Source organism: Corynebacterium vitaeruminis DSM 20294, from assembly GCF_000550805.1.
GTDB classification, from domain to species: Bacteria; Actinomycetota; Actinomycetes; order Mycobacteriales; family Mycobacteriaceae; genus Corynebacterium; species Corynebacterium vitaeruminis.
In genome coordinates, this window is record NZ_CP004353.1 from 1,420,008 (window position 1) to 1,650,693 (window position 230,686).

The 230,686-nt window shown below is 65.7% G+C and carries 193 protein-coding genes, 2 tRNA genes, 3 rRNA genes and 2 pseudogenes (2 of these 200 only partly in view); 90 read left to right on the top strand and 110 right to left on the bottom strand.

All coding sequences use genetic code 11. The annotated features are described in order from the left end of the window. From B843_RS13500 to B843_RS13805, 4 genes and pseudogenes are all read right to left on the bottom strand, one after another. On the bottom strand, positions 1-311 hold the beginning of the coding sequence (locus tag B843_RS13500; RefSeq protein ID WP_155895114.1) for an IS3 family transposase. Its footprint begins 415 nt before the window's first position; the window shows 311 of its 726 coding nt (coding positions 1-311); the start codon lies at positions 309-311; the stop codon falls past the left edge of the window. Next, a pseudogene (locus B843_RS14280) lies at positions 285-443 on the bottom strand (IS3 family transposase); the annotation flags it as partial. The gene B843_RS13500 and the pseudogene B843_RS14280, both read right to left, overlap by 27 nt. Positions 444-546: 103 nt before the next feature. Beyond that, positions 547-1,887: an IS256 family transposase gene (locus tag B843_RS06570; protein ID WP_210766213.1), complete on the bottom strand. Its 1,341-nt coding sequence runs from the start codon at positions 1,885-1,887 to the stop codon at positions 547-549. Between the two features lie 48 nt (positions 1,888-1,935). Further along, positions 1,936-2,706 carry a hypothetical protein gene (locus B843_RS13805; protein ID WP_155895115.1) on the bottom strand — a complete coding sequence of 257 codons (771 nt, stop codon included), beginning with the start codon at positions 2,704-2,706 and terminating at the stop codon, positions 1,936-1,938. 132 nt (positions 2,707-2,838) lie between these two features. Here B843_RS13805 and B843_RS13810 point away from each other — a divergent pair, with 132 nt between their 5' ends. Next, positions 2,839-3,576 carry a hypothetical protein gene (locus B843_RS13810; protein ID WP_155895116.1) on the top strand — a complete coding sequence of 246 codons (738 nt, stop codon included), beginning with the start codon at positions 2,839-2,841 and terminating at the stop codon, positions 3,574-3,576. Positions 3,577-3,910: 334 nt separating this feature from the next. On the opposite strand, the gene B843_RS13250 is transcribed toward B843_RS13810, so the two are convergent. Continuing rightward, the gene (locus tag B843_RS13250) at positions 3,911-4,489 is read right to left on the bottom strand and encodes a TetR/AcrR family transcriptional regulator (protein ID WP_025252721.1); all 579 of its coding nucleotides are present in this window, start codon (positions 4,487-4,489) and stop codon (positions 3,911-3,913) included. Positions 4,490-4,533: 44 nt separating this feature from the next. Here B843_RS13250 and B843_RS06585 point away from each other — a divergent pair, with 44 nt between their 5' ends. The 35 genes from B843_RS06585 to bioD (B843_RS06760) all read left to right on the top strand — a co-directional run bounded on the left by B843_RS06585 (position 4,534) and on the right by bioD (B843_RS06760) (position 46,937). Beyond that, positions 4,534-5,577: an alpha/beta hydrolase gene (locus B843_RS06585; RefSeq protein ID WP_025252722.1), complete on the top strand. Its 1,044-nt coding sequence runs from the start codon at positions 4,534-4,536 to the stop codon at positions 5,575-5,577. A gap of 5 nt (positions 5,578-5,582) precedes the next feature. Beyond that, positions 5,583-6,416 carry a TrmH family RNA methyltransferase gene (locus tag B843_RS06590; RefSeq protein WP_025252723.1) on the top strand — a complete coding sequence of 278 codons (834 nt, stop codon included), beginning with the start codon at positions 5,583-5,585 and terminating at the stop codon, positions 6,414-6,416. Between the two features lie 126 nt (positions 6,417-6,542). Further along, the gene (pheS, locus tag B843_RS06595; RefSeq protein ID WP_025252724.1) at positions 6,543-7,589 is read left to right on the top strand and encodes a phenylalanine--tRNA ligase subunit alpha; all 1,047 of its coding nucleotides are present in this window, start codon (positions 6,543-6,545) and stop codon (positions 7,587-7,589) included. A 54-nt stretch (positions 7,590-7,643) separates the two neighbouring features. Beyond that, the gene (pheT, locus tag B843_RS06600; RefSeq protein WP_025252725.1) at positions 7,644-10,169 is read left to right on the top strand and encodes a phenylalanine--tRNA ligase subunit beta; all 2,526 of its coding nucleotides are present in this window, start codon (positions 7,644-7,646) and stop codon (positions 10,167-10,169) included. A 111-nt stretch (positions 10,170-10,280) separates the two neighbouring features. Next, entirely contained in the window at positions 10,281-11,324 is a 1,044-nt protein-coding gene (gene argC, locus B843_RS06605) for an N-acetyl-gamma-glutamyl-phosphate reductase (protein ID WP_025252726.1), read from the top strand. A gap of 130 nt (positions 11,325-11,454) precedes the next feature. Beyond that, positions 11,455-12,615 (top strand): bifunctional glutamate N-acetyltransferase/amino-acid acetyltransferase ArgJ, encoded by a 1,161-nt coding sequence (gene argJ, locus B843_RS06610; protein ID WP_025252727.1) that lies wholly within the window; start codon positions 11,455-11,457, stop codon positions 12,613-12,615. 94 nt (positions 12,616-12,709) lie between these two features. Next, positions 12,710-13,651 carry an acetylglutamate kinase gene (gene argB, locus B843_RS06615; protein WP_025252728.1) on the top strand — a complete coding sequence of 314 codons (942 nt, stop codon included), beginning with the start codon at positions 12,710-12,712 and terminating at the stop codon, positions 13,649-13,651. Continuing rightward, positions 13,651-14,856: an acetylornithine transaminase gene (locus tag B843_RS06620; protein WP_025252729.1), complete on the top strand. Its 1,206-nt coding sequence runs from the start codon at positions 13,651-13,653 to the stop codon at positions 14,854-14,856. The genes argB and B843_RS06620 overlap by 1 nt, the downstream gene beginning before the upstream one ends. 42 nt (positions 14,857-14,898) lie before the next feature. After that, entirely contained in the window at positions 14,899-15,858 is a 960-nt protein-coding gene (gene argF / locus B843_RS06625) for an ornithine carbamoyltransferase (RefSeq protein WP_155895190.1), read from the top strand. A 152-nt stretch (positions 15,859-16,010) separates the two neighbouring features. Beyond that, the gene (locus tag B843_RS06630; protein ID WP_038595364.1) at positions 16,011-16,499 is read left to right on the top strand and encodes an arginine repressor; all 489 of its coding nucleotides are present in this window, start codon (positions 16,011-16,013) and stop codon (positions 16,497-16,499) included. Positions 16,500-16,664: 165 nt separating this feature from the next. Then, a complete protein-coding gene (locus B843_RS06635; RefSeq protein WP_025252731.1) occupies positions 16,665-17,861 on the top strand; it encodes an argininosuccinate synthase in 1,197 nt (398 codons plus the stop codon). A 140-nt stretch (positions 17,862-18,001) separates the two neighbouring features. After that, entirely contained in the window at positions 18,002-19,435 is a 1,434-nt protein-coding gene (gene argH / locus B843_RS06640) for an argininosuccinate lyase (protein WP_025252732.1), read from the top strand. 243 nt (positions 19,436-19,678) lie between these two features. Continuing rightward, positions 19,679-20,764, top strand: a complete 1,086-nt coding sequence (locus B843_RS06645) for a hypothetical protein (RefSeq protein ID WP_025252733.1) — start codon at positions 19,679-19,681, stop codon at positions 20,762-20,764. 11 nt (positions 20,765-20,775) lie between these two features. Then, positions 20,776-22,383 (top strand): VWA domain-containing protein, encoded by a 1,608-nt coding sequence (locus B843_RS06650; protein WP_169729839.1) that lies wholly within the window; start codon positions 20,776-20,778, stop codon positions 22,381-22,383. Between the two features lie 15 nt (positions 22,384-22,398). Further along, a complete protein-coding gene (locus B843_RS06655; protein WP_025252735.1) occupies positions 22,399-22,971 on the top strand; it encodes a hypothetical protein in 573 nt (190 codons plus the stop codon). Positions 22,972-23,001: 30 nt separating this feature from the next. Continuing rightward, positions 23,002-23,187: a Trm112 family protein gene (locus tag B843_RS06660; RefSeq protein WP_025252736.1), complete on the top strand. Its 186-nt coding sequence runs from the start codon at positions 23,002-23,004 to the stop codon at positions 23,185-23,187. A gap of 35 nt (positions 23,188-23,222) precedes the next feature. Continuing rightward, positions 23,223-24,485, top strand: coding sequence for a tyrosine--tRNA ligase (gene tyrS / locus B843_RS06665; protein WP_025252737.1), 1,263 nt, complete (start codon positions 23,223-23,225; stop codon positions 24,483-24,485). A 128-nt stretch (positions 24,486-24,613) separates the two neighbouring features. Continuing rightward, a complete protein-coding gene (locus tag B843_RS06670) occupies positions 24,614-25,033 on the top strand; it encodes a DUF2871 domain-containing protein (RefSeq protein ID WP_025252738.1) in 420 nt (139 codons plus the stop codon). Positions 25,034-25,601: 568 nt separating this feature from the next. Then, positions 25,602-27,121: ribosomal RNA gene (locus tag B843_RS06675) — 16S ribosomal RNA — on the top strand. 482 nt (positions 27,122-27,603) lie between these two features. After that, positions 27,604-30,688: ribosomal RNA gene (locus B843_RS06680) — 23S ribosomal RNA — on the top strand. A 100-nt stretch (positions 30,689-30,788) separates the two neighbouring features. After that, positions 30,789-30,905: ribosomal RNA gene (rrf, locus tag B843_RS06685) — 5S ribosomal RNA — on the top strand. Together the 16S, 23S and 5S rRNA genes form the textbook arrangement of a ribosomal RNA operon. Positions 30,906-31,030: 125 nt before the next feature. Next, positions 31,031-32,083 carry a hypothetical protein gene (locus B843_RS06690; RefSeq protein ID WP_025252739.1) on the top strand — a complete coding sequence of 351 codons (1,053 nt, stop codon included), beginning with the start codon at positions 31,031-31,033 and terminating at the stop codon, positions 32,081-32,083. 107 nt (positions 32,084-32,190) lie between these two features. Then, on the top strand, positions 32,191-33,177 hold the full coding sequence (locus tag B843_RS06695) for an HAD-IIA family hydrolase (RefSeq protein WP_025252740.1): 987 nt from the start codon (positions 32,191-32,193) through the stop codon (positions 33,175-33,177). A 284-nt stretch (positions 33,178-33,461) separates the two neighbouring features. After that, entirely contained in the window at positions 33,462-34,292 is an 831-nt protein-coding gene (locus B843_RS06705) for a TlyA family RNA methyltransferase (protein WP_025252742.1), read from the top strand. Then, a complete protein-coding gene (locus B843_RS06710) occupies positions 34,292-35,230 on the top strand; it encodes an NAD kinase (RefSeq protein WP_376780283.1) in 939 nt (312 codons plus the stop codon). The genes B843_RS06705 and B843_RS06710 overlap by 1 nt, the downstream gene beginning before the upstream one ends. A 146-nt stretch (positions 35,231-35,376) precedes the next feature. Further along, positions 35,377-37,116 carry a DNA repair protein RecN gene (gene recN / locus B843_RS06715; RefSeq protein WP_025252744.1) on the top strand — a complete coding sequence of 580 codons (1,740 nt, stop codon included), beginning with the start codon at positions 35,377-35,379 and terminating at the stop codon, positions 37,114-37,116. A gap of 89 nt (positions 37,117-37,205) precedes the next feature. Further along, positions 37,206-38,390, top strand: coding sequence for a putative cytokinetic ring protein SteA (gene steA / locus B843_RS06720; RefSeq protein WP_034649907.1), 1,185 nt, complete (start codon positions 37,206-37,208; stop codon positions 38,388-38,390). Positions 38,391-38,399: 9 nt separating this feature from the next. Continuing rightward, a complete protein-coding gene (locus B843_RS06725) occupies positions 38,400-39,338 on the top strand; it encodes a copper transporter (RefSeq protein ID WP_025252746.1) in 939 nt (312 codons plus the stop codon). Between the two features lie 332 nt (positions 39,339-39,670). After that, entirely contained in the window at positions 39,671-41,329 is a 1,659-nt protein-coding gene (locus tag B843_RS06730; RefSeq protein ID WP_025252747.1) for a CTP synthase, read from the top strand. A gap of 135 nt (positions 41,330-41,464) precedes the next feature. After that, positions 41,465-42,112: an NUDIX domain-containing protein gene (locus B843_RS06735; protein ID WP_025252748.1), complete on the top strand. Its 648-nt coding sequence runs from the start codon at positions 41,465-41,467 to the stop codon at positions 42,110-42,112. A gap of 3 nt (positions 42,113-42,115) precedes the next feature. After that, a complete protein-coding gene (gene xerD, locus B843_RS06740) occupies positions 42,116-43,039 on the top strand; it encodes a site-specific tyrosine recombinase XerD (protein WP_025252749.1) in 924 nt (307 codons plus the stop codon). A 115-nt stretch (positions 43,040-43,154) separates the two neighbouring features. Then, positions 43,155-44,129, top strand: coding sequence for a hypothetical protein (locus B843_RS06745; RefSeq protein ID WP_155895118.1), 975 nt, complete (start codon positions 43,155-43,157; stop codon positions 44,127-44,129). 312 nt (positions 44,130-44,441) lie between these two features. Beyond that, on the top strand, positions 44,442-45,314 hold the full coding sequence (locus B843_RS06750) for a ParA family protein (protein ID WP_025252751.1): 873 nt from the start codon (positions 44,442-44,444) through the stop codon (positions 45,312-45,314). A 50-nt stretch (positions 45,315-45,364) separates the two neighbouring features. Beyond that, entirely contained in the window at positions 45,365-46,180 is an 816-nt protein-coding gene (locus tag B843_RS06755; protein ID WP_025252752.1) for a segregation and condensation protein A, read from the top strand. Positions 46,181-46,328: 148 nt separating this feature from the next. Beyond that, positions 46,329-46,937 carry an ATP-dependent dethiobiotin synthetase BioD gene (gene bioD / locus B843_RS06760; RefSeq protein WP_025252753.1) on the top strand — a complete coding sequence of 203 codons (609 nt, stop codon included), beginning with the start codon at positions 46,329-46,331 and terminating at the stop codon, positions 46,935-46,937. 1 nt (position 46,938) lies between these two features. Here bioD (B843_RS06760) and B843_RS06765 read toward each other — a convergent pair whose 3' ends face one another. Further along, positions 46,939-48,456 (bottom strand): peptide MFS transporter, encoded by a 1,518-nt coding sequence (locus B843_RS06765; RefSeq protein ID WP_025252754.1) that lies wholly within the window; start codon positions 48,454-48,456, stop codon positions 46,939-46,941. Between the two features lie 297 nt (positions 48,457-48,753). On the opposite strand from B843_RS06765, the gene B843_RS06770 reads away from it, so the two are divergent. The 10 genes from B843_RS06770 to B843_RS06815 all read left to right on the top strand — a co-directional run bounded on the left by B843_RS06770 (position 48,754) and on the right by B843_RS06815 (position 61,151). Beyond that, a complete protein-coding gene (locus tag B843_RS06770; protein WP_038595995.1) occupies positions 48,754-50,040 on the top strand; it encodes an adenosylmethionine--8-amino-7-oxononanoate transaminase in 1,287 nt (428 codons plus the stop codon). 35 nt (positions 50,041-50,075) lie between these two features. Beyond that, the gene (gene bioD / locus B843_RS06775) at positions 50,076-50,774 is read left to right on the top strand and encodes a dethiobiotin synthase (protein WP_025252756.1); all 699 of its coding nucleotides are present in this window, start codon (positions 50,076-50,078) and stop codon (positions 50,772-50,774) included. 176 nt (positions 50,775-50,950) lie between these two features. Then, positions 50,951-52,573, top strand: a complete 1,623-nt coding sequence (locus B843_RS06780) for a cation:proton antiporter (RefSeq protein ID WP_025252757.1) — start codon at positions 50,951-50,953, stop codon at positions 52,571-52,573. Between the two features lie 51 nt (positions 52,574-52,624). Further along, positions 52,625-53,173 (top strand): SMC-Scp complex subunit ScpB, encoded by a 549-nt coding sequence (scpB, locus tag B843_RS06785; RefSeq protein WP_025252758.1) that lies wholly within the window; start codon positions 52,625-52,627, stop codon positions 53,171-53,173. A gap of 282 nt (positions 53,174-53,455) precedes the next feature. Next, positions 53,456-54,268 (top strand): pseudouridine synthase, encoded by an 813-nt coding sequence (locus B843_RS06790; RefSeq protein ID WP_376780282.1) that lies wholly within the window; start codon positions 53,456-53,458, stop codon positions 54,266-54,268. Next, positions 54,268-54,984, top strand: coding sequence for a (d)CMP kinase (gene cmk / locus B843_RS06795; RefSeq protein WP_025252760.1), 717 nt, complete (start codon positions 54,268-54,270; stop codon positions 54,982-54,984). The genes B843_RS06790 and cmk overlap by 1 nt, the downstream gene beginning before the upstream one ends. After that, complete coding sequence (gene der / locus B843_RS06800; RefSeq protein ID WP_025252761.1) at positions 54,985-56,685, top strand: ribosome biogenesis GTPase Der; 1,701 nt, start codon at positions 54,985-54,987, stop codon at positions 56,683-56,685. Between the two features lie 146 nt (positions 56,686-56,831). Continuing rightward, positions 56,832-57,659 (top strand): serine hydrolase domain-containing protein, encoded by an 828-nt coding sequence (locus tag B843_RS06805; RefSeq protein WP_025252762.1) that lies wholly within the window; start codon positions 56,832-56,834, stop codon positions 57,657-57,659. A 70-nt stretch (positions 57,660-57,729) separates the two neighbouring features. After that, positions 57,730-59,358, top strand: a complete 1,629-nt coding sequence (locus B843_RS06810; protein ID WP_244877316.1) for an ABC transporter transmembrane domain-containing protein — start codon at positions 57,730-57,732, stop codon at positions 59,356-59,358. After that, positions 59,355-61,151: an ABC transporter ATP-binding protein gene (locus tag B843_RS06815; RefSeq protein WP_025252764.1), complete on the top strand. Its 1,797-nt coding sequence runs from the start codon at positions 59,355-59,357 to the stop codon at positions 61,149-61,151. The genes B843_RS06810 and B843_RS06815 overlap by 4 nt, the downstream gene beginning before the upstream one ends. Before the next feature lie 12 nt (positions 61,152-61,163). Here B843_RS06815 and B843_RS06820 read toward each other — a convergent pair whose 3' ends face one another. Further along, positions 61,164-62,021 (bottom strand): class I SAM-dependent methyltransferase, encoded by an 858-nt coding sequence (locus tag B843_RS06820; RefSeq protein WP_025252765.1) that lies wholly within the window; start codon positions 62,019-62,021, stop codon positions 61,164-61,166. A gap of 456 nt (positions 62,022-62,477) precedes the next feature. Here B843_RS06820 and B843_RS06825 point away from each other — a divergent pair, with 456 nt between their 5' ends. From B843_RS06825 to B843_RS06835, 3 genes are read left to right on the top strand one after another with little or no spacing between them, the layout of a single operon-like run. Next, on the top strand, positions 62,478-63,467 hold the full coding sequence (locus tag B843_RS06825; RefSeq protein ID WP_025252766.1) for an ABC transporter substrate-binding protein: 990 nt from the start codon (positions 62,478-62,480) through the stop codon (positions 63,465-63,467). After that, the gene (locus tag B843_RS06830; RefSeq protein ID WP_025252767.1) at positions 63,464-64,351 is read left to right on the top strand and encodes an ABC transporter permease; all 888 of its coding nucleotides are present in this window, start codon (positions 63,464-63,466) and stop codon (positions 64,349-64,351) included. Before B843_RS06825 ends, B843_RS06830 begins: the two co-directional genes overlap by 4 nt. Before the next feature lie 3 nt (positions 64,352-64,354). After that, on the top strand, positions 64,355-65,146 hold the full coding sequence (locus B843_RS06835) for an ABC transporter ATP-binding protein (RefSeq protein ID WP_025252768.1): 792 nt from the start codon (positions 64,355-64,357) through the stop codon (positions 65,144-65,146). A 54-nt stretch (positions 65,147-65,200) separates the two neighbouring features. On the opposite strand, the gene B843_RS06840 is transcribed toward B843_RS06835, so the two are convergent. Further along, positions 65,201-65,578: a DUF2200 domain-containing protein gene (locus B843_RS06840; RefSeq protein ID WP_025252769.1), complete on the bottom strand. Its 378-nt coding sequence runs from the start codon at positions 65,576-65,578 to the stop codon at positions 65,201-65,203. Between the two features lie 116 nt (positions 65,579-65,694). Between B843_RS06840 and B843_RS06845 the strand changes: the two genes are divergently transcribed. Next, positions 65,695-65,768: transfer RNA gene (locus B843_RS06845), tRNA-Pro, on the top strand. Between the two features lie 87 nt (positions 65,769-65,855). On the opposite strand, the gene B843_RS13255 is transcribed toward B843_RS06845, so the two are convergent. The 3 genes from B843_RS13255 to B843_RS06860 are packed head-to-tail and all read right to left on the bottom strand — an operon-like array spanning position 65,856 to position 68,241. Then, a complete protein-coding gene (locus tag B843_RS13255; RefSeq protein ID WP_025252770.1) occupies positions 65,856-66,542 on the bottom strand; it encodes a type 1 glutamine amidotransferase in 687 nt (228 codons plus the stop codon). Positions 66,543-66,594: 52 nt separating this feature from the next. Then, positions 66,595-67,017, bottom strand: coding sequence for a YchJ family protein (locus tag B843_RS06855; RefSeq protein WP_034649825.1), 423 nt, complete (start codon positions 67,015-67,017; stop codon positions 66,595-66,597). 36 nt (positions 67,018-67,053) lie between these two features. Continuing rightward, a complete protein-coding gene (locus tag B843_RS06860; RefSeq protein WP_025252772.1) occupies positions 67,054-68,241 on the bottom strand; it encodes an alpha/beta fold hydrolase in 1,188 nt (395 codons plus the stop codon). Between the two features lie 433 nt (positions 68,242-68,674). Between B843_RS06860 and secA2 the strand changes: the two genes are divergently transcribed. The 5 genes from secA2 to B843_RS06885 all read left to right on the top strand — a co-directional run bounded on the left by secA2 (position 68,675) and on the right by B843_RS06885 (position 74,324). Then, the gene (secA2, locus tag B843_RS06865; protein ID WP_025252773.1) at positions 68,675-70,969 is read left to right on the top strand and encodes an accessory Sec system translocase SecA2; all 2,295 of its coding nucleotides are present in this window, start codon (positions 68,675-68,677) and stop codon (positions 70,967-70,969) included. A gap of 301 nt (positions 70,970-71,270) precedes the next feature. Then, positions 71,271-71,702 (top strand): oxoglutarate dehydrogenase inhibitor Odhl, encoded by a 432-nt coding sequence (gene odhI / locus B843_RS06870; RefSeq protein WP_025252774.1) that lies wholly within the window; start codon positions 71,271-71,273, stop codon positions 71,700-71,702. Positions 71,703-71,896: 194 nt separating this feature from the next. Further along, entirely contained in the window at positions 71,897-72,703 is an 807-nt protein-coding gene (gene ftsR, locus B843_RS06875; protein WP_025252775.1) for a transcriptional regulator FtsR, read from the top strand. Positions 72,704-72,799: 96 nt separating this feature from the next. Then, entirely contained in the window at positions 72,800-73,402 is a 603-nt protein-coding gene (locus tag B843_RS06880; RefSeq protein WP_025252776.1) for a bifunctional nuclease family protein, read from the top strand. 373 nt (positions 73,403-73,775) lie between these two features. Further along, the gene (locus B843_RS06885; RefSeq protein WP_034649817.1) at positions 73,776-74,324 is read left to right on the top strand and encodes a MerR family transcriptional regulator; all 549 of its coding nucleotides are present in this window, start codon (positions 73,776-73,778) and stop codon (positions 74,322-74,324) included. Positions 74,325-74,476: 152 nt separating this feature from the next. Here the strand turns inward: B843_RS06885 and B843_RS06890 are convergent, their stop codons facing one another. The 6 genes from B843_RS06890 to gndA form a co-directional block, all read right to left on the bottom strand. After that, complete coding sequence (locus B843_RS06890; protein ID WP_025252778.1) at positions 74,477-75,904, bottom strand: vWA domain-containing protein; 1,428 nt, start codon at positions 75,902-75,904, stop codon at positions 74,477-74,479. A gap of 145 nt (positions 75,905-76,049) precedes the next feature. Beyond that, the gene (locus B843_RS06895) at positions 76,050-76,931 is read right to left on the bottom strand and encodes a hypothetical protein (protein ID WP_025252779.1); all 882 of its coding nucleotides are present in this window, start codon (positions 76,929-76,931) and stop codon (positions 76,050-76,052) included. A gap of 27 nt (positions 76,932-76,958) precedes the next feature. Beyond that, the gene (locus B843_RS06900) at positions 76,959-78,014 is read right to left on the bottom strand and encodes a hemolysin family protein (RefSeq protein WP_025252780.1); all 1,056 of its coding nucleotides are present in this window, start codon (positions 78,012-78,014) and stop codon (positions 76,959-76,961) included. Then, positions 78,014-79,417 (bottom strand): hemolysin family protein, encoded by a 1,404-nt coding sequence (locus tag B843_RS06905; RefSeq protein WP_025252781.1) that lies wholly within the window; start codon positions 79,415-79,417, stop codon positions 78,014-78,016. The genes B843_RS06900 and B843_RS06905 overlap by 1 nt, the downstream gene beginning before the upstream one ends. Positions 79,418-79,606: 189 nt before the next feature. Next, entirely contained in the window at positions 79,607-81,013 is a 1,407-nt protein-coding gene (locus tag B843_RS06910; protein ID WP_025252782.1) for a DEAD/DEAH box helicase, read from the bottom strand. Positions 81,014-81,122: 109 nt separating this feature from the next. Continuing rightward, the gene (gene gndA, locus B843_RS06915) at positions 81,123-82,577 is read right to left on the bottom strand and encodes an NADP-dependent phosphogluconate dehydrogenase (protein WP_025252783.1); all 1,455 of its coding nucleotides are present in this window, start codon (positions 82,575-82,577) and stop codon (positions 81,123-81,125) included. Positions 82,578-82,866: 289 nt separating this feature from the next. Here gndA and B843_RS06920 point away from each other — a divergent pair, with 289 nt between their 5' ends. Next, positions 82,867-83,361, top strand: a complete 495-nt coding sequence (locus B843_RS06920) for a PaaI family thioesterase (protein ID WP_025252784.1) — start codon at positions 82,867-82,869, stop codon at positions 83,359-83,361. A 9-nt stretch (positions 83,362-83,370) separates the two neighbouring features. Here the strand turns inward: B843_RS06920 and B843_RS06925 are convergent, their stop codons facing one another. Beyond that, positions 83,371-84,630 (bottom strand): saccharopine dehydrogenase family protein, encoded by a 1,260-nt coding sequence (locus B843_RS06925; RefSeq protein WP_081751525.1) that lies wholly within the window; start codon positions 84,628-84,630, stop codon positions 83,371-83,373. Positions 84,631-84,689: 59 nt separating this feature from the next. Beyond that, entirely contained in the window at positions 84,690-85,802 is a 1,113-nt protein-coding gene (locus tag B843_RS06930; protein ID WP_081751526.1) for a magnesium and cobalt transport protein CorA, read from the bottom strand. A gap of 226 nt (positions 85,803-86,028) precedes the next feature. Between B843_RS06930 and B843_RS06935 the strand changes: the two genes are divergently transcribed. Then, on the top strand, positions 86,029-86,616 hold the full coding sequence (locus tag B843_RS06935) for a class I SAM-dependent methyltransferase (protein WP_025252787.1): 588 nt from the start codon (positions 86,029-86,031) through the stop codon (positions 86,614-86,616). A gap of 84 nt (positions 86,617-86,700) precedes the next feature. On the opposite strand, the gene B843_RS06940 is transcribed toward B843_RS06935, so the two are convergent. Next, complete coding sequence (locus B843_RS06940) at positions 86,701-88,050, bottom strand: NAD(P)/FAD-dependent oxidoreductase (protein ID WP_025252788.1); 1,350 nt, start codon at positions 88,048-88,050, stop codon at positions 86,701-86,703. A gap of 443 nt (positions 88,051-88,493) precedes the next feature. On the opposite strand from B843_RS06940, the gene B843_RS06945 reads away from it, so the two are divergent. Continuing rightward, the gene (locus B843_RS06945) at positions 88,494-89,810 is read left to right on the top strand and encodes a class I SAM-dependent methyltransferase (protein WP_051483469.1); all 1,317 of its coding nucleotides are present in this window, start codon (positions 88,494-88,496) and stop codon (positions 89,808-89,810) included. Between the two features lie 51 nt (positions 89,811-89,861). Here B843_RS06945 and B843_RS06950 read toward each other — a convergent pair whose 3' ends face one another. The 5 genes from B843_RS06950 to B843_RS06970 all read right to left on the bottom strand — a co-directional run bounded on the left by B843_RS06950 (position 89,862) and on the right by B843_RS06970 (position 94,289). After that, positions 89,862-91,232, bottom strand: coding sequence for an MFS transporter (locus tag B843_RS06950; RefSeq protein ID WP_025252790.1), 1,371 nt, complete (start codon positions 91,230-91,232; stop codon positions 89,862-89,864). A 396-nt stretch (positions 91,233-91,628) separates the two neighbouring features. Next, positions 91,629-92,552: a Dyp-type peroxidase gene (locus B843_RS06955; RefSeq protein WP_025252791.1), complete on the bottom strand. Its 924-nt coding sequence runs from the start codon at positions 92,550-92,552 to the stop codon at positions 91,629-91,631. Positions 92,553-93,007: 455 nt separating this feature from the next. Beyond that, positions 93,008-93,190, bottom strand: coding sequence for a hypothetical protein (locus B843_RS06960; RefSeq protein ID WP_025252792.1), 183 nt, complete (start codon positions 93,188-93,190; stop codon positions 93,008-93,010). After that, a complete protein-coding gene (locus B843_RS06965; protein ID WP_025252793.1) occupies positions 93,190-93,882 on the bottom strand; it encodes a YceI family protein in 693 nt (230 codons plus the stop codon). The genes B843_RS06960 and B843_RS06965 overlap by 1 nt, the downstream gene beginning before the upstream one ends. 80 nt (positions 93,883-93,962) lie before the next feature. Further along, positions 93,963-94,289, bottom strand: a complete 327-nt coding sequence (locus B843_RS06970; RefSeq protein WP_025252794.1) for a hypothetical protein — start codon at positions 94,287-94,289, stop codon at positions 93,963-93,965. A gap of 225 nt (positions 94,290-94,514) precedes the next feature. Here B843_RS06970 and B843_RS06975 point away from each other — a divergent pair, with 225 nt between their 5' ends. Next, complete coding sequence (locus tag B843_RS06975; protein ID WP_025252795.1) at positions 94,515-94,898, top strand: RNA polymerase-binding protein RbpA; 384 nt, start codon at positions 94,515-94,517, stop codon at positions 94,896-94,898. 79 nt (positions 94,899-94,977) lie between these two features. On the opposite strand, the gene B843_RS06980 is transcribed toward B843_RS06975, so the two are convergent. The 6 genes from B843_RS06980 to B843_RS07005 form a co-directional block, all read right to left on the bottom strand. Then, entirely contained in the window at positions 94,978-95,778 is an 801-nt protein-coding gene (locus B843_RS06980) for a hypothetical protein (protein ID WP_025252796.1), read from the bottom strand. Between the two features lie 135 nt (positions 95,779-95,913). Then, positions 95,914-96,717, bottom strand: a complete 804-nt coding sequence (locus B843_RS06985) for a polyprenol monophosphomannose synthase (protein WP_025252797.1) — start codon at positions 96,715-96,717, stop codon at positions 95,914-95,916. A gap of 111 nt (positions 96,718-96,828) precedes the next feature. Further along, positions 96,829-98,430, bottom strand: coding sequence for an apolipoprotein N-acyltransferase (gene lnt / locus B843_RS06990; RefSeq protein ID WP_025252798.1), 1,602 nt, complete (start codon positions 98,428-98,430; stop codon positions 96,829-96,831). A 133-nt stretch (positions 98,431-98,563) separates the two neighbouring features. Then, positions 98,564-99,100, bottom strand: coding sequence for an FxsA family protein (locus B843_RS06995; protein WP_025252799.1), 537 nt, complete (start codon positions 99,098-99,100; stop codon positions 98,564-98,566). A gap of 187 nt (positions 99,101-99,287) precedes the next feature. Continuing rightward, positions 99,288-102,944, bottom strand: a complete 3,657-nt coding sequence (cobN, locus tag B843_RS07000; protein ID WP_025252800.1) for a cobaltochelatase subunit CobN — start codon at positions 102,942-102,944, stop codon at positions 99,288-99,290. Positions 102,945-103,171: 227 nt separating this feature from the next. Beyond that, complete coding sequence (locus B843_RS07005) at positions 103,172-104,377, bottom strand: MFS transporter (protein ID WP_025252801.1); 1,206 nt, start codon at positions 104,375-104,377, stop codon at positions 103,172-103,174. Positions 104,378-104,535: 158 nt separating this feature from the next. Here B843_RS07005 and B843_RS07010 point away from each other — a divergent pair, with 158 nt between their 5' ends. The 4 genes from B843_RS07010 (at position 104,536) to B843_RS07025 (ending at position 108,260) form a co-directional block, all read left to right on the top strand. Continuing rightward, positions 104,536-105,726, top strand: a complete 1,191-nt coding sequence (locus tag B843_RS07010; RefSeq protein ID WP_025252802.1) for a precorrin-3B synthase — start codon at positions 104,536-104,538, stop codon at positions 105,724-105,726. After that, positions 105,723-106,370 (top strand): precorrin-8X methylmutase, encoded by a 648-nt coding sequence (locus B843_RS07015; protein ID WP_025252803.1) that lies wholly within the window; start codon positions 105,723-105,725, stop codon positions 106,368-106,370. Before B843_RS07010 ends, B843_RS07015 begins: the two co-directional genes overlap by 4 nt. Then, positions 106,367-107,884 carry a precorrin-3B C(17)-methyltransferase gene (cobJ, locus tag B843_RS07020; protein ID WP_025252804.1) on the top strand — a complete coding sequence of 506 codons (1,518 nt, stop codon included), beginning with the start codon at positions 106,367-106,369 and terminating at the stop codon, positions 107,882-107,884. Before B843_RS07015 ends, cobJ begins: the two co-directional genes overlap by 4 nt. 70 nt (positions 107,885-107,954) lie before the next feature. Continuing rightward, positions 107,955-108,260 (top strand): hypothetical protein, encoded by a 306-nt coding sequence (locus tag B843_RS07025; RefSeq protein WP_155895119.1) that lies wholly within the window; start codon positions 107,955-107,957, stop codon positions 108,258-108,260. 153 nt (positions 108,261-108,413) lie between these two features. Here the strand turns inward: B843_RS07025 and B843_RS07030 are convergent, their stop codons facing one another. The 5 genes from B843_RS07030 to B843_RS07050 all read right to left on the bottom strand — a co-directional run bounded on the left by B843_RS07030 (position 108,414) and on the right by B843_RS07050 (position 113,239). Continuing rightward, on the bottom strand, positions 108,414-109,145 hold the full coding sequence (locus B843_RS07030) for a cobalt-precorrin-6A reductase (protein ID WP_025252806.1): 732 nt from the start codon (positions 109,143-109,145) through the stop codon (positions 108,414-108,416). Then, positions 109,133-109,906: a precorrin-4 C(11)-methyltransferase gene (gene cobM, locus B843_RS07035; RefSeq protein ID WP_025252807.1), complete on the bottom strand. Its 774-nt coding sequence runs from the start codon at positions 109,904-109,906 to the stop codon at positions 109,133-109,135. Before cobM ends, B843_RS07030 begins: the two co-directional genes overlap by 13 nt. 139 nt (positions 109,907-110,045) lie before the next feature. After that, positions 110,046-111,308: a bifunctional cobalt-precorrin-7 (C(5))-methyltransferase/cobalt-precorrin-6B (C(15))-methyltransferase gene (locus B843_RS07040; RefSeq protein WP_025252808.1), complete on the bottom strand. Its 1,263-nt coding sequence runs from the start codon at positions 111,306-111,308 to the stop codon at positions 110,046-110,048. A 75-nt stretch (positions 111,309-111,383) separates the two neighbouring features. Then, complete coding sequence (locus tag B843_RS07045) at positions 111,384-112,121, bottom strand: SDR family oxidoreductase (RefSeq protein WP_025252809.1); 738 nt, start codon at positions 112,119-112,121, stop codon at positions 111,384-111,386. Then, complete coding sequence (locus tag B843_RS07050) at positions 112,118-113,239, bottom strand: M24 family metallopeptidase (protein ID WP_025252810.1); 1,122 nt, start codon at positions 113,237-113,239, stop codon at positions 112,118-112,120. The genes B843_RS07045 and B843_RS07050 overlap by 4 nt, the downstream gene beginning before the upstream one ends. A gap of 57 nt (positions 113,240-113,296) precedes the next feature. On the opposite strand from B843_RS07050, the gene B843_RS07055 reads away from it, so the two are divergent. Next, on the top strand, positions 113,297-113,965 hold the full coding sequence (locus B843_RS07055) for a S1C family serine protease (protein WP_025252811.1): 669 nt from the start codon (positions 113,297-113,299) through the stop codon (positions 113,963-113,965). Positions 113,966-113,980: 15 nt separating this feature from the next. On the opposite strand, the gene B843_RS07060 is transcribed toward B843_RS07055, so the two are convergent. The 11 genes from B843_RS07060 to B843_RS07110 all read right to left on the bottom strand — a co-directional run bounded on the left by B843_RS07060 (position 113,981) and on the right by B843_RS07110 (position 127,656). Then, on the bottom strand, positions 113,981-116,734 hold the full coding sequence (locus tag B843_RS07060; protein ID WP_025252812.1) for a DEAD/DEAH box helicase: 2,754 nt from the start codon (positions 116,732-116,734) through the stop codon (positions 113,981-113,983). A 110-nt stretch (positions 116,735-116,844) separates the two neighbouring features. Continuing rightward, positions 116,845-117,882, bottom strand: coding sequence for a twin-arginine translocase subunit TatC (gene tatC, locus B843_RS07065; protein ID WP_025252813.1), 1,038 nt, complete (start codon positions 117,880-117,882; stop codon positions 116,845-116,847). A gap of 158 nt (positions 117,883-118,040) precedes the next feature. Beyond that, on the bottom strand, positions 118,041-118,298 hold the full coding sequence (gene tatA / locus B843_RS07070; protein ID WP_025252814.1) for a Sec-independent protein translocase subunit TatA: 258 nt from the start codon (positions 118,296-118,298) through the stop codon (positions 118,041-118,043). A 126-nt stretch (positions 118,299-118,424) separates the two neighbouring features. Further along, positions 118,425-119,393, bottom strand: coding sequence for a helix-turn-helix transcriptional regulator (locus B843_RS07075; RefSeq protein ID WP_025252815.1), 969 nt, complete (start codon positions 119,391-119,393; stop codon positions 118,425-118,427). Between the two features lie 3 nt (positions 119,394-119,396). Beyond that, complete coding sequence (locus tag B843_RS07080) at positions 119,397-120,389, bottom strand: helix-turn-helix transcriptional regulator (RefSeq protein ID WP_231493998.1); 993 nt, start codon at positions 120,387-120,389, stop codon at positions 119,397-119,399. 92 nt (positions 120,390-120,481) lie between these two features. Beyond that, entirely contained in the window at positions 120,482-121,861 is a 1,380-nt protein-coding gene (gene pafA / locus B843_RS07085; protein WP_051483563.1) for a Pup--protein ligase, read from the bottom strand. Between the two features lie 33 nt (positions 121,862-121,894). Further along, positions 121,895-122,086, bottom strand: a complete 192-nt coding sequence (locus tag B843_RS07090) for a ubiquitin-like protein Pup (RefSeq protein ID WP_025252818.1) — start codon at positions 122,084-122,086, stop codon at positions 121,895-121,897. 139 nt (positions 122,087-122,225) lie between these two features. After that, positions 122,226-123,758 carry a depupylase/deamidase Dop gene (gene dop / locus B843_RS07095; protein WP_025252819.1) on the bottom strand — a complete coding sequence of 511 codons (1,533 nt, stop codon included), beginning with the start codon at positions 123,756-123,758 and terminating at the stop codon, positions 122,226-122,228. 24 nt (positions 123,759-123,782) lie between these two features. Further along, positions 123,783-125,330 carry a proteasome ATPase gene (arc, locus tag B843_RS07100; protein WP_025252820.1) on the bottom strand — a complete coding sequence of 516 codons (1,548 nt, stop codon included), beginning with the start codon at positions 125,328-125,330 and terminating at the stop codon, positions 123,783-123,785. Positions 125,331-125,502: 172 nt separating this feature from the next. Then, entirely contained in the window at positions 125,503-126,339 is an 837-nt protein-coding gene (locus tag B843_RS07105; RefSeq protein WP_025252821.1) for a tRNA (adenine-N1)-methyltransferase, read from the bottom strand. A gap of 6 nt (positions 126,340-126,345) precedes the next feature. Next, positions 126,346-127,656 (bottom strand): M18 family aminopeptidase, encoded by a 1,311-nt coding sequence (locus B843_RS07110; RefSeq protein ID WP_025252822.1) that lies wholly within the window; start codon positions 127,654-127,656, stop codon positions 126,346-126,348. A gap of 83 nt (positions 127,657-127,739) precedes the next feature. Here B843_RS07110 and B843_RS07115 point away from each other — a divergent pair, with 83 nt between their 5' ends. Then, entirely contained in the window at positions 127,740-128,540 is an 801-nt protein-coding gene (locus B843_RS07115; RefSeq protein ID WP_025252823.1) for a RecB family exonuclease, read from the top strand. Positions 128,541-128,603: 63 nt separating this feature from the next. On the opposite strand, the gene B843_RS07120 is transcribed toward B843_RS07115, so the two are convergent. From B843_RS07120 to B843_RS07155, 8 genes are all read right to left on the bottom strand, one after another. After that, positions 128,604-130,253 carry a formate--tetrahydrofolate ligase gene (locus tag B843_RS07120; protein ID WP_025252824.1) on the bottom strand — a complete coding sequence of 550 codons (1,650 nt, stop codon included), beginning with the start codon at positions 130,251-130,253 and terminating at the stop codon, positions 128,604-128,606. 219 nt (positions 130,254-130,472) lie between these two features. Continuing rightward, a complete protein-coding gene (gene aspA / locus B843_RS07125) occupies positions 130,473-132,035 on the bottom strand; it encodes an aspartate ammonia-lyase (protein WP_025252825.1) in 1,563 nt (520 codons plus the stop codon). A gap of 368 nt (positions 132,036-132,403) precedes the next feature. Further along, on the bottom strand, positions 132,404-133,711 hold the full coding sequence (locus tag B843_RS07130; RefSeq protein ID WP_025252826.1) for an anaerobic C4-dicarboxylate transporter: 1,308 nt from the start codon (positions 133,709-133,711) through the stop codon (positions 132,404-132,406). A 291-nt stretch (positions 133,712-134,002) separates the two neighbouring features. Further along, a complete protein-coding gene (locus B843_RS07135; protein WP_025252827.1) occupies positions 134,003-134,641 on the bottom strand; it encodes an MBL fold metallo-hydrolase in 639 nt (212 codons plus the stop codon). Between the two features lie 51 nt (positions 134,642-134,692). Then, complete coding sequence (locus B843_RS07140; protein ID WP_025252828.1) at positions 134,693-135,802, bottom strand: S-(hydroxymethyl)mycothiol dehydrogenase; 1,110 nt, start codon at positions 135,800-135,802, stop codon at positions 134,693-134,695. A gap of 238 nt (positions 135,803-136,040) precedes the next feature. Continuing rightward, complete coding sequence (gene hisG / locus B843_RS07145) at positions 136,041-136,886, bottom strand: ATP phosphoribosyltransferase (protein ID WP_025252829.1); 846 nt, start codon at positions 136,884-136,886, stop codon at positions 136,041-136,043. A gap of 100 nt (positions 136,887-136,986) precedes the next feature. Continuing rightward, on the bottom strand, positions 136,987-137,250 hold the full coding sequence (locus B843_RS07150) for a phosphoribosyl-ATP diphosphatase (RefSeq protein ID WP_025252830.1): 264 nt from the start codon (positions 137,248-137,250) through the stop codon (positions 136,987-136,989). A gap of 22 nt (positions 137,251-137,272) precedes the next feature. Further along, positions 137,273-137,962, bottom strand: a complete 690-nt coding sequence (locus tag B843_RS07155) for an HAD family hydrolase (RefSeq protein ID WP_025252831.1) — start codon at positions 137,960-137,962, stop codon at positions 137,273-137,275. A gap of 271 nt (positions 137,963-138,233) precedes the next feature. On the opposite strand from B843_RS07155, the gene B843_RS07160 reads away from it, so the two are divergent. Then, the gene (locus B843_RS07160) at positions 138,234-139,115 is read left to right on the top strand and encodes an ABC transporter substrate-binding protein (RefSeq protein WP_025252832.1); all 882 of its coding nucleotides are present in this window, start codon (positions 138,234-138,236) and stop codon (positions 139,113-139,115) included. A 24-nt stretch (positions 139,116-139,139) separates the two neighbouring features. Here the strand turns inward: B843_RS07160 and B843_RS07165 are convergent, their stop codons facing one another. The 5 genes from B843_RS07165 to B843_RS07185 form a co-directional block, all read right to left on the bottom strand. After that, positions 139,140-141,101, bottom strand: coding sequence for a heavy metal translocating P-type ATPase (locus tag B843_RS07165; RefSeq protein ID WP_081751527.1), 1,962 nt, complete (start codon positions 141,099-141,101; stop codon positions 139,140-139,142). A 114-nt stretch (positions 141,102-141,215) separates the two neighbouring features. After that, complete coding sequence (gene metH, locus B843_RS07170; RefSeq protein WP_025252834.1) at positions 141,216-144,815, bottom strand: methionine synthase; 3,600 nt, start codon at positions 144,813-144,815, stop codon at positions 141,216-141,218. 73 nt (positions 144,816-144,888) lie between these two features. Then, on the bottom strand, positions 144,889-145,311 hold the full coding sequence (locus B843_RS07175; protein ID WP_025252835.1) for a hypothetical protein: 423 nt from the start codon (positions 145,309-145,311) through the stop codon (positions 144,889-144,891). A 19-nt stretch (positions 145,312-145,330) separates the two neighbouring features. After that, complete coding sequence (gene mshC, locus B843_RS07180; protein WP_025252836.1) at positions 145,331-146,584, bottom strand: cysteine--1-D-myo-inosityl 2-amino-2-deoxy-alpha-D-glucopyranoside ligase; 1,254 nt, start codon at positions 146,582-146,584, stop codon at positions 145,331-145,333. A 117-nt stretch (positions 146,585-146,701) separates the two neighbouring features. Continuing rightward, on the bottom strand, positions 146,702-147,574 hold the full coding sequence (locus B843_RS07185) for an undecaprenyl-diphosphate phosphatase (protein WP_025252837.1): 873 nt from the start codon (positions 147,572-147,574) through the stop codon (positions 146,702-146,704). Between the two features lie 30 nt (positions 147,575-147,604). Here B843_RS07185 and B843_RS07190 point away from each other — a divergent pair, with 30 nt between their 5' ends. The 4 genes from B843_RS07190 (at position 147,605) to B843_RS07205 (ending at position 152,042) form a co-directional block, all read left to right on the top strand. After that, the gene (locus tag B843_RS07190) at positions 147,605-148,510 is read left to right on the top strand and encodes an aldo/keto reductase (RefSeq protein ID WP_025252838.1); all 906 of its coding nucleotides are present in this window, start codon (positions 147,605-147,607) and stop codon (positions 148,508-148,510) included. 190 nt (positions 148,511-148,700) lie between these two features. Continuing rightward, positions 148,701-149,705, top strand: coding sequence for a hypothetical protein (locus B843_RS07195; protein WP_081751529.1), 1,005 nt, complete (start codon positions 148,701-148,703; stop codon positions 149,703-149,705). 34 nt (positions 149,706-149,739) lie between these two features. Next, positions 149,740-150,855 carry a quinone-dependent dihydroorotate dehydrogenase gene (locus B843_RS07200; protein WP_025252840.1) on the top strand — a complete coding sequence of 372 codons (1,116 nt, stop codon included), beginning with the start codon at positions 149,740-149,742 and terminating at the stop codon, positions 150,853-150,855. A gap of 143 nt (positions 150,856-150,998) precedes the next feature. Next, positions 150,999-152,042, top strand: coding sequence for an alpha/beta hydrolase (locus B843_RS07205; RefSeq protein ID WP_025252841.1), 1,044 nt, complete (start codon positions 150,999-151,001; stop codon positions 152,040-152,042). A 68-nt stretch (positions 152,043-152,110) separates the two neighbouring features. Here the strand turns inward: B843_RS07205 and B843_RS07210 are convergent, their stop codons facing one another. Continuing rightward, positions 152,111-152,503, bottom strand: coding sequence for a hypothetical protein (locus B843_RS07210; RefSeq protein ID WP_025252842.1), 393 nt, complete (start codon positions 152,501-152,503; stop codon positions 152,111-152,113). Then, the gene (locus B843_RS07215; RefSeq protein WP_025252843.1) at positions 152,496-153,035 is read right to left on the bottom strand and encodes a YbhB/YbcL family Raf kinase inhibitor-like protein; all 540 of its coding nucleotides are present in this window, start codon (positions 153,033-153,035) and stop codon (positions 152,496-152,498) included. Before B843_RS07215 ends, B843_RS07210 begins: the two co-directional genes overlap by 8 nt. A gap of 236 nt (positions 153,036-153,271) precedes the next feature. Here B843_RS07215 and B843_RS07220 point away from each other — a divergent pair. Beyond that, a tRNA-Leu gene (locus tag B843_RS07220) sits at positions 153,272-153,357 on the top strand. 54 nt (positions 153,358-153,411) lie between these two features. Next, a complete protein-coding gene (locus B843_RS07225) occupies positions 153,412-154,845 on the top strand; it encodes an SDR family NAD(P)-dependent oxidoreductase (protein ID WP_025252844.1) in 1,434 nt (477 codons plus the stop codon). Positions 154,846-155,068: 223 nt separating this feature from the next. Here B843_RS07225 and meaB read toward each other — a convergent pair whose 3' ends face one another. The 3 genes from meaB to B843_RS07240 all read right to left on the bottom strand — a co-directional run bounded on the left by meaB (position 155,069) and on the right by B843_RS07240 (position 160,340). Continuing rightward, a complete protein-coding gene (gene meaB, locus B843_RS07230) occupies positions 155,069-156,181 on the bottom strand; it encodes a methylmalonyl Co-A mutase-associated GTPase MeaB (RefSeq protein ID WP_025252845.1) in 1,113 nt (370 codons plus the stop codon). A gap of 136 nt (positions 156,182-156,317) precedes the next feature. After that, a complete protein-coding gene (gene scpA, locus B843_RS07235) occupies positions 156,318-158,522 on the bottom strand; it encodes a methylmalonyl-CoA mutase (RefSeq protein ID WP_025252846.1) in 2,205 nt (734 codons plus the stop codon). Positions 158,523-158,528: 6 nt separating this feature from the next. Beyond that, positions 158,529-160,340, bottom strand: a complete 1,812-nt coding sequence (locus B843_RS07240; RefSeq protein WP_025252847.1) for a methylmalonyl-CoA mutase family protein — start codon at positions 160,338-160,340, stop codon at positions 158,529-158,531. A gap of 336 nt (positions 160,341-160,676) precedes the next feature. Between B843_RS07240 and B843_RS07245 the strand changes: the two genes are divergently transcribed. Together B843_RS07245 and B843_RS07250 are read left to right on the top strand one after the other, a co-directional pair. Further along, complete coding sequence (locus B843_RS07245) at positions 160,677-161,273, top strand: TVP38/TMEM64 family protein (protein ID WP_155895120.1); 597 nt, start codon at positions 160,677-160,679, stop codon at positions 161,271-161,273. A 54-nt stretch (positions 161,274-161,327) separates the two neighbouring features. Then, positions 161,328-161,915 carry a hypothetical protein gene (locus tag B843_RS07250; protein WP_025252849.1) on the top strand — a complete coding sequence of 196 codons (588 nt, stop codon included), beginning with the start codon at positions 161,328-161,330 and terminating at the stop codon, positions 161,913-161,915. 40 nt (positions 161,916-161,955) lie between these two features. Here the strand turns inward: B843_RS07250 and B843_RS07255 are convergent, their stop codons facing one another. The 3 genes from B843_RS07255 to B843_RS07265 all read right to left on the bottom strand — a co-directional run bounded on the left by B843_RS07255 (position 161,956) and on the right by B843_RS07265 (position 164,427). Then, positions 161,956-163,062, bottom strand: a complete 1,107-nt coding sequence (locus B843_RS07255; protein ID WP_038595375.1) for an SPFH domain-containing protein — start codon at positions 163,060-163,062, stop codon at positions 161,956-161,958. After that, positions 163,063-163,491, bottom strand: coding sequence for an NfeD family protein (locus tag B843_RS07260; RefSeq protein WP_025252850.1), 429 nt, complete (start codon positions 163,489-163,491; stop codon positions 163,063-163,065). Between the two features lie 93 nt (positions 163,492-163,584). Further along, positions 163,585-164,427, bottom strand: coding sequence for a DUF3097 domain-containing protein (locus tag B843_RS07265; protein ID WP_025252851.1), 843 nt, complete (start codon positions 164,425-164,427; stop codon positions 163,585-163,587). Between the two features lie 54 nt (positions 164,428-164,481). Here B843_RS07265 and B843_RS07270 point away from each other — a divergent pair, with 54 nt between their 5' ends. Next, positions 164,482-165,276, top strand: coding sequence for a hypothetical protein (locus B843_RS07270; RefSeq protein ID WP_025252852.1), 795 nt, complete (start codon positions 164,482-164,484; stop codon positions 165,274-165,276). 4 nt (positions 165,277-165,280) lie between these two features. On the opposite strand, the gene B843_RS07275 is transcribed toward B843_RS07270, so the two are convergent. The 3 genes from B843_RS07275 to B843_RS07285 all read right to left on the bottom strand — a co-directional run bounded on the left by B843_RS07275 (position 165,281) and on the right by B843_RS07285 (position 169,288). Further along, the gene (locus tag B843_RS07275; protein ID WP_404825177.1) at positions 165,281-166,387 is read right to left on the bottom strand and encodes a ferrochelatase; all 1,107 of its coding nucleotides are present in this window, start codon (positions 166,385-166,387) and stop codon (positions 165,281-165,283) included. Positions 166,388-166,519: 132 nt separating this feature from the next. After that, positions 166,520-168,274: a DIP1281 family NlpC/P60 protein gene (locus tag B843_RS07280; protein WP_025252854.1), complete on the bottom strand. Its 1,755-nt coding sequence runs from the start codon at positions 168,272-168,274 to the stop codon at positions 166,520-166,522. Positions 168,275-168,814: 540 nt separating this feature from the next. After that, positions 168,815-169,288, bottom strand: coding sequence for an Rv1476 family membrane protein (locus B843_RS07285; protein WP_025252855.1), 474 nt, complete (start codon positions 169,286-169,288; stop codon positions 168,815-168,817). Between the two features lie 407 nt (positions 169,289-169,695). On the opposite strand from B843_RS07285, the gene can reads away from it, so the two are divergent. The 3 genes from can (at position 169,696) to B843_RS07300 (ending at position 174,043) form a co-directional block, all read left to right on the top strand. Next, positions 169,696-172,512: an aconitate hydratase gene (gene can / locus B843_RS07290; protein WP_025252856.1), complete on the top strand. Its 2,817-nt coding sequence runs from the start codon at positions 169,696-169,698 to the stop codon at positions 172,510-172,512. Positions 172,513-172,657: 145 nt separating this feature from the next. Then, positions 172,658-173,233 (top strand): TetR/AcrR family transcriptional regulator, encoded by a 576-nt coding sequence (locus B843_RS07295; protein ID WP_025252857.1) that lies wholly within the window; start codon positions 172,658-172,660, stop codon positions 173,231-173,233. Positions 173,234-173,323: 90 nt separating this feature from the next. Next, entirely contained in the window at positions 173,324-174,043 is a 720-nt protein-coding gene (locus B843_RS07300; RefSeq protein ID WP_025252858.1) for a glutamine amidotransferase, read from the top strand. Here the strand turns inward: B843_RS07300 and B843_RS07305 are convergent. Next, complete coding sequence (locus B843_RS07305) at positions 174,040-174,663, bottom strand: DUF1990 family protein (RefSeq protein WP_025252859.1); 624 nt, start codon at positions 174,661-174,663, stop codon at positions 174,040-174,042. The genes B843_RS07300 and B843_RS07305 overlap by 4 nt on opposite strands. Before the next feature lie 52 nt (positions 174,664-174,715). Here B843_RS07305 and B843_RS07310 point away from each other — a divergent pair, with 52 nt between their 5' ends. Together B843_RS07310 and B843_RS07315 are read left to right on the top strand one after the other, a co-directional pair. Continuing rightward, positions 174,716-174,985: an ACT domain-containing protein gene (locus B843_RS07310; RefSeq protein WP_025252860.1), complete on the top strand. Its 270-nt coding sequence runs from the start codon at positions 174,716-174,718 to the stop codon at positions 174,983-174,985. 15 nt (positions 174,986-175,000) lie between these two features. Further along, the gene (locus B843_RS07315) at positions 175,001-176,365 is read left to right on the top strand and encodes a PFL family protein (protein WP_025252861.1); all 1,365 of its coding nucleotides are present in this window, start codon (positions 175,001-175,003) and stop codon (positions 176,363-176,365) included. Between the two features lie 42 nt (positions 176,366-176,407). Here B843_RS07315 and B843_RS07320 read toward each other — a convergent pair whose 3' ends face one another. The 8 genes from B843_RS07320 to istA all read right to left on the bottom strand — a co-directional run bounded on the left by B843_RS07320 (position 176,408) and on the right by istA (position 182,572). Further along, positions 176,408-177,007: a DUF4126 domain-containing protein gene (locus tag B843_RS07320; protein ID WP_025252862.1), complete on the bottom strand. Its 600-nt coding sequence runs from the start codon at positions 177,005-177,007 to the stop codon at positions 176,408-176,410. An 82-nt stretch (positions 177,008-177,089) separates the two neighbouring features. Continuing rightward, a complete protein-coding gene (locus tag B843_RS07325) occupies positions 177,090-177,386 on the bottom strand; it encodes a DUF1289 domain-containing protein (protein ID WP_025252863.1) in 297 nt (98 codons plus the stop codon). A 73-nt stretch (positions 177,387-177,459) separates the two neighbouring features. After that, entirely contained in the window at positions 177,460-178,476 is a 1,017-nt protein-coding gene (gene rhuM / locus B843_RS13505) for a RhuM family protein (protein WP_081751530.1), read from the bottom strand. A gap of 252 nt (positions 178,477-178,728) precedes the next feature. Continuing rightward, positions 178,729-178,914 (bottom strand): hypothetical protein, encoded by a 186-nt coding sequence (locus B843_RS07335; RefSeq protein ID WP_025252865.1) that lies wholly within the window; start codon positions 178,912-178,914, stop codon positions 178,729-178,731. 267 nt (positions 178,915-179,181) lie between these two features. Next, positions 179,182-179,313 (bottom strand): hypothetical protein, encoded by a 132-nt coding sequence (locus tag B843_RS14195; RefSeq protein WP_269319735.1) that lies wholly within the window; start codon positions 179,311-179,313, stop codon positions 179,182-179,184. Positions 179,314-179,390: 77 nt separating this feature from the next. Next, a complete protein-coding gene (locus B843_RS13815; protein WP_155895121.1) occupies positions 179,391-179,630 on the bottom strand; it encodes a hypothetical protein in 240 nt (79 codons plus the stop codon). A gap of 539 nt (positions 179,631-180,169) precedes the next feature. Continuing rightward, entirely contained in the window at positions 180,170-180,937 is a 768-nt protein-coding gene (locus B843_RS07345; RefSeq protein WP_025252292.1) for an ATP-binding protein, read from the bottom strand. A gap of 6 nt (positions 180,938-180,943) precedes the next feature. Further along, positions 180,944-182,572, bottom strand: coding sequence for an IS21 family transposase (gene istA / locus B843_RS07350; RefSeq protein ID WP_025252291.1), 1,629 nt, complete (start codon positions 182,570-182,572; stop codon positions 180,944-180,946). 661 nt (positions 182,573-183,233) lie between these two features. On the opposite strand from istA, the gene B843_RS14285 reads away from it, so the two are divergent. Continuing rightward, positions 183,234-183,368 (top strand): tyrosine-type recombinase/integrase, encoded by a 135-nt coding sequence (locus B843_RS14285; protein ID WP_081751531.1) that lies wholly within the window; start codon positions 183,234-183,236, stop codon positions 183,366-183,368. A gap of 485 nt (positions 183,369-183,853) precedes the next feature. On the opposite strand, the gene B843_RS07360 is transcribed toward B843_RS14285, so the two are convergent. The 8 genes and pseudogenes from B843_RS07360 to B843_RS07395 all read right to left on the bottom strand — a co-directional run bounded on the left by B843_RS07360 (position 183,854) and on the right by B843_RS07395 (position 191,988). Further along, a complete protein-coding gene (locus B843_RS07360) occupies positions 183,854-185,485 on the bottom strand; it encodes an ABC-F family ATP-binding cassette domain-containing protein (RefSeq protein WP_025252867.1) in 1,632 nt (543 codons plus the stop codon). Positions 185,486-185,566: 81 nt separating this feature from the next. Next, the gene (locus B843_RS07365) at positions 185,567-186,010 is read right to left on the bottom strand and encodes a metal-sulfur cluster assembly factor (RefSeq protein ID WP_025252868.1); all 444 of its coding nucleotides are present in this window, start codon (positions 186,008-186,010) and stop codon (positions 185,567-185,569) included. Continuing rightward, positions 186,007-186,453 carry a Fe-S cluster assembly sulfur transfer protein SufU gene (gene sufU, locus B843_RS07370; protein WP_025252869.1) on the bottom strand — a complete coding sequence of 149 codons (447 nt, stop codon included), beginning with the start codon at positions 186,451-186,453 and terminating at the stop codon, positions 186,007-186,009. The genes B843_RS07365 and sufU overlap by 4 nt, the downstream gene beginning before the upstream one ends. 3 nt (positions 186,454-186,456) lie before the next feature. Continuing rightward, positions 186,457-187,737, bottom strand: a complete 1,281-nt coding sequence (locus B843_RS07375) for a cysteine desulfurase (RefSeq protein ID WP_025252870.1) — start codon at positions 187,735-187,737, stop codon at positions 186,457-186,459. A gap of 78 nt (positions 187,738-187,815) precedes the next feature. Then, positions 187,816-188,574 (bottom strand): Fe-S cluster assembly ATPase SufC, encoded by a 759-nt coding sequence (gene sufC, locus B843_RS07380; RefSeq protein WP_025252871.1) that lies wholly within the window; start codon positions 188,572-188,574, stop codon positions 187,816-187,818. A gap of 26 nt (positions 188,575-188,600) precedes the next feature. Next, a complete protein-coding gene (sufD, locus tag B843_RS07385; RefSeq protein WP_025252872.1) occupies positions 188,601-189,791 on the bottom strand; it encodes a Fe-S cluster assembly protein SufD in 1,191 nt (396 codons plus the stop codon). Between the two features lie 3 nt (positions 189,792-189,794). Next, positions 189,795-191,249 carry a Fe-S cluster assembly protein SufB gene (gene sufB / locus B843_RS07390; RefSeq protein WP_025252873.1) on the bottom strand — a complete coding sequence of 485 codons (1,455 nt, stop codon included), beginning with the start codon at positions 191,247-191,249 and terminating at the stop codon, positions 189,795-189,797. Beyond that, positions 191,246-191,988: pseudogene (locus tag B843_RS07395) on the bottom strand (helix-turn-helix transcriptional regulator). The gene sufB and the pseudogene B843_RS07395 overlap by 4 nt, the downstream one beginning before the upstream one ends. 292 nt (positions 191,989-192,280) lie before the next feature. Between B843_RS07395 and mptB the strand changes: the two are divergent. From mptB to B843_RS07415, 4 genes are all read left to right on the top strand, one after another. Next, positions 192,281-194,035 (top strand): polyprenol phosphomannose-dependent alpha 1,6 mannosyltransferase MptB, encoded by a 1,755-nt coding sequence (gene mptB / locus B843_RS07400; RefSeq protein ID WP_025252875.1) that lies wholly within the window; start codon positions 192,281-192,283, stop codon positions 194,033-194,035. Between the two features lie 59 nt (positions 194,036-194,094). After that, the gene (locus B843_RS07405; RefSeq protein WP_051483564.1) at positions 194,095-195,066 is read left to right on the top strand and encodes an ABC transporter ATP-binding protein; all 972 of its coding nucleotides are present in this window, start codon (positions 194,095-194,097) and stop codon (positions 195,064-195,066) included. 3 nt (positions 195,067-195,069) lie between these two features. After that, positions 195,070-195,873 (top strand): ABC transporter permease, encoded by an 804-nt coding sequence (locus B843_RS07410; protein WP_025252877.1) that lies wholly within the window; start codon positions 195,070-195,072, stop codon positions 195,871-195,873. A 136-nt stretch (positions 195,874-196,009) separates the two neighbouring features. Beyond that, positions 196,010-197,008, top strand: a complete 999-nt coding sequence (locus B843_RS07415; RefSeq protein ID WP_025252878.1) for a COX15/CtaA family protein — start codon at positions 196,010-196,012, stop codon at positions 197,006-197,008. A 124-nt stretch (positions 197,009-197,132) separates the two neighbouring features. On the opposite strand, the gene B843_RS07420 is transcribed toward B843_RS07415, so the two are convergent. Further along, positions 197,133-198,065: a heme o synthase gene (locus tag B843_RS07420; RefSeq protein ID WP_025252879.1), complete on the bottom strand. Its 933-nt coding sequence runs from the start codon at positions 198,063-198,065 to the stop codon at positions 197,133-197,135. 624 nt (positions 198,066-198,689) lie between these two features. Between B843_RS07420 and tkt the strand changes: the two genes are divergently transcribed. From tkt to pgl, 5 genes are all read left to right on the top strand, one after another. After that, positions 198,690-200,783, top strand: coding sequence for a transketolase (tkt, locus tag B843_RS07425; RefSeq protein ID WP_025252880.1), 2,094 nt, complete (start codon positions 198,690-198,692; stop codon positions 200,781-200,783). Positions 200,784-200,973: 190 nt separating this feature from the next. After that, positions 200,974-202,056: a transaldolase gene (gene tal, locus B843_RS07430; RefSeq protein ID WP_025252881.1), complete on the top strand. Its 1,083-nt coding sequence runs from the start codon at positions 200,974-200,976 to the stop codon at positions 202,054-202,056. A 282-nt stretch (positions 202,057-202,338) separates the two neighbouring features. After that, a complete protein-coding gene (gene zwf / locus B843_RS07435) occupies positions 202,339-203,913 on the top strand; it encodes a glucose-6-phosphate dehydrogenase (protein ID WP_051483565.1) in 1,575 nt (524 codons plus the stop codon). 54 nt (positions 203,914-203,967) lie between these two features. Further along, on the top strand, positions 203,968-204,918 hold the full coding sequence (locus B843_RS07440; RefSeq protein WP_025252883.1) for a glucose-6-phosphate dehydrogenase assembly protein OpcA: 951 nt from the start codon (positions 203,968-203,970) through the stop codon (positions 204,916-204,918). Between the two features lie 121 nt (positions 204,919-205,039). After that, on the top strand, positions 205,040-205,729 hold the full coding sequence (gene pgl, locus B843_RS07445; protein WP_034650731.1) for a 6-phosphogluconolactonase: 690 nt from the start codon (positions 205,040-205,042) through the stop codon (positions 205,727-205,729). 163 nt (positions 205,730-205,892) lie between these two features. On the opposite strand, the gene secG is transcribed toward pgl, so the two are convergent. The 21 genes from secG to coaBC all read right to left on the bottom strand — a co-directional run. After that, complete coding sequence (secG, locus tag B843_RS07450) at positions 205,893-206,129, bottom strand: preprotein translocase subunit SecG (protein ID WP_025252885.1); 237 nt, start codon at positions 206,127-206,129, stop codon at positions 205,893-205,895. 233 nt (positions 206,130-206,362) lie between these two features. Further along, on the bottom strand, positions 206,363-209,128 hold the full coding sequence (gene ppc, locus B843_RS07455; RefSeq protein WP_025252886.1) for a phosphoenolpyruvate carboxylase: 2,766 nt from the start codon (positions 209,126-209,128) through the stop codon (positions 206,363-206,365). A 129-nt stretch (positions 209,129-209,257) separates the two neighbouring features. Next, complete coding sequence (gene tpiA, locus B843_RS07460; protein WP_025252887.1) at positions 209,258-210,037, bottom strand: triose-phosphate isomerase; 780 nt, start codon at positions 210,035-210,037, stop codon at positions 209,258-209,260. Positions 210,038-210,176: 139 nt separating this feature from the next. After that, positions 210,177-211,391, bottom strand: a complete 1,215-nt coding sequence (locus tag B843_RS07465) for a phosphoglycerate kinase (protein ID WP_025252888.1) — start codon at positions 211,389-211,391, stop codon at positions 210,177-210,179. A gap of 172 nt (positions 211,392-211,563) precedes the next feature. After that, positions 211,564-212,568, bottom strand: a complete 1,005-nt coding sequence (gene gap, locus B843_RS07470) for a type I glyceraldehyde-3-phosphate dehydrogenase (protein ID WP_025252889.1) — start codon at positions 212,566-212,568, stop codon at positions 211,564-211,566. 594 nt (positions 212,569-213,162) lie between these two features. Next, positions 213,163-214,149, bottom strand: a complete 987-nt coding sequence (whiA, locus tag B843_RS07475; protein ID WP_404825178.1) for a DNA-binding protein WhiA — start codon at positions 214,147-214,149, stop codon at positions 213,163-213,165. Between the two features lie 106 nt (positions 214,150-214,255). Next, positions 214,256-215,263, bottom strand: a complete 1,008-nt coding sequence (locus B843_RS07480) for a gluconeogenesis factor YvcK family protein (protein ID WP_025252891.1) — start codon at positions 215,261-215,263, stop codon at positions 214,256-214,258. A 127-nt stretch (positions 215,264-215,390) separates the two neighbouring features. Beyond that, a complete protein-coding gene (gene rapZ / locus B843_RS07485) occupies positions 215,391-216,290 on the bottom strand; it encodes an RNase adapter RapZ (RefSeq protein ID WP_025252892.1) in 900 nt (299 codons plus the stop codon). A gap of 68 nt (positions 216,291-216,358) precedes the next feature. After that, positions 216,359-218,428, bottom strand: a complete 2,070-nt coding sequence (gene uvrC / locus B843_RS07490; protein ID WP_025252893.1) for an excinuclease ABC subunit UvrC — start codon at positions 218,426-218,428, stop codon at positions 216,359-216,361. Between the two features lie 110 nt (positions 218,429-218,538). Continuing rightward, positions 218,539-219,063 carry a PH domain-containing protein gene (locus B843_RS07495; protein ID WP_025252894.1) on the bottom strand — a complete coding sequence of 175 codons (525 nt, stop codon included), beginning with the start codon at positions 219,061-219,063 and terminating at the stop codon, positions 218,539-218,541. Positions 219,064-219,192: 129 nt separating this feature from the next. Next, positions 219,193-219,657 carry a 6,7-dimethyl-8-ribityllumazine synthase gene (ribH, locus tag B843_RS07500; protein ID WP_025252895.1) on the bottom strand — a complete coding sequence of 155 codons (465 nt, stop codon included), beginning with the start codon at positions 219,655-219,657 and terminating at the stop codon, positions 219,193-219,195. An 89-nt stretch (positions 219,658-219,746) separates the two neighbouring features. Next, on the bottom strand, positions 219,747-221,018 hold the full coding sequence (locus B843_RS07505; RefSeq protein WP_051483473.1) for a bifunctional 3,4-dihydroxy-2-butanone-4-phosphate synthase/GTP cyclohydrolase II: 1,272 nt from the start codon (positions 221,016-221,018) through the stop codon (positions 219,747-219,749). Positions 221,019-221,064: 46 nt separating this feature from the next. Next, entirely contained in the window at positions 221,065-221,679 is a 615-nt protein-coding gene (locus tag B843_RS07510) for a riboflavin synthase (RefSeq protein ID WP_025252897.1), read from the bottom strand. A gap of 82 nt (positions 221,680-221,761) precedes the next feature. Further along, entirely contained in the window at positions 221,762-222,748 is a 987-nt protein-coding gene (ribD, locus tag B843_RS07515; protein ID WP_034650794.1) for a bifunctional diaminohydroxyphosphoribosylaminopyrimidine deaminase/5-amino-6-(5-phosphoribosylamino)uracil reductase RibD, read from the bottom strand. 106 nt (positions 222,749-222,854) lie between these two features. Then, positions 222,855-223,523: a ribulose-phosphate 3-epimerase gene (gene rpe / locus B843_RS07520; RefSeq protein WP_025252899.1), complete on the bottom strand. Its 669-nt coding sequence runs from the start codon at positions 223,521-223,523 to the stop codon at positions 222,855-222,857. A 69-nt stretch (positions 223,524-223,592) separates the two neighbouring features. Then, positions 223,593-225,134 (bottom strand): RsmB/NOP family class I SAM-dependent RNA methyltransferase, encoded by a 1,542-nt coding sequence (locus B843_RS07525; protein ID WP_025252900.1) that lies wholly within the window; start codon positions 225,132-225,134, stop codon positions 223,593-223,595. Beyond that, a complete protein-coding gene (gene fmt / locus B843_RS07530; protein WP_025252901.1) occupies positions 225,131-226,072 on the bottom strand; it encodes a methionyl-tRNA formyltransferase in 942 nt (313 codons plus the stop codon). Before fmt ends, B843_RS07525 begins: the two co-directional genes overlap by 4 nt. A gap of 27 nt (positions 226,073-226,099) precedes the next feature. Further along, positions 226,100-226,609 (bottom strand): peptide deformylase, encoded by a 510-nt coding sequence (gene def, locus B843_RS07535; RefSeq protein WP_025252902.1) that lies wholly within the window; start codon positions 226,607-226,609, stop codon positions 226,100-226,102. A gap of 173 nt (positions 226,610-226,782) precedes the next feature. Then, positions 226,783-228,810: a primosomal protein N' gene (locus tag B843_RS07540; protein ID WP_025252903.1), complete on the bottom strand. Its 2,028-nt coding sequence runs from the start codon at positions 228,808-228,810 to the stop codon at positions 226,783-226,785. Between the two features lie 65 nt (positions 228,811-228,875). Continuing rightward, entirely contained in the window at positions 228,876-230,108 is a 1,233-nt protein-coding gene (gene metK, locus B843_RS07545; RefSeq protein ID WP_025252904.1) for a methionine adenosyltransferase, read from the bottom strand. A gap of 158 nt (positions 230,109-230,266) precedes the next feature. Beyond that, on the bottom strand, positions 230,267-230,686 hold the 3' end of the coding sequence (gene coaBC / locus B843_RS07550) for a bifunctional phosphopantothenoylcysteine decarboxylase/phosphopantothenate--cysteine ligase CoaBC (protein WP_051483474.1). Its footprint extends 858 nt past the window's final position; the window shows 420 of its 1,278 coding nt (coding positions 859-1,278); the start codon falls outside the window, past its right edge — the gene reads right to left on this strand; the stop codon is at positions 230,267-230,269.

The window sequence follows — 230,686 nt, forward strand, 5'->3', positions numbered from 1 at the left end:
GATATCACCATCCCATCAAACAAATCCACCAGCGGGGAAAGATACAGTTTCCCGTCTTTGGCTTTGAATTCGCTGATATCAGTCACCAGCCGTTGGCCCGGGTGATCGGCATGAAAGTCATGCTGCAGCGGCGCATCGGGGTAGGTGGCGTTATGGGTCGTAAAGTGCGTAGATGGTTGTCCCCACCTAGGTGGCAGCTGCCCGTCATCACCGACGAGGATGAGGTTTTCTGGGCAGTGCTGGTTTTCGCCTTCATAGGAGCTGTACACGCCTTTCCTGCGCTGGACAGGCTGAAGGTTTTCTTCGGCCATGATTTCACGGACGAGTTTTTCATTGGCTCTCAACCCCTGGCTGCGTAGGATTTGGTGCACAACTCGGTACCCATAGATCGCCCCGCAGGCTCCGGCTTCTTGCGTAGCAGTGGTACAGAGCGTTCGGATTGCCTCTACGAGTTGACCGCGGCGCTTGTGGCGTTGCGCACGGTTGTCAGCTTGGGCGTTGAACCAAAAATGAGGGTGTCAAGTTGTTTGTGTGTGGGGCTGAATCTTACATGTATTTGTCGAAGCGGTCGGGGTAGGCCACAGCCATCTGGTTGATGGCGTGTTTCCATCCGGCAACCCGTCCACCTTCCACGAGCCGGCCAGCAGAGGCGGAGACGCGTTTGCCTTCCCTAGCCCGCTTGACTGCTCGTTTGTCTTCGATATGGCAGATCATCAGCCACAGCGTCTTCATCGCTGACTCATCATTAGTGAACTGCACCCTGTTCCGGGTGGCCTTCCGCAGCTCATTATTGAAAGATTCAATCGAGTTCGTCGTATAGATCACCTTCCTCGCAGCCGGTGGGAACTGCAGAAACGGGGTAAACCTCTCCCACGCATCCCGCCACACCTTCACCGACCTCGGGTACTTCTCACCTAGTTCAGACGCCTCGAACTCATCCAAGGCTGCGGCAGCGGTTGGCTCATCCGGTGCGGTGTAGACCTTTTTCAACGCTGCAGATACGGCCCTACGATCCCCGTAGGAAACCCACCTATTTGCCGCCCTGATCAGGTGCACGATACACGTTTGAACCATGGACCCAGGCCAGGTGGATTCCACGGCTTCTGGTAGGCCTTTGAGCCCGTCGCAGCAGACGATGAAGACATCTTTGACACCGCGGTTAGCGAGGTTGGAACACACCTGGGCCCACAACGATGCTCCTTCCTCCTTGGCGATCCACAAGCCCAGGATGTGCTTGATTCCTTCGAGATCCACTCCGATGGCCATGTACGCAGACTTGTTGATCACACGGCCCCCATCACGGACCTTGATTCGCAACGCGTCAAGGAAGATGACTGGGTAGAACTCATCCAACTGGCGGTTTTGCCACACCATGACTTCATCAAGTACGGCGTCGGTAATCGCCGAGATTGTCTCGTGGGAGATATCCACACCCATCGTGGTGGCGAGATGATGCTGGATATCACGGATTGTCATGCCACCTGCGTACAAGCTGATGATCAGATCATCGATATCGGTTAAACGCCTCGAGCCTTTCGGCACCATCGTGGGGACAAACGTGCCAGCTCTGTCTCTTGGGACGTCCACGGTGACCGGCCCGTAGTTCGAGTCAATGGTCTTCGGGTAGCTGCCGTTTCGGTGATTATCCGTACCGACAGCGGCTTTACCGTCTCGATCACCAGCCTGATACCCCAGGTGGGCATCCATTTCAGCGTTCAAACCCCTTGTAATCGAGGCCTGTAACATGCCTCGAACTAGGTCGTTCGCATCAGTGGTAGAGGTACCGAGCTCATCAATCAACTTCGCGATTTCTGGGTTAGCAAGCAGCTTCTGCTCGATTGCGTCAATCTTGGCCTTATCGGCTGGGTCTCGTCGTGCCACAGTCATCATTCTGGTCTATCTCCTTATGCGGGTCGGGCACCCACACACAAACCATCAGACACTCTCCCAAAAATACGTGGATTCAGCAATCCCTACACACCGACGTGCCAGCACCGCAGTGAACCCGGCTTCACGTAGAAGATTGACCATTGTCGCTTTCTCCGGTGTCTTTACCGGAGGCTCGCCTTTTCCCAGCACCACCACCATTGCTTCAGCGGTGGCACGAAGGTTGCGTTCTTCGATCAGCAGTTTACGCAGTTCCTCTGGGTCATCGGGTAAATCATCAACAGCTAAAGGCTGTGAGACCACCCCGTACATAGCTGGGGCAACCCCCTCGGGAACAACAATGTCATCGCCTATTTCCTGTGCTGCAGCCACTTCGACATCAGCAGGAACCCTCACACCAGCGGTCCTTGCCGCGCGTTGGGCAGCGTAGGCGTCCCGGCGGCGTTCATTGTTATCTTTTCGATCGCGTACCACGGTTTCCATGATCACACGAGCAGCCTCATCTATGTCATCGAATTGACTGTTTTCGATCATATGGCGAGTGTTTCTCACCCAGCAGTAAATCGTGGAAGGATTAATCCCCAAACGCCTGCCCAATGCTGTCGCGGTAGCATCCGTGAGCACCATCCGCGACACTACGAACCCGATCAGCTTCGGATCTCCTATTCGCTGATCAGTCACCACGCCCTGAATCCGCCACCGACGCACTGTCGTCGCTGACGGACCGTTAGGACCAAGCAGCCGCGCGACTTCATTCTCATCACAACCTTGATCAAATAGCTCTAGCGCCCGCCGACGGATCGCCTTCGAATAGCCCATAACAGGCCCCTCATTCATCGGGGCCGCATAAGCTCCAACAAAACTTCCGCACAGCCACGCGGGGAAGGAAGAACGCTACGAAATCGACAGTTCAATATCGACTATTCGGGTCCGAGCCCGTTCGATGCGATCGTGAGTCTCGAAGAGCAAAAACACTGGGCTTGCGGGGATTTCGCCTTCGACATATCGCAGTTCAGGAGGGGAGCGGGGCGCCCGCTCAAGGGCCATCCCAAATTGATGAATCACCCATTCGCGCAAAAGGAGCATCCCTTTTGGTGTCTTCCTGACGGGTCGCCATTTCCGATTGCCGCTTCGGTGATTGGTGATCTAGGTTCCACTTTGTCTGCCGTGCCATGTGCCGTGGAGCTGGAGAAGAAGTATTGGACAATCAGTGATTGTCCCTCTACAGCCGGGGGCAGGCTCGCAACACTGAACGTGGGGTGTTTGGAAATCTACGTGTGCGGGCGCCACTTTGAGCAGTTGGTGTTAGATGATGGGGAAGTACTCCAGGTTCCCATGGCATTTCTTAATCTTGCCCCGGGATCATTTCTCAAATATGCAGGCGGAAAAATGTCCATTAAAGAGCAATGGCAGCCGTTGTTTGATGAGCTCCCGCTCTTTTATTACTCGCATTCCTATTCGGTGACTACTACCGATGCGTTGTTTTTTCCTTCCGGGCTGGTCCAAGAGATTTTGAAAGAGCCACTGGTGAGGGAGGCTTTGCAGACACTATGTTTGAAACTCATGCGTAGAGGGGAAGCGAGCCTTTTCCGTCGCTGGCATAGCGAAGACCTTGCAACGCTTGCCTATCAGCAGGTCGTGACTCAGTATTCCGGGGATCCAGCTGCCGAAATTCTGTCTTCGTCTTAATCTGCCCACGTTGGATGCCAAATCGAGGCATAGGAAAGGCGTAGTCCTGATCCATCGTGCGGTCGTTCACGAGATCAACGGATGGAATTTGTGCGAGATCAGCGAGGGTCTCACCTGTGTGAAGAGTAGATCTCTGTGGTCAAGCTGCTGGGGGCCTCGGTGCCTCAGATACCTTGGCTGTCTGACCCCGTGTGTTTCGACAGTCCTCATTGGACAAAAGAGGTTGAGGGCGACGAACCCCTCGCAGGGAAGCGCAGGGACACTGGAGGCGAAGCTACAGGTGCGTGCGAGCTGCTTTTACTAATTCAAAGCGATGCGGCCTTCACTGCCATCGCTACGCGCAAGAGGCCTTAGGCAGGAAAATCCGGTCAAGATGATACTGAAGCGCGGCCTTGTTTTCCTCGGCGCCGCGGTAGCCGCCGAGTACCGCGGTCGGGTCGATGAGACCCCACAGGATCTTTGCCTCGTGGGCGGGGTCGATGCCTGCGCGAAGGTCGGCTGCCTCGAGGATCGAACGCACGAGCGCGATCACGCGGCGTGGTCCGCGCGCGAACTCGCCGGGGTCGGTGTTGACGACGGAGTGGAAAAAGGCGACGTGGGCTCTCGCGTCCCGCATCGACACATCGTCCGCGGGGAGCAGGGCCTCGGCGATGCCCTCGATCTGCGCGCGCGGCGTGCCCGCCGACACCGCGTTCTCCACGGCGGCGCGGGCGGCGTCGGTAAGCGCCTGCTGGGCGGACGCCTGTAGCGCTTGGGCGGTGGGGAAGTAGTGCTGCACCTTGCCCGCGGAGACACCCGCGCGCGCCGCGACCCCGCGGAAGGTGACGGCCGCCGTGCCGCCACCGGCGGCGAGGTCGATGGCGGCCTCGACCAGCGTGGCGCGGATCTCTTCGTGGTTGCGGCGCTCGGTCACCCCATTCACATTACAATACAGCTGTATTGAAAAGGTGGTGCGGCATGAAGAAGGCGCTGAGGATCGCGGGAGTCGTGCTGGCGGCGCTGCTCGCCGCGGGCGCGATGGGCGTCGGGGGCTGGGCGTGGTACACGACGGGCTACCACGGCCGCCTCGTCAGGGCGCTGGAGAAGGCGGGCTTCGCCGAGCAACGGGTCGAGGTGAACGGTGTGGAGCTCAACGTCGGGGTCAGCCGGCCCCGCGACGCCACCCCGATCGTCCTCATCCACGGCCAGGCGAGCGCCTGGCGGCAATACGGATACGCGTTGCGCGACCTCGCGAGGACGAATCAGATCTTTGCGATCGACGTGCCCGGGCACGGCGGGTCGGCGCGGATGGGCTCCTATAAGGCGACTGAGGTCGCGGAGGTGCTGGCGGGCTACATCGCCACCATCGGCCAACCTGTGACGCTGAGCGGTCACTCCTCCGGAGGGCAACTCGCCGCCATCATCGCGGCGGCGCACCCCGAGCTGGTGAAGTCGGTCGTTCTGGAAGACCCGCCCTTCTTTGCAACTGAGCTTCCCGCGGCCAAGAACACGTGGAACTACCAGGACCTGGCAACCGAGACCCACGAGTTCCTCGCCAGCGGGGAGGACGACTGGCAGGGCTACCAGTGGCGCACCCAGAAGCTGTGGGAGTTCTTCGGGGGCTCGGCGCAGGGATTCATCGACGACGGAGCGGACTACCACGAGAAGCACCCGGGGGAGCCCATCACACTGTGGATGATGCCGCCCGCCATGAACGAGGCGGAGGTGTACGTGATGGACTACGACCCGGCCTTCGGGGACGCCTTCTATACCGGCTATTGGAACGAGGGCTTCGATCAGGCGGCCACGCTCGCGGCCATCAAAGCGCCGGTCACCTATGTCCACTGCCGGGCGCGTTATGAGGGCGAGGTGCTCCTCGCGGCCGCGAGCGACGCCGACGCTGCACGGGTCATGGAGTCGCTACCTGCGGGCGCCACAAAGATCGAGTCGGACTCGGGGCACAACTTCCCCGTGGAGAAGCGGGAGCAGTTCGTTGACATCATCCGCAGCACGGTAAATTAGGGCACATGACAGTAGACCTCGACTTTGAGAACGCATTTACCGAGCGCACGCCGCGCATCGTGAAGGCAGCGAAGCTGCACCGCGCGCCGGAACGCCGGAAGGCGAAGTCGTTCATCGTCGAGGGGGAGAACTCGGTCGAGGCGGCCGTCGCCACGGGCGCGGCCCAGGACGTGTTCGTGACGGAGAAGGCCGCGGAGCGCTTCGAACCCATCGTTCGCATGGCCGGGCACATGAATGTCTACGTGCACCCGATCACCGAGCGCGCGGCCAAGCACCTATCCGACACCAACGCCACGCCGGGCATCTTCGCCGTCTGCGAGCCGGTCCTGTGGTCCACGGGCAAGGCGCTCGGCGGGCGCCCGAACCTCGTGAGCGTTCCCGTGCTCACCAACGACCCGGGCAACGCCGGGACCCTCATCCGCGTGTCGGACGCGATGGGGGCGGACGCGGTCATCTTCGCTGGCGAGACCGTGGATCCGCTCTCCTCGAAGGTGGTGCGCTCCTCGGCGGGGTCGATCTTCCACCTGCCCGTCGCGCGTGACACCAACATCAAGGACGTGCTGGGGCAGCTGCGCGCGAAGGGGCTGCAGATTCTGGCCACCGCGGCCGACGGCGAGGTCAACCTCGACGAGGCGGAGGAGCTGCTGGCCAAGCCGACCGCGTGGCTGTTCGGCAACGAGGCGCACGGGCTGGGGGAGGAGCTCCTCGCGCTGGCCGACCACCGCGTGCGCATCCCGATCCGGGGGCGCGCCGAGTCGCTCAACCTCGCCACGGCGGCCTCGATCTGTCTGTACGAGTCGGCCAAGGTTCAGGTCACCCGCATCGCGGACGCCCGGTAGGCGGGCGGGGGAATGCGCGCACCCTCCGAAGCGGGGCGCTAGTATATAGGTTTGCCCTGCGTTGTCGGCGATTCCGGCGGCGCACGTGAAGATCTTCAGTGTTCATTTGAAGTAGAAAGTCGATTAGTGTCCGAGAATCCAGCAATTGAATTGACCGAGGAGAGCCTCAACGCCGCAGCTCAGGCGGCGGTCGAGGCGTTCGAGGCCGCAGCCAACTTGGAAGAGCTCGCCGTTGCACGTCGCGACCACCTGGGCGACGCCGCCCCGATCCCTTCCGCGCGCAAGGCCCTGGGCTCGCTGCCCAAGGACCAGCGCAAGGACGCTGGCCGCATCGTCAACATAGCGCGCGGCCGCGTCGAAAAGCGATTTGCTGAGGTCAAGCAGGAGCTGGAGGAGAAGCGCAACGCCGAGGTCCTCAAGGCCGAGCGCGTGGACGTGACCGTGCCTTCCACCCGTTCCCAGGTGGGCGCGCTGCACCCGATCACGACTCTGAGCGAGAACATCGCCGACATCTTCGTGGCCATGGGCTACGAGGTCGCCGACGGCCCCGAGGTCGAGGCCGAGTACTTCAACTTCGATTCGCTGAACTTCATCCCGGACCACCCGGCCCGCACCCTGCAGGACACCTTCCACGTCGAGCAGCCGGGCTCGAAGCAGGTGCTGCGCACGCACACCTCGCCGGTGCAGATGCGCACCATGCTCTCCCGCGAGGTTCCCATCTATGTCGTGTGCCCGGGCCGCGTGTTCCGCACCGATGAGCTCGACGCCACGCACACCCCGGTGTTCCACCAGGTCGAGGGCCTGGCCGTCGACAAGGGCCTGTCCATGGCCCACCTGAAGGGCACCCTGGATCACCTGGCCAAGACCCTGTTCGGCCCGGAGACCAAGACCCGCATGCGCACCAACTACTTCCCGTTCACCGAGCCGTCCGCCGAGGTCGACGTCTGGTTCCCCAACAAGAAGGGCGGCGCCGGCTGGATCGAGTGGGGCGGCTGCGGCATGGTCAACCCCAACGTCCTGCGCGCCGCGGGCATCGACCCGGAGGTCTACACCGGCTTCGCCTTCGGCATGGGCCTCGAGCGCACCCTGCAGTTCCGCAACGGCCTCAACGATATGCGCGACATGGTCGAGGGCGACGTCCGCTTCACCCAACCGTTCGGCGTCCGCGCCTAACACTCGTCACCTGCTATCTGAACTCACAGACTTTCTAATAAGGAGAAAACTTTCATGCTGATCGCTCAGAGTTGGGTGACGAAACTGCTCGGGTACTCCAACCCCGGCTGGAACGTGAGCGCCGAGGAGCTGGACTCGGGCTACGTCCGCGTTGGCTTCGAGACCGAGGGCTACGCCGCGATCCCCGAGACCACCGGCCCGCTGGTCATCGGCCGCGTGGAGAGTATCGAGGAGCTCACCGGCTTCAAGAAGCCGATCCGCCACTGCATGGTCAACGTCGGCGACGCCAACGGCACCGGCGAGCTGCAGTCCATCGTTTGCGGCGCCCGCAACTTCGTCGAGGGCTCCACCGTGGTGGTCTCCCTGCCGGGCACCGTGCTGCCGGGCAACTTCGCCATCGCCACGCGCGAGACCTACGGGCGCATGTCCGCCGGCATGATCTGCTCCGCCGCCGAGCTGGGCCTGGCCGACAAGCAGAACTCCGGCATCATCACCCTCGATCCTTCCGTGGGCGAGCCGGGTACCGACGCCCGCCCGATCGTCGGTCTTCTGGACACTGTCTTCGACGTCAACATCACCCCGGACCGCGGCTACGCGCTCTCCGCGCGAGGGCTGACCCGCGAGCTCGCCTCGGCGTTCAACCTCACCTTCACCGATCCTGCGCAGGATCCGAAGGTGGCGGGCATCGACGTCTCCGGCGTGCCCGCCGCCGAGGGCTCGCTGATCGACGTCACCCTCGAGCCGTCGACCAAGGCGCGCCGCTTCGGCCTGCGCAAGGTCTCGGGAATCGACCCGAAGGCGGAGTCGCCGTTCTGGATGCAGCGCGAGCTCATGCTCTGCGGTCAGCGCCCAGTGAACGCGGCCACCGACGTCACCAACTACGTCATGCTGCTGCTCGGCCAGCCGATGCACGCCTTCGATGCGGACAAGGTCGCGGGCAACCTCGTCGTCCGCAACGCAACGCAAGGGGAGAAGTTCGAGACCCTCGACCACGTCAAGCGCGAACTCAACGCCGAGGACGTCGTCATCTGCGACGACAACGGCATCTCCTCGCTGGCTGGCGTCATGGGCGGCACCGTCTCCGAGATCTCCGAGGAGACCACCAACGTCTACTTCGAGGCCGCGACCTGGGACCAGATCACCACGGCGCGCACCTCGCGACGCCACAAGCTGAGCTCCGAAGCGTCGCGCCGCTTCGAGCGCGGCGTCGACCCGGCCATCGTCGAGGTCGCCCTCGACGTCGCGTGTGCGCTGCTCGTCGAGATCGCCGGCGGCACCATCGAGTCCGGCCGCACCCTCGTGGGCGAGCTGGAGACCATGCCGACCATCACGATGCGAGTCGAGCGGCCGTCGGAGATGGCTGGCGTTGCCTACTCCCGCGAGACCGTCATCTCCCGGCTCGAGGAGGTCGGCTGCTCCGTGGCCGTCTCGGAGTGCGGTGGAAAGCTCGAGGTCACCCCGCCCACCTGGCGCCCGGACCTCGGTGAGTCCGCAGACCTAGTCGAGGAGGTGCTGCGTCTGGAGGGACTCGAGTCCATCCCTTCCATCGTGCCGTCGGCCCCGGTCGGCCGCGGGCTCACCCCGGCTCAGAAGCGTCGACGCGCCATCGGCCACGCCCTGGCCTACAACGGCTACCTCGAGATCCTGCCGACCCCGTTCATTCGCCAGGACACCTTCGACACCTGGGGGCTCGACGCCGATGACGAGCGCCGCAAGGTCGTCACCGTGCAGAACCCGCTCGACGCGGACTACGCGGTGCTGGGCACCACGCTGCTGCCGAGCATGCTCGAGGCGCTGTCTCGCAACATCGCGCGCGGCCAGACCAGCCTCAGCCTGTTTGGCCTCCAGCAGGTGGCCATCAAGCGCGGCGAGGGCAGTTCGCCGATGCCGTCGGTGAAGCAGCGCCCGAGCGCCGAGGAGGTGCAGGCGGTCCTGGATTCCCTGCCCGAGCAGCCGCTGCACGTGGCCACCGTCGGTACCGGGCTGGCCGAGTTCGAGGGCCCGTGGGGAACCGGCCGCGAGTACACCTACGCCGATGCCGTCGAGTCCGCCCGCGTGGTGGCCCGCGCCGCCGGTGTGGAGCTGGAGCTCGCCAACACCGACGAGTCCGGCTACCTGCCATGGCACCCGGGCCGCTGCGCGCAGCTCATCGTCGACGGGGCCGTCGTCGGCCACGCGGGCGAGCTGCACCCGCAGGTCATCGAGCGCCTCGGCCTTCCGGCGCGCACCTGCGCCATGGAGCTGGACGTCACCGCGCTGCCGCTCACCGAGCCCGCACCCGCGCCCGTCCTGTCCGCGTTCCCGACGCTCAAGCAGGACCTCGCGCTGGTCGTGGACGAGGCCACCCCGGCCGAGTCCGTGCGCAAGGTGATCGCGGAGGCGGCAGGCGAGCTGCTCGAAAAGGTTGAGCTTTTCGACGTCTACCGCTCCGAAACCCTGGGCGAGGGGAAGAAGTCCCTGGCCTTCGCCCTGACCTTCCGCGCCAAGGATCGCACGCTCACCGACGACGAGTGCTCCGAGGGGCGCCTGGCCGCCGCCGACGCCGCCGCCGCGAAGTTCGGCGCGACCATGCGCGCCTAGCCTTCAGCCCGTGAGCCCGGTTCCCCGTGTGGGAGCCGGGCCTTCTTCATGCGACTCCGCATAAAATTAATAGACTTGCAAAATATACATTAGGGTGTAATATTCCCTACCATGACTATTAAGGTTGCCATCGCCGGTGCAAGCGGCTACGCGGGTGGGGAGATCCTGCGCCTCTTGCTCAACCATCCCGCCTACCTAAGCGGGGAGCTGGAGATCGGCGCGCTCACCGCCGCGTCGACCGTCGGCACTCCCGTCGTCGAGCTCATGCCGCACCTGCCCCAGCTCGCCGGGCGCGTCATCGAGCCCACGGACAAGGAGACCCTCGCGGGCCACGACGTGGTGTTCCTGGGCCTGCCGCACGGCCACTCCGCGGAGATCGCCCGCCAGCTCGGCCCCGACGTCATCGTCATCGACTGCGCGGCCGACTTCCGCCTCCGCGACGCCGCAGCCTGGGAGAAGTACTACGGCAGCGAGCACGCGGGCTCCTGGCCCTACGGCATCCCGGAGATGCCCGGCCACCGCGAGCAGCTACAGGGCACGAAGCGCGTGGCCGTCCCCGGCTGCTTCCCGACGGGCGCGACCCTGGCCCTGTGGCCGGCGGTCAAGGCGGGGCTCATCGAGCCGCGCGTCTCGGTCGTGTCGGTGACCGGCGTGTCGGGCGCGGGCAAGAAGGCCTCGGTGGCGATGCTCGGCTCCGAGACCATGGGCTCGCTCAAGGCGTACAACACCGCGGGCAAGCACCGCCACACCCCAGAGATCGCCCAGAACCTAGGCGAGTTCACCGACGAAGAGGTCGTGGTCTCGTTTACCCCGGTCCTGGCCCCGCTCCCGCGCGGCATCCTCACCACCGCCACCGCGGACTTGAAGGAGGGCGCGGACGCCGCCGCCGCCCGCGCTGCCTACGAGGAGGCCTACGGGGATGAGACCTTCGTCTACCTGCTTCCCGAGGGCATCCAGCCGCAGACCCAGAACGTGGTCGGCTCCAACATGTGCCACGTGCAGGTGGAGGTGGACGAGCTGGCCGGAAAGCTGCTGGTCACCTCGGCGATCGACAACCTCACCAAGGGCACCGGCGGCGCCGCCGTGCAGTGCATGAACCTGGCCCTGGGCTGGGAGGAAACCGCTGGCCTCCCGCAGGGCGGCGTTGCCCCCTAAGAAGCGCGCCTCGGCACGCACTTTGCCTACCTCTCCGCGCGGACCCGCGGGTCTACTCTTGAGGAGGTAGGCGCCCGCATTTCGTGCGGACAACCACTCAATACTTAGATTTGTGAAAGCTGGTTAGCTTATGAGCGAACAGGGCGTGACGGCCCCCAAGGGCTTCGTCGCCGCAGGCCTCGCCGCTGGGATCAAGGCGTCGGGCAATAAGGACATGGCGCTCGTGGTCAACGAGGGCCCCGAGTTCACCGCCACCGGCGTGTTCACCCGCAACCGCATCGTGGCCTCCCCGGTCAAGCTGAGCCGCAAGGCCCTGGCATCCGGCGAGCTCAAGGCCGTCGTGTACAACGCGGGCAACGCCAACGCCTGCAACGGCGCCCAGGGCGACGCCGACGCCGCCACCGTGGTCACCCACGCGGCCGAGAAGCTGGGCATGGACTTCGGCGATGTCGCCGCCTGCTCCACAGGAATCATCGGCGAGCCGCTGCCGGTGGCCAAGCTCCTCGCCGGCGTCGACGGCCTGGTCGAAAACCTGGGCGACAACGGCCACGAGGCCGCCGAGTCCATCATGACCACCGACACCGTCTCCAAGGAGGCGATCGTCAAGGGTGAGGGCTGGAGCATCGGCGCCATGGGCAAGGGCGTGGGGATGATGGCCCCGTCGCTGGCCACCATGCTCGTGTGCCTGACCACCGACGCCTCCGTCACCGCCGAGGTCGCCCACGAGGCGCTCGAGAAGGCCTGCGCGGTCACCTTCAACACCCTCGACATCGACGGCTCCACCTCGACCAACGACACCGTCATCCTCATGGCCAACGGCGCCTCCGGGATCACCCCGTCGGTCGAGGACTTCGAGGCCGCGGTCCTTTCCGCCTGCGCGTCCATCGCCGACCAGCTGCAGGCGGATGCCGAGGGCGTGACCAAGCGCGTGCGCATCACCGTCTCCGGCACCACGACCGACGAGCAGGCGCTCAACGCCGCACGCACCCTGGGCCGCGACAACCTCTTCAAGTGCGCGATGTTCGGCTCCGACCCGAACTGGGGCCGCGTGCTCGCCGCCGTTGGCATGGCGGACGCGGACATGGACCCGGACAACATCTCGGTCTACTTCAACGACCACGCCGTCTGCCTGAAGTCGGGCGGGACCCCTGACGCCCGCGAGGTGGATCTCTCCGGCGCGGACATCGATGTCAAGGTCGACCTCGGCACCGGCGGTCCCGGCACCGCCTTCGTGCGCACCACCGATCTCTCCTACGCCTACGTCGAGATCAACTCCGCCTACTCCACCTAGGCCGCCAGCGTAGCGTCGACAAGCAAGAACTGCTTTCCGACGCTTCGCGAGAAACCATCACCTTCTATCCCCGCACAATCCCAAGGAATCCCCGATGACACTGGTCTTCGATGAACTCACGCCCCAGGAGCGGGCCACCGTGCTCGCCGAGGCGCTGCCGTGGCTGCAGCACTTCCGCGACAAGATCGTGGTGGTCAAGTACGGCGGAAACGCGATGGTTGACGAGGAGCTCAAGCAGGCCTTCGCGGCCGACATGGTCTTCCTTCGAACGGTGGGAGCCAAGCCGGTCGTCGTGCACGGCGGCGGTCCGCAGATCTCCAAGATGCTCTCGCGGCTGGGACTCGAAGGCCAGTTCCTCGGCGGCTTCCGCGTGACCACGCCCGAGGTCATGGACGTGGTGCGCATGGTGCTGTTCGGGCAGGTGGGGCGTGACCTCGTCGGGCTCATCAACACCCACGGTCCCTATGCGGTGGGCACCTCCGGTGAGGATGCGGGGCTGTTCCTCGCGGAGAAGCGCCTGGTGGATGTCGAGGGCGAGCTCACCGACATCGGGCTGGTGGGCGACATCGTGCACGTCGACGCCTCCAGCCTCATGGACATCATCGACGCCGGGCGAATCCCCGTGGTGAGCACGATCGCCCCGGACGCCGACGGCACCGTGTACAACATCAACGCCGACACAGCGGCGGGCGCGCTGGCCTCTGCCATCGGCGCGGAGCGGCTCGTCATCCTCACCAACGTCGAGGGCATGTACACCGACTGGCCCAACCGCGACTCGCTCGTCTCCCGCATCAACACGGCCGAGCTCACCGAGCTGCTGCCGAGGCTGGACTCGGGAATGATTCCTAAGATGGAGTCCTGCCTGCGCGCCGTCGAGTCGGGCGTGAAGGCGGCCCACGTCATCGACGGGCGCGTGGCCCACTCCGTCCTGCTGGAGCTGCTCACCTCGGGCGGCATCGGCACCATGGTCACCCCGGTGGATCAGACGGGGGAGACTTCTGAAGTAACTACGTACCGGAAAGGCGAGGACAAGTAATGGCAAACGTGGATCTCAACGCTAGCGCCAAGGAGCTGTGGCCGCAGGTGCTCATGAACACCTACGGCACCCCGCAGCTCGAGCTCGTCAGCGGCGACGGCGCGACCGTCACCGACTCCCAGGGCAATACCCACATCGACCTCCTGGCCGGCATCGCGGTCAACGCGCTCGGCCACCGCCACCCGGCGATCATCGAGGCCGTGACCGCGCAGATCTCCTCGCTCGGCCACGTCTCTAACCTGTTTGCCTCCAAGCCGGTAGTCACCGCCGCGGCGAAGATCATCGACCGCTTCTCCGGCGGCGACGCCGAGGTCGCCGACAAGACCCGCGTCTTCTTCTGCAACTCCGGCGCCGAGGCCAACGAGGCTGCCTTCAAGATCGCGCGCTTGACCGGCAAGCGCCGAATCCTCGCCGCCGAGCACGGCTTCCACGGGCGCACCATGGGCTCGCTCGCGATGACCGGCCAGCCCGACAAGCGCGCCGCCTTCGAGCCGATGCCCATGGGCGTGGAGTTCTACCCCTTCGGCGACATCGACTACCTGCGCAAGCAGGTGGCGATCAACCCGACCGACACCGCGGCGATCATCCTCGAGCCGATCCAGGGCGAGACGGGCGTCGTGCCCGCGCCCGAGGGCTTCCTCGCCGCCGTGCGCAAGCTCTGCGACGAGAACGACATCCTGTTCATCGTCGACGAGGTCCAGACCGGCATCGGCCGCACCGGCGACTTCTACGCCCACCAGCACGAGGGCGTGCGCCCGGACGTGGTGACGATGGCCAAAGGCCTAGGCGGCGGCCTGCCGATCGGCGCGACGCTCGCCTACGGCAAGGCGGCCGAGCTCATGACCCCGGGAAAGCACGGCACCACCTTCGGCGGCAACCCGGTCGCCTGCGCCGCGGCCAACGCCGTGCTTGACACCATCGACGACGAGTTCGTCGCCGAGGTCAAGGCGAAGGGGGAGCTCTTTGAAAAGTTGCTTGCCGACGTCCAAGGCGTGGAAAGCGTCCGCGGCAGGGGACTGATGCTCGGCGTCGTCCTCGACAAGCCGGTGGCCAAGGAGGCCGTCGCCCACGCCTTCGAATACGGCCTCATCCTCAACGCGCCGAGCGACAAGGTCCTGCGACTGACCCCGCCGCTGGTGATCTCCGGCGAGGAGATCCGTGAGGCCGTCGCCCGCATCGCGAAGCTGCTCGCGGCTGTTGCCTAAGAAATTGCCCTAGCTACAAGAATCCAAGGAGTCGAATTGAACATCCCCGTCAAGCCGGTTCGTCACTTCCTCTCGGACGACGACCTATCCCCGGCCGAGCAGGCCGAGGTGCTCGAGCTCGCGCTCGAGCTGAAGAAGGCGCCGTACTCGAAGAAGACCTTCGAGGGGCCGCAGTCCGTGGCCGTGCTCTTTGACAAGACCTCCACCCGCACCCGCTTCTCCTTCGACGCCGGCATCAACGCCCTGGGCGGCAACGCCATCGTCGCGGAGACCGGCAAGACCCAGATGGGCAAGGGCGAGACCTACCAGGACACGGGCGCAGTGCTCTCGCGCTTCGTCTCCGCGATCGTGTGGCGCACCTACGCCCATCAGAACTTCCTGGACATGGCGGAGACCGCCACCGTGCCGATCGTCAACGCCCTCTCCGACGACCTGCACCCGTGCCAGATCCTCGCCGACCTGCAGACCTGCGTCGAGCACCTGTGCCCGGAGCAGGGCCCCGCGGGCCTGAAGGGCAAGAAGGCGGTCTACCTGGGCGACGGTGACAACAACATGGCCAACTCCTACATGATCGGCTTCGCCACCGCGGGGATGGACATCGCGATCTGCGCGCCGGATGACTTCCAGCCGAAGTCCGAGTTCGTCGAGCGCGCCCAGAAGCGCGCCGCCGAGACCGGCGCGACCGTGTCCGTGGGCTCGGACCTCGCGCTCGTCGACGGCGCCGACGTGGTCATCACCGACACCTGGGTGTCGATGGGCATGGAGAACGACGGCATCGACCGCCGCACCCCGTTCCTGCCGTACCAGGTCAACGACGCCGTCATGGCGCGCGCCACCGAGGGCGCCATCTTCCTGCACTGCCTTCCGGCCTACCGCGACAGCGAGGTGACCGCGTCCGTCATCGACGGCCCGCAGTCCGTCGTCTTCGACGAGGCCGAGAACCGCCTGCATGCCCAAAAGGCGCTGCTCGTGTGGCTCATGGAGCACCAGCCGGAGGCCTAGCCCGTCGCTCCCCGCGGCCGGAATAAAATTAGGTAGACTAATTTATGTTGCATATTTCGGCCGCCCCGCGGGCGGGCCTCGCGCACAGGTCGGCGCCAACGGCGCACGGCGATTCCGGTTCAGAGAAAAGATGTCAATAGAGGAAAGTATTCATGAGTACCAGCCCGATTACGCGCACGGTTCGCCAGGCCCTGATCCTGGACCTGCTGGAGCATAATCAGGTTTTCAGCCAGATGCAGCTGTCTGACCTGCTCAAGGACAAGGGAGTTGACATCACCCAGGGCACGCTCTCGCGCGACCTCGACGAGCTGGGGGCGAAGAAGGTGCGCCCGGACGGAGGCCGTGCCTACTACGCCGTGGGCCCCGTCGACGACGCCACCGTCAACGCAGGAGTGGGCACGCGCGAGAAGCTGCGCAAGATGCTCGACGATCTGCTGGTCTCTACGGATCACTCGGGCAACATCGCGGTGTTGCGCACCCCGCCGGGTGCGGCGCCCTTCCTCGCCAGCTTCATCGACCGCGTCGGCATGGACGAGGTCGTGGGCACCATCGCGGGCGACGATACCGTCTTCGTCCTCGCCAGGGATCCGCTCTCCGGCAAGGAACTGGCCGAGCTCTTGAGCCAGCGCAAGGTCGGCTAAGGGGCAAGGTCCCGAACTAGGGGAGTCGGTCGAGTCTAGGCCCTATCCCAACTGCTAAAAATAAATAAGAATTCCGCGTGTGTGAGGCGATGAGCCGAAGGTTTTTCGTCGGCAAGCAAGAAACCGCACGCGGTACTACGTACCTGTGGAAAACAAGGAGAAAAGATGACTAATCGCGTCGTGCTCGCTTACTCTGGCGGCCTCGATACCTCTGTGGCGATTCCGTACCTGGCCAAGATGACCGGCGGCGAGGTTGTCGCCGTGTCCCTCGACCTGGGCCAGGGCGGCGAGGACATGGAGTCCGTCCGCCAGCGCGCGCTCGCGTGTGGTGCGGTGGAGGCCGTCGTCGTCGACGCCAAGGACGAGTTCGCCGAGAACTACTGCCTGCCCACCATCAAGGCCAACGGCATGTACATGAAGCAGTACCCGCTTCTGTCCGCCATTTCCCGCCCGCTGATCGTCAAGCACCTCGTCGAGGCCGCCAAGGAGTTCGGCGGCACCCACGTCTCCCACGGCTGCACCGGCAAGGGCAACGACCAGGTCCGCTTCGAGGTCGGCTTCCGCTCTCTCGCCCCCGAGCTCGAGATCATCGCCCCGGCCCGCGACTACGCCTGGACCCGTGACAAGGCCATCGCCTTCGCCGAGGAGATCAACCTGCCGATCGAGCAGTCCAAGAAGTCCCCGTTCTCCATCGACCAGAACGTCTGGGGCCGTGCCATCGAGACCGGCTTCCTCGAGGATCTGTGGAACCCGCCGACGAAGGACCTCTACTCCTACACCGAGGAGCCGAACCTGGGCAATGCCCCCGACGAGGTCATCATCTCCTTCGAGAAGGGCGTTCCGGTCGCCATCGACGGCCGCAAGGTGAGCGTCCTGGAGGCCATCGAGGAGATGAACCGCCGCGCAGGTGCGCAGGGCGTGGGCCGCCTCGACATGGTCGAGGACCGCCTGGTGGGCATCAAGTCCCGCGAGGTCTACGAGGCACCGGGCGCCATCGCGCTCATCACCGCCCACGAGGCACTCGAGGACGTCACCGTCGAGCGCGAGCTCGCTCGCTACAAGCGCCTCATCGACGCCCGCTGGTCCGAGGAGGTCTACGACGGCCTCTGGTACGGCCCGCTCAAGCGCTCCCTGGACGCCTTCATCGAGTCCACCCAGGAGCACGTCACCGGCGACATCCGCATGGTCATGCACGCCGGCTCCTGCGTGGTCAACGGCCGCCGCTCCAGCCACTCGCTGTACGACTTCAACCTGGCCACCTACGACACCGGCGACACCTTCGACCAGACCCTGGCCAAGGGCTTCGTCGAGCTGCACGGCCTGTCCTCCAAGATCGCCAACCGCCGCGACCGCGAGGCCTAAGGCCTAGCGCCTAAACCCGCAGATGGGGCCCAGGGAAAACCCCGGGCCCCATCCGTTTATCCGTTAGAGTCAACTTCATACCGTTTTCAACCACCACCTCCGCGGTGACGCGACCGCGGGAGAAAGAACAGGCGATCCACGTGCAGAAGCATGGAACCAACCAAGGCGCACTCTGGGGCGGCCGCTTCGCCGGCGGCCCCAGCGAGGCCATGTTTGCCCTCAGCGTGTCCACCCACTTCGACTGGGTGCTCGCGCCTTACGACGTCCTCGCCTCCAAGGCGCACGCCAAGGTGCTCCACGCCGCGGGCCTGCTCTCCGACGAGGACCTGAGCACCATGCTCGCCGGCCTCGACAGCCTGGGCGCGGACGTCGCCTCCGGTGCCTTCGGCCCCGAGCCCACCGACGAGGACGTCCACGGCGCCATGGAGCGCGGCCTCATCGCCCGCGTCGGTGCCGAGGTAGGCGGGCGCTTGCGCGCGGGCCGCTCCCGCAACGACCAGGTGGCCACCCTGTTCCGCATGTGGGTCCGCGACGCCATCCGCGACATCGCCGCCCAGGTCACCGAGCTGGTCTCCGCCCTGTCCGAGCAGGCTGCCAAGCACCCGGGCGTGATCATGCCGGGCAAGACCCACTCCCAGGCGGCCCAGCCGATCCTGCTCGCGCACCAGCTGCTCGCGCACACGCACCCGCTGCTGCGCGACATCGCACGTCTCCAGGACCTAGACAAGCGCCTAGCCGTGAGCCCGTACGGCTCCGGTGCCCTGGCGGGTTCCACCCTCCAGCTTGACCCCGAGGCCATCGCCGCGGAGTTGGGCTTCGACTCCGCCTGCGACAACTCGCTGGACGGCACCGCCTCCCGCGATTTCGCCTCCGAGACCGCGTTTGTGCTTGCCCAGATTGCCGTGGACATGTCGCGCCTGGCCGAGGAGATCATCTACTGGTCGACCCCGGAGTACGGCTACGTCACCCTCGACGACGCTTGGTCGACCGGGTCCTCGATCATGCCGCAGAAGAAGAACCCCGACGTCGCCGAGCTCACCCGCGGCAAGACCGGCCGCCTCATCGGTAACCTCGCGGGGCTGATGGCCACGCTCAAGGCGATGCCGCTGGCCTACAACCGCGATCTCCAGGAGGACAAGGAGCCGATCGTAGACTCCGTGGCCCAGCTCAACCTCCTGCTTCCGGCCATGACCGGTCTGGTCTCCACCCTTGTCTTCCACCCGGACCGCCTCCGCGAGCTGGCGCCGGCTGGCTACACCCTCGCCACCGACCTGGCCGAGTGGATGGTCCGCGAGGGCGTGCCCTTCCGCGAGGCCCACGAGGCCTCGGGCGCCTGCGTGCGCATCGCCGAGGCCCGCGGCGTGGGGCTGGACGAGCTCACCGACGAGGAGCTGGCCAGCGTCGACTCGCGGCTGACCCCGCAGGTGCGCGAGTACCTCACCATCGAAGGCGCGGTCGCCTCCCGCGCGACCCGCGGCGGCACCGCCCAGGTGCGCGTCGACGAGCAGCGCGCCCGGGTCGACGAGCTCAACAAGGAGTACCTCGACTGGGCCCAGAAGCCGGTTCGCGGCTAGCACAATCATTTTCATGAGGTCTTTCGGCAACGCCCCAACCGAGGTGTTACCGAAAGGCCTCATGCTTCGATAGGCGGCCGCTCTATCTGTTGCGGGCCTCACAGGCGTGCTTTAGGCTCGGGGCATGTCCGACACCCACTGACCCCCGGAGCCTCCACGAAGACTCGAGGAACGCACAGGGTCGGTCTCTTCCTCCTCGTTCTTGCGCTCATCCTCATCGGGGCGCAGCAGATTACCTCGCGCGTGGACGCCGTTTCCCGGCACACGACGGCGCCGATCGGTCGCTTCTTTGGCCTGGGGGCGGCGTCAGAGGATAAGAACGTCGTGGAGCTACGCGGCGTCGTCGGCAGTGAGAAGCTGGGGTTCTTCCAGGACCCCGAGGTCATCGAGGCGCTCCGCGCGGAGGGGTTCGCGGTCGAGGTTGACGCCATGGGGTCGAGGGCCATGGCGGGGATTGCCGACGCCTCGGGGATCGACTTCGTGTTTCCCGCCAACCAGCAGGCCGCGCAGAAGTTCGCCGAGTCGCACCCCACACTCGGTTCCGACGCAATTTTCTATTCGCCAATGGCGATTGCCACGTTCCCGCCGATCCTCACGGTGCTCGAGCGGGCGGGCGCCGCGACGAACACCGGCGACGGCTGGATGATCGACGCGGAAAAGTTCGTCGACCTGCAGCGCCAGGGGACTCGGTGGCGCGATCTGGGCGGCGAGTATCCCTCGCCGCGCGCCGTGTACACGTCGACAACGGACCTCCGCAGCTCCAATTCCGCCTCCTTGTGGGCCGCCATCTTGGCGTGGGGAGTCTCCGGCGGGCGCCTTCCCGGGAACCCTGTCGAAGGGAAAGCCGTGGGCGAGGAGGTCTCGCGGCTCCTGCTCGAGCAGGGCTACTCCGAGTCCAGCTCGGCCAGCCCCTTTAACGACTACCTTTCCCTCGGCATCGGCTCCAAGCCGATGGTCGTCGTCTACGAGTCGCAGTTCCTTGAGCAGGAGCTTTCCGACGATACCAAGGTCACCGACAACATGGTCCTCGCCTACCCGAACCCGACGATCGTCTCCTTCCATACCTTCCTATCCCTCGACGCGGACGCGGCTCGGCTCGGTGAGGTCCTGCGGACGAACAGCGACATCCGACGGTTCGCCCTCAAGCACGGCTTCCGGGTAGGCGAGTCGGGCGAGATCAACGACGTCCTCGCGTCGGACGGGGTACCCCTCGTCCCCGCGAGCCTGAACACCATTGACCAGCCAAACTTCGAGACGATGGAGGCAATCATCGAGGTATTCGAGGGCAAGCTTCAACCGAGCGCGCAACGCGGGACGCAGAAGGATTAAGGAGGATGAACATGACGAAACCTCACAGGCTATTGCTCGCGCTGCTCGCGCTCGTCGTTGGCGTGAGCCTCGGGGCCTGCTCGAGTTTGTCCGGCGTTGACGGCGGCGGCTCGCAGGGCGCGGCAAGCGAGGAGCTCAAAGGAACCACCCTCCGGATCGTCGCTGCCACAGAACTCAAGGCGCTCGACTCGGTGGTTGCTCAGGCGGCCAAGGACCTCGGGATGACCATCGAGATGGCCTACCCCGGCGGGACGCTGGACAACACCGAGCGACTCGGGGAAGGGGGGTTCGACGGGTATTACGAAGCCACCTGGTTCGCGACCAACCGCTACGCCGAGCTCCAGGGGTTGGGAGAGAGATTTGCGTCCACAAGCTCTGTCGCGACCTCCCCGGTCCTGCTCGGCGTGCGCCCCACCACTGCCGCGGAACTGGGGTGGGACAAGACGCAGCCGACGTGGGCGGAGATCGCCCAGGCGGCGTCGTCGGGCGCGTTGAAGTTCGGGATGACCGATCCGGGCACGTCAAACTCGGGCTTCTCCGCGCTGGCGTCGGTCGCGACCTCCTTCGCCGACACCGGCTCGGCGCTTTCGACGCAGGACATCGCACGGGTGGCGCCGCAGGTCCGCGAGTTCTTCAGCGGCCAGACCGTGACCTCGGGCTCCTCGGGGTGGCTAACCACGGCCTTCCGCAGCGAGACGGGCAAGGCCAACGCGATCCTCTCCAACGAGGCCTCCCTCATCGACCTCAAGAATCAAGGCGAGGACATTGACCTGATAGCGCCGTCCGACGGCGTCATCTTCGCCGACTATCCGCTCTCGGCGCTGTCGACCGCGGATCAGCCGCTCGCGAAGGAGAAGGCGCAGGCGCTCGCCGGCTGGCTCGAGCAACACCCGCAGGAGCTGGCAGACGCGGGCCTCCGCCCGACCACGGCGGGGGACTCGGCTCGGAACCCCGACTTCGCCCCGGGGCTGCTCCTTGAGATCCCGTTCCCCGCGAGCCAGGACGTGGTCTCGGCGCTCATCGACTCCTACAACAACGACCTCCGGTCCCCGGGGGCGATGGCCTTCATGCTCGATACCTCCGGCTCGATGGCAGGGGACAGGATCGCCTCGCTCAAGGCGACGCTCCATTCGCTCGCCGACGGCTCGGCGCAGGTCAACGGCACCTCCGTCGGGTTCCGCGACCGCGAGGACATCACCTTCGTGCCCTTCTCGACGGCGGTCCATGACCAGCGCAGTTTGGTGTTCGACGCCGCCAACGCGGCAACCGTCGGCGAGGTGGGATCTGCGATCGAGGCTCTAGATCCGAGCGGCGACACCGCCATCTACGAGGCGTTGGCCGCGGCGTACGACCACCTTGGGGCGTCGGCAAGCAACATTCGATCGATCGTGCTGATGTCCGACGGCGAGCTCACCGCCGGACGCTCCTTCGACGACTTCCGCGCCTACTACGAGGCGCTTCCCAACCAGGTCAAGACCATTCCGACCTTCGTGATCCTCTACGGGGAGGCCAACGCCGAAGAGATGACGGCGCTGGCCGAGCTGACGGGCGGGAAGGTCTTCGATGCACAACGGGGCGACCTCGCCTCCGCGTTTAAGGAGATCCGTGGGTATCAATAATTTGCCGCAATCGGAATGGGGGTCAGCGCCGCCGGGGCGGCGGGCGCTCTCGACCTTGTGCTGCACCTCGGGCCGGTGGGCCCCGTGGCCGCGGTTCTGGCGAGCGTCGGCGGGTATCTCCTCGTCCGCCAGCCCGCGTCGAAGAAGTCCCCGCAGGTGGCCGCGTCCTCGGCGCTCCTGAAGCAGCAGAAGGGCTCCGTCGGGTCGCTGGACACCCGGATCTCCCGCTGCGCAAGCCTGGTGGAAACGTGCACCGACCAAGACGTGAAGGCGTCCGGCGCGCAGCTCGTCGACAAGCTGAGTCGGCTGAGCCTAGAGAAGGAACGCCTGCAGGAGTTTCCCGAGCACTACGAGATGATCGGCACCATCGCCTCGGACTACCTGCCGACCACGCTCGCGCGCTTTGACGCGGTTCGCGGCGGTGAGGAGGCGACCTCGCGCGCGAAGGAGATCACCCTGCGGGCGCTCACGACGCTGCACAGGGAGGTCGACCGGGTGCAAAAGGCGCTGGAGCAGGACATGCTCGAGGACCTTCAGCTTCACGCCGACGAGGTGGCCATCCTGTTTAACGACCTCGACCCACGGTAGAGGCGAGACGATCGGGTATTCTTTCAGAACATGAGTATTGATGAGCGATTGCTGGAGATCATTGCCTGCCCGAAGGACAAGGGCCCGCTGGAGTATCACGAGGCCGAGCAGCTCCTCGTCAACCCCCGCCTCGGCATCGCGTATCGCATCGACGACGGCATCCCGGTCTTGCTTATCGACGAGGCCCAGCCGTGGCCTGCGGAAACGTCGAAGTAACCCACCCGCTCTACTCAACAGGATCCTAGAACTTCATGAACATCATTGACGAACTTCTGTGGCGTGGCCTCATCAACCAGTCTACGGACATCGACGCCCTCCGCGAGGCCTGCGAGCAGCCCATCTCCCTCTACTGCGGGTTCGATCCGACCGGCGACTCCCTGCACGCCGGGCACCTGGTCCCGATGGTGATGCTCCGCCGCTTCCAGCAGGCGGGTCACCGCCCGATCACCCTCGCGGGTGGCGCGACCGGCTTCATCGGCGACCCCCGAGACGTCGGTGAGCGCTCCATGCTCTCTTCCGAGACCGTGGCCCATAACCTCGAGGCCATCAAGGAGCAGCTGCGCCGCTTCGTCGACTTCGAGGACTCGGAGAACCCTGCGGTCATGGCGAACAACGCCGACTGGACCATGAATATGTCCGTCGTCGAGTTCCTCCGCGATGTGGGAAAGAACTTCTCGCTCAACACGATGCTCGACCGCGACACCGTCAAGCGCCGCCTCGAGTCCGACGGCATTTCCTACACCGAGTTCTCCTACATGCTGCTCCAAGCTAACGACTACCTGCAGCTGCACCGCTCGCACGAGTGCCAGCTGCAGATCGGCGGCGGCGACCAGTGGGGCAACATCGTCTCCGGCGTCGACCTCATCCGCCGCGTCACCGGCGACAAGGTCCATGCGCTGACTGTGCCGCTGGTGACGGACGCGCAGGGGCAGAAGTTTGGCAAGTCCACCGGCGGCGGCAAGCTCTGGCTCGACGCCGAGAAGACAAGCCCCTACGCCTGGTACCAGTACTTCCTTAACGCTGGTGACTCCGTGGTCATCGACTACCTGCGCTGGTTTACGTTCCTGTCCCAGGAGGAGATCGCCGAGCTGGAGAAGCAGACGGCCGAGGCGCCGTTCAAGCGCGCCGCGCAGCGCCGCTTGGCGCAGGAGATGACCACCCTGGTTCACGGCAAGGAGGCCACCGAGGCCGTCGAGCTCGCCGCCCAGGCGCTCTTCGGCCGCGCCGAGCTGGGCTCCCTCGACGAGGCAACCCTTGCTGGCGCCCTTTCTGAGACCACCGTCGCCGAGCTGTCCGCCTCGGACCCGAAGACCATCGTCGACCTGCTGGTGGCCAGCGGGCTGGCCGACTCCAAGGGCGCGGCACGCCGCACAGTGAAGGAGGGCGGCGCCTACGTCAACAACGAGCGCATCAGCGACGAGGCCTGGGAGCCCGCTGCCGAGGATTACCTGCACGGCAAGTGGCTGGTGCTGCGCAAGGGCAAGAAGAACTTCGCGGGCGCGAAGGTCTCCTAGGCCGCTACACCCCAACAGGCAGCTTCCGCAACGGGCGTCTGGAGGATCACGATCAACCGATCGGATGATTTTCCAGGCGCCCGTTGCCCGTATTGGAAAGCCGTGTCACGCGGGGGAGAATGGGAGGCATGAACAAGATCTTCTACGCTGCGGCCAGCTACACCTTCCTCGGGCTCCTCGCGGGCATCTTGTACCGCGAGTTCACCCGCTACTACGACTTCCCGCTCACGGACCCGACCGCCCTGAGCACCCTGCACACTCACCTGTTGGTGCTGGGCACCGTCATGAACCTGGTGCTACTGGCGCTCGCCGCCTCGATGAAGATCCACGCCATCAAGCTCTTCGACACCTTCTTCTGGGTCTACAACTTGGGTCTCGTGTGGACCGCAACGTTCATGACCTACAAGGGCTGCATGCAGGTGACCCAGCCCGGCTTCGAGCTCAGCGCTGGTCTAGCGGGCGCGTCCGGCATGGGGCACATCATTCTGGCCATCGCATTCATTCAGCTGTTCATGGTGATCCGCCGGGCTATGAAGCGCCTTGCATAGTTTGCTTGTCGACGTTTGCCTTCGGCGGTTTGACCAGCGGATTTGTGTTAGCTGGCGGTGGTGAGTAACTTAGTGCGAGTCGCCGGGACGGCCTGGTGCTAGCCAGTAGCTAGAAGGAGACAAAGAAACCTGGTTAACTTCGAGTTTGACTCTCGTTCAAACGAGATGATATGTTGGTTAACCGGACCGCGAAGTGGTTGCCCTTCAGATTGGGGTTGTCGTTTTGTGTGTTCATGTTGTTTGAGAACTCAATAGTGTGCCAATTTTGTACTTTTTTTGTTGCTTGTTGGTGTGGTTTGTGTGTGCTGTTATGGTGTGGTGTGGCTGGCAAGTGTGGCTTGCTTGTTAAAGACTGTGCTGTGATGGTGGGTGCTTACTGGTACTGGTGAGTGGCTTTTGTGTGTGCCTTTTTGCCCCGTCGGGTGGGTGCACATGTATCATCTATTTTTTTTGACAATCATTTTTTATGCCATTGCACATTGTTTGTGTGGTGGTGTGCTGGTTGTTTGTTTTTTTTGCTTGGTTTTGGGCTTTCCCAAAGTTTTTGGACAAGGTTTTTTTCTTGTTTTTTGTGGAGAGTTTGATCCTGGCTCAGGACGAACGCTGGCGGCGTGCTTAACACATGCAAGTCGAACGGAAAGGCCCAGCTTGCTGGGTGCTCGAGTGGCGAACGGGTGAGTAACACGTGGGTGATCTGCCCCTGACTTCGGGATAAGCTTGGGAAACTGGGTCTAATACCGGATAGGACAATCGTTTAGTGTCGGTTGTGGAAAGTTTTTTCGGTTAGGGATGAGCCCGCGGCCTATCAGCTTGTTGGTGGGGTAATGGCCTACCAAGGCGTCGACGGGTAGCCGGCCTGAGAGGGTGGACGGCCACATTGGGACTGAGATACGGCCCAGACTCCTACGGGAGGCAGCAGTGGGGAATATTGCACAATGGGCGCAAGCCTGATGCAGCGACGCCGCGTGGGGGATGACGGCCTTCGGGTTGTAAACCTCTTTCGACAGGGACGAAGCTTTTGTGACGGTACCTGTATAAGAAGCACCGGCTAACTACGTGCCAGCAGCCGCGGTAATACGTAGGGTGCGAGCGTTGTCCGGAATTACTGGGCGTAAAGAGCTCGTAGGTGGTTTGTCGCGTCGTCTGTGAAATTCCGGGGCTTAACTTCGGGCGTGCAGGCGATACGGGCATAACTTGAGTGCTGTAGGGGAGACTGGAATTCCTGGTGTAGCGGTGGAATGCGCAGATATCAGGAGGAACACCGATGGCGAAGGCAGGTCTCTGGGCAGTAACTGACGCTGAGGAGCGAAAGCATGGGGAGCGAACAGGATTAGATACCCTGGTAGTCCATGCCGTAAACGGTGGGCGCTAGGTGTAGGGGTCTTCCACGACTTCTGTGCCGTAGCTAACGCATTAAGCGCCCCGCCTGGGGAGTACGGCCGCAAGGCTAAAACTCAAAGGAATTGACGGGGGCCCGCACAAGCGGCGGAGCATGTGGATTAATTCGATGCAACGCGAAGAACCTTACCTGGGCTTGACATATGCAGGATCGGCGTAGAGATACGTTTTCCCTTGTGGTCTGTATACAGGTGGTGCATGGTTGTCGTCAGCTCGTGTCGTGAGATGTTGGGTTAAGTCCCGCAACGAGCGCAACCCTTGTCTTATGTTGCCAGCACGTGATGGTGGGGACTCATGAGAGACTGCCGGGGTTAACTCGGAGGAAGGTGGGGATGACGTCAAATCATCATGCCCCTTATGTCCAGGGCTTCACACATGCTACAATGGTCGGTACAACGCGCTGCGAGCCTGTGAGGGTGAGCGAATCGCTGAAAGCCGGCCTCAGTTCGGATTGGGGTCTGCAACTCGACCCCATGAAGTCGGAGTCGCTAGTAATCGCAGATCAGCAACGCTGCGGTGAATACGTTCCCGGGCCTTGTACACACCGCCCGTCACGTCATGAAAGTTGGTAACACCCGAAGCCCATGGCCCAACCCGTTTGGGAGGGAGTGGTCGAAGGTGGGATCGGCGATTGGGACGAAGTCGTAACAAGGTAGCCGTACCGGAAGGTGCGGCTGGATCACCTCCTTTCTATGGAGTTTTATTTTGTGGTGGCAGGTTTGCCACCAAATTGTTTATTTTGTTTTTATCCAGGTGGATCACACCACTAAAGGATGTTTCCTTACAACATCGTGTTGTTGGTGCCTGCAAGTGTTGTGGGTGCGTAAAGGGGGGGCATCGTTGATCGTGGGAGTACACGTTAAACAAGTCGCACCTGTAAGGGTGGCAAAAAAAGTGCGTTGTGGTTGGCATGCTGTTGGGTGTCTGGAACATGCATGATTGTGTGTTTCTGGTGGCCTGCATGATGCGGTGATGATCGTTTCCACGTTTGTGTGGTGGGTTGTTGTTGTGTGGTGTGGGTGTGTTGTGTGAGAACTGTATAGTGGACGCGATGCAATTTGTTTCCACCCCCTTTTATGTCGCTGCACTTTGTTGTGTGGTGTTGGGGGTGGGGGTTTGTTGTTTTTTATTCTTTGTTCTTAGTGTTTTTTGTTTGTAAGTATCTGTTGTTGTGTTGTTTGGTTAAGGGCACACGGTGGATGCCTTGGCAGCTTAAGCCGATGAAGGACGTGTAAGGCTGCGTTAAGCCTCGGGGAGTTGCCAATAGAGCGTTGATCCGAGGATGTCCGAATGGGGAAACCTGGCCGTGGTTATGTGCGGTTACCTGCCGATGAATTCATAGTCGGTGTGGGGGTTACGCGGGGAAGTGAAACATCTCAGTACCCGTAGGAGAAGAAAATAAATGTAATGATTCTGCTAGTAGTGGCGAGCGAACGTGGATGAGGCTAAACCATGCGCATGTGATACCTGGCAGGGGTTGTGTGTGTGGTGTTGTGGGGTTTCGATGTTTTTAGTCTGCCAGCTAGAAGCCATTTTTATCATTGCGCGAGCGGAAGTGGTTTGGAATGACCTGCCGTAGAGGGTGACAGTCCCGTACGTTGATGTGTGATGGTGGTGGTTGTTGTTGTCCCCGAGTAGCAGCGGGCTCGTGGAATCTGCTGTGAATCTGCCGGGACCACCCGGTAAGCCTAAATACTTAAGTTGACCGATAGCGGATCAAGTACCGTGAGGGAATGGTGAAAAGTACCCCGGGAGGGGAGTGAAATAGTACCTGAAACCGTGTGCTTACAATCCGTCAGAGCCTCTTTGTGGGGTGATGGCGTGCCTTTTGAAGAATGAGCCTGCGAGTCAGCGGCATGTCGCGAGGTTAACCCGTGTGGGGTAGTCGTAGCGAAAGCGAATCCTAACCAGGGTGTTTGTAGTGGCATGTTCTGGACCCGAAGCGGGGTGATCTACCCATGGCCAGTGTGAAGCAGCAGTAAGATGCTGTGGAGGCGCGAACCCACTTAGGTTGAAAACTGAGGGGATGAGCTGTGGGTAGGGGTGAAAGGCCAATCAAACTCCGTGATAGCTGGTTCTCCCCGAAATGCATTTAGGTGCAGCGTCGTGTGTTTCTTCCTGGAGGTAGAGCTACTGGTTGGTTGAGCGGGACCACAATCTTAGCAATGTCAGCCAAACTCCGAATGCCAGTGAAGTCAGAATACGGCAGTGAGACTGCGGGGGATAAGCTCCGTTGGTCGAGAGGGAAACAGCCCAGATCGCCGGTTAAGGCCCCTAAGCGTGTACTAAGTGGGAAAGGATGTGGGATCGCGAAGACAGCCAGGAGGTTGGCTTAGAAGCAGCCACCCTTGAAAGAGTGCGTAATAGCTCACTGGTCGAGTGGTTCTGCGCCGACAATGTAGTGGGGCTCAAGTACACCGCCGAAGCCGCGGCAATCAGTTTTTCTGGTTGGGTAGGGGAGCGTCGTGCACGCTGTGAAGCGCCCGGGTAACTGATGGTGTGGAGTGTGTGCGAGTGAGAATGCAGGCATGAGTAACGACTGATATGTGGAAAACATATCCGCCGGATGACTAAGGGTTCCTGGGTTAAGCTAATCTTCCCAGGGTGAGTCGGGACCTAAGGCGAGGCCGACAGGCGTAGTCGATGGACAACGGGTTGATATTCCCGTACCCGTGTATATGCGCCCACTGGTGAATCATGGATACTAACCACCCAAAACCACACGTTGTCAACTTGTTGATTGTGTGTGGGGCTGCGTGGGACCTGACGTGGTAGTAGCCAAGCGATGGGGTGACACAGGTTGGTAGCCAAGCCACTTACTGGATTGTGGTGTAAGCGTGCAGCCCGCAACGAGAGGTAAATCCGCGTTGCATGAAAGGGTCAGGCGTGATGCGTACCCATTTTTTTGGGGATGTTGGTGATCCTGTACTGTCAAGAAAAGGCTCTAGCGATGTGTATACATGGCCCGTACCCATAACCGACACAGGTAGTCAGGTAGAGAATACTAAGGCGTTCGGGTGAACTGTGGTTAAGGAACTCGGCAAAATGCCCCCGTAACTTCGGGAGAAGGGGGACCACTGCTGGTGACAGACTGGTTGAGCTGGTGGTGGTCGCAGAGAATAGAGGGAAGCGACTGTTTATTAAAAACACAGGTCCGTGCGAAAACGTGGAAGTTGATGTATACGGACTGACGCCTGCCCGGTGCTGGAAGGTTAAGAGGACCTGTTAGCCCACCCTTGTGTGGGCGAAGCGGAGAATTTAAGCCCCAGTAAACGGCGGTGGTAACTATAACCATCCTAAGGTAGCGAAATTCCTTGTCGGGTAAGTTCCGACCTGCACGAATGGCGTAACGACTTCCCTGCTGTCTCAACCACAGGCCCGGTGAAATTGCAGTACGAGTAAAGATGCTCGTTACGCGCGGCAGGACGAAAAGACCCCGGGACCTTCACTATAGCTTGGTATTGGTGTTTGGTTCGGTTTGTGTAGGATAGGTGGGAGACTATGAAACCTCATCGCTAGGTGGGGTGGAGTCGCAAGTTGAAATACCACTCTGATCGGATTGAGCACCTTAACCTTGGCCCATGATCTGGGTTGGGGACAGTGCCTGGTGGGTAGTTTAACTGGGGCGGTTGCCTCCCAAAATGTAACGGAGGCGCCCAAAGGTTCCCTCAGCCTGGTTGGCAATCAGGTGTTGAGTGTAAGTGCACAAGGGAGCTTGACTGTGAGAGTGACGGCTCAAGCAGGTACGAAAGTAGGGACTAGTGATCCGGCACCTACGTGTGGAAGTGGTGTCGCTCAACGGATAAAAGGTACCCCGGGGATAACAGGCTGATCTTCCCCAAGAGTCCATATCGACGGGATGGTTTGGCACCTCGATGTCGGCTCGTCGCATCCTGGGGCTGGAGTAGGTCCCAAGGGTTGGGCTGTTCGCCCATTAAAGCGGCACGCGAGCTGGGTTTAGAACGTCGTGAGACAGTTCGGTCTCTATCCGCCGCGCGCGTTGAAACTTGAAGAAAGCTGTCCCTAGTACGAGAGGACCGGGACGGACGTACCTCTAGTGTGCCAGTTGTCACGCCAGTGGCAGGGCTGGTTAGCTACGTACGGAAGGGATAACCGCTGAAAGCATCTAAGCGGGAAGCCTGTTTTAAGATGAGGTTTCACTTGAGGTACCCCACAGACTATGGGGTTGATAGGCCAGACCTGGAAGCACCGTAAGGTGTGAAGGCGACTGGTACTAATTTACCGACAAACAACCAACACACATAATCAAACAAAACAAGAACAAAACAAAAACAACACAACGTATCGCGTTCACTATGCAGTATCCCGCATAACACAAACACCACAATCAAATCGTGTCGGTGGTTATAGCATTGGGGACACGCCCGGTCCCATTCCGAACCCGGAAGCTAAGCCCAACAGCGCTGATGGTACTGCACCCGGGAGGGTGTGGGAGAGTAAGACACCGCCGACCAAAAACTCAAAAGTGAACGACAAGAGCGTGCGTAGTGAGGTAAGGTGTAACCCTTGTCTTCACTACCACGCTCTTTTCGCATGCCTACAAGGCGAGCGATAGACAAACCGATTGAGGAGCCATCCATGGCAGACAACCGTTCCTTCCGCAGCGGAGGCAAGTCCGACCGTCCTTCGCAGGGCAAGCCCGCCCGCGGGGGTCGCAGGTACGAGTCCCGCGACGGTGAGCGTCGATACGCAAAGCGCGACGACAACGGCGGTGAGCGACGCTACGGGCGCCGAGGAAACGGCGAGGAGGGGGAGCGCCGCTACGGACGCCGCTCGGAGGGCTCCGGCGAGCGCCGCTACGAAAAGAAGGACGGCGAGCGCCGCTTTGACAGGGCTGAGGGGCGCGACGGCGAGAGCCGGCAGTACCGCGGTGGTAAGAAGCACGCCCAGCGCGGCGGACGCGACCGCGACCGCAACCACAACGGGCCGCAGCGTAGTGGCTACCGCGACGAGCGTATGGCCAAGCGCCAGAACGAGCCCGATCTGCCGGGCGATCTCGACGTGCGCGACCTCGATCCCCTGGTGCTCCAGGACCTGAAGGTGCTGTCCAACGACAACGCCCAGGCAGTGGCGAAGCACCTCATCATGGCGGCTACCTGGATGGCCGACGATCCCCAGCTCGCCCTGCGGCACGCGCGCGCGGCTAAGGACCGCGCGGGACGCGTGGCCGTCGTGCGCGAAACGGCCGGTATCGCCGCCTACCACGCGGGCGAGTGGAAGGAAGCGCTCTCTGAGCTGCGCGCGGCGCGTCGCATGAGTGGCGGCCCGGGCCTCATTGCGGTCATGGCGGACTGCGAGCGCGGACTCGGCCGCCCGGAGAAGGCCATCGACGTCGCCCGCGAGTTCGACGAGTCGGAGCTGGATCCCGACACCCGCATTGAGCTCGCGATCGTCGTGGCGGGAGCACGCCTCGACCTCAATCAGGTGGACTCCGCCGTGATCACTCTGCAGCGCGCGGAGCCGAACTCGAAGAAGAAGACGCAGTCTTACGCGCGCCTGAGCTACGCCTACGCCGACGCCCTCTCCGCCGCGGGGCGGATCGATGACGCTCGTTCGTGGTTCGCCCACGCGAAGGACCAGGACGTGGACGGCCTCCTCGACGCCGACGAGCGCCTGAAGGAGCTCGGATAGCTCTTAGCACCATGCCCAGCCGTTGAAGCCAATCCTAGGGCTCGAAGGCTGGGCTTTTGTCTGCCCGCATACCGGCCGTGGGTGCCCGGTCTACTATTGTGGAACGCATGACGATCAGCACTGAGTACGACGCCTTCCTCTTCGACCTAGACGGAACCGTGTGGGAGGGCGGCCGCGCCATCGTCAACGCGGTCGAAAGCATCAACCGCCTCGATGGGCACGTCGTGTACATCACCAATAACGCCTCGCGTCACCCCGACCTGGTCGCCGAGATGCTCACCAACATGGGTATTCCCACCGCAGGGTCGCAGGTGCTCACCTCGGCGCAGGCCGCGGTTGAGCTCGCATCGAAGGAGCTGCAGCGCGGGGACGCGATCTACGTCCTCGGCGCCGAGTCCTTCAAGGAGCTCGCGCGCGACGCGGGTTTTGCCGTGGTCGATTCCGCGGACGATAACCCGAAGGCGGTGCTCCACGGGCACAACCCGGCCACCGGCTGGGAGCAGCTGTCGGAGGCGGCGCTGTCCATCCGCAAGGGCGCGCGCTACATCGCCTCGAACCTCGATTCGACCCTGCCCTCGGAGCGCGGGCTCATGGTGGGTAACGGTTCCATGGTCGCCGCCGTCGTCAGCGCCACCGGGGTCACCCCGATCTCGGCGGGCAAGCCGGAGCCGGCGATGTTCCACCAAGCCGCGGAGCACGTCGGCTCGCGGGCACCGCTGGCCATCGGCGACCGCCTCAATACCGACATCGCCGGTGGCGTGGCCGCCGAGATGGACGTCTTCCACGTGCTGACGGGGGTCTCCAAGCACTGGGCGCTCGTTAACGCCGAGGCGAGCCAGCGCCCGACCTTTGTGGCGGAGGACTTAAGCCAGCTCTACACCGACTCGGCCGAGCTTCGCCCCGGCGCCCAAGGCGGTTTCGTGTGCTCCGCGGAGGGCGAGGATCTCGTCCTCACCGGCGGCCAGCCCGACTCCACCCCGGCGCAGGCGCTGCGGACGGTGCTGGCAAAGGCCTGGTCGACGGAGGAGACGTTCACCGGGCAGGTAGTGGCAAGGGGAGAGGTCGCCGATGCCGCCCTGGGAGCCTGGCTGTGAGCGCGCCCCATCCCGGACCCCGGCCGGGGCCACGTCCTAGTGCCCAGGGCGGCCCAGGCGGTCCCGTTCCGCACGATCCGCGCCAGCCCCAGGTAACCCCGGAGGAGGTCGCGGCACAGGTCAACGAGATCCTCTCCGAGGACGCGGAGGACCTGGCAGCGGAGGCCGACCAGCTTTCCCGGGCGCACGCCGTACTGCACGAGGCGCTGCAATAAATAGGCAGGCCAGCGGGGCTGGATTATCTCAAAGCAAGATTCAAGAACAGACGTCGACAGGAGTATGTGGTGGCTGGCAGGTACCGGCTTGATGCGGAGCTCGTGCGCAGGAAGATCGCCCGTTCGCGCGAGCAGGCGCAGGAGCTCATCAAGGGCGGGCGCGTCTACGTCGGCGGGATACTGGCCAGCAAGCCCGCCACCCAGGTGACCCCGGAGGTGTCCATCCGGGTCGAGGAGGATGCGATCGACGACTGGGCCTCGCGCGGGGCGCACAAGCTGCTCGGTGCCCTCGAGGCGTGGGAGCCTAAGGGGCTTTCGCTGAAGGGCAAGAAGGTCCTCGACGCCGGCGCCTCGACCGGAGGGTTTACCGACGTAGCATTGCGTCGAGAAGCAAAGCAGGTCGTTGCGGTCGACGTCGGCTACGGGCAGCTCATCTGGCGCCTGCAAAACGACGACCGCGTGCTGGTGCTCGACCGGACGAACATCCGCAACCTCACGCCCGAGCTGACCGAGGGGCCCTGCGACCTCATGGTCGGCGACCTGTCGTTTATCTCCCTGCGGCTGACCCTCCCGGCTATCGTCGGGTGCCTAGCCGAGGGGGCGGACCTGCTGCCGATGGTCAAGCCGCAGTTCGAGGTGGGCAAGGACCGGCTGGGAGGCGGCGGGGTGGTGCGCAGCCCGGAGCTACGCGCCGAGGTGACCGCCGACGTCGCGGAGTTCGCGCAGTCGCTGGGTCTCGAGGTCAAAGACGTCACCGCGAGCCCGCTGCCGGGCCCATCGGGAAATGTGGAATACTTCCTGTGGCTCAAGAAAGGCCACGCGGGACAACCCCAGGCCGTAAAGTCGAGGGAAGAGATAGAGACGCTCGTTAGACGGGCCGTCGAGGAAGGGCCGCAATGATCACCGCACACCAGCCGCGCTGCGTCCTCTTGGTGCCGCACACCGGCCGCAAGAGCAACGTCACAACCGCGGCGCTGGCAGCCGAGCTCCTCCACGACGCCAACATCGACGTGCGCGTCCTCGTGCACCCCAACGACACGACCATCGCCAGCCACCCCGTGCTCAGCCAGTTCACCCGCGTCTCCCACAGCGAGGAGGCAACGGAAGGCGTGGAGCTGGTCCTCGTCCTCGGCGGCGACGGCACCTTCCTGCGCGCAGCGGATCTCTCGCACCAGGCGGACATCCCGGTGCTCGGCATCAATCTGGGTCACGTCGGCTTCCTCGCCGAATGGGAGCAGGACGCGCTGGACGAGGCGGTCATCCGTGTGATCGCCGGCGACTATCGCGTGGAGGAGCGCATGACCATCGACGTCACCGTGCTCGACGCCGACGGCAGCCTCATCGGAAACGGCTGGGCGCTCAACGAGGTCAGCATCGAGAACAACAACCGCCGCGGCGTGCTCGATGCGGTGCTCGGCGTGGACGGCCGCCCGGTCAGTTCCTTCGGCTGCGACGGCGTGCTCATCTCGACCCCGACGGGATCTACCGCCTACGCCTTCTCTGCCGGTGGTCCCGTGCTGTGGCCGGAGCTCGACGCCATCCTCGTGGTTCCCAACAACGCCCACGCCCTGTTCACGAAGCCGCTGGTCGTCAGCCCGAATTCTGTGGTGGCGGTGGAGAGCCAGCCCAACACGGCGAGTGCGACGGCGGTCATGGACGGCTTCCGTTCCATTCACATGCCGCCCGGCGCCAGCGTCGAGGTGCGCAAGGGTAAGCGTTCGGTGAAGTGGATCCGCCTCGACAGCCTGCCGTTCGCCGACCGGCTAGTGTCCAAGCTGCGGCTGCCCGTTGAGGGCTGGCGCGGGATGAGTCATTCCACTCCGGACGAGTCCGAGTAGGCGTTCGAGGATCTTTTCGAAAACCCCGCGGCGTGCCGCGCTTGATCGTCCCTTTTACCTCGGGTTTTCGCTCTTGCTTTACGACGCCTACGGCAAATTCGCATAATTGTTCGAATTTTGCCGCCATTCTGCGGTACGATGGCGGCATGCTTGCTGATATCACGATCGAGAATCTCGGCGTCATCCCGCGCGCGACGGCGGAGCTGTCCTCGGGGCTCACGGTGCTCACCGGCGAGACCGGCGCGGGCAAGACCATGGTGGTCACCGGTCTGCGCCTGCTTACCGGCGGTCGCGCGGACGCCTCGCGGGTGCGCACGGGTAGTACCGAGGCGGTCGTGGAAGGTCGCTTCGTACTCGACGGCGTCAGCCCCGGGGTGCGCGAGCTGGTGCTCGATACCGCCGATTCCACGGGAGCCGTGCCCGACGAAAACGGGGAATTCATCGCCAGCAGGGTGGTCAAGTCCACCGGCCGTTCCAAGGCCCACCTTGGCGGCCGTTCCGTTCCCGCGGCAAGCCTGGCGGACTTCAGCGCGGAGCTGCTCACGATCCACGGCCAAAACGACCAGCTTCGGCTGCTCGGCCCGGACCGGCAGCTGGAGGCACTCGACCGAACGAGCGAGGCCATCGCGCCCATCAGGCAGGAGTACAAGGAGGCCTTTCGTGCCTACCGGCGTCTAAAGCGGGACCTCGACGAGCGCACCCGCTCGCGCATGGAGCTGGCCCAAGAGGTCGACCGGCTCGAGTTTGCCATCCACGAGATCAAGGCCGTGGATCCTCAACCCGGCGAGGGGGAGGAGCTGGTCGAGCAGATCCGCAGGCTCCAGGACGTCGACGAGCTGCGCGAGTTGGCCAGCGGCTCCCTGGCGAACCTCGACGGCGCAGCCTCGATCGAGGGGTACCAGGGCTCTGACGAGGAGGGGCAGTGCGCGGCGGATCTTCTGGGGCAGGCGGTTTCCTTCCTCGATTCCAGTGACGACCCCAAGCTCGCCGCTTGCGCGCAGCGCCTGAGCGAGGCAACCTCGATCGTCTCCGAGGTCTCGGCGGAACTGGGCATGTACCTGTCCTCGCTGCCTGCGGACCCCGAGGAGCTGGAGAAGCTGTTGGTGAGGCAGCAAGAGATCAAGGGGCTCACCCGCAAGTACGCTCCCGACGTCGAGGGCGTGCTGAAGTGGCTGGCCAAGGCGGAAAGGCGCCTGGCGAGCATCGACGTCACGCCCGAGGCGCTGGAGGCGCTGAAGAAGCAGGTCGCCGAGGCCTCCAAGGAGGTTCGTCGCCTGGGAAAGGCGCTGTCCGCGGCGCGCGCGGAGGCCGCAGCCTTCCTCTCGGAGAAGGTCACCTCGGAGCTGCACGGGCTGGCGATGCCCAAGGCGCGGTTCTTCGTCGCGGTGAGCGAGAAGGCGCCGGGGCCGACGGGCTGCGACGAGGTCGAGTTCACGCTGGCGGCCAACAAGTCGGCCGAGGCGCGGCCGCTGGCCACCTCCGCCTCGGGCGGCGAGCTCTCCCGCGTCATGCTCGCCCTCGAGGTCATCTTGTCCTCTGGGACCAAGGGCACCACGCTTGTCTTCGACGAGGTCGATGCTGGTGTCGGCGGCCGCGCCGCGGTGGAGATCGGGCGTCGGCTCGCGCGGCTCGCCCGCGACAACCAGGTCATCGTGGTTACGCACTTGCCCCAAGTAGCCGCATTTGCCGACACCCACCTGCACGTGTCCAAGGACGTCGGCGAGTCCGCGATCACCTCCGGCGTGGAGTCGCTGAGCGAGGAACGCCGGGTGGAGGAGCTGTCCCGGATGCTGGCCGGGCTGGAGGACACGGACACCGGCAGGGCGCACGCCCAGGAGCTGCTCGCACGCGCGCAGAAGGAGGTCGCCGAGCTGCGGGCGAGCTAACCCACCTGTTGTGGGTTTCTCAGAAAAATCCTTGGATTTTCCTGCGCGCCTTACTCAGAAGGCTGTTCACTTTCGCAACAATAATGCGCATGAGTCTGTTCTCCCGTACCGATGACTTGCCCGGTCTGCACGCCGTCGCCCGCGACTGCCGCGAGGCGTCCAAGGGCCTCAAGAAGCTAGGCGCAGGCGACATCGCAGTGATCGATGTGCCCGACATCGACCGGGCCTTTGCCACCCAGCTGATGGAGGCAAAGCCGGCGGCGGTGGTGAATGCTTCTCCGTTCACCACCGGCAACATCCCGAACTTCGGCCCGCAGATCCTCCTCGACGCGGGCATCAAGCTGGTCGAAAACACCGGCCCCGAGATCTGGACCGACCTCAAGGACGGCAAGAAGGCGCGCCTGACCGACGAGGGCGGGCTGTACTACGGGGAAAAGGCCGTCGGTGCCGGCACGCCGGTCAATGCCGAGGCCGCGGAGGCCTCTTTCGAGGAGGCCCAGCAGTCGCTCGTCGACCACATGGAGGCCTACTTCGGCAATACCATCCAGTTCATTCACTCCGAGGCGCCGCTGCTCATCGACGGCCTCGGGATCCCGGACACCAGCGCGCAGATCCGCGGCCGCAAGGTGCTCGTCGTTAGCCCCGGGGAAGGGCACCGCTCCGAGCTGAAGGAGCTGCGCAACTTCATCCGCGAGTACAACCCGGCGATCATCGGCGTGGACTCCGCAGCCGACTCGCTGGTCGAGCTCGGCTACACCCCGGACCTCATCGTGGGCAATCCCTCGGGCATCGGCTCGGATGCCCTGCGTAGCGGCGCCAGCGTCGTGCTGCCCGCCGAGCCGAACGGCCACGCCGCAGGCCTCGAGCGGATCCAGGACCTAGGCATCGGCGCGATGACCTTTCCGGCCGCCGTCGACTCGGCAACCGACCTGGCGCTGCTGCTGGCCGAGTTCCACGGCGCCGAGCTCGTGGTCAACGTCGGCGCGCCGATGGACCTCGACTCCATCTTCTCCGGCGGCGAGAACTCCGCGCCCGCGTCCCTGCTGGCCCGCGCCAAGGTGGGCACCAAGCTTGTCGACGCCAAGGCGATCTCGAAGCTCTACACCGTGCGCACCAACGTCAACCTGGGCTGGCTCTGGGCCGTGCTCGGCATCCTCGTGGCGATCGCGGTCATCGTGCTCATCGCCGGGATGAACGGCAGCGGCGGGTTCGTGGACAACATGATCGACACCTGGAACAACATCGCCCTGAGCGTTCAGGGCCTGTTCAAGTAGGAGTGAGCTGTGGCTAAGAAGAAGGGGCGCTCCGGCGCCGTCATCGCGGGACTCGCGTTCGGCCTGGCCGGTGGCGTGGCGCTGGGCACCTACGTGCTGGCACCCAACCTCGCCGGCGGCAGCAACGCCACGCAGACCTCGCTGGAAAGCCAGCTCGCGGACGCGCAGCAGCAGGTGGAGATCGCCGACGCGCAGTCCAAGAGCGCCGACGGTTTCATCGACTCGGTCTCGGGCGCGGCGCTGACGGATAAGCTCAAGGACCGCCCGGTGCTCATCATGCGAACCGCGGACGCCAACGACGACGACGTCCAGGGCGTGAAGGACGATTTGTCGAAGTCGGGTGCCGTCGACTCCGGCACGATCACGCTCACAGACAAGTTCTTCTCTCAGGAAGGCGCCGACGGGCTGAAAAACATCGTCTCGACCACGCTTCCCGCCGGTGCCCAGCTGAACACCGACCAGCTCGACTCGGGCACGCACGCCGGCGAGGCGCTCGGCAGCGCGCTCATGCTCAACAAGGACTCCGCCCAGCCGCAGGCCACCACCGAGGAGCGCGCGATCGTCCTCGGCGGGCTCAGCGAGGGCGGGTTCATCCAGTACGACGAGGGGACGATCCTGCCCGCGCAGGTCATCGTCTTCGTCCTTGGCGACGACGACGGATCCTCCGACACCTTCACTACGACCAACGAGGTCGCCTTCGCCCGCGCGCTCGACACGCGCGGCTCGGGAGTCGTCGTGGCCGGCCGGATCCACACCGCCTCCGACACCGGCGTGATCGGGCAGCTGCGCGACAACGCCCTCGCGCTTGAGGCCGTCTCCACGGTCGACTCCGTCGATCAGGCCTGGGGCAAGATCGCCACCGTCCTGGCAGCGAAGGATCAGCTGGATGGGAAGGCCGGGGCGTATGGCGCGGCCGCGAGTGCGAAGGCGGCGGCGCCGAGCATCTAAGAAGTTCCCGTCGACATGCTCCCGTTCCCACGCCGTAGGCGTCGGAAAGCGGGAGCGTTTTCGTCTGGCTTAATCGTTTCCACTTGCGGCTTTTCCGTGCTCAGCGCCTATTTCTATAGTTGTATTGTTAACCTGAGATTCTCATGTTATGCTGAAAGCCCGTAGGTCACCACCGTGAGTGAGCCTGCGGATTTTGCATTTCTGCACCCAGTTTTTCCTGAGTGCGGGGCGCAAAAGGGCGCGTTTTCTCGCGGACAGGTACAACTGACAAGGTGACGCCCTGGGGGCTAATTGGCCGCCAGGAAGGACCGAAACTTCAAGAGGACGCAACCATGCCACAGCGCACAACTGGACATGAAACCAAGTTTATTTTCGTCACCGGAGGAGTTGTGTCTTCCCTGGGCAAGGGACTGACGGCCGCGAGCCTCGGGCAGCTGCTCATCGCGCGCGGGCTCAGCGTGACCATGCAGAAGCTGGATCCGTACCTCAATGTCGACCCGGGCACCATGAACCCCTTCGAGCACGGCGAGGTCTTCGTCACCGAGGACGGCGCCGAGACCGACCTCGACCTGGGCCACTACGAGCGCTTCCTCGACCGCAATCTCACCAAGAACGCCAACGTCACCACCGGCAAGGTGTACTCCAGCGTCATCGCCAAGGAGCGCCGCGGCGAGTTCCTGGGCAAGACCGTGCAGGTCATCCCGCACATCACCGACGAGATCAAGTCCCGCATCCTCGCCATGGGCGAGCCGGACGCGGACGGTAACCGCCCCGATGTGGTCATCTCCGAGATCGGCGGCACCGTGGGCGACATCGAGTCCCAGCCCTTCCTCGAGGCGGCCCGCCAGGTCCGCCATGCCGTGGGGCGCGAGAACATCTTCTTCATCCACTGCTCGCTCGTGCCGTACCTGGCCACCAGCGGCGAGCTGAAGACCAAGCCCACCCAGCACTCGGTCGCCGAGCTGCGCTCCATCGGCATCGTCCCGGATGCCGTCGTGCTGCGCGCCGACCGCGAGACCCCGGCCTCGCACAAGAAGAAGATCGCGCTCATGTGCGACATCGAGGAGGAGGGCGTGGTCTCCTGCCCGGACGCGCCGAGCATCTACGACATCCCGGAGGTCCTCTACAAGGAGCACCTAGACACCTTCGTGATCCGCAAGCTGGGCCTGCCGTTCCGCGACGTGGACTGGACCCAGTGGGGCGACCTGCTCGACCGGGTCCGCAACCCGCGCAGCGAGGTCACGGTCGGCATCGTGGGCAAGTACATCGACCTCCAGGACGCCTACCTCTCGGTGGCCGAGGCGATCCGCCACGCTGGCTTCGCCCACCACGTGAAGGCCAACGTCAAGTGGATCACCTCCGACGACTGCGAGACCAACCCGGCCGAGCAGCTGCGCGGCCTCGACGCCATTGTCGTCCCCGGCGGCTTCGGCGTCCGCGGCATCGAGGGCAAGATCAACGCCATCACCTACGCCCGAGAAAACAAGGTGCCCTTCCTCGGCCTGTGCCTCGGCCTGCAGTGCACCGTGCTCGAGGCGGCCCGCCGCGCGGGCATCGAGGACGCCAGCTCCACCGAGTTTGACCCCGACACCAAGTCCCCGGTCATCGCCACGATGGCCGAGCAGCAGGCCGCGGTGTCCGGCGAGGCCGACCTCGGCGGCACCATGCGCCTGGGAGCCTACCCGGCCAAGCTCACCGAGGGCTCGCTCGTCGCGGACCTCTACGGCTCCACCGACGTCTCCGAGCGCCACCGCCACCGCTACGAGGTCAACAACGCCTACCGCGACCAGATCCACGAGGCCACCGGGCTCGAGTTCTCCGGCACCTCCCCGGACGGCACGCTGGTGGAGTTCGTCGAGTACCCGCGCGAGGAGCACCCGTTCATGGTCGCCACCCAGGCACACCCGGAGTACAAGTCGCGCCCGACCCGCTCGCACCCGCTGTTCAAGGGTCTCGTCGCCGCGGCCATCGACTTCCGCGACGCGAAGTAGCAGCCGAGACGTTAAGACCGGTCGAAGGCGCCCTCCCGCACCGAAGGGGAAGGCGCCTTGAGCCGTCTTTGGCGCTATCCGCTGTGACCGGTGTCGGGCCCAGCGCATGACCGGCGGCGGACTAGGCTTTAACCCATGGCCTTTGAATTCCGCACCGTTGACTCCGAACTGCTCATCGACGCCCCCATCATCAGCGTGCGCCGCGACACCGTCACCATGCCGGGCGGGGAAACGGCGATCCGCGAGGTGGTCGAGCACTTCGGGGCGGTCGCGGTGGTGGCCTTCGACGGCGAGAAGATCGCTCTCGTGCACCAGTTCCGGCAGAGCGCCGGGCGCCGCTTCTACGAGCTGCCCGCCGGTTTGCTGGATTTTGCCAACGAGGATCCGCTCGACTGTGCCGCGCGCGAGCTGCAGGAGGAGGCCGGGCTCGAGGCCGGCAGCTGGGGGCTGCTGGTGGACCTCATCACCAGCCCGGGTTTTTGCGACGAGGCGGTGCGCGTGTATCTGGCCACCGACCTGCGCGCGGTGGATCGCCCGGACCCGGAGGAGGAAGAAGCGGACATGACCCTGCGCTGGGTCGCTCTCGACGAGGCCGTCGCCATGGTCATGCGCGGTGAGGTGTCCAACTCGATCGCGATCGCCGGGATCATGACGGCCGCCGAGGCCGTGCGCATCGGGCGTACCCGTCCCGTGGGCGACGCCTTCGAGTTGCGGCCGACGGCCTTGGCCCATCGTCGACAAGCGGAAGGCTTCACCGGCGACATGAAGAAGCGGCACGGCTAGGCCATGCCCAACGCCCGGGAAGCGGCGCGCAACTGGCTGGTCCACCTCACCGTCGAACGCGGGCTCAGCCAGAACACGCTGAGCAACTACCGCCGCGACGTCGAGCGCTACCTCGGCTACCTCGACGAGGTCCGCATCGACGATCTGGCACGGGTGACCACCGCCGACGTCGAGGGTTACGTTGCCTACCTGCGCACCGGCGACTCGGCGTCGGGGCGCGCGCCCCTGGCGGCGAGCTCGGCGGGGCGGGCGCTGGTTGTCGCGCGCGGCCTGCACAAGTTTGCCCTGCTCGAGGGGTACGTCGATCGCGACGTCGCCGCCGAGGTTTCGCCGCCCGGCACCGGGAGGCACCTTCCTGATACGTTGTCGGTGGAACAGGTTTCTTCGCTTATCGACGCGATACCGCGGGACGAGGCGGCGACCTCCTGCGACCTGCGGGATTCCGCCCTCCTCGAGCTGCTCTACGGCACGGGCGCGCGCATCTCCGAAATCCTCGCCCTCAACGTGGACGACTACGCCAAGGCCGAGGACTTCTTGTTGCTCACGGGAAAGGGGAGCAAGCAGCGGATCGTGCCCTTGGGGTCGAAGGCGAAGGAGGCGGTCGAGCGCTACCTCGTGCGCGCGCGCCCTAGCCTCGCGAAGGGAAAGAGCCACGCGCTGTTCCTCAACACCCGCGGCGGGGCGCTTTCGAGGCAGAGCGCCTGGGCGGTGCTCAAGCAGGCGGCGCAACGGGCGGGGATCACCGCGGAGATCTCCCCGCACACGCTCCGGCACAGCTACGCGACCCACCTGCTCGAGGGCGGGGCGAACGTGCGCGTGGTCCAGGAGCTGCTGGGGCACTCCTCGGTGACCACCACCCAGATCTACACCCACGTCACCGCGGAGAACCTGCGGGCGGTCTGGGCGACGAGCCACCCGCGCGCGTGAACGCCCCATTAATCGGCGGAATGTTTCTTTTTGGCGCCGCCGCCGGTAGCATCGTGGCGGAACAAAGCGACCGCGGGCGGGACCTACCCGCAAGAACCATTAGGAAAGAGAACCAGTGGCACGACTTCGCCCGACTTCGGCACTCACCCGCGCGCTCGGCGCCTGCGGGCTCGCGTTGGCGCTCTCAACGCCCGCCGCATATGCGCCGGTGGCCGCGGCCCAGGGGCTTGCCGACGTCGCCACCGGCGTCGACCTCTCGGCACCCGTGGTGGTGCCGGCGGGGGAGACCACGACCGTCGACATCGGGGTCCCGCTGGGGCTGAACACCTCCCAGGACGGGTTCACCTTCGTCTCTCAGGGCACCTCCGTCTCGGTGACGGCGCCGAGCTCCGGCGGGTCGACCGTCGTTCCCGTGAGCTACGGAGGGTACTCCGCGTCGATTACCGTCGTGGCCGAGCAGGGTGCGACGGGCGCGAGCGTCGACGGGACGTCGGTGGACGAGCTGACCGGCGGTGCGGCGGGCTCAACTGGCACGGCTGGCACGGCGCCCGCGGCGGGTTCGGAAGGCGGGGAGGCGCCCAGCCCGCGGCCGAGCCGCGTCGCCGCCCCGGCGCTGGACACGAGCGCGGCAGCGCACGTCGACCTCGTGGGGACGATCTCCGGCAACACGCTCACGGTGCAGCTCGGGGTGACGCAGGCGCTCAACCTCTACAACCAGTTCGGCGGCACCGACCCCGGTTCGGTGGACGTGCGCTACGTCGACGGCGACGGGCAGCTCATCGAGGGGGTCGAGCGATCCATCGACAAGGGCACGCGGTCACTGACGCTGACCTATCCCGTTGGCCAAACCCCGGACAACCCCTTCATCATCCAGGTGACCAACGCCTCCGACGGCAGCGCGGTCGCCGAGGTCACCATCACCTCGCCGGGGCAGCTGACCACGAAGGCCGGCGGCACGGCCAACGTGACCCCGGCGAAGGCGACCAGCAACGCGAAGCTCATGGGCATGGCCGCGGTGGGCTTCGTCGGCTTCCTGTTCGTCCTCGGGCTCGTCACCTCGCTCGTGGCCTCGCTGCGCAGGCGGCGCTAGAGCAGCATCTTCGGCCCCCACGATCTGTGTCAAGGTGATGCACTTGACGCATTGCCTTTCGTGCAGTTCGCGGCTGGCGGCGTCGAGGGGCCATGGCGCGGGGTCGCGTGCCTTTGAAGAAAAACGCCTTACAGGCGTGTAATTTAGGTATCACATAGGTTGGCGCGTCCGAAAGGCATCGTGACTCGGGCTTCGGCTAGGGTTGTGTGAGTAATCACTGCCCGAGGATGCGCCCAGCGCTGGCGATTCGCGTCGCGGAGGCGGCGAGAGCGAAGCGGAGCAGGCTCGCGAGGTCAAGGGAAAGGACTAGACATGAGCGAATCGGGACTGTTTGAAAAGCCCGAGAACAAGGTGGGGCTCACCGGCCGTCCCTTGAGGGAGTTCAAGGAGCCCGAACCCCTGCTCAAGCACGGTCCGGCGACGATTATCGCGATGTGCAACCAGAAGGGCGGCGTGGGCAAGACCACCTCCACCATCAACTTGGGCGCCTGCCTCGCGGAGGCGGGGCGCAGGGTGCTGCTCGTCGACCTCGACCCGCAGGGCGCGTTGTCCGCGGGGCTCGGAGTCCCGCACGACGAGCTCGAGGTGACCGTGTACAACCTCCTGGTGGACAGCCATTCGTCGATTCACAACGCCATCCACAAGACGGCCGTGCACGGCCTCGACCTCGTCCCCGCCAACATCGACCTGTCTGCCGCGGAGATCCAGCTCGTCAACGAGGTGGGCCGCGAGCAGACGCTCGCCCGCGCGCTGCGCCCGGTGATGAAGGACTACGACTATATCATCCTGGACTGCCAGCCCTCCCTCGGCCTGCTCACCGTCAACGCGCTCGCCTGCGCCCACGGGGTCATCATCCCGATGGAGTGCGAGTACTTCTCGCTGCGCGGCCTGGCGCTGCTCACCGACACCGTGGAGAAGGTGCGCGACCGGCTCAACTTCAACCTGGAGATCGTGGGCATCCTCGTGACCATGTTCGACCGGCGCACCACCCACGCCCGCGAGGTCATGTCGCGCGTCGTGGAGGTGTTCGAGGATCGCGTGTTCGACACCGTCATCACCCGCACCGTGCGCTTCCCGGAGACCTCGGTGGCGGGTGAGCCGATCATCACGTGGGCGCCGAACTCCCAGGGCGCCCAGCAGTACCGCCAGCTCGCGCGCGAGGTCATCGAGCGCACGAGCAACTAATGCCCGTGGCGCCGCATGCCGAAGGCGTCGAGAAGCGATAAAAGGACACCGTGAGCCAGCACGTTCCAGACAACCAGCCGGAGATCACGGGCTTTCGCATTGTCTTGAACAACTTCGAGGGCCCGTTCGACCTCCTGCTGCAGCTTATTCACAGCAAGAAGCTCGAGGTCACGGCGGTTTCGCTCGCGCAGGTCACCGACGAGTTCGTCGCCTACACGCGGCAGCTGGGTGAGGAGGCGGAGCTCGACGAGATCACCGAGTTCTTGGTCATCGCGGCGACCCTGCTCGACCTCAAGGCGGCCCGGCTCATCCCGCGCGGCGAGGTGGAAAGCCTCGAGGACCTCGAGCTGCTGGAGACCCGCGACCTCCTGTTCGCCCGGCTCCTGCAGTACAAGGCGTACAAACAGGTCGCCGACCTGTTCGCGCAGTGGCAGCTGAAGGCCCAGCGCCGCTACCCGCGGCTGGTGGCGATGGAGGAGCGGTTTGCCGAGCTCCTGCCGCCGGTCACCCTCGGTCACGACCTGGCCAGCTTCGCCGAGATGGCCGCCGGGGTGTTCCGCCCGCGCCCGCCGGAAACGGTGGCCACCGGCCACATCCACCAGGTCGCGGTCTCGGTCCCTGAGCAGGCGGGAAAGATCCTCGACACGCTGCGCCTAGCCGGGATCGACACGTGGCTAAGCTTCGACGCGCTCACCCGAGATTGCTCGGTGTCCATGCAGGTGGTGGGCCGATTCCTCGCCCTGCTCGAGCTGTACAAGGCCCGGGCCGTGGACGCCACCCAGGAGGAGTCCCTGGAGGAGCTGCTCGTGAGCTGGACGGGGCTGGAGGTCGACCCGGCCGTGGTGGCGGCCTCGAATTGGACCTAGCTGCAGCTAGGAGAATGAGGCGGCCGCAGCTCAACCGGAGGCCGACGCGGGCGAGGGGCCAGTGGGGCGAGTCACCCCGTGACGGAAGTTGCCAAGTACTATCAAAGGGAATGCTGTCACGGAAATGGCGATGGGAGGGAAGGTCGCTGTGGGAATCGTTGTCGTAGCGGGTCTTTCCTCTGGCGTGGGCAAGACCACCGCGGCCGCCGCCCTGGTGCGCGTCCTCCGCGACCGCGGGAACGATGAGGTCATCCCGGTCAAGGTCGCCCGCCTCGCGCAGCGGCCCATGGAGGGGGACATCGGCACGATCGAGAAGCTGACCGGGGTTAAGGGCCTAGACTTCTCCGCAGAACCGGACCCAATCTCCCGCGTCAAGGAGCTGTCCGACCAGGGCAAGATGGTGGTCGTGGAGGGCTCCGGCGGGCTCAGCGTCATCCTCCGCGACAACATGACCATCGCGGACATCGCGGCGAAGCTCGATGCCCCGCTCGTGGTGGTCTCCGGCATGGCGCCTGGCGCGGTCTCGCTGGCGGTCCAGGCGGTCCAGTTCGCGCGCTCGTGCGGCGCCCGCGTCATCGGCGTCCTCGGCGGAAAGCTGCCCGCGGGCGCCGACCTGCGCACCCGGCTCATCCTCATGGAGGTGTCCAAGGCGACGGGCGTGCCGTTCATCGGCAGCCTCAACGACGGCGTGGGCTCGCTCGCGGGCGAGGCCTTCGCTGAGGCCACCAAGACGATCTTCCTGCCCGAGGACCTGTAGCCTAGCGCTCCCGTTTCGCGAGGTAACGCCCCAGAAATAGCGTTGCGACGCCCACCGCGATGGCTACCAGCCCGCAGAGCAGGAAGTAGCGATCCTCCGCGGCCTTGCTCGACGGGTCGTAGAACTCCGAGATGGTGCCCGCCAGCGAGTTGCCAATCGCCAGGGTGAGGAAGTACAGGGCCGAGAACCGCGTGCGGAAGGCCCGCGGGGCGTGCGCCGTGGTGGCCGCCATGCCGATGGGGCCCACGAAGAGCTCACCGACGGTGATCACCAGGATCGCGCCCGCGAGCACGGCGAACGGCGTGGAGTTCTCGCCGCCGCCGGTGTAGGGGAGAAGCACGAACATGCCGAAGCCCGCGATGACTACTCCGAGCGACATCTTCGTCGCGCTGGCGGGCGCCTTGGTGCCCAGGCGGTGCCAGAGGTAGGCGATCGGGACGGCGAAGAGCGCGAAGAAGAACGGGTTGATGGCCTGCGTCCATGCCGCGGGAATCTCGAAGCCGAGCACGTGGCGGTCAAGGCGCAGGTCGGAGTAGACGGCGAGCACGCCGTAGATTTGGTTGGCCAGCGAGTAGAAGGCGCAGGCGGCGAGGAAGACGGGAATGTAGACGATCATCCTCCTGCGTTCGGCGGCGCTGACGGCGGGCGAGCGCAGCATGAGCGCGTACATGACCCCGGCCGTGGCGAAGATGGCCACGAGCAAGGCGCGCGCGAGCTGGGTGGGGGACAAGGCCCCGCTGGCGGTGGCGACGACCACGCCGCCGAGGACCAACACCCCGACCGTCACGGAGACCGTAGCTGCCCGAGGAGCGGCGGGCGTCGGCGGATGGGTGATCTCGTACCGCGTGGTTTCGGAGACCTGCGCCAGCATAGGGGCACGCAGGGCGAGGTAGATGACCACGCCCAGGATCATGAGGACAGCCGCCGCGCCGAAGCCGACGTGGAAGGAGTAGGCGGTGGACAGGTAACCGGTGAGCAGCGGCCCGCCCACGGCTGCGAATTGGATGCCCAGGTAGAAGTATTGGAACCCGACGTCCCGGTCGGCGCCGCGGTCGCAGTATACCGCGCCGAGGACGGTAATGGCGGCGGTCTTGAGGCAGCCGGAGCCCACCGCGATGAGGGTGAGGCCGAGCGCGAGCGCCGGGATGCGGTCCCCGAAGCTCAAGACCAGGTGACCGGTCACGAGCATCCCCGCGCCGAGGAGCAGTGTTTTCTCCGTGCCGAGGAACCTATCGCCGAGCCAGCCGCCGATGAAGGTGCACAGGTACAGAAGCGCCCCGTAGGCGCCGAGCAGCGCCGTGGCCTGTGTCTTCTCGATGCCGAGGCCGCCTTCGGTGGTGGCGTAGTAGAGGTAGTAGACCAGAATGGCCTGCATTCCGTAGAAGCTGAACCGTTCCCAGGACTCGATGCTCACCATGGAGGCGGTCGCGATGGGATGCCTGCGTGTCGGACGGGGGCGGGACCCTCCTGTGGGGGATGGGCCGCTTGAACGCTGTTCAAGTTGAGTCATAGAATGCATTATTGCCTAAGGGATCAGCTATAACCGCATTTCCTCGCCTAAAATGAACATCGTTCAATGATCGGGCAATGCCCAATCTGAATGTTCTTTTCATGAAGGCGGGTGTAGGCTGCGGCTTTGCCCCGCGAGGGCCTAGAGCGCCAGGTGACCGGATGCTCCCCTCACGCGGGGGTGGCGGCACAAGCGGCACGGCAGCCACCCTCCCGACCCGGCGACGACATCACCCACCCACCCGGCACCCCCAGCCAGAAAGGCCCCTTGAGTCCCTTGACCACCCACGCGCACGACGCAGGCGAGATGATCGACTTCGACCAGCGCCACATCTGGCACCCGTACAGCCCAACCCCGGCCAAGGTCGATCCCGTCCCCGTCGCCAGCGCCGAGGGCGCCTACCTCACCCTCGCGGACGGCCGCAGGCTCATCGACGGCATGAGCTCGTGGTGGGCGGCCGCCCACGGCCACGGCCACCCCGCGCTGAAACAGGCCGCGCACGAGCAGATCGAGCGCATGTCGCACGTCATGTTCGGCGGGCTCACCCACGAACCCGCGGTCCGCCTCGCGGAGAAGCTCATCGGCATGGCGGACGAGCCGCTGCAGAAGGTGTTCTTCTCCGATTCGGGGTCCGTGGCCGTCGAGGTCGCCATGAAGATGTGCTTCCAGTACAGCCGCGGCATCGGCCACCCCGAGCGCACGCAGCTTCTGACCTGGCTCAACGGATACCACGGGGACACGTTTGCCACCATGAGCGTGTGCGACCCGGATGGCGGCATGCATTCGCTGTGGGGGGACCTGGTCATGGAGCACGTTTTCGCGCCGGCCCCGCCCGCCCGGGGCGTGGACGAACACACCATCCGCGCCTACCTGTCGGAGATGGACGCGCTGGTCACCGAGAAGATCGCCGGCATCATCGTCGAGCCGGTCGTGCAGGGCGCGGGAGGCATGCGCTTCCACGACGAGGCCGTCGTGCGCGGCCTGCGAGAGATCTGCGACCGCCACGGGATCCTGCTCATCGCCGACGAGATCGCCACCGGCTTCGGCCGCACCGGCGCGCTGTTTACCACCCAGGCGGCGGGCGTCACCCCGGACATCCTGTGCGTGGGCAAGGCGCTCACCGGTGGATTCATGTCGCTCGCGGCAACACTTGCCACCGACGAGGTCGCGCGCGCCATCGACACCCCCGAAGGCGGCGGGGTGCTCATGCACGGCCCGACGTTCATGGGGAACCCGCTTGCCTGCGCCGTCGCGGTCGCCTCCTTGAGCTTGCTTGACGACGGCCAGTGGCGCCGCAACGTCGCGCGCATCGAGTCGGAGCTCACCGCGGGACTTGCGCCCTTGGCGCAGGCTCCCGGCGTCGCCGACGTCCGCTGCCTCGGCGCCATCGGCGTGGTCGAGCTCGAGGAGCCGGTGGACATGGCGATGGCCACGGCCACCTGCGTGGAGACCGGGGTGTGGCTGCGCCCCTTCGGCAAGCTCGTCTACACCATGCCGCCGTTCATCGCGACCACCGAGGAGGTCACGGCGATCTGCCGGACCATCGAGGAAATCGTCACCAGGCACGCGGCCGCAACGGGCACCGAGTCCTAGAAAAGCACTTGCCAGGAAAGCACGGAGGTAAAACCATGAGCATCATCTTCATCACCGGCACCAACACCGACGTCGGCAAGACCATCGCCACCGCGGCGCTCGCGTCGCAGCTGCGCGACGCCGGAAAGAAGGTGACCGTCCTCAAGCCGCTGCAGACCGGCGAGCCGGACGGGGCGGGGGACAAGTTCACCGTCGAGCGGCTCACCGGCATCCCCGGGCGCGAGTTCGTCCGCTACCCGGAGCCGCTGGCGCCGAACCTCTCGGCCCGGCGCGCGGGGATCCCCCAGGCAAAGTTGGGAGACATCGCCGAGGGGATCGCGAAGCTGCACGCGGAGCTGGAGGTCGCCGACGGCGCCGAGGCGGTGCTGCTCGTCGAGGGCGCGGGAGGCCTGCTGGTCAGGCTCGCCGACGACTGGACGCTCGCCGACCTCGCCCGGCGGGTGGGCGTGCCGCTGGTCGTGGTCACCTCCATGGGGCTGGGGTCGCTCAACGCCGCCAAGCTCACCGTGGAGGCCGCCGCCCGCCGCGGGATCGAGGTGCTAGGACTTGTCGGCGGCAGCCTTGACGCCGACCCGGATCTGGCCACCTCGCTCAACGTCGAGGAGATGCCCGTGGTCACCGGCGTCCCGCTCCTAGGCTGCGTGCCGGCGGGCTCAGGTGCGCTCGGCAAGGATGAGTTCTGCACTACGGTGCGCGGGACGCTGGACCTTCGGCCCATTCTGGATCGCTGTTAGCGTCTTGCTTGTCGACGTGTCACCTTTGGTTTTTCGTCGACAAGCAAAAACAACCGCCGACTTCTCCTAGCAGTTGCATAAAAATGGCCTGTCTGCCTGCTGGAATGCGCGGTTTTTCCTTATGCTGGAAGGCGACACTGTCAATCATTTAGCACGAAGGACGTAACCCCCGCCGCATGGAAATTCTCATCGGGCTCATTGCGCTGCTGTTTACGACGGTCGCGATGGTGGTGATTGGCGAGCGAACCGGGCTCCCGTGGCCCGCGCTGCTCGCGGTGGTCACCGCCGCGGCCATCTTCTTCCCGTGGATGCCCAGCGTGGACATCCCCGCGGACATGATGCTGCCCATCTTCATCCCGCCGCTTCTGTGGGCGCTGGCCAGGCGCACGAGCTGGGCGTCGATCAAGCGCAACTGGCGTTCGGTGTTTTTCCTCGCGATCCTGCTCACCATCATCACGGCGGTGACGGTGGGGGCCGTGGCCTACTGGCTGGTCGGTCCGCTGAGCCTCGCGGGCGCACTCGTGCTGGGCGCTGCGATCAGCCCGCCGGATCCCGTGGCCGTCGACGCGGTGGCCGAGCCCGCGGGCGTGCCGCGGCGTCTGACCGCCACGCTGCAGACGGAGGGTCTGTTCAACGACGCTGCCAGCATCGTGGTGTTCAACCTCGCGCTCCAGGTGCTCACCGGCGGTGAGGCCGTCGGCTGGGGTGAGGCGGTGCTGACGTTTTTCTATTCCGCGGGTGCGGCCTTCCTGCTCGGCGTGGTGATCGGCAGGCTGGCAGCGTGGGGCGCGAACTTCTGCATGGACCCGGTCTCCCGCAACGCGCTGACCTGGGTGATCCCTTTTGCCACCTATGTCGCGGCCGAGGAGATTCACGCCTCGGGCGTGATCGCGGTGGTTATCGCGGCGATCGTGTTCAACGGCCGTTTGGAAGTGGGAGCCGAGGACCGGCTGTCGGGTTCGGCCTTCTGGGAGGTCGTCGAGCTGCTGTTCACCGGCGTGGCCTTCGGGCTCATCGGGCTCAGCGCGCGCGATGCGATCGAGCAGGTCGGCAGCCAGCTGTGGCACGCGGTGTGGCTGGGCGCGGTACTCTCGCTTGTTGCTTTCCTCGTCCGCCTGGTCTGGCTCTACGGCCTGTACGTGTTCAAGAGCCGCACGGGCAGCCGCACGGGCGCGCCGCTGCGGCTCCAGGAGGTGCTGCTGCTCGCCTGGGCGGGCATGCGCGGGCTGGTGACCCTGGCGTTGGTGCTGTCCGTGCCCGCCACCGCAGGGTTTAGCCTCTACCACGAGCTTCCGGTCATCGCCCTGGTCGTGCTGCTGTTTACCATGGTCATCCCCGGGCTTACGCTGCCGTGGCTCATGCGGCGGCTCAACCTGCACAAGGGGCCCGACCCCTTCGGCGACAACGCCCGCGAGGAGCTGGTCGCCAGGGCCCGCGCGGCGGCCACGCGCGCGATGAACCGCCACTCCAAGTCCCTGCCGCCCGAGGCGCTCGAGAGCATCCGCGGGCGGTTCCTCGAGGAGACCCACACCCACGAGGAGGACGAGGCCGAGAGCGTCGAGGAAAAGCAGCGCAAGATGCGCGCGAAGGCGCGGAAGTTCCAGGAGATCCAGGTCGAGGCGCTCAAGGCCTCGCAGTCGGAGCTGCTGCGCGCCCGCCGCGAGCGGAACATGGACCCGGCGGTGGTCGACGACGTGCTTTACGAGATCGACGCCCAGCTGCTCGTGGCCGAGAAGCGGCTCGAGCACAAGCGTGAGGAACACCCGCCGAAGGCGTCGACAAGCATGCTCGAGGGCTAGAATGAGTGCCCGCACGCGCGCGAACCCGGGCGCGCCGATCGAAGGAGAACAATGAGCGGATTCAACTCGCCCCTGCGCTCGCAGATCGAGTCGATCCTCCTCGTCGTGGACCAGCCGGTCACCCCGACGCAGCTCGCACGCGCGGTGGAGGCGGAGGTGCCCACGGTGCTCAGCGTGCTGCGGCAGATCTCCAACGAATATATCGAGCGCGGAAGCGGCTTCGACCTGCGCGAAACCGAGGAGGGCTGGCGGCTGTACACGGTGCAGCGCAACGCAGGCGTAGTGGAGAAGTTCCTCCTCGACGGCTCCCAGACCAAGCTCTCGCGTGCTGCGCTGGAGACGCTTGCGGTCATCGCCTACCGGCAGCCGGCCACGAGGGCGCAGGTCTCCGCGGTGCGCGGCGTCAACGTCGACGGCGTCATGCGCACGCTCCAGCTGCGCGGGCTCATCCGCGAGGTGGACATGGAGGACGCCCACGGCGCGCACTTCTACGAGACCACCGAGCTCTTCCTCGAGCTGCTCGGCATCGACTCGCTCGAGCGCCTGCCGGACCTGGCGCCGCTGCTGCCGGAGATCGACGCGATCGACGAGCTGTACTGATCGGATCGGTTTGTCTTTCGCGCGTAGACCGCCTAAGCTGGTGTTTTCGTCCTCGGTCGGCTAAGATGTCCGAGGGATTTTACAACCGCATACACTTCATTCGATAGGACTATCGTGAGTAACACCGCTCGCCGAGATGGCACACCGGACAAGAAGCGAGGCCACGCCTCGCAAGGAAAGCGCCCGCACCGGGGTCAGGGGAACCCCGCGGGGCAGAAGAATCGCCTGGGCAAGCCCAAGCAGGCAAAGCCCACCAAGCAGCGCAGGGTCAAGGACTCGGAGATGATCGTCTCCAACGCCCGCCCGGCGCGCAAGCAGCACGTTCACCGCGGTGAGCTCAAGGGCGGCTTCCAGGACAACGGCGAGGGCATTCGCCTCCAGAAGGTTCTCGCCCAGGCAGGCGTCGCTTCTCGACGCCATGCTGAGATCCTCATCGACGCGGGCCGCGTCGAGGTCAACGGCAAGATCGTCATGGAACAGGGCGTGCGGGTTCACCCGAACACCGACGTCATCCGCGTCGACGGCGTGCGCGTGAACGTCAACGAGGATCACCAGTACTTCATCCTCAACAAGCCGCGCGGCCTGCACTCCACCATGAGTGACGAGCTGGGGCGCCCCTGCATCGGCGACATCGTCGGCGAGCGCGTCTCCGCCGGTCAGCGCCTGTTCCACGTCGGCCGTCTCGACGCCGACACCGAGGGCCTCATCCTGCTCACCAACGACGGCGAGCTGGGCAACCGCCTCATGCACCCCAAGTACAAGGTCTCCAAGACCTACCTCGCCACCGTCATGGGCGAGGCCGACCGCCACCTCGTGCGCACCCTGGAAAAGGGCATCGAGCTGGACGACGGCCCGGCGAAGGCCGACTTCGTGCAGATCGTCGACGTCCACCAGGGCAAGTCGCTCATCCGCATCGAGCTGCACGAGGGTCGCAAGCACATCGTGCGCCGCATGCTCAAGCAGTGCGGCTACCCGGTCATCCGACTGGTGCGCACGAAGATGCACACGGTTCAGCTCGGCGAGCTGACCCCGGGCGCCATGCGCGCGCTCAACTCCTCCGAACTGACCAGCCTGTACAAGGCGGTGGAGATGTAATGAGCGAGCTCACTACGATCAGCAACATGCCAGAAGGCGGCCTCATCGTCGCCGTGGACGGCCCCTCGGGCGCCGGAAAGTCCACCGTGTGCCGCGCGGTGGCTGCCAAGCTGGACGCGAAGTACCTCGACACCGGCGCGATGTACCGCGTGGCCACCCTCCACGTGCTGCGCGAGGACATCGACCCGGCGGACACCGCGGCCGTCATCGCCGCCACCGCGGACATCCCGCTGGCCATCAACGACGACCCGGCCTCCCGCGAGGTGCTCCTGGGCGGCGAGGACGTGTCCAAGGAGATCCGCTCCACCGAGGTCAACCGGACCGTCTCTGCAGTGTCGGCGGTGCCGGAGGTGCGCACCAACCTGGTGGCGCTCCAGCGCGAGCTGGCCACGAAGGCGCATCGCTGCATCCTCGATGGGCGCGACATCGGCACCACCGTTCTGGTCGACGCGCCGGTGAAGATCTTCCTCACCGCCTCCGCCGAGGTCCGCGCGGAGCGCCGCTTCGACCAGGAGCAGGCCTCGGGCATCGAGTCGACCTACGAGTCGGTGCTGGCGGACGTCATCCGCCGCGACGACCTCGACTCCAACCGGGCGGTCTCGCCGCTGCGTCCCGCCGAGGACGCGACCATCGTCGACACCTCCGAGCTGGGGCTCGAGCAGGTCATCGACACCCTCATCACGCTTATCGAGAAGTCAGCAGAAGGGAAGCAGTAAATGAGCGACAAGATCAACCCCTCTCAGCTGCCCGACGACGAGGATACGGTGGAGACCGTCTTCGTCTACAACACCTCCGGCGGCGAGATCGACGCCAAGGACGCCTACGTGGAGGAGGAGGTCTTGGCACCCGGCCAGGGCTACGCTGCGAAGGACTTCGACGAGGAGGAGTTCTCCGACTTCGACTTCGGTGAGGACGACTACGACGAGGAAGGCGACACCGAGTTCGAGTACATCGGCGGCGACACCGAGTTCGACGACGACTTCGAGCCGGAGTTCGACGACACTGAGTTCGCCTCCCCGGATTTCGGCGAGGGCTACTCCGACGAGGAGTGGGAGGAGGTCGAGCGCGCCTTCGGCTTCGACCGCGACGGGCACCTGCGCGAGAACCTGTGCACCGTGGCCATCGTCGGCCGCCCGAACGTGGGCAAGTCGACCCTGGTCAATCGCTTCATCGGTCGCCGCGAGGCCGTGGTGGAGGACTTCCCGGGGGTGACCCGCGACCGCATCTCCTACCTCGCCGACTGGGGCGGGAAGCGCTTCTGGGTGCAAGACACCGGCGGCTGGGACCCGAACGTCAAGGGCATCCACGGCGCCATCGCCCGCCAGGCTGAGACCGCCATGGAGACCGCCGACGTCATCGTCATGGTGGTGGACACGAAGGTCGGCATCACCGAGACCGACTCCGTCATGGCCCGCAAGCTGCAGCGCTCCGACGTTCCCGTCATCCTCGTGGCCAACAAGTTCGACTCGGACAACCAGTACGCCGACATGGCCGAGTTCTACGCCCTCGGGCTCGGCGACCCGTGGCCGGTCTCTGCCCAGCACGGACGCGGCGGAGCGGACGTCCTCGAGGAGATCCTGCGGCTGTTCCCGGAGGAGCCTCGCCAAGCCTCCATCGTGGAGGGCCCGCGCCGCGTGGCGCTCGTGGGCAAGCCGAACGTGGGCAAGTCCTCGCTGCTCAACAAGCTCACCGGCGAGGATCGCTCCGTCGTGGACAACGTCGCTGGCACGACCGTCGACCCGGTGGACTCGCTCGTCCAGCTCGACGAGCGCCTGTGGAAGTTCATCGACACCGCGGGCCTGCGCAAGAAGGTGAAGAACGCCCAGGGCCACGAGTACTACGCCTCGCTGCGCACCCGCAGCGCCATCGACGCCGCCGAGGTCTGCATCTTCATGATCGACAGCTCCGAGCCCGTCTCCGAGCAGGACCAGCGCGTCCTGGGCATGATCCTTGATTCCGGCAAGGCGCTCGTGCTCGTGTTCAACAAGTGGGACCTCATGGACGAGGACCGCCGCTGGGAGCTCGACCGCGAGATCGACCAGCAGCTGCGCCACATCCCGTGGGTCAAGCGCGTAAACCTGTCCGCGAAGACCGGCCGCGCGCTGAAGAAGCTCGAGCCGTTCATGATCGAGGCCCTGGACAACTGGGACAAGCGCATCACCACCGGCCAGCTCAACAACTGGCTGCGCGCCACCATCGCCCAGAACCCGCCGCCCATGAAGGGCGGCCGCGTCCCGCGCGTGCTGTTTGCCACCCAGGCCTCCACGCGCCCGCCGACGATCGTGCTGTTCACCACGGGCTTCCTCGACGCTGGCTACCGCCGCTACCTCGAGCGCAAGTTCCGCGAGTCCTTCGGCTTCGAGGGCACTCCGGTGCGCATCGCGGTGCGCGTCCGCGAGCGCCGCGGCAAGAAGTAGGGATCAGGGCGCACCCCTGCATCCAGCATGCCCCATCGGCCCCGTTTCAACGGTCGCCGGTGGGGCGTTGCTCGTTTTCGTCCCCCGGATAGCGCGGGGTGCTGGATGTACCCCGCGGATAAGGCAAACCGGGTAGCATCGTGGGAATGAACCTGGCTCCGCTCACATCTCCCGTCGTCCTCGATTACCTGCGCAAATGGCCAGCGACCAACGTCTCGGCGGCGCTCATGCAGGGAGATCAGGCCGCCACCTTCGGCGACATCGACCACGTCTTTGAGCTAAAGAGCGTCACCAAGCTGCTGAGCGCCTACGCCTTCCTCGTCGCCGTCGAGGAGGGGGTGTTCGCCCTCGACACCGTCGTGGCCGGCGCCGCGACCGTCGAGCAGCTCCTCGCGCACGCGGGCGGCGTGGGCTTCGCCGAGGGCGATCCCGTTCGCCCGCCGCTTGAGCGCCGCGTCTACTCCTCCTACGGCTTCGAGCTGCTGGCCAAGGCTGTCGAGGAGGAGGCCGAGATGAGCTTTTCCGAGTACGCAAACGAGGCGGTTTTTGCCCCGCTCGGAATGAACGATACGGTCATCTACGGCTCGGCGGGTCACGGCTCTCGTTCGAGCGTCCGCGATCTCGTCGCCTTCGCGGGCGAGGTTCTGCGCCCGCGGCTTGTGAGCGAGCAGACCGTCGCCGAAGCCTTCCTGGTTCGCTACTCGGAGCTGAAGGGCATTGTGCCCGGCTACGGCCCGTACAACCCCTGCCCGTGGGGCCTCGGGTTCGAGATCAAGGGGGACAAGCGCAACCACTGGACCGGCGACTCCATGCCCGCCGACACCGCCGGACACTTCGGCGTGGCCGGGACCTACCTGTGGGTCCACCGTCCCACCGGCCGCGCGATGGTGGCGCTCGGCGATCACGACTTCGGATCCTGGGCGAAGCCGTATTGGACGCAGCTCAACGACGCGGCGTGGGGGTCGATGTCCTAGCATTCGCTTGTCGACGCCTACGGCGGTCCGCCTTTTTCTTAGGGTGGGCTAAGTGGGCTAGACTAGAGTGATGCTTCAACAAGAGGATCGGGGCGGGCGCGTAGCGTCGACAAGCGAAAAGAAACCGCAGGTAGCGGAGATGATTCCGGGGCCGCGCGTGCGGGAATCGCTGCTGCCGGACCCCACCGACCAGCGGTGGCTCCTCAAATCCTTGCTGGCGCAGCGGCCCTGGTCGCTGCTCGCGAGCTTCTCGATGGCGGCGGGGTTCATCTGCTGGGGGCTCATCCCGGTCGTGGTGGGCCACGCCATCGACGACGCCGTCGCCTCGGGGGATCTCGCGGGGCTGTGGCGCTACGTGGGGCTGCTTGCCATCGTCTACTCGTGCAGCGCGGCGTTTCAATACCTCGCGCGCTTCTTCCTCATGCGCTCAGAGCTGCTCGTCGGCCACGACCTGCGCATGGCCGTCACCGACCGGATCCAGGACCCAAGCGAGCTCGCCGGGCGCAAGCGCACCCCGGGCGAGCTGCTGTCCATCGCGAGCGCCGACACGAGGAAGGTCTCCGAGGCCGTCATGATGACGGTGTTCCCGGTGGCCGAGATGTGTTCGATCCTCTACGTCGCGGCGATGATGACCGCTACCGTCTGGTGGCTGGGGCTCTTCGTGCTCTGCGCCGCGCCGATCATCGCCACGGTAGCCGTGTACGCGGCGCGCCCGCTGCAGACCCGCTCGCTCGCGCGGCAGAAGGCGGTGGCGGCCGCGGCAGCGATGGCCACCGACGTGGTGCAGGGCCTGAGGATCCTCAAGGGGCTGGGCGCGATCGAGTCGGTCACCGGCCGCTACCACGGGCTCTCCCGCGAGGCGCTCGACGCGACCGTTTCCGCCAACGCGGCGCAGGCCCGGCTCAACGCGATCACCGAGATCGTGGGCAGCCTGTTTACCATCGCGGTGGGGATCCTGTCCGGCTGGCTCGCGCTCGCAGGCCGGATCAGCATCGGCGACCTCATCACGCTCATCGGCCTCATGCAGTTCGTCATCACGCCTATGACCATGTTCGGGCGCAACCTCGCCTCCCGCTGGGCCTCGGCCGCGGCCAGCTCCCTGCGCGTGCGCGAGGTGCTCAACGCCGCAGCAGCGCGCACCACGGACGCCGCCCCGGCGCGCACCCGCGACGCCTTCGCCGCGTTCGCTCCCGGGCTGCACGTGGTGAGCGGTCTCGACGCGCACCAAAAGGAGCAGGTCCACGAGGCGCTCGGCGGCCTCGACCGGGGGACGCTGCTCGTGGTCCCGCACCTCTCCGAGCTCTTCAGCGGAACGGTATCCGACAACGTCGGCGGTCCAGCGGAGCAGGTGGCGCACGCGCTGACCGTCGCCAGCGCCACCGACATCCCCGGAGGCCCCACGCGCGAGGTGGGCGAGGAGGGCAACCACCTCTCCGGCGGCCAGCGCCAGCGCGTCGCACTGGCCCGGGCGATCGCGAGCGACCCGGAGCTGCTCGTCCTCGACGACCCGACCACCGCCGTGGACTCGGTGACCGAGTCGCACATCGTGGACAACTTCGTCGTGGACCGGAAGGAGAAGGTGAGCGTGGTGCTCAGCGAGTCCCCGGCGTGGAAGTCCCGCGCCGATAGGGTGTGGGAGGCGCCGGAGTTCCTGCGCATTCTAGACGACGGGGCGACCGGTGAGGAGGCGTCGCGATGACCGCGACGATTGCCAACCCGCGCCAGGAGGCGCTCACCTTCCCGCTGGCCACGGCCGCGCAGATCGGGCGCGAGCTGCGCACCGTGCTCGCTGGCATCCCCCGGGCGCGCTTTCTGGGCGCTCTGTCCATCGTCATGCTCGGCGTCGGCGCGTGGTGCTCGGTGTCCATCCCAAAGCAGCTGGGGCTCATCGTGGACTCGGTGCGCGGGGCAGAAGGGGCAAGCCCCGTGGCGGTGTTCGCGCCCATCCTCGCCCAGCTCCTGCTGTTGGCCAGCGCCAGTGCCCTGCTGGGGGCGGGTGGTTTTTACCTGGTCTCCCGCGTGGTCGAGCAATTCATCGCGGCGCTGCGCGAGAAGATGGTCAACACCACGCTCAGGCTTCCGACCTACCGCATCGAGGACGCGGGAACCGGCGACCTCATCAGCCGCTCCACCGACGACGTGGCCGAGCTGTCCGCGGCGGTCACCGACACCATCCCCATGCTCACCGGTGCGGCGTTCAGCGTGGCGGCCACCGCCTTCGCGATCCTCACCCTGGACATCCACTTCCTCGTCATCCCGCTGGTGGTCCTTCCCCTGTACTACCTGGCCGCCCGGCAGTACCTGCACACGGCGCCCCCGCGCTACGCCAAGGAACGCGCGGCGATGGGACAGCGCGCCCGACGGGTGCTCGAGGCCGTGCGCGGCTACGACACCGTGCGCGCCTACCGCATGGAAAGCCAGATGCATGACCGCATCGGCGAGTCCTCGTGGCAGGTCGTCGTGTGGGGCATGCGGGCGCGCATGACCATGCTCACCCTCAACCTGTGGACCACTCTCGCCGAGTTCCTGCTGCTCACCATGACCCTGGGGATGGGCTTCTACCTCGTGCGTGGCGGGCACCTGACGGTGGGTGAGGCCACGGGTGCTGCGCTCATGATGATCCGCGTTCGCGGGCCGATCAACATGCTCATGCGCGTGCTCGACACGGTGCAGTCAGGCTGGGCCTCGCTGGCGCGCATCGTCGGCGTGAGCTCGGCCAAGCTGGACTCCCAGGAGCCAGCGGAGGTCGGCGAGGTGCGCGGGGAGGTCGACTTCGACCACGTTAGCTTCGGCTATACCGAGCAGCTCGCGGTGGAGGACTTCTCCCTGCACCTAGACCCGGGGGACACCGTCGCGATCGTCGGCACCTCCGGCGCGGGAAAGAGCACGGTCGCCGCGCTCCTCGCCGGGCTGCGGGTTCCTACCGTCGGAACGGTCACCATCGATGGGGCGGGCGTCGACAAGCTTAACGACGCGCAACGACGCCGCCGCATCGCCATGGTCAGCCAAGAAGTGCACGTGTTTTCCGGTGCGCTGCGCGACGACCTTTCCTTGGCGCTGCCAGGTGCCAGTGACCAACAGCTTTCCGCGGCGCTCGAGGAGGTCGGCGCGGGCGAGTGGCTCGCCGCGTTGTCCGAAGGCCTAGACACGATCGTTGGCGCTCAGGGCATGGCGCTGTCCCCGGTCGAGTCCCAGCAGCTGGCGCTCGCGCGCATGGTGCTGCTCGACCCCGCGGTGATCATCATGGACGAGGCGACGGCGGAGGCGGGATCCACCGGTGCCGCGGTCCTCGAGGAGTCCGCGATGGAGCTCGCCCGCGGGCGCACCGCCCTCATCGTCGCCCACCGCCTGGACCAGGCGGAGGCGGCCGATCGGGTCGTGGTGATGGGTGACGGCCGGATCCTCGAGCAAGGAACGCACGAGGAGCTGCTGGAAAGCGGCGGCAGCTACTGCCAGCTGTGGCAGGCGTGGCGCCGCGGACGCGAGAGCTAGGGACGCCTAAGCCTAGGCGGCTGGGCTAGCCTTGACCAGCAAGAACGCGTCCAGCCTGTAGGGGAGCCCAACCTGCGCGCGCGGGTCGAGCTGCAGGTGATCGTAGAGGTACCAGTCGAGGTTGGCCGTCACCCTCGCGCGGGTTTTCTCATTGGAACGCAACCAGTAGCTGCGCGTGTGGGTGAGGTCGTGGAGCTGCTGTGGGTAAAGCCGCTGCTCCCAGCGGGTGCGCAGGGTCTTCTCGATGCGCCACTGCGGCCCCAGGTTGGGAACGAAGCCCTCCTTGAGAGTGTCGCCCGAGTGCATGATCCGGCTGAGCCGATGCACCCAGGGGACAAGCACGTCGAAGGTGTTCCACACCAGCAGCACCCGGGCGTCGGGAGTGGTGACCCGGGCCAGCTCCCGGCTCGCGGCCTCGTGGTCGAGCCAGTGCCAGGTCTGCGCGCAGGTCACCGCGTCGAAGGCGCCGCCGGTAAACGGCAGCGACTCGGCCCGAGCGCGAACGCACGCCACGCCGGGCAACCCCGCGGAAAACTCACGCAGCATGTTCTGGCTGGGATCGAGCCCCACGACCCTTTGGCCCCGGCCGAGCAGGTCGGCGGTCAGCTTGCCCGTCCCGCACCCCACGTCGAGCGCGGAGTCGAAGGGACCGAGCAGGTCCAGCGCTGCGGGAAGGTAGCCCGGGCGGGCGTCCTCGTAATCGCGGGCGCCGCTGCGAAAGGCCTCCGCGCCAGCGTCCCGGTGCTCCGCGGAGTGGAAGGCGGGGGCGTCCTTCTTGGACACCGGCGGGACCCCCGGCACCGCGGGTGCGTGGGGGCTCCCGCCGGCGGCGGCCGCGGGGGAGAAGGAAGCGTCGGTGTGGGTATGCATCGGTTGAATATTCTAGGGCCAGGCCAGCGAAAATCCCCATTGCCCCCGAAATCGGTAGGCTATCCCCTCACAAACCGGGCGCAACGTAATCGAGTAGCGGGAATATTCGCCTGAATACCCCGGGGGTGGCGAGGTGGTGGGTTATGCTTAGCCGGGTAAACGGTTGCCCACCATAAGTGGCCGTTTGCTTTTTCTCGGCACCGACATCCTGCGTGCCGAGTCCAAAACTATAAGGGAAATCCGAGCGTGCTCGTTGCGCGAGTACTTTTATCGCCTTTGTGTCGAAATATTGCGAGTGCTGAGCCGCACGTTTTTCCAGTTCCCGTGTCGTTGAGCATCCCTCGCAGCATCCCCGGGCGCGTGGCTTTCGCCACGAGTAGTGGGGCGGCTGCAGCTCGCACCACTTGATCGAGAATCTCCGGTCAATCCACGTCGACGAGATAAGAAGTACCTATTATGTTCGGTTCCCGCACCAAGACCAAGATCGCGGCCGCCATCGCCGCCACTTGCGCCCTTACCCTGACCGCCTGCTCCTCGAGCGATTCCTCCAGCTCGTCCAGCGCAAGCGGTGACACCTACAAGATCGGCATCAACCAGCTGGTCCAGCACCCGGCCCTTGACTCCGCCACCGCGGGCTTCAAGAAGGCCTTCGAGGACGCCGGCATCAATGCTGACTTCGAAGAGCAGAACGCCAACGGCGAGCAGGCCACCGCGCTGACCATCGCTCAGAACTTCGCCACCGAGAACCTCGACCTGGTGCTCGCCGTGGCCACCCCTGCCGCTCAGGCCACCGCCCAGAACATCACCGACAAGCCGGTCCTGTTCACCGCCGTCACCGACCCGGTCACTGCCGAGCTGGTCAAGAGCAACGACGCCCCCGGCGGCAACGTCACCGGCACCTCCGACGTGGCACCGATCAAGGACCAGCTGGAGCTTCTGAAGAAGCTGGTTCCGGACACCAAGAAGATCGGCATCGTCTACGCCTCCGGCGAGGTCAACTCCCAGGTCCAGGTCGATCAGGTCAAGTCCGAGGCCCAGCCGATGGGCATCGAGGTCGCCACCCAGACCGTCTCCTCTGTTAACGAGATCCAGCAGGCGGTCGAGGCGCTCGGCGACGTCGACGCCATCTACGTGCCCACCGACAACATGGTCGTCTCCGGCATCTCCTCGCTGGTGCAGGTCGCAGAGCAGAAGAAGATCCCGGTCGTGGCCGCTGAGGCCGGCACCGTCGAGGGCGGCGCGGTTGCCACCCTGGGCATCGACTACGAGAAGCTCGGCGAGCAGACCGGCAAGATGGCCATCGACATCCTGAAGAACGGCAAGAACCCGGCCGAGATGCCGGTGGAGACCGCCACCGACTTCACCTACGTCATCAACGAGGACGCCGCCAAGGCGCAGGGTGTCACCATTCCTCAGGACATTTTGGATAAGGCTGAGCGAGTATGATCGGAGCGCTTGAAGTAGGCCTTCTGTATGGCGTGATGGCCATCGGCGTCTACCTCACCTTCCGCGTTCTTAACTTCGCCGATCTGACGGTCGACGGTAGCTTCACCACGGGTGCGGCGACGGCGGCGGTGGGGCTCACCCACGGGTGGAACCCCATCGTGGCCACGCTCGCGGGTTTCGGCGCTGGCTTCGTTGCTGGCGCCGTCACCGGCGTGCTGCACACCAAGGGAAAGATCGACGGTCTGTTGTCGGGTATTCTCACGATGATCGCCCTCTGGTCTATCAACCTGCGCATCATGGGCGGCGCCAACGTGCCGCTGCTGCGCACCAAGACCCTGTTCACCCCGCTCAAGGACGCCAAGCTCTTGGGCACCTGGGGATCGGTCGGAATCCTGCTCGTCTGCGTCGTCCTCCTCGGCGCGATCGTGGTGTGGTTCCTCAACACCGACCTCGGCCTGTCGTTGCGCGCAACCGGCGACAACGGCCCCATGATCACGTCTTTCGGCGTGTCCACCGACTTCACCAAGAACCTCACGCTGGCGCTGTCCAACGGCTTCGTCGGCATGTGCGGCGCGTTGATCGCCCAGTACCAGGGCTTCGCGGACGTCTCGATGGGCATCGGCCTCATCCTCATCGGCCTGGCCTCGGTCATCATGGGTCAGGCGATCCTCGGCCAGCGCTACCTCTGGACGGCCGTCCTCGCGGTCATCCTAGGCGCGGTGTTGTACCGCATCATCATCTTCGTCGCGCTAAAGGTGGGCCTCGACCCGAACGACATGCGCGCGGTCACAGCCGTGCTGGTCATCATCGCGCTCCTCCTGCCAAGGTGGCGGAAGTACTTCGTCAAGGCTCCCAAGCCTCTCGCACAGGGAAAGGCGGCATAGGCCATGCTGAAGATCGAAAACATCTCCAAGACCTTCTTCCCAGGCACGATTAACGAGCGCGTGGCGCTCAACGGGCTAAGCCTCAACCTCAACGAGGGCGACTTCGTCACCGTCATCGGCTCCAACGGCGCGGGCAAGTCCACGCTGCTCAACGCCGTGGCGGGCAAGCTCATCGTCGACGAGGGGCTCATCGAGATCGACGGCACGAAGGTGAACAAGCTCCGTGAGCACAAGCGCGCCCGCTACGTGGGCCGCGTGTTCCAGGATCCGCTCGCGGGCACCGCCCCGAACCTGACGATCGAGGAGAACCTCTCGCTCGCGCTGCTGCGCGGCAAGCGCCGCGGCCTGGGCCGGGGGCTCAACGCCAAGCGCCGCGAGGATTTCAAGGAGCAGCTCGCGACCCTCGAGCTGGGCCTGGAAGATCGGCTCACGGCGAAGGTGGGCCTGCTCTCCGGCGGCCAGCGCCAGGCGCTCAGCCTGCTCATGGCCGGCTTCACCCAGCCGAAGATCATGCTCCTCGACGAACACACCGCCGCGCTGGATCCGTCCCGCGCCGAGCTGGTCACCCAGCTCACCGAGCGCATCGTCGCCGAGGGCGGGCTCACCACGCTGATGGTCACCCACAACATGGAGCAGGCCATCCGCCTCGGTAACCGCCTCATCATGATGCACGAGGGCAAGATCGTCTACGAGGCCGACGAGGCCACCAAGAGCAAGCTCACCGTGCGTGACCTGCTCCAAGAGTTCGTCAACATCAAGGGCGCTACCTTGTCCGACAAGGCGTTCCTCGGCTAGTTCACGGCCCCACGCACCGTGCGCGTCGCTTGTCGACGCCTACGGTGCGTTTCTTTATGCCCTGCGCAGAACCTTGTCCATGGCCTTGCCCTTCGCCAGCTCGTCGACAAGCTTGTCGAGACACCGGATGGTGTGCATAAGCGGGTCCTCGACCTCTTGGACCTTGACCCCGCAGACGCTGCCCGTGATGAGCAAGCGCTCCTCGTTAAGCCGCGGCGCACGTTCGAAGAACTCTTCGACGCTGCGCTCGTCCCCAATGGCCTGTTCGAGGCCCGCCTGATCGTAGCCGGTCAGCCACCTGATGACTTGGTCGACCTCCTCATGGGTGCGCGCCTTGCGCTCCGCCTTGGCCACGTAGGCCGGGTAGAGGCTGGCAAAGGTGGAGTCGAAGAGACGTTGCTGATTCTGTGCTGCGCGAGCAGATATGACCATGTTTCGATCCTAGCCAGAGGTGTCAAAGGAGTGGCTAAAACGGCCGTCACCTTGGGATTGGCTAAATCTAGTTCCACTGTTGTAATCTGTAACGGCTGATACAGCAATAGCAGCGGCGGACTATGGCGCAGTTTGGTAGCGCACTTGACTGGGGGTCAAGGGGTCGCAGGTTCAAATCCTGTTAGTCCGACAAACAACCCGCCTCCGCGCACCTTGTGGTGCGTACGGAGGCGGGTTTCGTCGTGAGCCCACCCCGCCGTAGGCGTCGACAAGCTAGCTAATTGGTACCGGAGACGATGCTGACGAAGTTGCGGGCGATGATGCGGCCGCCAGCGCGCACCTTTTCGTCGACGCGGGTCATGTGGGCAGCCATCGCCGCGCCGTCGCCGCCGTCGCCAGCGGTCCACTTGCCCATGGTGGCAGGGCTGACCTCAGGGTGGAACTGGACGCTCACGGCGGAGCCGATGCGGAAGGCTTGGTTGGGGCAGGCCTTCGAGGTCGCGAGCAGGGTCGCATCCTCGGGGAGGACCTCCACGACGTCGTGGTGGGACTCGGCTGCGAGGAAGGTCTCGTCCAGCCCGGTGAACAGGGGGTCGGCCGCGCCCGCCGCGGTGAGGGTGACGTCGTAGGCGCCCTCTTCGCCCTGCGCGGGGTGACCGAGGGCCACAGTGCCGCCGGAGGCGTGGCCGAGGATCTGGTGGCCCAGGCAGATGCCCAGCACGGGGACCTCGCGGTCGACGGCCGCGCGCAGCAGCCGATAGACGTCCTCGAGGAAGGGAGACTCGGATACCGTCACGGCGTCCTTGCGCCCGCCGAGGACGATGATGCCGGCGCCGCAGTCGTCGAGGGCCGGGACGGGCTGGTGCTCAAGCGGGATGACGCGGTAGTCTTGGCCCTCCTCGGCGATCCAGTCGGAGAATCGGTCGAGAGGGACGGTGACGTCGGGCTGCAAAACGGTAATCATGAGGCCAGATGCTACCGCACCCGGCCTCAAAAAACTATCAATTGATAGAAAATTAAAGGATCCCGTCGACGTAGTACCACCGCTTATTTTCGCGCCGAAACGTCGAGCGCTCGTGCTGGCGGCCGCGTCGACGCGCCGCAGGCTCGGCGGGGTTGTCAGGGTCCGGGTATGTGTACAGCGCCGTAAACTCCACCACGCCGTGGTCGTCGAAAAGCGAGCCCGCGACGACGTCGTTGATGATGAGCCTGGACCACTCGATGTCCTCGTCGAGGTCAAGCGAGGCCGGGCGCGTCGTGGGGTGCCACGTGTTGAGCAGGTAGCCCGCGGCGCCGGTGGCGAACGCCGAGTAGCGCGAGCGCATGAGCTGCTCGGCCGTCGAAGCCGCCTTGTCGCAGCTCAACAGGGGGCCGCAGCAGGCGCCGAAGGGCATACTACTGCAGCACGGGCAGGGATCGGAGGGAGTGGGAGCGTGCACGTCGGTTGCTTTCTCGCTAGGGGAGCGGCCGGGTTCCTAGGCGCGCGTGACGCACTCGATGACGGTGTTGCCGGAAAGCATCGCCTCGACCTCGCCGTTCTTGGCCGCCAGCAAGAGCTCGCGGCGGTCGTCGTCGCTCAGCTCGCCCACGAGGGTGACCTCGCGGCGGAAGCGCACGTGGCTGCCTGTGCCCACGGTGCGCGAGACCGTCACCTTCACATCCTCCAGCGGAATCCGGGATTCCTTCGCGGCCTCGCGGATTGCCTGGCTTGTCGACGCGGCCAAGGCGGAGGCGACCAAGGAGGTCGGGCTGAAGCCGAGGTTACGCCCGCCCGCATTCTTCTCGCGGTCGGTGGAAAGGGTCCGGGTGCCGGTGGAGACGACGTCCGTGAACTTGCCGGCCTTCGTGGACTGGGCGATGGCCACGCCCTCCGGGATCACGTCGGCGTCCTCGTCGATGTTCTCCGGGACGATGTGCTGCTGCGCCCACGTGTAGATGAGCTTGGCGGCCTCCTGCGCCGCACCCTGGGTGGTCACCAGGTGGTCGACCTTGTGGAGGCTGACCAGTGACTTGGGGTAGCGGGTGAGGCGGAAGATGTTGACGGCGTTCTCGATCCCCACGGTCTGGTCGGTGGGCGAGTGCAGGATGAGCAGCGGCCGACGCAGCTTGGGCAGGTAGCCCTGCACGTCGGTCTCCGCGAGGTCCTCGAGATACTCCCGCGACATGACGATGTCGCGACCGCCCAAGGTGAGGGTGACCGCGCCCTCCTCGTCGACCTCGCCGATGCGGTCCGCGAAGTGCATGACGGCGTGGGCCGGGTCGAAGGGTGCGCCGATGGTGGCCACCGCCTTGAGGTTCTTCAGCTCGATCGCGGCCTTGAGGGAGGCGGCGCCGCCGAGGGAGTGCCCGATGAGCAGCTGCGGGGCGGAGTAGTTCTCCTTGAGCCAGTTGTTGGCCGCGACAATGTCCTGGACGTTCTCGCTGAAGCAGGTGTCGGCGAAGTTGCCCTCGGACTGCCCAAGCCCCGGGAAGTCGAAGCGCAGGCAGGCGATCCCCATCGCGGCCAGCTGCTTGGAGGTGCGCGCTGCGGCCGGGGTGAAGCGGGAACCGGTAAAGCAGTGGGCGAAGAGGGCGAATGCCTGGGGTGCCGTGTCGGGCATGTCGATGGTTCCCGCCATGAGGTAACCCTTGCTGGACGGGACGGAGACGCTGATGGAATGCACGGTTGGCTGGTACTCGCTTTCTTGGAACACTGGAGGGCCTCGGGGTGGGAGGCTCGGCGTTTGTCGTGCGGGGCGGCGGTTCGTGGACCGCCGACCCGGCGCGTGATCAGACCCCAGCTTAAGCGAGTAATCCTCCTCCGCGCACGCCCCGAGGCTGTCATTTTCCTTAATCGACCCGGGGTGGTGCAGCCTAGCTCACGCGGGGCAGCGCGGTGGGGCGCGGGTTTCATTTCTCGCGCGGGGTGCTTCTGGAGCGCAGTCACTCCGGCGTGGGCATCGAGTGTGGATAATGGAGGGATAGATACGCTTTTACGAAACGCGCTGACCGTGGGTACCCGCGGGTCGCGGTGGACCGGGAGCAAGAGCTTCGGGATCTGCTCGACCCGCCGCCTCCCCTCGATGCCCCGCGGTCGCGCACGAAAGGGATGACACTGTGGCCGGACTGAACTGGTTCTGGAGCGCTATGGGCGGCAAATCTGGTCGCAAACAGAAAAAGAGCCGCGCCATTGTGGAACAGGCCGAGCAGATAGCCCTCGACATCGAGTTCAGCAGCCACGAGGAGCTCGCCGCGTGGGCTCGACAGCTGACCAAGGGGGGCAAGCTGAGCGATTCCTCGGAGTTCCTTGCCATCTTGGGCGTTGCCTCCGAGCGCACGCTCGGGCTCAAGCCCTTCCCGGTGCAGTCCCAGGCCGTTCTGCGCCTGCTTGAAGGCGACGTGATCCAGATGGCCACCGGCGAGGGCAAGACCCTCGTGGGAGCCATGGCGGCAACAGGCTTCGCGCTCATGGGCAAGAACGTCCACCTCATCACGGTCAACGACTACCTGGCCTCCCGCGATGCGGAATGGATGGGTCCGCTGGTGGGCTTCTTCGGGCTGTCGGCAGCGGCAATCACGGAGTCCATGAACCGCGAGGATCGACGCGAGGCCTACAAGGCGGACGTCGTCTACGGCTCCGTCAACGAGATCGGCTTCGACGTGCTCCGCGACCAGCTCATCACCAGCTGGGATGACGCGGTGCAGCACGGGGCCGACGTCGCGCTCGTCGACGAGGCGGACTCAGTGCTCGTCGACGAGGCGCTGGTTCCGCTGGTTCTCGCGGGAAACGAACCGGGCCGGGCACCGAGTGGCCGCATCACGGAGATCGTGCGCAGGCTCAAGGAGGGGCGCGACTACTCGGTCGACGATGACCGACGCAACGTCTTCCTTAACGAGCGCGGCGCCAGGATCGTGGAGAAGGCGCTCGGCATCGACAGCCTCTACTCCGACGAGCACGTGGGCACCACGCTCGTGCAGGTCAACCTGGCGCTCCACGCCCAGGCGCTGCTTGTCCGAGATATCCACTACATCGTCCGCGACGGCAAGGTGGCGCTCATCGACGCCTCCAAGGGGCGCGTGGCCGATCTCCAGCGCTGGCCGGACGGCGTCCAGGCCGCGGTGGAGGCCAAGGAGGGGCTGGCCGTCACGGAGGGCGGGCGCATCCTCGACACCATCACCCTCCAGGCGCTCATGGGACGCTACCCGCTGGTCTGCGGCATGACCGGCACCGCTGTGGAGGCCACCGACCAGCTTCGCCAGTTCTACGACCTCCGCGTCTCGGTCATCGAGCGCAACCAGGAGCTCCAGCGCTTCGACGAGGCGGACCGCGTCTACGCGACGATGGAGGAAAAGTTCGCCGCCATCGTCAAGGAGATCGCCGCGATCCACGCCACCGGCCAGCCGGTGCTGGTGGGAACCCAGGACGTGGCCGAATCGGAGCAGCTGGCGGCCGCGCTGCGGGAGCTCGACATCGAGGTCAACGTGCTCAACGCAAAGAACGACGCGGAGGAGGCGACGATCATCGCCGAGGCGGGCGACATCGGAAGGGTGACCGTGTCCACGCAGATGGCTGGCCGCGGCACCGACATCAAGCTCGGCGGTGCCGATGAGAAGGACCACGACGCGGTGGTTGATCTCGGAGGACTCGCGGTGATCGGCACGGCTCGCCACCGCACCGCCCGCCTTGACAACCAGCTGCGCGGCCGCGCGGGCCGCCAGGGCGATCCCGGGCTCAGCGTGTTCTTCGTCAGTCTCGAGGACGACATGGTTGCCGTTGGCGGCGCGGGGGAGGAGGTCACCGCCCGCCCCGAGCCCGACGGCCGCATCGACTCCAAGCGCATCAACGACTGGATCGAACACTGCCAGCGCGTCACCGAAGGCCAGCTGCTGGAGATCCACGCGCAGACCTGGAAGTACAACAAGCTCCTCGCGGACCAGCGCGAGATCATCGACGAGCGCCGCAAGAATCTGCTGGACACCGATCAGGCCTGGCAGGAGCTCTCCGAGCGAAGCCCGAAGCGCGCCGTCGAGCTGGAGGCGGCGGTCGACCACGACGTCCTCGTGCAGGCCGCCCGCGAGATCATGCTCTACCACCTCGACTTCGGATGGAGCGAGCACTTGGCCCTTATGGACGACGTGCGCGAGTCGATCCACCTTCGTGCGATCGCGCGCGAGACCCCGATTGACGAGTATCACCGCATCGCCGTGCGCGAGTTCAAGGACCTCGCCCAGCGAGCGGTCGATGAGGCGGTGGGGACGTTCGATAGCGTGCTTATCGACGCCGAGGGTGCCCACCTCGAGGACAGCGGCCTCGCCCGTCCGTCCGCCACGTGGACCTACATGGTCAGCGATAACCCGCTGTCCGGAGCGGGAAATTCCTTGATCAAGGGCATCGGAGCCATCTTCAAGTAGGGGCCGTGGGCGGGGCCTAGCGGGCCGTTGGCGAGGGGATTTCGGTCAATGTATTGATTTTTCTTCGCTAACTTTGCCTAGGCCACGCGTGTTGGAGGGGGTAATTTCCCTAAATGGAGTAGCGTAGGGCACGCGAGTTCAAGGGACACGCTAAGATGAAAGCATTAAATCGGGTTTCCGCAAGCTGTGTGGCCAATCGCACTGTTTGCACGAGCTTTGTTTGGACGTAATCGTCGTGGGAGGCGCGCGTAGCGCGCTGCGTGGCTAGCCCACAGCCCACAGTTCGACTGGGAGGTTGAATATGAGTGACAACACCGGAGCACCGGACGTACAGGTTGAGACCACGTCAGTTTTTCGCGCTGACCTGCTCAAGGAGATGGAAAACGGTGCCGCTGCTTCGCCAGCGTCCGGCAGCGATGTCACCCCGCCGGCAGGTGCCGGAATGCTTATTGTGAAGCGCGGACCGAACGCGGGCGCCCGCTTCCTGCTCGACCGTCCCACCACCACGGCGGGCCGTCACCCCGATAGCGATATCTTCTTGGACGACGTCACGGTTTCGCGCCGCCACGCGGAGTTCCGCCTTGAGAACGGTTCCTTCACCGTGGTGGACGTCGGAAGCCTCAACGGCACCTATGTCAACCGCGAGCCGCGCAACTCGGAGACCCTGTCCACGGGTGATGAGATCCAGATCGGCAAGTTCCGCCTCGTGTTCCTGGCTGGCCCGGCAGCCTAGTTACGTACCTACTTAGGCCCGCCTGAGGGAGTGTCGAAATGACCTCCCGCAGGCGGGTTATTTTTGTCAAAATCAAGGGCCGATCCTAGAAATAGGGGCGTTACGGGTGATTTTCCTCGTTACGTGTGTGACTAGTGTAACCTTGAGTTCTAGTTCCACCATTCGAGCTATCAATCGGGAAACTTTCGTCAACCATGAGTGCTTTACCTTCACGCGCCCCGCGCAACGCGAACGCCGTCTCCGGCAAGGCAGCTGCGCCTGCACATCCGGCCAAACCGGCGAAGGCCGCGAACACGGTGAAGGAAGCGAAGGCCGTAAAGGCTGTGAAGACGATGTCCATTGGGGTCGTGCTGGAGAAGCTTCATGTCGAGTTCCCCGAGGTCACCGTCTCCAAGATCCGCTTCCTCGAGGCCGAGGGTCTGATCACCCCGCAGCGCACCTCCTCCGGATACCGCCGATTCACCCAGGCGGACGTCGACCGGCTGCACTTCATCCTGAAGACCCAGCGCGATGACTACCTCCCGCTGAAGGTCATCCGCGAGCAGCTCGACGCCATGGATTCGGGCGCGGTCACCCCGCTTCGCCGTGGCGATGCCGCCACGCTGGTGTCCCCGGAGGCCTTCAAGGCCCCGGTGGCCACGAGGCTCACCGATTCCGACGTTGCCGAGCAGTCCGGGGTGGACCAGAAGCTTGTCGCCACCCTGATTTCCTCCGGCGTGATCGTCCCCGATTCCTCCGGGTTCTTCACCAACGACGACGTTGCGATCGTGAGCGCGGCCGAGAAGCTTTCCGCCTTCGGGTTCGACGCCCGCCACCTGCGCCAGTTGCGCAACACCGCCTCGCGCCAGGCCGACCTCATCGAGCGCGCCGCAATTCCGACCGCCCGATCCGGCAAGAACGGCCGGGAGCTCGCCGATGAGATGACCCAGGAGATGATGGCGCTTGTGGTGTCCATGCACGCTAACATGGTCAAATCCGTGCTGAGGCAGGGGCGCAATTAGCCCCGTCCTCTTCTATGATGAGGCGGATGCCAGCGTGAGGTCTTTGGGCTGGCGTCCGCTCGTTCGTTTTATCGTCACCACAGTCAGGAGCACATCGTGTCCTTCGTCGAGATTGAATACCTCAACATTCACTTTCTTCCGCCGGAGAACGAGCCCTGCGCGATCTTTCGGTGGCGCGAGAGGAACCGCTACCTTCCCGTGTGGATGAGCGTCGACGACGCACTACTCATCGAGGCGCGCGAGGCGGATGCCGCCCCGCGCCGCCCGCTCACCCACGACGTACTCGTCGAGACCCTCACCAGGTTGACGAGCGGGGTCTCCGAGATTCGCATCGTGAGCTACTACGAGGGTGTCTTCATCGCCAGCATCGTGCTCAACGACGGAGAAGAGCTGGACGTGCGCACCAGCGACGCCCTCGCCGTCGCCCGTATCATGGGCCTGCCCATCCTGGCCGACGAGGAGGTACTTGCGCAGGCGAGCATCTTCATCGCCGACGGGGACGTCGAGGGCTATCTCGGATTCCCGCCGCTTTCCGAAGCCGAGGCTCCGGCCGAGCGACGCGATACCCAGGCGGACGCAGACTTCGAGCAGCTCATGGCGAACATGGGTGTGAGCGAGGAAGACCTCCTGTCGGCCGATTGGGACGACCTCGACGACGGATTCGACACCGAGGACGGCCCCGACAGCTCCGAGCGATAATCAGATCAAGATCTCGTGCCATGAGCTTGCGGCCCCGCGTTTCTTCCGGCGCGGGGCCTTCCGCGCGTCTAGAATATCACTCGGTTCGCGCCATGACCTGCGCTGACTCCTCGCGCACCGCGGTTTTCAAACCTGTGAAACTAGGTGTTTAAGTCGCTCACCGTGGCTGAAGATGTCAGAAGCGACAGGTGTTTTACATGTGACAGAAGTGGCTCATGGTGCCAACTGGGGGAAAAGAGTCTAAACTTCAAGTGGAGGTTTAAGTTTCGGGCGTGTCGCATGTTATCTGCTTGACGTTGTTCTAACCTTGACGAAGAATAAAAGAACGTCAGTGTTCTTTAGGCGAGAAACCAGAGATCGCAGGAGAAAACTCATGCCAGAACGCCCAGTGCAGGAATCCCTCTTCGACATCGGACCCGATGAAGAGGTTGGCTACCGCGTGCCCATCGCGTGCCAGGTCGCGGGCATCACCTACCGCCAGCTCGACTACTGGGCGCGCACCAAGCTTGTCGAGCCGAGCATCCGCATGGCCCGCGGCTCCGGATCCCAGCGCCTGTACTCCTTCAAGGACATCCTGGTGCTGAAGATCGTCAAGCGCCTGCTGGACACCGGCATCTCGCTCCAGAACATCCGCCTGGCCGTGGACAAGCTCCGCGATCGCGGTGTGGACGACCTCGCCCAGATCACGTTGGTCTCCGATGGCACCACCGTCTACGAGTGCCGCTCCAACGAAGAGGTGATCGACCTCCTCGGCGGCGGTCAGGGCGTGTTCGGCATTGCCGTCCCGGGCATCGTCCGCGAGCTCAGCGGCACGATCTCCTCCTTCCCCTCCGAGCGTATCGACGCCTTCGGCTCCGAGCCTTCGGAAAAGGTCGTCTCCGTGGACGAGCTGGCCGCTCGCCGCAAGCGCAAGACCTCCTAGGAAACAAAGAACGAGCCCCGGGCTTCCTCTCTGGTGGAAGCCCGGGGCTATTTGTGTGCGCAACACAGTCGGGAGCGGCCCGCTGGCAAAAGACAAGGGTTCCGGCGGACACGATTCGTGCCGGCCGGAACCCTTCCGCGAGTCTGCCTCGCTTAAACGCCGCTTGCGTTGGCGATTGCGGTGGTCAGCTGCGCCGAGTCGGTGGCGTGCGTGACGGTGCCTCCCAGCTCGGTGGCCGCGATTGACAGCGACTCGTCGAGGTCATTCTGGCCAACAGCAATCACGTCAAGGGTGATATTGCCCGCGCTCCTGGCGGCGTCGATGGCCGCCTGGAGGTCGTAGGAATCCTCGGTACCGGAGACGATGAGAACCACGCGCAGAGGCTCGCCGTTGTTGGCCGCGGCCTTGAGCGCGGCAGACACCGCCGAGCGGGACTGAGGCACCCCGCCGGTGCCGAAGTGGAGCACGTCCTCGGCGGCGTTACGGCCGTTGGACGTGTCGTTGAAGCCGACGTTGGTGCGCCACCCCTGGTTGACGCGCTCCGAGATGGGGGAGGAGTAGTTCCACAGGTAGACCTGCTTGCCAGCGTCGCCGATCTTGAGCGCCGCATCGTGGATGTCGGACGCGGCCGCGGCGTACCAAGAGTGGTCGTCGAGCTCGGCGCCCATGACGTTGGAGGTATCGAGGAGGAACAGAGTGTCCTCGACGTTTGCCTTCGGGGCGGCGGTCTCGGTGCTCGAGGCGGAGGTGTTGGCGGTGACCTGGGCGAGAGCCTCGAAGGCCGCGACGCTGACCGAGGACGTCAGCGCGTTGGAGTCCGAGGAGGCGGACCTCGCCGCGAAGTCGGAGGCGGCGTCTGCCACCTCTTCGCTCACCTGGTCGTTGCCGCTGAGCGCCACCGCGCGCAGCGGGATCAGCACGTCGGAGCCGTCCTTTTGAGCCTTCACAAAAGTGTAGCCCTCGGGGAGCTGGTTTTCTGCCACGGCGATGTTGTCCTTGCCCTCGGCGACCACGTCGCTGACCTTGGCGTACGCGGAGGCGGTGACGGTAGTCGCCACGGAGGTGGCGTCAGCGCCCTTGGCGGTGGCCACAAAGGCGCTCACCATGGCGTTGCCTTTGCTGGCGTAGGTGATGGCCGCGTCGCTATCCCAGGTGTAGCCGGACTTCGTGGCCACGCCGACGGCCTCCGATCCCACGACGGGCCAGTCGGCGGTGGATGGCGTGCGATTGGCTACCTGGAGCGTGTCCACGGTTTCCTTGTCCGAGGAACCGCTGAGGTAGACGCCCGCGGAGTCGAGCGAACCGGAGGCGGTGGCGGTGACGCACTTTCCGCCTAGGACGCTCTTTGACTCGTTGTACTTGTCGACGAGCTGCTGGATGAGCTGGGGGGTGTCGCCTGCGACGGGGAGGGTGAGCTCGCCGGCGGTGCAGGAGGTGTCCTGTGCGTTGTTCGTCGACGCGGCGTGCCGCGACATGAGCCACCACGCGAAAAGCGCGGCGACGACCACGATGGCTAGGACCATCACGATGAAGGAACCCGCGACCCGGTTGTTTCTTGCGCCCGTGGAGTGACGTGCCACTATTCTTTCAAGCCTTTCTTTCCTCGGCGGGCAGCTGAAGTGCCCTTAAGCTTAAGCAGGCCTGCCGAACGGAACCGGTGGTGGACCAGGCGTAGGCGTCTCCGGCTGCGTGTCCGTGTCACTTCCTACCGCGGCAAACTGCCACTCAGTCTAGCCTGCCCAGCGCCTGGTTCAGGGCCGCGACAAGCCGGTGTCGGAGAACCTCTCCTCGATTTGCCAGTTCCCTCTGCCTCGCGACGTACTCGGCCTTGCCCTCCGGCGTCTCGATGGGCACGACCCCAAATCCGTAACCGCGGCAGTCATACGGGCTGGCCTCCATGTCGAGGATCCGGGCGTCGCGCGCGAGCTCGAAGGTGTCCAGCCACAGCTCGCCGGGAACGATGGGGCCGAGCTTCGCCGCCCACTTGTAGAGGTCCATCGTCGCGTGCAAGCAGCCACGCTGCTCATAAGCCGGCTGGCTCTCGCGGGTGAGCACCCGGAGATTGAGCGGACGGGCGGACGGAGTGAAAAACCGAAAGGCGTCGAAATGCGTGCAGCGGATGCTGTTGTCCTCGACGACCTGGTTAGTTCCCTCCGCACCCAGCCGGAGGGGGAGGTCGTGGCGCGGGTGGTTGGTGCGGTAGACCATCGCCCACTCGTGCAGGCCGAAGCAGTCGAAGTGCGCCGGGTTGGTCATGGTACGGGAGAGGAGATCGAGGATGAAAGCCCAGGACGATCCCCTGACTTGACGCAAGCCCGCCACGTCGACCGTTACTCCCTCGGCACGGTGCGTATAACCCTTCCACTCGGAATGCGGCGGCTTACCCTCTAGCGCCACACCCACGCCCGGGTGCCAACGGTGCAGGTGGGAGACGCGGACGGGGTAGTACTCGAAGAGGAAGTCATAGACCGGGTGCTTCGTTCCCGCGCGGCGCCTGGCCATGTGCTTGCGCGTGAACCCCTCGGCCCGCTTGTCGTGCGCCCGCATCTGCTCGCGCCACTCGGCCTCGGACAAGACCGTGAGGACGTCGGGGCGGGTCCTAGCCATTTCTTCCTCTCTACTCATCAAACGGGATTACTTGCCGGCCTCGTGGGTCCAATCGGAGAAGGTGCCCACGTATTCCTCGATGAGGTCTTCCAGGGTGATCACGCCGAGCAGCTCGCCGCGGTCGCGGACCTGCGCCATGTGCGCGGACTTGCGGTGCATGGCGTGCAGGGCCTCCTCCAGGGTGCCCGAGGCGTCGACGATGGACAGCGGACGGATCTCGGAGCGGTGAATGAGCTGGTCCGGGGCGTCCGTTTCGAATCGGTCGAGGACGTCCTTGACGTGGATGTAGCCGACGTAGGAGCCGTCCTTGCCGATCACCGGGAAGCGGGAGAATCCGGTCTCGGCCACGGCGGCCTCTACCTCGCTGAGCTTCGGCCCTCGCTGGCCGAAATCTAGGGTGCGCACCTTGTCCGTGGGGATGAGGACCTCGGTGAGCGAGCGGGACTCGGAGCGCAGCGCCTTGCGGAGGCGGGCGGTCTCTTCAGCGTCGAGAAGCCCCTCGGAGCTGGACTCGGAGATCATGCTTGCGAGTTGAGACTGGTCGACGGTGCTGTCCAGCTCGTCCTTTTGCTCGATGCCGAATGCCTTGAGGGTGATGCGGGCGATGCCGTTGAGCATGACCACGATCGGGCGGGAGATGCGCATTAACGCGATGAGCACCGGGCTTAGCCAGATGGCCAACGTCTCGGGGCCGGTCAGAGCGATGTTCTTGGGCACCATCTCACCGAACAGGATGTGAAGGAAGGTGATCAGCGCGAGCGCGATGACAAACGAGACCGGGTGCAGCAGGTGCTCCGGTAGTCCGAGCGCGTCGAAGGGCTCGGAGATGAAGTGCGCGATGGCGGGCTCGGCGACCTTACCCAGGATGAGCGAGCAGATCGTGATGCCCAGCTGGCAGGTGGCCAGCAGGATCGAGAGGTGCTCGGTGGCGTACAGGACGCGGGTGGCGCCCCGGCGCCCCTGGGCGATGAGGTTTTCGATACGGTCCTTGCGCGAGGAGATGAGCGCGAACTCGGAGGCGACGAAGAACGCGTTGGCCAAAAGCAGGCCAGCGATCATCGCGATGGTGGTGAAGATCGACATTAGTTCGCGGCCTCCCGGGCAGACTTTTCGAACGCGGCGGCTTCCTCGTCGCTGATCGGCGAGAGGATGACGGTGTCCACGCGGCGGTCCTCCATGACCGTGACCTTTGCCATCCAGCGCCCGTCGTAGCCGGACTCAAACTCGGCCCTAAACGGGTTGTCGCTCTGCGGGAGGATCAGCTCATCGCCGGGGGCGGGGATCCGGCCAAGCTTCGCCATGACTAGGCCGCCCAAGGTTTCGTAGGGGCCCTCGGGAGCGATGTAGCCGACCTTCTCGGACAGCTCGTCCATGCGGACCAGGCCGGACACGGACCAGCTGGTGCCGAAGCGCTGGAAGTCGCGCTCCGCCTCGGCGTCGTCGTGCTCGTCGTAGACCTCGCCAAGGATCTCCTCGACGACGTCCTCGATGGTGATGAGCCCCGCGGTGCCGCCGTACTCGTCGGCCACGAGGATGACCTGGGAGCCGGCGGAGCGAACCGCGTTGAGCACCGAATCGCCGTCGAGGGACTCCGGCACGACCGGAATGGGACGGGCGAGATCTCGCAGGAGCACCGACCCGCGCTGGGAGGCCTCCACCGCGAACGCGTCCTTGTAGTGGACCACGCCGATGGTGTCGTCGAGGTCGCCCCGGATGACGGGGAAGCGGGAGTGGCCGGTCTCGATGGCGAGCGCGATAAGGTCGAGGACGGTGTCGTCGTCGTGGAGGGTCTCCACCGTCGAGCGCGGGGTCATGAGCTCCTCCGCTGTGACGTCACCGAACTTCAGCGAGCGGTCGAGCACGAGCGCCGTGGTGCGTTCCAAGCCTCCCTGCTCGGCGGAGTTGCGCACGAGCGCGGTGAGCTCCTGGGTCGAGCGCGCAGATGCCAGCTCGTCGGCGGGCTCGATGCCGAGCCTGCAGACGGTCCAGTTGGCGGAGAAATTCAGCATCTTGATAAACCCCTTGAACACCGTGTTGAAGGCGTTGACGGGGCCGACGACAAAGCGGGCGGTGTCCATAGGGTTGGTGATCGCGAGGTTCTTGGGCACCAGCTCGCCGAAGACCATCGACAGCAGCGTGGCGACGAACAGTGCCAGCACGAGCGCGATGGTGGAGGTGGCGGACTCGGGCACGCCTAAAAGCTCCAGCAGCGGGGTGAAGAACTTGTCCAGGATCGGCTCTGCCAGGTAACCGGTGGCCAGCGTGGTCACCGTGATGCCCAGCTGGGCTCCCGAGAGAACGAAAGAGAGGTTTTGGTGGTCGCGCTTGACGGCCTTCGAGCGTTTGTCGCCGCGCTGGGCAACCTCCGCCTCGATGGTCGAGCGCTCGAGACCCGTGAGCGCGAACTCGATGGCCACGAATAGGCCGGTACTCGCCGTCAGCAGCACGAAGCCGATGAGCGAGAGGATGCTGATGAATATGTCCATGTCGGTGTCGCGGCGCCTAGGCCGCTCGTAGACCGTCCTTCTTGTGCTTGTCGACGCCCACCTTCAGGATTGCACCTCGAAAATTGAGGATGGGGCCGGCGAACAGGGGAGTATAAAGGTGCACCTTCCTCATCTTGAACGAAAAGACGAGGTGCGAGGTTCCGCCGCTCCGAAAAGTGGCGAAAATGACTAGCCCCGCTTGCCCGATCCGCGTTCCACGCGCGGGTTGCCGCCCCAGCCCTGACGCTTCTTCGAGGAGCTGCGGCGCCTGCGCTGAGGCGCGCCACCCTCGTGCGGCTGCTGCTTGCCACCCCTAGGGCTCTTGCCCTGGGCACCGCCCGACTTCCGCCCGGCCTCGGATCTGTGGGGCTTCTCCGCCTTGCTGTTGTGAGCCTTTTGCACGTGCTCGCTGAATGCGGGCAACGCCGCACCGGCGAACTTGCGCGCGCCGGTGATCTGGGCTAGCTCGGGGGAGTCCTCGTGGACCTTCACGCGGGTGGCCTCGACCCCGGCCTTTTTCAGAAGCGAGTCGACCTCTTTTACCTGCTCGTCCATGACGAGGGTGACCACGCGTCCCGTGGCCCCGGCGCGCGCGGTGCGGCCTGCGCGGTGAAGGTAGGCCTTGTGCTCGGCGGGCGGGTCGATGTGGACCACGAGGTCGACGTCGTCGATGTCGATGCCGCGGGCCGCGATGTCGGTGGCCACGAGAACGGGCACGGAGCCGTCGGCGAAACCCGCGAGCGCCGTGGTGCGGCTGCCCTGGCCCTTGTCGCCGTGCAGACCCGCGGCGTTGATGCCGATGCGGCGCAGCTTCTTCACCTGGCGGTCGACGCCGTGCTTGGTGCGCATGAACATGATGGTCTTGCCCTCGCGGGCGCCGATGCGCAACACGACCTCGTTGCGGGTGTCGCGGCCGCCGACCAACAGCGCGAAGTGCTCCATCGTGTCCACGGTGGCCTCCACCGGCGCGGTGGAGTGCGTGACCGGGTCGTGCATGAACTCGCGGACGAGCTTGTCCACCTCCTTGTCCAGGGTGGCGGAGAACAGTAGGCGCTGGCCGCCCTCGGGGGTCAGGCGCAGCAGCTTGCGTACCTGGGGCAGGAAGCCCATGTCGGCCATCTGGTCGGCCTCGTCGAGGGCGGTGACCTCGACCTGGTTGAGGAAGAGCTGCTTCTGGTTGACTAGGTCCTGGGCGCGGCCCGGGGTGGCGACAAGCAAGTCGACCGGCGCGGCCAGCTGGCGGATCTGCCGGTTGATGTTGACGCCGCCTACGACCTCGATGACCCGAAGCCCCAGCGCCTGGGCGAAGCCCTGGAGGCGCTCGGAGATCTGGGCGGCCAGCTCGCGGGTGGGGGCGAGCACGAGCCCGCGCGGGTGGGCGGGGCGGGAGGCGCCGGACTGGGACAGACGCGCGAGCATGGGCAGGCCGAAGGTGAAGGTCTTGCCGGAGCCCGTGGGACCGCGGCCGAGCACGTCCTTGCCGGCGAGCGCGTCGGGGATCGCCGCCTCCTGGATGGGGAAGGGGGAGGTGATTCCGTCGTCCGCGAGCTCGCGGACGACTTCGTTAGGGAGGCCGAGGTCGGCGAAGGTGCTCATTGCGTCAATCTTAGCCCACCCAGAAAACAATCCCCAAGATGGCCAAACGGCCCCGCTCCCGATGTGGGGTGCGAGGCCGGAGGCGTCGACAAGCGGAATGCGAAGGGGTTTAGGCCTCGATCTCGGTGCGGTCGCCGGACCAAAGCGTGTGGAAAGTGCCTTCCTTGTCCACGCGCTTGTAGGTGTGGGCGCCGAAGAAGTCGCGCTGACCCTGGATGAGCGCGGCGGGCAGGCGCTCGGCGCGGAGGCTGTCGTAGTAGGACAGCGAGGAGGCGAACACCGGGATCGGCTGGCCGATCTGGGTGGCGGCGATGACCACGCGGCGCCAGGAGTCGACCAGTCCCTCAAGCTCGCCCTTGAAGTACGGGTCGAGCAGCAGGGACTCGACGTCCGGGTTGGTGTCGTAGGCCTCGCGGATGCGGTTCAAGAACTTCGCGCGGATGATGCAGCCGCCGCGCCAGATGGTGGCCAGGTCGCGGGGGTCGACGCCCCAGTTGTACTCGGCGGAGCCGGCCTTGATCTCGTCGAAGCCCTGCGCGTAGGCGACCAGCTTGGAGGCGTAGAGGGCGCGGCGAACGTCCTCGACGAACGTTGCCTTGTCGACGCCAAGGCTCTCCAGCGTGGTGAGCTCGCCGGACGGCAGGTTGCCGACGGTGGCGGCGCGCTGCGCGGAGGCTCCGGACAGGGCGCGGGCGAAGACGGCCTCGCCGATGCCGGTGACCGGGATTCCCAGGTCGAGGGCGGCCTTGACCGTCCAGCGGCCGGTGCCCTTCTGGCCCGCGGCGTCGACGATGACGTCGATGAGCGGCTTGCCGGTCTCCGCATCGACCTGCGAGAGCACCTCGGCGGTGATCTCGATGAGGTAGGAATCGAGGTCGCCCTCGTTCCAGGTCTTGAACGTCTCGGAGATCTCCGCGGGGGTCATGCCGGCGCCGTAGCGCAGCAGCTGGTAGGCCTCGCCGATGACCTGCATGTCGGCGTACTCGATGCCGTTGTGGACCATCTTGACGAAGTGGCCAGCGCCGTCGGGGCCGATGTGGGTCACGCACGGGGTGCCATCGACGTTGGCGGCGATGGACTCGAGCAGCGGGCCGAGGGCCTCCCACGACTTGGCCGGGCCGCCGGGCATGATGGCCGGACCGTTGAGCGCGCCCTCCTCGCCGCCGGAGATGCCAGCGCCCACGAAGTTGAGGCCGCGCTCGGCGATCTCCTTTTCGCGGCGGATGGTGTCTGTGTAGAGGGAGTTGCCACCATCGATGATGATGTCGCCCTCCTCCATGGCGTCGGCGAGCTGGTTAATCACGGCATCGGTCGCGGGGCCAGCCTGCACCATGATGATGGCGCGGCGCGGCTTCTCGAGGGAGGCGACGAACTCTTCGATCGTCTCGGAAGGGATGAAGGTTCCCTCGGAGCCGTGGTTATCCATCAGAGCCTGGGTCTTAGAAAAGGAGCGGTTGTAGACCGCGACGGTGTGGCCCTTGTGCGCGAAGTTGCGCGCGAGGTTCGAACCCATGACGGCGAGGCCAACGACGCCGATCTCTGCCAGCTTGCTGTTTTCAGTCATGGTTCCACATACTACTCCTGTCCGAACGGGCACACGCGATTCATAGTGGGTTCCGCAGCCCTTCGCCGCGTAGGGTCCGCTGGCGTCGGCCCGCGCGCAAAAGAGCGCGAGCAGCCACAAGCGCGCCAAAGCGCCACCTCACAGACCTAGTCGAACGTCCTCGGCGCGGGTAGGGTGGGAAAGGGCCGCATCGTCATCGAGTGCGAAAAAGTGTGAGATTTGTTGTAAATATCTGTGTTTGCGTGGGCGCGGCCTGCCTTGTTGCAAAAATTTCACTAGATTAGAGCCCATGAACGAAAACCAAAGCATCGTGGAACTGCTCACCAACGTTCCCGAAGAAGGACTGCACATCCGCGAGCTCGCGCTTCTCAACGAGCTCAGCGATGGTTACGCCTCCGGGCTGGGTATCCGCTTCACCAAGGCCGGGCCCGATGGCGTGGACGCCGAGCTCCCCGTCTCGGACAAGCTGCTCCAGATCACCGGCATCGTCAACGGCGGCGTCTACTGCACCATGGCAGAATCGATCGGATCCATCCTCGGCGTCATCGCGGCCAACGGCAAGGTTGTCGTCGGCGTGAACAACAGCACCGACTTCCTCTCGCCTGTCGCAGCCGGCGTCATCTCCGCCGAGGCGCGCGTCATCCGTGCGGGCCGCAACACCCAGCTCATCAGCATCGAGATGTTCCACCGCGACAAGCTGATCGCGCGCACGACCCTGCGCACCATGCTGGCCCCCGCGCCCGCGGAGGGGCCCGCCACCAACCGCGCGGACAAGTACGTCTAGTCGCGCGCGCTATCCGATGAGCATGCCGTGCGCGCGCAGGCGCTGCATGTAGGCGGTGCCGAGGGCGGTCGCCGGGGTGAGGACGCCCCCGGCGACCGCCTTGTGCGCGTTCAGGGCCCTGCGCGATTCGACGCGAGCCAGGGCTGCCTCCGCGAGCATCATCGCGGTGACCTCGTAGCCCGGATCGCCTTCTGCCTGAACCCGGCCGGTGACCACCTTGCCGCTTAAGGTCTCGCCGACGTGGGTGATCTGGAAGTATCCTTCCGCGCGTTCCTTCTCGCTCGGGCCCTCGCCCGGCTCCGGAAGGATGAGGGACAACGGCTTCTTCAACCGCGGCTGCTGAATCGCCGCGAACCCGATCCTCGTGGCCGCGAGGAGCGCCCGAGCCTTCGTCTTCCCGAGCCGCCCCTGGCCAGTGGCGATGGCCTCCTTGTAGGCCACGGCCTTACCGTAGGCGTGGTCGAGCAGCGAGTTCGAGCGGCGCACGATCCGGGTGTTGAAGGAACTCATGAAGAACGGGCCAACCCAGGTGTGGACGGGACCCACCTGGACCTCCTCGAACACGAGGTCATTCTCCAGCCCTGCGATCGTGGCCTCCGACTGCGGGCTAGGGCAGAGCGAATAGGGGTCGAAGAGTTGGCGGGCGAGTTCCGGATCCCGGCGCGCGGCTACGAGGACCTCCCGCATCGAGTCGACCGTGCCGCCCGAGAACCCGCCCCTCAACCTGTCCACGATCATGAACACGCGCGAGAACTCCTCACCCGCCTTAAGCGAGAGGTTGAGCATGCCAATGTCGGAGGGTACCGAGTCGAAGCCGCAGGAGTGGACGATACGGGCCCCCGTCTGCCGGGCGAGATCGTGGTAGGCGTCGATGGTGTGCCGGATGAAGAACACCTCACCGCACAGGTCGACGTAGTCGGTCCCGCGGCGCGCGCACGCCTCGACCACGACGTCGCCGTATCGGCCATAAGGTCCCACCGTGGAGATGAGGACAGTGGTGTCCGCCACCATCGATTCGACCGAGGCAGCGTCGGTGACGTCCGCGAGAACGATGGGGAAATCTACCCCGAGGGATTCCTTCAAGTTCGTGAGCGCTTCCAGGTTGCGCCCGGCCAACGCTATCCGCACCCCGGAATCCGGCGGATACGTGCGGGCCAGGTACTCGGCGACGATGCGTCCGACGTAGCTCGTGGCCCCGAAGAGGACCACGTCGTAGGTCGCGGCGTCCCGCCAGCTTCCAAGATTCATGTCGTTGTAAGCATGTGTCATGGGCCCCACTGTAGCGGCCTTGGGCAAGTGAACGCGTCGGCGCAGGAAATCGAGGAGGCCTAGAGCCAGTCCTGCTTGCGGAAGAACCACCACAGAAGACCGACGATGATGACGATGCTCGCCAGCACCACGTAGTAGCCGTGCTGGGTGTGCAGCTCCGGCATGTTGTCGAAGTTCATGCCGTACACACCGGCAATCAGCGTCGGCACGGCGGCCATGCCGACGAAGGCCGAAATCGCGCGCATGTCCGAGTTCTGCTGGAGGGTGATCTTCGCGACCGCCGCGTCGATGAGCGAGCTGAGCCGCTCGTCGTGGCCGGCGATGGTGTCTTTGACCAGGATTTCGTGGTCGAGGATGTCGCGGAAGTAGGAGCGCATCTGCTTGTTAATGAGGTCCTTGTTGCCCGCGATGAGCATCTTGAGTGCGGGGTCGAGCGGGTCGACCGCGTGGCGCATCTCCAGGATCTCTCTTTTGAGCAGGTAGATCTGGTCGACGTTGATCGCCGCGCCCGGGGTGAAGACCTCCTCCTCGAGGAAGTCGACGTCCTCGTGCAGCTCGGTGCTGATCCGCACGTAGTCGTCGACGAGCGCGTCGGCCACCGCCCACGCCACCGCCATCGGGCCGTTGTGGACGAGCGAGTACTCATCGCCCAGGCGGCGCCGCAGGTCCGGCATGGGCGTGTTGTGGCGGATGGTGATGACGAAGTTCGGGCCGATGACGAACTGCAGCTCGCCAGTCTCGATGACCTGGCGGGACGAGATGACCGATTCCTGCCGCTCGTCGAAGTCGGAGTACTTGACCGAGCGCACCACCACGAACAGCTGGTCGTCGTAGCGCTCTACCTTCGGCCGCTGGTGGGCGCTGACGGCGTCCTCCACGATCAGCTTGTGGACGCCGAACTCCGCGGCGACCTTCTGCATCTGCTCGGTGGTCGGCTCCGAGAGGCTCAGCCACACGAAGCCTTCCTGCTCCGGCTGGCGGCGCTCCTCGAGCAGCTTGAGCGCATTGGTGTGGTTGCACTCGCCGGGGATCCGCGCGCCGTCGATGAACAGCCAGCAGTGGTCGATGACCCGCTCGACCGGGATCCGGATCCGCGAGGTCGTGGCGATGGTCTTGGGCGTCCGAAAGCGCGAGATGGGGTTCAAGGCGCCGGAGTTCTTGGGGGTATTCATCTGCGCTTCCGCCTTTCTGCCCGGGCCGATCCAGACCTCCGCGAATTGCGGAACAGTCTGGGTGTGTAATGGTTGAAGACGCCGCGAGGCGCGCACGGCTTAAGCCTACACACAGCCTCTTTAGGCCGCACAAACGTCGCGCGTGCTTGTGGTTTTGCCCGCTTGCCGACGGCCATGGCGCCGCAGCCGCAGACCCCGAAGCGACGGGCTTCCTATACTGGGTGGCATGCCAACATGGACCGACATCACCACCCGAAACCCGCAGCACTCCCGCAACTATGCGGCGCGCTGGAAGAACATGGAAGCCGAAGGCAGAGACATCGTCGGCGAGGCCCGGCTCATCGACGCCATGGTGCCCCGCGGCTCCCGCATCCTCGACGCAGGCTGCGGGACCGGGCGCGTGGGCGGATACCTGCAACAGGCCGGGCACTCCGTGGTGGGCGTCGACCTCGACCCGTACCTCATCGAGGTCGCGCGTGAGGACTTCCCGGAGGCGACCTGGGAGGTGGGCAACCTCGCCGAAGAGGGGAGCATCCCGGAGGCCGATTTCGAGGCCATCGTGTGCGCCGGAAACGTTATAACCTTTCTCGCCCCGGAGGAGCGCCAGCCAGCGCTCCAGAACCTCTTTGCGGCGCTGGCACCGGGCGGCCGCGCGGTGATCGGATTCAGCGCCGGCCGCGGGCTGCCGTTCCCGGCCTTCCTCGAGGCGGCCAGTGCCGTGGGCTTCCGGGTTGACGCGACCTTCTCGACCTGGGACCTGCGCCCCTTCGACCCGCAGTCGAGCGACTTCCTCGTCGCCGTGCTCTCCAAGTAGGAGGCAAGGCTAACGCAATTTACCCCCGACCCTGAGAAAAATTTCAGGGGATCGGGGGTAAAAATTTATCGGGCCCGGGGGCTGCTACTTGGCCTGCTTGTTGAGCTTGACCATCTCGGCACGCGCGTGGAGCTGCTGGCTCGTGGTGGCCAGGTTCCAGCGCTTGCGGGAGATCGCGTTGATGCCCCAGGAGAAGATGGCGGTGGCGCGGTTGCGGAAGCCCACGAGGAACATCACGTGGACGACCAGCCAGAGCAGCCAGCCGATGAAGCCGGTGATCTCGACCTTGCCCATCTTCACCACGGCGTTGAAGCGGGAGATGGTGGCCATGGAGCCCTTGTCGAAGTACTCGAAAGGCTCGCGGGCGTCGGAGGAGCGGCCCTCGGCCTCCTCGGCGATCTGCTCGGCGACGTACTCGCCGCCCTGGATGGCCACCTGGGCAACACCCGGGAGGCCGTTAAGGCCCATCATGTCGCCGACGACGAAGACGTTCTTCTCATCGCCCACGGTGAGGTCCGGGTTGACCGGGACGCGGCCGGCGCGGTCGACCTCGAGGCCGACCTGGTCGGCGATCATCTTGCCCAGCGGGGAGGCTGCCACGCCTGCGGACCAGATCTTGCAGTAGGACTCGATGGTGTCGACGGAGCCGTCGGTGGTGGACTTGTAAGTCACGGAGTTCTCGGTGACGTCGGTGACGATGGCGTTGAGCTTGACGGTCACGCCGATCTTCTCCAGTGCACGCTGTGCGTTGCGGCCGAGGCGCTTGCCGAACGGCGGGAGCACCTGCGGGGCGCCGTCGAGGAGGATGATCTTTGCGTTGGCCGGGTTGAAGCGGTTGTACTCGCCAGCCAGGGTGCGGTGGGCCATCTCGGCCAGCTGGCCGGCCAGCTCGACGCCGGTCGGGCCCGCGCCGACGACGACGAAGGTGAGCAGGCGCTCGCGCTCGGCCGGGTCCTCGGTCAGCTCGGCGCGCTCGAAGGCGCCGATGATGCGGGCGCGCAGCTCGAGGGCGTCGTCGATGGTCTTCATACCCGGAGCGAACTCGGCGAACTGGTCGTTGCCGAAGTAGGATTGGCCGGCGCCCGCGGCGACGATGAGGCTGTCGTAGGAGAGCACCTTGGTAAAGCCGTCAAGCTCGGCGGTGACCAGCTTGTCGGCGATGTTGATGTCGGTGACCTCGCCCTTGATGATGTGGACGTTCTCCTGGTCCGCCAGAACCTGGCGGGTGGAAGGAGCGATTTCGCCGGAGGAAAGAATGCCGGTTGCCACCTGGTAAAGCAGGGGCTGGAACAGGTGGTGGTTGGTGCGGTCGATAAGGGTGACGTCGACGTCAGCATCCTTGAGGTTCTGCACTGCGAACAAGCCGCCGAATCCAGAGCCGATGACCACTACGTGGTGACGGCCGCCCTCAGGGCGAAATGGAGTCTCAGACATATGCGATTTTCTCCTGTATGAAGTGCGTGCTTAACACAATTGTGAATGTGAGTTTCACCTAATCTCCGGGTGATTTATCTCATGCTACAGTGCGAAAACCCAATTTTCATCTTCGCCCCCGGGGCTGGTTGCAAGGGCTTACCCTATAAAGCAACAGATACTGTTGAACGTCACTCTTTTGAATGTGACTTTCGGGGGTAGTCCGCGTTTGGACAGCTAGGAAGCGCTTTATCGGTGAACGACGAGTGTTTTCGCTCTCAAAAGGTGTTCACTTTATTCGTCGTGGCTTCGCTCCACGACGTTCTCCCCGCCGCTCGGCGCGGGGGCAACACCCCGTTTGCAAATCGCGTTAATCTGTCAAATAGGTGCCCCATGCCCCCGGATAAAAGGGTGGAAATCGAGGGCCAAAGCTGGTAATGACCAATCAACGAGGGGAGCGCTATATGCCGCCAAAGGGCGAGTTCTCTCGCCGACCCGCAGCGGGTTTCCGAGTGGACCCGTCGGTGTGGCCGCGAGTCGCCACGGTGCCTTCCGGTTTCCGAGCAGCCTGGGGCGCGCGCCGCGCCGAGGCTGAGTTCGCCCAGGCCTGCGACAAGGCGGGCTTCGTCATGAGCGGGCCGAGCGCCGACCTCGTCATCTTTGAGGAGTCGCTGTTCGTGCGCCTGTCCGAACACGGGTTCCTCGGGCTCGCCGAGGGGTACATGGCGGGCGAGTGGAGCACGCCCAAGATCGTGGAGGTGCTCACCGGGCTTCTCCAGGCCGGTTACCACCCGAAACCCTCGAAGGAGGACGTGGGCGGCGCCTACACCGGCCTCGAGCTTCCAGCGCAGCTGGTTCGGCTGTTCTCCGGCGACGGCATGAGCAGCCACGGCACGGTGTTCTCCTCCGGGGTTCCCACCACGGAACGCGTGGCGGTCAAGAGCTTCGTCCAGGGCGCGGGCCGCGGCAACGAGCCGGCCCAGCACTACGTGGACGTGACCACCCTGTCGGAGCCGACCGTCGTTGAGCGCGAGGACCTGCCCGAGGCCCAGCTGCGCGCGGTGCGGATGCTCCTCGACGCGGCGCGTGTCCGCAACAACACCCACCTCGTGGACTACCCGGCCTCCGGCGGCGCGGTCGGCATCGCCGCCGCCCACCGGCACGCCACGGTCGACCTGCTCACCGCCGACGCGGATCAGGCGAGCGACGTCCGCGCGGTGCTGGAGATGGCAAACGTGAGCGACAACGTCAGCGTCGAGCTGATTGACGAGCCGTTCCCCAACCCGCGCAACTGGCAGAGCCACTACGACGCCATCGTGAGCGTCGAGAAGCTAGAAAGGCTGGGCGAGCGGGGCAGGAGGGTGTACGCGCGCTCGATCGATAGGCTGCTCACCATGGGCGGCTTCGCGGCGCTGCAGACCGTGGTCGCCGCGGGCGAGGACGACACGCTCGCCCGCGACTGCCTCGAGCTCGCCCGGGCCTACCTGTGGCCCGCCTTCTCGCCGGTGCCCATGTCCGAGCTCCACCGGCTCTTCGATCGGGAAACGGGGCTGCGCGTCATCGCGGAGACGCACATCGGCAGTCACTACGTGCGGGGTCTGGCGCTGCAGCGTGAGACCTTCGAGGGCAACGAGCGCGAGGCCGCCGCCGACGGCTTCGACGCCGTGTACCGGCGTATGTGGGTCTTCTACCTCGCCATGGCGGAGGCGCTGTTCAAGGTCGGCGCGCTGGATGCGGTCCAGCTGACGGTCACCACACGCAACCGCCGTGGTCGTCGATAAGCGAATGCAAAAAGGCCCTTCCCGATAAGGAAAGGGCCTAAAGCGCAGGTGCTAGATCTCCTCGAGATCGAACTCCTTGGTCTCACGCATGACGTAGACGGAGAACAGCGTGATGACGGAGACGACGATGAGGTACCAGCCGACCGACTGGACGCCGAAGTCGCGAGCCAGCGCGGTGGCGATGAACGGGGCCACTGCCGCGCCCAGGATGGACGAGACGTTGTAGCTGATGCCGGAGCCGGTGTAGCGGACGTTGGTGGGGAAGAGCTCGGGCAGGACCGCGGACATCGGGCCGAAGACCAGGCCCATGAGGAACATGCCCACCGTCAGGAAGGCGAGGACGCTGCCCTTGGTGGCGTGGTCGGGGTTAAGGAACAGGTCGAAGGTGAAGCCGAAGGCGATCATCGCGGCGGAGACGACCAGCAGGAACTTGCGGCGTCCGAAGCGGTCCGCCCACTGGCCAGCCAGCGGGATGCCGACGATGAAGGCGAAGATGGAGACCAGCTGCAGCTTCAGGAAGTCGTTGTAGGCGATGCCCAGGCCCAGGCCAGTTTCCCTCTTACCGATGCCGTAGGACAGGATCCAGGTGGTGACCAGGTAGAACAGGGTGTAGCAGGACAGCATGACGAAGGTGCCCAGAACCATCGGGCGCCACGAGGTCTTAAATGCCTCTGCCAGCGGGGTCTTGACCTTCTTGCCCTGCTCGACGGCGGCGCGGAAGACCGGGGTCTCCTCCAGCTTGATGCGGACCCACAGGCCGATGATGACCATGATCGCGGACAGGCCGAAGGGGAGCCTCCAGCCCCAGCTCATGAACGCGCCCTCGATGTCGCCGCCCGTGTGTCCGAGCACGGTGACCAAGGTGAGGAAGAAGCCGTTGGCGCACAGGAAACCGAACGGGGCGCCCAGCTGCGGCCACATGGCGGCCCAAGCACGCTTGCCCTTTTCAGCGGTCTCGGTAGCCAGCAGCGCTGCGCCGGACCACTCGCCGCCGAGTCCCAGGCCCTGGCAGAAGCGCATGAGCGCGAGCAGGGCCGGGGCCAGCAGGCCGACCTGATTGTAGGTGGGCAGGAAGGCGATGAGGAAGGTGGCGATGCCCATGGTCAGAAGCGAGCCGACCAGGGTGGCCTTGCGGCCGATGCGGTCGCCGAAGTGGCCGAAGACAACCGAGCCCAGAGGGCGTGCGACGAACGCCAGACCGAAGGTGGCGAAGGACTGCAAGAGGCCGACGCTGGGGTCGTCGTTCTTGGGGAAGAACAGATAGGGGAAGACTGCCACGGCCGCGGTCGCATAGACGTAGAAGTCATAGAACTCAATGGTGGTGCCCACCATGGAGGCGGTGATAATCCGGCGCTTGGTGGCCTTGTCGGCCATCGGCGCCGTCGAGGTGGGAGACAGGGTCTCGGTTGCGACGGTTGACATGATGAGAATAGTCCTACTTTTGAATAATGAAGATAATGCCGCTTGGCGTGCGGGCGGGACCTTGTGGGCGCGCCGACTCCTGATGAAGCTCCGAAGGGTTAGCGGTAAGGAAACCCTTTTTGAATCGCGACAGTACTTACCTTAGAATCTCAAAAGGTGGGAGTCAAGTCCCATAATGTGAGATATTGCATTATGTGGGATTATTTTTGCTTTTGGGCTCCAATTTGCGTAATGCAAAGGTTTTCGGCGGCTGACCGACGCGTTTGAATGTGATCAACCAAGCAAAATTCGGGCAGCATGGGAAACGCCCGCTGCGTACATCCGTCGAGATGTGCAGCGGGCGAGGCGGAAGGCGGGCGCCAAATGAGGACCGCCGGCGTAGCGTCGACAAGCGGGCTAGGGAAGCGGCAGCTCCTCGAAATCCTCAAGCAGGGCAGCCGAGGGAATGAAGAAGAGGGTGCCGGTGGATGCCGTGGAGAAGTCGAGGATGCGGTCGGTGTTGCCCTCGGGCTTGCCGATGAACATGTTGGTGAGCATCTCCTCGGTGACCGCGGGGTCGGCCGCGTAGCCCGCGAAGTAGGTGCCGGAGGTGCCGTCGAGGAAGCTGCCGAACGGCATATTCAGGCGTAGGATGTCGCCGTCGACGTCGTTCAAGGCGACGTGGGAGTTGTCCGGCTTGGTCTCGTCGTCGAGCTCGACGTCGTCCAGCTTGGTGCGGCCGATGACCTTTTCCTGCTCCTCGGTGGACAGCTCGTCCCAGGCGCCCATGTCGTGGGTGTACTTCTGGACGATGAGGTAGGAGCCGCCCGCGTAGTCGGGGTCCTCGTCGCCGATGTGGACAGCGTCGAGCGCGTCCTGGCCTTCGGGGTTCTCCGTGCCGTCGACGAACCCGAGCAGGTCGCGGTTGTCGAAGTACTTGAAGCCCTGCGTCTCGTCCACGACGGTGGCGCAAGTGCCTAGCTTGTCCAGCACGATGCGGGCTAGCTCCCAGCACATGTCCGGGGTGGCGGCGCGCGCGTGGAGGACGATGTCGCCGGGGGTTGCGGGCGCGTGGTGCACAGCGCCGCGCAGCTCCTTGAACGGGTGCAGCTTCGCCGGCGCCGGGGCCGCCGTGAGCTTCGGCCACAGCGCCGCGCCCACGCCAATCACGCCGTGGAGCTCGGCCTCGGGGTGCCTGAACGAGACGGTGCGCACGAGCCCCGGGAAGTCGCCGAGGACGTCGCGTACGTTATCAAGCGCGCCGTCGATCGAGTCGTCGATCGTGAGCACGAGGAACAGCGCGGCGGCCGAGGGGTCTGCGACGATGCTTTGGGATGGCATGGGTGAACGCTCCTTGGGAAGGCGGGTGGGCTGACCGTTTCCATGGTAGTCACGTCCTAGGGGGAAGTGCCCCATCCATCTAAAATGACATAATGTACATTATCGGACAATTACGGGAAGATGCCTGTTACGGGGCTTTCGCTTGTCGACGCCCATGGCGCGCGGCCCTCAATTTATCAGTCTGGTCCACTTCATTCCGCGATGCCACGGCATCCTGGCGCCGCCAGCGACGTACGGAAACCTATAGATTAGCCTGCCGCCGCAGCGCCTCCGGCTCGCCACGGCGGATGTGCGCGTTTGAGCCTTGGCCGTCGACAAGCAAGGACCGCGACGGCGCGACCGCCTCTTTGGGAGCTTGAAGCCGCGCAAATGGCTTCTTGCCTCGCCCCTGTCGCATACAGGGAAACGTCCCCAATTCGTCACAGTGACGAAAAGGGGACGCGTTTCCCTTTGTGCTAAAGCTCGGATCGTCGGCGCTTTTCCTTGTAGGCGCTGGCCAACTGCCCCGCCGTCAGCAGCGCGAGGAGCACGGCGACGGCGGCGATCCAGATGAGGTGCTGGGTGGCGACGAAGATCCCGAACCCGATGATGACGATCAGCCGCACCCACAGCGCCGGGATCATTCTGTGGACGGGCATTACTTCTTCTCCAGCGTGAGCAGGATGTTGATGTCGCCCTCGTCGTTGATCTTCGCGGCGACGAACTCCGGCGACTCGACGCCGTAGTCGTTGCGGTTGATGTGGATCGACGTGGACAGGATGATCTGGTCGCCGGAGCGAACGGCCTTGAACGTCGGGTCGACCTGGTTGGTCTGGCCGTGGATGGTCAGCTTGCCGGGCGCGGTGATCTCGGAGACCTCCGCGTTATCGCCCAGCGAGGACACGTCGACGTTGCCGTCGAGGTCGAAGTAGGCCGACGGGTACTTGTTCGTCTCGAAGATCTTGTTGCGGACGTTGATGTCGCGCTTTTCCTGGTCCGTGGCCACCGCGGACATGTCCACCTCGACGTGCGCCGAGGTCAGGGTTTTGTTTTGGATAGAAACATCACCGCTGACCGCGCGGGTCGAGCCCGAGGTCACCTGCTCCTTGGCCGGAAGCAGCTCGTCGAAGGTGAAACCCACGGAGCTGATATTGGGGCTTTGACCGTAGACGACCTGCCAGTCGCCGTCGACCTCCGTGGTGGCCGGCTTCGCATTGGATGCGTCGAGCTCCGGGGTCTTTACTCCCGGGGCATGCATCAAGGGAATGACGATGGAGACCACGGTGATGAGACCGAGGATGAGGATGGCGGCTACGCCGGAGAAAAGGATGATCTTTCGTTTACGGTCCATGTTCTTCGCTTTAAACCTCGTCGCTGGAAGGGTTCGTGTGAAGGCTGAGGCGTGCAGCAGCTGCGACACTCACAGTCGGTCTATCTGATTTTTTCGAGGTCCCTCGCCAGAGTAATCAGCTCTTGGCACAGGGGGTCGAGCTCATCAAAGCGCGCCCCTTCCTTCGAAGCCGTGGCGATGTCCTCGGCAAGGCACCGAAGCTCGAAGAGCTTATCGCGCATGGCGTCGACGTTCTCGGGACGCAGGATGACAGCTGATGCCGGGATCTCCGTGCCCTGAACGCTCAAGCGCTGCTCGTAGGCCCTTTGACGACACGCCTGGCTGCAGTATTTCTTCCGCCTGCCCCGCGGGGACTCGGCGATTTCTTTACCGCACCACTGGCACGTTGGTTGGCGCTTCGCTGACATTTTCCATAGTCTACTCACTTACGTATGGGGGCGATAATCCGAATATGGTTCTCCCCTCCTTTTAGGCCATCTCCCCCTTCAGCCTTGTCTGATTGCCCGAAAACTACTGCTTATAACGGGGGCCGGGAACAATCTGGGGGTGCTCGTGCGTTAGTATGAAAGACCTTACATGCCCGGCACGCGTGCCGCGGCGTGCACGCATTCGATGAAAGGACTGATCACCTAATGGCAGATCGCGTTCTCCGCGGCAGCCGCATGGGCGCCGTGAGCTACGAAACGGACCGTGACCACGACCTGGCACCGCGCCAGTTGGTTCGTTACAAGACGGAGGCCGGCGATGTGTTCGAGGTCCCCTTCGCTGACGACGCCGAGATCCCCGGCACCTGGCTGTGCAAGAACGGCCAGATCGGCACCCTCGTCGAGGGCGAGGGCATCGAGTCCAAGCCGGCCAAGCCGCCGCGCACCCACTGGGACATGCTCCGCGAGCGCCGCTCCATCGAGGAGCTCGACGTCCTCCTCGAGGAGCGCATCGAGCAGCTGCGCAAGCGCCGCCGCAACGCCCAGCGTCTGCTCAAGCAGCAGGAGGAAGAGGCGGCGAAGAACGCCTAGCCTCCCCTAGCGCTCCGCAGCAAGCCGACGAGCCCCTGCCACCGACATGTGGTGGCAGGGGCTCAAGTCGTTTTCTAGACTAGCAGGCGAGAATCGCGTCGACGACCTGCTGCGGGACCGGGGTCTGGTCGTTGAGGACCTGGTCGAGGACGCTGCTCGAGCCCTGATCCATGTGGCAACGCAGCTTGTCCTTCAGCTGGCTTGCCGCGGTCTGGGAGTCGTCGGTCACGGCCCCCAAGGCATCCGAGGTGGCATCGGCGGCCGTGCCGAAGGTGATGATCGCGATGGTGTAGTCGGGGCCGATCGAGGCGGTGCCGTTGACGGAGCGGTCGTCCGACCATCCGTACTTGGTGCCCTGCACGCCCTTGATCTGAGAGGTGCCGTAGTTCTGCACGTAGCCGTCGGCCGCGAGCGGGTGGGCGGTGCTCATGCCGTTGATGATCGGCTGGGAGGCCGCGTCGTTGCGGATCGCCTGCAGGAAGCGCGCGACGTCGCTCACCGAGGTGGTGGTGTCACCCCAGTAACCGTTGTAGCTGGTCTCCCCCAGCCCGAAGGCGGAAATGGTCTCGGGGATGGCCTGCGGGTACTTGCGGTCCCGGGTGGTTGCCACGCCGTCGTCGGAGAAGCGGATCATGTTCTCCACGAGCGCCTGATCCTCAGGTGCGCCGTGGTGGAGCACCCAGTGCCCCAGGTACAGCTTCGCCAGCGACATCGCCTCGCGCGGCTGGTGCGCGTTGGCGGAGTCGACCTCGGTTCCGTCATCGTAGACCACGGCCATCTCCGAGCGCTGCGGCACGGAGTCGGGGGCGATGGTCAATGCATGTGCGGGGACCGCGGTGGCTACCATGAGCGCCGCCGCCAAAATCACGCTTTTTTTCATTCCGTACACCCTAGTAGGGGCGGTGGACTTGGGGGCACATTGGATCGGAAGTGAACCCAAGAAAGTGGCCCAAGACACGCTCGTGCCCTCCCGGCCGGTGGCGGCGGGAGGGCACGAGGTAGGCGCGCTATTTTCTTAGATCGAGTGCTTCTTGCGGAAGGCCTTGATGCCGTGGTCGGCCTGCTTGCCCAGCTCGCTGACCAAGGAGGTCACCTGCTCCTTGCGGTGGTTGAAGCCCCACTTGGTCACCTCGAAGAGGGAGTCCTTGACGAAGCTGCCGTCTAGCTTGGACTCGCCGATCTCGCGCTCGGTGAAGGTGATCGGCACCTCGCGGACATCGAAGCCCGCCTGCACAACTCGGAAGGCCATGTCCACCTGGAAGATGTAGCCGGCGTTGGAGAGCTCGTCGAGGTTAACGGTCTCGAGAACCTGGCGGCGGAAGGCGCGGTAGCCAGCGGTCACGTCCGACAGGCCCAGGCCGAGGGCGACCGAGATGTAGATGTTGCCGCCCTTCGACAGCGCGTAGCGCTTCATCGGCCAGTTGACGGCCTTGCCGCCGGGCACGTAGCGGGAGCCGATGACCAGGTCGGCGCCGTCGTCGATCTGCTCGAGCAGCTTGTGCAGCTCCTCCGGCGCGTGGGAACCGTCGGCGTCCATCTCACACAGGACGGTGTAGTCGCGCTCGAGGCCCCAGCGGAAGCCGGCCACGTAGGCGCCGCACAGGCCGCCCTTGCCCTCGCGGTGGAAGACCTTGATGTGGGAATCCTCGGCGGCCAGCTTGTCGGCGGCCTCGCCGGTGCCGTCCGGGCTGTTGTCGTCAACGATGAGGATGTCCACGTCTGGCGCTGCCGAGCGCACCCGACCAGTGATGAGCGGCAGGTTGCCGAGCTCGTTGTAGGTGGGGATGATGACCAGGGTCTTGTCGCTGGGCTTGCTCATGGCAGTAAGGTTTCTCCTTTTGCTTCGGGTTCGCGGGCGCCACGATCGGTGCGGGCGAGTAGGCGTATTGGCGGCGGCGCCAGAGTACGGGCGCGGAGCGCTTATGAGTTGCTAGGCGTCCTTGCGCTGCTTTCGAAAGGACAACGCGCCGACAGCACACATTGTTCCTATGATAACCAAGATGTATTCAACATAAGAACCGTATCGGGCGGCGAATGTGAGGGTGTCGCGCAGCGGGAGCGACTCGATGAGGTGCCGCGCCTCGAAAATGCCGGTCTGCTGGGTGACGGTTCCGTCGGGCAGGATCATGGCCGAGGAACCGGACGTTGCCGCGACCACCACGGAGCGATCCAGCTCGATGGCCCGCATGCGGCTCATGGCCAGCTGCTGGTAGGTCATGTCCGAGAACCCGAAGGTGGCGTTGTTCGTCGGGGTGGTCAGGATCTGGGCACCCGCCTTGACCGCGTCGCGTCCGGCGGCGTCGAAGGCGACCTCGTAGCAGGTGGCGACGCCCACCGCGATCGGGTTATCGTGGTTGCGCGCGTTGATGTGCACGACCCCGTCGCCGTCGCCGGGCTTGAAGTCGCTGGCCAGGTCCACCAGCGGGGTGATCATCCGGAAGAAGCGCCGCCAGGGCATGTACTCGCCGAACGGCTGCAGGAACTTCTTGTAGTGGTACTCCCCCACGCCCGTGTCCGGATCCATGACCACCATCGTGTTACGGTCGCCCACCTCGTCGCGGGTGATCGTGCCCACGAGGATGGGCGCGTCGACCTTCTGCACTGCCTGGTCGATGAGTGCTTTCGCCTGGGGGTCGGTAAACGGGCCCACGTCGGAGGCGTTCTCCGGCCAGATCACCATGTCGACGGGCTGGTCGATGCGCATGGTCTCCTCGACGTGGTTGGTGAGCACCGCGCGGCGCTGGGCGTTGAAGTCCAGGCCGAGGCGCGGCACGTTGCCCTGCACCGCGGCGACCGTCACCGAGCCGGAATCGGGTGCCTTCCCGCCGGTCACCCAGGCGGTGCCGGTGGCCACCGCGGCGACGGCCAGAACTGCGGCCCCGAGCTTGCGGCTGTCGGCGCGCAGCACGCCGACGAGCGCGAGGCCCACGCACACGGTGCTGAAGCCCACCAGTGCTGGCCCGCCCCAGGCCGCCAGCTCCTTGAGGGGCCCCGAGACCTGCCCCCAGCCCAGCCGCACCCACGCAAAGCCCCCGAAGGGGAAGGTGCTGCGTGCCCATTCGATGGCCTGGTACACGAAGGCGAAGGCCCACGGCATCCACCTGCGTGCGCCGAGCCTGGCGATGAGCGTTCCGAACAGTCCCGACCAGAGCGCGAGGTAGATGCACAGGGCGATGTAGGGCATCTTGCCCACCAGCTCGCCGATCCACGGCAGGAGCAAGAGATAGAGCGTCATCGCGTGGGCGAATCCTACGAGGAATCCTCCTCTTCCGCTCAGGTTGCCGTAGGCATCGACAAGCCAGAAAAGCGGGCGCTGGAACCACCGCGCGGGGCGCTGACGGGCGGGGACGAGTCGCCCGCTGCCGCCGACAAATGGCCACGCGGAACGCGGGGCGAGGGAGAGAAACAGCAGGCCAGCACCCACCCACGCCGCGACGAACCACCCGAGCGGCTCGTAGGAGGAAAACAAGAGAAGGCCCGCGGCGGCGGCGAGCGCCAGCCTGGACAGCAGCGTGAGGAAGAGCGTGAACATCGGCGCTGATTCTAGCCGCTGCCCCGGCACCGCGGGACGTTGGGGCGACGAGTCGCGGGGCGGCGGGCGGGAAAAACCCGCCCGGGCGAGACGCTAGCCTCTCCAGGCGGGTTTCTAGGCCGCGTTGCGGCGCCTACTTCGCGCCGCCGCCCGGCTTGCCAAAGTCCTCCGGCTTGAGGTTTCGCGACCACTCCTGGATCTCGGTCTCGTCGATGACGATGGGCCGCGAGGCGGGAGCATCGCTGGCGGAGGCATCGCCGAAGCTGCCGTAGCTCACCCGGGTGCGGTACTGGTTGGTGGCTTCGAAGCTGCGAACGCCCAGGTCCTCGATGAAGGCGCGCAGCTTCTTGGCGAGGCCGCGGCGCGCGAGCGCGCGGGTCGGCGGGAGGATGAGCAGCAGGCCCACGATGGAGGTCAGGAAGCCGGGCAGGGCGACGAGCACGGAGCCTGCGGCAAGCAGGCCGATGTCGCCAGCGGCTTGGCCGGGCGTTCCCTTGCCCTTTTCCAGACGGGCGGCGATGGCGCGCATCTCGTAGGCGGCCAGGACGAGGCCACCGAAGAGGAAGATGAGCAGCCACATGAGCGCTGCGCCGGTGCCGAGCCAGGAGGCCACGGCCCAGAAGGTCAGCGCTTCGAGGAGGATATAGGGAACACCAATGATTGCGGGCATGTTCCCCACAATAGCCAGCGAGGCTAAAAATAGCCTGGAAAATTGCCGCTGCTCGCCTAGGGCGAACAAGATAGGCGGCTGGGTGAGCTCTCAGCCCGTGCCCAGCCGCCAGCACCGTGGGTTCGGGGCGCAGAAAGTGGTTCAATAACCCTGCGCCGAGTTTAAGGTGCGGTTCATTGCGCCGGGGCTACTGCCCGCGGTCGTTGCGCTCCTCGAGATCGCCCTCCATCTCCAGGAAGGTCTGGCGCAGCGTGTCGAGCGCCTCCTCGGAGGGCTCCTCCCACAGGCCGCGCTCGTGGGCCTCGAGCAGACGCTCGGAGATGTCGCGCAGCGCCCACGGGTTGGACTGTTCGAAGAACTCGCGGTTGACCGGGTCGGCGACGTAGGTGCTGGTCAGCGTCTCGTACATCCAGTCCTCCATGAGGCCGGTGGTCGCGTCGTAGCCGAAGAGGTAGTCGACGGTGGCGCTCATCTCGAAGGCCCCCTTGTAGCCGTGGTTGCGCATGGCCTCGATCCAGCGCGGGTTGACCACGCGGGCGCGGAAGACGCGGCGGGACTCCTCGTGCAGGGTGCGGGTCTTGACCGTCTCCTGGCGGGTCGAGTCGCCCACGTAGGCCTCCGGGTTGCTGCCGGTGAGCGCGCGGACGGTGGCCACCATGCCGCCGTGGAACTGGAAGTAGTCGTCCGAGTCGGCGATGTCGTGCTCCTTTGAGTCGACGTTCTTCGCCGCCACCTGAATGCGGGTGTAGGCCCGCCGCATGTCCTCGTCGGCCTTCACGCCGTCGACGCCGCGTCCGTAGGCGTAGCCGCCCCAGGTGGTGTAGACCTCGGCGAGGTCCTTGTCGTCGCGCCACGCGCCGGACTCGATGAGCTGGAGCAGCCCAGCGCCGTAGGTGCCCGGCTTGGAGCCGAAGATTCGGCGGATGCGCGTGTCGCTTCCCTCCCCGTCGTTGCTTGTTGCGGCGGCGTCCTGGCGGGCGTGCGCGCGCACGTAGTTGTCCTCGTCGGACTCTTCGAGGCTGGCCACGAGCTGGACCGCGTCGTCGAGCAGGGCGATGACGTGTGGGAAGGCGTCGCGGAAGAAGCCGGAGATGCGCACCGTGGTGTCGATGCGCGGTCGGCCGAGCTCCTCCAGCGAGATGACCTCGAGGCGCACGACGCGGCGGGAGGCCTCGTCCCACACCGGGCGCACGCCCAGCAGCGCGAAGACCTCGGCGATGTCGTCGCCGGAGGTGCGCATGGCGGAGGTTCCCCACACCGACAGGCCCACCGACTGCGGGTAGGCGCCGTCGTGGTCGGCCTGGTAGCGCTCGATGAGCGAATCCGCCAGCAGCGTGCCGGTCTCCCACGCCAGCCGCGAGGGCAGCGACTTCGGGTCGACGGAGTAGAAGTTGCGGCCGGTGGGCAGCACGTTGATGAGCCCGCGCATGGGCGAACCCGACGGCCCCGCCTCGATGAAGCGGCCGTCGAGGGCGCGCAGCACCTGGTCGATCTCGCCGGCGGACTGCGCCAGCCTCGGGATGACCTCCTGACAGGTAAAGACGAGCAGCTTGACCAGTCCCGCGCGATCGGCGCCTTCCGGCAGCTCTGTTTCTTGCACGAGCTTGTCGACGCCTTCGGCTCGCCACCCCTCTACCTCGAGACGCTGGAGCAGCCCCTTGGCGAGCTCCTCGATGTCGTCGACGCGGTGGCGGGACTCGTCGCCCGCCTCGGACAGGCCGAGCGATTCGCGCAGACCCGGGACGGCCTCCTCGCCGCCCCACAGCTGGCGGGCGCGCAGCATCGCGAGCACGAGCTCGACCCGCATCTCGCCGGTGACGGCCTCGCCCAGGATGTGCAGGCCGCCGCGGATCGCGACGTCCTTGATCTCGCAGAGCCAGCCGTCGATCTCCATCATCTTGTCGTCGAAGGCCTCGTCGTCGGGGCGCTCCTCCCAGCCCAGGTCGGAGTCCATCTTCGCTGCCTGCAGCAGGGTCCAGATCTCCTGGCGGATGGCCGGAAGCTTGGCCGGGTCCATGGCGGCGATGGAAGCGTGCTCGTCAAGCAGCTGCTCGAGGCGGGTGATGTCGCCGTAGCTCTCCGCGCGCGCCATCGGCGGGATCATGTGGTCGACGAGGGTCGCGTGGGCGCGGCGCTTGGCCTGGGTGCCCTCGCCGGGGTCGTTGACGAGGAACGGATAGATGAGCGGAAGCTCGTTGATCGCCTGATCCGGGTAGCATTCGGCCGAAAGGCCCGCGTTCTTGCCCGGCAGCCACTCCATGTTTCCGTGCTTGCCCATGTGGACGATGGCGTCGGCGCCGAAGATCTTCCGCAGCCAGAAGTAGGTTCCCAAGTAGTGGTGGTTGGCGGGAAGATCCGGGTCGTGGTAAATGCCCACGGGGTTGTCGCCGAAGCCGCGCGGTGGCTGCACCATGACCACGACGTTGCCGAACTGCAGGCCAGCGATGTAGATCTCGCCCGTGGCCCCGTTGACGTAGTGGGTGCCGGGGGCCGCGCCCCAGTGCTCCTCCATCTCCTCGCGCATGGCGGCGGGCAGCGTGTCGAAGAAGCGCAGGTAGTCGTCCTTGGCCAGCTTCAGCGGGTTGTTTTCGAGCACCTCCTCGGTGAGCCACTCGGGGTCGTGGCCGCCGGCCTCAATGACGGCGTGCATGAGGGCGTCGCCGTCGAGGGTGCCCTCCACGTCGCTGGCGGTGAACCCCGGGATCGCGCTGGTGTCGCCGAGGTCGTAGCCGGCAGCGTTGAGGGCGCGCAGCACCCTCAACGCGGACAGCGGGGTGTCCAGGCCCACGGCGTTGCCGATGCGGGCGTGCTTGGTCGGGTACGCGGAGAACATGAGCACGAGCTTCTTCTCGGCGTTGGGCAGCCTGCGCAGCCGCGCGTGGCGGTAGGCGATGCCCGCGAGCCGATCGCAGCGCTCGAGGTCGGGGACGTAGGAGATGAGCCCGTGCTCGTCGTACTCCTTGAACGAGAAGGCCACGGAGATGAGGCGGCCGTCGAACTCGGGCACGGCCACCTGGCTGGCGACGTCCATCGGCGAGAGTCCCTCGTCGGATTCCTCCCACTCGGCGCGGGAGTTGGTCAGAGCCAGCCCCTGGATGATCGGGATGTCGATGCCCGCGAGCGCGGCCACGTCCCAGGCCTCGTCGTCGCCACCGGCTCCGGCGGTGGCGGGCTTGGTGCCACCCGCGGCGAGCACGGTGGTGATGAGGACATCGCACGTAGCGATTTCGTCGATAAGCTCCTGCGGCGCCTGGCGCAAGGAAGCCGCAAACAGCGGAACTGCGACCGCGCCGCGCGCCTCGATCGCGCGCGAGAGCTGGGTGATGTAGTTGGTGTTGCCGGCGAGGTGCTGGGCACGGTAGTAGATGATGCCGATGCGCGGGGCCTCGGGGTCGGCGACGGCGGACTCGAAGTCGAGGTGGCCCCAGATGGGCATGTGGGTGGGCTCCTCGAAGCCCAGGCCCGTGAGCAGGAGCGTGTCGCTCAAGAAGTGGTGGAGGTTGACGAGGTTGCGGGTGCCGCCCTCGGCGAGGTAGGTGTGCGCGGTGGTGGCGACGCCGGCGGGGACGGTGGAGATTTCCGTGAGCTCGGCGTCGACGGCCAGCTCGCCGGAAACCACGACGGTGGGCACGCCCGAGGCTGTCAGGGCACGCAGCCCCTCCTCCCACGCGCGCTTGCCGCCGAGCAGGCGGACGACGAAGACGTCGGTGTCCCCCAGCAGGTCCTGCAGCGCGGCCTCGGAGAGGTGGATGGGGTTGGCGAACCGGTAGCTCACCTCCTCGTGTTCATTCGCGGCCTTAGCGGTGAGCAGGTCGGTGTCGGAGGTGGAAAGCAGGGTAATCATGCTGGTGGGTAACCTCGGGAAAGGCTCGTGGCGGGAAGCGCGCCCGCGGACGGAACAAGAACAAAGAAGATCCGCGTGATGGTCTGACTGTGACAGTGGCGCGACCGCCCGGAGTTTCACCGGCTTCACCACGCGGAAGTCCCGAGTCGGGCTCGCGCTGCAGCACCGACTCGAAGTGGTTCTCACCTTACCCGAGGCCTGTTCGCGGGTGCCCCAGCCCGCCGCGGCTAGGCCTCGAGGTGCACCTCGGGGGCGTGGGTGGTCGCCCGGGAACGGTCGCTGGAGCCATGGACGAAGAGATAGACCACGCCGGAGACGATCACGAGGCCGGAGAGCACCCAGTACATCGTCTTGTAACCGCTCGCGGTGATGAGCATGCCCAAAGCGATGGGGCCGAAGCCGACACCGACGTCGAGGAAGAGGAAGAGCGTGGAGATGCCCGCGCCCATCTCCTTGGTGGGAACCAGCCGCACGGCGATGGCCTGCGCAGCGGGCAGGAGCGAGCCGTACCCCAGGCCGACGAACAGGCCGGCGACCACGACCATCCAGTTGGTGGAGGCGGCGGCGAGCAGCGCCAAGCCGATGGCGAAGGTCACCACGGCGGAGTAAATGACCACGTTGTCGCCGTTCCTGTCCTGAACCCGGCCGAGGAACAACCGCATGACCAGGGAGATCGCGGCGTAGGCGATGAAGAAGAGGCTGGCGCCAGCCTCCAGGCCGTTCGCGCGGGAGTAGGCGTTGATGTAGGTGATCACGCCCGCGTAGCCGACGCCGATGAGCAGCATGAAGACGCCGATCGGGGCGACGTGCGGGTGAATCATCGAGCGCAGGCTGCGCCCGCCGCCGTGGTGGGCCTCCTCCGGGTTGCGGATGAACAGGGCGAAGGCGAAGGCGAGCACCGCGAGCGCCGTCACGATGTCGAATACCGCGGTGTAGCTCCACTTATGGGTGAGCGCCAGGCCCGCCGCGGGGCCGAGCGCCGCCGACAGGGTGGTCCCGAGCGCGAAGTATCCGGTCCCCTCCGCGCGGCGGGTCGCGGGGATCACCGACTGGGCCACGGCCATAACCGCGGTGGAGGCGATGGCGTAGAAGGCGCCGTGCACGATGCGGACCAGGATGAGGAGCACTAGCGAGTGTGCGGGGAAGTAGGCCAGGCACGCGAGCACGATGACGATCAGCGAGATGATCAGCGATTTCTTCCTGCCTATGGCGTCGACAAGCATGCCTGAAAACAGGCGCGCGGCGGTGGCGCCAACGACGAAGGCGCTGGAGGCGAAACCGCCCGCGGTCTCGCTCGCGCCGAACTGCTGCGCGGCATAGAGGGCCATGATGGTGACCAGCAGGTAAAACACCATGAACTGGGCGAAATTGACCAGCCAGGCGAAGGCAAAGGTCGAGGTTATAAGGCGTGGGCGAGAGGACGTAGTGGTCACCTTCTTGGGGAGTGCATAAGACGAACGTCACAATCCTAGTAACCGGCCCCAAGTTCGCAGGCGAGCGGCCCCCACCTGCGGAAAAGCGAAAAGAGGTGTGATTTTCAACTGGTTTCTTAGGGTTTGTCGCGTAGCGCTCGGTACTAAGCTCAGGAGGCATGTCTGACAGTCTCTTTTCCACACCCATCGTGGACTTTTCTCGTGACGCAGCCGTGCTCATCGAGCACCCGGATCGCAGCCGCCAGGACATGTGTCCCGGTACCCTTCGGCTGCATAAGGCGGAGGACGGCCTCATCGGACGCGTGCGCTTCCCCGGCGGGCTCGTTCGCCCCGAGCAATGGAACGACATCGCCCGCCTGTCCACCGAGCTCGGCAACGGCACCGTCCACGTGACCACCCGCGGCAACATGCAGTTCCGCGGCGTGGAGGACTCCGCGGCATTCGCCGAGTTCGTCGAGAAGGCCGGGTTCCTGCCCTCCCGCGAGCACGACAAGCTGCGCAACATCATCGCCTCCCCGCGGGCGACCCACCTGTGGGGGCTCATTGACGACCTCGACCACAGCCTGCTGTCCTCCACCGATGTGATCGGCCTGTCCGGCCGCACCCTCTTCGGCTTCGACGCGGGCCAAGGCGACATCCTCTCCCAACACCCGGACTTCGGCGTGTTCGAAGAGGACGGCGGCTTCCGACTCATCCTGGGCGGCGCGCTCACCGACTACGTGGTCACCGACCGCGGCCTCGTCGGTGGCGCGCTCACCCGCGCCGCCGCCGCGTGGCAGTCGCTGCGCGGCGACAACTGGCGCGTGCACGAGGCGCCCGCCACCCACGCGGCGATCCTCGCCGCCGTGGCCGAAGCCGTCGACCTCGCCTCCTCCCCCGCCCCTGATGTTCAGCGCCCGGAGGACGCCCGCCCGATCGGCTGGATCGAGGACGACAACGGCTCCGTGGCCTTGGGCGCCGGGCTCAAGTTCGGCTTCTTCTCAGCCAAGGTGGCAAGCATCCTCGGCGCGGTGGGCGCGCCGGTGACTATCACTCCCTGGGCCTCGCTCCTCATCCACGGCCTCGACTCAGGCGACGCCGACGCCGTGGTCAAGGTGCTCGCGCCGCAGGGCCTCATCTTCGACGCCAACTCCCCGTGGCTGCGGGTGACCGCCTGCACCGGTCTGCCCGGTTGCGCCAAGTCGCTCTCGCACACCCAGGAGGACGCAACCCAGCTGGTCCTCGGGGGGAACGTTCCCGATGGTCTAGTACACTTTTCTGGGTGCGACCGCCGCTGCGGCCACCCACTTGCCCACCACACGGAGTATGTCGCCACCGGCGACGGGGAATACGAGGTCAACGCTCGATGAGCTTCGATTACATCACAGACGGGAACGAGATTTATCGGCGTTCCTTCGCCATGATCCGGGAGGAATCGAACCTTTCGGCTTTCGACGCCGACCAGGCGCAGGTCGCGGTCCGAATGATTCACGCCGCGGGCCAGACGGATCTGGCCCAGGACATCGAGATGTCCGCGGGCGCGGTAACGGCCGCGCGCGAGGCACTGCGACGCGGCGCCCCAATCCTCTGTGACGTAAACATGGTTGCCTCCGGGGTGACCCGCACGCGCCTGCCCAAGGACAACGAGGTCGTGTGCCTGCTCAAGGACCCGCGCGTGCCGGAGCTGGCGAAGAAGCTGGGCACCACCCGCACCGCCGCCGCGGTGGAGCTGTGGGAGGATCGTTTGGACGGTGCGGTCGTGGCCATCGGCAACGCGCCGACCGCGCTGTTCCACCTGCTCAACTGGCTGGAGGAGGATCCCACCCGCCCGCGCCCGGCGGTCATCCTGGGCATCCCCGTCGGCTTCGTCGGTGCTGCGGAATCCAAGCAGGCCTGCGCCGACGTCGCCGAGAAGCTCGGCACCGAGTTCATCACCGTCCACGGGCGCAGGGGCGGATCCGCGATCACCTGCGCCGCCATCAACGCACTCGCCACCGAGAAGGAGATCCTGTGAGCACGACCACGCCGGAAAAGGGAACGCTGATCGGCGTGGGCGTGGGGCCGGGCGATCCCGAGCTGCTCACGCTCAAGGCGGTCGCGGCGATCCACTCCGCCGATGTCATCGCTTACCACGCACGGCCGAACGGCTCGTCTACGGCGCGTTCGATCGCCGAGGGGCACTTCCGTGAGGACCAGCAGTTGGAGCTGCTCGAGTACCCGGTGACCACGGGCATCACGGAGCACCCCGGCGGCTACGCCGGGGCGATGGCGGACTTCTACACCGAGGCCGCGGCGCGCCTGCGTGCTCACCTCGACGCCGGGCGCGCGGTCGCCGTGCTCGCCTTGGGTGACCCCATGCTGTACAGCTCCTTCCAGCACCTCCACCGGATGCTCGCCGACGACTACCCCACCCAGGTCATCCCCGGCATCCCGTCGGTCACCGCCGCGGCCGACCTCATCGAGCAGCCGCTCGCCGAGGAGACGGAGATCCTGAGCATCATCCCGGGGACCCTGTCCAAGAACGAGCTGGTCGCGGCGCTGGGCGTCTGCGACAGCGCAGTGGTAATGAAGCTCGGCCGCAACTTCGACAAGGTCAAGGAGGCCATGATCGAGGCCGGCGTCGCCCGCCGCGCCTACGTGGCCATTCGAGTCGGCATGAGCGACCAACGTCAGCTTCCGCTTCTCGACGCCGAAGGCAGCGAGCTCCCGTACTTCTCCGTGGCCGTGGTGCCGTCCAAGACCGCCTCCTCGGCCGCCAACGCCCAAGAGGAATCCGAGGGCACTGGCGGTGAGGTGGTCGTGGTGGGCCTGGGCCCGGGCAGCGACCGGTGGACCACGCCCGAGGCGACGCTGGTGCTTTCGCAGGCCACCGACATCGTCGGGTATTCCACCTACGTCAAGCGCGTGCCGGAGCGCCCCGGCCAGCGCCGCCACCTGAGCGACAACAAGGTGGAGGCCGAGCGCGCCGCGATGGCGCTGGACATGGCCAAGTGCGGCCGCCGGGTCGCCGTTGTCTCTTCCGGCGACCCCGGCGTGTTCGCCATGGCCGCCGCCGTCCTCGAGACCGCCGACGACGACCAGTGGCGCGACGTGCCGGTACGGGTGGTCCCCGGGATGACCGCGGCTCAGGCCGTGGCCTCCCGCGTGGGCGCCCCGCTGGGACACGACTTCGGCATGATCTCGCTGTCGGACCGCCTCAAGCCCTTTGAGGTGGTGGAAAAGCGCATCCGCGCGCTGGCCGGTGCCGACATGGCCTTTGCCGTGTACAACCCCGCCTCCAAAGAGCGTCGCTGGCAGGTGGCCAGGTTGAAGGAGATCGTCGCCGAGTATCAGGCACCGGCAACTCCCGTCATCGTGGCCCGTGCTGTAGGGTCTGAACAGGAAAGTGTAACGATTACGACACTTGAAGCGTTCGACCCAGATGTAGTCGACATGCGCACGATGGTGATCATGGGCGCCTCCACCACGAGGACCTATGTCTCCCCTGTTTTCGGCCCGCGGGTGTTTACCTCCCGCCGGTACGAATAGTCGTTGCGCCTGCCGACGCGCCTCGCGGGTCGCGCCCGCGTTTAGAAAAGTCCAGTTGAGGAGTATTCTTTTGACCCCATTGAAGCGTTCTTTCGTCGCCCTGGCCGCCACCGCGGCCCTGACCGCTGGCGCCGTTGCACCGGCCGAGGCCGCAACCGCTAAGGCGGACACCTCGAGCACGAGCAGCACCGGCACCAGCAGCCAGTCTGAGCTGTACAACATGAGCTCGGAGGTCGGTTCCTCCGACATCCAGAGCTGGTTCAACACTCAGGACAGCGGCACCAAGTCGCTTCTCGCGGCCCTGACCGGCATCGGCGCCGTCCTGCTCGCGCTTCCTCCGCTGCGCACGATCATCTACAACCTCTTCCACGTCTAAATCAGGCGGGCCGGGCGTCCCCGGCGCGCGTGGAAAAGACCCGCGGGCGGACCTAATTCCGCCCACGTCAAAAGGACCTTGGTCCCCCTTCTACAAGGGAGGCAAGGTCCTTTTTCGTCTGTGCGCAGGCTCGTACCGGGCGTCGCCATGCGGCTAGAGCGCGCGGATGATCTCCATCACCTCGGCGGCGGTGTGCGCCTCGTGGCTCACCGCCGGCAGCTTCGGGCGCTCCACCATCACCACGGGTATGCCCAGCTCGCGGGCGGCGTCGAGCTTCGCCTGCGTCATCTGGCCACCGGAGTTCTTGGTGACCACGCAGTCGATCTGGTTATCGCGCATGAGCTTCTTCTCGTCCTCCACCGTGAATGGACCGCGCGACTGGATGAGCCGGTGCCTGGCGGGCAGCGGCACCTGCGGCGGCTCGACCGTGCGGATGACGTAGAGGTTGTGTGGGTCGTGGGAGAAGGGCTCCAGCTGCTGGCGACCGATGGTCAAGAAGATGTGGTGGAAGTCGCGGGCGACGAGCTCCGCCGCCTCCTGCATGGAGTGCACCGGGAGCCACCTGTCGCGGGCCACCGGGGTCCACGCGGGCCGGTGCAGGGCGATGAGCGGGATGCCCGTGGCGCGCGTCGCCTCCGAGGCGGAGACGGAGATCCGCTCGGCGAACGGGTGGGTGGCGTCGATGACCACCTCGACCCCGTTCGCGATGAGCCACTGCACGAGCCCCGCCGGGCCGCCGAAGCCGCCGATGCGCACCTCGCCTACGGGCAGCTTGGGGTTGTCCACGCGCCCCGCCAGCGAGCTGGTGACGTGCCAGCCGTCGTCGACGAGCAGCTTGGCCACCTCGCGGGCCTCGCCGGTTCCTCCGAGGATCAGTGCGCGCATGGGATCGTCCGTCCGTGCTCGTCGCGGGGCCGGTCGTCGGAGTAAAGGAAGGAGTCCGGGAAGCCCTCGGCGCCTAAGACCTTGCCCACGATGATGACCGCGGTGCGGGTGATCCCGGCGGCGCGCACGGCGGGCGCGATGTCGGCCAGCCTACCGCGGACGATCTGCTCCTCGGGGCGGGAGGCGTAGGCGACCACGGCGACCGGGCAGTCCTCGCCGTAGTTGGGCAGGAGCTCGTCGACCACGCGGTCGATGTCGTGGGCGGCGAGGTGGATGACCAGCGTCGCGCCGCTCTTGCCGAGTGTGTCTAGGTCCTCGCCCTCGGGCATCTTGGAGGCCCTGCCCGACACCCGGGTGAGGATGACCGTCTGCCCCACCGTGGGCACCGTCAGCTCGTGGCCGAGCACCGCCGCGGCCGCGGAGAAGGAGGCCACGCCCGGCACGATCTCGTAGTCGATGCCGCGCTCGACAAGCCGGCGGGCCTGCTCCGCGACGGCCGAGTAGATGCTCGGGTCGCCGGAGTGCAGGCGAGCGACGTCCTTGCCGTCGGCGGTGGCCTGCACGATGACCTGGGTGATCTCGTCCAGCGGCATGCGCGCGGTGTTGATCACGGTCGCCCCCTCGGGGGTGATGGCGAGCACCTCGGGCGGCACGATGGATCCCGCGTACAGGCACACCTGGCAGGTGCGGATGAGCTTGTCCGCGCGCAGGGTGAGCAGGTCGGCGGCGCCCGGTCCGGCGCCGATGAAGTAGACGGTCATGTGCCTTCCTTTAGGTAGTACGATCGCTGGAAGTCAGGTGTCAACGCTTGACAGTGGCGAGGCGCGTTCGCTTGCCGACGCCTCGCGGTTCCTTATCTACAGTAGTCGGGTGGCCGTAGGCGTCGACAAGCAAGGGCAACTACCGCGGCTTCGTCACGGTCCACTGGGTGACCGGGAGCGCGGGCTTGAGCGCGTGGAAGCGACCGATCGCGTGCTCGGCGGAGATCTCGAAGCGGGCGAGCTGGCCGCCGTGGGTGCGCCACAGCTCCATGAGCATCTGCTCGCTTTCGAGGGTGACCGCGTTGGCGACGAGCCTTCCGCCGGGCTTGAGCCGCTCCCAGGCCTGATCGAACACGCCCTCGTGGGTGAGCCCGCCGCCGATGAAGATGACGTCGGGGGTGTCGGGGACGTCGCCGAAGGACTCCGGCGCGCCCTGCTGCACGGCGATGCGGTGGAGCACGCCGAGGTTGCGGGCGTTGTCGAAGATGGTCTGCTGGCGCGCGGCGTTGGACTCGAAGCAGATCGCTCGGGAGTTCGTCGTTGCGCGGAGGAACTCGATGGCGATCGACCCGGAGCCGCCGCCGATGTCCCAGAGGGTATCGGTGTTGCGCGGGCGCAGCGCGGCAACCGACAGCGCGCGCACGTGCTGCTTGGTCAGCTGCCCGTCGGTGATGTAGTTGTCGTCCGCCAGGCCCGGCACGAGCGACTGTCCGGGCTGGACGGGCGAGACCGCGATGACGTTGAGCGAGCTGTGCACCTCGGGCGGGTTGCCCGCGGTGCCCTCCCCGATCGTCTCGTCGGGCCCGCCGAGGTCGCTCAAGACCCATACCCGCGCCTTCTCGTTTCCGCGACGTGCGAGCAGCTCGCACACCTCCGCCGGCGAGTGCTCGTTGCGCCCTAACACGAGGAAGCACTCGCCGGAGTCGACGGCGGTGTGCAGCGAGGCGACGTCGTGGGTGACGATGCTGTAGACGGGCGTGCGGTCGAGCGGCCAGTGCAGGCGCGCGCACGCCAGCGACGCGCTCGACGGCGCCGGGTACACCTCGAACTCGAGCTCCGGCATCACCCGGGCCAGCGTGGTGCCGATCCCGTGGAACATCGGGTCGCCCGAGGCGAGCACCACGACCCGCTTGTCGGCGCACTCCTCGAACAGGGGCTTGATGGCGGGCACGAGCGGGCTCGGCCACGGGCGTCGCTCCCCCACGATGTCGTCCGGCAGCAGCCCCAGCTGGCGCCAGGAACCCACGATGACCTCGGCCTTCACGATCCGCTGCTGAGCCGCGCGGCCCAAGTCTGCGAATCCCCCGGCGGCGATCCCCACCACCGCGACGAACTCATCGTGGGCGGCGTCGTGTCCGTCGACGGTGCGCAGCGCGGCGGTGGAGGAAAGAGGTGGAGTCATGTCTAGCAATTGTACTGTCCGGATTGGCCGGATCTCCGCTTTGACCGCCGCCGCACGAGGTCCTGTGCGAAGATTCTACCGCGGCATGTGCCGCCACACCGGCCTCGGCACCAGCCGCATCGCCCACGCGAGCAGCCTCAGCTTGCCCGGGATCCACAAGGTGGCGCTCCCCTTTTTCGACCGCACGGCGTCTGCCACGGCGTCGGCGACGGTGGCCGCGTCGACGGACATCGGCGCGGGCTTCATGCCCTCGGTCATGTTCCCGATGACGAACCCGGGCCTGGCGGTGATGAGCTTGACGTGGGAGCCGTGCAGGCGGTCGGCGAGCCCCTGGCAGAAGGCGTCGAGGCCCGCCTTGGTCGATCCGTACACGTAGTTGGCCCGGCGCGCCCGCCAGCCGGCGATCGAGGAGAACGCAACGATGGTCCCCGGGGTGTGCTGGGCCAGCATGGCGTCGGCAAGCACCGTGAGCGCAACCACCTGCGACGCGTAATCGACGGCCGCGATCTCGAAGGCGTGCACCTCGTCGGTCTCGGCGCGCTCCTGGTTGCCGAGGATGCCGAAGGAGACGATCGCCGCGCTGATGGGGCCAACCTTCTCGACGATCTGGCGGTGATGGGCAGTGTCTGTCGCATCGAAATAGAGCTTGTCGACGCCTACGGCACCCGCCGCCATGAGCCGTTCTTCGAGCGGACCCAGTGCCTCGACCCGGCGCGCCGCGAGCACCACGCGCTTGCCCCGACACAGGCGGGTGGCCAGCTCGCCGCCGATCTCGCTCGTCGCGCCGAGCACGAGGACCGCGGGCGCGCTCATCGCAGGATCCTCGGCTGCTTGTTGAGCCGTTCGCAGCCGTCGGCGGTGACCACGACGATGTCCTCGATGCGGGCGCCGACCTCGCCCTCCAGGTAGATGCCCGGCTCGATGCTAAAGCACATCCCCTCCTCCAGGACGAGGTCGTTGCCCTCGATGATGAAAGGCTCCTCGTGGGTGGACAGCCCGATGCCGTGGCCGGTGCGGTGGATGAACTGCTCGCCGAACCCGGCCTCCGCGATAGGCGTGCGGGCGATAGCGTCAAGCGCCTTGGCCGTCATGCCGGGCCGCACGGCGTCGACGGCGGCCTTCTGCGCGGCGAAGAGCACCTCGTAGAGGCTTAACGCCTTGGTGTTGGTGAGCGCCTCCGGGCCGCCGACGATGTAGGTCCTCGTGCAGTCGGAGTGATAGCCGTGGCCGTAGGTGCCGCCGATGTCGACGACGACCATGTCGCCGGTCGCCAGCACCCGGTCGGAGAAGTCGTGGTGGGGGTTCGCGCCATTTTCCTGAGAGCCGACGATGATGAAGTCCACCGCCCTGTGCTCCTCGAGGATGAGCTTTTCGATGTCGGCGGCGACCTCGCGCTCGCTGCGGCCCTCGGAAAGCAGCTCCGGCACGCGGGCGTGCACCCGGTCGATGGCCGCCCCCGCATGGCGCAGCTGCTCGATCTCGGCCTCGTCTTTGCGGATGAAGAGCTCGGAGAGCACCTGGCTGGCTAGGACGAAGGTGGCGTTCGGCAGCAGTGCCTGGAGCTTGAGCAGGTGGTCGGCGGTGAGGTCTTGGCCCACGCCGATGGTGCCGCGCAGTTCGTTGCGGAAGGGCTCGACGGCGAGCTCGTGGGGGTTCTTCCCGTCGACCCAGCCTTCGACCTCCACGTCGAGCTCGGGGATCGGGGTCTGCGGCAGCTCCGCCCGATCGACCGCGGGGAGGATGAACTTGGGGGTCCCGCTGGCCGGGATGACTAGGCAGGTGAGCCGCTCGTGGGTGCTCGCCCACGATCCGGTGAGGTAGGCAAGCTGGGCGCCGGTGCCGATGATGAGACCGGAGATGCCCTTGTCCTTGCACAGTTGCTGCGCGCGGGCGATGCGCTCCGCGTACACCTGGAGAGGGAAGAAACTCATAGGTTCATATTATTCTCCGCCGCTGGCAGGAGGCTGTGACCGGTAGTATGAGCGGTTATGAGCGAGGAAAAAGCCGAACCGGCGTGGATGGCGGATCTGCGCTCCGCAGAGGGGCGCTGCTGCTCCGGCTTCTTCTTCGACGCGGCAGCCCTCATCGCCCCTTCTTCGGGCGCGGGCAGCTCCCGCTACGTGCTTACGGCCGCTCATTTCCTCCGCGAGATTCGGGGAGCGGGCGCGAAGGTCCGGGTCGCCTACGACGGAACGTGGCAGTGGTGCGATTCCTGGCGGCTCATCCCGCGCACCGACCTCGCGGTGCTGCGGCTGCCGAGGGCCGCCGCGTTCGACGAGCTGCCCCGGCTCGGGTCCCGCGTGCTGTGGCCCGGGACTAGGTTTACCGCCGGGGGGTTTGGCGCAACGAGCACGCTGCGCTGGCGGGCGGGAGTCTTCCTGTTCCCGATGCCGTGGGTGGCCTCAAGGGGCCTGAGCACCCGGGTCACCCACGGCGGGTACGTGGCAGCCTGGCCCAGAGCCATCCCGGGCGACTCGGGCGGCCCGGTCCTCGTCCGCGGCGAGGTGTCGGCGATGCAGTCGATGATCTTCGATCCCCTGGGGTTTAACGCCGGGATCGCCGTGGTCGCACGCATCCGGCCTTATCTTCGGGCCATCCGCGCCGCGGTGCTGGAGCTGGCGTCGAGCGCTAGCGGAAATGGGGAGGCGGCGCCGTAGGCGTCGACAAGCAGGCTAAGCGCCGATGGCGACGACTCCCCTGCGGATTGCATCGATCGCCTGGCGGGCGTTGTCGCGGGTCTCGTCGACGTAGGCGGTCTGGCGGATCTGCTCGAGCAAGTCGATGACCTGGCGGGCCTGGCGGACGAAATCGCCCGGGGTGACCTCAGCGCCCGATTCCGCCGCGGCGGCTAGGCAGTAACCCAGCGGCGCGCCCGCGGCCCACTGGTGGATAGCCAGCGCGAAGCCTGCCTCCGGGTACTTGGTCACCGGCAGGCGGTAGCGGCGCTCGTCGTAGCTGAGCTCCTCCCAGATGCGCACGGTGTCGTTCATCGCGTCCACCATCGGGTCGGTGGCGCCCTCGGGGCTGCCCTTCGTCTCGCGGCGGTTCTCAAAGGTGCACATGCTGGCCACGCCAGCGAGCTCGGCCGGGTCAAGGCCGTCCCAGATGCCGCGCTTGAGGCACTGGGCGACGAGCAGGTCGCACTCGGAGTGAACGCGGGCGAGGCGCTCGCCCTCGTCCGTCACGGTAGGCGTCCCATCGACGTACTCGACGTAGTCGTACTCGCCAAGCAGCTGGAGGATGCGGTCGAAGGTCTTGCCCAGGGTATCGGTGGCGGCGCTGATGGTCTCCTGCAGGTACGCGACCTTGCGTTCCGCCTTGAGCAGCTTCTCCCCCACCCGGACCAGGTCCTCGCGGTCGGCCCAGTAGTGGGTCGGGTGGCTGCGGATGGCCTCGCGCAGGTCGTGGACCTTGGGGCTGACCCGGTGGCGCGGGTGCGACTTCATGCGCTTGGGGCGCGGGAAATGCAGCCGATCGAACTGCTCGACCACCAGCCCCGCGTGCTTGCGCGGGTGGGCGATGGCCGCGCGCGGGATGCGCATGGTTCCCACGGTCTGCGGGGCCAGCCCCAGCTTGTCGGCGCCGAGGCGACCGGACCAGCCGCTCTCGAAGGTGAACCAGGGCCTGGGGTCGTGGTTGTTGCCCGCCTGCTGGATCACCACGGCGAGGATCGGGTGCTTCTTGCCGGGAAGGGCGACCACGTCGCCGAGGCGCAGCCTGGCCAGCACGGACACGACCTCCTTCTCGCGCTGCTCGATGGAGTGCCGCTTGGAGCGCCGCTCCTCCTCGGTGAGCTCGCGGCGCAGGCGCGCGTAGCCCTCGATGTCGTTCAAAGGGTCCTCGCTGGGCGGGTTGCTCGCCTCGAGCAGGGTGTGAAGCTGCGCGCGGATGGCCGCCGCGTCCTTCTCCGCCTTCTCGATGGCGCGGACCTCCTCGACGATGGAGCCGTCCGCCTGGTACTGGGCAAACGACTTCTCCAGCAGCCGGTGGGCGGGCTCGAAACCGATGGTGCGGACCATGTTCACCGCCATGTTGTAGCCGGGCGCGAAGGTGGAGATGAGCGGGTAGGTGCGCGTGGAGGCCAGCCCCGCCACCGCGCGCGGGTCCATCGCGGGCTGCCACAGGACCACGGCGTTGCCCATCGTGTCGATTCCTCGGCGCCCCGCGCGGCCGGTGAGCTGGGTGTACTGGCCCGGAGTGAGGTCGACGTGGGCCTCGCCGTTGTACTTGACCAGCTTCTCCAGCACGACGGTGCGCGCGGGCATGTTGATGCCTAGGGCGAGAGTCTCGGTGGCGAAGACCGCGCGGACGAGCCCCTTGGTGAACAGCTCCTCCACGATGTGGCGGAACGCCGGGAGCATGCCCGCGTGGTGGGCGGCGAAGCCTCGCTGCAGCGCCGCGCGCCAGCGCCCGAAGTCGAGCACCTTGAGGTCCTCCTCCGGGATGCCCTCCACGCCGGCGTCGACGATGCGCCCGATCTCCTCGGCCTCCTGCTGGTTGGTGAGCACCAGCCGCGAGCGCATGCACTGGTAGAGCGCCCCGTCGCACCCCGCACGGGAGAAGATGAAGGTGATCGCGGGCAGCATGTCGTGCGCCTTGAGCAGCGAGATGACCTCGGGGCGCCCCAGCGGGCGGAACTTGTCCGGGCGCGGGTGCCCGCTGCGGCCGTTTCCCCGCGGCCCGCCGCGCTTGAACGGCCGCGCCTTGGAGACGTCCCACTCGGACTCGGCGTGGCTGCGGCCCGACTCGAGCCGCTCGATATGCGACTCCAGGTGGGAGTTGACGGTGATGTCGCCGGGCTCGAAGAGCGGGTGGATGGTCTTGCCCACGAGCATCCACTGGTCGAGCGGGACGGGGCGAAGGTCGCTGACGATGACCTCGGTGTCGCCGCGCACGGACTTCAGCCAGGCGCCGAACTCCTCCGAGTTCGAGACGGTCGCCGACAGCCCGATGACGCTCACGGAATCGTCGAGGCCCAAGATGGCCTCCTCCCACACCGCGCCGCGGGACTTGTCGGCGAGGAAGTGGATCTCGTCCATGACCACGTGCGAGAGCCGGTCGAGGGTCCCTGACTGCGCGTAGATCATGTTGCGCAGAACCTCGGTGGTCATCACCACGATCTCCGCGTCGTGGTTGATGGAGACGTCGCCGGTGAGCAGCCCCACGGCGTCCTCGCCGTGCTGCTTGACCAGGTCGTGGTACTTCTGGTTGCTCAAAGCCTTGATCGGCGTGGTGTAAAAGCACTTGGTCCCCCGCGAGAGCGCGAGCGAGACCGCGAACTCGCCGACGATCGTCTTGCCCGCGCCGGTGGGCGCGCACACCAGCACACCGTGGCCCCGCTCCACCGCCTCACACCCCTTAATCTGGAACTCATCGAGCGCGAAGCCCAATTCAGAGATGAAGAGATCAAGGTGCGTGTCGGTCATAGGTACAAGGCTAGCCAATGCGCCCCGACATGACACCTCGGGGCGGGCCCTAGCGGGGGCAGGCCCGAAAATGGCCACCGCCCTTGCGGGCGATGGCCGCGAAAGACGTCTTAGATGACGTCATCGAAGTTGTTGAAGGTGCTTGCTGGCGGATCGATCCTCGTCGGCTTGGTGATGCTTCCCGGACCGCCGATGCCCTCCGCCTGACCAACGGGGCTCGGCGAACCGATCCCGCCCGCCTTGCCCACGGGCTGCGGCGCGTCGACGCCGCCGGGGGCCGTATCCAGCGGCGAGGAGGACTCGTCATCCACGTCCATCCAGGCAGGTCGCTCGAGGTTGGCCCGCTTGTCGTGGATGCGCATGAACTGCAGCGCGGCCTCCACGAGCAGGCACAGGGCGACCGCCAGGGCGCTCATGGAGAAGGGATCCTGGCCTGGTGTCATGACCGCGGCGAAGATGGTGAGGACGATCCAGATGACGTCGCGGTGCCCCTTGATCGCCGCGTAGGGCAGGATTCCCACGAGGTTGAGCGCCACCATAAACAGCGGAACCTCGAAGCTCACACCGAAGATGAAGATGAGCGTGAGGATGAAGCTGAAGTAGCGCTCACCGGTCAGCGCCGCCACCTGCGACTGATCACCGATAGTGAGCAGGAAGTCCAGGCCGTAGGCGAGGATGAAGTAGGCCAGAACCGCGCCGAGCACGAACAAGGCGACGGCGGCGGTGACGAAGGCCCGAGTCCAGCGCCGCTCGTTCTTGTGCAGGCCAGGCGTGATGAAGCCCCAGATCTGCTGGAGCCAGACCGGCGAGGCGAGCACCGAGCCAGCCAGCGCGCCCACCTTCAGTCGCAGGAGGAACATCTCGAACGGCGAGGTGGCCAAGAGGCGGCACTCGCCGTCGGTGCCGTAGACGGCGCGGTTTTCCGCCGGAAGCTTACAGTAGGGCTCGCGGAGGATCTCGCCGAGGCTCGGGATGCCGAACAGGGAGTTCTGATACCAGATGTACCCGATGACGGCGCCGACGCTGAGCGCCAGCACACACACGATGACGCGCCGGCGCAGCTCCTTGAGGTGCTCGACGAGCGCCATGGTGCCGTCGGACGGCTTGCGCTGGCGGCGTCGGCGCCGGGTGGGAGTCTGATTGCTCATGACCAACCTTTTTCTGCTCTGAAACTTACGATGAGCGACCACGGCGCGCGGGTTATCCAACGGCCGCGCGCAGTCAGCAAAAAACCCAGCGTCTAAGTGTCCCTATGGCCTAGGAGCTGCGAGCTTAGAGCTGGGAAGAAGCTCATGAATGAGCCGGCCTACTGGCCGTTCTGGGGGTTGTTCACCTGCTGGGGATCCTGAACGTTTTGCACCTGAGACTGAGTGGTGCCACCGGTGATCTGCTGCTGCGGAGCCTGCTGCGCCTGGTCATCGTTGCCCATCTCCTTGATCTCGGACTTGAAGATGCGCATGGAGCGGCCGAGCGAACGGGCCGCGTCCGGCAGCTTCTTTGCGCCGAAGAGCAGAACGATGACAGCAACGATGAGGACGAGCTCCCAACCGCCGGGAAGTGACATTGTTTTTCCTTTCAGGAACTGGCAGCGCTTGAGGAACCCCTCTAGCCCTCCCGTATGAAAATGATGTGAAAGCCTTATTTACTTAGGTCACGGCCCATTTCCTAGAGCTTCCGGGGAGCGCGTCCCCTACGTGACTATTCGGCCATCATACGCTCTCAACGCAGATTTGGCGCGATTCGCGATCTCGTGAGACACGTCACTAGGCTCGATCACGCGCACTCGGTCGGCGTTTTCCAGCGCGAATTGGATGAGCCATTCCCGCGCGATGAGCGGGACGTGCACCTCGAATTTGTCGTCGTCGTTCCAGAATCCCTCGGTCACCGGCAGCGTGTCCGCCAGCCACGCGCTCTCCTCGTCGAAGACGAGGACTGCCTGCGTGTCGGCCTTCTTCAGATCGAAGGGATCGCAGGCATCCAGCGGCGCCAGCGGAACCGAAACCGCGGGTTCGCCGGTTTCCCTCGCCCCCGTCATGCGGTCGAGGCGGAACATGCGCACCTCCTCGCGGTCATGGTCGTAGCCTTGAATATAGGCGTTCGTGTCGCGGGTGAACATTCTCTGGATGCTCACCCGGCGAGTGTGCATTCCCTCGGTGGTGCGCGAGGTGTACTCGAACTCTACCTGGCGGCCGGAGGTCATCGCGCGGGTCAGGATCTCCAGCTCCGGCTCGGAGATGAAGTCTCGGCCGAAGGAGTCGGTGTCGAAGACCGCGCCGATCGCCGAGCCCATGGACTCGCGCAGCTTGGTCGCCGCGCTGACAACCGTGCTGCGGTCGGCGAGGCCGGGAACCGCCTCGAGGTACTCGAGGGCAAGCAGCAGCGCCGTCGCCTCCGTGACGGTCAAGCGCAGCGGCTGGTCCATGCCCTGGGAGTCGAAGATGGTCACCGAGCGCATGTTGGGGTCCAGATCGACCAGCTCGTGCGGGAAGACCCCCGGCCCGCAGCAAAACAGCCGATAGAGGTCGTCCTTGACCTGCGCGGGCGGGAGCCCCAAGTCGGCCGCCGCCTCCATCACCGAGCAGCCCGGGTGCGACTGGAAGTAGGGCAAGAGGTTGAGCATCCGGACGAGGTCGCTCATCCGCTGATTCGTGCTGGCCATGGGTTAGAGCGCTCCCTTCAAAACGGCGATAACTTCCTCGCGGACCTCGGTGGGTTCCTCCACGATGGCGTAGGGCGCGTGCGCCGCCGCCGCGCGGACGATCCACTTCTTCTCCACTCCCTGCAGGAGGTAGCGGTTCTCCCCCAGCGCTTTCCCGCGGCTGGTGATCTCCGGCGCCCTGCCGGGGGCGACGTGCACGGTCACGTCGAAGAGATCAACGCCGATGCTCAGCTGCTTTTCCACCAGCTCCTGCATGTTCGTGCCCGGCTCCGGCAGATGGAAGGGGCCGTACTCGGTCACGGCCGGGTCGTCCATGTCGAGCAGCTCGACGTCGCTGACCCGGGTGCTGCGGAAGACGCGGGGCGCGTCCCGGTCGATGTCGTAGCCCACGACGTAGACGCTGTCGCGCAACCCCACCAGCGCCCACGGGTCCATCCACCGGGTCTCCGGCTCGAAGGAGGTGGTCCGATGGAAGGTGAAGCTGATGCGCTTGCGCTGGGTGCAGGCGCTCACAATTGCGTCGATAAGCTCGGCGTTCAGGGAAGACCAGTCGTTGACGGCGAGGAAACGCGGGCTGGAGGCGAGCTCGCGCCGCACGCCGCTGGCCGCGATCTTCGTCCAGCCGGAGCGGGTGAACGTGGCCAGCTCATCGCCGAGGCCCATGTTCCCCGCGAGGGCCAGCACGGCCGCCTCCTCGGAGGTGAATTGGAGCTCGGGAAGCCGGTACTGGTCCGCCTGGAGTCGGTAGCCCACGTGGCCGTCGACGGTGACGGTCTCGATGGGCACGCCCACGCGGATGAGGTCCTTGCGGTCGCGCTCGAAGAGCTTCTCCACCGCGCGCTCGCTGCGCGGCACCCGGTTCTCGTCGCGGGCGTACCCCTCGACGTGCTCGCGCACCCACGCGGCCGTGAGCGCGGGGTTGCCGCGGCTTTCGGCGTTGAGGAAGGCGAACGCGAGGTTGGTCAGGCGCTCGAGCATTGGTTCTTTGGCAACCACGGTGACTCCTTCGAGATATGAGAAGCGAACGGGGCGGCGGGTACCGCTCCCCGCCAGGTGAAAGAGAGCTGGTCGCGCGTCCAGCGACCACCCTAGCCCTGGGCCGGGTAGTGCTCCCGCATGTAGGAAATGAGCTCGTCGACGCGCGCGTCGACCGGCGAGAACGGGTCGTCGAGCTCGACGATCTGCGGCTCGGGCCGGGTGACCTTCAGCCGCAGCCAGTCGACGGCGGTCGGGGCACCCAGGCGCTGGGACTCCGCGAGGAACTGCCCGCGCAGGTGGGCGCGGGTGGTCTCCGGCGCGGTGGTCGCCGCCTTCTCAACGTCGGCGGGATCCACCCAGGTGCTGGCCAGGCCCTTCGCCTCGAGCACCCGAAACAGGCCGCGGCCTGCCCGGATGTCGTGGTAGGCGAGGTCCACCTGCGCGAGCTTCGGGTGATCGAAGTCCTCCGGACCCAGCCCCAGGCGGGGCTGGTAGCGGCGCAAGAGCCCCAGCTTGATCGCCCAGTCGATGTCGCGGCTGATGAGCGAGAAGTCCTGGGTCTCGATCGCGGCCACCGCGCGCTCCCAGAGCTCAAGCACGCGGGCCATCTCCTCGTTGGTGGTGCCGCCGGTCTCCTCGCGGGTTTTAAGCCACGCGCGGGCCGCCTCGAGGTAGGCGCGCTGGACGGCCACCGCGGTCATCTCCTCGCCGCCCTCCAACGCCACCGGCGCCTGGCCGGTGAGATCCACCGCGATGTCCCGGATCGCCGAGATGTCGTTGGGCTGGTGCATCGTGGGCAGCTCCACGCCCGCCTCGATCATCTCGAGCACCAACAGCGTCGACCCCACCTTCAGCGCGGTGGTCGTCTCCGACATGTTGGAGTCGCCAACGATGACGTGGAGGCGGCGGAAGCGGTGGGAGTCGGCGTGCGGCTCGTCGCGGGTGTTAATGATCGGCCGCGAGCGCGTCGTCGCGCTGGACACGCCCTCCCAGACGTGGTCGGAGCGCTGCGAGAAGTGGAAGCGCCCGTCCTTGATGCACCCCGCGCCGGCGATGAGCTGGCGGGTGATGAGGAACGGCAGCAGCTGCTTCCCCAGCGTTTTCAGCACCACCTCGCGGCCGACGAGGTAATTCTCGTGGCAGCCGTAGCTGTTTCCCACCGAGTCGAGGTTGTTTTTGAAGAGGTACACCTGGCCGTCGATGTGTTCCTCGGCGAGGCTCTCCTCGGCCGCGCGCGCCAACTCGTCGACGATGAGATCGCCCGCGCGGTCGTAGGCGACCAGCTGCGAGAGGCTGTCGCACTCGGCGGTGGCGACCTCCGGGTGGCTGCCCACGTCGAGGTAAAGCCGCGAGGCGTTAGGGTGGAAGATGTTGGAGCTTCCCCACCTGTCGATCACCGGGCGGAACATGTAGCGCGCGATCTCGTCGGCGCCCAGCTTGCGGTTGCCGCGATCCATGCAGGTGATCCCGTACTCGGTCTCGATCCCCATGATGCGGCGGGTAAAGACGGCCCCGGCCACGGTCTACTGGCCGCCCTTCTGCACGTAGGAGCGCACGAACTCCTCCGCGTTGTTCTCGAGCAGGCCGTCGATCTCGTCGAGCAGGTCGTCCACGCCCTCGGTGTTGATCTGCACGGCGCCGGCGCCAGCGGCGGCCTCCAGCGCGTCGTCGTTGTCCTTTCCGCCCCCGGCGTTGACCTGGGTTTGTCCGCTCATTGCGTTGCTCCTTCTTCCTCGCGCAACGCGCGCTCGCTTTTCGCTTATCGACGCCAAGGCACGCGCTGCCCATTAGACAGTGATTATCTTATGCTTTCCTCAGCCCGCCCGCTCGCAGGTGTCCCCGCTGTGCCCGGGCCTAATACCGCGATTTCGTGGGGACCAGGAGGTCCTTGCCCGATTCCAACAGCTCGGCCACGGTGGACGCACCCTCTAGGAGGGTGCCCGCCTCCTTCTCGGTGAGCCCGTCGAGCGCGGTCATCGCGACGCGGTTGAGCTCGTGCTCTGGCCCCTTGAACACCACGGACTCCCAGCTGGCGGCCGCGACCTCGTTGCCGAACTTGGAGGCGATCTTCCCGCGGAAGAAGGCCCGGGTATCGGTGGGCGGGTTCCACGCGGCGCGCTCGATGTCCTCTTCGCCGACTAGCGTCTGCATCCTGCCCTTGCGCACAAGCGCGTGGTAGAGGCTCTTGGTGGGGTCGATGTCCGAGTACTGGAGGTCGACGAGCTTGATCTTGGCGTCGTCGATGGCCAGCCCGCGGGCGGTAAACGAGTGGATAAGCGCGTACTTGGCGCACCAGTCGAGCAGGTGCGCGCACGCGAGCGGCCCCTGGCGCAGGAGCCCCAACACCTCGCCCCAGAGCGCGAAAACGCGGCGGTCGACGTCGCTGGTGACGGCCGGCTCGACCCGGCAGCGGTACTCCTCGAGCAGGTCGATGGAGGTCATCTGGCGGCCGTCCTTGAGCGCCAGCTCGTGCGTGAGAGTGAGGTCGTGCGAGACGGCGTGCACTTCCTCGACCGCGCGGGCGAGCTTTAAGTCGCTGAAGTCGATTCCCTGCTCGATCGCGTCGAGGACGAGCGAGGTCATGCCCAGCTTCAGGAAGACGGAGGTGTGCGCCATGTTCGCGTCGCCCAGGATGACGTGGAGCCGACCGAAGGAATCGGCGTCGGCGTGCGGTTCGTCGCGGGTGTTGATGATGCCGCGGTTGAGCGTGGTCTCCAGCGAGATCTCCTGCTCCATGTAGTCGGCGCGCTGGCTGATCTGGAAGCCCGGCTTCTCGCCGTGCTGGCCGATGCCCACGCGCCCGGCCCCGATGATCACCTGGCGGGTGACGAAGAACGGAATCAAGGCCTGGGCCATGACATCGAAGTCGATGGAGCGATCGTAGAAGTAGTTCTCGTGGGAGCCGTAGCTGGCTCCCTTGCCGTCGACGTTGTTCTTGTAGATCTTCAGCGGCGGACACGGATCGTGGTGCTCGAGCACCGAGTGGTTGCGCTCGGTCAGCGCCTCCACATCCTCGCGCGCGCGGTTGAGGATGACGTTACCGGCCACGTCGTAGACCAGCGCGTCGAAAGCGTTGGTGGTCTCCGGCGAGGAGTACTCGGGGTGCGCGTGGTCGACGTAGTAGCGCCCGCCGTTGGTGAGCACGACGTTGGCCACGCCGATCGCGTTGGGGTCGACGACCGGCACCGTGTGGTAGCGGCGCAGGTCAAACCCGCGGGTGTCCCGCAGCGGGTGCTCCGACGCGAAGTCCCAGCGCGCCCCGGTGGCGCACTTCTCGGCCGCGCCGAAGGCGACCACCACGTGGGTGGAGGTGACGATCGGCGAGAGGACGGGGTTGGTGGGCGTGGCGATGCCGTACTCCGTCTCGGTTCCCATGAACCTGCTCATTGGGTGAATCCTCCTTCGGTGGTGCTACTTGGCGATGACGTGGGCGTTGATCACCCGCACGCCGCTGCGCCCGACGATGCGGCTCCACTCGTCGGGGTTGGCGGTGTTCGGAAGGTCCTCGTTCTCGCGGTTCTCCAGCTCGACGGCCTCGACGAGGTCGGCGGCGCTGATCCCCTCCTCCCCGGTGGTGAGGAAGCGCTTGATGGCGTTCTTCTTCGCGCGGTCGACGATGTTGGCGATCATGGCGCCGGAGACGAAGTCGCGGTAGTGCAGGACCTCGGTCAGCCCGTTGATGAGCTGCAGCTCCACGTAGGGGTTGTCGCGGAACAGCTGCGTGGTCGCGGCCTCGATGAGCTCCTCGGCCGGTGCCTGGAGCGGGATCGAGTCGTTGAGGTAGAGCCCGAAGATGTCCCGGGCGGCCTTTTCGTTGGGGCGCTGGACGCGGATCTTCACGTCCAAGCGGCCGGGCCGAAGGATGGCCGGGTCGATGAGCTCCTCGCGGTTGGTCGCGCCGATGACGATGACATTAGAGATGCCCTCCACGCCGTCGAGCTCGGTGAGCAGCTGCGGGACGACGGTGGTCTCCATGTCCGAGCTCACGCCCGAGCCGCGGGTGCGGAAGATCGACTCCATCTCGTCGAAGAAGATGATGACGGGGCGGCCATCCGATGCCAGCTCGCGGGCGCGCTCGAAGATGAGCCGGATGCGGCGCTCGGTCTCGCCGACAAACTTGTTCAGCAGCTCCGGGCCCTTGACGTTGATGAAGTAGCTCTTTCCCCCGGTTCCCAGGCGGGAGGACAGGGAGTTGGCCACGGCCTTCGCGATGAGCGTCTTGCCGCAGCCGGGCGGGCCGTAGAGCAGCACGCCCTTCGGCGGGTGGAGGTTGTATGCGCGGTAGAGCTCCGGGTGCGCGAACGGCAACTCGACGGCGTCCTGGATCTGCTCGATCTGGTCGTCGAGGCCGCCGATATCCGAGTACTCGACGTCCGGGACCTCCTCCAGCGCCAGCTTCGCGACCTCGGTCTTGGGCACGATCTCGAAGGCGTAGCCCGCCTTGGCGTCGATAAGCACGGTATCGCCAGCACGGGGCGGGCGCTGGGCGTTCTTCAGCAGCGGCGAGGCAAGCCGAACCAGCCGCTCCTCCCCGTTGTGGTCGGTGACCAGCGCGCGATCGGCGCCGATGAGCTCGGACAGCACGGCGAGGTTGCCGGTGGTATCGAACTCGCAGGCCTCGACGATCTGGCTGGCCTCGCCGAGGCGCACCTGCACGCCTGGGACCAGCAGCGCCTGGTCCACCAGCGGGGAGATCATCAGCCGCATTTTGCGCCCGGCGGTGAACACCTCCGCCGTCTTGCCGCCGGAGGAGAACTCGAGGAAGGTGCCGTAGGTCGACGGCGGCACGGCCATCTCCTCCAGCTGCAGGGTGAGCACCTTGAGCTTGTCGCGGGACGCCTTGAGCAGCTCCGCCAGCTTGGTGTTGCGCGTGGCAAGATCAGAGGCGGTGCGCTTGAATCGTGCCAGCTCTGAGCTCATGCTGGTGGGGTCGTCGAACGTCTCGCGGGTGGATTCCATGCCCTCCACCTTACTGTCCGCGGCGCGGTCGAGGTCACACCTGCCCCCGAATCCCGCACCGCCCACAGCCACCCCGTCAGCTGGCGCTTCGACGGCGGCTGCTTGCCGACGAAAAACGCCCTCACGGCGGGTAATCCGTGAGGGCGAGGGGTGCAGGTAACGCCTTTCGGCGCTACTTGCGGGCGCGGCGCTGCGGGCGAGGCGGGGTGACGCCGTCGGCGAGCCTGCGCGCCATGACGAGGAACGCGGTGTGGGCGTTCATGCGGTGCTCGGGGCGGGTGGCCAGCCCCTCGACGCGCCAGTCGCGCACGAGAGACTCCCACGCCCGCGGCTCGGTGAAGCACTTGAGCTCGCGGATGCCCTCCATCACCTTCATCAGCTGCGGGACCGTGGCGACATAGGTCATGAACACCCCGCCCGGGATGAGCAGGTCCTTGACCGTCTCCAGGCACTCCCACGGCTCGAGCATGTCGAGGATGACGCGGTCGACCGGCCCGCCGATCGTCTCCCGGGTCACCTCGCGCAGGTCGCCCAGGTGCGGCTCCCAGTTCGCGGGGCGGCCGCCGAAGTACTCGTCGACGTTGGCCTCGGCGAACTCGAGGTGGTCCTCGCGGATCTCGTAGGAGATGACGGTGCCCTTCTCCCCCACGGCGCGCAGCAGCGCCATGGACAGCGCGCCGGAGCCGGCGCCGGCCTCGAGCACGCGCGCGCCGGGGAAGATATCGCCCTCGACGAGGATCTGCGCGGAGTCCTTGGGGTAGATCACCGCGGCACCGCGCGGCATGGAAAGCACGTGGTCGACCATGAGGTGGCGGAAGCACAGGTACTCGTAGCCCTGCTCGGAGCGCACGACGGTCCCCTCGTCGGCGCCGATGATGTCGTCGTGGCGAATGATGCCCTTGTGGGTGTGGTACTCCCCGCCCGGCTGCAGCACGATGGTCGCGTGCCTGCGCTTGGGATCGGTGAGCTGAACGCGGTCGCCGGGTTGGAAAGGACCTGAATATGCCATGAGTGATTACCCTACCAAATACTCGTGGAGCGCCAGCTCAAGGCGGTAGACGTCCTGGGCGCTGGCCAGCTCCCTGGCCGAGTGCATGGAAAGCAGCGGGATGCCCACGTCGACGGTCTCGATGCCCAGGCGCGTGGCGGTGATCGGCCCGATGGTCGTCCCGCAGGGCACGGAGTTGTTTCCGGCGAAGTACTGGGTGAAAAAGCCTGCGCGCTCGCAGGCACGCACCCACAGGGCCTCGCTTGCCGCGTTGGAGGCATACCGCTGGTTGGCGTTGACCTTCAACGCCGGGCCCTTACCCATGAGCGGGAAGTTCACGGAGTCGTGGCGGTCCGGGTAGTTGGGGTGGACGGAGTGCGCGGCGTCGGCGGACACGCAGCTTGACCGCGCGTACATGCGGCGCAGCCCGTCGGCGCCGGCGCCCAGCGCGGTGGCGGTGCGCACGAGGACGTCCTCCAGGATCGGTCCCGCGGCGCCAGTGGTGGACCCGCTGCCGATCTCCTCGTGGTCGAAGGCGGCGAGGACAAGAACGTCGGGCCCCGCCTCGCCGCCCGCTGCCGCCCGCAGCAGCGCTCGCAGGCCCGGGTAAGCGCTCGAAAGGTTGTCGAGGCGGCCTGCCGCGAGCAGGTCCCCGCCCGCACCGAAGAGCTCGCCGGGCTGGGCGTCGGCGGTGATGAGGTCGTGCGCGACGATGTCCCGCTTGTCGACGCCAGCGGCGTCGGCGACCACATCCATGATCGAGGCCTCCGGGTGGCCGACCGCGAAGATCGGCTGCAGGTGGCGCTGCTTGTCCAGGTGCAGCTGGTCGTTGATCGTGCGGTCGAGGTGGATCGCTAGGTGCGGGATGCGCAGCATCGGCGGGATGGCCACCAGCCTGGTGGAACCGTCGGCAAGCGCAATGCGACCGGCGAGCACCAGCTCGCGATCGAGCCACGAGCTGAGGATGGGGCCGCCGTAGACCTCGACGCCCGCCTGCTGCCAGCCGGCCGATTCGCGATCGCCGAGCGGCTTGAGCTTGAAGCCGGGCGAATCGTTGTGGGCACCGATGATCCGGAAGCCGGAACGCTCGACGCTGGCGCCCTCCGGCACGAACCACGCCATGAGCGCGCCGCCGCGAACCAGGAAGTGACCACCCGGGGTGGCCTCCCACGGCGTGGCCTCGTCCTGCCGGGCAAAACCTACGGCCTCGAGGGCTTCCGCCGCGCTCGCCGCCGCGTGATAGGAGCTCGGCGAGGAGGCGATGAATGAGATGAGATCGTTGGCGAAGGCCTCGGCGGCCTGCCGGGGGGAGGATTCACTCTGGGGGTTCGTGCTCATAGCTACCCAGACTAGTCGCCCGCCTCGACACGGCCCGCCTTGTGGAATCGCCCGCGCGGTTGGGGCTAGGCTTTCACTTTGTTATGAGTGTTCGCATCGCCTTGTCCCCCTCCCGCGCCAGCGACTACAAGCAGTGCCCGCTGCTGTATCGCTTCCGCGCCATCGACAAACTCCCCGAGCCCAAGACCGTGGCACAGGTCAAGGGAACCCTGGTGCACGCCTGCCTCGAGGACATGCACAAGTGGCCCCGCGAGGAGCGCATTTACCCGGCGGCGGTGAAGCGGCTCAAGCCGAACTGGGCCTCGATGACGGAAAAGGACGCCGACCTGCTCGAGCTCGTCCCCGAGGACGCCACCCTCGACTTCCTAGTGGAGTGCCGCACGCTGATCAAGGGCTACTTCTCCATGGAGAACCCGCAGGGGTTCGACGCGCACGAGTGCGAGATGTACGTGGACACGACGCTCCCCAACGGCGTGCCGGTGCGCGGTTTCATCGACCGCGTCGACGTGGCTCCCACCGGCGAGGTCCGCGTGGTCGACTACAAGACCGGCAAGAAGCCGCTGCCCCGCTATTCCCAGGACGCCCAGTTCCAGATGCGCTTCTACGCGCTCGTGTACTGGCGGCTGTTCGGGGTCATCCCCACCCAGCTGCGGCTGATGTACCTCAAGGTCATCGACTCAATGTTCCTGACCCCCTCCAAGGAGGAGCTGGAGTACTTCGAGCGCGACGTCGGCGAGCTGTGGGGCAAGATCGAGGCCGACGGGAAGTCCGGCCAGTTCCGGCCGAAGACCTCCAAGCTGTGCGACTGGTGCCAGCACAAGGCGCTTTGCCCCGCCTTCGGCGGGCAGCCGCCCGCCTACCCGGGGTGGCCGGACAAGGCGTAGCGAAACAAACAGCGGCCGCGAGCAGCGTCATTCTCCTGCTCGCGGCCGCTCTTTGGAGCCCGGTTAGAACAGGCCGTTGATCATTCCGTCCTCGACGTCGATGCCCAAGGCGGCGGGCTTCTTGGGCAGGCCCGGCATGGTCATGACGTCGCCGGTCAGCGCCACGATGAAGCCGGAGCCGATGCGCGGCAGGAGCTTGCGCACGTGCAGGGTGTGCCCCTCCGCGGCGCCGAGCTGGCTCGGCTCGTCCGAGAAGGAGTACTGCGTCTTGGAGATGCACACCGGCAGCGTGTCCCAGCCGTTCTCCTTCAGGTACTTGAGGTCCTTTTCTGCCTTCCACGAGTAGTGGATGCGGCCGGCCGAGTAGACGTTGGTGGCGATCGTCTCGATGGAGGCCTCGATGCCCAGGCTCGGGTCGTAGAGCTGGGTGGAGTCCTCGCGCAGGTTGGCCATGACGGCCTTGGCTAGGTCGATGGCGCCCTCGCCGCCCTTGGCCCACACCTCGACGGGAACGAGCTCCACGCCGAACTCCTGCGCCCACTTCTTCATCCAGGCGATCTCCTCGTCGGTGTCCGAGGCGAAGCGATTGAGCGCAACGATCGGGGTCACGCCAAACTGGCGGACGTTGCGGACGTGGGCCTCCAGGTTGGCCACGCCCTTGGTCAGCGCCTCGAAGTTCTCGGAGGTGAGCTGGTCCTTGGCCACGCCACCGTTGTACTTCAGCGAGCGGACCGTGGCCACGACCACGGCCCCGTTGACCGTGAGCCCGCCCACGCGGGACTTGATGTCGAAGAACTTCTCCGCGCCCAGGTCCGAACCAAAACCCGCCTCGGTGAGCACGACCTCGCCCAGCTTCAGCGCGGTGCGGGTGGCGATGAGCGAGTTGCAGCCGTGGGCGATGTTGGCGAACGGGCCGCCGTGGACGAAGGCCGGGGTGCCGCCGAGGGTCTGGACCAGGTTCGGGTTGATCGCGTCGCGCATGAGCGCGGTGAGCGCGCCCTCGACCTTGAGGTCGGCGACGGTGACCGGCTCGCCCTCGAAGTTCTGCGCCACGACGATGCGGGAGATGCGCTCGCGCAGGTCGTCGAGGTCGCTGGCCAGGCACAGGATCGCCATGATCTCGCTGGCGGCGGTGATGGTGAAGCCCGTCTCGGTGGGGGTCCCGTGCGCCTTGCCGCCCAGGCCGGTGACGATCTCGCGCAGGGAGCGGTCGTTGACGTCCATGCAGCGCTGCCAGGTGATGGAGCGGACGTCGATGCCCAGCTCGTTGCCCTGCTGGACGTGGTTGTCCACGAGGGCGGCCAAGGTGTTGGTGGCCGAGGTGATGGCGTGGAAGTCGCCGGTGAAGTGGAGGTTGATCTCCTCCATCGGGACGATCTGGGAGTAGCCGCCGCCGGCGGCTCCGCCCTTGATCCCCATGACCGGGCCGAGGGAGGGCTCGCGGATGGCGACGATCGATTCCTTGCCGATCAGCCGCATGGCGTCGGAAAGCCCGATGAGGACGGTGGACTTGCCCTCGCCCGCGGGCGTCGGCGAGATGCCCGTGACGAGGATGAGCTTTCCGCTCGCCTCGCCCGGGATCTTGGAGATGTCCACCTTGGCCTTCGTGGGGCCGTAGGTGATGAGCGCGTCCTCCGGGATTCCGGCGCGGGCGGCGATGTCCGTGATGGGCTCGAGCGTGTGAGCCTGGGCGATCTCGACGTCAGTAGACATGTAAACCTTTGTGAAAGTCGTGGGTGCATGAGGGGCGCCTGCGCCTGAGCGAGGCCGCCCGTTCGCGAGCGGGTACAAAACAGCCCCATTCTAGTTCGATACAGACCTCCCAAAGACCACCCAACGCGAAAACCACGGCCCCCACCCCCGCGACGGGGGCATGGGAACCGTGGTTGAGAACGCCTGGGCGCGCGCCGGTGCCCAGGAGCCGACTGTTCCTTAGTTGTCGAGGTACAGCTGGCCCCTAAACACCGGGTGCATGAGGTTTTCCACCGAGAGCACCTGGTTCAGGGTCTCCTCGTCCATGAGGCCCTTCTCCAGCACCAGCTGCTTGACGGACTTTCCCGTGGCGGCAGCCTCCTTGCCGATGAGGTCACCGTTGTGGTGGCCGATGAACGGGTTCAGGTAGGTGACGATGCCGATGGAGTTCTCCACGTAGGCGCGGCAGACGTCGGCGTTGGCGGTGATGCCCACCACGCACTTCTCGCGCAGCGTGTCGGCGGCGTTGCCGAGGATGCGGATGGACTGGAACAGCGCCTCGCCGATGACCGGCTCCATGACGTTGAGCTGCAGCTGGCCCGCCTCGGCCGCCATGGTGACGGTGAGGTCGTTACCGAAGACCTTGAAGCACACCTGGTTGACCACCTCGGGGATGACCGGGTTGACCTTTGCCGGCATGATGGAGGATCCGGCCTGGCGCGGGGGCAGGTTGATCTCGTGGAGGCCGGCGGTCGGGCCGGAGGAGAGAAGGCGCAGGTCGTTGCAGATCTTGGACAGTTTCATGGCGGCGCGCTTGACCGCCGAGTGGGCGAGCACGTACGCGCCGGTGTCGCTGGTGGCCTCGATGAGGTCGCGGGCGGACTTGATCTCCAGGCCGGTGACCTCCGACAGCGTCGCGGTGACCTGGTGGCGGTAGCCGGACGGGGTGTTCAGCCCCGTCCCGATGGCGGTGGCCCCGAGGTTGACCTCCAGCAGGCGGTTCGCGGCATCGCGGAGCACGGCCTGCTCCTCGGCGAGGTTGTGGGCGAAGCCCGCGAACTCCTCTCCGAGCGTCATGGGCACGGCGTCCTGGAGCTGGGTGCGGCCCATCTTGAGGATGTCCATGAACTCGTTCGCCTTGTCGCGGAAGGCGCCCTGCAGGCTGTCCATCTGTTCGATGAGCGTCATGAGGCAGGCGTAGACTCCGAGGCGGAAGCCGGTCGGGTAGGCGTCGTTGGTGGACTGGCTCATGTTGACGTCGTCATTGGGGTTGATGACGTCGTAGGCGCCCTTGGGCTCGCCGAGGTACTCGAGCGCCAGGTTGGCCACGACCTCGTTGGTGTTCATGTTGAGGCTGGTGCCCGCGCCGCCCTGAAAGACGTCGAGCGGGAACTGATCCATGCAGCGCCCTTCCTCGAGGATCTGGTCGCAGGCCCAGACGATGGCCTCGGACTTCTTGGCGGGCAGGGTGTGCAGGCGGCGGTTGGCGAGCGCTGCGGCCTTCTTCACATAGACCATGCCGCGAATGAACTCGGGCACCTGGTTGATGGTGGTGCGAGAGATCTGGAAGTTGTCGATGGCGCGCATCGTGTGGACGCCGTAGTAGACCTCGTTGGGCACCTGCATCTCGCCCAGTAGGTCCACCTCCACGCGGAACCCGGGCGCGGCCTCGACCTTGGCGGCGACCTCCTTCTTGGCCTGCTTGGTACCGGAGGCCTTTGCCTCCTTCGGGGCCTCGCCAGCCTTCTCCGCGGAGGCGGCCTTCTTTTCGGTGGTGGTGTCCTTCGACGTGACCTTTGCCATGGTGAGTTCCTTTGACAATCGAGTGATTCAACGACCTAGGTGGTTCTGGTTCAAGGCTAGCCACGCAAAAGCCCTCGCCGCCACGAAAATCTTCTAGGTATCTACCTGCATATCTACAGGTTGAACGATGAAGTAAGGGCACCTGCGGGTTCTATAGGCCTAGAGGTATTACCACGCCCCCGCGCGCCTGCCCCTACCGCAAGACTAGCCCCTTTCGGGGGAACTAAGCCCTGCTCGGCCGGGTTTCATTCGCTCGGAGGTGGTCGCCCCGGTCACTCGCGCCCTTTCCCGGGGAAAGGCAAAGCGCCCACCCCACGAACGTGAGGCAGGCGCCGTAGGCGTCGACAAGCAACGCGAAAAGCACGCCGCTAGACCAAGACGGAGCCGAAGAGGAAGCCGAGCGCGACGGCGATCGCGATGCAGACGGTGCCCGGAATGATGAATGGGTGATTGAACACGGCCTTGCCGATGCGGGTCGATCCGGTGTCGTCCATCTCGACCGCGGCCAGCAGGGTCGGGTAGGTCGGCAGGATGAACAGCGCGCACACGGCCGGGAAGGAGGCGACGGCGGTCAGCGGGGACACGCCGATGGCGAGGGCCGCCGGGATGAGCGCCTTCGCGGTGGCCGCCTGCGAGTACAGGAGCGCGGACGCGAAGAAGAGGACGACGGCGAGCATCCACGGGTAGCTGCCGAGCAGGTCGGAGGAGAAGTTCTTGATGGGATCGAGGTAGTTGTTGATGAGCGAGGTGCCCAGCCACGCAACACCGAGGACACAGATAGAGGCGGACATGCCGGAGCGGAACACCTGCGTGGTGAGGATTTCGTTGGCGGGAATCTTGCAGAAGACCACGATCGCGGTCGCGGCGGTGAGCATGACGGTCATGATCGCCTCGTTGCGCGGCAGCGTCGGGTCCGAAATGAGCCCCAGCTGGTCCGAGATGAGGGTCGCGTAGATCATGACCGCGAGGATCGCGATGAGGAAGATGAGCACCGAGCGCTTGGCCTCCTTGGTCGCGGTGTACTCGCGCTGGCCCTTCGGCGGCTCGATGACGCCCTGGGCCAGGCGCTCCTGGTAGACCGGGTCGTCTTTCAGCTCCTTGCCCATGTGGCTGGCGAGCCAGGCGGTCGGGAAGATGGCGAGGAAGGTGGCCGGGATGACCACGAGCAGCAGGTTGAGGTAGCCCACGCCGAGCGGCTCGACGGTCGCCGCCATGAAGACGACGGCCGCGGAGATCGGCGAGGCACAGATCGCCAGCTGCGAGGCGACGACGGCGACGGAGAGCGGGCGCGAGGGGCGCACGCCGGACTCCTTGGCCACCTCGACGATGACCGGCAGCGTGGAGAAGGCGGTGTGGCCGGTGCCTGCGAAGAGCGTCATAAGGTAGGTGACCACCGGCGCGAGATACGTGATGTGCTTCGGGTTGCGCCGCAGGACGCGCTCGGCGAGGTTGACCAGGTAGTCGAGGCCGCCCGCGCGTTGCATCGCGGAAATCGCCGCGATGACGGTCATGATGATGCCGATGACGTCGAACGGGATGGCGTCGAATTCGATGGGAACGCCGGTCAGTCCCAGCAAGAGTACGCCCATGCCGCCCGCCAAACCGATAGCGATGGAGCCGAGGCGCGCGCCCAAGATGATCGCCCCGAGGACGATGAGGATGTGGACGATGGCCATGAATATATCTCCCTTTACTAGTATCTATAGGGGGACAGAAATGCGATATTCTGTTGAGGTTACTTCCGAGCTAAGTCTCAAAAATCCGGAAAATCAACTTTTTCCAACGTAACCAAAAACGCATTTTGTTGATATTCTGTGGCTTTTCCCAAGAAAATGCGCGTGAGGCCGTCATCGTGCACGGCGGAGAGTGACCAAACAGACAAAACCCTAGGCCCGAATGGGGACCTAGGGTTCGTGCTTTTGGCTTGTCGACGCCTACGGTTTGCCGCCTCTTTGCCGCAGCGGGGATTAGTAGCCGCGAGCGATGTACTCGTCGATGCGCGCCGCCTCAGCGCCGACGGTGGTCTCGTCGCCGTGGCCCGGCAGCACCCGCGTGTCGGCGGGCAGGGTGAAGACCTTCTCCTTGAGCGAGGCGATGATCGTCTCGAAGCTGGAGTACTTCCGCCCGGTCGCGCCCGGGCCGCCGTTGAAGAGGGTGTCGCCGCTGAGCAGCGTGTCCTCGCTGGCGACGTAGGCGACGATGCAGCCCGGCGAGTGCCCCGTCGTGTGGCGGATCGAGACGTTCTCCCCGCCGAGGACGAACTGCTGCCCGTCGCGCAGCGGGGTGTACGCGGCGTTGCCGTTGGTCTCCTCCCACAGCGGCTGGTCGTCGGGGTGCAGGTACACCTCGACGCCGTAGTGGCTCGCCACGGCGGGCGCCAGCTCGCAGTGGTCGTTGTGCGCGTGGGTCAAGAGCACGCACTGGACGTTCCTGTCCCCCACGGCCGCGTAGACGGCCTCGGCGTCGTGCGAGGGGTCGACGATGATGACCTCCTCCTTCGATCCCTCCTCGTCCACGCTGGCGAGCAGGTAGACGTTGTTGTCCACCTCCCACTCGCCGCCATCGAGGCGGAAAACGCCGGAGGTCACCAGTTTCTCGATCTTCATGAAGGCCTCTTTCTGCTCTTAGCTTCGGTTCGCGCAGCTTATGGGTCGGGACTAGATCTCAACGACCGAACGTAGCACCTTGCCGGTCTTCATGGTGGCGAACGCCGCCTCCACGTCGTCAAGCCCCACGCGCTCGGAGACGAAGTCCTGCAGCGGGAAGCGGCCCTGGAGGGAAAGATCCACGTACAAGGGGAAGTCGCGCTCGGGCAGGCAGTCGCCGTACCAGGAGGACTTCAGCGATCCGCCGCGGCCGAAGAAGTCGATCGCCGGCACATCGAAGCGGGCGGTGAGGTTGGGGACGCCGACGAGCACCATGCGCCCTGCCAGGTCGCGGGAGTAGAAGGCCTGGCGGCTGGTGGCGGGGATGCCGACCGCGTCGATGGCCACGTCGGTGCCGAAGCCGTCGGTGAGCTCGCGGACGGCCTCAATGACCTCCTCCTCGCTCTTGCCCGCGCCGCAGACGGTGTGGGTGGCGCCGAACTTCGTGGCGGTCTCCAGCTTCTCCGGGTCAAGGTCGACCGCGATGACCTTGGACGCCCCGGCGAGCACCGCGCCCGCCACGGCCGCCATGCCCACGCCGCCGCAGCCGAACACGGCCACGGACTCGCCGCGCTTGACGTCCGCGGTATTCACGGCGGCGCCGAGGCCCGCCATGATGCCGCAGCCCAGGAGACCAGCGGCAGCGGGATCGGCGGCGGGGTTCACCTTGGTGCACTGCCCCTCGTGGACGAGGGTCTTCTCTACGAAGGCGCCGATGCCCAGCGCCGGGGTCAGCTCCGCTCCTGCGTCCGGGTCCCCCTCGGCGATCGTCATCTTGGCGGAGGCGTTGTGGGTGTTGAAGCAGTACTTCGGCTCGCCCTTCTTGCAGGCGCGGCACTCGCCGCACACGGCGCGCCAGTTGAGGACGACGAAGTCGCCCACCTCGACGTGGCTCACCTCTGTGCCGATCTTTTCCACGATGCCAGCCGCCTCGTGGCCTAAGAGGAAGGGAAACTCGTCGGCGATGTCGCCGTCGCGGTAGGCGAGGTCGGTGTGGCACACGCCGCACGCCTGGACCTTCACCACGACGTCGTGCGCGCCGGGCTCGGGAATGGCGATGCGGACGTTTTCGACGGGTGCTCCCTTTGAGCGGGCGATGATTCCATTAACGATTTCGGTCATGCCGGCAACCCTACCGAAGAATTTCTCCCCTCGCCGGGTTTACCTGTAAATCAATAGAAATTAATTGGCTGATGAAATGGGTTGCCAATAGAATCACCTCCGTGCGGGCACTCGCTTCCCTCCATGACGTGCGCCGTTACCTTCAGGAATGGCGAAGCCCCCGCCGCGTCCTTAATGAAAACGCCGGGGGCATACGTCGGTCGTTACGCGGCTCAATTCCGCCGCCCGCCAACCGGGGCTAGATGCGCGCGATGCGGATCTCGGAGGCGAGGATCGCCTGCGCGCCGAGTGCGGCGAGCTCGTCCATGATGTGGTTGGCGCGCTCGCGCGGGACCATGGCGCGGACCGCGACCCAGTTCTCCTTGGCCAGCGGCGACACTGTGGGGCCGGAGATGCCCGGCGTGATGGCCTCGGCGGCCTCGAGCTGACCGCGGTCGATGTTGTAATCGAGCATGAGGTAGTTCTGCGCGTGCAGGATGCCCTCGAGGCGGCGCAGGAAGACGCGCTGCTCGTCGTCGACCTCCACGCCCTTGCGGCCCACCACGATCGCCTCGGAGTTGCAGATGACCTCGCCGAAGGTCTCCAGCCCCTGCTTGCGCAGGGTGCGGCCGGTGGAGACGACGTCGGCGATGGCGTCGGCCACGCCTAGGCGGATGGAGATCTCCACCGCGCCGTCGAGGCGGATCACCTTGGCGTCGATACCGCGCGCCTCGAGGTCGGCGCGGACGAGGTTCGGGTAGGAGGTCGCGATGCGCTTGCCCTGAAGCATGTCCACGGTCCACGTCTGCGTGTTCGGCGCGGCGTAGCGGAAGGTGGAGGCGCCGAAGCCCAGCGGCATGACCTCCTCGACGTCGGCCTTGGAGTCGGCAGCGAGGTCGCGGCCGGTGATGCCCAGGTCCAGCTGGCCGCCCGCCACGTAGATGGCGATGTCCTTCGGGCGCAGGAAGAAGAACTCGACGTCGTTGGCGGTGTCCATGACGCGCAGCTGCTTCGACTCCCCGCGGCCGGCGTAGCCAGCCTCCTTGAGGATCTCGACGGCCGCCTCGGACAGGGAACCCTTGTTGGGGATGGCAATTTTCAGCATGTTTCGTGCACCCTTCATTGGTGGTGGAAGTGACTCCGCGCGCACCGCACGCGAAAAGGCCGCACCCCGCACCCGTGGCGACGGCCTAAAAGACGAGGTCCTAGAGGTACTTGTAGACGTCCTCGGGACGCAGCCCGCGCTTGACCATAATGACCTGGCACCAGTACATGAGCTGGGAGATCTCCTCCGCGAGCTCGTCGTCGGACTGGTACTCGGCGGCGAGCCACACCTCGCCCGCCTCCTCGACGACCTTCTTGCCCAGAGTATGCAGCCCCGAGTCCAGTGCCTTCACCGTGCCGGAACCCTCTGGTCGGTTCTCGGCGCGCTCCAATAGTTCTTCAAAGAGGCTGTCAAAATTTTTCACGCCTAATAGTATGTCACATTCCTCATGCAGAGGCGCCCACGACCTCGTACCAGTCGCGCACCATCTGCGCGGTCACCCCCGAAAACTCGATGCTGCCGTGCAGGGCCCGCATGGCGGTCACCGAGCGGGGAAGCTCGAGCGTCGACGAGTCGGGCAGCCCGACCACGCGGCAGCCGGCGGCCACCGCCCCAGTCATCCCCGCCATCGAGTCCTCGAAGACGAGGCACTCGTCGGGGTCGGCGCCGATGATGCCCGCCGCCTTCAGGTACATGTCGGGCGCGGGCTTGGGCGCGCGCACCTCGTTGCCGCACACGGTGGTGGCGAACAGCTCCTCCCCGATCACCTCGAACGGCGCCTCGGCGACCAGCCGCTCGGTGTTGGTGGCGATCGCCATGGGGACCGACTGGCGGTGCAGGTCGGTGAGCAGCTCGCGCACGCCGGGGCGCAGCGTGAGCTTCTCCCGCATGAGCCGCATGACCGTGGAGTACATCGTGCTGCGCCAGTAGTCGCGGTCGAGGTCTTTGGGGTCGTGGCCGCCGTTTCGGGCGGCGAGCTCGAAGGTGAAGTCGAAGTTGGTTCCCACCGTCTGCATCCGCTGCTCGAGGGTGAAGCGCTTGCCCAGAGCCTCGCTCATGGCGTAGGTGGCCTCGCCCCACAAGGGCTCGGAGTCGACGAGGGTGCCGTCCATGTCCCAAATAACCGCTTTCAGCATGTCCTCAAGAATAGAGCTCGAAGGGGGCCGAAGGCGAAATGCCGTAGGCGTCGGAAAGCGAAAGCAGCGGGCGGAAGACGAGGAAGTGAATTGACGTGGACGGATTGCCCCACGCCACGGCGTGTGCGCATCCGGCGCTGCCCACTTCCGCAAGCCATCAGCCCGAAATTATGTAGGGTGGGCACTACGATGACCCGCGGGAAGGCGTGCACCAAGCTGACTCACCCAGCGCGCGGAATCCCTCACACAGAATGAGTCGATAGGAATTTTCATGAAGAAGACACTCGGTATCCTCGCAGCCACCGGCCTGCTCGCCACGGGGCTTGCGGCCTGCTCCTCCGACGCGGCTAGCTCGGGCAGCTCAAAGATCGTGATCGGCTCGCAGGACTACTACTCCAACGAGATCGTCGCGGAGATCTACGCCCAGACCCTCGAGGAGAAGGGCTTCAGCGTGGACCGCGACTTCCGCATCGGCCAGCGCGAGGTCTACATGTCCGACGTAGAATCCGGCAACATCAACCTCTTCCCGGAGTACACCGGCCCGCTGCTTCAGTACTGGCAGCCGGACTCCACGATGACCAAGTCCGATGACGTTTACGCCGCGCTCGTCCAGGCCGCGCCGGGCAATCTACAGATCCTCCACCAGTCCCCCGCCACCGACCAGGACTCCTACGTGGTCACCCGCGAGTTCGCGGACAAGTACAACGTCCACTCGCTGGCCGACCTCAAGGCGCTCAATATCCCGATCACCATCGGCGGTAACTCCGAGCTCGAAAGCCGCCCGAACGGCCCGAAGGGCCTCAAGGCCAGCTACGACCTCGACGTCAGCTTCACCCCGATCGAGGACGGCGGCGGCCCGCTGACGATCAAGGCGCTCAAGGACAACTCGGTCCAGCTCGCGCTTGTCTACACCGCGGACCCCTCAATCAAGTCGAACGACCTCGTCGTCCTCGACGACCCGGCGGCGATGTTCAGGGCCTCCAACCTCGTGCCCATCGCCTCCAAGGACCTAGACTCCGGCGCCGTCGACGCGATCAACACCGTGAGCGAGAAGCTCACCACCGATGACCTCGTCTCCATGAACTCGGAGTCGGTCAACGATCAGAAGTCGGCCTCGGACATCGCCGCGGAGTGGCTGGAGAAGAACTCCTAGCCTTTTACTTTCGCTTGTCGACGCCTACGGCATCTCATCCTCGGCCCCCGGCTCGAAGTCGGAGAGCTCCTTGTTGTGGATTCCCACCCGGGCCGCGTTCGCGATGGCGAGCACGTCGATGAGCTCCTGCGCGATGGCACCCATGAGCGGGGTAAACAGCCCGAACACCGCGAGGATCATGCCCGCGATCGATAGCCCCATGCCGCCGATGACGCTCTGGAGCGCGATCCGCCGCATGCGCGTGCCGATGTGCAGCAGGTCGTCGAGGCGCTCCAGCGAGGAATCCAGCACCACCGCGTCGGCGGCCTCGCTGGTGACATCCGAGGTCGCCCCGAAGGCCACGCCGGCCGAGGCCGCGGTCATCGCGGGCGCGTCGTTGATGCCGTCGCCGAGGAAGAGCGTCGGCCCCTCCTTGGTCTTGGCGCGCACCATCTCCAGCTTCTCCTCCGGCGCCATGCCGCCATAGACCGTCTTGATGCCGACCTTGTCCGCGAGGTGGCGCACCTCCGACTCGCGGTCTCCGGACAGGATCATCATCTCCTCCACCCCGTGCTTATGCGGCAGGTGCTCGATGAAGCTGGAGGCGGACAGCCGCGGCTCGTCGCGGAACTGGAGGGTGGCGGCGTAGGCCTCGTCGATGAGCACGACGGACTCCATGCCCGTCGCCGTGGGCGGCAGCAGCGGCACCGACCCCGGGTCGACCGCGGCCAAGCCCTTGCGGTTGGTGACCCTCAGGCCGTGGCCAGCCACCGTGCCCACCAACCCCTGGCCGGGGCGCTCGGAGATCTCCTGCACCTCGGGGATGACAAGCCCCCGTCGTTCGGCCTCGTTGACGATCGCGGTGGCCAGCGGGTGCTTGGAGTACTTTTCGAGGGCCGCGCACAGCCGCAGAACCTCGTCCGCGCCGAATCGAGCGCCTTGCGGGGTGTCCACCTTGGTCACCGACGGGCGGCCGTAGGTCAGGGTGCCCGTCTTGTCGAACATGACGATCTTCACTCGGCCGACGTCCTCCAGCATGGCCGGGTTCTTCACGATGATCCCGCGCTTGGCGGCCAGCGAGATCGCGCCGATGATCGCCACCGGCACGCCGATGAGCAGCGGGCACGGAGTGGCGATGACGAGCACCGCGAGAAACCTCGACGGCTCCCCCGAGACGACCCAACCCAGGATTCCCAGCGCCAGCGCGATGAGCGTGTACCAGGCGCCCAGCCGGTCGGCCATCCTCCGCATGGGCGGGCGGTTGTTTTCCGCCTCTCGCAGCACGCCGACGATCTTCGCGTAGCGGGAGTCCTTCGCCGCGGCCTGGGCGCGGATCACCAGGGCGACCTCACCGTTGATTGCGCCGGAGATGACGGACGAGCCGGTGGACTTGGGCACGACGTAGGGCTCGCCGGTGAGGTAGGACTCGTCCATGGAACCGTGGCCCTCGACGACCTCGCCGTCGACCGGGCACAGCTCGTGCGGGAGTACGACGCACAGGTCGTCAACGCCGATCTCTTCGGCGTGAACGTCGTCGGTCCCCTCCGCCAGCGTGGTCCCCCGCAGGCGGTGGGCCACGGTGGGGCTGCGCTTGGCCAGCGCGTCGAGGGTCGCGGAGGCCCGCTTGGAGGCGGCCTCCTCCAGCGCCTCGCCGCCGGAGAGCATGAGCACGATGATGGCCGCGACCAGCCACTCGCCCATCACGACGGCGGCGATGATCGAGATGGCGGCGAGCAAGTCGGCGCCGCCCTTCGCCTTGATCGCGCCCTTGATCACGTCGATGGTCAGCGGTACACCGCCGATGACCACCATGGCCACCAGCGGCCAGTTCGCGGCCCAGCCCTCGAGACCAAAGGCGTAGCGCAGGAGGAGGTACAGGGCGATCGCGATCAACGTCGCGGTGGCGATGGCTCCCTCCTGCGAGGTGAGGAACTCTCTGAGACCGCGGCTGGGCGGGGAGCCTGCGGCGGCATTGCTGACGTGAGGGTCTTGAGTAACGCTGCTCATAACTTCCATTGTCGTCTAAGCGTGGCCGGTTATCACCCATGCTTAGGCTAGCCATTTACGCAGCTAGGGGAGCCTATCGTAACCGATAAGCTCCCCTAACCTAGGCACGCGCACCTAGACGTTGAAGTACTTCGCCTCCGGGTGGTAGAGCACGAAGGCGTCCGTGGACTGCTCCGGGTGGAGCTGGAACTCCTCGGACAGGGTGACTCCGATGCGCTCGGGCTCGAGCAGCTTCACCAGGGTCGCGCGATCCTCGAGGTTCGGGCAGGAGCCGTAGCCGAAGGAGTAGCGCGCGCCGCGGTAGTCGAGGTCGAAGAAGCGGTTCTTGTCGTGTGAATCCTCGTCGCCGGCGTGGGTGCCGTCCGAGAGCGCGAGCTCGGCGCGGACGCGGGCGTGCCAGTACTCGGCCAGCGCCTCGGTGAGCTGGACGCCGACGCCGTGGACCTCGAGGTAGTCGCGGTAGTTGTTCTCGGCGAACAGCTCGTTGGCGAAGTCCGCGATCGGCGTGCCCATGGTCACCAGCTGCATCGGGAACACGTCCACGTCGCCGGTCTCGGTCGCCAGCTCGCGGGAGCGGACGAAGTCGGCGATGCACAGGAACTTGCCGCGCTGCTGGCGCGGGAAGTGGATGCGCGCGATCTCCTTGGCGTCCGGTCGCGGCTCGTCGAGGATGACGACGTCATCGCCCTCGGAGACCGCCGGGAAGTAGCCGTAGACCACGGCCGCGTGGTCGAGGATGCCCTCGGACTTCAGGCGATCGAGCCAGTAGCGCAGGCGCGGGCGGCCGTCGGTCTCCACGAGCTCCTCGTAGGACGGGCCGTCGCCGCCGCGGGTCGCCTTGAGCCCCCAGCGGCCCATGAACAGGGCGCGCTCGTCGAGCAGCGGCAGGAAGTCGCTCAGGTTGAGGCCCTTGACGATGCGGGTGCCCCAGAACGGCGGGGTCGCCACGGGAACGTCCTCCGCCACCGCGCTGCGGGCCGGAACCTCCACCGGCTCCTGGGCGGCCTTGCGCTCGGCGGCGATGCGCTTGGAACGCTCGCGGCGCGCCTTGCGCTCCTGCTTCTTCTTCGCCTCCTCGACGGCCTCCGGCGAGAGCGGGTCGAGCCCCTCGCCGCGGGCGGCGGACATGAACTCGCCCATGAGCCGCAGCGACTCGAAGGCGTCCTTGGCGTAGTGAACCTCGCCCTCGAAGACCTCGGTGAGGTCGTCCTCGACGTAGGCGCGGGTGAGCGCAGCGCCGCCGAGGATGACCGGGATCTCGGTGATTCCCTGCTCGTTCATCTCCTGAAGGTTCTCCTTCATGATGACGGTGGACTTCACCAAAAGTCCGGACATGCCGATGGCGTCTGCGTTGTTCTCCTTCGCGGCCTCCAGGATGTTCGCGATCGGCTGCTTGATGCCGATGTTGACCACCTTGTAACCGTTGTTGGACATGATGATGTCCACGAGGTTTTTGCCGATGTCGTGCACGTCGCCCTTGACGGTCGCGATGACGATGGTGCCCTTTCCGCCGGAGTCGTCGGAGGCCTCCATGAACTGCTCGAGGTAGGCCACGGCCGCCTTCATCGTCTCAGCGGACTGCAGCACGAAGGGCAGCTGCATCTGGCCGGAGCCGAACAGGTCGCCGACGGTCTTCATGCCGTTGAGAAGGTCGTCGTTGACGATGTCGAGCGGGCTCTTCTCCTTCATCGCCTCGTCGAGGTCAGCCTCGATGCCGTTCTTCTCGCCGTCGATAACGCGCTGGGCGATGCGCTCGAGTAGCGGCATGGCGGCCAGCGCCTCGGCGCGGGCGTCCTTGGCCGAGGCCGCGGACACGCCCTCGAACAGCGCCATGAAGGTCTGCAGCGGGTCGTAGTCCTCGGTGCGGCGGTCGTAGACCATGTCGAGGGCGACCTTGCGCTGCTCCTCGTCGATGCGGTTCATCGGCACGATCTTGGAGCTGTGGGCGATGGCCGAGTCGAGGCCCGCCTCGATGCACTCGTTGAGGAACACCGAGTTGAGGACTTGGCGCGCGGCCGGGTTAAGGCCGAAGGAGATGTTGGACAGACCGAGCGTGGTGTGCACGCGCGGGTGGCGCTTCTTCAGCTCGCGGATCGCGTTGATCGTCTCGATGCCGTCGCGGCGGGTCTCCTCCTGGCCGGTGGAGATCGGGAAGGTCAGGCAGTCGACGATGATGTCGGACTCGTCGAGGCCCCACGTCTCAGTGATGTCCTTGATGAGCCGCTCGGCGATCTCGATCTTCTTGTCCGCGGTGCGGGCCTGGCCCTCCTCGTCGATGGTCAGCGCGACGACCGCCGCGCCGTGGCGCTTGACCAGGCGCATGATGCGCTGGTAGCGGGAGTTCGGGCCGTCGCCGTCCTCGAAGTTGACGGAGTTGACCGCGCAGCGGCCGCCCAGGTGCTCGAGGCCCACCTGGATCACGTCCGGCTCGGTGGAGTCGATCATGATGGGCAGCGTGGAGCTGGTGGCGAGCAGCGAGGCGAGCTTCGCCATGTCCTCGCGGCCGTCGCGGCCCACGTAGTCGACGCAGAGGTCGAGCATGTGCGCGCCGTCGCGGGTCTGCTGCTTGGCGATGTCCACGCACTTCTCCAGATCGCCCGCAAGCATCGCCTCGCGGAAGGCCTTGGAGCCGTTGGCGTTGGTGCGCTCGCCGATCATGGTGATGCCGGTGTCCTGGGTGAGGTTCACCGAGGAGTACAGGGAGGACACCGCGTCGTCCTCGGCCGGGTGGCGCTCGGCCTGGACCGCCGCGGGCTCCTCGGCCGTGCCGACGATCGCGTCGCGCACCGCGGAGATGTGCTCCGGCGTGGTGCCGCAGCAGCCGCCGACCATGCTGAGGCCGTAATCCTGGACGAAGCCGCGCAGCGCGACGCCCAGCTCGTGGGCGTGCAGCGGGTACTCGGCGCCGTTCTTGCCCAGCACCGGCAGGCCAGCGTTCGGCATGACCGAGACCGGGATGTGGGCGTTCTGGGAGAGGTAGCGCAGGTGCTCGCTCATCTCGTCGGGGCCCGTGGCGCAGTTGAGGCCGATCATGTCGATGCCGAGGTGCTCGAGTGCGGTGAGCGCCGCGCCGATCTCGGAGCCGAGCAGCATCGTGCCGGTGGTCTCCACCGTCACGTGGGTGACGATCGGCAGGCGCACGCCCAGCTCCTCGAAGGCCTCCTGGCAGCCGTGGACCGCGGCCTTGACCTGCAGGAGGTCCTGCGCGGTCTCGATGAGGATGCCGTCCGCGCCGCCCTCGATCATGCCGAGCGCGGCCTCCTTGTAGTAGGCCTTGAGGTCGGTGTACGGGGCGTGACCGAGCGAGGGCAGCTTCGTGCCCGGCCCCATCGAGCCAAGCACCCAGCGCCGCATGCCGTCGCGGCCCGGACCCATCTCGTCGGCGACGTCGCGGGCGATCTTCACGCCCTTGTAGGCCAGCTCGCGGCAGCGGTCGGCGATGCCGTAGTCGCCGAGGTTGGGCAGGTTGCAACCGAAGGTGTTCGTCTCCACGAGGTCCGCGCCGGCCTCGAAGTACGCGCGGTGGATGGAGGCCACGACGTCGGGGCGGGTGTCGTTGAGGATCTCGTTGCATCCCTCGAGGCCCAGGAAATCCTTGTCCACGTCGAGGTCGAACCCCTGCAGCTGGGTACCCATGGCGCCGTCGCCGATGAGCACGCGCTCCTTCAACGCGTCAAGAAAGGCGGATTTGAATTCAACAGTTGCGGTAGTCATCGAGTAGACAGCTTAGTGCGTCCCTAGGCATTCAGAGAACTTCCGCACCCGCCATGAATAAAATTCAGCCCCGCTAGGAATCCTCTTCTCCAGCCTCGTGCCATTGCGGCAGCTTGTCGACGTCTACAGCACCGAACCCCACCTCGGCGAGAGCTTCCTTCAGGATGTCCAGGAGATCTGCCATCTCCTCGTCCTCCACGACGGGAATGGCGCCAGCCTGCTCGTTGAGGCCGTCGATCTCCCGGTAGAACTCGAGGACTAGCGCCCCGGACGCGTCCGCCGGATCGGCGGGGCCAGCCCCGGCGGCGCGCTCGAGCTCGCCGAGGAGCCTTTCGAACGCCGCGCGCACCTGCGGGAGCAGGCTCGCGTCCATCGTGGGGTCCCACGAGTCATCTTCGCCGTGGACGTAGCTTCCGGAGGCGAACTCGGTGAGGAACTGAAAGGTCTCGTCGATGCGCGGACGCAGCCTGTCGGCCAGGGTCTCAGTCACGGTCATACACCCCATTGTCCCCGAACTAGGCGATTTTTACACCGAGAAGCGCGTCCACGGCGGTGGCCACGACCGCGCCCGCCTCGCTGAGCGCCGCGCCCGCCACGTACTCGCTGGCGCCTTCGGCCCAGGCGTCGATGAGCGCCAACGCCCTGGGCGTGTCGAGGTCGTTGGCCAGGCAGGAGCGGACCTGCTGCACGAGCAGCTCGGCCTCATCCACGGGGCTGTCCGCGCGTGCGGCCGCGCCCCAGGCGGCGAGCCGGGCCTCGGCGGCGCCGAGCACTTCGTCGGACCAGTCGCGGGACTTGCGGTAGTGCCCGGCGTAGACGCCCAGTCGGATCGCCGAGGGGTCGTGGCCCTGCTCGGTGAGCTTGGAGACGAACACGAGGTTGCCCAGCGACTTGCTCATCTTCACGCCGTCGAGCGAGATCATGCCGGTGTGCACGTAGTGCCCGGCCATGCGCTCGCTGCCGTAGGTGGCCTCTGCGTGGGCGGCGGAGAACTCGTGGTGCGGGAAGATGAGGTCGCTGCCGCCGCCCTGGATGGCGAAGTGGGAGCCCAGGCGGTTGGTGGCGATCGCCGAGCACTCCACGTGCCACCCGGGGCGTCCCGCGCCGAAGGGGGCGTCCCACCTGGGTTCGCCGGGCCGCGCAGCGCGCCAGATGAGCGCGTCCAGCGGGTCCTTCTTGCCCGCGCGATCCGGGTCCCCGCCGCGCTCGGCGAAGAACTCCTCCATGAGCGCGCGGGAGTAATTCGACTCGTAACCGAACTGCGAGGTGGCCGTGATGGAGGCGTAGATGTCCGGGTACTCCGGGTCGTCGACGACGTAGGCCGCACCCTTGTCCAGCAGCGAGCTCACCATCTCGATGACCTCGTCCACGGACTCCATCGCGCCGACGTAGTCGCGCGGGGGCAGGACCCCGAGCGCCTCCATGTCGGAGCGGAAGAGGTTGATCTGGCTGGTGCCCAGCTGGCGCCAGTCCACGCCGTCGCGCTCGGCGCGCTCGAACAGCGGGTCGTCGACGTCGGTGATGTTCTGCACGTAGTGCACCTTGAGACCATTGTCGATCAGCTGGCGCTGGATGAGGTCGAAGGTGAGGTAGGTGGCCGCGTGGCCCAGGTGGGTGGAGTCGTAGGGCGTGATGCCGCAGACGTAGACCCCGACCTCCTCGCCGGAGACCTCCACGGGCTTGATGACCTGATCCGCGGTGTCGTACAGGTTGAGCGCGACCGGGGTGCCGGCGACGGCGGGAATGGTTGGGACGGGCCAAGATTGCATAAGCACTACTCTAACCCGTGCCCGAATCCGATGACGATTCAGCCGGGATAGCAAAACGGCCTCCGGGTACCTCGTTGAACGAGGGCCGGAAGCCGTAGGCGTCGGAAAGCGAAAAGCTTAAGCGGCCATGACGCCGAAGCCGAGCAGCGCCATGACGATGAGGCCCACCGGGATGCGGTAGGCCGCGAACCAGCTAAACGAGTGGTGGGAGACGAACTTCAGCAGCCACGCTATGGACGCGTAGCCGAGCACGAAGGCGATCGCCGTGCCCACGAACAGCTGCGCGCCGCTGGCCGCCTGGCCCGCCTCGGGGCTAAAGGCATCGGGCAGGGAGAACAGGCCGGAGGCGAGCACCGCGGGGATGGCCAGGAGGAAGCTGAAGCGGGTGGCCACCTCGCGGTCGAGGCCTAGGAACAGGCCCGCGGAGACCGTGCCGCCGGAGCGGGACACGCCCGGGATGAGCGCGAGGCACTGGGCCAGGCCCATCCAGATGGCGTCGCGCATGGACAGGTCGTTGAAGTTGCGCTTCTTCGAGCCCCACTTCTCCGCGGCGATGAACACGAAGGAGAAGAGGATGAGCACGCTCGCCGTGATCCACAGGTTGCGCAGCGCCTCGCGGATGATGTCCTTGGCGAGGAAACCGATGATCGCCACCGGCAGGGTGCCCACGATGACCATCCAGCCCATGCGGTAGTTGAAGCCGCGCTTGTCCTTATTGAAAAGCCCCGCGAGCCACCCGGTGAAGAAGGTCCAGATGTCGCGCGCGAAGTACACGAGGACCGCCGCCTCGGTGCCCAGCTGCACGACTGCGGTGAAGGAGGCGCCGGCGTCCTTGCCCCACAGGAGCTCGGAGACGATGCGGAGGTGTCCTGAGGAGCTGATGGGCAGAAACTCGGTGAGCCCCTGCACGATGGACAAGATGATGGTCTGCGCCCAGGTGACGTTGTCGGAACTGGTGGCGGCCTGCGCCAGGATGGAGGTATCAATCACGCGGGATACGCTACTACTACAGTGGACACCGTGCAGGAAACGACATTAGGTTCAAGCGGACTCCGCATCTCCTCCCTGGGGCTGGGCACGGTCACCTGGGGGCGCGGCACCGACGCCGCGGAGGCCCTGGGGGTGTTGAAGGCCTTCGCCGACGCGGGCGGCACCCTGCTCGACCTCTCGCCCCAGGCGCTGCCGATGGCCGGCGAGCTCCTGGCCAAGTTTCCCCGGGGCCAGTTCGTCCTCTCCGTGACTAGTGGCGTGGACTTGCTCGCGCCCTTGGGGCGGCGCGTCGACTGCTCGCGCCGGGCGCTGTACCTCTCGCTCGACGAGGCGCTGAACCTGCTCGGGGTCGAAGCCATCGACCTGTGGAACGTCGGGCACTGGGACGCGCACACCCCGCCGTCCGAGGTTTCCTCGGCCATCGAGGCGATGCAGTTCCAGGGCAAGGTGCGCTACGGCTGCCTGCGCGGCTATACCGGCTGGCAGCTGGCGGTGACCTCCTCCCCCGCCATAGCCGCCGCGACCAGCGCGTACAACCTGCTCGAGCGCGCGCCCGAGACGGAACTCATCCCGGCCGCCGAACACCTCGGCGTGGGGTTCATCGCGGGCGCGCCGCTGGGCCAGGGCGTGCTGAGCGGAAAGTACCGGGCGGGCGGCTACCCCGTCGGCTCGCGCGGGGCCCAACCCACCGACTACGCCGACATCCACGGGCTCATCAACGGCTCGGACGCCGTGGTGGAGGCGCTGCGCACGGCCGCCGTGGGCCTGGGGATCTCGATGGCCACCGCCGCGATGGCCTGGGCGCGAACGCGGCCGGGGGTTGCCGCGGTCATGGCGACCCCGCGCACCGTGCAGCAGTGCGCGGAGCTCATCGCGAGCCAAGAGGTGGCGTTCCCCCGGGCGATCGCCCACGCGCTCGACGACGTGACCTTGTAGCCGTGGGTGCTCCGCCGAAGGTGGGATAGTTCCCCCAACTATCGATGGGGCCGCGATTCTCGCGCCGCTGCGCTCGGCCCCGCTGCGTCAAGGGGGATCCCCGCCGGGCGAGGTGGTAGATTGACTCCTTGTGAAACCAGCCCCTGAACTCCGCTCCCGTGGGGCTCGAAAGAGCCGCCGCCGGGCCGTTATGTCCCTGCTCGCAGCCTGTTCGGTCTCCGCCGCGGCGCTGAGCGCCTGCACCTCCGCCGAGAAGTCCTCGGACATCGACACCGCGACGATGGGCGACGCCACCGCCGCCGTCTCCCCCGCCTCCGCGAACCCCGCGGGCGAGGTAATCCCCCTCGATTCCGACATCGCGCAGGTTAGCGACATGGAGCGCGCGGGCGACACGCTGGCACTTCGCTCCGGCAGCAAGCTGCAGGTTGGCACCCTGGAGGAGTTCCGCTCGAAGGCCGCCACGACCCTCGACATCGACGGGCAGTGCGGCGACATGACCGCCACGGGCAGCACCTTCGTGCTCGCCTGCCCGAACGCGGTCTACCTCATCGACAAGGACGCCCCCAGCATGGACAACAAGGTCTCCTCCGACCGGAACCTGTCCACGGCCGTGCAGACCACGTCCGGCGAGATTGTCGCCGGCGTGAAGGACGAGGCCACCGTCGTGGTGATCAAGGACGGCAAGGAGACCAAGGACTTCTCCGTCGAGGATCCCACCGACGAGATGGTCGCCGTCCCCGTCGACGGCAAGCCCGACGCGATCGTGCGCATCAACCGCAAGTACACGATCATCCAGGATGTGAAATGGGCCGACGGTAAGCAGGGCGCCATCCTCCGCATGGGCAAGGGCGTGGGCCAGATCTCCCCGGCCGAAAAGGGCATGGTCTTGGCCTCCGACACGATCGGCAACCAGATCGGGCTCTACTTCGCCGACGACGTGATCCGCCTGCAGAAGACGATGACGGTTCCGGAGAGCCCGTGGGCCGTGGCCTGGGACCACAAGAACACCCTCGCGTGGATCGCCTCCACGAAGGAGAATCAGATCGTCGGCTACGACCCCTCCCAGGGCAACCTCGACGAGAAGACCCGCTACCAGTCGGTTGCGGACGTCCACAACATGACCGTCCTCGACGACGGCACCATCGTCGCCGCCTCCGCCACCGGCGCCGGCCTCGAGGTCATCCCCAGCGTCTAACCCCTCGCTCAACTACCCGAAGGATCCCGAACCCATGAGCACCCTCCCCCAGCACCCGCTGCGCACCAAGGCCTACAACCTCGCCCTCAAGGGCATGTTCACGCTCACCCCGGAGCGCATCCACGGCATCATCAGCCAGGGCATCGGCCTGCTCCAGGCGGTGTACCCCGCGAACCGCGCCGTGGGCAAGGTGCTCGCCGTCAACGACCCGATCCTCTCGCAGGAGGTCTTCGGCACCGTCTTCCCGCGCCCACTGGGCTTGGCCGCCGGCTTCGACAAGAACGGCAGCGCGCCGGACGCATGGTCGGCCATCGGCTTCGGCTACGCGGAGCTGGGTACTGTCACCGCCTCCCCGCAGCCGGGCAACCCCACCCCGCGGCTGTTCCGCCTGCCCGCGGACAAGGCGATCCTCAACCGCATGGGCTTCAACAACTCCGGCGCCGCTGCGGTCGCCGAGAACCTCCGCCGCCGCAAGAGCACAGACGTCATCGGCATCAACATCGGCAAGACCAAGGTGGTTCCGCCGGAGGGCGCCGTCGACGACTACCGCCGCTCCGCCTCACTGCTCGGCGACCTCGCCGACTACCTCGTGGTCAACGTCTCCTCGCCGAACACCCCGGGCCTGCGCGACCTCCAGGCCGTCGAGTCCCTGCGCCCGATCCTCCAGGCGGTGCAGGAGTCCACGAAGACCCCGGTGCTGGTCAAGATCGCCCCGGATCTGAGCAACGAGGACGTCGACGCCGTGGCCGACCTCGCCCTCGAGCTGGGCATCGCGGGCATCGTGGCCACGAACACCACCATCTCCCGCGAGGGTCTTGCCACCGATAAGCACACGGTAGAGGCGATGGGCGCCGGCGGCATCTCCGGCAAGCCGCTCACCGCCCGTTCGCTCGAGGTCCTCCAGCGCCTCTACGACCGCGTAGGCGACAAGCTCGTCCTCGTCGGCGTCGGCGGCATCACCACGCCGCAGGAGGCCTGGGAGCGTATCGCCGCCGGTGCCACCCTGCTGCAGGGCTACACTAATTTCATCTACGGCGGCCCCGATTGGATCCGCGACATCCACCTGGGCATCGCCGCCCAGCTGCGCGCCTACGGCTACGGAAACATCTCCGAGGCCGTCGGTTGCGGCAAGCCGTGGACGCTTGGCTAGTTCGCTTGTCGACGGCTAAAGCGGCCAACCACACCCCTCTCCGAGGGGTGTTTTTCTTTAGCTTTTGTTTAAGTGCACACTGAGAAACGATTCTGAACCCCATTTCTATACAGGGGCTTTTCGCTCTGCTAACGTTTGCATTGATGTCTCCCCTCAATTCTTCCCCCAAGTCCCGCCGCACCCCCTCGCGGCTGGTTCGTGCGGCCATCGTCGCCGCCACGATCGCAACCTCCGTCATCGGTGCGGGTCCCGCCGTCGCGCAGTCCTCGAGCTCCCTGCCGGGCAGCGCCAGCCCCCAGCCGTGGCTGGGCGACGCGCCCTACATCGTCTCGTCGAACCAGGTAGACGGCAATTATTGGCGCGTCGACGTCTGGTCTCCCGCCAACCGCGTGGTGATCTCCAACAACGTGTTGCTCCCCGGCCACGGCGGGCCGAGGCCCTCCCTCTACCTGCTGCCCGGCCTTCAGGGCGGGCAGGCGGGCATGAACTGGATGTCACATTCCGACGTCAAGAACTGGGCCCTGGACAAGAACGTCAACGTGGTCATGCCCCTGGGCGGCCCCTACTCGCTCTACACCGACTGGGACTTCAACGACCCCATCCTCGGGGTCAACAAGTGGAACACCTACATGACCTCCGAGCTCCCTCCGCTTATCGACCAGGCCTTCAACGGCACCGGGCGCGACGCCATCGGTGGCATTTCCTCCACTGGAGCCGCGGCCCTCGACATCGCCGCCCACGCGCCGTGGCGCTACGCCGCGGCCGCCTCCTACTCGGGCTGCCCGATCCGCTCCGGCGCCTTCGGCGGCCTCGTGAGCTCCAGCATGATGGTCGCGGGCGGCGGCTCGGCCTTCAACGCTTGGGGGCTTCCCGGCTCGCCCTCGTGGGCCGACCACGACCCGGGCGCGAACCCGGGGCGCCTCCGCGACGTGAAGGTCTTCGTCTCCTCGGCTTCTGGCACCCCGGGCGCCATCGACGGCACCAATGACCCCAGCATGTGGCTGGGCCCGCGCGCGGTGGAGCTGGTGGCCACCGAGTGCACCAACCAGTACACCAACATCGCCCGCGGCGCTGGCGTGGACGTTAACCGCCAGTTCTACCCGGAGGGCGCCCACTCCTTCGGGCTGTTCTTCCAGGAGATGAAGGACAGCTGGGATCAGACGATCCGCTGGGCCATCGGCGCCTAACCGGAAACGAAGAAAGCCCCTCGATGAACCACATCATCGAGGGGCTTCACTTTTAGCCGCGTGTGGAGTTACGCCTTCGGCGTCATCGCCCGGCGAATGACCAGTCCGCACAGCAGCGCCAGGACCGCGTAGCCGGGCAGCCAGTACTGCTCCCAGGTGGCCAGCGTCGGGTTGGGCAGGAACCTGCCCGCCACCACGAGGAGCAACGCCACCGCGAGCGCGCCCACCTGAACGGCGCTCGGGGCCTGGTTCCGGTTCACGGTCGCGAAGGCTCCGAGGACGGCCGCCGCGACGACGATGAGCAGGAAGCGGGTGTTCACCTCGAAGGGCGTCATCCAGCCCTTGGTGAAGATCTCGATGGCGGTGAAGATGAACAGCACCACCGCGATCGCCATGAAGGCCCCGCCCACGCGGATCGCCACGGGGATGTTGACCACCTCGGGCTTGGTCCGATTAGTCATTCTGGTACCACCCCCACGCGATGGTGCGCGCGATCGAGTGGAAGTACAGGTTAAAGCCCAAAACGGTACAGGTGGACTCCGGATCAATGTCCAGCTTGTCGACGTCCACGGCGTGGACCGCAAAAAGATAGCGGTGCGGCCCGTGTCCGGCCGGCGGCTGCGGGCCGTAGAAGGCCTTCATACCGGAGTCGCCGCGCAGGGTGATGGCGCCGGGGATGCCCGCGTCCTCGGCGGAGCCCGCGCCGGCGGGAAGCTCGGTGACGTCCGCGGGGATGTTGAACACGCCCCAGTGCCAGAAACCGGAGGCGGTGGGCGCGTCCGGATCGAAGCAGGTCACCGCGATGGACTTGGTGCCCTCGGGCAGCCCGGTCCACTTCAGCTGTGGCGAGATGTTGTTCGGCGCGGCGATGTCGTCGGCCAGTCGCTCGCCATCCGCGAAGTCGGTCGACTTTAGCTCAAAGGCGGGCAGATCCTTCAGCGGCGCGTAAGGATCCGGCCCCGGGAAACGGCCATCTTCTGCGTAGTTGCTCATAGGCTTTTTCTACCGCATTGTTGTGACGATTACCACTAGACGCGGCCAGAAGTTGCGCACATCTCCCCCCGTGACCCCTTTTCGGGCGTGGAAAGGCTCGCTCGCGAAGAGGGAAAATTCCAACGCTGTAATTGCCACCCAAAAAATGGCCATCTACCAGCAGATTTGCAAAGTTTTTGTTTGCCCCATATAGTTTAGCGAGTGCCCAGCCGAACGGCTCAAAGCACAATCACCCAGCCCGGGTGGCGGAATGGCAGACGCGCTAGCTTGAGGTGCTAGTGTCCTACTAACGGACGTGGGGGTTCAAGTCCCCCCTCGGGCACAAAAATAATCCCGAGTCATCAACAAGATGGCTCGGGATTTTTGCGCATGAGGAATGACTATCGTGACCCCAGCTGGCATCGACCCCGATCGACTTCGAATCGCCCTGAACGTTATTAAGGAGGCTGGTTCACTTCCCTCCTCGCATCCCGATGCGGTGGCCCTCCATCGCGCGGTTTCCAAGCTGTTTAAGGACGTCAAGCGTAGCCGTCGACAAGCGGCGAAAAGGGCGCGCCAAGAGGCCGATAAACGGGTCTTGGAGGCGACGGCCACCGCAAACCCCCGCCGCATCGACGATGAGACGGCGGGGCTGCTGATCGCGCCGCTGGGGCAGGAACCGGTCGCGCTCGAGGCGGGTGCCGTAGCGACCCCGCACGGGTTCGCGGGCGCGCTGCGGCGCTCGCAGAACTGTTACGTGTGCAAGAAGCCGTACACGCTGGTCGACAGCTTTCACCACCAGCTGTGCCCGGAGTGCGCCGCTGACAATCGCGCGCGGCGGACGGCGAGGGTCGATCTGACCGGACGGCGGGCACTGCTTACGGGAGGACGCGCAAAGATCGGCATGTACATCGCGCTCAAGCTGCTGCGCGACGGCTGCGACCTCACGATCACCACCCGCTTCCCCAAGGACGCGGTGCGCCGATTCGCGGCAGTGGGCGACTCACCTGAGTGGCTGGGGCGCCTCCACGTAGTGGGCATCGACCTGCGCGACCCCGCCCGCGTCGCGGAGCTCGCCGACGCGGTCGCGGAACGGCCGCTGGACATCCTCATCAACAACGCGGCGCAGACGGTCAGGCGCAGCGCGGGGGCCTACTCGGGGCTCGTGGCGGCCGAGACCGCGCCGCTTGCGGGCATCGAGAACGACGTGCCGCTGCTGGAGCTGGGTAGCCCTCACGAGCGCCATCCGCGGGCGATCTCCTCGGGCGTGCCGAGCCTAGATGTCGCTCGTCAGGCGCTGACCGCTGGCGGCGAGGTCGACGCCGGCGGCCTCATTCCCGACCTCGTGAGCCACAATTCTTGGGTGGCGAAGGTCGGCGAGGTGGACCCCGTGGAGATGCTCGAGGTGCAGCTGTGCAACGCCACCGCGCCGTTTATTCTGTTCAACCGCCTGCGCCCAGCGCTGGAGGCCTCGCCCGCGCGCCGAAAGTACGTGGTCAATGTCTCCGCAATGGAGGGTGTGTTCGGTCGCGGGTACAAGGGGCCCGGACACCCGCACACGAACATGGCCAAGGCGGCGCTCAACATGCTCACCCGCACGACGGCGACCGAGATGTTCCAGCACGGGGTGCTGGTGACCTCCGTGGATACGGGCTGGATCACGGACGAGCGGCCGCACACCACCAAGACCCGGCTGGCGGCCGAAGGTTTTAGGGCGCCACTCGACCTCGTCGACGGTGCGGCGCGGGTCTACGACCCCATCGTGCAGGGTGAGAACGGAGTTGACCTCTACGGCTGCTTCCTGAAGGACTACCGGCCGCACCCGTGGTGAGGCTGGCGAGCGCCCACTCGCAAAGAAGCGCTTGTTTGACAGCGGCGCTGCGCGAAAAGGGCAGGTGGTCAAATCTGAAGCCTGTCAAACAAGCGCTTGTTTGACAGCGGCGAGAGCCAGCCGCGCGGATTTTCGGCGGCGCCCCACCCGAATCCGCGCATCCGCGCAGAAAGCCCGCCCAACGGGGTCGCTGGGCGGGCTCGATCGGCGCTTAAGACCTGACCTAGTCCTCGGCCACCTTGTCGAAGGCCTGCAGGATGCGCTCGGCGCCGAGGGTCGGCGTGATCTGCGCGTGGCGCAGCTGATCCTCGACGAGCTTCTTCACGGCCACCACGTCCGGGTCGCCGTTGAGCCGCTGCAGGATGGTCTCGTGGACCATCGACCACATCCACTGGACCTGCTGCTCGCGGCGGGTGTGCTCGAAGTCGCCAGACTCGAGCATGGCGGCGTGGTGCTTCTCCACGATCTCCCAGAACTCGTCGATGCCCTCGTGCTCGACGGCGGACATGGTAATCGTCGGCGGGTGCCAGCCGTCGGTCTCCGCACGCACCATGCGCATCGCCGCGGCGAGCTCGCGGGCCGCGCGCTTGGCGTTGCGCAGGTTGGGGCCGTCGGCCTTGTTGATGGCCACGAGGTCGGCCATCTCCAGCACGCCCTTCTTGATGCCCTGGAGCTGGTCGCCCGCGCCCGCAAGAGCAAGGAAAGTGAAGCAGTCCACCATCTGGGAGACGGCGACCTCGGACTGGCCCACGCCCACGGTCTCGACGAGAATCACGTCGTAGCCGGCCGCCTCGAAGACCACCATCGACTCGCGGGTCGCCTTGGCCACGCCGCCGAGGGTTCCCGCCGACGGCGAGGGGCGGATGAAGGCGTTTTCCTCGCGGGCAAGCTTGGACATGCGGGTCTTGTCGCCAAGGATCGAGCCGCGGGTGCGGGTCGAGGACGGGTCGATCGCGAGGACCGCGACCTTGTGCCCCTCCTTGATCAGCTTCATGCCCAGCGCCTCGATGAAGGTGGACTTGCCCACGCCCGGCACGCCGGTAATACCCACGCGCAGCGCCTTGCCGGAAAACGGCAGCAACCGCACCAGCAGCTCCTGAGCCAGCACGCGGTGCGCCGGGGCGGTGGACTCGAGCAGCGTGATCGCGCGCGACATGAGCGTGCGGTTGTGCTCGCGCACGCCGTTGAACAGCTCATCGACGTCGATGCGGCGGCGCGCACGCTTGACCACTTCCGGCGCGACGGCGGTCACTGCTCCCAGATCGGTACCCGCGGTGGTCATGAGCGAACCCAGGTGGTGTTCGAGATACTCGTTTCCTTGGAAGGAACCGGTCATGAGCTGGCACTCCTTTGTGCTTTTCGACGTGCCCACGGCGCCGAGAGGCGTCGATAAGCGAAATAAAATAGGAAATATGCGCGCACCGGCCCGAAGAAACCCTCGGGCCGGTGCGAAAACTGACTTCTTCTAGCCCTTAGGCCTCGACGTCAAGCTCAAGGCCAAGGTTGGCGGCGAGCTTGGTCAGCATGTCGATAGCGGAATCTGCGATGACGGTTCCCGGCGGGTAGATGGCCACCGCGCCGTCGTCGTAGAGCTCCTGGAAATCACCCGGCGGGATGACGCCGCCGACGATGATCATGATGTCCTCGCGGCCGAGCTTCTTCAGCTCCTCGCGCAGGGCTGGCACCAGGGTGAGGTGACCTGCGGCGAGCGAGGACACGCCGACGACGTGGACGTCGGCATCGACAGCGGCCTGGGCGGCCTCTGCCGGGGTCTGGAACAGCGGTCCGACGTCGACGTCCATGCCGAGGTCGGCGTAGGCGGACGCGACGACCTTCTGGCCGCGGTCGTGACCGTCCTGGCCCATCTTGGCGATGTAGATGCGCGGGCGGCGGCCTTCCTCGGCCTCGAAAGCGTCGGCCATGGCGATTGCCTTCTCGACGTTGCCCACGGTGCCTTCCTTTCCAACCTCGTCCTTGTAGACGCCGGAGAGGGTGCGGATCTCGGCCTCGTGGCGGCCAAAGACCTCCTCGAGGGCGTCGGAGATTTCACCGATGGAGCACTTGGCGCGGGCGCAGTCCACAGCCAGCTTCAGCAGGTTGTGGTCGAGGTCGCCCGGCTCCTTGTTCTCCATGCGCGCGGCCTCGGTCAGGGCGGCAAGCGTGCGCTTGACCTCCTCCGGGTCGCGCTCGGCGCGCAGCTTCTCCAGCTTGGCGATCTGCTCGGCGCGCACCTTGGTGTTGTCGACCTTGAGGACCTCGATCTGCTCGTCCTCTTCGACGACGTACTTGTTCACGCCGATAAGTGCCTGGCGGCCGGAGTCGATGCGGGCCTGGGTGCGGGCTGCGGACTCCTCGATGCGCAGCTTCGGGATGCCCTCGATGGTGGCCTGGGCCATACCACCGGCGGCCTCGACCTCCTCGATGTGCTTGCGGGCGCGCTCGGCGAGCTGCTCGGTCAGCCACTCGACGTAGTAGGAACCAGCCCACGGGTCGACCGGGCGCACGGTGCCGGACTCCTGCTGCAGCAGCAGCTGAGTGTTACGGGCGATGCGCGCGGAGAAGTCGGTCGGCAGGGCCAGCGCCTCGTCGAGGGCGTTGGTGTGCAGCGACTGGGTGTGGCCCTGGGTGGCGCCCATGGCCTCGATCGCGGTGCGAGCCACGTTGTTGTAGACGTCCTGCGCGGTCAGCGACCAGCCGGAGGTCTGGGAGTGGGTACGCAGGGAGCGCGACTTCGGGTTCTTCGGGCCGAACTTCGCAACCAGCTCGCTCCACAGGAGGCGGCCGGCGCGCAGCTTCGCGATCTCCATGAAGGTGTTCATGGAAATGCCCCAGAAGAAGGACAGACGCGGCGCGAACTTGTCCACCTCGAGGCCCACGGACTCGCCAGCACGGATGTACTCGATGCCGTCGGCCAGGGTGTAGGCCAGCTCGAGGTCGGCGGTAGCACCGGCCTCCTGGATGTGGTAGCCGGAGATCGAGATCGAGTTCCAGCGCGGCATCTTCATGGAGGTGTACTCGAAGATGTTCGCGATGATGCGCATCGACGGCTTCGGCGGGTAGATGTAGGTGTTGCGGACCATGAACTCCTTCAGAATGTCGTTCTGAATGGTTCCGGCCAGCTGCTCGGGCTTCACGCCCTGCTCCTCGGCGGTGACGATGTAGAACGCCAGAACCGGGAGGACGGCGCCGTTCATGGTCATCGAGACGGAGACGTTGGCCAGGTCGATGCCGGCGAACAGCTCGCGCATGTCGAGGATGGAGTCGATGGCCACGCCCGCCATACCGACGTCGCCGAGCACGCGCTCGTTGTCGGAGTCGTAGCCGCGGTGGGTGGCCAGGTCGAAGGCGACCGACAGGCCCTTCTGGCCAGCGGCCAGATTGCGGCGGTAGAAGGCGTTGGACTCAGCGGCGGTGGAGAAGCCAGCGTACTGGCGAATGGTCCACGGCTGGTTGGTGTACATGGTCGGGTACGGGCCACGCATGAACGGCGGCATACCCGGGAAGGAATCCAGCTGATCCGCAGGAACGGTCTCGTTGCGGTCCTCGCGGGTGAACACGCGGGGGACGTCGATGCCCTCCGGGGTGTTCCAGACCTGCTCGCGCAGCGCGCTCGCGTCGGCGGCGGCGGAGGACTCGGAGGAGGCGGCGTAATCAGCGAAATTAGGAATGGTACTCATGAGTGCTTATGCTCCCAACTTCTCAAGCAGGTCGGACAGGGTCTGAGCTGCGTCGATCTTCATGTTGAGGTAGCCGTCAGCCTCGACGCCGGTGCCCTCGGCACCCGCGAGAAGGACGGTCTCGACGCCGAGCTCGCGCAGCGCGGCCAGCGCCTCGGCGCCGGAGGCTGCGTACTCCTGGTCGGTGCCGCAGATGACGACGATGGAGGCAGCCTTCGCGGCCTCGGCGAACTCCGGGGTGCCGGGGACGACCTGGCCCGGGTTCAGCGCCTCGATGCCGCCGGAGGCGAGCAGGTTGGAGGCGAAACCGGTGCGAATGTTGTGCTTGGCCAGCGGGCCGAGCGGGATGAGCGCGATCTGCGGACGGGTGCCCTTGACCTCGAAGTAGTCGTCGGAGCGGTTGCGCAGGCCCTCGAACTGTGCGGCCCAACGCTTGACGTTGGTCGGCTCGACGCGCAGGTCTTTCGGGAGCGGCGCCTCGCCCAGGTTCGGGAACTCGTTGATAGCGGTGATCTTGCGCACGCGGTGAGCGATGGCGTCGCGGATCTTCTCGTAGCCAGCCTCGAGCTTCGAGGTGATCTCGCCGGTTGCGAAGACGGCGGAGAAGCCGCCCTTGGCCTCGACGTCCTGGAAGACCTCCCAGGACTTCTCGATCAGCTGGTTGGTGTACTGCTCGACGTAGTAGGAGCCGCCGGCCGGGTCGACGACGTGGCCGATGTGGGACTCCTCGAGGAGCAGCAGGTTGGTGTTGCGCGCGATGCGGTGCGCGAAGGTGCGGGACACACCCGGCAGACCGCCGGGGATAGCCCAGTCGAAGCACAGGACCTCGACGTCGGTGGCGCCGCCGACGCCTGCGGCGAAGGCAGACACGGTGGAACGCAGCATGTTGACCCAGGCGTCGCGCTGGCTGAACATGGCCGGCGCGGTCAGGGCGTGGATCGGGCAGGAGCCCTTCTCCGGCGCGCCGACGATCTCGGCGACGCGGGCCCACAGGGTGCGGGCGGCGCGCAGCTTGGCGATCTGGCCGAACTGGTCGTCGGTGATCGCGTAGCGGAAGGAGAGCTGGTCGAGCGCCTGCTCGACGGTCAGCCCGGCGTCGGTCAGCCTGCGCAGGTACTCAACGCCCGCGGCCAGGGTGAAGCCGATCTGCTGGGCGTAGGTGCCGCCCTGGTTGGAGAAGGCCACGCCGTCGACGAGGATGGCGCGGGTGTTCTCGCGGGTGGTGGCCTCCTTGGCCAGCTCGATGGCGGTGTCCAGGTCGCAGGATGCGGAGCCGTCGACCTGAGAGGTCAGCGGGGACGCGCCCAGCTCAACGCGGGCGGGCGTGGCGCCTTCGGCGTCGACAAGCTTGTACAGCTCTGCCACCTGAGCCTTGACGTTCTCGCCTGCGTTGAGGCGAACCGGAGCGTACTGGAACAGAACCCCCTTGAGAAGATCCGCCAGCGGGGCGTCGCCGTAGGCGACGATGTCGGTGGTGCCGTTCTCCAGGGCGGACAGGACCTGGGCGTTGGTGGCGGAGGCACCGAAGGACTCGGTCACGCCCCAGCCGCTGTTGGTAGCGGCGTCCACGCCCGCGGCGCCGCGGGTGTACGGGAAGCTACCCGGAACCTGCGCCTCAGGAAGTTCGTCCTGGCGGGTGTACAGCGGGTTGACGTCGATCCCGTCGTAGGTGGTCTTGATTAGTTTGCGCCAAGCGTCAAGCGGGACGTCGGCGACGTCCTTCTTGTGCACTCGCGCGAAGACGCCAGCGACACCCTTGTACCAGGCTTCCTGTCGCTGGGCGAAGTCTTCAATAAGGGAATTCCGTGCATCACTCACGTAAAACCCACTCCCCTCGCATCGGTGGCAAGCCACGAGGGTGAAAGCCCCGAAGCCCGCCTTTAGAGCTGTCAGTAAAAGTGTGAGACTTGTCCACGACCGCGAGGGTGGCAGACAACTCACAACCGTGTTCAATCCTAGTACGCATCACAGTCGTTTATTGGTCACCCCGGCAGGTTGTGGTTAATCTTGCACCCCCACCGGCTACCCTATTTTCTTGTGAGCACCGCCTATGATTTTCTGTTCGGGCTTTTCAGGTCCGCGTACACCGCCGTTCGTGGGTGGAGCCCTATTCGGAAATTGGTGGCTTTAGCTGCGGTTTTCCTCGGCGTCTACATGCTTTTCGGCTTTGACGTCCCCTCGCTTGCGACGCTGCAGCAGTGGTCCCTGCACTTAGGTCCCTGGTTCCCGTTTCTATTCGGCGGGCTGTACGTGCTCGTGGTCCAGTTCCCCATTCCGAGAACGTTTTTCACCTTGAGCTCCGGCGTGCTCTTCGGACCGGCGCTCGGCATCACGGTCGCGCTCGTTTCCACCACGGTCGGCGCCGCGTTGTCGATCAGCATCGTGCGCGCCTTCTTCGGCGAGTGGATCGCGCAGCGCCTCACGCACCCAGCCGTTGCCCGCATCGATCGGCACCTCAAGCAGCGCGGCTGGCTCGCCGTCGCCTCGCTGCGCATGATCGCGGCCGTCCCGTTTTCCATCCTCAACTACGTCGCCGCGCTCAGCAGCGTGCCTATCCTCAGCTTCACCGTGGCCACGCTCGTCGGCTCCGCACCCGGCACCATCGCCACCGTCCTGCTCGGTAACACGCTCACCGGCGACATGGATCCGAAGCTGCTTGCGGTCGCATTGAGTCTTGCGGTGATCGGCTCCGCGGGGTTGCTTATCGACGCCAAGGTCCCCCTCAAGGGTCAAGACTCAAGCATGGATTAGCCATCGTGGGCTAGGCTGGGTGGAGCTTTACCCATCCGTGAAGGGGCCCAGATCATGTTCGCCATTCATGCCCGGTACCGCGGCCGCGAGCGCCGCCGCGCCGACTTCGTCCGCCAGTCCGCCCAGGCGCTGTCCACGCTGCCCGACGTCAACGAGTTTTCGGTCGTGGGCGTGGAGGACATCCAGGCCACGGTCGACACCGCCGAGGCGGCTTGCGACACGACGATGGCGCTGCTTTCCGCCGGCGACTGGGCCGTCGGCATCGGCGTGCTCGTCGACGACTCCCTGCCCGACCCCGAGCTCGCCGCGACGCAGGCACTCTCGCTGGCGGCCATGACCCTGGGCACCCACGCCCGCAGCGGGCAGGTCAAGGTCGGCGTCAAGCGCGGCAACCGCAAGGACCAGGCCTGGAGCGCGGACGTGCAGGCGGTGTTCACGATGCTGGCCCACATCCTCTCCAAGCGCACCTCCGAGGGGCGGGAGGCGACCTCGCTCGTGCGCTCGGGCATGAATCAAAACGAGGCGGCGGCAGAGCTGGGGATCTCCAAGCAGGCGATGAGCCAACGCCTGCAGGCGGCCGGGTGGCAGGCAGAGATGGCCGGGTACCGGCTCGCCATCAGCCTGCTGCAGCGCGCGGCATAGGAAAAGCGCCCGCGTCCATGTGACGCGAGCGCTTTGCGCGTTATTGCTCGGTGGGCTCGTCCACCGGCTTGTTGGCCACGGCGTTGGCCGCCGCCACAGCCGCGGCGATCTCCGGGTTGGACTCGGTCTTGAACCAATCCTCGTGGTCGTCCTCGCTGAGCACCTCGGCGGCGTCCACCTTCTTGGGCTCGTAACGGAAGACACCGTCGACCCCCTTGTCCGCGAAGGATCGGGCGAACTGCTCGAGCGAGTCGCTGAACTGGCTGGGGATCATCCACATAGTCGACGCCTGGCCCTCGGCCATCTTCGGCAGCTTGTCCAGGTACTGGTACGCCAGGACCTCGGGCGTGAGCTGCGAGGCGGCGATGGCGGCGTTGACCTTCTGGATGGCGCGGGCCTCGCCCTGCGCCTCCAGGTACTTGGCGGCTCGTTCGCCCTCCGCGCGCAGGATGGTGGCCTGGCGCTCGGCCTCCGCGGCGAGGATGGCGGCGTGCTTCTCGCCCTCGGCCGCCAGAATCTTCGCCTGCTTCTCGCCCTCGGCGGTGCGGATGTCGGATTCCCTGCGGCCCTCGGCGGTGAGGATCATGGCGCGCTTCTCGCGGTCCGCCTTCATCTGCATCTCCATCGACTGCTGGATGGACGGCGGCGGATCGATGGCCTTGAGCTCGACTCGGCTGATGCGCAGGCCCCACTTGGTGGTGGCGGCGTCGAGCTCACCGCGCAGGCGGCGGTTGATGACCTCGCGCGAGGTCAGCGTCTCCTCCAGGGTCATGCCGCCCACGACGTCGCGGAGCGTGGCCACGGAGATCTGCTCGACGCCCACGATGTAGTTGTCCACGCCGTAGATGGCGCGGGCGGCGTCGTTGATCTGGAAGGTGACCACCGTGTCGATGGCGACGGTGAGGTTGTCCTGGGTGATGACGGCCTGCGGCGGGAAGGAGACCACGCGCTCGCGGGTGTCCACCTTGTCGCGCACGCGGTCGATGAACGGGATGAGCAGGGTCAGCCCGCCCGAGACGGTGCGGGTGTAGCGGCCGAGCCGCTCGATGACGGCGGCCTCACCCTGCGGAATCAATGCTATGGACTTGAGAACAATGGCTGCGATGAGAACCAGCAGCGCGACAACGGCGATAAAGGATGCTGACATCTATACTCCCTTCCACACAACGGCGGTTGTGCCCTCGATTTCTACGACGTGTACAACTTCACCGGGGGCGAAGGTGTCTGTGGGAGTCAGCGCTCGCGCGGACCAGATGGAGCCGTCGAGCCGCACCTGGCCGGAGGTCGCCCCGACCGCCTCGAGCACCTCCGCCTTCTGCCCCACGAGGGCCGAGGGCGAGGTGTCGAGCACGAGGCTGGTGTTCATGCGCCTCTTGATCATCGGCTTGAGCCCCACCACCGTGGCGATGGAGGCCACGCCGAAGACGGCGAGCTCCGCCCACAGCGGGATCCCCGCCAGCGCCGTCGCACTGACTACGAGCGCGGCGACGCCCAGCATCAAGAGGGTGAGCTCGCCCACGAGCAGCTCCGCGCTCGCGAGAACTAAGGCGATGATGAACCAGATGAGTGCTCCCACGACCCCCACCCTAACGAAGACACGATTCGATTACCGCTCCAAAACGGAATCGATACCCAATCGAAATAAATGGGAGATAAGTGGGAATGGTCTCTAAATGAGGTCTTCCTTCTTCAGCTCCGGGGTGGTGACGAAGTCGACGAGCCTTTCGACGGCGCCGATGAGCGTGGAGTCGATGTCGCGGAAGGTGCTGACCGCGCTGTAGACCCGGTTCCAGCCCTCCTTGGGGTCGCTCCAGCCCACGCGCTTGCAGATACCCGTCTTCCAGTCCTCGCCGTAGGGAACCTCCGGCCACGCGCGCAAGCCCAGCCGTTCCGGCTTCACCGCCGCCCAGATGTCGATGTAGGGATGGCCGGTGACCAGCACGTCGGGACCGACGGACTCGGTGAGCCGGGTCTCCTTGGACCCGCGCACGAGGTGGTCCGCCAGCACCCCGATGCGACGGCCGGGGCCCGGCTTGAACTCGGCGAGGCGCTCGGGAAGGTTGTCGAGCCCCTCCAGATATTCCACGACGACGCCCTCGACGCGAAGGTCGTGGCCCCAGATCTTCTCCACGATGGCGGCGTCGTGGATGCCCTCCACCCAGATCCGGGAGGGGGCCGCGACCTTCGCCTCCACCTGCTCCACGCGACGCGACCCGGAGTTGGAGCGCTGGGGCTTGGCCTTGGGCACGAAGCGGGTGAGCGTGACCCGCTCGCCGTCGATCATGAAGGCGCCCTCGCGGAGTTTGAAGAGCCGCTGGGTACCGTAACGATCCTCCAGCCGGATGAAATCGCCGTCATAGGTCCGCTCGAAACCCACCACGGCACCCACGAAGCCGTCGGCAAGCACCTCTGCAACAAGACCCGGCTCGGCTGGGACCTTCGGGTAGGTGGGACGCTGGTTGCGCGCGTGCCCGCTCAGGATGTCGCCGCCGTAGGGATCGTTGAAGCTCATAGCGAAACAGCCTACTTCGCTTTTCGCGGGGCGTGGATTAGGCTTGCCCGAGTTATGGATTTCAGAGCTCACGTCTACTCCCCGCTGCAAAACCAGGCGCTGTGGCTGGCGGCAACCTTGTACGGCGAGGCCTCCTTCGACGACGCCGACTACGCGCTCACCGAGCTCGGCGGCCCGCAGCGATTCGAGGACGAGGAGTACGGGCTCGCCCCGCTCATTCGCCAGATCCGCTCGTTTAACTCGGGCTTCATGGATTCCTTTTCCTCCCAGCCTGCGTTGTCGCTCACGCTCGCAGGCCCCGGCACCCCCGTCGGCCTGCCCGCCGCCTCCGCGGCGGCAGGGCTTGCCACCGGTGCCGGCGGCGCGATAGTACTCGCATCCGAGCGCGCCCGCGCCTACGCCGCGGCCGTCCCGCTCTATGGTCAAGGCGGCACCCAGTGGCGCTGGTTCGAGCTCGAGGGCTATCCCCCGGCACCCGCCTACCTGTCCCCCGGCGAGGCCGACTTCCTGCTCACCACCGCCACCCGCGAGGCCGCCGAGCTCATCGAGCGCATGGGGCCGATAGCCACCGACCTACCCAACCCCCGGCTGACGGTGGGCACGCTCAGCGACTTCTACGACACCCCCGGTCTTCCCTCGTCGATCGCGCCACGCGCGGCGAAGCTCATCGCCCGCGCCGACCGGGTCTCCGCGATCATCGAGACCGTGACCGCCAGGATCAACGATCACACCTTCGACCCGGGGCTGCTGAGCCTGGGCAGGCACATCCGCCAGGCGCGCATGAGCGCGGTCACCTACGCCACCGTCGAGTGGGCGCGGGTCTACGATCGCAACCTCCACGCCCGCTAGCCGCCTAGCGGCGCGGCCTGGTGGGGCAGCACCCGGGCTCGCACACGGCGCCGTTGAGGCTGCAGCCCTTGGAGGCCACGCACCCGGAGTGCTTCGCGGTCTCGGGCGCCAGCGACTCCCCGATAAGGTCCACGATCATCTTCGCGAACTCCGGGCGCGGGCCCACCGTCGCCGCGCGTTCGACGAGCATCCCGTGCTCCTTGGCCTGTGCCGCGAGCTCGTGGTCGAGGTCCCAGACCACCTCCATGTGGTCGGAGATGAAACCGACGGAGCAGACGACCATGGCGCCCACCCCGGCGTCGTGCAGGGACTGCTCGTGATCGAGAATGTCCGGTTCCAGCCACGGGACCGTGCCGTCGCCGGAGGCCGACTGCCACACGACCTCGTAGTCGGAAATCCCCGCCTTCGCCGCGACGAGCCGCGCGGCCTCGGCGACCTGACGGGAGTAGAGGTTTCCGTCGGCCTTGGTGCCGGAGGCGGCATCAGCGCGGACGGGGATGCTGTGGGCGGTAAACACCAAGCGCGCGGATTCGCGGAAAGCCTCGGGCAGCCGACCGTAGGCGTCGGCAATAGCCTGCGCGTTGAGCTCGATGAAGGCCGGGTGGTCGAAGAACTGGCGGGACTTGAAAAAGTCCGTCTGCTCGAACCCCGCCGCGCCCTGCGCCTCACGCATCGCCTGGATGTCCTCGTCATACTGCTTGCAGCCGGAGTATCCGCCCCAGGCGCTGGTGGCGAAGACCACGGCCTTGCGCACGCCGTCGCGCGAAAGCTCCAGCGCTACGTCGTTGGCGTAGGGCTTCCAATTGCGATTGCCGAAGTAGACGGGAAGGTCCCAGCCGCGGCGGCGCAGCTCTTCTTCCACGTTGAAGATGATCTCGCGGTTGAGCTCGTTGAGCGGGCTGAGCCCGTCGAAGTGATTATAGTGCTGCCCGACCTCGTCGAGGCGCTCCGGCGGGATGCCCCGGCCGCGGGTGACGTTCTCGAGGAAGGGACGGATGTCTTCCGGCCCCTCGGGGGCTCCGAAAGACAGTACGACCAACGCGTCGACGTCGGCCGGCGACCAGCCAGGAGCAGTGGATTCGAGGGGATTCATCTCGCCTTCCAAGTTCATGGTGGTTACCGTATCACCAAACCAAGGGTTGCCTGAAAAGCCGAAGAAGGCGGGGTGTGCACCACGTTGCCGTGATTGCACACCCCGCCTGGGATGTTTTCCACTCGGGCCTGCCCCTAGCGCGGAATCGCGCTAACCGATGAGGCGAACCGCGTACGGGCTCATGCCCGACCAGCGCACCGGCGAGATCTTCACCGTCGAGCCCGAGTTCGGGGCCTCGATCATCGTGCCGTCTCCCAGGTAGATGGCGACGTGGTTCTCGGCGTTCGGGCCGTAGAAGATGAGGTCGCCGCGCTTCATCTCTGAGGGCGAGATCTTCGTGCCGCGCTGGTACTGGTAGCCGGTGTAGTGCGGCAGAGAGATGCCGACACCCGCGAAGGCGTAGAGCACGAGGCCAGAGCAGTCGAAGCCGATCTTGTTGTAGTCGCCGTAGGAGTCGGCCACGCCACCGTCGCGGATGCCCTTGGTGGGGCCGTTTGCGTTGCCGCCGCCCCAGGCGTAGGGCACGCCGAGCTGGGACTTGGCTCTAGCGATGACCGCCTCGATCTTCTGATCCGCGGAGGCGTCGCTGACCAGCGCGCTCGCCTTCTGCGTCACCGAGTCGGTGGACTCGAGCTTGACGGTGTCCAGGTCGGCAACCGCGGAGTTACCGCTGTTGGCCACCTCGTCGGACTGGACGGCCGCGATAGGATTGCTCGTGCTCGTGGTGCTGTTTGCGCCGGTGGTGTCCGAACCCGCGTAGGGATCGGCGGTGGAGGCATGGTCGGCCTGGGAGGCGGCGACTAGCGCGGCCGCCGCGACGCCAGCCGCCGTGGCAGCGGCATCCTTGGCGGCCTGCGCCTGGCTTGCGTTGTTCGCCTGGGCTTCGGCGTCGGCCTTCGCCTCCGCAGCCGCGGCAGCCTTCTCCTCCGCGTCCTTCTGCGCCGCGAGGCGCTGGTTCTCCTCGGCCTGGGCCGCGGCATCGGCAGCGGCCTGCGCTGCTGCCTGCTCCTGGGCCTTCTTCTGCGCCTCGGCCTCGGCGGCCTGGCGCGCTGCCTCAGCGGCCGCCGCCTCCTGCTCGGCCTTCTCCTTGGCGGCCTGAGCCTCCTGATAGGCCTGGAACTCGTCGCGCTGGTTGTTGAGGTTAGTCGCGTTGGCCTTGGCAGCATCGAGGTTGGACTGCGCCTGGTCGCGGCTGGCGACGAGCTCGTCGTGCTGACGCTGCTTGTCCTCGAGCTGCGAGTTGGTGTCGTCGATCGCCTGCTGGGCGTCCTGCTGCGCCTGCGTCGCGTCCTGCTCCTGCTGCTCCGCGTAGTTGCGAGCCTCGCGCAGGCGGGACTCCTCGTTGGCCTGCTCGGTGCGCAGTCGGTCGAGGTCGTCGATGGCCTGGCGCTGCTTCTCAGCGGTAGTGCGCAGGTACGTCTGGCGGTCGAGCGAGTCCTCCGAATTGGCGTTGCCGGAGACCCCGCCCACGCCGGGGGCGGTGGCGCCCTGGCGGTAGGCGCTGCGTGAGATGTCATCGAGCTTGGCCTGGGCCGCCTCGATCTCCGACTGCGTCGCGTCGAGGTTCGCGCGCGCAGAGGACACGCCCTGGCGGGCCTGCTCGGCCTTTGCCTGCGCGTCGTGTAGGTCGACCAAGGCCTTGTTGACAGCCTCCCGCAGTCCACCCATCTCCATCTCGAGATTGGCGATCTCGGAGTCCGAGGAGGACAGCGACGCCGCGAGCGATCCCACCACGTTCTGGGCGGTGGTGACCGCGTCCTGGGCGGCGGCGATCTCCGAGTCGGAGGGGTTGGTGGGCTGGGCCACGGCGGTGACGCCGGATACGAGTGACGTGGTCAGCACGACAGACAAGATGCCTGTCGCGGTGCGCTGGGCAACGACCCGCCGCCTATTAAAGGTACGCACACAAACTCCTTTTTCGCCCGTCCAAGGTTTCCCGCAGATACTCTGCGTGACCTACGGGCCGACCCTTCCCCTGACTGCGCCCCTTCGATGCGTGCTTCCCCACATGCCCGAAAACTATTGGCGAAAATCAAGTTTCAAGAGTCGACTCGTAAGTCGACAATGGAAACTTTAGAGCACTACTCCCACATTGTCTGCATCAATTACCATCGATATTGTTTGAAAACACTAGTCACATATGTCACGCACGTATCGTGACCTGCGCAGGAGAGGTTACGCCGTCGTAGTGTGAAATAAGTCACTCAAAGATAAATTTCCGGCGTGTCGGCACAGCCCGCCACACTTCAAAACGTTATAAAGCCGCCACGGATGCGCAGTAGTCAAGTTTTAAAACTTGATTTTCCCCATGGTATTCATCCGCCTCTATAGTCACGCCAAACCAACCGTCATGATTGTGGACTTGACTTTGGGATTTACGAGCAAATCCGTAGGCGTCGACAAGCAAGAAAAAGGGACCCGTAGGTCCCGATCGGTTTAAAAACGTTATCTTCCCATTCGCTTCACGACGACCACGGTGGCCGCCACCGCTGCAACGATGGCCACAAGCGCCAGCGCCACCAACGCCCCGCCTGGAACCGGGTCCGCCTCAATGTGATCGACAAGCCCCACCGTCGCCTGCGCATAGTCCGGGTTTGCAAGGAAGTTCCACTGGGCGGACTCAATGTCGGCACGGCTGTGGGTCGTGCTCACGATCGCACCGGATCCAGGCGACCGTACGATCACGGTGTCCAGCGCGGTATCCGTACGCAACACCTGTGCAATGTCGCGGAGGTCCGCAGTGACCGCCGGATCTTGGTCGAGCACGGCGATGCCGAGCGAACCGAAACCGTGATCCGACGCGTAGGAGACCGACGACTCCAGCGATTGGCGCAGCCCGCCATTCTCGCTCTGGAGCGCAACCTGCCCCTGCTCCAGCTGCGCGGTAAGCGCGCCCATGTCAACGTTTGCCGGGATCACGGATGCTCGACCTGCTTTCTGTGAGGAGGGGCGCCAAAGCCACAACCGGCCGGCCCGCATTGTCGTTTGCAACAATAGCTTATTGGGGAGCCTCGCCGACACTGATCGTCGTCCCCGGCGTGCCCCGCCGCGGGCCGGGGTTCGCCCACCCCGCCTCGTCGGGGGTAACGCAGCTCCCCCACAGCCGCATTTCCCGGCCTTGCGTCCCCTAATTGGTCGTGTCGGGGGTGCATTTCAATGCAACAGAACGCTCGTACTGTTAAGATTGGCGCTAGGCGACGTTCGTGTGCCTTTCACACAAACGTTGGCACTATCAAACGCGCGGGTACCAGCCAATGCAAGCATCCCCCGCACGAGTGAACAGACATCAAACTGATCACCTAATCACAATCGAAGTGGAGCTCACTGTGACTGAAAGCAAGAACTCCTTCAGCGCCAAGCAGAAGCTTGAAGTTGGCGAGAAGTCTTACGACTACTTCGCCCTCAACGCCGTCGCTGGCATGGAGAAGCTGCCGTACTCCCTCAAGGTTCTCGGCGAGAACCTGCTCCGTAATGAGGACGGCGCAAACATCACCACCGAACACATCGAGGCTATTGCTAACTGGGACCCGACCGCCGAGCCGAGCATCGAGATCCAGTTCACCCCGGCCCGCGTCCTCATGCAGGACTTCACCGGTGTTCCGTGCGTGGTCGACCTAGCCACCATGCGCGAGGCCGTCAAGACCCTCGGCGGCGACCCGGACAAGGTTAACCCGCTCAACCCCGCCGAGATGGTCATCGACCACTCCGTCATCGTGGAGGCCTTTGGCTCCCCCGAGGCGCTGTCCACCAACGTTGAGATCGAGTACCAGCGCAACGAGGAGCGCTACAAGTTCCTGCGCTGGGGATCCAAGGCCTTCTCCAACTTCCGCGTCGTTCCTCCGGGAACCGGCATCGTCCACCAGGTGAACATTGAGAACCTGGCCCGCGTTGTCTTCAACAACAACGGCCTCGCTTACCCGGACACCTGCATCGGTACCGACTCCCACACCACGATGGAAAACGGCCTGGGCATCCTGGGCTGGGGCGTGGGCGGCATTGAGGCCGAGGCCGCAATGCTCGGCCAGCCGGTCTCCATGCTCATCCCTAAGGTCGTCGGCTTCAAGCTCACCGGTGAGATCCCCGCTGGTGTCACCGCTACCGACGTCGTTTTGACCATCACCGAGATGCTTCGCCAGCACGGTGTAGTCCAGAAGTTCGTCGAGTTCTACGGCAATGGCGTCAAGTCCATTCCGCTGGCCAACCGTGCCACCATCGGCAACATGTCTCCGGAGTTCGGTTCCACCTGTGCGATCTTCCCGATCGACGAGGAGACCACCAAGTACATGACCCTGACCGGCCGCCCGACCGAGCAGGTCGAGCTCGTCGAGGCCTACGCCAAGGCACAGGGGATGTGGCTGGAGAAGGATGCTCCGGAGGCGCAGTACTCCGAGTACCTCGAGCTCGACCTCGGCACCGTGGTTCCGTCCATCGCCGGCCCGAAGCGCCCGCAGGACCGCATCCTGCTCACCGAGTCCAAGGCACAGTTCCGTAAGGACCTTCCCAACTACACCAACGACGAGGTCTGCACCGACGAGTCCCTGCCTGCAAAGCGCATGGAGGCAGAGGGCGAGGGCCTCGCCGAGGCCGGCTCTGCTCAGGTCACCAACCTCAACGTTTCCCGCGAGGGCCACGGCGAGTCCGCTGCCCTGGGTCGTACTGGTCGCCAGTCCAACCCGGTCACTGTCACTTCTCCGCAGGGCGGCGAGTACACGCTCGACCACGGCATGGTTGCTATCGCCTCCATCACCTCCTGCACCAACACCTCGAACCCGTCCGTGATGATCGGCGCTGGCCTCATCGCCCGCAAGGCTGCTGAGAAGGGCCTCAAGGCAAAGCCGTGGGTCAAGACCATCTGCGCACCGGGTTCCCAGGTCGTCGACGGCTACTACCAGCGCGCCGACCTCTGGAAGGACCTGGAGGCCCTGGGCTTCTACCTCTCCGGCTTCGGCTGCACCTCCTGCATCGGCAACTCCGGTCCGCTGCCGCAGGAAGTCTCCGACGCGATCAACAAGTACGACCTGACCGCTACCGCAGTCCTCTCCGGTAACCGCAACTTCGAGGGTCGTATCTCCCCGGACGTGAAGATGAACTACCTCGCGTCCCCGATCATGGTCATCGCCTACGCGATCGCCGGCACCATGGACTTCGACTTCGAGACCCAGGCGCTCGGCCAGGACCAGGACGGCAACGATGTCTTCCTCAAGGACATCTGGCCCTCCACCGAGGAGATCGAGGAGACCATCGCCTCCGCTATCTCTCGCGAGCTCTACGAAGAGGACTACAAGGACGTCTTCCTGGGCGACGAGACCTGGCAGAACCTGCCGACCCCGGAGGGCAAGACCTTCGAGTGGGACGAGAAGTCTACCTACATCCGCAAGGCTCCGTACTTCGACGGCATGACCCTCGAGCCGCAGCCGGTTTCCGACATCAAGGGCGCTCGCGTCCTGGCCAAGCTGGGCGACTCGGTCACCACCGACCACATCTCCCCGGCTTCCTCCATCAAGCCAGGCACCCCGGCCGCTCAGTACCTCGACGCCAACGGCGTTGCCCGCCAGGACTACAACTCCCTGGGTTCCCGTCGTGGTAACCACGAGGTCATGATGCGCGGCACCTTCGCCAACATCCGTCTGCAGAACCAGCTGGTCGACGTCGCCGGTGGCTACACCCGCGACTTCACCCAGGAGGGTGGCCCGCAGGCCTTCATCTTCGACGCTTGCCAGAACTACAAGGCAGCCGGCATCCCGCTGGTCGTCCTGGGCGGCAAGGAGTACGGCACCGGTTCTTCCCGCGACTGGGCCGCTAAGGGCACCAACCTGCTCGGCGTCAAGGCAGTCATCACCGAGTCCTTCGAGCGTATCCACCGCTCCAACCTCATCGGTATGGGTGTCATCCCGCTGCAGTTCCCGGCTGGCGAGTCCCACGCCTCCCTCGGCCTGGACGGCACCGAGACCTTCGATATCACCGGTATCGAGGAGCTCAACAACGGTGTCACCCCGAAGACCGTGAAGGTCACCGCGACCAAGGTCAACGGCGACGTCGTCGAGTTCGACGCGGTTGTCCGCATCGACACCCCTGGTGAGGCCGACTACTACCGCCACGGCGGCATCCTGCAGTACGTTCTGCGCCAGATGGCAAACTCCTAATCTTTCATTAGGGGATTGCTTCTTGGCGGGGGCAACGACGCGATCCTAGCGCCGCCCCGCCACCGTTGAGGGGCCGACCCATCGTGGCCGGCCCCTCACCCAATTTCACCGTTGTTCTTATTTTCTCTTCCTGAAAGGATGCGTCATGCCAGTCGTGAGCAATGCCGAGCTCAACTCCCGCCGCCATGAGATCCTTGAGGGTGCCCGCAAGTGCTTCGCCGAGCACGGCTACGAGGGGGCCACCGTTCGCCGCCTCGAGGAGGCCACCGGCAAGTCGCGCGGCGCGATTTTCCACCACTTCGGGGACAAGGAAAACCTCTTCCTCGCCCTCGCCCGCGAGGACGCCGCCCGCATGGCCGAGGTCGTCGCGGACAACGGCCTCGTCGAGGTCATGCGCGACATGCTCGACCACCCCGAGCGCTACGACTGGCTGGCAACCAGGCTCGAGATCACCAAGATGCTGCGCACCGACCCGGTGTTCCGCGCCAAGTGGCAGGCGCACCAGCAGGTGCTCGACGAGGCGGTCCTGCGCCGCCTCGAGCACAATGCAAAGCTCGGGTCCATGCGCGACGACGTGCCCATCGAGGTGCTGCACACCTACCTCGAAACGGTTCTCGACGGGTTCATCACGAGGCTCGCCTCGGGAGCGTCGACCAAGGACCTCGAGGCGGTCTTGAGCCTCGTCGAGTCGAGCGTGCGTGCCCCCGCACGTACGGCCTAACCGCCACCCCTCCCCCATTTTCACGGCGCCGCCTGAGAGGAACATTCAAGATTTCCTCCGGCGGCGCCTTTCTTACTAAGATTTTCCCTTATGGTCAATATCCTCCTCGTTTCTCCACGCACCGGCGCCGAGATCGCCGCCGCCGAGTACTCTGACGTCCTCAAGGCCACCGGCCTGAACACGGCTCAGCTCACTCAGCGAATGCTGGACGACGAGTTCAAGAGCGTGGGGGAAACCGAGGATTTCCAGGGGATCATCGTCGGCGGCAGCCCCCTGCTCGTCTCGAGCGAGGAGTACTCCGCCTGGCAGCACCGCGTCCACCAAGAGCTCGGTGCGCTCCTGGAAAACCCGCAGCCGACCTTCTTCCTCTGCTTCGGCAACACGCTGCTCGCGCACCTGACCGGCGGCACGATCAACCGCGAGTACGCCGAGAATTCCGGAGCGACCGTCGTGCAGCTCACCCAGGCGGGACAGACGGACCGCCTCACCCGCGGCCTGCCCGAGGAGTTCCTGGCTCTGACCGGCCACACGGAGAACGCCGTCACCGTCGGCCGCGGCGCCGAGCTGCTGGCCACCGGCCCCTCCTGCCCGGTGCAGATCGTCCGCGCGAACGAGACCAGCTGGGCCTGCCAATTCCACGCCGAGATGGACGCGGCCGCCATGCAGACCCGCATGGATTACTACTTCGACTACGGGTACTTCTCCCCCGCCGAGTACGACCACATCGTCCAGGAGATCAGCCGCCACGACTACTCGCCGGCCCACCAGGTGCTGCGCAACTTCGTCGACGTCTGCTCGGGCGCGCGTTAACCTGGGCGCGAGCCAGCCCGCCCGAAGCGCTCGTAGGCGCGCAGGTATCTCCTGGTGAGCAGCTTCTGTCCCAGCCGGGTCAGCGGCGGGCACAGCCTTGCCGCCCACCACCCTGGGGCGGAGACGGCCCTAATCGTCACAGTGACGGTGTCGTCGGCCCCCAGCGCGATGATGAACGCCTCCTCCCCGGTTTCCACGTGCCTAGGCAGCGTGCCGTACACGAACACGTACTCCGCGCGCGAGCCCGCGAAAACCGGCAGCTCGACTCGCTCGTTCAGCGCCGCCAGTTCCTCCTGCACGTCGCTTGTCGACGCCCAAGGCGCGCCGTCCGAGGAATAGAGGCGGTCGACGAGGATGCTGCAGGGGTTGAGCAGCGGACCAAGCCGCAGCCGAAGCAGGGTCCCCTCCCTGCAGGCCCGCAACCCAGCCGCTCGGTGAACGTCGAAAAGCCTATGCGCAACCACCAACGAGCGAAACGCCTCGATGCCGCGCCCCACCTCGCGCGAGTAGACGTCTTTGTGCCACCTCCTGCCCGGCACCGCGACGTCCTCGCCGCGGGCGAGCGCCACGGAGGACAGAAGCAGCCGGTCGGGATAGGTGAGGCTTGAAGGCGTGTGCACTCTCGCCAGTCTATGCGGAAGCGTGGGCTCCGGTGGCGTAACATGAGAAAACATGTTTGCCATTATGACCGTCACGGGCGTTGACCACACCGGAATCATCGCCGCCGTCTCCACCGCGTGCGCGGAGATGAACGTCAACATTCACAATGTTTCCCAGACCCTCATGGGCGAGTACTTCACCATGATCCTCCACGTCGCCTTCGACGAGAACGAGGTCGACATCGCCACCATCCAGAAGCGCATGGACGAGGTCGGTGAGAAGGAAGCGCTGGTCATCCGCATCCAGTCGCAGGCCATCTTCGACGCAATGAACGTGATCTAGGGGTAGCGTCGCGCAATGACTATTCACCACTCCAACTCGAGCATCCTCGAGACCATCGCGATGATCGAGAAGTACCGCCTCGACATCCGCACCGTCACCATGGGCATCAGCCTGCTCGACTGCATCCGCGGCGACATGGAGGCCACCTGCGAGGCGATCTACGACAAGATCACCACCAAGGCCAAGAACCTCGTCTCCGAGTGCGAGGGCATCGAGCGCGAGCTCGGCATCCCGATCGTCAACAAGCGCATCTCGGTCACCCCGGTCGCGCTCATCGCGCAGTCGGTCGAGGGCTCCCCGGTCGACATCGCCAAGGCCCTCGACCGCGCGGCCAAGGAGGTCGGCGTCAACTTCATCGGCGGGTACTCGGCGCTGGTGGAAAAGGGCATGACCCCCGGCGACGAGCGGCTCATCCGCTCCATCCCGAAGGCGCTGACGGTCACCGACGTGGTCTGCTCCTCGGTCAACATCGGCTCCTCTCGCGCGGGCATCAACATGGACGCAGTTCGCACGATGGGCCAGGTGGTCAAGGAGGCGGCAGCGCTCACCGCCGATGACTCGGCCATCGCCTGCGCGAAGCTGGTCGTCTTCGCCAACGCCGTCGGCGACAACCCGTTCATGGCCGGCGCCTTCCACGGCGTGGAGGAGGCCGACTGCGTGGTCAGCGTCGGCGTCTCCGGCCCCGGCGTGGTCAACCGCGCGCTCGGCGACCTCGACGGCGCGACCCTCAACGAGGTCGCCGAGGCGATCAAGAAGGCCGCCTTCAAGATCACCCGCGCTGGCCAGCTGGTGGGCACCATGGCCTCCGAGCGCCTCGGCGTGCCGTTCGGCATCGTCGACCTCTCGCTGGCGCCCACCGCCGAGCTCGGCGACTCCGTCGCCCACATCATGGAGCACATGGGCCTGGCGCAGGTGGGCACCCACGGCACCACCGCCGCGCTCGCGCTGCTCAACGACGCGGTGAAGAAGGGCGGCATGATGGCCTGCTCCCGCGTCGGCGGCCTGTCCGGCTCCTTCATCCCGGTCTCTGAGGACAAGGGCATGATCGACTCGGTGCGCGCGGGCAACATCTCCATCGAGAAGCTCGAGGCCATGACGGCGATCTGCTCCGTCGGCCTCGACATGATCGCCATCCCCGGCGACACCTCCGCGGAGCTCATCTCCGGCATGATCGCCGACGAGGCGGCCATCGGCGTGATGAACCATAAGACCACCGCGGTGCGCGTCATCCCGGTGCCCGGCACCAAGCCCGGCGACGAGGTCAACTTCGGCGGTCTGCTCGGCTACGCCCCGGTCATCCCGGTATCCACCGTGGACAACGCCGAATTCATCAACCGCGGCGGCTACATCCCCGCCCCGGTCCACGGCTTCCGCAACTAGCAAAGAACCGGCCCCACCTGCACATTCGGTGGGGCCGGTTTTCTAGTAGCTGAGCTCTCGTTGCCTTCGCTTGTCGACGCGCTGGCGAAACTTGACCACCATCCAGACAACCGGCGCTAGGACGATAGCAAGCACCACGAGCACGAGCACGGGGGCGAAGATGGCGGTGGCGGTCAGCGACGCCGCGACGACGTCCTCGGCGGTGGACACCACCGGCGCCCCGAGCCCCGCTGTTCCCGCGTTGACCGCCGGGCGCGCCGTCGTCTTGAACAGATGCATGGCCAGCGCCACGGCAAAGCCCACCACGAGTAGGACCCACGTCTTCGGCTCCGAGAACACCGAGCCGCTGCTTACCGTCTCGTCCGCGAAGGCGGAGGCGAACATCAGCCCGCCGGAGGTGGGTCGGATGAGTGTCTGGATGACGTCGTTGACCGAGTCCACCGCGGGTACCTTGTCGGCGACGATCTCGATGAGCAGAAGCGCCCCCACGATCGACAGCAGGATCGGATCCGTGAGCCACATCCACCCCTCGGGCAGGCTCACGAAGTCGGTGTACCGAGCGAGCAGCCCGTAGGCAAGCAGCGGAATGTAGGCGTTGAGCCCGGCGGAGGTGGCCAGGCCGATGGCGGTAGATAAACCCATGGCACCTAGTAAAGCACACCCTTAACAAATACTTGGCTTAGCCCAAGAAACGAGGGTGATTATCGGTGCTAGCTGCTCGCACTTACTCGGCCGAGTCCTTCTTGATCCCTCCAAGAAGGAACGCCAACGGACCAAACGTGCCCACCAAGGTGGTGATCAGGGTCCAGAGCGCCTTCGGCCCGCGGATGCGCTCCTTGGGCAGGTGGTAGAGGAAGTGCCACGCTGCTGCCTTAAGCCCCAAGTCGAGAGGGACGAGCGCGTAGATCAGGTTCTTTTGCTTATGGGGCAGATCCGACCACTTGGTCTTCTCGGCGCGCCCTCGCGAGCAGCAGGTGCAGTGGCAGGATTCCGACGAGGCGCATTTCTTGCGGCAGTTCATGGTGTTAATGGTACGCCGAGAGTGAGGCCCAAAACTGACGGCCCGGGGTAGACCTTAGAAGGACGAACTCCCCCTACTCGACTTGTTTTCTCCGTCTTATTGCCTCGACCTCAGCTTGGAGCTGCCGCATATCGATCTCATTGACCTCTCGATCACGTCGGTCAAGATACGCATCCCATTCGGTATTTGCCTTGTCCATTGCCTGCTCGTGACTGCGCGTTCCATTGCCTTCGAGAACCTCGCGATCATTGAAAACGAGCCAAGCATCCGTCTTCGCCATCCAATCTTTCAACAGCATCGTCTTCCTCATTTCCGCCTGGTCTTCCGCGTAATCAAGAAACATTGACGTTAATCGCCTCATTCTCCTTGACTCGTCTTCCGTGAGGAAATTCTTTGCCACTTTCATGTCACCCTTGTGCGGTTCTTCGCCCGACCAAACTGTGAGTCCAGCATTGGGCTTGTCACGGTCCGCACGTGAATAAATGAGTTCTGCAGCGGTTTGCCCATGGGTTGCAAAGTGGAGTCTGTTTTGAATACCCGCGAAGAATCTCCGTACTGTTTCGTACGACTTGGTCTCTTCGTAATCTGCGCTGGTCGCTGCGATAACGTCACAGACCTTTCTGAAGAATTGGCGCTCCGACGTGCGAATTTCGCGAACGCGCTCGAGAAGTTCGTCAAAGTGAGAGTCTGCCCCGTCGTTCTTCAGACGTTGATCATCGAGCACGAATCCCTTTTCTAGATATTCTCGAAGAACCTCGGTCGCCCATTTTCTGAATTGGGTGCCACGTGGCCCTCGCACTCTGTAACCAACGGCTAGAATCGCATCAAGACTATAGTGCTCGATACGCCTCCGAACGCTTCTTCCCTGTTCAAGAGCAACATTTTCCATTTTGGAAATAGTTGCTTCGCGCGAGAGCTCACCCTCCTCGAAGAGTGTTTTCAAGTGCTTGCTCACCGTTGGAACCCCAACGTCGAAAAGTTCAGCAATCTGCTTTTGGTTGAGCCATGCTGTGCCCTCCTTTAATTGAAGACGCACCTGCGTGGCGCCATCCGCAGTTGTGTAAATGGCAATCTGATCAGGGGTATCCACTTAGATCATCCCATCTTCTCGTAGCATTCATCGTGAACTGACAGTGAGAACAGTCGATACCATCGTAAACTTCCTCGGCGACAGCTGGCGTGGCGGCGTTTGGCGGCTGCCACACTTCTGCAAGAACGCACCGCTCACAAAGGTTGTTCACTCGGCCGCGTTCCCATTGGCTTACGAAGCTCTCAACGTTACGCACACACGCACGAGAATCCGCCTAGATAGGTCACAGAACGCAAGGATGCACGATTATGTCTAAGCCAGCTCCACGATCTCCGAGTAGTAGGTGGTGACTGCTTCAGCGGCGTCTCGGGCTGACGCGGCAATGCTTCCCTGAGCCTGATCTGTTTTGTTGTTGGCGTCGACGATCGCCATGACAGCAGCGGTGGCATCAGCGAGAGCAAGTCCCCACGGCCCACCAAACATGGACCCCCACCTCATCTGTGGATCCTTCCTTGGCCTCAGCAACCTCATTCGGAGACGCAGTTGCATCCTTTGCACCAGTTGCAGCTGGCGCGGCTTTCCCGTCGGGGCCTTCGATGAAGCGAAGCCAGGGGCAGGTTTTCTTGTTCACTTTTCTTCTCCTTTTTCAGGGGTTTCCGCCCGTTCCGGGCATGACAAAACCCCTAACCAGAAAACGTTCCCTGGTTAGGGGTTTTGAGTGCAGCCGCTGGGAATCGAACCCAGTCACCTACCAACTAGGCGGCGCTAATCTTCATCATCAATCCGACGGTACATCTCGTCACGGGCTAGGTCTAGCATGCCCAGAGCCATCACAAACGGAGGATTGCCTTGCGTCTCAATCTCAACAGCCATGTCACCATCATCAGTGGCAACCATGTCAACGATGATGCGATGCAAAAGCACTCTGGACTCCCCTCTCAGCAACTCCAAATCACACGAGTTCTCCGCGAACGCTATCCCAGCAAGCCATCGAGTCGGCGAATCTGAAGCCTCAGCAAACCTATCGGCTCGTTATCTTTCAGCCACTCCTCCACCGCAGCACGCTGCTCCACCGCAGGTTTCCCCTTCACTCCTAGATCATTAAGTAGCGCAGGCAGATTTGTCGGAGGATCGCCAGGCTTGCGCACGCCCAAATTATCCCAAAGCCGCTCTTGATAGACCTTGAAAGCTAGTTCCTGCTCTGTCTCATTCATAAAACAACTCCACATGGACGATGGGCAGCTTGTCCTTTTCGACGCGCAATACCTTCATTATATGAAAACGGCTATGAGCACTTCACATACGACAGAGCTGTAGAAGCTGGCGTTTACAAATAAGAAAACGCCCCTCACCTGCCCTGGGAAGCATTGGTGAGGGGCGCACCGAAGAGGTGTTTCCGCCTCAACTCAGACACACATGTCCGGAATCGGCGCCTAGCGCACGACAACAGCGCTGGCTATCAAGGAGAAGCATACTAAATGGCCATCCAACGACGAGTCCTCAAAAACGGAAAAACCCGCTCCATCGCACGCTACCGCGACGCCGGAGGCAAGGAACACTAAAAGACTTCGAGAAGGAACGCGAAGCCAAAAAGTGATTAACCGACTAGAAACCCGATGTTCGCCGAGGCTGCTGGGTGCGGCTTGTTGGTAGGGGTGTTACGGGCCGTTGGTAGGGCCGGTTTCCGGCGAAGTGGTAGGGCTCGGCAACCAGTCCCTTTAGGTGCTAGTTGCCGAGTCGTTCGTGTGATCGGTTATTCGGCTGTACCGCGTACGGTGCTTGCGAGGTGCTGGCGCATGTCATAGTCACCGAGTTCGATGCGTTGTCCGGCGTTGAGTCTGCTAACCAGCGAGTCCGCGCCGACGGGGTCGGGCAGCTTTTTGATCCAGTAGGCGGCGGTTGTCTGGGAAACGATGATGGTCGGTAGTCTGCCATCGCGGTCGAATATGATCTTGGTTAGGTCTTCTTGTCCGCGCTGGTTGATTCCTATGGTCAGGAAATCATCGAGGATGAGCACATCAATGTTTTGTAGTCGGCGCATTTTGGCTACATAACGATCATCTGCTGGCGAGAAGGCCGCTAATTCATCGACGAGCTGATCCAGTCGATAGTAAGCGACGCTGTAGTCAGCCTGACAGGCGGCAACGCCAATGGCACAGGCAATGTAGGTTTTGCCGGCACCTGTCGGGGCAAGTACATGCACGTTGGATGGTTGATCGCGCCACGGAGTTGCGGCCATCCGCTTGAGCTGGCGTAAGTTCAGTCCTCGTTCATCAGGGTTGATGAGTTCGGTCAGCGTAGCACCGGGGTACCGGAACTTTGCCTGGGCAATGGCTTTGGTGATGTTGTTCTGCCGACGCTTGGTCGCGGTTTCTTCTACAGCCTTGAGGAAGATCTCCTCAGGTAGTGCGGTGTTGGTTTCATCGGCGGCGGCAAGGTTAAAGAAGATGTCAGCGAAGGTCGAAAGCCTCAGTTTGCGCAGTGTTGCACGAATATCATCGTCAAGGGTGATGGTGGTCATGATGGCTTAGTCCTCCTTCTTCTTCGGGGTCTTCTTTGGTGTGTCGTAGTGGCTTGCCGGGCGCAGGTACACCGCATCCGGGATGGCTGTGATATCAACAGTGCGCGAGTGAGCTGCTTGATCGGTCGGGGCTGCTGATGTGTTGTCGAAGGTGCGATCGTTGCGGGCTATATCGCTTTGAATACGGGCGATAACCTGCATGTTTGGTGCGAGGTTATGGTCAAGAACTTGCTGGCAGGCAGGCTCTAAGGTGGTCTTGTTGTGCTTGTTGCCCAGCTTGACGAGTACGTTACGAGCCATGTGCAGTCCGCGAGGTACGGCTTTGGCATTGCGTTCCAAGATCATGGCGATGACCTTCATCGTCGCCGGCCCAAACGAGGAAGCCCGGGTAGAAAGCTCATCGCGGGTCAGCGGTTTCACCCCAGTAATCTCCTTGTCTGGGGTGTGCGCTGGGTCCGTGGAATAGCGGTACTTAAAGCCATGCATGCGGCTGTGTTCTGCAATCAGTTCGTCACCGTCGAAGATACTGACCAGGCTGTTGGTCAACCGTGCCCGCAGAGTCTTACCGATGTACTGGAAAGGTACGGAATAGTACTGGTAGTCGCAGCAAATGTGCCAGTTGCGATCGACTTTGACGTGGCGCCAGGATACTTCCGCAAATGGGGTGTCAGGAAGGTCGCGCATCATGGGCGCTTCATCGGCATCAAAAAGCTCACGCCGGGTCAGCCCATCTGGCCTGGGCATGTGCATGTTGATGTCGTCGAGCCGCTCGGCGACAGCCTCATTAAGCTCATCGAGACTATAGAAGGTTACGCCGTCGAAGTAGCCAAGGATGCGCGTGTAGACGAGTTGGACGGCGCGTTCTACCGCTGATTTATCCCTAGGCTTCGCCGGTCGTGCTGGGACAATCAGGATGTCGTAGTAGTCAGCGAAGTCAGCGTAGCGCTGCTGAATACGCCGGGCGGCTTTGCTCTTCACCGGCCGATAAGTAGCAGTCGGCGCGTTATCAGGCACGATAATGCCAGGGCGTTTGCCGAGGTACTCCAAGGCTTTCACATGACAGGCAATCCAGTTGTCCATCCTCTCATTAGCCGTTGCGGTCACAAACAACAGTGAAGAATACGGGCAGATGGCTACGAAGATGCTGGCTCTCATCCCGACGGTATCGGTGGCCTGATCGATGATGGAGACTTTGTCGCCTGCCCAGTCGACGTAGAGTTCTTGACCAGGATCATGTTCGATAACCGAAGTCATGCCGGTGGTGCGAATGTAGTCACGCAGGCGCTCGCAGAATTGGGAGTACTGGTATTTGGACTCGCCTTGGGTGGCCGGGGTGGCAATGTAGTCCATCCAGAGCTTATGACGAGTCAGGTGCTTGTTGTTCGCTAGGCGTTTGGCGATCTTTTCGAAATCCGGCTGGTCGTAGCGCTCACGTCGAGCCCCGCGATGATCGCTGAAGTGCCGGTCGAAGAACCCTGGATCCAGCTGAGCGAACGACTCTTTGGTGATTGCGAGGTCAGCAATCAGTGACTTGGCTTTGGCAATGTCTCGATTCGAGCATCCTAATGCTGCGGAGATGACAGCATAACTTGCCCCGTCCAAACACATTGCCATGATGTCCTTGAAGTTGGCCATGAAGGCCCTCCTTGAGGTCATAAAGAGGTGATGACACGTCGGCACAGATTGTGCCAACGCCACCTATACAATGACCGGAAAAGAAGGCCCCTACCACCTAGTCGGAAACTCCCTACCAACTACGCGGAATACCCCTACCAACTACACCGAAACGGCAGAGGCACGCACATTGCCCCCGAAACACTGAAAAACAACGTTGCTCAAGCTATGCCGAACATGGATGGGTCGAGATGTTTCCGACGGCGCCCCAACACCTACAAGCAGTCTAAGTGCGAACTCGCTGACAGCATCTGAGGGACACTACCCGGCGACCGCTGCTACGACCATCATGATCGACGCCTGGAACTCACAGCTGATCCACGGGAGACCATGGATGGACGGCACCTCCATTGCCGGGTCGTCTGCTAGAGAGCACATGGTGAGGCTGTTCTCCGCCTACAACTACGCGATCAAAAGCGGTATCCTATAACGCAACCCCGTCAAGGTGCCGGCAAAAAGTAGTCAAGCGATCCGGGAGAAGGACATTCCCACAGTCGACGATGTACGGCGAATCGTGTCGCTCATCAACACCGGTAGAGCCTCCTATGAGGCATACTCAGCTCGGCGTGGGAAGCAGAAATAGGTAACACACTGCACGACTCCGCAGCCGGTTCTGGCCTCTATGGTGTCCGCAGCAGTAGGGACGGGGATGCGCAACTCTGAGCTATGCGGGCTCATCGTCTCAGATGTTGATCTAAACGGGCAGGTCATTCACGTCACACAGCAGCTGCATCGGGACGGGAAACACCGGATTTAGCCGAAGACTCAGACGTCGGTGCGTGATGTTCCGATTGCTGATGACTTGGTGCGTGTGCTTTTGCCGCTGGTGGAGGGGAAGGGTGTCAGTGACGGTGGAAAAGTAGCCCATCCGAGAAGAATTGGATGGGTGATTTCCATGGATGATTGGGTGTTTCAGACGTCTCGGGGTACTCCGTATCCTGCTGCGACGTCGAATGCGGAGGTGCGTCGTGCGGCGAGGCATCTTGGCATGCCGTGGATTTTCCACGACTCTAAACATTCCAATGCGTCTTAGTTGATTCTGTATTGGGTGCCAGTGAATGTCAGGCAAAGGATTTTGGTGTATTCGTCGGCGTCGGTGACGTTAGATGTTTATGCGCATATTTGGCCTGCTTCGGATGATGTGACGCGGGCGGCTATTGGTGGGGTGGTGAGTTCTTGCGGGATTTTTGCGGGATTTGTTCCTCTTAAAAGGGCGGTTTAGCTGTGTTTATGCAGGTCAGTTTAGGCCAGCTCCACGATCTCCATATACGAGTCGTTCCACAGGTCCTCGTCGCCATCGGGCAGCACGATGACGCGCTCGGGCTCGAGCGCGCGCACGGCGCCGGGATCGTGGGTGACGAGCACGACGGCTCCCTTGTAGGTGTGCAGGGCCTGGAGGACCTGCTCGCGGGAGACAGGGTCCAAGTTGTTCGTGGGCTCGTCGAGAAGCAGGACGTTGGCGCGGGAGGAGACGAGCGCGGCGAGCGCGAGGCGGGTCTTCTCACCGCCGGAGAGGGTGCCAGCGGGCTGGTCGAGCTGCTCGCCGGAGAACATGAACGCGCCGAGCAGTCCACGCAGGTCCTGCTCGCCCGCCTCGGGGCAGGCCTCGATGGTGTTCTCCCACACCGTCTTGTTCGGGTCGATGGTGTCGTGTTCCTGGGCGAAGTAACCGATCTTCAGGCCGTGGCCGGTGACGATGCCGCCCTCGCCGTCGGTGCGCTCCACGCCAGCGAGAAGCTTGAGCAACGTGGTCTTGCCCGCGCCGTTGAAGCCGAGCACCACCACGCGCGAACCCTTGTCCACGGCTAGGTCCACGCCCGCGAAGACCTCGAGCGAGCCGTACATCTTGGTCAGGCCCTTGGCGAATAGCGGGGTCTTGCCACAGGGGGCGGGCTCGGGGAAGGTGATGTGGGCGACGTGGTCGGCCACGCGCACCTCGTCGAGGCTATTCATCATGCGGTCGGCGCGCGCGATCATCTGCTTCGCCGCGGCCGCCTTCGTGGCCTTGGCGCCGAGGCGGGCGGCCTGCTTGCGCAGGGCGTCGGCCTTCTTCTCGGCGTTGGCACGCTCGCGGCGGCGGCGGGCCTCGTCGGTGGCGCGAGCGTCCTTGTACTTGGCAAAGCCCATGTTGTACACGTCGGCCTCGGCGCGCACGGCGTCGAGGAACCAGACTTTGTTGCACACGGCGTCGAGAAGCTCGACGTCGTGGGAGATCATGATGAGGCCGCCCTCGTGCTTCTTGAGGAAGTCGCGCAGCCACGTGATCGAGTCGGCGTCGAGGTGGTTCGTCGGCTCGTCGAGCAGCAGGGTCGTCTGCGACTTGCCGGAACCGGCCGAGGCGGCGAACAGGATCTGCGCGAGCTCCACGCGGCGGCGCTGGCCACCGGAGAGGGTCTTCAGCGGCTGGTCGAGGATGCGCTCGGGAAGGCCCAGGTTGTCGCAGATCTGAGCACACTCGCTCGCGGCCTCGTATCCGCCAAGCTGGTGGTAGCGCTCCTCCAGGCGGGAGTACTTCTTGATCGCCTGGTTGCGCTTGCGCTCGTCCTCGGTGGTCTCCATAATCTCCTGCTGGCGCTCCATATTGCGCATGATGGAGTCCAGGCCGCGGGCAGAAAGCACGCGATCGCGCGCGGACTGCTCGATGTTGCCCTCGCGGGAGTCCTGCGGCAGGTAGCCGATGTCGCCGGAGCGGGTCACGGATCCGCCGTAGGGCTCGGTCTCCCCCGCCAGGATGCGCATGGTCGTGGTCTTGCCCGCGCCGTTTCGACCAACGAGCCCGATGCGGTCGCCCGGCTGCACGCGAAGGTGCTGGCCAGGGGCATTAAGCAGGGTTCGGGCGCCGACGCGCACTTCAAAGTCGTTGGTCACAATCACGAAGAGCCAGCTTAGCAGATAGGAATTTTCGCTTATCGACGCCCAAAGGTTCCTAGCCGATAGGCGTCGAGAAGCGAAAAACTAGACGGAGAAGCCGATCGCGCGGAGCATCTCGCGGCCCTCTTCGGAGATCATGTGCGGGCCCCACGGCGGCATCCATACCCAGTTGATGGTGAGCTTCTCCGCGATGCCGTTGCCGACGACGGCGGTCTGCGCCTGGTCCTCGAGGACGTCGGTGAGCGGGCAGGCGGGCGAGGTCAGTGTCATGGAGATTTGCGCCTCGTTGCCGTTTTCCATCCAGATGTCGTAGACGAGGCCCAGGTCGACGACGTTGATCCCCAGCTCGGGGTCGATGACGTCGCGCATGTACTCCTCGACCTCGGCGGCCTTCGCGATGTCCGCATCCGTCTGCGGCGGGCGCTCGGGCAGGCCGGCGTCGGCGAGCGAGGACTCGACCGCGGTGCTGTCGGCAGCGGCGGGCTCGGTTGCGCCCTGACCTTCTACCGGGGTGTTTTCTTCACTCATTTTTCCTCCAATGCTTCTGCCGTCGCCGCCTGGAAGGCCTTCCAGCCAAGCAGCGCACACTTCACGCGGGCGGGGTACTTGGCAACGCCCGAGAAAGCGATGCCGTCGCCGATCAGATCCTCGTCGCCCTCGTACTTGCCGCGGGAGGTGATCATCTTCTCGAAGTCCTCGAGCTTGGCCATCGCGTCCTCGACCTTGAGGCCGATGACCTCTTCGGCCATCACCGAGGTCGACGCCTGGCTGATCGAGCAGCCCTCGGCTTCGTAGGACACGTCCTCGACGGTGGATCCGTCGCCGGACAGCTTCACGCGCAGGGTCAGCTCGTCGCCGCAGGACGGGTTGACGTGGTGGACCTCGCAGTCGTGAGGCTCGCGCAGGCCCGCGTGCTGCGGGTTCTTGTAGTGATCGAGGATCACTTCCTGGTACATGGACTCCATGTTCATGGGCTACTCCTCCACTCCCCAAAACTTCTTCGCCTCGACGATGGCCTCCGCCAGCGCGTCGACCTCCGCCAGCGTGTTGTACAGGTAGAAGGACGCGCGGGCCGTCGACTGGGCGTTCAGGCTGCGGTGCACCGGCCACGCGCAGTGGTGGCCGACGCGGATGCACACGCCGTGGTTGTCGAGCAGCTGGCCCAGGTCGTGCGGGTGGATCCCGTCGACGGTGAAGCTCAGCGCGCTGCCGCGGTTCTCGGCGGTGGTCGGGCCGATGATGCGCACGCCCGGGATCGCCTGGAGCTTCTCCAGCGCATAGGCCGTGAGCGCGTGCTCGTGCGCGGCGATGTTCTCCATGCCGACCTCGGACAGGAACTTCACGGCCTCGCCCAAGCCCACGACCTGGCTGGTCATCTGGGTGCCGGCCTCGAAGCGCTGCGGCGGGGCGGCGAAGGTGGTCTTCTCCATGGTGACCACCTCGATCATCGAGCCGCCGGTGAGGAAGGGCGGCAGTTTGTCGAGCAGCTCCGCCTTCCCGTAGAGCGCGCCAACACCGGACGGGCCGCACATCTTGTGCCCGGAAAACGCGGCGAAGTCGACGTCGAGTGCGTGGAAGTCGACCGGCATGTGCGGGACCGACTGACAGGCATCCAACACGATGGTGGCTCCGACCGCGCGGCCGCGCCGCACGAGCTCCTCCACATCGGAGATCGCGCCGGTCACGTTGGACTGATGGGTAAACGCCAAAACCTTGACGGTCTCGTCGAGCTCGAGGGAGTCGAGGTCGATGCGGCCGTCCTCGGTGGCCTTGTACCACTTGAGCGTGGCGCCCGTGCGGCGGCACATCTCCTGCCACGGGACGAGGTTGGCGTGGTGCTCCAGCTCGGTGACCACCACGGTGTCGCCCTCCGTGACCTGAAGCTCGCCCGCGCGATCGTCGCCCAGGGTGTAGGCGACGAGGTTGAGCGCCTCGGTGGCGTTCTTTGTGAACGCAAGCTCGTAGGACTCCGCCCCCACGAAGGCGGCGATGGCCTCGCGGGCGTCCTCGTAGGCGTCGGTGGCCTCCTCCGCCAGCTGGTAGGCGCCGCGGTGGACGGGCGCGTTGGTGTGCAGGACGAAGCGTTCCTCCGCGCGCCAGACGCGCTCCGGGCGCTGCGAGGTCGCGCCCGAGTCGAGGTAGACCAGCGGACGCTCGTCGCGCACGGTGCGTGACAGGATGGGGAACTCGGCACGGATGCGCTCGGAGTCCAGGGTGCCGTCGGCACGCACGTAGGAGTTGGAAAGTTCAGACATACTGTTCGATTCTGCTGCGTATGAGGCTAATGCTCCCCCGCGAAGCGTCGACAAGCACGTGCGTGCGGGGGAGAAATCTTACTTCAGGAAGCGGTCGTAGCCGTGGGCCTCAAGCTCGTCGGCCAGCTCCGGGCCGCCCGAGGTGATGATGTGGCCGTTGGCGAAAACGTGAACGAAGTCGGGCTCGACGTAGTTCAGGATGCGCTTGTAGTGCGTGATCATGAGGATGCCGCCGTCGTTGTTCTCCTGGTAGCGGTTGATGCCCTCGGAGACGATGCGCAGGGCGTCGACGTCGAGGCCGGAGTCGGTCTCGTCCATGACCGCGAACTTGGGCTTGAGCAGCTCGAGCTGGAGGACCTCGTGGCGCTTCTTCTCGCCGCCGGAGAAGCCCTCGTTCACCGAGCGCTCGCCGAAGGCCTTGTCGATGGACAGCGCGTCCTGGGCCCCGCGGACCTCCTTGATCCAATCGCGCAGCTTCGGGGCCTCGCCGCGGACGGCGGTGGCGGCGGAGCGCAGGAAGTTGGACATGGACACGCCGGGGATCTCGGTCGGGTACTGCATGGCCAGGAAGAGGCCAGCGCGGGCGCGCTCGTCGACCTCGAGCTCCAGGATGTTGACACCGTCCAAGAGCACCTCGCCCTCGGTCACCTCGTAGCGCGGGTGGCCGGCCAGGGTGTAGGCGAGGGTGGACTTGCCGGAGCCGTTGGGTCCCATGATGGCGTGAGTCTCGCCGGACTTGATGGTCAGGTTCACGCCCTTGAGGATCTCCTTGGGGGCGGCGTTCTCATCTGTGGGGATGACCTGTGCGTGCAGGTTGCGGATTTCAAGAGTGCTCATGAAAGTACTTTCGGGTTCGTAGCTTTTTAGTTAGTTGCCTGCTGCGCACGCAGGGTTTCCAGTTCGGCGCTGACTCGGTTCTCCAGCTCCTCGCGGATGGACTCCACGGGGATGCGGCCGATGACCTCGGAGAAGAAGCCGCGGACGATGAGGCGGCGGGCCTCCTCTGGCGGGATGCCGCGCGACATGAGGTAGAACTCCTGCTCGTCGTCGAAGCGCCCGACGGTGGCCGCGTGGCCTGCGCCGACGATCTCGCCGGTCTCGATCTCGAGGTTCGGGACCGCGTCCGCGCGGGCGCCCTCGGTGAGCACGAGATTGCGGTTGGCCTCGTAGGTGTCGGTGCCCTGCGCGTCGTGGCGGATGAGCACGTCGCCGACCCACACGGTGTGGGCGTCGGGCTTGTCGGAGCCGGGGATGGCCTGCAGCGCACCCTTGTAGAGCACGTTGGAGCGGCAGTTCGGGACCGAGTGGTCCACGAGCAGGCGCTGCTCGAAGAACTGGCCGTCGTCGGCGAAGTAGACGCCGAGCAGCTCCGCGTCGCCGCCGGGGGCGGTGAACTGCACGCGGGGCACGAGGCGGACGATCTCGCCGCCGAAGACGGCGGTGGTGTGGCGCAGCGTGGCGTCGCGACCGAGCACGGCCTGCTGGCCCGAAAGGTGGACCGCGTCGTCCGCCCAGGAGGCGTCCACGATCACGGTGAGCTTGGCGTTGTGGCCGATCACGAACTCGACGTTGTCCGCGTGGGTGCCGGAGCCGGTGTAACGCAGGTCGACCACGGCGTCCGCCCCGGCCTCGACCTCAATAACGAGGTGGCCGAAGGAGGTAACCCCCTCGCCCCTGCCCTTGACGCTGACGAGGACGGGCTCGGCGTTGACGCTGTCCTTGGCGAAGCTCACGAAGCGCGCCGCCTGGGCGGCGGTGAAGGCTTGGGCCCCGACGCGGTCGATCGGCGCGCCGGTGCGGCCGACGCGCGGGTCATCGAGCGGGAGCACGTCGGTGGTGACTCCCTGGGCCCCCTCCGGGACGGTGATCGTCACGTCCGGCGTGGTGGCCGGGGCGAAGGAGCCGTCGCCGAGGCCGCGCAGGCGGCGAAGCGGCATGAAGCGCCAGACCTCGTCCTTGAAGTGCGGCTCCGCGAAGTCGGCGACATCGAAGGAGCGGAAGAGGTCACCCTTGGTGTTGTGAACGGTCGAGTTCTGCTTGAGTGCGGAGGTCATTGGTTAACCCACCGATCCTTCCATCTGCAGTTCAATGAGGCGGTTGAGCTCGAGGGCGTACTCCATCGGGAGCTCCTTGGCGATTGGCTCGACGAAGCCGCGGACGATCATGGCCATGGCCTCGTCGCCGGCGATTCCTCGCGACTGCAGATAGAACAGCTGCTCCTCCGACACCTGCGAGACGGTGGCCTCGTGGCCAAGCGACACGTGGTCGTTGCGGATGTCGTTGTAGGGGTAGGTGTCCGAGCGGGAGATGTTGTCCACCAGCAGGGCGTCGCACTCGACGTTGGCCGTGGAGTGGTGGGCGTTGTTCATCACCTTCACTTGGCCGCGGTAGGCGGCGCGGCCACCGCCGCGGGCGACGGACTTGGACACGATGCTCGAAGACGTGTGCGGCGCCATGTGCAGCATCTTCGAACCGGTGTCCTGCACCTGGCCCTCGCCGGCGAACGCGAGGGAGAGCACATCACCCTTGGCGTGCTCGCCGACCAGCCAGCACGACGGGTACTTCATGGTGACCTTGGAGCCGATGTTGCCGTCGACCCACTCCATGGTGCCGCCCTCTTCCACCTTGGCGCGCTGGGTGACCAGGTTGTAGACGTTGGTCGACCAGTTCTGGATGGTGGTGTAGCGGCAGCGGCCGCCCTTCTTCACGACGATCTCGATGACGCCCGTGTGCAGGGAGTCGGAGTTGTAGATCGGCGCGGTGCACCCCTCGACGTAGTGGACGTAGGCGTCCTCCTCGACGATGATGAGCGTGCGCTCGAACTGACCCATGTTCTCCGTGTTGATGCGGAAGTAGGCCTGCAGCGGGATGTCCACGTGGACGCCCTTCGGAACGTACACGAAGGAGCCGCCCGACCAGCAGGCGTTGTTGAGCGCGGAGAACTTGTTGTCGCCAGCCGGAATGACGGTGCCGAAGTACTCCTGGAGGATCTCCGGGTACTGCTGGACCGCGGTGTCGGTGTCGACGAAGATCACGCCCTGGGCCTCGAGGTCCTCGCGGATCTTGTGGTAGACCACCTCGGACTCGTACTGGGCGGCCACGCCGGAGACGAGGCGCTTCTTCTCCGCCTCCGGAATGCCCAGCCTGTCGTAGGTGTTCTTGATGTCCTCGGGCAGGTCGTCCCACGTGGTCGCCTGCTTCTCCGTGGAGCGCACGAAGTACTTGATGTTGTCGAAGTCGATGGCGGAGAGGTCCGGACCCCACGTCGGCACGGGCTTCTTATTGAATACCCGAAGAGCCTTCAGGCGGGATTCGAGCATCCATTCCGGCTCGTTCTTCTTGGCCGAGATGTCGCGAACGACGTCCTCGCTGAGGCCGCGGTGGGCTGCCTGTCCAGCGGTATCAGAGTCATGCCAGCCGTATTCGTACGCGCCGATGGACTGGATGATCTCGTCGTCGGTTGCGGGTCCAGAAGGTGCAGCGACACCGGGATTACTCGTCGCCTGAGTCATGAACCGCTCCTTTCTTCGGGAGGTGTGGGTGAGTTTTCACTATCGAGGTGATGGGGATGTTCGTCGTGCAGATGCCGTGCCCGTCCGCGATCGAGGCCAACGGCTGGACGTGGTGGCCCAGCAGGCTGGCGATGACCTCGTGTTCCGCCTCGCAGAGCTCGGGGAACTCCGCCGCCACGCCCGCGATCGGGCAGTGGTGCTGGCAGATCTGGACGCCCTGACCGGCATTGGTGACGGTGGCCGCGTAACCGTTCTTGCTGAACGCGTCTACCACCGCCTGCGCCGCCTTTTCCAGGGACTCTGCATCCTCGTCGCTTGGGGTCTCCACTCCGGACACGATGTCGGCGGCGCGCTTGCGGGCAAACGCCATGACTGCCTCGTCCCCGCCGGTCTCCCGGAGGGTGGACAGCGCCTGCGCCGCCAGCGAGTCGTAGTTGTGGCCGAACTGGCCGCGACCGTGCTCGGTGAGCCGGAAGGATTTGGCCGGTCGACCCCGGGAGCGGTCCCCCGCCGACCTGCGGGCGGGCGCGATCTCCGCGCTGCCCTCATCGACGAGGTTGTCGAGGTGCCTGCGAATTCCGGTGGCGGAAAGACCCAGGATGTGCCCGAGCTCCGTGGCTGACAGCGCGCCCTTCTGGAGCAGCAGCTCCATGATCTGCCTGCGGGTTTCGCCGTCGGTGGACCGGGTATCGCTCAAGCCGTGATGCGTCTGGGACATGTGGGTTCTCACCTCCTGCATTACTACAGTCCTTACACCTTTAGACAACACTAGTGTTCCTTAATTCTATTCCCGCTATCAACCCCCCGTTTGCGCGAGTTTTTCTCCCGCCGGCACACTCTTGCCCGTTTAAACGATGTTCAGCCTGCTCATCACAGGCATCTCGTGGTTGTTTTTGCATTTGCTTTCCGACGCCTTCGGCCCAGGTCCCCGTTTCCAACATGAACGGGCACTGCCCGCCATGGCCGTCGACAAGCAGGCGCGGGCGAGGCGTCGCCCTATTAGAAAGGGCCCCTGTCTAGACTGTCTATTTGTGAAGTATCGTCCGCGGGCCCTGTGGCAGGCCTTAACAAGGGAGCTCCCCCGCCTGGGTCAGGCGGGTTCCCGCAGCGCCCACCTGCACCAGGCGGCCGAGGAGGAGCTGCCGCTCACGCCCGCCCTCCCGCTCGTCGTCTCCGCCACCGGCGTGGACGTCCTCGATGTGACTCACCGAGAGGCCCCCGCCGCGGGATCGGGCGAGCAGCAGGTCAAGCAGCTGAGCTTTACCCAACTGAGGCGGTTCGCCTTTCTGCGCTGGGCGGGCACGCTCGGTGCCTTGCTGCTTGGCCTCGGAGGATTGGGCGGCGGCGCGCTGCCGGTGGTCAACAATCCCTATGGCATGGCCCCGCTCGGCTCGATCATGGGTCGCATGCTGCAGACATCGATGATGCTCTGCTTCCTAGGCGTAGGGCTCCTCGTCGTGGCGTGGCTGGGAATGTCCGCCTTCTGCGGCGTGGTGTTCCGGCACCAGCGCGGCGTCGAGGCCGTGGTCAGCCTGTCGATGCTGCGGCGCACCTTCCTCGCGTGGACCCTCCCGATCCTGCTTTCCGCACCGATGTTCACCCAGGACATCTACTCCTACCTAGCCAACGGCAAGATCTTGCGGCTGGGGCTGGACCCCTATTCCGGCGGCCCCATCGACCTGCTCGGTACGGACGACCCGCTCGCGCGCAGCGTGCCCTTCATCTGGGCGCATTCTTCCTCCCCCTACGGCCCGGTCTCCCTGGGAATCGCCGAGCTCATCAGCGCGGCGACCAACGACCACATCGCCTTCGGCGTCATCGCCCACCGGCTCGTTTCCATCGTGGGCGTGGCACTTGCCGGGTGGGCGATGGTGCGGCTGGCCAGGCGCTGCCGGATCCACCCGCAGGCGGCCGTCTGGCTCGGCATCCTCAACCCGCTGACCCTGCTGCACCTCGTGGCCGGCATCCACAACGAGTCGATCATGCTGGGGCTCGCGCTCGCGGGCTTCGAGCTGGGGCTCCTAGGCTGCGACCGGGTCCGCATGGAGCTTCACCGCAGCGGATTTGCGCTCGTGGCGGCCTCCGGCTTCCTCATTTCCTGCGCGGGCATGGTCAAGGTTTCCGGCTTTATCGGACTGGGCTTCATCGGCGTGGTTCTGGCCCGCAGCCTCCACGCCCGCGGCACGGGGCGCCTGTGGTCGCTTTCGGCCGCGGTCGCGGTGCAGGTGGCAGTCCTCGTGGCCAGCATCGGCGTGGTCACCCTGCTCACGGGCATCGGCCTGGGCTGGGTCACCGGCCAGGGCGGCGCGGCGACCATCCGCAGCTGGATGTCGCTGTCCACCGCGGTCGGCGTCATCGCGGGCTGGTGGTCGATGGTCCTAGGCCTAGGCGATTACACCGACTCGATCCTCTCCTTCACCCGCATGGTGGGCGTGGGCATCGCCGTAGCGTTCATGCTCCGCATGCTGCTGGCCACCTTCTCAGGCAGGATCAACGCCATCGGCGCGCTGGGCGTGTCCACGCTGGTGCTCGTGATCTTCTTTCCCGTCGTCCACCCGTGGTACATCCTGTGGGCGGTCTTCCCGCTCGCGCCGTGGGCGAACCGAATCGTGTTCCGCCTGGCCGTGGTGGTCTACTCGGTCTTCGTCTCCTTCATGGTGCTCCCCCGCGGCATGGGGCTGCCGCCCGGAACCATCTTTTCGGTGTACCTGGGTTCCATCCTTAGTTTCATTGCATTAATCGCCATTGCGCTGTGGATTCTTCGGCGGCGTGGGGTTATGTCCTAGACTATTAGTTCGTGACGCATGAACAGCTACGGTCCGGAGCCACCGGACCCGGTGGGCAGATACCTGCTGATTCTCTTGGAGCCAATCAACAAGCACCGGCCCTGGTAATTAAGAATCTGGTCAAGAAGTACGGTGACAAGACCGCCGTCGGCGGGCTCAACCTCACCGTCAACAGCGGCGAGATCCTCGCCTTCTTGGGGCCCAACGGCGCTGGCAAGACCACCACCATCGAGATCTGCGAGGGATTCACCAAGGCCACCTCCGGCGAGGTGAGCGTCTTGGGCATGAACCCGACCCAGCACCCCGACGAGGTCCGCCGCCGCATCGGCATCATGCTGCAGGGCGGCGGCAGCTACTCCGGCATCAAGGTCGGCGAGATGATCCGGCTGGCCGCCTCCTACAACGAGGACCCGCTCGACCCCGAGTGGCTCATCAAGCTGGTCGCGCTCGAGAACGTGCGCAACACCACCTACCGCCGCCTGTCCGGCGGACAGCAGCAGCGCCTCTCCCTGGCGCTCGCGCTCATCGGCCGCCCCGAGCTCGTCTTCCTCGACGAACCCACCGCGGGCATGGACGCCCAGTCCAGGCTTTTGGTATGGAAGATCATCGAGAAGCTGCGCGAGGACGGGGTCACCGTGGTACTCACGACCCACCTCATGGACGAGGCCCAGGCGCTCGCCGACCGGGTCGCCATCATCGATCACGGCAAGCTGGTGGCCGAGGGCACCATCGACGAGCTGCGCGCCCGGGGCGGCGAGAAGCACAACCTCAACTTCGACACGGCCACCTCGCTCGACTTGGAGGCCGCCTTCGAGCACGACGGCCGCACCGTCCCGGGGCTGAGCTCGCTGGGCGTGGTGGTCCGCCGACCGCTGTCCTACGCCTGCACCGAGCACGCCTCCCCTGCGCTCATCGCCGCTGTCGCGGCCGCCGCCGCGGCCCAGGACGTGACGATCACCAGCCTCGACACCCAAACCCGATCGCTGGAGGATGTCTTCTTGGACATCACCGGCCGGAGTCTACGGAGCTAGACCATGACCAACACGCACACCACGGACTCCACGCTCAACCCGGATGCCTTCCGCTTTGAGCCCGGCACCTTCGCACCCGACCCGCGCCGCGCGCCGGTATCGCGGATGCTCGCCTCCCAGGCCAAGATCGAGGCGACCCTGTTCCTGCGCCACGGCGAGCAGCTGCTTCTCAGCTTCATCATCCCGCTGGGCATGCTCATCGTCATCGCGATCCTGCCGGTCATCAACGACCCGCACCCGCTGCACAAGGGCTTCCCGCTGATGCTCTCCATCGCCGCGATGAGCTCCGGGTTCACCGGCCAGGCCATCTCCTTGGCCTTCGACCGCCGCTACGGCGCGCTCAAGCGCACCGGTGCCTCCGGCGTGCCCACGTGGACGATCATCGTGGGAAAGATCCTGGGCGTGGTCACCGTCAGCATCCTGCAGATCCTCGTGCTCGGCACCACCGCGCTGCTGCTCGGCTGGACCACCACCTTCGGCGGCGCGCTCTTCTGCATCGCCGTGTTCTTCCTCGGCGTCGCCGCCTTCACCTCACTCGGCATGGCGATGGGCGGCACGCTCTCCTCGGAGCTGGTCCTGGGACTTGCCAACCTCATCTGGGTCGCGCTCATCGGCTCGGCCTCGTTCCTGCTCTTCCGGCCGCCGGCCGACCCGAGCTGGCTCTACCAGCTCATCCCCAGCATCTCGCTGTCCGACGGCCTGCTCTACGCCTCAGAGGGCACCTTCCCCGGCCTGCAGCTGCTCATCCTCGCGGGCTGGCTGCTGGCTGGCGTCGGCATCGCCACGAAGTGGTTCAAGTTCACCTAAGCCCCCTTCCCGCGAAGCTTTCTAGCCCGTTCCCACTTAAGTTGGGAGCGGGCTTCCCACTTTCGTGGGATATGCCACGCCCGATCGGGCCTGCGGACACCTGTTTTTGCGCGCTCCTCCACTAGGATTAGGACACGTGACTACTACTCAATCGACTCCCTCACAAGGCGTGCTCGGTCGCTTCGCGCCTACCATCTCCACGCAGAAGAAGCTGGCGCTGGCACTGCTCATCGGCCAGGGCGCCATCACGGTGACCGGCTCGATCGTGCGAGTGACCGGGTCCGGCCTCGGCTGCAACACCTGGCCCAACTGCCACGAGGGATCCCTCGTGCCGGTTGAGGGCGCGGCCCCCTGGATCCACCAGGCCATCGAATTCGGCAACCGCATGCTCACCTTCGTGCTCGTCGCGCTCGCCATCTCCGTCTTCGTGGCCGTGAAGTCCACCCACCGCCGCAAGGAGATCTTCTACCACGCGCTCTTCCAGTGCCTCGGCATCGTGGTGCAGGCCGTCATCGGCGGCATCTCGGTGCTCCTCGATCTGCAGTGGTGGGCCGTGGCGCTGCACTTCCTGCCGTCGATGATCCTCGTCTGGGCCGCGGGTGTGCTGTTCACCCGCATCGGCGAGCCCGACGACGGCACCCGCCGCCCCGCCTTCTCCGGCGCGCTGCGGTCCCTGTCCGTCCTCAGCGCGGCGCTCATGTTCGCGGTGCTGGTCACGGGCACGATGACCACCGGCGCTGGCGTCCACTCCGGCGACTCCGGCGTGGGCATGGACGGCCGCCTCGAGGTCGACATCGCCTGGATGGCACACGTCCACGCCTGGGTCATGTACGCCTACCTCGCGTTCACGATCATCCTCGTCGCGGGCCTCGTCTTCCAGCGCGCGCCGCGCCGCTCGCAGAGCCTCGGCTGGACGCTCATCGCCTTCATCGTCATCCAGGCCGGCGTGGGCATCATGCAGTACCGCCTCGGCGTGCCCAGCTGGTCCGTCCCGATGCACGTGGGCCTGTGCTCCTTCGTCGTCGCCTTCAGCTCCCTGCTGTTTGCCACCGGCATCGAGCGCGTCGGCAAGAACACGTGGGTCACCGGCAGCGAGGCAGGCGACGCCAAGCGCGCCGCACTCACCGCCGCATAAGCACCCTTCCATAGCCCCCGTACCGCGGTACGGGGGCTTCTTGCTTGCCGACGGCCAGAGGTGGGAAGCCGAAGGCGTCGACAAGCAAAAAGCCCGGCACGAGGCCGGGCAAGCGGGGGAAGCTTTAGAAGAAGGTCGTGGTCCAGCCGAAGGCCTCGCCGACGGTCTGCATTCCGAGCACCGCATCGACGGACAGGCCGACGAACAGCAGCGCGAGGTAGTTGTTCGAGAGGATGAACAGCTTGAGCGGCTTGACGTCCTTGCCGTTCTTGATGCCGTTGTGGAGGATGATCGACATGACGAGGAACCAGACGCCGGAGCCCACGGCCACGACCGCGTAGATCCAGCCCGCGGCGGGGATCAGCAGGAAGGTGACGATCACGGTGGCGACGGTGTACCAGACGATCTGGCGGGTGACCTGCTCGGCCGTGCGCACGACCGGCAGCATCGGCACGCCAGCTGCGGCGTAGTCGTCCTTGTACTTCATCGCGAGCGCCCAGGTGTGCGGCGGGGTCCAGAAGAAGATGATGAGGAACAAGACGATGGCCTGCCACCACTGGTGGGGCACGCCCGCGGGCAGGTTGTCGGTGATGACCGCCCAGCCGACGACGACCGGCATGCAGCCGGCCGCGCCGCCCCAGACGATGTTCATGTGCGTGCGGCGCTTGAGAATCTTCGTGTAAATGAAGATATAGAAGAAGATCGTGAGCATGACGAAGCCCGCGGCCAACAGGGAGTGACACAACAGCCACAGCCACAGGAAGCTCAGCACGGTCAGCGTCCACGCGAAGATGGTGGCCTGGCGGTTGGTGACCTTGTGGCGCACGAGCGGGCGGGCGCGGGTGCGGCCCATCTTCTGATCGATGTCGGAGTCCGCGACCATGTTGAAGGTGTTCGCCGCGGCGGCGCCCATCCAGCCGCCGATGAGCGTCAGGATGATGAGCAGGATGTTGGACTTCCCGCGCTCGGCCTGGAGCATCGCCGGAATCGTGGCAACTAGCAGGAGCTCGATCACCCGAGGCTTCGTCAATGCGATATAGGCCTTGATCGTGTCCAAAGGACTTCCTCCAGCAATTCTCAAATACACGCGCCACCGACTTGGTGACACAACCAGCACCGAAGTTGTCGGATGCCGTCGTCTAAAAGTTCCCTCCCCACCTCGAAACCCCTTTCGCCGGGCGCCATCTGGCGAGCTGAGAGAGGGATTTCTATGGGGCAGCTTTACTAAGCCTTACAATGGTAGCCCTTAGATAGGCGGTTGTTGAAACGACACTCCCCCGGTTTACCCTTCCACGCGCATCGATAAATAGATTTCACGTGGATTCTACGAAAGTTGTAGCCGGTAATCGGACTTTCGAAGCGCCCCGGCCCGCCTCGTGGAATGACCATTCGGGCAAATGAAATCGCCTCCGGAACCCAAGCCAACTATTTTCCAGCGTTGCGTCGCAGTTGAGCCCGCGTTTTCCCACGTTGGGCTTGGGTGGCCATAATCTCCGATTTTTTTTGTTCAAGCAATGGCCTCACGCGGGGTGCGGGCGACTACAGTAGAGGAAGCGTCAAAATCGATAACTTTCACGCCCTTATCGGTTTCCGCCCGCGTTGCCTCTTTACATGTCGGCCGGTTTCCGTATGGTGAACGCTGTAGATCCCAGGATCCCTATTTTCTAAAAGGACGGATTTCGTGACTTTGTCTCCTGAGCTTCAGGCTCTTACCGCTCGTACCTACCCCTCCGATTGGACCGACACCGACACCCTAGCCGTGGACACCGTCCGTATCCTCGCCGCCGATGCCGTGCAGAAGTGTGGATCCGGCCACCCGGGCACCGCGATGTCCCTCGCGCCCCTGGCCTACACGCTGTTCCAGCGCGTGATGAACCTCGACCCGGCCGACACCGAGTGGGCGGGCCGCGACCGCTTCGTCCTTTCCTGCGGCCACTCCTCGCTGACCCAGTACATCCAGCTGTACCTGGGCGGGTTCGGCCTCGAGCTCGATGACCTGAAGGCCCTGCGCACCTGGGGTTCGCTTACCCCCGGCCACCCGGAGTACCGCCACACCAAGGGTGTGGAGATCACCACCGGCCCGCTGGGCCAAGGCCTGGCCTCCGCGGTGGGCATGGCGATGGCCTCCCGCCGCGAGCGCGCCCTGTTCGACCCGGAGGCACCGGCTGGCACCTCGCCCTTCGACCACTACATCTACGTCATCGCCTCCGACGGCGACCTCCAGGAGGGTGTGACCTCCGAGGCCTGCTCGCTGGCGGGCACCCAGGAGCTGGGCAACCTGATCGTCTTCTGGGACGACAACCACATCTCCATCGAGGAAGATACCAACATCGCCTTCAACGAGAAGGTCGTCGACCGCTACAAGGCCTACGGCTGGCAGGTCCTCGAGATCGAGGGCGGCGAGGACGTCACCGCCTTCGAGGCCGCCGTCGCCGAGGCGAAGAAGGACACCACCCGCCCGACCTTCATCCGTGTCCGCACCATCATCGGCTACCCGGCCCCGACCATGATGAACACCGGCGCCGTCCACGGCGCCGCCCTCGGCGAGGCCGAGGTGGCCGCCACCAAGAAGGAGCTGGGCTTCGACCCGGAGCAGCACTTCTTCGTCGCCGATGAGGTCATCGAGCACACCCGCAAGCTCACCGAGCGCGGCGCCGCCAAGCACGCCGAGTGGCAGAAGTCCTTCGACGCGTGGGCCGCCGCCAACCCGGAAAACCTCGCGCTGTTCGAGCGCCTGCGCACCCGCACCCTCCCCGAAGGCTTCGACGCCGAGCTGCCCACCTGGGACGCCGACCCGAAGGGTATTGCCACCCGCAAGGCGTCCGAGGCCACCCTCCAGGCGCTGGGCAAGACCCTGCCGGAGCTGTGGGGCGGCTCCGCCGACCTCGCCGGCTCCAACAACACCGTGATCAAGGGCTCGCCGTCGTTCGGCCCGGCCTCCATCACCACCGACACCTGGACCACCGAGCCGGGCGGCCGCAACCTGCACTTCGGCATCCGCGAGCACGCCATGGGCTCGATCATCAACGGCATCGCCCTGCACGGCGGCACCCGCGCCTACGGCGGCACCTTCCTCATCTTCTCCGACTACATGCGCCCGGCCGTGCGCCTGGCCGCGCTCATGGGCACCGACGCCTACTACGTCTGGACCCACGACTCCATTGGCCTCGGCGAGGACGGCCCGACCCACCAGCCGGTCGAGCAGCTGGCCACCCTGCGCGCCATCCCGGGCGTGTCCATGCTCCGCCCCGCCGACGCCAACGAGGCCGCCGCCGCCTGGCGCGCGGCCCTCCTCTACAAGGAGGGCCCGAAGGGCTTGGCCCTCACCCGCCAGAACGTGCCGGTGCTCGAGGGCACCAAGGAGAAGGCGCTAGACGGCGTCGTCCGCGGCGCCTACGTGCTGGTCGAGGGCTCCAAGGAGACCCCGGACGTGATCCTCATGGGCACCGGCTCCGAGGTCCAGCTGGCCGTCGAGGCGGCAAAGCAGCTGGAGTCCGAGGGCATCGCCGCCCGCGTCGTCTCCGTCCCGTGCCTCGACTGGTTCGAGGAGCAGGACGCCGAGTACCAGGAGTCCGTCCTGCCGTCCGAGGTTACCGCCCGCGTCTCCGTCGAGGCCGGCATCGCCATGCCGTGGTACCGCCACCTCGGTTCCAAGGGCCGCGCGGTCTCACTCGAGCACTTCGGCGCCTCCGCCCCGTACCAGAAGCTGTTCGAGGAGTTCGGCATCACCGCCGACGCCGTCGTCGCAGCCGCCCACGAGAGCCTGGGTGCGTAAGCACCCGACCTCGTCGGCAATTTCACCAAGGGCTGTGTCCTCGCCAGTACGTCTCGTCCCCAACGCACGTACACTCGTAGGGTGCAGCCCTTGGGGCTTTTCTTTCCCCGCGCGTGCGTGCCCACCGTAGGCGTCGATAAGCGAGAAGCAAGCAAAGCCCCGACAAGCCATCGAATGTGAAAGAAGAATAATGAACGCCATTGACACTCTCTCCCAGGCTGGCACCTCCACCTGGCTGGACGATCTCTCCCGCGAGCGAATCACCAGCGGAAACCTGAAGGAGCTGCTGACCACCAAGTCGATCGTCGGCGTGACCACCAACCCCGCCATCTTCGCCGGGGCGATGAGCAAGGGCACCGCCTACGACGCGCAGATCGCCGAGCTCAAGGCCGCCGGTGCCACCGCCGACCAGGCCGTGTACGCGATGAGCATCGACGACGTGCGAGACGCCTGCGACATCCTCGCCGACACCTACGCCGCGACCGGCGGCGCCGACGGCCGCGTCTCCATCGAGGTCGACCCGCGCATCTCCGCCGACCGCGATGCCACCATCGCGCAGGCCCGCGAGCTGTGGGGCAAGGTCGACCGCCCGAACGTCATGATCAAGATCCCGGCCACCCCGGGCTCGCTTCCGGCGATCTCCGACGCCTTGGCCGAGGGCATTAGCGTCAACGTCACCCTCATCTTCTCCGTCGCCCGCTACCGCGAGGTCATCGCCGCCTATATCGACGGCATCAACCGCGCCGCGGAGGCAGGCCTCGACGTGTCCAAGATCTTCTCCGTCGCCTCCTTCTTCGTCTCCCGCCTCGACACCGAGGTGGACAAGCGCCTCGAGGCCATCGGCTCCGAGGAGGCCCTCGCGCTGCGCGGCAAGGCCGGCGTGGCCAACGCCCAGCGCGCCTACGCCGTCTTCCAGAAGCTTTTCGACGCCGCCGAGCTGCCCGCTGGCGCGAACGTCCAGCGCCCGCTGTGGGCGTCGACGGGCGTAAAGAACTCGGAGTACTCCCCGACCCTGTACGTTACCGAGCTGGCTGGCCCGAACACCGTCAACACGATGCCGGAGGGCACCATCGACGCCGTGCTCGCCGCCGATGACGTGCGCGGGGACACCCTCACCGGCGCGGGCGAGGCCGCCGAGGAGCTGTTCAAGCAGCTGGTCGCCGTGGGCATCGACTTCGAGGACGTCTTCGAGGTTCTCGAGCGCGAGGGCGTGGAGAAGTTCGTCGCCGCCTGGGAGGAGCTCCTCGACAAGATGGCCGCCCGCCTGAGCTAGGAGGCAACCCGGACTGGTGCTCCCCGGAGAATGAAACCCGGGAGCGGTACGCGTCGGCAAGCGTCAGCGCGCCGACGGCACAGAAAACGCCGGGAACTGGCGAAGACGCTGCGTGTCGTGCCCTCATTGTTTGGCGCGGCACGCCTCTTTCGCTATTCAAGGGCCCGTGTGAGATTGTGTTGAATCGGACAAAAACAGGCAGGATCTCACACAGCCGAACGCAGATGGGTAAGATTCAAGGACGTGAACGAAGCAGTGACTAACACCAATCCCTTCGAGGGCCTGATCACCCCCTCCGACTACGAGGACGATCAGAAACGTTCGGGAAAGCGCGACACGTGGAGCAACCCGCTGCGCGACAAGGCGGACAAGCGCCTGCCCCGCATCGCCGGGCCCTCCGGCATGGTGATCTTCGGCGTCACCGGCGACCTCGCGCGAAAGAAGCTGCTCCCGGCGATTTACGACCTCGCCAACCGCGGCCTTTTGCCCGCGGGGTTCACGCTCGTCGGCTACGGCCGCCGCGACTGGTCCAAGTCGAACTTCGAGGACTACGTCATCAAGGCGGTGAAGGCGGGCGCGCGCACCGACTTCCGCCAGAACGTCTGGGAGCGCCTCGCCGAGGGCATGCACTTCGTCACCGGTAATTTCGACGACGACCAGGCCTTCGACAACCTGGCGAACCGGCTCTCCGAGCTCGACGAGGAGCGCGGCACCGCCGGAAACTGGGCGTTCTACCTCTCCGTTCCGCCGGATTACTTCTCCGACGTCTGCCACCAGCTCCAGCGCTCCGGCATGGCCGAGGGACCGGGCAACTCCTGGCGCCGCGTCATCATCGAGAAGCCCTTCGGGCACGACCTCGAGTCCGCCAAGCGGCTCAACAACCTCATCAACTCCGTCTTCCCGGAGAAGTCGGTGTTCCGCATCGACCACTACTTGGGCAAGGAGACGGTGCAGAACATCCTGGCGCTGCGATTTGCCAACCAGCTGTTCGACCCGCTGTGGAACTCCCACTACGTCGACCACGTGCAGATCACGATGGCCGAGGATATCGGCCTCGGCGGGCGCGCGGGCTACTACGATGGCATCGGCGCCGCCCGCGACGTGATCCAGAACCACCTGATCCAGCTCCTGGCGCTCGTGGCCATGGAGGAGCCGATCGACTTCACCCCCGAGGAGCTCCAGGCGGAGAAGATCAAGGTCCTGCGAGCAACCACCCCGGTGCAGCCGTTCTCCCGCACCACCGCCCGCGGGCAGTACTCCTCGGGCTGGCAGGGCTCGGAGTACGTCCCCGGCCTGCGCGAGGAGGAGGGCTTCGACCCGAAGTCGACCACCGAGACCTACGCGGCCTGCACGCTCATGATCAACTCCCGACGCTGGGCGGGCGTGCCCTTCTACCTGCGCACCGGCAAGCGCCTTGGGCGCCGCGTGACCGAGATCGCGCTCGTTTTCAAGGACGCGCCGCACCAGCCCTTCGACGCCGGTTCCCGCCACGCCCAGGGCCAGAACGTGGTGGTCATCCGCGTGCAGCCCGACGAGGGCATGCTCATGCGCTTCGGATCCAAGGTGCCGGGCTCGGCGATGGAGGTGCGCGACGTCAACATGGACTTCTCCTACTCGGAGGCATTCACCGAGGAATCTCCGGAGGCCTACGAGCGCCTCATCCTGGACGCGCTCCTCGACGAGGCCAGCCTCTTCCCCACCAACGAAGAGGTCGAGCTGAGCTGGAAGATCCTCGACCCGATCCTCGACTACTGGGCGAAGTCCGGGCAGCCCGAGGAGTACCCTTCGGGAACTTGGGGCCCGGAGTCCGCCGACCGCATGCTTGCCCGCGAGTCCCGCGTCTGGCGCCGCCCCTAGCGGTTCCTGGTCTACTGACATGGCCGAATTCATCTCACGTTCAAGGACTAAACCATGATTTTCGAACTGCCTGACTCCAGCACCAGGGACATCGCCAAGACGCTGGTCCGCATCCGCGACACCGGCGGCCAGGTGACCACGAGCCGCGTGCTCTCGCTCATCGTGATCGCCCGCAAGGAGGACGACGTCGAGGCGGTCATCCGCGCCACCAACGAGGCCTCCCGCGAGCACCCCTCGCGCGTCATCGTGCTCATCCAGGGCGACCCGACCGTCCCCTCCTCGCGCCTCGACGCCGAGGTGCGCATCGGCGGCGACGCCGGGGCCTCCGAGCTCATCCTCATCAATCTCGACGGCGAGGTGGCCAACAACCTGGTCCACGTGGTCACCCCGCTGCTGCTGCCGGACACGCCCATCGTGACGTGGTGGGCGTATGCCGCGCCGGTCGATCCCTCGAGCGATCCCATGGGGATCATCGCCCAGCGCCGGATCACCGATTCGCTGTTCGATCCGCCGCAGGACGCCCTCTACAACCGGCGCAACCACTACGTTCCGGGCGACAGCGACATCGCTTGGGCACGCCTTACCCCGTGGCGCGGCGTGCTCGCCTCCACGCTCGACCAGCCGCCGCACGAGATGGTGCAGGAGGTCCGCGTCGTGGGGCCGCAGGACTCCCCCAGCGTCGACCTCGCGGCGGGCTGGCTCATCGACCGGCTAGGCGTTCCGGTCTCCCGGCTGGTCGACGAACACGCACAGGCCTGCGATGCGGACACCATTCCGGTCAACCGCGTCGAGCTCGACCGCCCCTCCGGCACCGTGGTGCTTGAGGTCCTGCCCGACCAGGACACCCTTTCGGTCACCTTCCCAGGCAAGGAGGTCGCCTTGGTGGCCATCTCGCGCCGCAGCACCTCCGACTGCCTGGCCGAGGAGCTGCGCCACCTCGACCCGGACGTGGCCTACCAGCGCGCGCTCAGCGGATTGGCCCACGTGGACTACCCGCAGGGCTAAGTTCCCCAGCACGGCCTTCCCTCGGCGCCCCGAGGGATAGGTGCGTTACACTAGTGTGAGTCCAAAACCCTATCGATCGCTCACCAAGGAGTATGTCGTGGAAGTTGTACCCCAACCCGATATGGAAGCCGTGGCCGACGAGGCCGCTAAACGCTTTGCCAAGGTCATGAGGAAGGTGTCCAAGCGCGGCGGCGTCACCGGCGACGGAATCGCCCGCGTCGTGCTCACCGGCGGCGGCGCTGGCATCCTCATGCTGCGCAAGCTGCGCGACCTTGATATCGACTGGGAACGAGTCCACGTCTTCTTCGGCGACGAGCGCAACGTGCCCGTCTCCGATCCGGAGTCCAACGAGGGGCAGGCGCGCGAGGCACTGCTCGAGCACGTGGACATCCCGGAGGCCAACATCCACGGCTACGGGCTCGGCGGCGTGGACATGAACGCCGCTGCCGAGAACTACGAGTCGGTGCTCGCCGACTTCGCACCGCGCGGCTTCGACCTGCACCTTTTGGGCATGGGCGGCGAGGGGCACATCAACTCGATCTTCCCCGACTCCGCGGCGGTGAAGGAGACCACCAAGAAGGTCGTGGCGGTCACGGACTCCCCCAAGCCCCCGGCCGAGCGCGTGTCGCTGACCCTGCCGGCCGTCAATTCCTCGGCCCGGGTCTGGCTGCTCGTGGCTGGCGCCGCGAAGGCGGATGCGGCCAAGGCCATCGTCGACCGCAAGCCGGCCGTCGACTGGCCCGCCGCGGGCGCCGAAGGCACCAAGGAGACCCTCCTCATCGTGGACGAGGAAGCGGCCTCCAAGCTCTAGGCTCCCGGCTCTTAATTTAGGCGCCTGCGCGATGTCGTGGGCGTCTCTTGCATGCGGTTCTTCTGGGCCCCCAAAGACCAGACTCGACGATCCTTGAAAATGGATCACAACGCCAAATGGGGCGGCACCACAGAGGTGCCGCCCCGCTTTCTAGTTCGAAGAGCTAGTTGCCGTAGGCCTGGATCAGGTTGAGGCCCACGATGCAGGCAATCCAGATGATGCCGGTGAAGATGGTCACGCGGTCCAGGTTCTTCTCCACCACGGTGGAGCCGGACAGGTTGGACTGCACGCCGCCACCGAACAGGGAGGACAGTCCGCCGCCCTTGCCGCGGTGCAGGAGCACGAACAGGGTCATGATCACGCAGGAGATAAGCAGGATGATTTCCAGCGCCAGTGCCATAAATTTCCCTTAACTAAAACAGATCGCCCGCCGGAGCCGCGGTGGCCCCGGGGAGAAAACGAATACGATGCATGCGGCGGCTGGGAGCCGCCTCCACACGGGTGGGCGCTCCGCCACGAGGGCGGGCCGCCCGACATGCGAGAGTCGAAGGCGATTATACACGACAATCGCCTTTTACCCCGCACGCCACGTGCGTCAACGGGCTCCCAGCCGCCGCACCGCGAAGGCACGGACTAGCCGGAGTTGCGCAGCGCGGTGGCCAAGCCATTCATGGTCAGGCGGATGCCGTGGACCACGCTGTAGCTCTCATCTCCGTCGCGGTAGGCCTTGAGCAGGCGCCACTGGATGGCGTTGAGCGGCAGCAGGTACGGGAAGCGCGAGCGGACCGAGCGCTCGAGCAGCGGGTTGTCGTCCAGCAGGCCGGAGTAGCCGGTGATCTGGGCGTGCATCTTCTTGGTTAGCTCGAACTCTTCCTCGATCTTGCCGTAGATGCGCTCCGCAGCCTCCTTGTCGCTGACCAGCTCGGAGTAGAACTTGGCAACGCTCATCTCGGCCTTGCTCATCACCTGCGCCATGTTGGACAGCACGGAGGCGAAGAACGGCCAGGAGTCGTTGAGCTCCTTGAGCCTGGCCAGGCGCTCCTCGCGCTCGGGGCCGTGACCCGCCCACTCGTCTAGAGCGGTGCCCATGCCGTACCAACCGGGCAGCATGACGCGCGACTGCGACCAGCTCAGCACCCACGGGATGGCGCGGAGGTCGGCGAGCGAGGAGGTCTGCTTGCGCGAGGACGGCCGCGATCCGATGTTGAGCGAGCCGATCTCCGCCAGCGGCGTGGAACCGGTGAAGTAGGCGATGAAGCCGGGGTCGTCGTGGGCGAGCTCGGTGTACTTGGCCTTGGACAGCTCCGAGATCTCCTGCATGGTGTCGTAGGCGTCGGTCGGGGTCGAGCCGAGGTCGTCGACCTCCAGCAGCGAGGCCTCGATCGCGCCTGAGACCAGCGCCTCCAGGTTGGCCAGCGCCGAGGTGTGCGAACCGTACTTCGCCGAGATGATCTCGCCCTGTTCGGTCACGCGGATGGTGGCGTTGACCGCGCCCTTCGGCTGGGCCAAGATGGCGTCGTAGGACGGGCCGCCGCCGCGGCCGACGGTGCCGCCGCGGCCGTGGAAGAGCCGGATGTCGATGTCGAACTCCTCCGACAGCTCCACCAGCTGCGTCTCCGCGGCGTAGAGGGCCCAGTTGGCGGAGAAGTAGCCGCCGTCCTTGTTGGAGTCGGAGTAGCCCAGCATGACCTCCTGCAGGTCGCCGCGCTGGGAAAGGTAGTCGCGGTAGAGCGGGATCTCCCACAGAGTGCGCAACACGGAGGCGCCAGCGTTGAGGTCCTCGATGGTCTCGAACAGCGGTGCGATGTCCATCGCGCCGGTAAGCTTCCCGTCGCGGGACTCGATGAGCCCGAACTCCTTGAGCAGGATCATCGGCTCGAGGATGTCGGAGACGCTCGCGGCCATGGAGATGATCGTGTGCGGGACCATGCGGGCCCCGAACTTCCGCACGGCCTCGCCGGCGGCCTCGAAGATCTTCAGTTCGCGGACCGTGGGCTCACTAAAGCCCGCGAAACGCGGTGGCACGAGTGGGCGCGCGGAGCGCAGCTCGTCGAGAAGCAATGCGCGCTTGGCGTCCTCGTCGAGCGCGCGGTAGTCCTCCACCACGCCCGCGGCGGCGAAGACCTCGGTGAGCACGTCTTCAAAGCTCTCGGAGTTCTGGCGCAGGTCCAGCGAGTAGAGGTGGAACCCGAAGGACTGGGCCGAGGCCCTGATCGCGCCGAGCCGATCGTCGGCGATGAGCTCGTCGTGGGAGGCGCGCAGGGAGCGGTCGAGCACGTCGAGGTCGGCGATGAACTCGGCCGCGTCCGCGTAGGGCTCGAACTCCTTGAACCAGGTCCCCACCACGGCGTCCTCGCCGATCTTGTCCACCAGGGTGGACATCATGCGCCCGCGCATACCGTGCACGGCGCGGCGGTAGGGCTCGTCCACGCGGCCCGGGATGTCGTTGTGGCCCTTCGCCGCGAGCTCGCGCAGCTCGTCACTGACCGTGGTCATGCGGTCAGAGAGGCTGAGCTCGTGCTCGAGGGCGTGGAGCTGGTCGACGTAGTAGCTGAGGACGGTCTCCGCGGCGCGGGTCGTGGCGTACAAGAGGGTGTCGTTGGTGACGTAGGGGTTACCGTCGTGGTCGCCACCGATCCAGGATCCAGGCTTGATTACTACGTTGTCGGCCTCCGCCACGCCGAAGCGACGCTGCAGCTCCTCGCCGACCCGGCGGTTGATCTCCGGGATCGCGTCGAGCAGGCTGAGCCGGTAATAGCGCAGGCCGACCTCGACCTCGTCCTTGATGGTCGGGCGCGCGACGCGGATGAGCGCGGTCTGCCACAGGACGGCCAGCCATCGTCGCATTTGCTTGTCGACGTCGGCCAAGGCCTTTTCCGTCAGGGCGTTGGGTGCGGCCTCGAGGATGGCTCGGCGCTGCGAGAGCAGGTCGGACATGTGTTCCTGGACGTCGAACACCGTGCGTCGGCGGGTCTCGGTGGGGTGAGCCGTGAGCACCGGCGCGACCTCGGCACGCGCGGCGAACGAGGCCAGCTCCGCCTTGTCGATCTTTGCCTCGTCGAGCTTGATCCAGGTCGCGTCGAGGGTGGAGTCCTTCGGCGGCTCCCCCGCCTCGAGCAGCTTACGGGCGTGCGTGGCGTCGTGGAGGTCCTCGACCACGTTGGCCAGCAACGCGAAGTGGTTAAACGCGCGCACGACCGAGATGGCCTGCTCGGCCTCGAGGTCGCCCAGCGAGCCGAACAGCTCCTCCATGGTGGCCTGTCCCTTGGCCACCTCGAAGGACTTCTGCCGGATGGCCTCGACCCGCTCGTACACCTCCTCCCCTTCTTGCTCGGCGATGATTCTTCCTAGGAGAGCACCCACATACCGAATGTCCTCCATCAACGGATCTTTCGACATACCTTCAGGTTCCTTAAGGGATTGGGAGTGATTGTTGCTTGAGACGCGCAGTGCCGCCCAGCTGTATCAACCGGGCGGCACTGTACTCACCGTTGCACTAACGCTCAGTGACTCAAGAAAGGGGCTGGCTTAGAGGCCAGCGGCTGCGTTGGCAGCGAGCTTCGCGAAGGCCTCGCCGTCGAGCGAGGCGCCGCCGACGAGCCCGCCGTCGACGTCGGTCTGGCCGACGATCTCGGCCACGGTCTCGGCCTTGACCGAGCCGCCGTAGAGGATGCGGATGCCCGCTGCGGTGGCCTCGTCGGAGACCTCGGCGACGAGCTTGCGGATGGCGGCGCAGACCTCCTGCGCGTCGGCCGCGGAAGCGACCTTGCCGGTGCCAATGGCCCAGACCGGCTCGTAGGCGATGACGGTGTTGGCCAAGTCCTCGGCGCTCAGCCCTGCCAGGGAGGCGCGGGTCTGCTCGACCACGTACTCGACGTGGGTGCCAGCCTCGCGGATCTCCAGCGGCTCGCCGACGCAGACGATGGGCTTCATGCCCTTGCCGAGCGCTGCCTTCGCCTTGGCGGCGACCAGCTCGTCGGTCTCGCCGTGGTACTGGCGGCGCTCGGAGTGTCCCACCACGACCCAGGTGCAGCCCAGCTGGGAGAGCATCTCGGCGGAGACCTCACCGGTGTAGGCGCCGGACTCGTGGACGGAGACGTCCTGCGCGCCGTAGGTGATGAGCAGCTTGTCGCCGTCGACCAGCGTCTGCACGGAGCGGATGTCGGTGAACGGGACGGTGACCGCAACGTCGACCTTGTCGTAGACGTCCTTCGGAAGCGCAAAGGCGAGCTTCTGCACGGTAGCGATGGCCTGCTTGTGATCCAGGTTCATCTTCCAGTTTCCAGCGATAAGTGGCTTACGTGCCATGAGTGTAGGGGTCCTTTCGAGAAGGCGACGATTGCGGAAAAGCGTGCTTTGTCGGCGGTGGCTTGTGTTTATCGACGCCCACCGCCACGGCGTCGAACCTCGCAGATGAGGCGGGCCGCGGCCCGCCTCATCGGGGGCACTAGGACTCCAGGACCTTCACGCCCGGAAGCTCCTTGCCCTCGAGGTACTCCAGAGAGGCGCCGCCACCGGTGGAGATGTGGCTGAAGCCCTCCTCGTCGAGGCCGAGCAGGCGGACGGCCGCAGCGGAGTCGCCGCCGCCGACCACGGAGAAGGCGCCGTTGGCGGTGGCCTCGATGATGGCCTCGGCAACGCCGCGGGTGCCCTTGGAGAAGGCCTCGAACTCGAACACGCCCATCGGGCCGTTCCAGAACACGGTCTTGGCGGTCTTCAGGACGCCGGCGAACTTCTCGACCGTCTTCGGTCCGACGTCGAGGGACATCCAGCCCTCCGGGATGCCGTCGAGCTCGACGACCTTGTTCTCAGCGTCCGCGCCGAACTCGGTGGCGGCGATGAGGTCGACCGGCAGGACGAGCTTGTCGCCGTAGGTAGCCAGCAGCTCCTTGCACTTGTCGATCTGCTCCTCCTGGAGCAGGGACTTCTGGACGTTAATGCCCTGCGCCGCGAGGAAGGTGTAGCACATGCCGCCGCCGATGATGAGCTTGTCGGCCTTGGCAGCCAGGGCCTCGATGACGCCGAGCTTGTCGGAGACCTTGGCGCCGCCGAGCACGACGACGTACGGGCGCTCCGGGTTCTCGACGACCTTCTTCAGGACGTCGATCTCCTTCTGTACCAGGGTGCCAGCGTAGTGCGGCAGGCGCTTGGCGACGTCGTAGACGGAGGCCTGGGCGCGGTGGACGACGCCGAAGCCGTCGGAGACAAACGCGCCGTTCTCGGCGGCCAGTGCCACGAGCTGGTCGGCGAACTCGCCGCGCTCAGCCTCGTCCTTGCTGGTCTCGCGGGGATCGAAGCGGACGTTCTCGAGCAGGAGGACGTCGCCATCGTTGAGGCCGTTGGCGCGCTCGTGTGCGTCCTCGCCCACGACGTCACCGGCGAGGGCGACGTACTGGCCGAGCGCCTCGGACAGAGCCTCGGCGACCGGGGCCAGGGAGAACTTCTCGTTGACCTCGCCCTTCGGGCGACCCAGGTGAGCCATGAGGATGACGCGGGCGCCGCCCTCGACCAGAGCCTTGATGGTGGGCAGGGAGGCGTTGATGCGGCCGGCGTCGGTGATCTCGCGGGCGTCGTTCAGCGGAACGTTGAAGTCGGAGCGAACGAGGACGTGACGTCCCTCAACGCCCTCGTTGAGCAGATCCTGTAGGGACTTTACGGTCATGTGGGTTCTCCATCCTGGGGTTTGCGTGCGCCATCGCGCAGCGGTTGGGCCAAACTATTTAATTTTAAAGCTAAAAGTAAATAATCCGGGGTGCGTACGCGAGGTACACACCCCGGACCACAGGGTTAAGCCGGGCGCTGTAGGCGGCACATCCGGCTTGCAACCTTAGATGTTAGAGGCGCTCGCCGACGTACTCGGTGAGGGTAACCAGCTGGTTGGAGTAGCCCCACTCGTTGTCGTACCAGGAGACGACCTTGACCTGGTTGCCGATGACCTTGGTCAGGCCAGCGTCGAAGATAGACGGGTGCGGATCGGTGACGATGTCGGTGGAGACGATCGGATCCTCGGTGTAGGCCAGGACGCCCTTCAGCTCGCCCTCGGAGGCAGCCTTGATGGCGGCGTTAACCTCTTCGACGGTGACCGGCTTCTTGGAGTTGAATGTCAGGTCGGTGGCGGAACCGGTGATGACCGGGACGCGGAGAGCGTAGCCGTCCAGAACACCCTTCAGCTGCGGCAGAACCAGGGCGACAGCCTTGGCAGCACCGGTGGAGGTAGGAACGATGTTCTGAGCAGCGGCGCGGGCGCGGCGCAGGTCGCGGTGCGGTGCGTCGTGCAGGCGCTGGTCACCGGTGTAGGCGTGGATGGTGGTCATGAGGCCGTTCTCGATGCCGAAGACCTCGTCCAGGACCTTGGCCATCGGAGCCAAGCAGTTGGTGGTGCAGGACGCGTTGGAGATGATGTTGTGCTTGGCCGGATCGTAGTCGGTGTGGTTCACGCCGACGACGAAGGTAGCATCCTCGTTCTTAGCCGGTGCGGAGATGATGACCTTCTTGGCGCCAGCCTCGATGTGAGCAGCTGCAGCGTTGGCGTCGGTGAAGAAGCCGGTGGACTCGACGACGATGTCGACGCCCCACTCGCCCCACTTCAGGTTCTTCGGGTCGCGCTCAGCGGAAACGATGATGCGGTGGCCATCGACGGTGATGGACTCGTCGTCGTAGGTCACTTCCTTGCCCAGACGGCCCAGGATGGAGTCGTACTTGAGAAGGTGGGACAGGGTGTGGTTGTCAGTCAGATCGTTGACGGCAACGACCTCGATGTCAGAGCCACGCTCGGTCAGAGCACGGAAGAAGTTACGACCGATTCGGCCAAAGCCGTTGATACCTACGCGGATAGTCACAGTAGTCTCCTCAAATTAGAGTGAACGAGTATGGCGGCCGAGCGTTGAATTCAGTCCGGATATGTCCGGTTCCTTTTGTTGAATTGCTCGGCTCAACCTCAATTCCCAAGTGTAGCGAGGTATGCACGAACCTGCAGAACAATTTTTCCGATCATCTTCGCCGAAGCCCACATAACTTCCCGAAAGTGCGTTTTAGTGACCCCCGCAATAGAACGGGAGTGAGAAAGCCAAGGCTCACAACATGGGCAAATGGGTGAAAGTCCCCCCTTTTTGGTGGAGAAAACGACCAATTCAACTCTTGGCCGGGTTTACTTTCCCGCCCGCTCGCGCCAGAGTGATGCTTGACACATAGTGCCCGAATGGGCACTTTCGCCTCATTTTCACACGGTTTTTGGCCGCGATTTCACGCGCAAACAACATGATTCAAACCGAAAAACAACCATTCCAACACCTTCCGGTCATGCCCTCATCCGCAACGGTTTTCGATGAAGCCCACACAAAACCCACATGCGTTCACTCCCTTTCCGGGGCCACGCGCACGAAACCCGGGGCACGGCCACTGCCGCACGCCCCGGGTTGACGGTGTACTTCTCGCTAGAGGTCCTCGAGGATCTCCTCGCTGATCGCCACCTGGGTGTCGGGAATGCCAAGCTCGCTGGCGCGCTTGTCCGCCATCGAGAGCAGGCGGCGGATGCGGCCGGCAACCGCGTCCTTGGTCATCTGCGGGTCGGCCAGACGCCCCAGCTCCTCCAGCGAGGCCTGCCGGTGCTGCACGCGCAGCTGGCCGGCCTCGGCGAGATGGTCGGGAACGTCATCGCCGAGGATCGCCATCGCGCGCTCCACGCGGGCGGCGGCGGCCACGGCGGCGCGCGCCGAGCGGCGCAGGTTGGCGTCGTCGAAGTTCGCTAGGCGATTGCCGGTGGGGCGGGTCTCGCGCTTCTCGCGCTTCTGGTCCCACTGCAGGCGGGTGGCGTGCGCACCCATGCGCGAGAGCAGGGCTCCGACCGCGTCGCCGTCGCGGATCGTGACCTTCTCCACTCCCCTCGTCTCCTTGGTCTTCGCGTTGATGCCGAGCCGGCGGGCGCAGCCCACGAGCGCCAGCGAGGCCTCCTGGCACGGGCAGGCCACCTCCAGCCCCGAGGCACGGCCGGGGTCGGAGAGCTGGCCAGCGGCGAGGAAGGCTCCGCGCCATGCGGCCTCGGCGTCGGCCACGGTACCGGAAATGATGTGCGGCGGAAGGCCGATGACCTGGTGCCCGGAGCGGGTGACCAGCCCCAGTCGGCGGACGATGGTGTCGGCGTTCTTGGTGATGCGCAGCAGGTGCCGCTGCGTCTTGCGGGACGAGGACACGCCCAGGTCCATGAGGCGCACCTCGGTGTCGAAGCAGTCCTCGAGGTCGGCGACGAGCCGCTGGGCCACGGCCTTGTTGTCGAGCTCCACCTCGATGACGAGGTTGCCCGCGACGACGTCGAGGGTGCCCGCGAAGCGGATCATCGTGGCGATCTCGGCGTTTCTCGCGCTCGCCCGGGTCACGGCGGTCTTGGCCAGCTCCTCCTTGACCTGCGTCGACAGCATTGTCACGCCCATACAAACCTTTCCCGCATCGCGAACTTCCTCTTGCCCCACAGCCAGCGCCGCGGGCGTTCCACAGAGAGCATTAAGGATACTATCCTAACCCCCGGCCCAGTCACCGCCCCCTGCGCTCGAACTCGTACAGCAGCGCCTGCGCCAGCTTTTCCGGGTCGTGCCGGTCGGTGAGCAGCCCCTTCCCGTCGTTTTGCCGCAGATCGTGGAAGGCCACCTTGGCGTCGAGAAGCGAAGCAGCGCGCTCGAGGTACTTCCTATCGCTCTGGTTCGGGATGGAGAAGTTGTCGGCGATAATGAGGTCCACCTTGAGCCCCTTCGCGTGCTGGCTGAGCATGTGCACGTGGCGCTCGGCGGTAAAGCCGCTGGTCTCGCCCGGCTCCGCGGTGAGGTTCAAGACCACGACCTTGAACGCGCTCGACTTGCTGATCGACTCCACCACGCCGGGGACCAGAAGGTGCGGGATGACGCTGGAGAACCAGCTGCCGGGGCCGAGCGTGATGAGCCCTGCGTCAGCGATGGCGTCGACCACCTCGCCACAGGGCTCGGGGTTTTCCGGGTAGAGCTTCACGCGGCGGACCTGGCCGATCGTCGAGGCGACCGCGACCTGGCCGCGCACCTCGCGCATGATCCGTGGGTCGTCGTCAAGGCCTGCGACGTCGGCCGCGATGTCGAGCGGATCGGCGCAGACGGGCAGCACCCGACCCTGCGCGCGAATCATCTTTCCCACGACGTCGAGGGCCGCAACCTCGCTCTGCAGCACCTCGTAGACGCCCGCGATGAGCAGGTTTCCGGCGGCGTGACCGGCGAGCGCGCCGTGCCCGCCGAAACGGTGCTGGAGCACCTGCTCCCACATCCGCCCCTCCTCGTCGAAGGGGGCCAGCGCCGCGAGCGCCATGCGCAGGTCGCCCGGCGGGACGTGCCCCAGCTCCCTGCGGATGCGGCCGGAAGAGCCGCCGTCGTCGGCGACGGTCACGACGGCCGTGATCGACTCCGAGGGCAGCTGCCGCACCGCGCGCAGCGTCTGGAACAGCCCGTGACCACCACCTAGGCTGACGATCTTGCCGACGTTCGTCGCCGGCTGCGAAGCAGGTGCCGTTGGTTCAGTCATGGTGTTACTCGATCTGTGTGTGGTGTGAAGGGCCAGGTAATCGCCAGGTTCGCGGTTTCGCTTGCCGACGCCGATGGCGCCGCACCGCCCAGGCCTCCGAGGGGGCCGCGTGGCGAAGGCGTGGCGGCTAGTTGCGGTTGATGTCGCGGTGAAGCACCGAGACGTCGAGGTTCTCGTCCTCGCGCAGCAGCTGGCCAAGCGCCTCCACAATGGCGACGCTGCGGTGGTGGCCGCCTGTGCAGCCGATGGAAATGGTGATGAAGTTCTTGCCCTCGTGCTTGAACCCGTCGAGCATGCCGCGGAACATGGTGACGAAGTTCGACAAAAAGCCCTGGGCGCTGTCGTGGGAGAGGACGTAGTCAGCGACCGGCTTGTCCACTCCCCTGAACGGCCGAAGCTCCGGCACCCAGAAGGGGTTGGGGAGGAAGCGCACGTCGACCATGATGTCGGTATCCCGCGGGGAGCCGTGCTTGAAGCCGAAGGACTGCACCGTCACGTGCGTCCGGGTGGTGGCGATGCCGGCGAAGTTCTGTTCGATCGCCCGGCGCAGGTCGTGCACCGAGAGGTCGGAGGAATCGATGACCACGTCCGCGCTCTCCTTGAGGCTGGACATGATCTCGCGCTCGCGACCGATGCCGACGACGAGCGTGCCGTTGCCCTGCAGCGGGTGGATGCGGCGCAGGTTGTCGAAGCGCTTGATGAGCACGTCGTCGCGCGCGTCCATGAACAGCACCAACGGCTTGAGCCCCTTGGCGCTGAGCTCGGAGATGACCTCCTCCAGCGAGCCCTTGTACTCCAAGGATCGGACGTCGGAGACGACGGCGATCTTGTTGTTGGAGAACTCGTTGGAGGCGTTTTGCTCGACGAATTCTAGAACGTATTGAGGAGGCAGATTCTGGATGACGTACCAGCCCATGTCCTCGAGGACCCGGGCGGCCGAGCTGAGGCCGGCGCCGGACAAGCCGGTGATGAGCACCGGAGGAATGGGCGTGCGCGGCTCGATGTCTCCTCGCAATTCATAATTCATACCTGCGATTCTAACCTTCCGCGGCCGACACCGGCCGTACTCGGGGTTTCGCGCCCGCGCGGCGGGGCCTATTCGCCCTCGCCCGGGTGCAGGGCAGCAAAGACCGATTCGGCCAGCTGCGGGCCGAAGCCGTTGACCGCCTGGATCTCCTCCACCGTGGCCTCCTTCAGCTTCTTCACGGAACCGAAGTGCTTGACCAGCGCGGTGCGGCGGCTGGGGCCTAGGCCTTTCACCGAGTCCAGCTCCGAGCGCTTCATGCGCTTCGAGCGCTGCTGGCGGTGGAACGTGATGGCGAAGCGGTGCGCCTCGTCGCGAATGTGCTGGAACAGGTACAGCGCCTGGGAGTTGCGCGGGAAGATGAGCGGATCCTCCTCGCCGGGCAGCCAGATCTCCTCCAACCGCTTAGCGATGCCGATGAGCATGACGTCGTTGATGCCGAACTCGTCGAAGACCTCCTGGGCGGCGTTGACCTGCGACTTTCCGCCGTCGACGATGAACAGCTGCGGCGGGTAGGCGAAGCGCTTGGACGCCTGCTCGAGCGGCTCGTCCTCGAAGGAGGCCTCCGCCACGTCGGTGGACTCCGGCACGGTGAGCTTGTCCTGGTTGTGGCGGGTAAACCGCCTGCGGGTGATCTCCGCGATCGAGGCCACGTCGTCCGAGTGCCCGTCGCCCGCGGCCTCCTTGATCTTGTAGCGGCGGTAGTCGCTCTTCTTGGGCAGGCCATCCTCGAAGACCACGAGCGAGGCGACGACGTCGGTGCCCTGGATGTGGGAGATGTCCGTGCACTCGATGCGCAGCGGCGCGTCGTCCATCTCGAGGGTCCCCTGGATCTCCTTGAGCGCCTGCGAGCGGGCGGTGAGATCGCCGACCCGCTTGAGCTTGTGCTGGCGCAGCGCCTCCTGGGCGTTCTTGTGAACCGTCTCCGCCAGCGTGCGCTTGTCGCCGCGCTGCGGGGCCTTGACCTCGACGTTCGCCCCGCGCAGGTCGCTCAATACTTCGGCGAGCTGCGCGGTGGGCCCCGCGAAGTCGTGGATGAGGATCTCCCGCGGGATGACCGAGCCGCGCGCGCGGCTGATCGCCTTGGCGTCGGTGCCCATCGGCGCCTGGGCACCGTGGGAGAACTGGTCGACCCCGCGGCGCGCGTAGGCCTCGGCGGCCTTCGCCTCGCTGGCCTGGGTCTGATCCTCCTGCTCGATGGCCTCCGAATAGAAGCGCAGGAGGAAGCTCGAGACCAGGTCCGCGAGCCCCTCGGGGGAATCGTCGACGAGCTCGACGACCCACCCGCGCTGCCCGCGGATGCGCCCCGAGCGCACGTGGAAGAGCTGGATGGAGGCCTCCAGCTCGTCGGCGGCGACCGCCACGAAGTCGGCGTCCGTCCCGTCGCCGAGGACCACGGCCTGCTGCTCGGTGAGCTTGCGGATCGCCTCGAGATCGTCCCTGAACCGGGCGGCGTTTTCGAAGTCGAGCTCCTCGGCGGCCTGGTTCATCTTCTGCGTGAGCTGCCTCGTCACCGGATCGACGTGGCCCGACATGAACGAGCAGAACTGGTCGACGATCTCCCGGTGTTCCTCGGGGCTTACCCGGCCCACGCACGGGGCGGAGCACTTGTCGATGTAGCCCAGAAGGCACGGGCGCCCCAGCTGCTCGTGGCGGTGATAGACCCCCTTCGAGCAGGTGCGCATGGGGAAGACGCGCATGGCGAGGTCGAGCGTCTCGCGCACGGCCCACGCGTGCGAGTACGGCCCGAAGTAGCGCACGCCCTTGCGCTGCGGCCCGCGGTAGAAGAAGGCCCGCGGGATCACCTCGCCGACGGAGACGGCCAGCACCGGGTAGGTCTTGTCGTCGCGGTACTTGACGTTGAACTTCGGGTCGAACTTCTTGATCCACGTGTACTCCAGCTGGAGCGCCTCCACCTCGCTGGAGACGACCGTCCACTCGACGCTCGCCGCCGTGGTGACCATCTGGCGCGTGCGCGGGTGGAGCTGGGAAAGGTCCTGGAAGTAGTTGGACAGGCGCTGGCGCAGGTTGATGGCCTTGCCCACGTAGATGACCCGCCGGTACTCGTCGCGGAACTTGTACACGCCCGGCTGGGTCGGGATGGTGCCGGGCGCCGGCTTGTAGGTGGTGGGATCGGCCACGGGGTCCTCCTCCAAGATACTTCTGGCAGGTTGCGTCCACGCTACCCGCGAAACGATGGCACCCTCACCGCGCCGACCGGGCGGTGAGGGTGCCTACTAAGTAATGAATCCTAGTCCTCCGGCATGTACTTGCCCTCAAGCTCGCGGAACTTGTCCACTGCCTTGACAGAGTCGATGCCGTCGGCCGACTGGAAGGCCCACAGCGGAACGTACTCGAACTCCGGCAGCTCGAGCCGGGCCATGCGCGCGCCCTCCGGGAAGTTGAGCCCGTAGATCACCGACCACGGGTAGAACTGGCTGCCCAGGAAGTTGCGGACGTCCACGCCATCGGAGTTGGCGCGCACCCGCGGGCGCTTGAGCGCGATGTAGATGACGGTGGCGAAGATGAGGCCAACGAGGAAGTAGCCCCACTGGTCGATGAGCGTGATGCCGGTTCCGCTGTCGCCCACCGCGACGATGATCGCGAGGAACACGTGCACCGCGACGACCACGGCCGCGGCCATCCACGCCCACATCTTCATCTTGCGGCTTTCGACCACGAGCTCCCACGGCTTGGTGGTCGTCAGGGCGGGGTCGGCGGCTACATAGGCGAAGACCTCTTCGTCGCTCAGCGTCTTGCGGGAGTTGTTGTCCATCAGAATTCTTTTTTCATCTTTCCGAAAAGATCCGGAGGGCTTCGGCCACCGGCTCGTGCGGTTCACCCTAGGATCCTACGCTGAAACCCTAAGGGGGTGAAAGCGCGAGGTAGGCGTACTACCCCGCCCTCAGAGGCTGCGCAGCAGCAGCGCGGTGTGCAGCGCCGCGGTCATCGCCTCAGCACCCTTGTCCTCCACGGAGCCCTCGAAGCCGGCGCGGTCGATGGCCTGCTGCTCGGTCTCGGTGGTGAGCACGCCGTTGCCCACCGGCTTGCCGCTGTCTAGCGCGATGCGGGTCAGTCCTTGGGTGACCGAGTCGCAGACGTAGTCGAAGTGCGGGGTGCCGCCGCGGATGACGCAACCCAGGGCCACGACTGCGTCGCAGGTCTCGGCCAGCTTCTGCACCACGACCGGGAGCTCGAGGGCGCCGACCACGCGGTAGTCGAGCACCTTCGCCCCCAGCTGCGCGCCGGTCTCGATCGCGCGGCGGTGCAGCTGCGCGCAGATCTCCTCGTTCCACATGCTGGTGACCACGCCGACCGTCAGGCCGGTGGCGTCGATGCTCGAAACCTCAGGAAGTCCTTCTTTACTCATCTGAGCTGTCCCTTCTTTCCAATCAGGCGCCCGGCCACGTAGTGGTGGCGGGGCGCCCGTGGACCGCGCGAAGCGCGGTCGCCTTCGGATTAGTGGTTGTGGTTGTGATCGAACAGGTCGACCCACGGCAGGTCGTGGGCCATGCGGTCGCGCTTGGTGCGCAGGTAGTTGACGTTGTCCTCGGTGACCTCGACCTCGACCGGCACGCGCTCGGCGACGGTGATGCCGTAGCCGGAGAGCTCGTCGACCTTGGCGGGGTTGTTGCTCATCAGCCGGACCCTCGTGATGCCCTGATCCTTCAGCATCTGTGCGGCCATGGAGTAGTCGCGGGCGTCAGCCGGGTGGCCGAGCTGGAGGTTCGCGTCGACGGTGTCCACGCCCTGGTCCTGCAGGTGATAGGCCTGCAGCTTCGCCAGGATGCCGATGCCGCGGCCCTCGTGGCCGCGCATGTAGATGAGCACGCCCTGGCCGTTCTCCACGATGGCGTTGAGGCTCGCGTGGAGCTGCTGGCCGCAATCGCAGCGTCGAGAAGCGAAAACGTCGCCGGTGAGGCACTCCGAGTGCACGCGCACGAGCACGTCATCGCCTGACTTCGGGTCGCCGAAGACCAGCGCCACGTGCTCGATGCCATTGACGAGGCCGCGGTAGCCATAGGCCGTGAACTTGCCGAACTCGGTCGGCAGCACGGTCTGCGCCGCGCGCTCGACCAGCACCTCGTTCTCGAGGCGCCAGTGGCGCAGCTGCTCGATGCTGATCAGCTTGAGGTCGTGCTCGTCGGCGAAGCGGCGCAGCTCGGGTGCGCGCGCCATGTCCGTGGGATCGTCCTCGGAGACGACCTCGCAGAGCACGCCGGCCGGGCGCAGGCCTGCCAAGCGCGCGAGGTCCACGGCCGCCTCGGTGTGCCCCTCGCGGACGAGGACGCCGCCGTCGCGGGCGCGCAGCGGAACCACGTGGCCGGGGCGGGTGAAGTCGGCGCGAACCGAGTCGGGGTTGGCCAGCCGGCAGATCGTCTCCGAGCGCGAACGCGCGGAGATGCCCGTGGTGCCCGTGGCGGCGTCGACGGTGACGGTGTAGGCGGTGTCGCGTGCGTCCTCGTTCTTCGAGGTCATCGGGGGCAGCCCGAGGCGATCACAATCCGCCTCGGTCAGCGGGGCGCAAATGTAGCCGGAGGAATAGCGCACCATGAAGGCGACCAGTTCGGGGGTGGCCTTCTCGGCGGCGAAGATGATGTCGCCCTCGTTTTCGCGATCCTCGCTATCGACCACAACCACCGCTTTTCCAGCGGCGATGTCGGCGATCGCGTCGTCGATCGAGTCCAAACGCACCTTTTCCGGTTCAGGCTGATTTGCTTCGTTAGTCACGGCTTTACACTCTACTTCTCATTCTGTTGTCAAACGCACTAGGGGTTTACTTGTCGACGCCTACGGCGCCGCTACCCCTATTCATCATGTTTTCCACATACTTGGCTAGAACATCGACCTCCACGTTGACGAGGTCGCCGACCTTCAGCTGGCCGTGCGTGGTCTCGGCCAGGGTCGTGGGAATCAACGAGACCTCGAAGTAATCTATTCCCCGCGAGCTCACCGTGAGCGAGGTGCCGTTGAGCGCGATGGACCCCTTCTCCACCACGTAGGGGGCGAGCGCCTCGGGAAGCGCGAAGCGCAGGACGTCCCAGTGCTCGCTGTGCTGACGAGACAGCAGGGTGGTCACGCCGTCGACGTGGCCTTGCATGATGTGCCCGCCGAGCCGGCCGTTGGCGGCCAGCGCACGCTCGAGGTTCACGGGGCTGCCCACCGCGAGCCGCCCGAGCGAGGAGCGATCGAGGGACTCCTGCATGACGTCCGCATCAAAGTGCTCCGGGGTGAACTCCACAACGGTCAAGCACACGCCGTTGACGCAGATGGAGTCACCGTTGTGCGCGTCCTCCAAGACCTTCCGTGCGCCGATGCGCAGGCGGATCGAGTCCCCCAGCTGCTCGATGCCTTGGACGGTTCCGAGCTCCTCAACAATTCCAGTGAACATGTCTTCCCTTTGTGTGATCGTGAAAGGCGGGATGCCGAGGCCGGTTCCCGGTGAATGGCCCGAGAATCGCCCCGGCACCGCGTTAGGACTGGCCGAGGATGCTGAGCACGTCCTCGCCCAGCACGCGGGTCCCGAGCCGCCTGAATTCCTTGATGTCGGCCATCGTACGCGCACCCGGCCAGCCGGTGAGCGCGATGCCCGCGCCCAGCAGCTTCGGCGCGGTGTAGTCGTGGATGAAGTCCACGAGGCCCGCCTCAAAGAAGGAGGTGATCAGCCCCGCTCCGCCCTCGACGAGGACGTCGCGGGCCCCGCGCTCCCACAGCTCGGACAGCGCGGCCTCGATGCTCGCGAAGCTCAGGATGTTCGGGTCGCGGCTGGCGCCTAAGTGGAAGGACTCCGGGATGTACCTAGTGCCCACCACCACGCGCAGCGGTTGATTCTCGTAGGGGCCGGTGGCCGTGCGGGCGGTGAGCTGCGGGTCGTCGGTGAGCACGGTTCCGGTGCCCACGAGGATGGCGTCGCGCTGCGAGCGATCCCGGTGGACGAACCGGCGGGCCCGCTCGCCGGTGATCCACTGGCTCGTGCCGTCGGGGGCGGCGATGAACCCGTCGAGGGTGTGTGCCCACTTCACGGTCACCGCGGGGCGGCCCTTCTCGATCGCCTTCTTCCACGGCAGGAGGGTCTGGACGGGGAGGTCGAGGAAGTAGACCTCCACGCCGTGCTCGCGCAGGAACTCCGCGCCGCCCTGGGCCTGGGGGTTCTCGTCGGCGGAAAGGTAGAAGACCCTTCTAACCCCGGCCTCCAGCAGCGCGTGGCTGCAGGGGCCGGTCCGGCCGGTGTGGTTGCAGGGTTCGAGCGTCACCGCGGCCGACAGCCCCTCCGAGGGGCGGCCCGCGAGGTTGCGCAGCGCGTTGATCTCGGCATGCGGCCCGCCCGCGGGCGAGGTGCCGCCGGTGGAGACCACGCCTTGGTCGTCGAAAAGCGAAGCGCCGACAGGCGGGTTCGGGCTGGTTGTGCCCTTGACCGCGTCGCCTGCGGTAACCGCGGCGGAGACGGCCTGCGCCACCACCGCGCCGTGCTCGCGGCCGATCCGCTCGAGGGTGTGGAAGGAGAGGATGTGTGCGCCATTGTCCGGCTGCCACGTGCTCACTGCGTCATCGCCTCTCTTTTTGCCGCTAGAGCGTGGCCAGGGCGCGCAGCTCGTCGACCGCGTCGTTGGGGACCTCGGCCTTGTAGACCGCGGAACCGGCGACGTAGGCGTCGCAGCCGGCCTCGGCGGCCTGGGCGATCGTGGAGGCGGAGATTCCGCCGTCGATCTCGATGGTGACCTCAAGACCGCGGGAGTCGATCTCCTTGCGCAGCGTGCGGACCTTCTCCAGCTGCTCCGGCATGAACTTCTGCCCGCCGAAGCCGGGCTCGACGCTCATGACCAGCACCTCGTCGAACTCGTGGAGGTCTGGCAGGTAGGGCTCGATCGCGGTGCCCGGGCGCAGCGAGAAGCCGGCGCGAACGCCCTGCGAGCGCAGGTAGCGGGCAAGCGAGACGGGGTCCTCGGTGGCCTCTACGTGGAAGATGACGCAGGAGGCACCCGCGTTGATGTAGCTGTCCACCCAGCGCTCCGGGTCCTCGATCATGAGGTGGACGTCGAGCGGCTTGTCGGTGTGGCGGGACACCGCCTTCGTGACATCGGCGCCGAAGGAGAGGTTGGGGACGAAGTGCCCGTCCATGACGTCGACGTGGATCCAATCCGCGTGCGACACCGCCTCGAGCTCGCGGTCGAGGCAGGAGAAGTCGGCGGCGAGGATGGACGGGGCGATGATCGGGCTACGGGATGCTTCACTCATGGGTTCAAGTGTAACCAATCTAACGCCCGCGAAAACCCGTTTGCCCGTCGCTTTTTCGCGTGCCGACGTCTACGGCTGCTCGCCCGCGGCCTTGCGCAGGACGGCGAAGAACATCGCGTCCGTGCCGTGGCGGTGCGGCCACATCTGGATGGACTTCTCCTCCCCCGCGTTGTCGAGCTCGGGCACGAGGGCGTGGGCGTCGAGCTCCTCGACGGGAAGGGTGGCCAGCGCGTGGTCGACGATGCCGCGGGTCTCGCGCAGGTCCGGAGAGCACGTGGAATAGACCACGACCCCGCCGGGGCGCACGAGCTCGACGGCGGAGGCGAGCAGCTGGGACTGCAGCTCGTTGAGCTCCGCGATGTCCGACTCCTGCTTGCGCCAGCGCGCCTCCGGGCGGCGACGCAGTGCCCCGAGTCCCGAGCACGGCGCGTCGACCAGCACGCGGTCGAAGCCGGGGGTGAGGCCGGTGGCGCGGCCGTCGACGTTGTGGACGGTGACGGGCAGGCCGTCCACCGACTTCTCGATGAGCCGAGCCCGGTGTTCGGACACCTCCACCGCGTCGACCTTCGCCCCGTCGATGCGGGCGAGCGAGCCGATGAGCGCGGCCTTGCCGCCGGGTCCCGCGCACAGGTCTAGCCAGCGGCCTTGATCCTCACCCTCGACGGGGGCGGCGACGAGCGTGCGGGCGATGATCTGGCTGCCCTCGTCCTGGACGGCCGCCAGCCCCTCGCGGACCGGATCGATCTGGCCCGGGTCGCCGGACTCGAGGTAGACCGCGTACGGGGAGTACTTCCCCTCCTCGCCACCGGTGATGAGCGCGAGCTCCTCCGCCGTGATCTCGCCGGGGCGGGCCACGAGGTGGACCTTGGGGCGTAAGGAGTCGGCGGCGAGTGCCGCGTCGAGCTCCCCGATGCCGACGACCTTGGCGAAGCTCCGCGCGATCCACTCGGGGTGGGCGTTGCGGAAGGCGATCGACTCGATCTCGCCCGCGGGCGTGAGCTTTTCCATCCACTTCTCCGGCGTGGTGCGTGAGATCGTGCGCAGGATGCCGTTGGCGAAGCCCTTCGCGCGCTCCTGGCCGATCGCGCTGACGATGCGCACCGAGGTGTCCACCGCCGCGTGCGGCTCGACGCGGGTGTAGAGCAGCTGGTAGGCGCCCAGCCGCAGCGCCGCGAGCACGCCCGGGTCGATGCTGTCGAGGTCGCGCGAGGAGCACTCGGCGATGATCGCGTCGATCACGCCCTGGGTGCGCAGCGTGCCGTAGGTGAGCTCGGTGGCAAACGCCGCGTCGCGCCGCTTGAGGCCCTCCTCGCGCAGCAGCCTGGGCAGGGCCAGGTTGGCGTAGCTGCCGTCCTCGTTGACGCGGAAGATGACGTCGAAGGCGGCGGCGCGGGCCAGGTCCACGTCGACGAAGATGTCGCGGAGGCCGTCGGTTGTCTTCGGCTGCCTGCGGGGCTTGTGCCTTCTCGGTGCATCGTGGTGCTGGTCGGCGGGCGCCTTGCGCTTGTGCTCCCCGCCCTTTCCGGTCGCGGGCTTGCGCTGTTGCTTGCCCGGCTGCCCGGCGGGCTTCGCCGTGCGGGAGCGGAAGCCCCCGGCATTGTTCTGGCTCATTCGACAACCACTCCCTCGGTCTCGTGCAGGCCGCGCGCCCAGTCGGAGGCCCGCATCCGCTTCTTGCCCTGCGCCTGAACCTCGCCGAGCACCACGTTCTCGCTACCGGTGCCCACGAGCACGCGCTTCTTCTCGATGCGCACCTGCCCCGGCGCGAGCCTGTCCCCGCCGTCCTCGGCGAAGCCGATCGGCCCGACCTTGAAGCGCTCGCCGCCAAGCGTCGTCCACGCGCCAGGCCCCGGGGTCACGGCGCGGATCTTGCGATCGACGACGCGGGCGTCCTCGGTCCAGTCGATGCGGGCGTCGGCGACGGTGATCTTTCCGACGTGCGTTGGCTCTCCCTCCTGCGGGCGCGGGCGCACGGTTCCGTCGGCGATGTGGTCCATTGTCTCCCTGAGCAGCCGGGCGCCGGAGTAGGCGAGGGTGGTGAGCAGCGAGTCCGCGGTGTCGTCGTCGGCGATCGGCTGGGTGAGCACCTCGTAGACGTCGCCGGTGTCCAGGCCTGCGTCGATGCGGAAGGTGCTGGCACCGGTCACGGCGTCGCCCGCGGCGATGGCGGCCTGGACTGGCGCCGCGCCGCGCCACCTGGGCAGCAGCGAGAAGTGCAGGTTAATGAAGCCTTCGGGCACCATGTCGAGGACGTCCTGCGGGATGAGGTTGCCGTAGGCGACCACGGGGACGCAGTCGGGCGCCAGCTCCTTCAGGCGCGCGCGGAAGGCCTCGCCGTCCGCGGTGCCCGCCTTGAGCGTAGACGGGGTGAGCACCTCGATGCCGCGCTCCTGGGCCAGCGCCGAGACCGGCGACGGGTGCAGGGTGCGGCCGCGCCCCTTGGGAGCGTCGGGGCGGGTGAGCACCGCGACGACCTCGTGCTCGGAGCCCAGCAGCTCCTCGAGGGCGACGACGGCGGGTTCGGGAGTTCCGGCGAAGATGAGTCGCATTCTTGTCCTACTCTCGCTTTCCTCGGCCTAGCGGTTGAACCACTCGGACTGGCGCACCGCGGCCATGGCCTCCTTGCGCGCGTCCTTCTCCAGGCGCCGCAGGAACAGCACTCCGTCGAGGTGGTCGGTCTCGTGCTGGATGCAGCGAGCCATGAGCCCGGAGGCCACCATCGAGACGGGCTTGCCCTCCATGTCCACGCCCGAGACCTTCACGGTCTGGAACCGGGTGGTCTCGGCGGAGATGTCCGGGATGGACAGGCAGCCCTCCGCGCCGGTCTGGGTCTCCTCCCCGATCGCCTCCCACACGGGGTTGATGATGTGGCCGCGCAGGCCGTCCTCCTGATGCGAGCAGTCGAAGACGAAGACCCGGCGCAGCACGCCCACCTGGTTGGCGGCAAGGCCCACCCCACCCGCGGCATCCATCGTCTCCAGCATGTCGCTGACCAGCTGCTCCACTGTGTGGTCGAAGACGGTGATCTCCTCCGCACGGGTGGTGAGAACTGGATCGCCGAAGAGGCGGATGTCGAGGACGGACACTCAGGGCTCCTTTTCAAGGGTAGGGATTTTCCTTAAAGACCCTACGCCACGCGCATCATTTAGTCACTCTGCCTTGAGGTATGGCAGGCGCACCCTTGGTTTGTCCGGTCGGACGAACAATCCAAAGGGCACCTTCAAGAAGCGAGGATTCGCATGTGACCCGAGGATTTGCCCTAGCCAATCCGGATGGGATCCACCTGCACCCTCAGCGGCAGCGTGTCCTTCCGCGCGGCGCGCGCGACGAGCCCCTTCTTGAGGATGGCTCCCAGCTGCGAGCGCGGCCCGAGCGGGGTGCGGATGAGCACCCGCTGCGCGGGGCCGAAGCTCTTCTCGTCGTATTCTCCGGGCAGCTTCACCCCGGGCGGGAGGTCGACCGGCCCTAGCACCTCCGCGTGCGGCGGCAGCTCGATGCTCTCGAGGTAGGACTCGATGGAGGAGTTCGCGCCGTCGATGGCGGCGATGTTGACCGCCGGCGGGAAGTGGACGTCCTTGCGCGCGTCCAGCTCCGCGCGGGCGGCTCCGACCACGTCCCAGCGGATGAGCGACTGCACGACGCCGAGCCCCGGGTCGGCGACCACGACTACCTCCCCGCCCTTGGAGCCCGGCGCCACCAGCGAGGCGAGGTGAATCCACTTGGCAAAGGCGTCCTCGGTCGCGCGCAGGTCCTGGCGCCCGAGCATCGACCAGGTGTCCACGATGACGGCCGCCCCATAGGCGCCGTCCACCACACGCGGCTCGGCGCCGGGGGTGGCCACGACGATCTGCGAGGATGCCGCGACCTCGTCGACGACCCGGTTCCCGCCCGAGGTCACCACGGGGATCTGCGGGAAGGCCCGGCCGATCTCCTCCGCGGTGCGTTCCTGCCCCACAACCACGGCGCGCACCTTGGTGGAGCCGCAGTTGCCGCAGCGATGGTGGCTATCGGGGCGCCCGCACCACCCGCAGGTGGGCACGCCCGCGTCGGATCCCCCGTGGGTCGTGGGGATTCCCAGCGGCCCGTTGCAATAGCGGCACCGCGAGGGGGCGCGGCAATTTCCGCAGCTCAGGGTGGGCACGTATCCCTTTCTGGGCACCTGAACGATGACCGGGTCTCCCCTGCCGATCGCCGCCCGCAGCGCGTGGAAGGCGGCGCCGGGCATGCGGGCGAAGCGCGCCGCGGGGTCGCGCTCCAGGGCGAAGTCGGAGTCGGCCGCGGCATGGATGTACGGCATGCGCTTGCGGATCGCCTCGCGCGGCGCGACGAGGTCGTGCGCCCAACCGGAGTCAACCAGAAGCTGTGCCTCCGCCGTACGTGAAGAGGAGGCGATGAGGAAGGAGGACTTTTGCTGCACGCAGCGGGTGCTGAGCACCTCGCGGGCGTGCACATAGGGGGCACGCTGCTCCACGAGGTTCTCGTCCCCGTCGTCCTTGATCACGCACAGGCGCAGGTTTTCCACCGGCGCGAAGGCCGCGCTGCGCGTTCCCACCACGACCCTTCCCTGCCCATGCAGCACGGAGAGGAAACGGCGGTAGCGCGCCTGCGGGCCTAACCCGGCGCTGAGCTCGGTGATCTGCTTCTTTCCCAGGTTGCGCGCCACCGCCTCAATGAGCGTATCGACGTCCCGCTGGTCGGGAACCACGATGATGACGCCGCCGCCGTCGATGGCGACCTTGGCCGCGAGCCCCGCGACCCCCTCGTCCCACCTGTCGCCGGGCGCGACCTGCCACACCCCCCGGGCGGTCGACCCACCGATGACGGCGTCGACGAAGCTCTGGCCGTGGACATACCCCGACCAGATCGAGAGATCGGGTTCGGTGGCGGTGCCCAGCTCCTCCCACGGCGTGGACGTGTCCGACTCCTCCGCCTTGGCGTGGCGGGGCGGGATGGCTAGGCGGATGACGTCGGAGGTGACCCCGGCGTAGCGGGTGGCCAGCGACTCGATGAGCTTGCGGCTAAAGGGCGGCATCACCACCTCGCTGGAGACGACCCGCTCGATGTAGCGGAGGTCGCCCTCGTGCTCGCTCACCGAGGTGCGCTCGAAGACGATGGCGTCGACGGTGCGTCCGGCGAATTTGACCCGCACCCGAATGCCGGGAACGACGTCCTCGTCCTGCTCGGTGTCCACGAGGTAGTCGAAGAGGCGATCGAGGTGGGCGATCCCCAAAAGCGGCAACACCCGCGCAACCGGCAGGGAGTGTGCTGGTTCACGGGTGTTGCTCATGGTTACAGATGATAACCCACGGCGTCGAAACGCAACGGCTGGGTTCCGTCCCCCACCTTGTGGGTTTAGGACAGCGCGAGGTACTCGCGCAGCGCGTCGACGCGGTCGGTGCGCTCCCAGGGGAGGTCGAGGTCCGCGCGGCCGAAGTGACCGTAGGCGGCGGTCTGCGCGTAAATCGGGCGCAGCAGGTCGAGCTCGCGGATGATCGCCTTGGGCCGCAGGTCGAAGACCTCGGTGACCGCGTCCTGGATCTGGGAGTCGGACAGGCCGTGCTTGGCGGTGCCGAAGGTCTCCACGTAGAGGCCCACCGGCTTCGCGCGGCCGATCGCGTACGCAACCTGCACCTCGGCGCGGTCCGCAAGGTCGGCCGCGACGATGTTCTTGGCCACCCAGCGCATAGCGTAGGCCGCGGAGCGGTCGACCTTGCTCGGGTCCTTGCCGGAGAAGGCGCCGCCGCCGTGGCGGGCCATGCCGCCGTAGGTGTCCACGATGATCTTGCGGCCGGTCAGGCCAGCGTCGCCCATCGGACCGCCCAGGATGAAGGACCCGGAGGGGTTGACCAGCAGGGTGTAGTCGGTCTCCAGGGTCTCCTTGACCCCGGCGTCCTCGAGCACCCACTCGACGACGTTCTCGCGGATCTGCTCGGCCAGCCAGTCCTGAGTGACCGAGTCGTCGTGCTGGGTGGAGACGACGACGGTGTCGATGGCGCGCGGGGTGCCGTCCTCGTCGTAGGCGAGGGTGACCTGGGTCTTCCCGTCCGGGCGCAGGTGGTCGACGATGCCCTCCTTGCGCACCTGGGTCAGGCGGCGCGACAGGCGGTGGGCCAGGTCGATGGGCAGCGGCATGGAGGTGGCCGTCTCGTTGGAGGCATAGCCGAACATCAGGCCCTGGTCGCCAGCGCCCGCCTGATCGTCGTCATCGGCCTGCTCGCCGGAGCGCACCTCCTGGGAGTTGGTGACGCCGTCGCCGATCTCCTGGGACTGCTCGCCGATGGCGATGTTGACGCCGCAGGTGCGGCCGTCGAAGCCGACGGCGGAGGAGGTGAACCCGATCTCCACGAGCTTCTCGCGGACGAGCTTGGGGATCTCGACGTAGGCCGTGGTGCTCACCTCGCCCACGACATGGACCTGGCCGGTGGTCACGAGGGTCTCGACGGCCACGCGGGCATGCGGATCCTTCTCGAGCAGGGCGTCCAGGATGGTATCTGAAATGGCATCGCAGATCTTGTCCGGATGTCCTTCAGTCACGGATTCACTGGTGAAGAGGCGGAAAGTAGTCGCCTGGGAGTTCTCAGTCACTTCGTAATTCCTTAGATGAAGAAGTTGGGGTGCGTTGTTCGCAGCTGGGGACCACCGAATGACGCGGGGCGCGCGCCAAGAAGCGCCGCCCCATTCGATGCCTTCTGAACAAATTAGACCAAGCTGTCTAAATTTGCAAGATTCGCCGCGCCACTCCCCTAGAGAATCTCCTCTAGCGCCTCGATGATCTGCGCCGCAACCTCGTTCTTCGGGCCCGCGGTCACCTCGCGCACGTCACCGGACTTGCTCAGGATGAAGCCCTCGTTGCTGGACTTTCCGAAGACCTTGCCCTCGGAGACGTCGTTGCACATGAGCAGGTCGCAGCCCTTCTTCTGGATCTTGATCCGGGCAAAGTCGAGCGCGCTGTGGGTCTCGTCGCCGGTTTCCGCGGCGAAGCCCACGATCTTCGCGCCCTCCTTGAGCCCGCCGCCGTCGCGCGTCGCGACGAGCTCTCGGAGGATGTCGGGGTTTTCCACCAAGTTGATCGTGTCCAGCTGGTTGTCGGCCGCGCCCTTTTTCAGCTTTGACGACGCCACGGTCTCGGGACGGTAGTCCGCCACGGCGGCCGCCATGATGAC

What these genes read in the sequence shown, in the direction of transcription:
- B843_RS06630 (WP_038595364.1), top strand. Translation starts at nt 16,011, where the DNA reads ATGAGTACCAGCCCGATTACGCGCACGGTTCGCCAGGCCCTGATCCTG.
- B843_RS07265 (WP_025252851.1), bottom strand. Translation starts at nt 164,427, where the DNA reads ATGAGCTTCAACGATCCCTACGGCGGCGACATCCTGAGCGGGCACGCG.
- der (WP_025252761.1), top strand. Translation starts at nt 54,985, where the DNA reads ATGAGCGACAAGATCAACCCCTCTCAGCTGCCCGACGACGAGGATACG.
- B843_RS07175 (WP_025252835.1), bottom strand. Translation starts at nt 145,311, where the DNA reads ATGACCGTGACTGAGACCCTGGCCGACAGGCTGCGTCCGCGCATCGAC.
- B843_RS06730 (WP_025252747.1), top strand. Translation starts at nt 39,671, where the DNA reads ATGCCACAGCGCACAACTGGACATGAAACCAAGTTTATTTTCGTCACC.
- scpA (WP_025252846.1), bottom strand. Translation starts at nt 158,522, where the DNA reads ATGAGTACCATTCCTAATTTCGCTGATTACGCCGCCTCCTCCGAGTCC.
- B843_RS06980 (WP_025252796.1), bottom strand. Translation starts at nt 95,778, where the DNA reads ATGAAAAAAAGCGTGATTTTGGCGGCGGCGCTCATGGTAGCCACCGCG.
- B843_RS06925 (WP_081751525.1), bottom strand. Translation starts at nt 84,630, where the DNA reads ATGACACATGCTTACAACGACATGAATCTTGGAAGCTGGCGGGACGCC.
- B843_RS06570 (WP_210766213.1), bottom strand. Translation starts at nt 1,887, where the DNA reads ATGACTGTGGCACGACGAGACCCAGCCGATAAGGCCAAGATTGACGCA.
- B843_RS07105 (WP_025252821.1), bottom strand. Translation starts at nt 126,339, where the DNA reads ATGGCATATTCAGGTCCTTTCCAACCCGGCGACCGCGTTCAGCTCACC.
- B843_RS07510 (WP_025252897.1), bottom strand. Translation starts at nt 221,679, where the DNA reads ATGTTCACTGGAATTGTTGAGGAGCTCGGAACCGTCCAAGGCATCGAG.
- B843_RS07115 (WP_025252823.1), top strand. Translation starts at nt 127,740, where the DNA reads ATGAGTGTTCGCATCGCCTTGTCCCCCTCCCGCGCCAGCGACTACAAG.
- B843_RS06835 (WP_025252768.1), top strand. Translation starts at nt 64,355, where the DNA reads ATGCTGAAGATCGAAAACATCTCCAAGACCTTCTTCCCAGGCACGATT.
- B843_RS07300 (WP_025252858.1), top strand. Translation starts at nt 173,324, where the DNA reads ATGGTCAATATCCTCCTCGTTTCTCCACGCACCGGCGCCGAGATCGCC.
- B843_RS06920 (WP_025252784.1), top strand. Translation starts at nt 82,867, where the DNA reads ATGAACGAAAACCAAAGCATCGTGGAACTGCTCACCAACGTTCCCGAA.
- B843_RS14285 (WP_081751531.1), top strand. Translation starts at nt 183,234, where the DNA reads ATGGTGTCCGCAGCAGTAGGGACGGGGATGCGCAACTCTGAGCTATGC.
- B843_RS07325 (WP_025252863.1), bottom strand. Translation starts at nt 177,386, where the DNA reads ATGAACTGCCGCAAGAAATGCGCCTCGTCGGAATCCTGCCACTGCACC.
- B843_RS06620 (WP_025252729.1), top strand. Translation starts at nt 13,651, where the DNA reads ATGGCAAACGTGGATCTCAACGCTAGCGCCAAGGAGCTGTGGCCGCAG.
- B843_RS06670 (WP_025252738.1), top strand. Translation starts at nt 24,614, where the DNA reads ATGAACAAGATCTTCTACGCTGCGGCCAGCTACACCTTCCTCGGGCTC.
- tpiA (WP_025252887.1), bottom strand. Translation starts at nt 210,037, where the DNA reads ATGGCACGTAAGCCACTTATCGCTGGAAACTGGAAGATGAACCTGGAT.
- B843_RS06885 (WP_034649817.1), top strand. Translation starts at nt 73,776, where the DNA reads ATGCCAGAACGCCCAGTGCAGGAATCCCTCTTCGACATCGGACCCGAT.
- B843_RS06895 (WP_025252779.1), bottom strand. Translation starts at nt 76,931, where the DNA reads ATGGCTAGGACCCGCCCCGACGTCCTCACGGTCTTGTCCGAGGCCGAG.
- rpe (WP_025252899.1), bottom strand. Translation starts at nt 223,523, where the DNA reads ATGAGTGAAGCATCCCGTAGCCCGATCATCGCCCCGTCCATCCTCGCC.
- B843_RS07245 (WP_155895120.1), top strand. Translation starts at nt 160,677, where the DNA reads ATGCTTTTCGGCTTTGACGTCCCCTCGCTTGCGACGCTGCAGCAGTGG.
- pgl (WP_034650731.1), top strand. Translation starts at nt 205,040, where the DNA reads ATGGAAGCCGTGGCCGACGAGGCCGCTAAACGCTTTGCCAAGGTCATG.
- steA (WP_034649907.1), top strand. Translation starts at nt 37,206, where the DNA reads ATGAGTCTGTTCTCCCGTACCGATGACTTGCCCGGTCTGCACGCCGTC.
- B843_RS06770 (WP_038595995.1), top strand. Translation starts at nt 48,754, where the DNA reads ATGATCGACTTCGACCAGCGCCACATCTGGCACCCGTACAGCCCAACC.
- ftsR (WP_025252775.1), top strand. Translation starts at nt 71,897, where the DNA reads ATGAGTGCTTTACCTTCACGCGCCCCGCGCAACGCGAACGCCGTCTCC.
- B843_RS07210 (WP_025252842.1), bottom strand. Translation starts at nt 152,503, where the DNA reads ATGACTAATCGGACCAAGCCCGAGGTGGTCAACATCCCCGTGGCGATC.
- B843_RS07165 (WP_081751527.1), bottom strand. Translation starts at nt 141,101, where the DNA reads ATGAGCAGCGTTACTCAAGACCCTCACGTCAGCAATGCCGCCGCAGGC.
- tatA (WP_025252814.1), bottom strand. Translation starts at nt 118,298, where the DNA reads ATGTCACTTCCCGGCGGTTGGGAGCTCGTCCTCATCGTTGCTGTCATC.
- B843_RS07205 (WP_025252841.1), top strand. Translation starts at nt 150,999, where the DNA reads ATGTCTCCCCTCAATTCTTCCCCCAAGTCCCGCCGCACCCCCTCGCGG.
- B843_RS06750 (WP_025252751.1), top strand. Translation starts at nt 44,442, where the DNA reads ATGAGCGAATCGGGACTGTTTGAAAAGCCCGAGAACAAGGTGGGGCTC.
- B843_RS06585 (WP_025252722.1), top strand. Translation starts at nt 4,534, where the DNA reads ATGAAGAAGGCGCTGAGGATCGCGGGAGTCGTGCTGGCGGCGCTGCTC.
- aspA (WP_025252825.1), bottom strand. Translation starts at nt 132,035, where the DNA reads ATGGCAAAGGTCACGTCGAAGGACACCACCACCGAAAAGAAGGCCGCC.
- B843_RS06765 (WP_025252754.1), bottom strand. Translation starts at nt 48,456, where the DNA reads ATGCATTCTATGACTCAACTTGAACAGCGTTCAAGCGGCCCATCCCCC.
- B843_RS06935 (WP_025252787.1), top strand. Translation starts at nt 86,029, where the DNA reads ATGCCAACATGGACCGACATCACCACCCGAAACCCGCAGCACTCCCGC.
- arc (WP_025252820.1), bottom strand. Translation starts at nt 125,330, where the DNA reads ATGGAATCCACCCGCGAGACGTTCGACGACCCCACCAGCATGAGCTCA.
- B843_RS07310 (WP_025252860.1), top strand. Translation starts at nt 174,716, where the DNA reads ATGTTTGCCATTATGACCGTCACGGGCGTTGACCACACCGGAATCATC.
- B843_RS07050 (WP_025252810.1), bottom strand. Translation starts at nt 113,239, where the DNA reads ATGAGTTTCTTCCCTCTCCAGGTGTACGCGGAGCGCATCGCCCGCGCG.
- xerD (WP_025252749.1), top strand. Translation starts at nt 42,116, where the DNA reads ATGCCCAACGCCCGGGAAGCGGCGCGCAACTGGCTGGTCCACCTCACC.
- B843_RS07010 (WP_025252802.1), top strand. Translation starts at nt 104,536, where the DNA reads ATGTCTGACAGTCTCTTTTCCACACCCATCGTGGACTTTTCTCGTGAC.
- cobN (WP_025252800.1), bottom strand. Translation starts at nt 102,944, where the DNA reads ATGATTACCCTGCTTTCCACCTCCGACACCGACCTGCTCACCGCTAAG.
- tal (WP_025252881.1), top strand. Translation starts at nt 200,974, where the DNA reads ATGAACGCCATTGACACTCTCTCCCAGGCTGGCACCTCCACCTGGCTG.
- B843_RS13815 (WP_155895121.1), bottom strand. Translation starts at nt 179,630, where the DNA reads ATGAATGAGACAGAGCAGGAACTAGCTTTCAAGGTCTATCAAGAGCGG.
- B843_RS07055 (WP_025252811.1), top strand. Translation starts at nt 113,297, where the DNA reads ATGAGCGAGGAAAAAGCCGAACCGGCGTGGATGGCGGATCTGCGCTCC.
- B843_RS06820 (WP_025252765.1), bottom strand. Translation starts at nt 62,021, where the DNA reads ATGCATACCCACACCGACGCTTCCTTCTCCCCCGCGGCCGCCGCCGGC.
- tatC (WP_025252813.1), bottom strand. Translation starts at nt 117,882, where the DNA reads ATGAGCAATCAGACTCCCACCCGGCGCCGACGCCGCCAGCGCAAGCCG.
- B843_RS06590 (WP_025252723.1), top strand. Translation starts at nt 5,583, where the DNA reads ATGACAGTAGACCTCGACTTTGAGAACGCATTTACCGAGCGCACGCCG.
- B843_RS07365 (WP_025252868.1), bottom strand. Translation starts at nt 186,010, where the DNA reads ATGAGTGAAGAAAACACCCCGGTAGAAGGTCAGGGCGCAACCGAGCCC.
- odhI (WP_025252774.1), top strand. Translation starts at nt 71,271, where the DNA reads ATGAGTGACAACACCGGAGCACCGGACGTACAGGTTGAGACCACGTCA.
- B843_RS06780 (WP_025252757.1), top strand. Translation starts at nt 50,951, where the DNA reads ATGGAAATTCTCATCGGGCTCATTGCGCTGCTGTTTACGACGGTCGCG.
- B843_RS07160 (WP_025252832.1), top strand. Translation starts at nt 138,234, where the DNA reads ATGAAGAAGACACTCGGTATCCTCGCAGCCACCGGCCTGCTCGCCACG.
- B843_RS07345 (WP_025252292.1), bottom strand. Translation starts at nt 180,937, where the DNA reads ATGACCACCATCACCCTTGACGATGATATTCGTGCAACACTGCGCAAA.
- B843_RS06830 (WP_025252767.1), top strand. Translation starts at nt 63,464, where the DNA reads ATGATCGGAGCGCTTGAAGTAGGCCTTCTGTATGGCGTGATGGCCATC.
- B843_RS07295 (WP_025252857.1), top strand. Translation starts at nt 172,658, where the DNA reads ATGCCAGTCGTGAGCAATGCCGAGCTCAACTCCCGCCGCCATGAGATC.
- B843_RS06840 (WP_025252769.1), bottom strand. Translation starts at nt 65,578, where the DNA reads ATGGTCATATCTGCTCGCGCAGCACAGAATCAGCAACGTCTCTTCGAC.
- B843_RS06660 (WP_025252736.1), top strand. Translation starts at nt 23,002, where the DNA reads ATGAGTATTGATGAGCGATTGCTGGAGATCATTGCCTGCCCGAAGGAC.
- B843_RS06995 (WP_025252799.1), bottom strand. Translation starts at nt 99,100, where the DNA reads ATGCCCGCAATCATTGGTGTTCCCTATATCCTCCTCGAAGCGCTGACC.
- ribH (WP_025252895.1), bottom strand. Translation starts at nt 219,657, where the DNA reads ATGAGTAAAGAAGGACTTCCTGAGGTTTCGAGCATCGACGCCACCGGC.
- pheT (WP_025252725.1), top strand. Translation starts at nt 7,644, where the DNA reads ATGCTGATCGCTCAGAGTTGGGTGACGAAACTGCTCGGGTACTCCAAC.
- fmt (WP_025252901.1), bottom strand. Translation starts at nt 226,072, where the DNA reads ATGCGACTCATCTTCGCCGGAACTCCCGAACCCGCCGTCGTCGCCCTC.
- argC (WP_025252726.1), top strand. Translation starts at nt 10,281, where the DNA reads ATGACTATTAAGGTTGCCATCGCCGGTGCAAGCGGCTACGCGGGTGGG.
- B843_RS06940 (WP_025252788.1), bottom strand. Translation starts at nt 88,050, where the DNA reads ATGTCTGAGACTCCATTTCGCCCTGAGGGCGGCCGTCACCACGTAGTG.
- B843_RS07335 (WP_025252865.1), bottom strand. Translation starts at nt 178,914, where the DNA reads ATGAGGTGGGGGTCCATGTTTGGTGGGCCGTGGGGACTTGCTCTCGCT.
- B843_RS06810 (WP_244877316.1), top strand. Translation starts at nt 57,730, where the DNA reads ATGCTTCAACAAGAGGATCGGGGCGGGCGCGTAGCGTCGACAAGCGAA.
- B843_RS07315 (WP_025252861.1), top strand. Translation starts at nt 175,001, where the DNA reads ATGACTATTCACCACTCCAACTCGAGCATCCTCGAGACCATCGCGATG.
- meaB (WP_025252845.1), bottom strand. Translation starts at nt 156,181, where the DNA reads ATGACCGGTTCCTTCCAAGGAAACGAGTATCTCGAACACCACCTGGGT.
- hisG (WP_025252829.1), bottom strand. Translation starts at nt 136,886, where the DNA reads ATGCTGAAAATTGCCATCCCCAACAAGGGTTCCCTGTCCGAGGCGGCC.
- cmk (WP_025252760.1), top strand. Translation starts at nt 54,268, where the DNA reads ATGAGCGAGCTCACTACGATCAGCAACATGCCAGAAGGCGGCCTCATC.
- B843_RS07040 (WP_025252808.1), bottom strand. Translation starts at nt 111,308, where the DNA reads ATGACTCCACCTCTTTCCTCCACCGCCGCGCTGCGCACCGTCGACGGA.
- B843_RS06650 (WP_169729839.1), top strand. Translation starts at nt 20,776, where the DNA reads ATGACGAAACCTCACAGGCTATTGCTCGCGCTGCTCGCGCTCGTCGTT.
- B843_RS07480 (WP_025252891.1), bottom strand. Translation starts at nt 215,263, where the DNA reads ATGACTGAACCAACGGCACCTGCTTCGCAGCCGGCGACGAACGTCGGC.
- B843_RS07250 (WP_025252849.1), top strand. Translation starts at nt 161,328, where the DNA reads ATGTTCGCCATTCATGCCCGGTACCGCGGCCGCGAGCGCCGCCGCGCC.
- B843_RS07320 (WP_025252862.1), bottom strand. Translation starts at nt 177,007, where the DNA reads ATGGGTTTATCTACCGCCATCGGCCTGGCCACCTCCGCCGGGCTCAAC.
- B843_RS06790 (WP_376780282.1), top strand. Translation starts at nt 53,456, where the DNA reads ATGATCGTCTCCAACGCCCGCCCGGCGCGCAAGCAGCACGTTCACCGC.
- B843_RS06975 (WP_025252795.1), top strand. Translation starts at nt 94,515, where the DNA reads ATGGCAGATCGCGTTCTCCGCGGCAGCCGCATGGGCGCCGTGAGCTAC.
- B843_RS07110 (WP_025252822.1), bottom strand. Translation starts at nt 127,656, where the DNA reads ATGAGCACGAACCCCCAGAGTGAATCCTCCCCCCGGCAGGCCGCCGAG.
- B843_RS07495 (WP_025252894.1), bottom strand. Translation starts at nt 219,063, where the DNA reads ATGGACAACAACTCCCGCAAGACGCTGAGCGACGAAGAGGTCTTCGCC.
- B843_RS07130 (WP_025252826.1), bottom strand. Translation starts at nt 133,711, where the DNA reads ATGGCCATCGTCCACATCCTCATCGTCCTCGGGGCGATCATCTTGGGC.
- B843_RS06825 (WP_025252766.1), top strand. Translation starts at nt 62,478, where the DNA reads ATGTTCGGTTCCCGCACCAAGACCAAGATCGCGGCCGCCATCGCCGCC.
- B843_RS07255 (WP_038595375.1), bottom strand. Translation starts at nt 163,062, where the DNA reads ATGTCAGCATCCTTTATCGCCGTTGTCGCGCTGCTGGTTCTCATCGCA.
- B843_RS06905 (WP_025252781.1), bottom strand. Translation starts at nt 79,417, where the DNA reads ATGGACATATTCATCAGCATCCTCTCGCTCATCGGCTTCGTGCTGCTG.
- B843_RS07540 (WP_025252903.1), bottom strand. Translation starts at nt 228,810, where the DNA reads ATGAGCAACACCCGTGAACCAGCACACTCCCTGCCGGTTGCGCGGGTG.
- lnt (WP_025252798.1), bottom strand. Translation starts at nt 98,430, where the DNA reads ATGTTCACGCTCTTCCTCACGCTGCTGTCCAGGCTGGCGCTCGCCGCC.
- B843_RS06805 (WP_025252762.1), top strand. Translation starts at nt 56,832, where the DNA reads ATGAACCTGGCTCCGCTCACATCTCCCGTCGTCCTCGATTACCTGCGC.
- B843_RS07030 (WP_025252806.1), bottom strand. Translation starts at nt 109,145, where the DNA reads ATGCGCGCACTGATCCTCGGAGGAACCGGCGAGGCCCGCGAGGTGGCC.
- dop (WP_025252819.1), bottom strand. Translation starts at nt 123,758, where the DNA reads ATGAGCAGGTTCATGGGAACCGAGACGGAGTACGGCATCGCCACGCCC.
- metH (WP_025252834.1), bottom strand. Translation starts at nt 144,815, where the DNA reads ATGACTACCGCAACTGTTGAATTCAAATCCGCCTTTCTTGACGCGTTG.
- B843_RS07375 (WP_025252870.1), bottom strand. Translation starts at nt 187,737, where the DNA reads ATGTCTGAACTTTCCAACTCCTACGTGCGTGCCGACGGCACCCTGGAC.
- mshC (WP_025252836.1), bottom strand. Translation starts at nt 146,584, where the DNA reads ATGCAATCTTGGCCCGTCCCAACCATTCCCGCCGTCGCCGGCACCCCG.
- gndA (WP_025252783.1), bottom strand. Translation starts at nt 82,577, where the DNA reads ATGACTGAAAACAGCAAGCTGGCAGAGATCGGCGTCGTTGGCCTCGCC.
- ppc (WP_025252886.1), bottom strand. Translation starts at nt 209,128, where the DNA reads ATGTCGAAAGATCCGTTGATGGAGGACATTCGGTATGTGGGTGCTCTC.
- argB (WP_025252728.1), top strand. Translation starts at nt 12,710, where the DNA reads ATGACACTGGTCTTCGATGAACTCACGCCCCAGGAGCGGGCCACCGTG.
- tyrS (WP_025252737.1), top strand. Translation starts at nt 23,223, where the DNA reads ATGAACATCATTGACGAACTTCTGTGGCGTGGCCTCATCAACCAGTCT.
- B843_RS14195 (WP_269319735.1), bottom strand. Translation starts at nt 179,313, where the DNA reads ATGGTTGCCACTGATGATGGTGACATGGCTGTTGAGATTGAGACGCAA.
- istA (WP_025252291.1), bottom strand. Translation starts at nt 182,572, where the DNA reads ATGGCCAACTTCAAGGACATCATGGCAATGTGTTTGGACGGGGCAAGT.
- secG (WP_025252885.1), bottom strand. Translation starts at nt 206,129, where the DNA reads ATGGCACTGGCGCTGGAAATCATCCTGCTTATCTCCTGCGTGATCATG.
- B843_RS07135 (WP_025252827.1), bottom strand. Translation starts at nt 134,641, where the DNA reads ATGAAGATCGAGAAACTGGTGACCTCCGGCGTTTTCCGCCTCGATGGC.
- B843_RS06695 (WP_025252740.1), top strand. Translation starts at nt 32,191, where the DNA reads ATGACGATCAGCACTGAGTACGACGCCTTCCTCTTCGACCTAGACGGA.
- B843_RS07440 (WP_025252883.1), top strand. Translation starts at nt 203,968, where the DNA reads ATGATTTTCGAACTGCCTGACTCCAGCACCAGGGACATCGCCAAGACG.
- B843_RS06945 (WP_051483469.1), top strand. Translation starts at nt 88,494, where the DNA reads ATGCCGCCAAAGGGCGAGTTCTCTCGCCGACCCGCAGCGGGTTTCCGA.
- B843_RS06955 (WP_025252791.1), bottom strand. Translation starts at nt 92,552, where the DNA reads ATGCCATCCCAAAGCATCGTCGCAGACCCCTCGGCCGCCGCGCTGTTC.
- pafA (WP_051483563.1), bottom strand. Translation starts at nt 121,861, where the DNA reads ATGGGGATCGAGACCGAGTACGGGATCACCTGCATGGATCGCGGCAAC.
- cobM (WP_025252807.1), bottom strand. Translation starts at nt 109,906, where the DNA reads ATGACCGTCTACTTCATCGGCGCCGGACCGGGCGCCGCCGACCTGCTC.
- B843_RS07225 (WP_025252844.1), top strand. Translation starts at nt 153,412, where the DNA reads ATGACTATCGTGACCCCAGCTGGCATCGACCCCGATCGACTTCGAATC.
- sufD (WP_025252872.1), bottom strand. Translation starts at nt 189,791, where the DNA reads ATGACCTCCGCACTCAAGCAGAACTCGACCGTTCACAACACCAAGGGT.
- B843_RS07215 (WP_025252843.1), bottom strand. Translation starts at nt 153,035, where the DNA reads ATGAGCAACTACGCAGAAGATGGCCGTTTCCCGGGGCCGGATCCTTAC.
- recN (WP_025252744.1), top strand. Translation starts at nt 35,377, where the DNA reads ATGCTTGCTGATATCACGATCGAGAATCTCGGCGTCATCCCGCGCGCG.
- B843_RS07060 (WP_025252812.1), bottom strand. Translation starts at nt 116,734, where the DNA reads ATGACCGACACGCACCTTGATCTCTTCATCTCTGAATTGGGCTTCGCG.
- B843_RS06900 (WP_025252780.1), bottom strand. Translation starts at nt 78,014, where the DNA reads ATGTCGATCTTCACCACCATCGCGATGATCGCTGGCCTGCTTTTGGCC.
- rapZ (WP_025252892.1), bottom strand. Translation starts at nt 216,290, where the DNA reads ATGAATTATGAATTGCGAGGAGACATCGAGCCGCGCACGCCCATTCCT.
- sufU (WP_025252869.1), bottom strand. Translation starts at nt 186,453, where the DNA reads ATGAACATGGAGTCCATGTACCAGGAAGTGATCCTCGATCACTACAAG.
- B843_RS07525 (WP_025252900.1), bottom strand. Translation starts at nt 225,134, where the DNA reads ATGAGCCAGAACAATGCCGGGGGCTTCCGCTCCCGCACGGCGAAGCCC.
- B843_RS06735 (WP_025252748.1), top strand. Translation starts at nt 41,465, where the DNA reads ATGGCCTTTGAATTCCGCACCGTTGACTCCGAACTGCTCATCGACGCC.
- B843_RS06930 (WP_081751526.1), bottom strand. Translation starts at nt 85,802, where the DNA reads ATGAATACCCCCAAGAACTCCGGCGCCTTGAACCCCATCTCGCGCTTT.
- B843_RS13805 (WP_155895115.1), bottom strand. Translation starts at nt 2,706, where the DNA reads ATGGGCTATTCGAAGGCGATCCGTCGGCGGGCGCTAGAGCTATTTGAT.
- B843_RS07140 (WP_025252828.1), bottom strand. Translation starts at nt 135,802, where the DNA reads ATGACCGAAATCGTTAATGGAATCATCGCCCGCTCAAAGGGAGCACCC.
- B843_RS06985 (WP_025252797.1), bottom strand. Translation starts at nt 96,717, where the DNA reads ATGAGCAAGCCCAGCGACAAGACCCTGGTCATCATCCCCACCTACAAC.
- B843_RS07195 (WP_081751529.1), top strand. Translation starts at nt 148,701, where the DNA reads ATGTCCCTGCTCGCAGCCTGTTCGGTCTCCGCCGCGGCGCTGAGCGCC.
- argJ (WP_025252727.1), top strand. Translation starts at nt 11,455, where the DNA reads ATGAGCGAACAGGGCGTGACGGCCCCCAAGGGCTTCGTCGCCGCAGGC.
- B843_RS07015 (WP_025252803.1), top strand. Translation starts at nt 105,723, where the DNA reads ATGAGCTTCGATTACATCACAGACGGGAACGAGATTTATCGGCGTTCC.
- B843_RS07090 (WP_025252818.1), bottom strand. Translation starts at nt 122,086, where the DNA reads ATGAGCGGACAAACCCAGGTCAACGCCGGGGGCGGAAAGGACAACGAC.
- B843_RS06910 (WP_025252782.1), bottom strand. Translation starts at nt 81,013, where the DNA reads ATGAGCACCTTCGCCGACCTCGGCCTCCCTAACGAAGTCGTCCGCGAG.
- B843_RS06655 (WP_025252735.1), top strand. Translation starts at nt 22,399, where the DNA reads ATGGGGGTCAGCGCCGCCGGGGCGGCGGGCGCTCTCGACCTTGTGCTG.
- B843_RS07465 (WP_025252888.1), bottom strand. Translation starts at nt 211,391, where the DNA reads ATGACCGTAAAGTCCCTACAGGATCTGCTCAACGAGGGCGTTGAGGGA.
- B843_RS06970 (WP_025252794.1), bottom strand. Translation starts at nt 94,289, where the DNA reads ATGTCAGCGAAGCGCCAACCAACGTGCCAGTGGTGCGGTAAAGAAATC.
- B843_RS07270 (WP_025252852.1), top strand. Translation starts at nt 164,482, where the DNA reads ATGGATTTCAGAGCTCACGTCTACTCCCCGCTGCAAAACCAGGCGCTG.
- sufC (WP_025252871.1), bottom strand. Translation starts at nt 188,574, where the DNA reads ATGAGCACTCTTGAAATCCGCAACCTGCACGCACAGGTCATCCCCACA.
- B843_RS13255 (WP_025252770.1), bottom strand. Translation starts at nt 66,542, where the DNA reads ATGATTACCGTTTTGCAGCCCGACGTCACCGTCCCTCTCGACCGATTC.
- scpB (WP_025252758.1), top strand. Translation starts at nt 52,625, where the DNA reads ATGAGCGGATTCAACTCGCCCCTGCGCTCGCAGATCGAGTCGATCCTC.
- B843_RS07120 (WP_025252824.1), bottom strand. Translation starts at nt 130,253, where the DNA reads ATGTCTACTGACGTCGAGATCGCCCAGGCTCACACGCTCGAGCCCATC.
- B843_RS07155 (WP_025252831.1), bottom strand. Translation starts at nt 137,962, where the DNA reads ATGCTGAAAGCGGTTATTTGGGACATGGACGGCACCCTCGTCGACTCC.
- B843_RS07200 (WP_025252840.1), top strand. Translation starts at nt 149,740, where the DNA reads ATGAGCACCCTCCCCCAGCACCCGCTGCGCACCAAGGCCTACAACCTC.
- B843_RS06635 (WP_025252731.1), top strand. Translation starts at nt 16,665, where the DNA reads ATGACTAATCGCGTCGTGCTCGCTTACTCTGGCGGCCTCGATACCTCT.
- B843_RS07410 (WP_025252877.1), top strand. Translation starts at nt 195,070, where the DNA reads ATGACCAACACGCACACCACGGACTCCACGCTCAACCCGGATGCCTTC.
- B843_RS07045 (WP_025252809.1), bottom strand. Translation starts at nt 112,121, where the DNA reads ATGAGCGCGCCCGCGGTCCTCGTGCTCGGCGCGACGAGCGAGATCGGC.
- B843_RS06960 (WP_025252792.1), bottom strand. Translation starts at nt 93,190, where the DNA reads ATGCCCGTCCACAGAATGATCCCGGCGCTGTGGGTGCGGCTGATCGTC.
- sufB (WP_025252873.1), bottom strand. Translation starts at nt 191,249, where the DNA reads ATGACTCAGGCGACGAGTAATCCCGGTGTCGCTGCACCTTCTGGACCC.
- bioD (WP_025252756.1), top strand. Translation starts at nt 50,076, where the DNA reads ATGAGCATCATCTTCATCACCGGCACCAACACCGACGTCGGCAAGACC.
- B843_RS07275 (WP_404825177.1), bottom strand. Translation starts at nt 166,387, where the DNA reads ATGAACTTGGAAGGCGAGATGAATCCCCTCGAATCCACTGCTCCTGGC.
- B843_RS06965 (WP_025252793.1), bottom strand. Translation starts at nt 93,882, where the DNA reads ATGGACCGTAAACGAAAGATCATCCTTTTCTCCGGCGTAGCCGCCATC.
- B843_RS06690 (WP_025252739.1), top strand. Translation starts at nt 31,031, where the DNA reads ATGGCAGACAACCGTTCCTTCCGCAGCGGAGGCAAGTCCGACCGTCCT.
- B843_RS07075 (WP_025252815.1), bottom strand. Translation starts at nt 119,393, where the DNA reads ATGGCCAGCACGAATCAGCGGATGAGCGACCTCGTCCGGATGCTCAAC.
- B843_RS06815 (WP_025252764.1), top strand. Translation starts at nt 59,355, where the DNA reads ATGACCGCGACGATTGCCAACCCGCGCCAGGAGGCGCTCACCTTCCCG.
- B843_RS06950 (WP_025252790.1), bottom strand. Translation starts at nt 91,232, where the DNA reads ATGTCAACCGTCGCAACCGAGACCCTGTCTCCCACCTCGACGGCGCCG.